Here is a 230,686-nt window from a genome sequence, read left to right as displayed (position 1 = left end):
AGTAGCAGGAACAGAGGCTGAGAAAACTGCAGAAAAAGAAACGGTTGAAACAGTAGCCGAAGACAAAGAAGAAGCAGAAGTAAAAGAAGAATCTGAAGCAGAGGCAGACGAGACATCCGAAGAAAAAGAAGATGAGAAAAGCGAGTTTTACAGCTTATTGGCAAATAAAAAGATTTCATCGATTAAATTGCTGGGAGACGGGATTACGGCCGGATATGGCCATTCTGCTTATACAGCGCCTGATGGGGGCCGGATTATTTTCAGTGGAAACGGGGAGACGTTCCGGGAAGCCGGAAAAGAGTTCGATTCTTGGGCTAACGAATTGCGGAATTACGTCAATAAACCGGAATTCGGAAATGTTGATGTCGTGAATGCAGGAATCCGGGATAAAACAGCTGACTGGGCTTTCCGCAATCTTGACGGTTTGCTGAAACCGAAAGAAGATGCGGTAATAGTGATGATCGGTACAGATGACCGCATATTCAGTACACTCGAAGCTTATGAAGCGACGATGCGGAATCTTCTTGCGGAAGCCGATAAACGGTCAGAGTATATGATTGTCATGTCGCCGCCGCCGTCAAAAGAGGATCTGCAGCCATATGCGTTTACAATGAAAGAAATTGACGGGGTGCTGAAGAAGATAAGCGAAGAAAAAGGGTATGTGTTCATTTCCCAGTTTGATGCTTTTCAGGAACAGTTTGCAAATGGTTCCGCATACGAAAGCTTGATGCAGACGGTCACTTCCAATCCGCAAAACGGCGGATACGAGCTGATGTGGCAAACCATGCAAAAAGGACTGGGTTTGGAATAATTGCGCCGTTGCCAAGCCGGCAAGCATAATTTAAGAATGGGAATATATAGGCGGTCTATTGTGCCTGTATATTCCTATTTTATTTTTTTACAGGATTCAATTGACAGACTGAAAGAAAACGCTTACACTATTTTATGTTTAATATTAACTGAATATTTAAATAATTTTACGAAAGGAGTATTTTTGGGCCAGGAAAGCCGGACATAACCCATTTTATCAAAGAAAGAAGGATGATGCGGTTGATGAAGCAACGCTTGATGAACGTGTTATTAAGTGCAGGACTCGGTTTGTCGCTGATATTAGCAGGGTTCACCCCGTCTATGTATGCGGAAGAAAATGCCCAGCAGCAAGTCCAATCATCAGTTAAAGGTTTTGGTACGGAAAACCGGAATTGGGTAACGGAGAAAAAAACATTAAATTTTGAACGTTATGCTGTGAAAGTGCAGGAAACTGTTGAAATTGAAGTACGCGATGGGACTGTCATCCGGGGGCGGTTGCTTTTGCCGGAAGGATTGGAAGGCCCACTGCCAACGATTGTCCAGCTTAATGGCTATGGACACGCTGAATACGGAAATTCTTTTGAAGGCATGCTGATTGATTTGGCGGAGCGGGGATACGCTGTTTTGCATGTCAGCATGAGAGGGTCCGGCACTTCAGACGGTGAGGCTGGACTGTACAATTTTTACGGACAGGATGGTTATGACGTTATAGAATGGGCCGCTGACCAGCCTTGGAGCAATGGCAATGTCGGGACAACAGGCCTGTCGCTGCTTGGAATCAGCCAGTGGCTGGCGGCAAAAGAATTGCCTCCAAGCTTGAAAGCGATCAGCCCGGTAGTGGCATGTACCAATTGCTATGATACGCTTTGGAATCCGGGCGGTATGGAGTCGGGCCCCGGACGCATTGCGCGCGGCTATGAGTATGAAGTGGCAAAAGAGCACCGCAACTTCGATGAGTGGTGGCAGGAGCGCTCGGTTTCTACAGAGCAATTGAAAGCAATTGCGGACAGCGGAGTAGCTGCTTTTATTTCGGGAGGATGGAATGATTATATCAGCCCGGGAAATATTGAGGCGTACGAATTGTACAGTGCAGCTGGAGGCGCCAGCAAAATGATCGTCTCTCCAGGTTCGCATGCGTATTTGTCAGGTGTGATGCCTTATGAGTTTGAAGATTATCAGGCTTTGTGGTTTGATCATTACTTGAAAGGCGAAGACAATCAGGTTGAAGAAAGAGATCCGGTGCTGATTTATGTACAGGGAGCCAATCAGTGGCGCTATGAAACTTCCTGGCCGCTCGCGGATACAAACTATGCCGAATTATTCTTCAATGATAAAAAGAGCAAGTCAATCGACAGCATCAATGACGGTTCTTTGACAGCAAAAGCGCCGAATAAAAAACGTTCTAGTGCAAGCTATAACTACTCGCCGGAAGATGGGCCGTTTCTTCCGTCATTGCTGAGTTCATCGGGGCGTTTGCCGATTAACCAGCAGCCTTATGAAGAAGAAACAGTGACGTGGACAACCGATGCTTTGTCGGTGCCGACGGAAGTGACAGGGAATATAGAGGCGACTTTCTGGGCAGAAGTGGAAGCGGAAGATGCCGATTTTGTTGTCCAAGTCACCGATGTAGCACCAGATGGCACATCCAAACAAGTGGTTGCCGGCTATTTGAATGCGTCGCGGGCCGATTCGCAAACTACGCCAAAACCTTTAAAGCCGGGTGAAACGAAGAAATATACGGTGGAGATTCTTCCAACGTCTTATGTCTTTGAAAAAGGGCATCGAATCCGGGTTAGCATCGCAGGCGGAGCAAAAGCGCTGGAAGGGCAGCCAGGTCCTCAAGGTCCGGGATTAAATCCGACTCCTTCGACTGTTGAAATTTATCAGGATGCCGCACATCCATCCAGCTTTAAGTTGCCGTTAATCGGAGTGAGCGGTTTGATGACCACAAAAGCCAATAAACAGACGATAGAAAATTCATCGGATAAAGGGCTGGTAGGCGCGGAGAAATAATATGCAGAGCCAGGCACACAAGCAATTCAGGCTCGATTCAAATATAACCGCTCTTGAAATTTTTGATTTCAAAAGCGGTTATATTTATTTTTCGAGAAGATTCAAAAGTTTTGCGTCGCCATACATAAATTCTTTCCTATAAAATTTTGAACGCTTTTACAGCCGCTTCAATCTGTTTTTTCGCTGTTACCAATGTCAGCTTCTCCATGTAAATCGATTCTTTTGAATTCGAATTTCTTGCATCAAAATCTGCATAATTGCGCCGGCGTCAGAAACCCGCCCAATTCTTACGGATGTCCTATTGTATAAGGTTTGGTGGCTTTTGGATAAAATGATAAGGTTTTGATGTTGCGGAGTCAGGGGATAGTAAAGATAACTATTACCCGGATGATGTGTCAAGAGACAGAACCCGCGTACCAGTGTTCGCTGGCTGATACGCGGGTTTTTCTGTCATATAAATCTAGTTGAGCCGATACGATAAGCCGAAATTAGCCCGCTATTCAATGGAACTACAGCCTTTCATTCAGGAGTGATTGCATTGAAGACAAAGCGCAGAGGAACTTACACAAAAGATATGGTTTCAGTTTTGTTCCTGTTGCTTGCCGCGGTGATGTTTCACTGGAAGTTTTTGTTCGAAGGTTACAATTTAGCGGTCAATCTGGACGCTATCAATCAATTTGCATTTTTCTTTCCACATCTGGTGGAGTCGTATGCAGACGGCAATATTTTTTGGTCATGGTCGTATGGCTTAGGCGGCGATCTGCTCGGTGAGTTTGCTTATTATTATACGACGAGCCCATTGTTTTACGGAGTGGTATTGGCAGAACTGCTTTTTGATTTTGATTGGAGCATTCTTGGTGCCATTGATTTTAAGATGTATTTGTCCGTATTGAAATCTTTTCTGGCAATGATTGCAATGTACGGGCTCATACGTTATGAAAAGTTTGAGCCATGGAAAGCGCTGGCTGCAGCTTTAACTTATGGCAGTTCGATCATTTTCTTCGCCCATGCGGCGCTAATTGATTATATGACTGAAGCGTTTCTTTACGTGCCTTTGACGATTTTCGGCTTGCGGTATTATCAGCGGACCGGCAAATCACGGTTTTTCATTCTGGGGATTTTTCTGTCAGTTTTCAGCAACTTCTATCTTGGTTTCATCAACAGCATTTTCTACGGGCTCGCTGCAATTGTGCTCTCACCGCTAAAGGAAAAATCGGTTTTCAAAACCTATGCGCCGCTTCTTTTGCATTATGCCATTGGTCTGGGCCTGGCGTTTGCCGGTTTTTTGCCTGGCGTTTTGTCCGTTTATTATTCGGACCGCTTGGCAATAAAACCGGAAATTCCCTTGTTTTTCAGTGACGGCTGGTTTACCAGTTTGCCGGAACAAATTTGGGGCGATATCGGAGATCTGGGTTTGCCCGTTATTACCGTAATCGCAGGGTTGGTGATTTTTCTGCCGACGGATGCACCAACGAAGAGAAAGTCCATCCTGGCGCTGCTGCTGTTCCTTTGTTATTTCATCCCTTATATGTACAGTGTCTTTAATGGATTTTCACATATCCAGTACCGCTGGTTCCATATCCTGAATTTCGCAGTAGCGTTTGCATTGCCGAACTGGCTGACAGCGGCAGCGAAAATCAATAAAAGGCTTCTGGCATTTGTGTTGGCTGCGGCAGGGTTATTCGCCTGGGCGCTTTATACAAAAGAAGAACGGCTTGGCGACGTTGCCGATCCTTATAATTTGGCTGTATTGGTTTTTGGAATTCTGTCGCTGGTCCTGCTGTATTTCATCAGCCGCTGGAAGCGGAAGTCCTGGCTTGCCGGTTTATTTGTATTGGCGGTGGCAGGAAATGCTATAGCCAATGTAATTGGCTACACCGACGGGGAGATCGTCAAAAGGTTTGGCGCCGGGAATTTAACCGATGACTATTTTGGCCGGCCTTCTTTGGATTTTCCGGAAGAACAGGAATTTTTCTCAAAGCTGGTGCCGGAAAGGGATGAATTTTACCGGACTTACTATTTCAATAAAGACCGTTTAAATCATGCCATGTTGTATGGCTATTATGGTACAAACGCCTACAATAGTGTGCTGAAGAAAAATCTGCATACCTTTGTAAAAAGCGATTATAATGTCCGGCAAACCAATCCGCTGAGAAACGGCGTCGTCGTATCAACTTATTCGCTGTTTGACGGGAGATGGGCTCTGGAAACCGGGCTTGGGGTGAAGTATCAAGTATTGCCGAAAGAAGTGAAGGCGCCGTTTGGCTATGACAAAGTGGAAGAGTTCGAAACTTATGCGGTTTACGAAAACCAGTCAGCGGTTGGCTTGGATATGTGGTTCACCGATACGATAGCTGAAACGGAATGGAAGCAGCTGAATGTGGCAGAGCGGGATGCACTGTTTTTGAATACGCTCGTTGTAGCAGACCAATACACCGTTGGGGGAAAAGACGGCTGGAAAGACCGCTTGCCTGAAAAAATAGAGGTGGACTACAATGCAGCCGCTTATAAAAATGCTTCAATGGCAGATGGCTTGCTGAAGGTCCAGTCAGGAGGGAAAGTTATTATCCCAATTGAGCGGAAAAAAGATCCAGGGGAATACATGGTTTACTTCGATATAACACCAGTGGAAGACCGGGCGATGAAGCTGAACGTCAACGGCAAAGAAGTGCTGAAGCGGGAATCCAGTTATATCTATAGCTATCCCAATGAAGGTTATCTGTTCCGATTGGACGGGGATACAGAGCAGATCGAAATTGAGGTGTCGCCTGGCATATATAAATTGTCCGATTTAACAGTGTACTGGAATTCTTATGAAGCGTTTCGCCAGCAGTCAAAGCAGCGTGAAGTTTATAGCATGGACAATTTGACAGTTGCACGCAATAAAGTTACGGGGGACTTCTCCACCAATGAGCAAGGCTTTTTGTTCTTATCGATTCCCTACAGCAAGCAATGGAAGCTGAAAGTGAACGGAGAACAGGCGGAATTGCTGGAAGTGCAGGGCGCTTTCAGTGGAATTCCGTTGAAGCCGGGGGATTACCGGATTAAACTGTCCTATATTACTCCAGGATTTTATCAAGGGCTGCTTGTGACCGCCTTTTCAGCGCTTGCCGCGATGTTGCTTTATCTCTATGGCAGGCGGAAAAAGGGATAGAATTGTATACGGGCCAAGCACCGACACAATTTCCGCACAATTTGGATTTGAAACATCGCCTGTAAGGGTGGATAATGGAACGCGGAGAGCATTTGTAAGGAGGAAATTTGGTGTCTGAATTAAAGGGTGTTTTGCCCGTTTTACGAAATATGAAAGAATTTGAACGGCTGCTGAGCAGCGAGCATGAATACATCATTTACCTGGAAATCCGGCTTTCACAGCTGAAAGCGCTGGTACAGGCGGCGAAAAAAGCGAAAAAGAAAGTGATTCTGCATATCGATTTAATCCAAGGCTTAAAAGCGGATGCATATGGCATTGAATACTTGGTCCGGGAAGTAAAGCCGGATGGCATCGTTTCGACGCGCAGCAATGTCATTGCGATGGCAAAGAAAAACAAATTGATGACGATCCAGCGTCTGTTTTTGCTCGACAGCCATGCGCTTGAACATAATATCAAATTGATTAATCAGGTGAAACCCGACTATATTGAAATTCTGCCGGGAATTATTCCATCGGTCATAGCAGAAGTCCACGAACAGACAGGCATTCCGGTCATTGCCGGCGGTTTGATCCGGACGAAAGAAGACGTCGAGCTTGCGTACGGCGGCGGTGCGGTGGCAATTTCCACTTCACAAGCGGAGCTGTGGGAACTATAAGAATATGAAAAGGGGTTTGACACCGCTTTCAAAAACTGCTAACTTAAGTATTAACAAGTTAAGAACTGTGTAGGAGAAATGGAGATCCACACTGAGCATGGCCGCTTCCGAATCTGGAAGCGCGTTCATTCAGTGTGGATCTTTTTGTGTTTCCTGAAAATGGTTCTTGCGCAAACATACTAAGGGGTGTTCGTAATGACGGAATTTCTAGCAGAATTGGTCGGTACTATGATTTTGATTATTTTTGGTGCCGGCGTAGTAGCAGGCGTAGCATTGAAAGATTCAAAAGCTGAAAATGGCGGATGGATTGTGGTAACAGTGGCCTGGGGCCTTGCAGTGACGATGGGCGTCTACGCGGTCGGCAGTTTTTCAGGAGCGCATTTAAATCCGGCAGTAACTTTAGGATTTGCCGTAGTGGGCGATTTCGCTTGGACGAAAGTGCCGGTTTATATTGCCGCACAACTGATTGGAGCCATCATCGGGGCAGCCATCGTTTTCTTCAATTACTTGCCGCACTGGGAACGCACAAAAGACCAAGCGGCAAAACTAGGTGTTTTCGCGACCATCCCGGCAGTACGCAAGCCGTTTTCGAATCTGGTATCTGAAATTATCGGAACGGCTGTCCTTGTGATGGGGCTGTTGTTTATCGGAGCAAATGAATTTACAGAAGGCTTGAATCCGTTGATCGTCGGTGCTTTGATTCTTGCAATCGGCTTATCGCTTGGCGGGCCAACAGGCTATGCCATCAACCCGGCCCGCGATTTGGGTCCAAGAATTGCGCATGCCATCCTGCCGATTCCCGGCAAAGGGGGATCCGACTGGAGCTATGCTTGGGTGCCGGTAGTAGGGCCGCTGTTCGGCGGAGTTTACGGGGCTGTATTTTATAAAGCCGTGTTTGTTGGCGAAATGGGGCCAGCTTTTTGGATCCTGAGCCTGGTACTTGTACTGGTGTTATTTGGAGCAGCAAGTGTAGAATTAAGAAAAGGCCGCACAGCGGCAGATCAATTAGAAGAAAAAATCGTTTCGTAAAAGCTTAGGAGGAAATCAGTATGAGCAAAGACTATATTTTATCAATTGACCAGGGAACGACCAGTTCGCGGGCCATCTTGTTTAATCATAAAGGCGAAATCGTCCAAACTGCACAGCAGGAATTCGAGCAATTTTTCCCGAAACCAGGCTGGGTAGAGCATGATGCCAATGAAATTTGGACATCGGTTCTGGCTTGTATCGCAGAAGTGCTTCGGAAATCGGATATCGATCCGACCCAAATCGCAGGAATCGGCATCACCAACCAGCGGGAAACAGCGGTTGTGTGGGACCGCAATACCGGCAAACCGATCTACCGTGCCATTGTCTGGCAGTCGCGCCAGACAGACGGCATCTGCAGAGAGTTGAAAGAACAGGGCCACGGTGAACTGTTTACGAAAAAAACCGGCTTGTTGATCGATGCCTATTTCTCCGGAACGAAAGTGAAATGGATCCTTGATAACGTCGAAGGCGCGCGCGAAAAAGCGGACAACGGCGATTTGATGTTCGGAACGATCGATTCCTGGCTCGTGTATAAATTATCTGGCGGCAAACGCCACGTTACTGATTACAGCAACGCATCCCGTACGTTGATGTACAATATTTACGACCTTGAGTGGGACGAGGAACTATTGGAGATTTTGACTGTTCCAAGAAGCATGCTGCCGGAAGTTTGCCAGTCTTCTGAAGTTTACGCGCATACCGTGGATTACCATTTCTTCGGCCACGAAGTGCCGATTGCCGGAATGGCAGGGGACCAGCAAGCTGCACTTTTTGGACAAGCTTGTTTTGAAAAAGGAATGGCGAAAAACACATACGGCACAGGCTGCTTCATGTTGATGAACACCGGCGAACAAGGTGTGGTTTCTGACCACGGCTTGCTGACGACCCTTGCATGGGGAGTGGACGGCAAAGTGGAATACGCCATCGAAGGCAGTATTTTTGTAGCCGGTTCGGCGATTCAGTGGCTACGCGACGGTTTGCAGCTGATCGACCATGCACCGGAAAGCGAAGCTTATGCGGCATCGGTTGAATCCACAGATGGCGTTTACATGGTACCGGCATTTGTCGGCCTTGGCACACCTTATTGGGATACCGATGCACGAGGCGCGATTTTCGGATTGACACGTGGTACGACCAAAGCGCATTTGATCCGTGCAACATTGGAGTCGCTTGCTTACCAAACGAAAGATGTTGTCGACGTGATGGTGAAAGAATCCGGCACGGAACTGAAAACATTGCGCGTTGACGGCGGAGCTGTTGCAAATGACTTGCTGATGCAGTTCCAAAGTGATATTCTAGATGTACAGGTGGAACGCCCAATGATCCAGGAAACAACAGCACTCGGTGCTGCATACTTGGCAGGGCTTGCAGTCGGCTTCTGGAAAGACAAAGAAGAGATTGCCCAGCAATGGAAAGTCGATAAAACCTACACAAGCGCAATGCCGTCAGAACAAAGCGAAGAACTTTATGAAGGCTGGCAGAATGCAGTAGCGGCTACCAGAACGTTCAAAGCAACAGATGCAAGAACTAAAGTGAATTCCTAAATTGTCTAGTTTCGGCGTCCAGCCCCTCGAGGTCGCTTCAGTCTTACCAGAAATGGCAAAGTAACGCCATTCCCGGTAAGCCTTCCAGCGCTTGTCGGGGCTAGACGGACGCCTACACTTTTCTTATTAAAAGTTAATATCCGGCCCGAGAACTCGAGAGACGAAGCCAGTTTCGCAGAAGAAATTCTGCAGCTGCAGCTTCGTCTCTTTTTTTATTGGAATTATATGGAAAAACAAATTGAAAAGGAGCACAACCCCTTATGAAATTTTCTAGTTTGCAGCGCAAAGAAACCATTCAACAAATGAAAAATGCCCGCCTTGATCTTTTGGTCATTGGCGGCGGCATCACAGGAGCGGGAATCGCTCTTGATGCATCGGCAAGAGGCATGCGTGCAGCGGTAATCGAAATGCAGGATTTCGCAGCGGGTACCAGCAGCCGTTCCACGAAACTTGTCCACGGCGGCCTTCGTTACTTGAAACAATTTGAAGTGAAAATGGTCGCGGAAGTCGGCAAAGAACGCGAAATCGTTTATGAAAACGGGCCGCACGTGACGACTCCTGAATGGATGCTATTGCCGTTTTACAAAGGCGGTACATTCGGACCGTACAGCACGAACATCGGCCTTCGCGTCTATGACTTTTTAGCAGGCGTAAAACGCGATGAGCGCCGCAAAATGCTGTCAAAAGAAGAAGCGTTGAAACGCGAACCTTTACTTAAAAAACAAGGCATCAAAGGTGCCGGCTATTACGTGGAATACAAAACTGACGATGCCCGCCTAACAATTGAAGTCATGAAAAAAGCAGTGGAAAAAGGTGCGATGGCATTGAACTACGCCAAAGTGACAGGCTTTATCTACCAGAACGGCAAAGCGGTAGGCATTCGCATCCAAGACCAGATCGACGGCTCAGAACACGAAATCTATGCCAATAAAATCGTCAATGCAGCAGGGCCATGGGTCGACACATTGCGCGATAAAGACAATTCGAAACAAGGCAAGACTTTGCAGCTGACAAAAGGCATCCACTTGGTCTTTGACGGCAAGCGTTTCCCATTGAAGCAAGCCATTTACTTTGACATGCCGGATGGCCGGATGGCGTTTGCAATTCCGCGCGACGGCAAAGTATATGTCGGCACAACCGATACCGTCTACAAACAAGATATTGCGCACCCGACGATGACAGTGGAAGACCGTGATTATGTCTTAAAAGCCATCGACTTCATGTTCCCTGAAGTCCAGATTCGTGTAGAAGACATCGAATCAAGCTGGGCTGGATTGCGTCCATTGATCCACGAGGAAGGCAAAGACCCTTCTGAAATTTCACGTAAAGATGAAATCTTCGTATCGGATTCCGGTTTGATTTCCATCGCCGGCGGCAAATTGACCGGTTACCGCAAAATGGGCGAAAGCATTGTCAACCTTGTAGCGGAACAATTGAAAGAAGAAAACGGCACGAAATTCCCGAAAAGCTCGACGAAGCATTTGCCATTGTCCGGCGGGGAAGTCGGCGGTTCAAAAGGCTTTGAATCGTTTATCGAAGACCGCGTACGCCAGGCGGTTGCCATTGGACTGACACCGGCTGCCGCCCGAAAACTAGTAAAACGCTACGGCTCGAATGTCGATCAGGTGCTGCATTTCTTAGCGACCGGCAAAAAAGAAGCGGCTGACGAAGGGCTTGATCCATTAGTCCATGCGATGCTCCGCTACGCTATGGAATACGAATCTGCATATAAACCAGTCGATTTCTTCATCCGTCGTACAGGTGCGTTGTTCTTTAATATCCACTGGGTGCATGCCAACAAAGACAGCGCCATCGCTTATATGGCCAAAACATTCGGCTGGACAGAAGAACAGACGAAAGTTTACACAGAAGAACTGGATGTCTTGTTGTACGAAGCGACTCATCCTGTTGAAATCAGTGCACAATCTAAATAAGGTATTTTGGTCACAAAGAAAAAACGGCTGCTCATTTTTGGGCAGCCGTTTTTATTTTTTGTAAAGTCATTTTAAAAGCTGCAGGCCAGCTCCGACAATTGAAGTGATCTGCAGCTTGAATGCTTAGTATTTTTGGGGTTCAAGCCCTTTTGATATTTTCGGTGCTTTTTTCGAAGTGAGCAGTTTTCCTGTTTTCATTGCTGTAACTTCCACGGAATAATGGTAAGCCGTTGCGACTGCCAGGGAAACAAGTGGGACCATGGCGAAAATAAGCAATGGATGAACCCAAGCGTGCAACGAATAGAACAAGACAAGAATGACAACCGGATGAACCAAATAAAGGCTGTACGATATTTTCCCGAGAAATAGCGGAATGCGGTGAGTCAGCATTTTTTCAGTCCATGCTGAGTGTATGGCGAATAAAAAGAAAATACATGCCCCAGCGCCGATTGCCATATCGCCAATGATGCGGTCAGCGAACAATTGGCGAAGCGGGCTGTCTGCCGGCAATACCATGCCGAAGTTCCAATGCCAATTGTAAAGCAGCAATGCAACAGCAAATAAGGAAACCTTGAAGTAAGTACCTGTCTTAAGAAAAAGGATGCTCAAGGATTCGCGGTGTTTTGCCAGGACGGCACCAACGACAAAGAATAATGCATAATAAAAGGTGTCATTGATTTTATAGGGAAGGTCTGTCGGCAGAGCATATCTTCCGGCAAAGACCAGCGCCAGGAGCCCCAGATCGAAAAAGATTTTTTTTCGTCTGATCAGCAGCACGATGAACGGGAAGATCAGTGAAATTCTCATCTCATGTACCAGTGACCAAGATGCCGTGTTGTAGTTATGGGTAAGTTCACCGGACATAAATAGGAAATGAGAAAAGAGGCCCGGGCTTAGCGGCAGCATCCACATCCAGTTAAACCATTTGCTGAGTCCTGCAATGCCGCCAGGAGAGTACAGAAAATACTGAAGGACAATCGAAAATAAGATGATTACTATGTATGGGATATAAATTCTGAACACGCGCTGAACTATGTAGTTGGTGTAAACCAATTTCCGGTTATTTAAATAAGGCAGTGAAAGAACAAAACCACTGAGAATGAAAAATAGAATAACGGCTTCATGTCCACTCCACAGCAGATGAAGAGGTGTGAAGGCGAGAAAATCGACTATAAGCTGATTGTTTTGCTGCATGCTCAATGCAGAATAAAATGCAGGGAAAACAATAAACATATGACTAAACACGACTGCTAAAGCAGCTATGCCTCTAATTGAATCTAAACTTTCATAACGGCGCATCTTTTTCCTCCTATGACAAACAATAAAAATAATGATAGCTTGATTGGCAAAAATTTGCAATGTAATTTTATGAGAAGAGGCAAATGAAAATCCGCAAACCGGTTAAAGGTTTGCGGATTTTTGTTCGAAAGATAAAAACTTTATTTTACAAGTGAATTGTCTTTTTGTACTGTACTCAGTAGATGATAGGCGACATAGAATCCTTCTGCACGAACCAGTTCGCGGTCCTTGGCAATTTGCTTGTATACCTTTTCATCGATCAACCCGGCTTCGAAAGCCTGCTCCCAGGGTTGTGAACCGGGAGTTTCGGATGTGAAAACTTCTATTAAAAAGGATGCAAGTGAATCTCTTGTAAAAATCTGATCTTCAAAGTCCGTTTCTGTGTTTTTTTCATTTAGTTTGCCGGCAACTTGATCGTGCACGGTTGGATTGATTCTAAAAAGCCCGGAAGACAATAGATTGGAAAAGCTGAGCGCCTTTAATGGCTCGTCTACTTGCAGGTCATTCGTATATCCGCCGACGACCAATCCGTAATCCATCAAGAACTGTACCGATTCATCAAACCATTCTCCTTGGTAAGGATAAGGAAGTTCAAAGCGGTCGACCATTGCTCCTTGGCGGGACAGGGTGTAGCGCAGCTCATTCATTTCTTCTTTATGGCCGGAAAGCTCTCTGAATGTCAGATCTTCCAGTATGGAATGTACAGCTGCTGCGCCGCCTGCTTCGCCGGCAGCCATGCCGGTTGGAATGATGCGCGCACTTCCGGCTGCCAGAGATGAATAGCCGGCTGAGCGGCTGACGACCGCCAAGTTTTCAACTTCCAAAGGGACAAGTGAACGGAACGGAATGGCATATTGCGTAGGGCTCGACAATACATAGCCGTAATCATTGATGGAAGTCGCCTGCACATCCACCGGATAGCCGCCGTAGCCGATTGAATCCCAATGGTCCGCATTTTTCCAGATATCCGACATGGGCAGCATGTATTCGGAAATGACATGGCGTGTTTCCCGGACATACAGTTCCGTCGGAAGCTCGGAAATTTTTGCCTGTTCGAAACCTGGGAAGTTGGCGCGGAGGTACTCCGTAATATGTTCCGCTTCGCGGTTGCCAATTTCAAGTGCCTGTTTTTTTGCTTGTTCGTCCAGACCATCCACGCCGAATATTTGCAGGGCATTGATGTAGAACTGTTCATCCTGTCCTTCAGGATGCGTCCGGACAAGGTTCAGCCCGCGCAGGCGGGTGTTTTCTTCGACGGGCTGATAATCATAATGCAGTTCGCTAAAGCCCCAGCCCACCGAATCAGTTACTTCAGCCGGTCCGAATACTTCGTCTGCTGCAGCTTTTTGGACACCGTCCCAATCTACGCCAGAGAGTTGGATAACAGGGGTCACTGCCATAAACCGGTCTTTCAAATTGATATCTTCACCGCCGATAAAATACGGGGCACCGGCTTCAACTGCAAAATCGGCATCTTGTGTGGCATCGATAAAACGTTTAGCGTAAACCGTTTTAGAGCCTTCGGATGATTTTAGTTTAGCGCCAGTAACTGTATTGCTTTCGTCTTTAAGCACATCGGTAAATTCCGTATTCAAGGCGAGTGTGATGTTCGGTTCGTCTTCAACAAGTTTAAGAAAGGCTTCTTTAGCTTCATTGATTTCAAAAGCGCTGCCGCTTCCGACTTGTTCGTGCCATTCTTTGAATATGCCGCCAACTGCGCTGTTTTTATCGATTCCTTGGACCATATCGATAAAGTTCAGTTTGCCATAAGTCATCAAGCCGCCGAGGCCGTCACGTTCTTCGACCAGCAATGTCTTCGCGCCGTTTCGGGCAGCAGAAACAGCAGCTGCTACGCCTTCGGGTTCACCGCCAAGCACAATGACGTCGTAATGGTTTTCTTTGGACGGGTTTAATGGACTGCTTTTGCCTATAGCGTACGCCAAAATCCCGCCAATGACGGCAATGGCTGCCACTAAGGCAATTATTGCTTTAAACTTCATGATGCTTCCCCCTAAATTTATCTAAATGCTAGTTTAATCATCTTTCCTATTTTTGCATAATAAATAGGGAATGAGAAGGACAACAGCAAATTTGCATTATTAAATTTATGTAAAAAATAGATTTATTACAAAATAGAAGTCTTTATTACAAACTGCAACTCTGGCTAGTCGTGCGGCGTTAATAGGTTTATAATGAGAGCAATTACAGCAGAAATCTACTATCCATCAGGAGGAAATTAGCATGTTGTGTAAAAAATGCGGACAAGAGAATGATGTGAATGCAAACTTTTGTAAATCTTGCGGGCATTCATTGACTGATAAGGCGAGTAAAAAAGAAAAAAGCAAAAAATGGATGTATTCATTGATTTTATTGGCCGGTCTTGGAGGCACCGGCTTTGGCGTATCGCAAATGATGCAGGAACCGCCTCAGCAGGCAGCGCCGAATGAAGAAGTCTCCAGTGCAAATGAAGAAGAGCAAAAACAGGAACAGGAATTGCCGAAAGAACCTGAAGAGATAAAAGGACCGGTAGAGCGGGCAGAAGAGGAAGGCAAAACTGAAGGCAAAACCGAAGGGACCGTGACCAAAACAGAAGATATTGTCCCGCCTTCCGAGCAGCCGGAAAAAGTGGAACCCAAAAAGAAAGACAAACCGGCAATTATCAAAGAAACGCAGCAGAAAGTTTATACCATCTTAACGGAAGGTGGACAAGGATCGGGCTTTCTGTTCCATCAATCTGGATTGGTCGCTACAAATGCGCACGTAGTGGCAGGTTTCACGGATGTCATTGTCCGCAACATCAATGGCCAGGATCAGCCGGGCACAGTGGTCGGGATTTCGGATGAATCCGACATCGCATTGATTAAAGTTGATGCATTTGCCGGCATCGATCCACTGGAAAGCGAAATGAACCCGACGGATGTCGGAACTGAAGTGATTGCGCTTGGCAGCCCTTCCGGTTTTGAAAACACGGCAACAATCGGTTATTTGACCGGAATCGACCGCGACTTTGAACAGGAATTTATCTATGAAGATATTTATCAGATTGATGCTCCGATTGCACCAGGGTCGAGCGGCGGACCGCTGGTGGATGCAGGAACCGGCAAAGTGATCGGCATCAATTCACTCGTAATGGAAGAAGGCGATTCGATCGGGTTTTCGATTCCCTTGTATTCCATGCATAGCATGCTGACAGAGTGGGCCAACAATCCGATGTCTGCTGATGAAGTGGTGGCCAAATTCCACGTCTATGACGACTTCAGTGGTTATGAAGATGAAAACTATGAATTTGATCCGGATCTGGAAATGAAGTTTGAAGAATCGAGTTTGCATGAGTTTATCGGTGATTTCCGCCATTATTACGAAACGGCATTAGCCGAAGAAGACTTTTTCTATGTGCAAAACCTTATGGTTTACGAAAGTGATATCTACAATGGTATGTTGGAGTATATTGTCGATATAGCCGGAAAAGAAATGGAATTCAACTTTAATAAGCTGGAAATTACCGGCACCGAAATATTTGAAGATCATGCCCTTGTCCATACAGAAGAAGCGTTTGACTTTAAAAATGAAGCGGGCGAATGGTCACTCGAAGAACGCAGCAAAACTTATACAATTGTAATGGATGAAAACGGCTTTTATTATGTATCGGATATTATCAATAAGTAATAAATCTGTTTTTTAAATCAAAAGGCATTTCAGAAACCGCCCTCCGGCAAAGTAAATTGTTTAGGAGGGTGGTTTCTGTGTGTTCTGATATAAAAGAGAACAGGAAATGTGATAAAATGGGGAGTATTGGAACAAGACGGACCTCCGGAGACATGTAAAATAGACACCGATGTCGTATAATAGGGCATGTGTATTTTTGCGTATAAGTATTTTTTTCGCTTTCTGTATGTAAAGTGAAGAAAAAAACCTGTTCATCTAATCGATTGCAATAAATCGAAGAGATATAAGCAACTTTTAACGGTATGATTTGTCAGTATACAGAGAGCTTTTTGAAGAAAGAACGGCAGGCATATGCCTGAGATGATTTCTTCCATTCAAATAAAATTAAATGAGGGATTTAGATGAAGATTCTAGTGACTGGTGGGGCAGGCTTTATTGGAAGCCATGCAGCTGTAGAATTATTGGAAAATGGATATGACATCGTGGTTGTGGACAATTTGTCCAATAGCCAAATTGAGTCAATCCAACGCGTAAAAGAATTGACCGGAAAAGATTTTCCGTTTTATGAAGTGGACCTTCTGGACGCAGAAGCATTGGATACAATTTTTGCGAATAATGAGATCGATGCCGTCATGCACTTTGCCGGCTTGAAAGCGGTCGGGGAGTCTGTAGAGATGCCTCTGGCATACTACCATAACAATATAACCGGCACATTGATCCTGTGTGAAGCGATGAAAAAACACGGTGTTAAAAATATTGTGTTCAGTTCTTCCGCTACTGTCTATGGCAATCCGGACCGCGTGCCGATCGACGAGTCATTCCCGCTGTCCGCAACAAATCCATATGGCCGCACTAAATTGATGATCGAAGAAATTCTTCGGGACTTGCATGTGTCGGACTCTGCGTGGCGAATCGCCATTTTGCGTTATTTCAATCCAATCGGGGCACACGCGAGCGGCAGAATTGGTGAGAATCCAACCGGCATACCAAATAATTTGATGCCGTACATTACACAAGTGGCAATTGGCAAACGCGAGCAGTTGCAGGTATTCGGCAATGATTATGATACTCATGACGGAACCGGCGTCCGGGATTATATCCATGTAGTGGATTTGGTTAAAGGGCATTTGAAAGCCTTGCAGTACCTCGACGAAAACGAAGGAATTGAAACGTTCAATCTGGGAACGGGCACCGGCTATAGTGTGTTGGACTTAGTCGAAAGCTTCGGTGAAGTCACGTCGACGGATATTCCTTATCAAATAGTTGAGCGGCGTCCGGGGGATATCGGCGTATGCTACGCTAACCCTGAAAAGGCAAAAACAATTTTAGGCTGGCATGCCGAAAAAGATTTAAAAGAAATGTGCAAAGACTCTTGGAAATGGCAGTCGCAAAATCCAAATGGATTTTAAAATGTGTTCCAGAGAGCAATAAAGGAGAAAGCCTATGTTTGATATATATAAGGAAATGTGGAAACGTCGAAAAATGATCCATTCCCTTTCCTTGCAAGAAATGAAAAGAGAATACGCAGGAACTTTATTAGGCTTTGTCTGGGGACTTGTCAATCCGCTGATGCGCATTGCCGTGTTCTGGTTTGTTTTTAGCATCGGCGCCCGGGCTGGCGGCCCTGTCAACGGAGCACCATACTTCGCTTGGCTTGCCATCGGCATGGTGGCCTGGTTTTTGCTCAATGACGGCTTCCGGCTGACACAGAAATCGTTCCGCAGCAAACGGTCGATCATCAAGAATACACCATTTCCGATTGCCATATTACCGGCAGTCCAAATTTTATATTCTTATTACATCCACTTGATTTTGCTTGCCGTCATTTTTATCGGAATGGCTTTCACACTGCAAACTGTATCGATTTATAATTTGCAGCTGATTTATTACGATTTTGCGGCTATTATGCTGCTGCTCGGAATCGGCTCAGTAACGGCGCCGCTTGTGGCGGTAAGCAAGGACTTCGGCCGCTTTTTGGATACGATATTGGTGTTCCTGTTCTGGATGACGCCAATTTTCTGGTCTGCCGATAACTTAGGGATGCTGGAAAAAGTGATCAAACTCAATCCTTTCCATTACATTGTCCAAGGCTATCGCGATTCGTTCTTTTATGGTGTCGGTTTTTGGGACCAGCCGGTTTATACTTTGTACTTCTGGGTTCTGGTCTTGGTCTTCTTCTTATTAGGAAATTATCTGCACAAGCGGATGAAACCGATATTCCTTGATACTTTATAACTTTCGCTCGTGAAAGGCGGATTGAAATGGAAATTGCAGTTAGCATCAAAAATTTAACGAAGAAATATAGTTTATATAAAGACCCTTGGGGTCCGATCAAAGAAGTGATTACACGGAAAAAGTTCCATAAAGATTTTTACGCGCTGCGTGACGTGTCGCTCGATTTTCCAAAAGGGGAATCGATCGGCATTTTAGGGAAGAACGGTTCCGGGAAATCAACCTTGCTGAAAGTCATTGCGGGCATTACTGAACCGACAAATGGAACGGTTGATGTCCATGGCTCCATCGTATTTCTTGATGTGAGTTCCGGCATTGATTCGGAACTCAGCGGGTACGATAACATCTTTATGAAAGGCACATTGCTTGGCTACACGAAAGAAGAAATGCTGGATAAAGTCGATGATATCATCGAGTTTTCAGAACTTGGGGAATTTATTGGCCAGCCGGTCAAGAACTATTCGGCTGGGATGAAGTCAAAACTCGGTTTTGCCATTTCGGTCAATGTCGACCCGGATATTCTGATTGTCGATGAAGCACTGGCGGTCGGTGATTCGGTGTTTCGGAAGAAATGTATGAACAAAATGAATGAATTCAAAGAACAAGGAAAAACAATCATTTTTGTCAGCCATGACAATAATGCTGTCGAATCGTTTTGTTCAAAAGCGGCCTGGATCCACCAAGGTGAATTGATTACGTACGGGGATTCGAAATTTGTCGGTTCGCTTTATGAGGAATTCATGAGCGGCAGAAAATCAATCGAGTCAGTCCGCGCTGAAATCGAGTACAAACATTCAATTGAACAAGTGGTATACGGAACAGCGGAAGATGAAGGGTTCTCCATCACGTTAAATGGTTATTTGCACGACCACAATCAAAAGGATGTTTCTGAAAGATTTGATCTGGCAATCCGGGATATGAGAACCGGAGAACTGGCAGTGAAACCACTTTCAAAAGGTGAAAAAGGCTTTTCGGTCCGGCTCAGCTCAAAAGAGTTCCCGCTGTTTTTTAAACCGGGGAGATTCTCTTTTAGCGCACGGACGTATGATGAAAGCGGGGAACCTGTGGAATTTTCGTTGTGGGCTGGCAAATCAGAAATTATAGAGCAAACAGACGGCATTCAAAACCGTTTTAATTATAAGTTTTCCATCCAAAACAATGCACTCCAATTAGCAATTGAAAACCGCGAGAAGCTGGAACAGCAAGTAAACAAAATCTGGTTTGACGATTCATACGTCTACATCGAAGGCGTGGCATTTGTCCGCGGTTATGAAACAAGAACGGCAGATGCGGCATCTATGGTCTTCTATCTGACGAACCTGGAGACATTTGAGCGCTTTGCGTTTCCTGCCTTGGTCAATGAAACGGAAGAAATTACAGAAAATCCGGTATACAACCCGCAAGGTAAAGTCTACAATTTCTCTCGATTTGATGTAGCAATCGATTTGTCGCAGCTTGCTAGAGGTTCCTATGAAAGCCATCTGACATACCGGATGAACGGAGAGCCAGGGTATGAACTGGTCAACCTCGTATGGGCATCAAAACAGCCGGCATACCCGGCCGAGCCATACATTTTGAATGAAGAAGCGATTGAAGTCAAAACGGCTACAAAATATCTCCGCTTGGAGAAAAAAGACCGCCAGCTGCAAGAAGCAATCGGATAGAGCCACTAATATGTTCGCAAGGAGTAGTTTCATGCAAAGCAAGAATGTCGTTTTTCTAATAAATGAATATAATAACCATGGCGGCGCCCAGCGTGTTGCTTCTATTTTGACCGAAGAATTCCGGGCAGACGGCCATAATGTGGCCATCTTAAGCATTAATGAGCAGAAAAATGTGCCCAGCTATTTTTCTGCTGATGTTCCGGTTAAAGTTCTGCATCCGAAATACCGTGCGCCTCAGGCAATTGAAATTTCCTCAAACTTGAGGGATTTTAAGTTTGTGAAAGTGCAAAAAGAATTGAAGCGCCGCTATTTGCTGAAAAAGAAACGCAACGAAGTTGAAGAATTTTTTAAAAGCTACGGCGATGAAGAGGTGTTTGTCATTGCTATCCAAGTTTACGGCATGCAATGGATTCGTCCTTTGTTGTACAAGCAAAATATCAAGATCATTGGCCAAAGCCATGAAAGTGTAGCGGCTGCAAAAGGCTCAAAACGCTATAAACGAATTTTGAGTTATTACCGTCAGGTCTCAAAATTTTTGCTGCTGACGCAAAAAGATGCCGAACACTTCCAGGAAATCGGATTTACGAATACGGGGGTCATGTACAATCCCACACCTTTCCGCCGTTTTAACGCACCGGAAGCTTTATACAAAAATAAAAAAATTATTTCTTCAGGCCGGCTGATTGAAGACAAAGGATTTGATCTGCTGATTGAGGCATTTGCCAAAGCTGCGGCCGATATTCCGGACTGGACTCTGCACATTTACGGTGATGGGCCAGCAGAAAAATCACTGAAGAGCCTTATCCGGATTTTTGGCATGGAACAGCGTATATTCCTTGAAGGCCAAACAGAAGATATTCAAGCAGCACTTGAAGACGCCAGTTTCTTTGTGCTGTCTTCAAAAGCGGAAGGATTGCCGATGTCCCTGATTGAGGCCCAGTCATGCGGATTGCCCTGCATTTCTTCAGACTGTGCACCGGGAATCCGTGAAATTGTTGAGGAGTACCAAAACGGGTTTATCACGCCCGTCGGAGATACTCAGCTTCTTTCCCGCCACATCAAACGTTTGGCGCAGAATCCAGAACTATTTTATGCATTCAGTGAAAATGCCTTTAACAGCAGCCTGAAATTTGATCGGCAAGTTATAAAAAATGAATGGTATGATCTTTTTGAAGAACTGGGAGGGAATCTGGATGGACAGTAAAACCCAAATGAATAAACGTCCGAAACTCTCCGTAGTTGTCATTGCGTTTAACAATGAATTATATATTGATGAAGCACTCGAATCGCTTCATGAGCAAACTTATGATGATTTTGAAGTTGTCGTTGTCAATGATTTTTCTTCCGACCGGACTGGTGAGCTGATCGACCGTTTTGTAGAAGGAAAGCCCAGATTCAAGGCGATCCATTTAACGGAAAACAGTGGCGGCTGCAGTACGCCGCGGAATACTGGGATTGCGCATACAACAGGTGAGTATGTAATGTTCTTGGATGGGGATGATTGGTACACAATTGATGCCTGTGAAAAAATGGTGGAAGCCATTGAACGCACCGATTCTGATTTTGTTGCCGGTCAAGTTATCCGGACCAATAATTATGAAATTTGGTATCATAACCAGATTTATTCGAGAGAACGCATCAACTTCAACATTCGTGAATTTACGTATATGCTTTTTGATAGCTTATCCGTCAACAAGATTTATAAACGCTCGTTTCTGGATCGCCACAGTCTTCGGTTTCCGGAAGGCATCCATTATGAAGATGTTGTTTTTACCGGGAAAGCGTATTTTTTGGCAGAATCCATCAGTGTCATACCGGAACCCGTCTATTACTGGCGTGTAGTGGAAAATGCAGATGCGAAATCGATTACAAATCGGCGTCATGAATTCGAGAACTTCGAAAACCGGATTATTGCTCACCGTTATTTTGACCAGTTCCTGCGAGAAAATGGCGCAATCCTATACCAGAAGGAAAAGAACAGCAAATTTCTCCGCCATGATTTGAAATTGTATACGAACGATTATCTGCAATATGATGAAGACTATAAAGTCCGTTTCCATAAAATGATCCATGAGTATTTGCATGAAGTAATGGATGAGTATTCGTTCATGCCTCTTTCCGAACGTGACCGTATTTTATATTACTTATTGTATATCGGCGACGTTGAAGCTTTTGAAGACTATGTCAATTATATAAACGGGTTGCCGACTAAAACGGAACGCATTTATAACGTTGGCAGCCAATACTACTTTAAACCTTCAATGCCTGCCAGGAATTCTGAGAAATTCCTGAAAATCGAAAAACCGGAAATCGATTATGCGATTACGGAAATCAAGATGACCCAAGAAACTTTTTCGTTTAAAGGCGAGATTCAAGTGAATTCGATTGCGGAATCTGAATTTGTTTCTTTTTGGGTATTGCGGAACCGGCAAACGGGAGAAGTTTTGACAGCTGAAAAATCAGCGGATGAAAAAGTTGTTTTTGATATTCAGAACCTGACAGCCGGAAATTATTATTTGTCTTTGTACGTGAAACATATGGGGAACCTTCACCGCGTGCTTGTTAAAAATTCCAATGTCAGTGAGCTGCCCAATATCGAATTTAAGGAAGACGGATTGTCAAAAAGCATTTTCATCAATGACAAGAACTCTTTCGCTATCCGTGTGAATCCTACAAAGTTCACTGATCAGTTGAAGTGGAAAATGGAACGGAGAAAATTAGCACAAGGCGAGAAGAAAAAGCCGGCTAAACCATCGGCGTTCCAAAAGTTGATGGAAAGATTCATTCCGAAATTGCCTGTCCGGTCAAACTGGGTATTATTTGAGAGCCATATGGGGAAACAATACAGTGACAGCCCTAAATACATTTATGAACAGCTGCTCCAATCAGGCCAGAAGTTTAAATTTATTTGGTCGCTACAGGAACCCGGGCAAGTAGACATTCCTGGATCACCCATTAAAGTGAAGCGGAATAGCCTGAAGCATCTTTATTATTTGAACCGCGCGAAGTACTGGGTGGACAATCAGGGGATTGCCCACTTGGCGAAGAAAAAAGTGGATCAGGTTTATGTGCAGACTTGGCATGGAACTCCTTTAAAGAAGATGGGTTATGACCAGAAGAAATTGCCGGCAAAAAATGAGTTGACGAGATTAAAGCTTCAAACAGAAGCATGGGATTACTTGATTTCACCGAACCGCTACACAAGTGATATTTTACGGAGAGGCTTCCGCTACGGCGGAGAAATCCTGGAAACCGGTTATCCGCGAAACGATTTGCTGATCCGGCAGCCTGAAGATGTCAAACGCAGAGTCCAGCAGCATTTCGGTTTGTCCAATGACAAGCAGGTCATTCTTTTTGCCCCGACATTCCGTGATTGGGATCCGAATTCTTTCCAAAAGGTATTGGATGATGTCCAGAACCTGAGCAAGGAGATTGGTGAAAATGACGTCGTGTTATTGCGTCTGCATTATCTCTTGTCAGAGAAAATCTCGCAAATGGAGCTTCCTGCGAACATTATCAATGCTTCGACGTACCAGGATATCCAGGAGCTGTATTTGCTGGCGGATGTACTGATTACCGATTATTCTTCTGTCATGTTCGATTTCGCCTTGTTGAAGCGGCCGATTATTTTATACTGCTACGACCTGGAGGAGTATATTACAAGACGCGGCATGTACTTCGATTTTGCTGAACTTGCACCTGGTCCTGTATGCCAAACGATTGATGAAGTATTGCATTATGTTAATCAGCCTGAAGCATTGAATGCTTTCTCTTTCGATTTGGAACGGTTTGTTGGAGAATTTGGCAGTTTGGAAGACGGCCAGGCTTCTGCAAAAGTAATTGAGAAGGTTTTCAGCCGTAAATGACGAAAAGAGTTGCTACCCGGCAACTCTTTTTGTTTCTATTAGGGGAAAGGAGATGGTTCGATGAAGGAACTTATTTCAATCGTCATTCCGGTTTACAACGCTCTTCCTTATCTGGAAGAATGTTTGGCTTCTGCGAGTGGACAGTCTTACCATAACCTTGAAATCATTGTGATCAATGACGGTTCTACTGATGTAAGCGAAGGCGTGGTCCGTAAATTCGCAGAAGCAGATAAACGCATCAAACTGTATTCGCAGGAAAACCGGGGGCTCGGCTACACCCGGAACCGGGGAATCGGTTTAAGCAGCGGCAACTACATTTTCTTCCTGGATGCCGATGATGCCATTCCGAAAAATGCCATTACTTCTTTAGCTGCCGCGATTGCCAAGAATGATGCCGATTATGCGGTAGGGAAAGTGGTGCGTTTTAATGAAAGCCGCATGTATGTCCCGATACGCCATTTGGAGTTTAATTTGTACCAGCAAGCAGGAATGACGACGCTTGAAGAAAAACCGGAACTTCTTCAAGACTCGATCGCCTGCAATAAATTATGGAAAAAGAGCCTGCTCGTTGATAATGGGTTAACTTTCAAAGAAGGCAAGTATTACGAAGACCTTGCGCTGACGATGAAAGGCGCCGTGCTGGCGAAAAAAATACAGGTAGTGACCGATGTGGTGTATCATTGGCGAGTTCGGGAAGATGAAGACAAACCTTCCATCACCCAGCAGCAGATGAAGCTTGAAAACACTTCGCACCGTTTGGAAGCGCTGGCTGAAAACCGCCAATGGCTCGCAGCATCGCGAATCGGGAAACGGATTATTGAAGAGCATGATTTGAAAAGCCTGTTGGATGTGCTGCGGCTGCATGTGATCAAATATGCCTTGATTGCCGAAGCGGATAAGAAAGAGTGGGAACAGCAAGTCTTGTCTTTCTTGAAGAGTATACCTGCGGAAATTGCACAGAGATTGCCGGACAAAGAGCAAACCATGTACGACTTGTTAATAGGAGGCAATACGGAAGACCTTTTTCTTTTTTCCGAGATGTTGATGTATGCCGAAAATACGCCCACAGTCGTCCAGGAAGAACATCGTTTCGTATTGAAAGGGGCAAGCCGGGAATATGACGTAACACCTTATTTTAAGCCGGTGATGGTAGTAGAGCATATTGAGAGACATGGAACACAGTGGCGGCTGGAAGGGCAGTTGACGGTTCCTAAAGCTTCTTTCCTTCCTGAAGGCACCTTTTACATGGTTAACCGGACAAGCGGACAAGAAACAATATTGGCGCCTCTTCAAATCAAGCAGGCCCAAGCGGGTGCCTGTTATCCATTTGAAGAGCTCACGTTTGTGGCTTTGCTTGATTCCACACAGCTGCTCGCAAAAAAAGAGGAAGCCGTCTACGATTTTTATTACCGTTTGGAGTCTTATCCGAAGACAAATCCAGCTCGTATCCGAGTGCTGCCCGAAGCCCTGCGAACTATACAAGATGTGAAAGCAGGGAGCTTCAATTTGTCCCTTTACAGGACCAATTACGGCAATTTAAGCATGAAATTGCACAAAAAACAGTTGAAAGACCTTGTTGCAGCGAAACTTCGTCCATTTCTGAAGAAGTGATGAAAAGGTAATCCTGATTACGGAAATTCTATTTCAAGTTATTAGGAAAACTCGATTGCAACAACCCAAAACAAACAAAAAGCAATTCCCCCCTAAGGAGGAATTGCTTTTTGTATTATAAATCTGTCTCGGCATAGATGGCCTGAATTAACTGGCCAGTGGATTGGCCGGTGGAATAAGTATTCCAATGGTCTTTGAACCGGTCGATTTTCTCGAAGTCAATTTCAGGGTCCAAAATGTGCTCGATGACCTGGCCAGTCGTCTTGGCAATCGGACCTGGAAAGTATAAACTGTTTTCTGCCCATAACCCTTGGGTGCGCCCGTAATCTTCGGAATCATAAGTGAAGAAAATCATTTTCTTTCGCAGCAGCGAAAACTCGACCGGTATAGATGAGTAATCCGTAATCAGGATATCACTCGCTATCAGCAATTCACTGATGTGCGGGTAGCCGCTTGCCAGAAGTACTCGTGGATGATCCGGCAGTTGAGCAGTTTCCTGGACTGAAGGGTGCAGCCGGATCAGCAGCACATATTCTTCTCCGAGTTTCTCGATTACTTCAGATACATCCAAATGCAAATCCATTTTGTGCAAGGCATCTTTCCGGAAAGTAGGGGCGTACAACACCACTTTTTTCCCGTCGATGACCGGGTATGTATGCTTCACTCGCGCCAACCCTCTTGATTTTGCTGAGGCGTCAAAGTAAAAATCAGTTTGGGGGACACCAGTATAGATGAAATGGCTTTGGTCTACATGAAACGACTCGGCAAAAATATCCGCCATTTGCTGTGACCCCACTGGGATATATTGAAAGCGGTCGTATACCTGCTGAAATCTGTATTTTGCGCGTTCGCTCCGAGCACCGGTTTCTGGGTCGCTCCAGCCAAACTTTTTAATAGCACCGGCAGCATGCCATAACTGAACGCATTTCACTTGTTTACGGAACCGGATGACCGATAAAACGCCTGCGTAATTATCCACAAATACATATTTGGACGTAGCCAGGTGATAAATGGATAAAAACGTATCCAAAATATTAAGCGTCTCAAACGCATAGATTTTTTTGTTCTTAGTCGGAATCGTTGAAAAATCAATTTTGCATCGTGTCTGATTGATAAAAATGATTCGGTGGTTCTCAGACTGCGCCAATTCTTTTGCCAGGAAGTATGCATTATCCCCGAAAGACGACAGAAAAACTGTTTTGTTCTTTAATGGGAACAAACTAAAAAAGGCAAAGATAAGTTTAAACAGGAAGAGATAAATGGAAATTCCGGCTTCTTTGATCATTGTTTGTTAAATAGATCGGTTTTGATTTTAGTAGTGGAAATCCCTTCAGTGCGAGGCAAGTAAACTACTTCGCAATGCTCACTCAAATCATCAAATTTGCCTTCCCAGTCAGAACCCATCACAAAGGTTTCAACGCCGTTCGATTGGATGTCGCTTACTTTCTGTCCCCAGTTATGTTCCGGAATCACTTCATCTACGTATTTAATCGCTTCCAAAATCAGTTTTCGTTCTTCATAGGAATGGTAAGCGGCTTTGCCTTTAATGGCATTGAATTCATCGGAAGACAGGCCGACAATCAAATAGTCTCCCAAATCTTTCGCTCTTTTCAAGATATTAATATGTCCATGATGGATCAAGTCAAATGTTCCATAAGTAATTACTTTCTTCATATATCTATTCACTCCAGGATTGCTTATTTTCTGTTTAAGGTCAACATGCTATGATACCATATTATATGTTATCATCGATAATAGCTAATGAAAATATGGGTTTAGAACGGTTTTTTATACGTTATATGGAATTGACGAAATGCAGTCCGGTTGGTTCCTCAATGCAGCTGTATTGAAGGCAGTAAAAACAGAAATGGTCTTCCACAGCTGGCTGTGGGGCGCATTTGAACTAAAATTGAGCAGTGAAAAGAGCGAAGAACATGTTAAACAAACTCAAAGGATTGAAAGACAGTAAATATACGCGCAAAATATTTCGGATTGTATTCATCGTAATGGGGCTCTTGCCAAAAAAGAAAAAGCTGGTCATGTTTGAGAGTTTCCATGCGAAGCAATACAGCGATAATCCGCGTGCAATATATGAATATATGAAAGAGCATTATCCCGACTTTCGGCTGGTTTGGAGCGTAGACCGGCGGGCGGTCAAGTTATTCGAAGAATTTCAGGTGCCGTATATCCGGCGCTTCACGCTGCGCTGGTTTATGGAGTTTCCGCGCGCCAAATACTGGGTCAACAACGTGCGGTTGCCTGGATGGATGCCAAAGCCGGCAGGGACGGTTTATGTGCAGACATGGCACGGCACCCCGTTGAAAAAGCTCGGAATTGATATTGAAGAAGTACATATGCCCGGCACCGAAACAAGCAATTATAAAGCGAATTTTTTGAACGAGTCTGCAAAATGGGATTACCTGGTTTCGCCTAATGCCTATTCCACCGAAATCTTCACGCGTGCTTTTGGCTATAAAGGGCAAGTGATCGAGTCCGGCTATCCGCGGAATGATCTGCTTGCCGCGCCTTCTGAAACGCTGGCGAGCACCATCAAAAAGCAACTGGGCATCCCGGATGAAAAAAAAGTGATGCTCTACGCACCGACTTGGCGCGATAATGAGTTTTACCAAAAAGGGAAGTATAAGTTCGAATTCCAGTTTGATCTGGATAACTGGAAAAAGAACTACGGGGACGAATGGGTGCTGCTTTCCCGCATGCATTATTTGGTGGCGGAGAATTTTGATTTCTCAGCACATGAAGGCATTGTTTTCAACGTATCGGATTATCCGGATATCCGGGATTTGTATTTGATCTCAGATATGCTCATTACCGATTATTCATCGGTGTTTTTCGATTACGCCATTTTAAATCGGCCAATCGTGTTCTTTATGTACGATCTTGAAAACTACCGCGATCAATTGCGCGGCTTTTACTTTGATATTGAATCCGATTCTCCTGGACCGATTGTACAGACCGAACAGGAATTGTTCCAGGCAATTGATGAATTGGCCGATTCCTATGTCAAGCTGGACTCAAAAGCTACCGTCTTTAAACAGAAATTTTCGGCTTTGGAGGACGGACGTGCAGCTGAGCGCGTCGTACAGACATTCCTCGGCAAAAAAATATAAAGACTTTTAAGGCCATTGAAAATCAGCTGATTTTCAATAGCCTTTTTATTTTGAAATATGTCCATACAAGGCGCTGCTCCTCTAAAACAAAGTTAGTTCTATTTAACCTGGGTTTAACCTGGGCAAATTAGTATAAATGCCAGGCATAAGAAAATGGAATAAGATACAGGCAGTTGAGGAAAGGGGAGAGGCTGGATTGACGTACTACTACATTGCCGCTAAAAATATTCTGGCAGTAAAAACGAATATCAAGAATTTCAGTTGGTCTTTTGGGTCGGAAATGCCGGAAGGGACAGCAGAAGAATACGAAAAATGTGCAGTGAAAATGCATATTGTACTTGAAGACTTCAACGATGACGAATTATTGAAGGATATGGGGAGATACCATTACTTTAACGGGTCCCCGGGAGCGGATGCGCTTTACTATACACGCCGCCTCCCTTTAAAGTTCCTAAAACAGAAGCTGCGGGTGAAGGCGGAAGGCTTATTGTCTGAAGAGCCAAAAATCACCGTAAACCGGGCCTATTACAAACTGATTACGCATCGAATTATGAATTTGCATTCTATCCATTATATCGCCACGGATTTGGCTGCTTTGCTGCTGCTGAGAAAGGGCTATGCGCCAATTCACTGTTCGGCTTTTAAAGCAGAGGATGCCACTATTGCCATTTTTGCGCCGCCGGATACCGGGAAGACCTTGAGCACGATGACGGCTTGCGGCGATTTCGGAGCCAGTTTTATTGCTGAGGATTTGGCCATTACCGACGGAAAGCATATTTTCTCGGTACCATGGACCAATTCATTTGACCATTATGCCAAAAACAAACAAGCATCGAATCCCGCTTCGAAAAGAAAAGCTGTCCCACCGGAAGGAAAGGGAGCAAAAGCGCACGTTCTACTGGATGCGGAAGTGGTGACCCATGTTGCTATTTTAGAGAAAGGGCAAGATGAAGTCATTTCTGAATCCAGTAAGGCAGCGGTCAACAAGCTGATGAATTTAAACCGTTACGAATTCAACTTTCTGCGCGCTCCCCTATTGATCGCTTATGAGTTTTTCAATCCGGGGCTGATGATTGATGAAGGAACGGCCATTGAGAAAGACATTATGACTTCGCTGGTCCGAAACAGTGAAAAGGCCTTTACGCTTAGAAAGCGCAATCCGACTCATTATGCGGAGTCGTTGTTGAATGAAATGAAAGAGAGAAAAGCAGCCGCAGTTAAAATTGTCTCGCTGCATTAATGTGTGAGCTCCTAAACCTATTCGGGTTTAGGAGCTTTTGTTATGCAGTGTTTTCAATATAGAGGGAATACTGCCTCGAAGTAGAATTTAATTAAGTATCCAGACAGACTGGGAGGCAGAATAATGGACGCAAAAGTTTTTTTAAAGGAAACGTACGGAAACACCCGTTATCAATTGGGAGGGCATGGCAAACGGACAGTAGGTGTCTTAAAGGAAGCTATCGTTAACGTTGATGATCGTCTGCCAAGCGACCAGTACGGAGCGGGGAAACTTATCGAAGACTTCCAGCAGAAAATGGCGGATTATCTCGGGAAAGAAACAGCGGTCTTTTTCCCGAGCGGCACGATGGCACAACAGGCAGCCCTCCGCATCTGGTGCGATGCCAAAGGGCTGAAAATAGTGGCGTACCATCCGCTGAGCCATTTAGAAATCCATGAACAGGATGGTTTGAAAGAATTGCACGGGATTGAAACGGTGCTGCTGGCGGATAAGAACCGGTTGATAAAATTGGACGACATCAAGAATCTTGGTGAGGAAGTTGCCTGCATTTTGCTGGAGCTTCCTCAACGGGAAATCGGCGGACAATTGCCTGACTTTGAAGAATTGGAACAGATTTCCGGCTGGTGCCGGAATAACGGGATTAAGCTCCATCTGGATGGCGCCAGGCTGCTGGAAACCTTGCCTTATTACCGGAAGACCGCAGCGCAGGTTGCTGAACTTTTTGACAGTGTATACGTGTCTTTTTACAAAGGAATTGGCGGCATAGCAGGAGCGATTCTTGCTGGGGATGAGGAATTCATGCAGCAGTCAAAAATCTGGAAAAGGCGGTACGGGGGAGACTTGATTTCCTTGTATCCTTATATTTTATCGGCTGACTATTATTTTGATATGCGGGCTGAGAAGATGGGGCAGTATTATGAAGAGGCCAAGGAGCTTGCCGAGCTATTCAATTCCTGCCATACAGTTTCGACTATGCCGCTTAAGCCCGCCACGAATATGTTCCATGTACATATAGAACAGCCAATGGAGTCAGCAGTTCGGATTGTTTCTGAAGTACAGCAGGAAACCGGCATCGGAATGACCGGCTATTTGGTGCAGGCAGCAGGGGACCGGTGCTCTTTTGAAATCAGCGTGGGCGATGCGCTTGCAGCTATTCCAAAGGATGCTCTCAAAGAGCTTTTTCAATTGTTCAATCAAAAATTACAGCATCCACATTAAAAATAGAAAGCCGCAGCTGAAAACTTTCAGCTGCGGCTTTCTATTCAACTATTTTAAGCCATGTACCACTTCTTGTAGGCAGGCTTTAGCGTATAAGCCAGCATGTGTTCCACGATTTCACGGGTATCGGGCTGTTCGATTTCCACCCAATGGATGGTTATGGACGACGGGATTTCCTGTGAGGCACAAAGTGAATGATGGGAAGAACTGGATTGTTTGAGCTTGGCAAAGTGGCGGCGGATGCGATTATAGATCGGAGCCCCTTTGCCAATGTAAAGAATTCTTTCGTTTGAATCACTGAAGATGTATATGCCTTTGGCTACACCCATATTTTTTTTGATTTTGTTGAGCTGCTGGGTGGTATCAGCATTAAAGAAAAATGGAACATTTTCGATCGATTTCCATTTCTCTGCATCAAAGTCGTAGTTTTCTTTTTTCAATAGCTCATGAATCTTCTCTTTCATATCATTTCCTCCTCACGTTATCCTCAGTTTCTGTTTTGTATCTTCAAAGAATTTCTACTTTCCATTATGGCTTTATGGAAAGCTTGATCCGGGTTTTGAATCATTTTTCCATGGCCTACTGCGAGCAGCGAAGGGCGCAAATTCCGCAGTTTTTCTGCGCTTTCAAGTGCAATTACTTTATGCCAGGTAGCAAGGGCAGGGAAGGGGAATGCCAGTTTCACTGTCCCGCATACTGCAGCTCCGCCTCTTGTATATAAAGCGTCCCCGGCTATCAGACTTCTATTGCGGACGTCCAACAGCGAAATGGAGCCTGGCGTATGGCCGGGAGAAAAAACAACTTGCAAAGAACCAAGCCGGTCACCTTCTTTTAAAAAGCGATCGGGTTTTGTTTTGATGCTTTTGGTAAGCCCGCCTTTTACTGGAGATTGAGGTTCATCGACCAAGCTTCTTCGGTCTCCGGCAAGAAGCCGGGCATCTCTGGCGGAAATGCTGACCACTGCTTTCGGATAAGTTTGTTTAACGGCGTCGAGAGCCCCCACATGGTCCATATGTGCGTGAGTAAGGACAATCTCCGTTATCGGTTTTCCGATTGAGCGGGCGGCCTGGAGAATCGCTTTTGTGCTGAATGGCAGAGCGGCATCAATAAGAGTCAATGTATCGTCTTCTTCAACTAAATAACAGTTAACGGGAAAAGCACGCGGCATAAAAGACAATTGATAAACAGTGCCCACTTTTGTGACCAGCATCTAATACCATCTCCCAGATAATTAGTCATTTCCTATTCTAACTAATATATTGCATTTTATCGATACTATCTTAAAAATTTGAAAAACATAGTTAATTGAATACCCTTACAAAACAGAATACTAAAATAATTAAACGGGTATTAAAAGTATTTAAATAAACCGCCTGTGCAATAGTGGCACTTATTGCGGGCGGTCTATAAAAAGAACGTATGAGATTTAATTTCAATGGCGTTTACTTTTGCTTACAGGCCTGCGGTTTCTTTGAGAATATCCCGGCGCAGCTTGTCTTTTCGGTTTTCATATTCTTTTGAAAGGGACTCCGGAAGGGTATCCGGCAAACCATTTGCTTTTAAGTCTTTTTTCATCAGAGCCATTAAGCCATAGAAAATATCATCCGTCCGTTTTTCCAATTTGGAAGCAGCGGAGCTGTACTTATTGTAAAAGTACGGATAGCTGATTTTTTGGTCATTTGCTTCCATTTCAAAATACTCGTTTTTCGCAATTTCGATTAGATTATTCAAGTTGGCATTGGCTTGGCGTTCGATATCGGCAATGGCAGGTTCGTAGTTCTGCCGCACCTCTTTTTCTGTAAGCTTGGCGCCTTTGCTTTTTTTATCATTTCCAGCTTTTTTTGCCACAGCGTTTTCTTTGCTGCTTTTTGGTTGTCCTTTAGTTTGCTTTTCGTTTTCACTGGAAACTGAAGCTACCTCCGGATCTGTCGTTTCCGAATAAGGCATTCCTTCTCTGAATTTCTCTGTTTGAACTGCTTCATCATTTCCTTGCAGGTGGCGAATCAGATTGCCATGGGCATCAAGAATGATTTTTGAACCATCTGCCAGTTCAATCACATACTCTTCTTTTGTAAGAGTATCGACTTCAGCGTCTGCGACATTGTAATCCTTGAAGCCAAACAAATAAATTAAGTATCCGGCAGAACAGATAAGTACAATTCCAAACAGCATCAGAATTTTTTTCATGCCACCATCCTCCTCAAAAAATTGCTGAAATCCTTTTATCCAAAGACAAGTTATCTCAAATGTTAGAATTATTTGAATTTTAACATACAAGTTTCAATTAAGCAATGTCTCAAATAGGGATAAAGTTGCTGGAAATATTCCTTTTTTAGGGGATAAATATCATCGATAAGGTTAATGTATCAAATTTGATTAGTGCAATTGTCAAAGCATGGGATGGGTAATTCTATGGAATTAAACCTTGGGCTTACGCTCTTATTGCCTGGAACAAAAAAACGGTTCCCCGGAAGGAACCGTTTATTTATTCGCTTTCTATTAAATCTGCCACTAGGATATAACGATCAGGTGCGTAGCCGACAAAGTCAAACGGATAACAGGTGGATACAGTCAGTGTCGCTTTTGGCTTTGGCACGATTACCGTCCGGTCTTCGCGGTCGACAATGCGGACTTGCCTTACTTTATAAGTAAACTTTCCGGCAGAGGTTTCTACGACGAGCAAATCGCCTTTGCCGACTTCTCCGAGCCTGCGGAAAACGGTATCCCGGTGGCCGGATAACACCGAGTTGTCGGATTCGCCAGGAAGTACGCTTTCCGCAAAATGGCCAACGCCTTTTTCCAATTCTTCTTCATCGGTGCCATGGAAAATAGGGAGTGTGGCATCAAGCTTCGGAATATACAAATCACCGATATTTTCCCCTTTTTCAGGGGCTGCCGGATATAGCACTTCAGGCAAAGGCGCTTTCTCGGGAGTTTCTTCTTTCGGTTCAGGGGCTGCTGCGGGTTCTATAATATGGCTGTCATTTCCGGCTTGTCCGGTTTTGAAAAGCAGATAGCCTTTTAAAAAAGTGGATGCGTTCGTCGTGCTGAACCATGCGCCAAAGACAATAAGAGCAACAGACAGGGAAAGAAGAACCAACCGTTTCACGGGTTTGGTTCTTCTTTTTTTAACTTGTTCTCTAGTCATCGATTAAATTCCTTGCGCTTTGAAGCGGCGGTATAATACTACTCCCAGCAGTACAAGTGCCAATCCAGCCAAGGTGTTTGTCACATACGGTGAAGCTGTATCTGGAAGCTTGCCGCCTTTTACGGTCTGTTTAACAGGTGCCGCTTTTGCGCTCGTCGGTGATTTAGCGATAGGTGCAGGAGCGACCACTACAGTTTCTTCCGCTTCTTTAATGTCTTCGCCAGTTTCTTTGATGATATCAGATCCGAACATCTCTGCCGTCAAAAGGATATCGGCAAGGAAAGTTCCCTGGTTATTGTAAATTTCAACCAACAGATCGTATCCGTTGACGGTTTCAAGCGAGATTAACGTACTTAGATTGATTTCTTTTTTATCGGAGTCTTTTACAAGGAAGTATTGTGTCTTCAACTCGAACAAATCAAGCAAATCACTAAAAATATCAAGAATTTCTGCAATTTGTTCAGCTGATAAATCGTCAGCTGAATCAAAATCTCCAATCAGCATCATGCGGTCCGCAAGCGCCATTGCACGGTCTTGGAAATCTGGTGTTTCGATCGGAAGGGTATTCAAATGCGCTTCAAGGCGTTCCAGTTCCTCTTCTGTCAAGCCGAGTTCCTCGAACAAACCAGCAAGTTCAAAGCCATATTCCGTACTGAAGATGTAATTATCGATGGCTTCTTCCAGCGCTTCTACAGTATCGTAGTTTGCGATAGAATCGTCATACTCATTTAAAAATGATTCAAGATTTTCTTTCGTTTCGAAACCATAATCTTCAATCAGCTGTTGCAGTGCTTCATCTGTCAGGGGAGTTTCTGTGTTCTCAGACAAGTAAAAACCGACATATTCATCAAGTTCTTCTGCAAATAAGAGCCATTCAGAATCCAAAACATCCTGCCCTTTTTCGACATCCCCATTCTCTTCCAGTAAAGCGTTCAACTCTGCACGAGTCAGGTTGTATTTTTCAAGCACTGGAGGAATAGCAGCTTCTGATAAGGGAGTTCCCAATTCATCTACTGAATCAAAATCTTCCCATGAATAATCTTTGCTTTCCAAGTAATCCAAATAAGTTTGCTTTTCCCAATTGATTTCTTTTAAAAATGCATCCAATTCTTTTGAGTCTGACTCAATGGCGAATGCAAAACTGGGGAAAACTGAAAATGCGAGCATTGCTGCTAATACAAGTAACGAAAAACGTTTCATCCTCTTCCTCCTAGGTAAAAATTGTAATATATTCAATAGTATAACCAGAAGTTAGGGATTTTAGAATGGGTTATATTACCTATTAAAAGAAGGAATTACATCGCTTTTATTTTTGCATATATCCTTAATTATTATATGTTTTTATTAGAGAATACAAATATTTAATAGGTACGATAATAAATAAAAAATAGTTTCAGAAGCGAAATAATTTTCTAGCACTTTATATAAAGAGGGTATATAATACTAATTAAAACTAATAATTTTGATAATTTAAAATTCTCTATCATTCTTGTCTAGTGATTTAGTGCTATTTTGCCGATGGAGTGATACACAGCCGGCAGATAGCCAAATGGAAATAATCAGTTCGAACGCCTGCGGCAATGCTCCGTATATCAGATAATAATTGAGTGGGGAAGCGGCAACTCTCAGTGTAGAAGTTAAAATCATATGCTTATGGAAGAGGGTCAGGAAAATGGAAGATATTTATTTTGAAGAAAATTACGGGCGTTTATACGAAGAAATCGAAATTGGCGTACATGAAGTATTTGAATTTCGCCATGAGCTAGGAACAGTCAGGCATATGTTTATAAAACGTCCGATTTCAAAACTAATAGATGGAAAGTTGTATTACGACCTGGTAACCCCCTATGGATATGGGGGGCCGCTTATTTTAAATTGCCAGCAAGGGTGTGAAATGGAACTTGCTGAACTTTTTAAGGCTAGTTTTCAACAATATTGCACTGACAACAATGTAGTCAGCGAGTTTATCCGTTTTCATCCCGTCATGGCCAATGCCGAACATTTTAAAGAGTGCTATGACGTTGTCCATATCCGCAATACGGTAGGAACCAATCTCAAGGGCTATGACGATCCGGCAGCTTCCGAATTTTCAAAGACTGCAAGGAAGAATATCCGGCAGGCGCAAAGAGCAGGCGTTGAGTTCCGGGTGACGGTAAATCCGGACAATGTTAAAGATTTTAAAGAAATTTATTATTCAACGATGAGGCGCAATCATGCCGACTCGTATTATTACTTTGATGACGACTATTTTACCAGGCTTATCCAGTATTTCCGCAAGCATATACTATTAGTGGAAGTGATGTATGAAGGGCGCGTGATCGGTATGGGATTGAATTTTGTTTATGGCAATTTGATCCACACCCACTTGTCCGGCACTTTGGAAAACTTCCACCATCTGTCCCCGGCTTATATTCTCCAATATGCATTAACAGTTTGGGGCAAAGAAAACGGTATTTGGCTGATTCATGAAGGCGGAGGGAGAACCAATAGCCTGGATGACAGCCTATACGTATTCAAAAAACAATTTGGCAAGAATACGGATTTCAAGTTTCAGATAGGACGTAAAATCTGGAATGAGGAAATTTATCAAATACTATGCGAAGAAATGGAAGTTGGGGGAAAGACGGATTTCTTTCCGGCTTACCGGACGAAAGTGCTTAAAGAGTATAATAAGGTTTAAAACAAAATTTTTTACCTGCTATGAAATAATATTCATCATAAAACGTTATCCATCTCTTATAAAGTTAAGGTGAAACTATACCCCTAAAAAATCATTTGTATGATTTTTTAGGGGTATTTTCATTGATATCTAGTTAAATAAGAGCAGAATTTGAATTAGGCATAGAACTTTTGACGCTAACAGGCTATAATGAGAATAATATTTTAGATTATTCAGATAAGAGGTGTTGCACATTGCTCCTATCGGTTTTTAAAGTTGACGAACATTCATTGGAAACCAAAAAAAATCGAAAAGCATGAAAGGGGTTTGAGAATTGGCTGATTTGTATTTCCATGAGAATTATGGCCGGCTATACGAAGAAATGGAGAATGGCAGCTGCGAAATATTTGAGTTTAATCATCCGCTTGGATTGATTAAGCATATGTTCATTAAACGGAAAATCCCTGTAGAAATTGATGGGAAAGCCTATTACGATATCGTTACGCCTTACGGATACGGCGGACCTTTAATCGTCTCATGTATACCGGGAGCGCAAAAAGAACTGGCTGACAAATTTCTGGAAGCTTTCAGTGAGTATTGCGTACAGAACGATATCATCAGTGAATTCATCCGTTTTCATCCGGTGCTTTCAAACGCCGATGACTTCGTAAACTGCTATAAGGTTTCGTATATCCGCAATACGGTTGGCACGCAGCTTAAAGAATATGACGATCCGGTGCAAAAAGAATTTTCAAAATCGACCAGGAAAAACATCCGCAAAGCTCTAGAAGCGGGGGTGGAATACCGATATACCGTTAACCCGCAGGACATCACTGAATTTAAAGCGATTTACCACCGCACGATGGCGCGCAACAATGCCGATTCGTACTATTATTTTGATGATGCTTATTTCGACAAGCTGCTCCAATTTTTTGGAGAAACCATCTTAATGGTAGAAGTGCTATACGAAGGACAAGTAATCGGAACTGGCCTGAATTATGTATATGGCGATAACATCCACACGCATTTATCAGGGACGCTTGAAGAATTCCATCATTTGTCGCCGGCTTATATCCTTCAATATGCATTGGTGGTCTGGGGCAAGGAAAACGGCTACGAGCTGATCCATGACGGAGGCGGCAGGACAAACAGTCTGGACGATAAATTATACATGTTCAAAAAACAGTTCGGCAAAAATACCACTTTTAAGTTTTTTATTGGCCAAAAAGTTTGGAACAGCCTTGTGTATAATGAACTGTGTGAATTGATGGGTGTTGAACAGGAAACGGAATATTTTCCGGCATACCGGTCAGTTTTGAGAAACGAAACCTTGAAGACGGTGAATTAAAATTAGAATAGAAAAGTAAAAGCAGGAGATCCAGCAAGCGGATCTCCTGCTTTTTTATTTGGGATTTTCGATTATTTATACTATTTAAACAATTTAACCTACTTTTAACCTAGACGCTTTAGTATAAGTTTCAATCAATAAGTTTAATGGAGGTGGAAGGCGAATAAAGCTTAGGGCCGGACAATTATTCGCCTTTGATCCGCTGGAAATAAAGGTGAAAAACAGCAGAAGAGGTTCAGCAGTTGAAGTCAAGCTGATACAAGTCATCAATGTTAAAAGCTAAAAGAATAAGCGCAAAAGAGGTAGAGATCCATGGAAAAAACCGTTATCGCCATTATGACAGTCATCGTAGTTACGAAAATACTTGGTTTTTCAAGAGACATATCCCTTTCCTATTTTTACGGCGCTGATGGATTAACGGATGCCTATCTGATATCTACAGACATCCCGACTGCATTTTTTTCGTTTGTCGGCATGGGAATAGCTGCCAGCTTCATTCCGATTTTTACGAAAATCCAGGAAACCCAAGGGGTAGGGGAAGCAAGAAAATTTACATCAAATGTTATCAATATGGTTTTGCTTGTATCGACCGGAATTGTGGTTTTGATCTTGCTTTTCCCGCAAGCCATCGTCAAAGTGTTCGCTTCAGGATTTGAAGGGGAAACGTTAAAAATCGCCATAGACTTTACACGCATAGCGGCACTCAGTATTTACTTCACGGCGTTGATTTATGTGTTCAACGGCTACCTGGAAGTCCATAAACGCTTTCTGCCGACTGTCCTTGCCGGCTTGCCGTTGAATCTGATGATGCTTTTCGTAATTTATATCAGTTCTTTTACAAATATTTATATTCTCTCAATCGGTACGCTCGTAGCGGTCGTCATTCAATTTCTGTTTCTGGTTCCCTGGATCCGCAAAACAGGATATCGCCACAGTTTCAAAATAGCGCCGAAGGAAAAGAATTTGAAGAAAATGATGTATTTAGCGATACCGGTCATTATCGGTGTTTCGGCAGACCAGATCAATGTACTGGTCGACCGTACGTTGGCCTCCCAGATTGTGGAAGGCGGCATTTCCGCTTTAACATACTCCCATCGCATCATTTTCTTCATCCAGGCCATTTTTGTAACGGCAGTAGTGACGGTCATGTTTCCGAAAATATCCAAACTCGCCGTTAACAAGAATATGGCCGAACTGAAACATATTGTCGGAAAAATCATCACCACCGTGGCATTGATTGTCATCCCGGCTGCAGTCGGCATCATGATTTTTTCCAAACAAATTACAGAATTGCTATTTGGCAGAGGGGCATTTGAAGCAAGCGAAGTGGCACTGACTTCTGGAGCGCTTTTCTTTTATGCGGTCGGCATGCTCGGCTTCGGACTGCGTGAAGTGCTCGTTAAAGTTTTCTACTCGCTGGAAGATTCCAGAACGCCGATGATCAGCGCTTTTGCTGCCATGTTTATAAATGTGGGACTAAACATTGTTCTATCAAGGTTTATGGGCATCAATGGCCTTGCACTTGCGACAAGCATCGCGACACTGTTTTGCACCGGGATTTTGTACTTATCGCTTGTAAAGAAAATAGGTTCCATGAATACCAAACAAATCACGCTGGATATCTTCAAAGCGGTTCTCGCTTCTATCGTGATGGGCTTTTCAGCAAAAAGCGCCTATTCGCTGCTAGTTGAAACGAGCCATGAGATTCTGGCGCTGGCCGGCGGAATCGGAGCAGGCATCCTGGTTTATGCCATTATGCTTTGGCTTCTCCAATTGAGTGATATGGGCTATTACAAATCACGAATTCTTGCCCTGGCAAAAAGATAAAAAGCAGCAGCAAACAAGACGCACAGTTTTACAGGAGGTGTTCCATCTATGCTCTTCGTATTGGCTTTCTTCATTATGGAAATTCTGGTCACCTATATGATCAAGGATTTTATCCCGCTGGGCGACGCATACGGCATGCTGATGCTTCTCGGCGGAATTGTCGCCATCACACTATATCTATTCAGAGTGCTGGAAAAAGAGTGGCTGACCATCATCTTTATCGGATTTTTTGTCCGGGTTATTGTCCTCTTCATCGATTTGTATGTTCCGTCCATCAGCATTTTCTCAAGCGGTACGGATACGGAATATTTCCATGAAGTGTCACTGCTTATCGCGCAGGGCATGTATCCGCTGGAAGACGGTGCCACCAACTACGTTCCGTTTTTATCTGCCATCTATTACATGATCGGCGACCAGCGGCCGTTTGTTCAATTTCTCAATGTGGCTTTCTGGGTATTCGCAGCCGTCTACTTGCTGAAGGCGATGATCCATCTGAACAGCGACAAGAAATTGATTTTCATCTCGGTGCTCATCTTTACAGCAATGCCGAACAGCATTTTCATGTCGAGCATCCTGCTGCGGGAATCAATCATTATTTTCCTTATCACCGTGTCGCTTTACTATTTCATCCGGTGGTTTACAGACGGCGGGTTCTTACATTTCCTGCTGGCAGTCGTTTTGGCCTTTGTGTCAATGCTATTCCATTCAGGAATGATCGGGTTTGTGGCAGCTTATGTACTAGCTTTTCTGTTCCTTAGTTCTAAAAAAGCGAACAGATCTAACCAGGCCCTATTGTATCTTATTTTCTTTGCGGTACTTGGAGTTGTCATGTTCCAGAACGCGGAACTTTTTCTCGGCAAATTTATAACTCCGGAAGGGACCGTAATTACGGAAATCGAGATATCAAGCGACGGCGGATCGGTTTACCTGTCCAGCTTGAACGGCTTGACAGGCATTTCTGCCCTGCTCGTGGCGCCGCTCAAAATGTTTTACTTTATGTTTTCCCCTTTGCCTCTGGATTGGCGGGGCATGGGGGATATCGTCAGTTTCTTCTTCGATTCATCGGTTTACTTGTTCCTGGTGGGCGCGACTATTTTTGGGCTGGTCAAGAGCGATATGCCCATACGGAATAAAATCTTCATTTTACTGTTCTTGATTGTTACTGTATTTGTTTATTCGTATGGCACACAGGCTGCGGGAACAGCGATGCGCCATCGCAATAAAATTATTCCACTGTTGTTGATCACATTCACCATGTCGAATACAAAGCAATTGTTCACATTGGCCGAAGTTCGATGGAAGCAGAAAAAAGGAGAGCGGATTGCATGATGATCGACAAGTTAAAAATAGCGGTGGTCGGCCTTGGCTATGTCGGCTTGTCGGTCGCTGCTACTTTTTCCAAAAAGTACAGCGTTATCGGCTTTGATATCGACGATAAGCGCATTGAAGCGCTTTCTTCGGGCATTGACAGCACCCATGAAATAGAAGAGTGGGAAAGGGACGCCTGCACGATTGAGTTTACAGCGGATCCAGCAAGGATTAGAGAAGCAGGATTTATTATCGTTGCTGTGCCGACGCCGATTGACAGCCGGAACCAGCCGGATTTAAGAAAATTGATGGCAGCCTGCCAAATAATCGGGCGGCATATGAAAAAAGCGGCGGTTGTGGTTTTCGAGTCAACGGTCTATCCGGGAGCAACGGAAGAACAATGCATTCCGGTTCTGGAAGAATATTCAGGGCTTGAAGCAGGAAGCGAATTTTTTGTCGGCTATTCCCCTGAACGCGTCCAGTCCAAAGAGAAAAAACAGGCGTATGCCAAAACCAAAAAAGTGGTTTCCGGGCAAAACGAGGCTGTCCTGGACTTTGTTGCATCGGTCTATGAAAGCGTCTTTGAAGCGGGGGTTTATAAAGCTAAATCGATCCGCATTGCTGAAGCCGCCAAAGTTGTCGAGAACACCCAGCAAGATATCAATATCGCTTTTATAAATGAAATTGCACTTATTTTCAACCGCCTCGGCATTGACACCAATGACGTATTGGAAACGGCAGGAACCAAAAAGAGTTTCTTGAAGTTCACCCCCGGGCTGGTGGGGGGGAGGCGGATTGGATTTGACTCTTATTACTTGAGCCATGTTGCCCAGGAAACCGGGTTTCATCCGGAAATGATTTTAGCGGGAAGGCGCATCAATGACGGCATCAGCAGGTTCATCGCCAGAACCGTCGTCAAAAAGCTGGCAAAAAACAATATTACAGCCAAAGGTGCGCGCGTCACGGTGCTCGGCGTCACTGATAAAGAGGATGTCCCGGAACTCCGGAATTCCAAAGTGCTTGACCTTATTGCGGAACTCCAGGAATACGGAATAGAAGTTCAGCTGGCAGATTGCTGCACCGATCCAAACGAGATGGAGCGGAGATACGGGCTGGCCCTTACTTCAGAATTCGAATTGCTTCCTGCCTCTGCAGTTATCCTGGCGGTTCCCCATAAAGCCTACAAAGAAGCGGGATGGAGATTGTTTGAAAAGCTTCTCCAAAATAAAGAAGGATTGGTTTTTGATATTAAAAGCGTTTTGAATCAAGATGAAAAACCGGAACAAATCGAGCTTTGGCGATTATAAGGAGGAAAAGGAATGGCAACTGAAAACAGAGCGGTTATGAGGAAACAGGCAAATTGGTCCAGGTATGTCGCACGCATTTGTGCATGGCTTTTTGCATTGATGCTGCTGATCTTGCTGTCACCGCTTTTTGCGGTAATCGGGGCGCTCATTAAACTGGATTCAAAAGGGCCGGTCTTTTTCATTCAGAAACGGGGCGGCCGGTATGGAAATCATTTTAAAATCTATAAATTCCGCACCATGTTCAGCGACCCGGCCAAAGAACGGCTGGATATCGATGTACTTGAAGACGATCCGCGGATCACCAGAGTAGGCCATATTTTAAGAAGCACAAGTTTAGATGAATTGCCTCAATTAATCAATATCGTCAAAGGAGATATGGCTTTTGTCGGCCCAAGGCCAACAATGCCCTCACAGACGGATAATTACAATGAGTACCAAAAACAGCGTCTTCTCATTAGGCCCGGTGTTACCGGGCTGGCTCAAATCAGCGGCAGAAATGCGCTAACCTGGGATGAGAAAATTGATTTGGACATCGAATACATCGGACGCAAAAGCATACGCTATGACCTTTATATCATCATCCAAACCTTCTTCAAAGTGATCAAATCTGAAGGTGTTTATAGCAATGAATAAAAGGGATGAAGGAGAGGCTTTTTTAATAAGTCCGGCATTGATGGCTTGGTGCCGTGCGACATTCAAAGGAGAGAGAGCGAATGGGTGCTAAAGTGATTCAGGCAGTGACCGTTTCAGAAAGCTTGTTTTTTATGGCTGGCCAGATCAGTCATCTGAAAAAAAGCGGCTACGAAGTAAAAACCTTAAGTTCAGACGGCAAATATATTGAACGGTTTAAAAAGATGGAAGATGTGCCTATGTTGCTGGTGGATATGGAGCGGGAAATCTCGTTGCTTAATGACTTTAAATCGCTGCTGAAGTGTATCAGTGTTATCCGCCGTGAACGCCCGGACATTGTGAATGCCAGTACTCCGAAAGCCGGCTTGATTGTAACGCTGGCCGCTTATTTATGCGGGGTGCCCATACGAATTTATACGATGCGCGGGCTGCGCCTGGAAACCACAAGTGGCCTGAAGCGAAAAATCCTGATTGCGGCAGAAAAAGTGGCCACTGCTTCAGCAACGCATTGCCTGGCAGTTTCAGAAAGCTTAAAAGCACAGGTATCTGGCTTGGGAATTGCACCGAAAGAAAAAATTTCTGTTCTGGGCAAAGGGAGTGGAGAAGGTTTTGAACTTTCGAAATTCCAGCTGAGCGACAATCTGGAAAACGATATTCAATCAAAACGGAAAGAGTACGGGTTGACGGAGCAGCATATTGTGTTTGGCTTTGTTGGGCGCATGACAAAAGACAAAGGAATAGCAGAACTGGTCGATTCCTTCCTGAAGCTTCGTAAGACGCAACCAAATCTTCGGCTGCTGATTATTGGAGGCTATGAAGATGCGGATCCGGTAGAAGATGCGGTGAAGCAAGAAATTCGAGAAAATCCTGAAATCATCCATGCGGGTTATCAAGCGGATCCAATTCCGTTTTTTCATATCATGGACGTTTTTGTCTTTTTAACAAAACGGGAAGGTTTTGGCAATGTTGCGATTGAAGCTGCCCTCTCAAAAACTCCGGTAATTGCAGCAAATGTAACCGGCGCCAAGGACACAGTTTTAGATGGCAAGACCGGCTTTCTGGTAGATCCCGAAAATCCGCAGGATGTTTTGGAGAAACTCGAGCTGCTGGCTCTCGCGCCTGAACTGCGCCGGAAAATGGGTGAACAGGCAGAAAAATGGGCAATTGAAAATTTCAGCAACGAGACGCTGTGGAAAGAACTGGACCGCTATTATCAGGAATGTCTTGTCGGCAATATGAAAGCGGTTGAACAAACCCATTAGGTTAAGCTTATACGATGTGGATGAGGAGGATATTATGACTTACTACTATATTGCGGCTAAAGGTATTTTAGCCATCAAAACCAATATGAAAGAGTTCAAGTGGTCCTTCGGCCACAATATGCCGGAGGCCACCCAACAGGAGTATGAGCAATGTGAAGTGAAAATCAATTTGGTTGTTGAAGAATTCAATGAAGACAATCAGCTGGAAACGCTCGGAAAATACCATTATTTCAGCGGAGCGCCAGGACAAAACAAAATCTACTATACGCGGAATCTAGCGATGAAAGAAAAGATGCGCATCAAGGCAGAGAACTTGTTATCTGATGAGCCCAAAATCACGGTGAACCGAAATTATTATAAGTTAATCACGCATCGCATTATGAACCTGCATTCCATCGGCTATATTTTAACAGACCTCGCTTGTGTCCTTTTGCTGAAAAAAGGATTTGCGCCTATCCATTGTTCCGCTTTTAAGAAAAACCAGTCCACGGTGGCTGTTTTTGCCCCACCTGGTACAGGCAAAACTTTGAGCAGCATGATGGCTTGTATAGACCATCAGGCGCAATTTATTGCGGAAGATTTAGCAATAACAGACGGAAGAAAAATTTATGCTGTTCCATGGACTAGCACATTCCGTTTTTATTCGAATATGGAGCAAAGCAGAGGATCGAAACTGAAGAATAGGGCAACTAAGGTATTTCCGCCATTGGAATATGTCTCTTTCACAAAAGCCACGCCTGTAACTCGTTATGTAGACAGCAATGAAATTCTGGATGCGGAAGAAGTGACTCATGTTGGAATACTGGAAAAAGGAAGCAGTGAAGTCATTATTCAATCCGAGCTTGAAGCATTTCGAAAGCTCATCAACTTTAACCGCAATGCTTTCCATTATTTAAAATCTCCTTTGTTGACGGCGTATGAATTTTTTAATCCGGATCTTAATATAGACGATGCCGCTTCTGCTGAAAAAGAAATTCTGAAATTGCTGGTCCATAACAGCCAGAAAGTTTTTTCAGTCAAAGACATCGACCCTACTCATTATGCGGGGATCTTGATCAATCAAATGGAGCCAAAAACAGTAGGTTAACTTGAATGCGCGAATATAAAAAGGAGGGGGAAGCATGGCCGTTAAAGTTATGCATGCAGTGACGGTTCCACAAAGCTTAAAACTGATGAGAGGGCAGCTAGCTTACCTTGAAAAGCAAGGTTATGAAGTAGGGGCCATTTCTTCAGAAGGGGATTACATCGAAACATATGAAGCATATGAAGGCGTAAAGGTTCTGACAGTAAACATGGAAAGGGAAATTTCCCTCATACAGGACTTCAAATCTCTAATGGCTTGTATTCGCCTCATCCGAAAAGAACGACCGGATATTATCAACACCGGAACGCCAAAGGCCGGTCTGATTGTTACATTGGCCGCTTTCATATGCAGAGTGCCGATCCGGATTTACAACGTGCTGGGCTTGAGAATGGAAACTACAAAAGGCTTGAAACGGCAAATTTTATTGACCGCTGAAAAAATTGCTGCCGCTGCTGCTACCGATGTGTTATCTGTATCTTCCAGCTTAAAAGAGCAATTGATCGAACTTGGAATTGCTCCGGATGAAAAAATCCGAATTTTTGGCAAAGGGAGCTACAACGGCTTTGACTTGGAAGCATTTAAACGGACAGAGGAGTTGCAGGCAGAAATTGAAAGACTACGCCATTTGTATGGTTTGACGAACGAGCATACAGTTCTTGGCTATGTCGGAAGATTGACGAAAGATAAAGGGATTGAAGAATTGGTTGAATCATTCCTTCAATTACATGAAAAAAATCCTGAAATGCGATTGCTTGTTGTCGGCGAATTTGAAACCGGAGATCCAGTAAAACCTCAAACATATAATGAAATCAACAATAACCCTCACATTATTTATATTGATTACCAGAAAAATCCGATACCATTCTACTTTTTGATGGATGTTTTCGTGTTTTTGACAAAGCGTGAAGGCTTTGGCAATGTTTCACTGGAAGCCTCATTGGCTGGAGTGCCTGTACTGGCAGCTGATGTGACAGGAGCGAAAGATACGGTTATTCCAGGAGAAACCGGGTTGCTGGTCAATCCAACGGACATTAGGGAAATTACAGAAAAAATCTCTACTCTTCTTTCAAATCCAGACCTCCGGGCGAAAATGGGAGCCAACGGAAAAAAATGGGGAGAAGAGCATTTCAGCAATGAACTGATTTGGGGAGAAATGGATAGCTTCTACCAGCAATTGCTAATTCAAAAAGTGGCTGCATTCGAAGTGAATTAATGAAGTAATAGGCTGCGAATAGCTTCATTCAGCTAGTATATTTCAGCACATTGGATTGATAAAGCTTTAGCATGTCCGACAAAAAGGTTAATAAATGCCGCCATCACTTCTATCAGGAATTGATTGCGGCATTTTATTTGCGCTATGATGGAAGCAGTTGAATAAAACAATGCAAGGAGTGGGGAAATGAACTATTATGCAGTGTTCCTGCCAATGGCAGACCGGGAGAAAAGTGAGCGGTTCCGTCCGCAGCATTTGGATTTCTTAGAAAAGATGAGAAACGCCGGCCATGTTCGGGCAAACGGGAAGTTTACTGATGGATCCGGGGGATTGGTCATTTATAAAGCCGTCTCATTTGAAGAATGTGAGGCCTTCGTGAATCAGGACCCATATATTCAAAACGGAGCACGGAAATACGACATCCATGAATGGGAAGCTGTATGGGCTGACTAGCCGAACAACTTATGTAAAACAGCATAAAATACTAGACATGTTTTTTGAAAACTTGAAAAAATCCGTTCTTCCTGTTTAAGGAAGACCGGCTTTTTGTACTTATTTTGCTGTCGCAAAGTCTGAATAAGATTCTTTCGGGCTTGGACCATAGGCATTGGTGCCTGATTGGCTGTCCAGCAAACTGAAAATAAACAAAGTCATCCAGCCGATAAGCGGAATAAAAGTAAGCAGTACCCACCAGCCGCTTCTGCCGATGTCATGAAGCCGTCTAACGGTCACGGAGAATGTAGGGATAATGATTAAAAGAGAAAAGAGTCCGCCGAGTACACCAATATCTTCGGTCAATTGAAGTCCCGCAATCACATCAATAATAGATAAGACAATGCTGATGACTGTAGTAAATAGAACGAACAACCAGTATTCCTTTCTTCTGGAACGTCCGGAGAAGTCAAAAGTCTTTTTAAACACGTCTATAAATTCTTTCATATGTTTTCACCGCCTTCCGGTTGCAAAGTTTAATTGATTATATCAAGTAGAACCTACTTTAGCTATGTATTTTTTAGATAATAATGCTTGCTAAATGGAATATTTGTGCATTAAATAGAATCTTTTTAATCAGTGAAAGTTTGTGAGTAACTTTATTTCTTTAAAATTTTTGTTGTTGTCGTGCTTAAAGGAATTAAATCGCTTCCGGAAAGTTTAAAGCATAAGCAGAAAGGAAATATTATTTCAGTATCGCTTCTCTGAAAATGGAAAGCGGAATTTCAAAAATGGGAAGTGGCAAAACATGAAAAAGGCAAAAGCATTTTTGGCAGGGTCGCTGATTTTAAACATCCTGTTTATAGGAATTGGCGGTTACATTATACATAAGCAAGGTGGAATCACATTTATAAAAGAGCAAGTCGCCAATGCAACTTCGCCTCAAAAATATCCTGATTATTATCTGCAAAACAAAAACATTTTTGAATCAATAGAGGTGGCAGAAACCGATAAAATATTTGTCGGCGACAGCATCACCGACCACGGCGAGTTTCAGGAATACTATCCTGGCCAGACTGTTTTAAACCGGGGAATTTCCGAGGATACTTCAGCCGGTGTCCTGAACCGTATTAAAGAAGTGGCCGAACGAAAGCCTAAAGAAGTATATATCATGATTGGCATCAATGATATTGGAGCAGGAACCGATGCAAAAACATACCGGAAGAATGTGGACAGCATCATTCAGTCTTTTGATAAGGATGCGACGAAAGTGGTCCTTCAATCGATCTTGCCGATCAACAACCGTGATTTTAACAATGACTTATCAAATAAAACGGTCCATGAATTTAATGCCATTCTTCAACAATTGGCACAACAACGCGGAGTCGAATATATGGATTTGCAAACAGCTTTCGAAGACTCGGATGGCCAGTTGAAAAAAGACCTTACGATTGACGGCATCCACTTAAAAGGTGAAGGTTATCGAATCTGGATGGACAAATTAAATCAACGCTGAAAAATCTGAAGCACTTCTATTAGAAGTGCTTCTTTATTAATGTGATATTATAGTCTTTTTCTTTCAATTATAGTAAAGTGAGATTAATATTTGTTTTTTATTTACAATTTTTAATGGATTATTTTTCTTGGATAATTAACAGGTGTGTTGATAAAAGTTGCAGTTAAAAGGAGTCAAAATGGATGGTGAATGTTTTTCTTTGGGTGGTTGGAATACTCCTGGCGTTTCAATTGATTTTATTGTTTGGATTAATCATATGGAAAACGCGTACGCTCTCGAAAGAAAAGAGACTCGGAGAAGAAGTGGAACGGCTAATGCCCCAGTTCAAAGAATATATAGAAGGAAGCCCTTCAGGAAAAACGAAACTTCCCGAAAATGTGAATATGCAGGCAGCTGCCATCGAAAAAACACTTGATCAATTGATGTCTGAAGCTGCTGCTGAACAGGAAAAGAAAAAAGTGATGGAACTGGCTGATCAGAATTTAAGCGCCTACTATAAGAAAATATTAAAAAAGGGGAAATGGGCTGACCGGATTAATACATTGTACTTTATCGAAGATTTCCGGATGGCGTCTCTTCAAGAGGAGGTTTTCCAGCATTTCAAAAAGTTGCACAAACAAGACGAGGAGTACCGGCAATGCCTGCGTTCAGCAGCGGTCTTGCAGGACCCTAAAGTCATTGATGTGCTGTTTGCCAATCATACCTTATCAACAGGTTTCATCAAAGAAATCCTATTCAGGCTAAATCCATCCCTTTTAGTGGATTTATCGCAGCGTATAACGGTTGAAGATAAAGCATCAGAGAATTTGTTGTTTGCTTTCATTGCGATAAATGGGGAACAGAAGAACGAATTGTTTTTCCCGTTTGTTGAAAATATGATGTTGGATAACAGGCTGGAAGTGCGGATCAAAGCCATGAAGAGTTTGTGCAATTATGAGAAATTGCAGGATCCGTCCAAACTTTCGCGATTTTTTAAATCAGCTAATTGGGAAGAACGGATGTATGCTGCCAAACTGACCGGTGCCTGCAGACTGAATGAGTTTACAGAATCATTGGTTGATCTCTTTTCCGACCCGGTTTGGTGGGTGCGCTTTTCGGCGGCGGACAATATTTATGAATTGGACAACGGGGCAGGCATTTTGAAGCGCATTGGAGCAACGAGCAAGGATGCATATGCCCGGGATATTGCGATGCATATGCTGACAAGAAAAGGTGGTAAAAGCCAATGAGTGAATTATGGAGCACCATTTTAGAAGTTGCTTCTTGGACCATCATAATTTACATGTTGTCTGCGAACTTGATTTATTTAGGGATGTTTTTAATGGCAAGCCCCAAAATCAAGCGGGAGAAGAAACTAAATCGCCTGGAACAAATTGAAGAAATGATGGTCAATAAAGATACGTATCCAGTTTCGGTTCTTGTGCCTGCATATAATGAGGAAGCGGGCGTAGCAAGCACGGTGCATTCGCTGCTGTCGCTGCATTATCCACAGTTTGAAATAATTGTTGTAAATGACGGTTCTACCGATGGCACCAGCGAAAAGCTGCTGGAACCGTTTCAAATGGAACCGATCGAACTGGCGACGCGGAGCTATTTTAAAACAGGGAAATTGGTAAAGGCGTATCAGTCGAAGATTCATCCGAACTTGTTTTTACTTGAAAAGGAAAATGGCGGAAAAGCCGATGCGCTGAATGCAGGCATCAATTTTTCCCACTATCCTTATTTTGCTGCAATTGACGGCGACTCTGTTCTGGAAAAAGATGCACTTCTGAAAACGATTAAGCCGATTATCGACTCTGGCGGGAAAGTTACCGCTACCGGCGGCACGGTGCGGATTGCCAATGGGTGTAAAATTGGCAGCGATGGTGTGATCAAACAAGTGAAGCTGCCGAAACGCCCTCTTGAAATTATGCAGATCATCGAATATTTCCGTTCTTTCCTGATTGGCCGTTTAGGGTTTAGCCGAATCAATATCCTCTTAATCATCTCCGGGGCATTCGGTGTATTTGAAAAAAGCCGCGTTATTAAGGTAGGGGGATACAATCCGGCTACGGTCGGAGAGGATATGGAACTGATTGTGCGGATTCACCGCTCGATTAAAGAAGAGAAATTCGACCAGCGCATTGAGTATATTCAGGATCCCGTGTGCTGGACAGAAGCGCCGAGCACCATTCAATCACTTCGTGCCCAGCGGATTCGCTGGCAGCGCGGACTTGCTGAAACCATTTGGATGCACCGTAAAATGCTGTTCCATCCAAAATATAAGGGAATCGGCATGTTTTCAATGCCTTACTTTTTGTTCATTGAATTGCTGAGTGCGGTTTTTGAGATTCTGGGATATGCCGTTATTATCAGCGGCTTCCTCTTTTCGCTGGTCGATACCGAGATTGTCGTTGTGATGCTGCTTGTCATGATCTTGTATGGTTCGCTCTTGTCTTCTCTCGCTGTGCTGCTTGAAGAATGGACTTATCATAAATATCCGGAGAGCAAAAGCATTGTCGTGCTGTTTTGCTACGCATTAACAGAAACGTTCTGGTACCGGATTGTCATGAATTTCTGGCGCGTCCAGGGATTGGTCGTGGCTGTTACGAAAAAGTCTGTATGGGGCAATATGGAACGGCAAGGCGTCTTCTCAAAAGAAGAAGGAACATAAAAAAGAAAGCTCGCATTCGCTGCGAGCTTTCTTTTTGTTATTCGGTCTTTTCAAACAAGTCCTGCAAAATATAGTAGGATTGTTTCAGGCGTTCGTCTGTTTTTGGAAGGTCCCATTTTTTCCATGAATAGCTGGCTTCCTGGCCTTCAGGGAAGTACCCGGCAAGCCGGCCTTTGGAATCTGTCAGCGTAGCAGCAGCTGTTATGCCTTCAACGTTCATCGAAGCTTCGATTCCGTCTTTCCACATATCTCCGGCAAACTCGCGCTGACTCGGGTCTTTGGCATTCAATAGCATCCAGGGAATCCGGATTTCCAAAATACCCGTTTCTTCTGAATAGTACCAGTCGCTTAGCGAGTTATAATCTTTGGATTCCGGATTGGCATTTCCGAATTGCAGAACGCCGGTTTCATAAGCCGAAAAAGGAAGGACTTCGCCTGTATCCGGCCGTGTAATTTCCTTATTCAATGCCAAACGGATCGGATGGAATTCAGTCGAAATATTTTTCTCCGATTTTGGAATCATTTTCAAGCGTTCTGCATAATCATAGTAGAACGAATCATAGTCGCCGGCCACTAGAAGCTGTGCAGCATCTTTTCCATCAAGCTTCAAATGGAAATCAGCGTTGAACTTCTTGTCCGGGGCTGATTCGACCGGTATGCCTTTACCGTTTCGAAGATTGAAGTAAAGGTTGAATTCTTCTTTTTTCCACCAATCCTTCTGGTCTTCGCTGAATTCGGCCTTGATGTACAAATACCGCTCATCGTGTTCCATTGCAAGTGACTCCAATGAATTTTCACCATTCTTTAACAAGGTTTTTCCTGATTTCCAATCATCTTCACCATCAACTTTTACCTTAAGGGTATCAAAGCTGAGCAAGCCGAACTGCTGCTCGTTCGTCTGGGCATTCGACCAGAACGGACGGCGGTCGGGATTGTCATAATCCATCGTATTCCAGGTGCGTTTAAACCATTCATCTTGCCAAGTGAAGACGAGGCCGCCGAGCATGCCTTCATTCAAAATGTCTTCGTAAAGGCGCTGGGCAATTTCGCCTTGCTGCTGTTCAGAAATAAACCCTTGGTTCCAGCCGAATGGATTTTCATGCGTTTTTCCGCGAGAAGCCGGAACGCCAAATTCGGCTATCAGTATCGGCATTTCGTGGGAATCATTCAAATCCTTCAAATACCCGGCATAGTTATTGCGTTCGCCTCGATGGTCAATAAATTCTGTGTACTTTTCTTCGAGGTTTAAAAAATCAGGATAGTATGGATAGACATGATAAGATGCAAACATGCCGACTTCCTGAATCGCATCTTTTGATTTGATGTGATTTGGATCTACAGAGGCGATATCTTCTTTATCGCTTGGTTCTGCAGGCTGGTCCAAATTATCGGTTGTGACCCAGTTCGTAAAGCTTAGCGGACGCATGCTATCGTATTTGCCCATTTCATAATCGGCTAAGACATCCAGCTGCACGGCGAGCCAGTGCTCCATCGGGTTGGCGCCTTCTGTCGCGACATACTGGCCGTCGTAATCGCCCAGTTCAGGGTGCAGATGGTTCATCTCATCGACCATATCAGGGAACCATTCAATGCCGATGACCCAGCCAATGACATATGGAGATATGTCAGCCTTATATGTTCCGGATGCATGGCCGGGTTTTTCTTCAACTGTTGCGTTGCCGTGGACAACATCCACAATTTTTTTCATTTCATTCTGGAAATTTTGAGTGATATCCTTATCGAATGCATCCAGCTTTTCCACAAGCGGTTCTTCGTCCACCCAGACCCCGTGGTATAGATACAGAGGAGTTTCCGCTTTTTCGTTATAGCTCTTTAAGGCATCATAAAAAGCGGGAGGGTGAAGTGTATAAACGCGGATGGCGTTGGCGTTCATTTCTCCAATCTGTTTAAACCAGCGGTCGTATTCTTCGCGGGTAATCGCAGCTTCCCCAGGAAATGTTCCGGGTTTCGCCATTCCCATATTAACGCCTTTGACCGTAAATGGCTGCCATTTATCGTCCTGATACACCTCAAACGTTTGGCCGTTGATTCGGGAAGGGTAGCTGATGCCATCTTGTTCCGCCTGAACAACTGCTGCAGATTCCTTTTTTGCTGTACTTTGTTTTTGTTTCGTCTTTGCCAAAATGCTTTCCATCATTGGTGCATACGTTTTCCAATAAAAAGCAGTTTCGGAATCTGCATCATTGGCGGAAAGAAGAGATTTGATTTTTGCAAAACCGCTGTATTGATAAAAACCAGGAACCTCTCCAATGTCCACAAAATCTCCGGCAAACAGATAGATATCTGAATCATTTTTCTGCAGCTGCAAAATTGCCGGGAATTGTGCAGGAATTCCATGCTCATTCAAAATAGCCGATCCTGAATCAGTTAAGTCCCATTCATAGTCAGCCAGCACGTTTTCACTGGCTGCCGGTTCACTGATATCAAACCAGTATTTGAATGCAGGAGAATCGTTTAACGAAAATAGATCCTGGCCCTTTTCGTTAAATGCCAGTTTTATCCCTTCTGCTCCTACATCGCCTCGTTCTTCGGATAAAACGACAATCTCTTCGTTTTGATCGTTGACGAGTATAAAGCCGGGACCGTTGTAATTCCAAGTTTCTCCGGATTTCTCAAACCTGGAAACGACCCATTTCGGTACTTCTTCTCCGGGTTCGCTTAATTCGCCAAAATACCGGCCGCTCCAGCCAGTTGAGTCGATGCCGAGAAAATCGGTCATGTCCTGTCGCACGTCTTCATCCGTAGGAGAGGCAAAGGAGTTAAACTCGATTACAAGATCAGAGCCGGCATCCGCAACTTGGTTTTTGATCGTATCCCATTCTTCAATTTCCATTCCTCCGTATAAAAGAGACGGAGCTGTTTCTTCCTGGGGTTCCATCCATGGCAAGTTGTCTTCATAAACGCCATACGTATCAGCCAAGTAGATTAAGTCCGTGTTTTCAAATGACTCCGGCACTTCACGGATGTCATAGGATTTCTGGGCTTCATTGGGAACAAAGCCGTAATAATCGCTGTCTTTTTTATAGCTTGTGCCGTCAGCTTTCTCGTACTGGTAATGATTAAGGAGCCAGGTCAAGCCATGATGTTCCCGGTATTCCTCATTCGGAACCGTCTTATCTATAATCGCTACTTGGAGCTGTTCTTTGCTTTGCAGGTTCCATAAAACAATTGGCAAGGCCAGTAAGATAATGATTACACTAATTGTAGAAATGATTTTTTTCATTTAGAAACTCCTTTTTATCCTCTATTAAATAGAAAACCTTGGAATATTATAGCTTATATTGCTGGAAATGCGTATAAAAATAGGTATTTTGTTAATAAGAATTAGAAAAAATTTACTAATAACAAATTTTTTATATAATCCGGATTTGGCCTCAAAGAAGCCGATTCTAAACTGGCCAAAAAGTACACACTTTGTTCAGCAAAAATAAGGAGGAGAAAACGTGAAGAATATAGTCGAGTATGCAATTGGGTTTGCGGCATTGAAGCACGCGGGCCAAGTAAGAAAAGGGACAGACATTCCGTATATCAGCCACCCTTTCGCAGTAGGAATGATGCTGCAGCGTGCCGGAGAATCAGAAGAAGTGATTGCTGCCGGTCTCCTTCACGACACACTTGAAGATACGGCGGCTACAGAAGATGAAATAAGAGAAGGTTTTGGAGAGCGGGTACTGCTTTTAATACGGGCTGCTTCAGAACCGGATAAATCATTGCCTTGGGAAGAGCGCAAGCGCCATACGGTCTCGCAGCTGGCATCCCGTTCTCGGGAAGAGCTTGCTGTTATCATTGCCGATAAACTGCATAATCTGCGTTCCATTCGCTTGGATCTTGAAGAATTTGGTGATGAAGTGTGGAACCGTTTTAACAGGGGGAAGGAACAGCAAGGATGGTATTACCGGGAAATTGTGAACGCGCTGAAAAGCCGGCAAGAAGAATGGCCGATGGCACAAGAACTGAAAGAAGAAGTGGAAAGGGTTTTTGAAGGCAATTAAAAAAGAGTGAGGGAATATCCCTCACTCTTTTTGCTTATCTTGGGATTGTCAGCACTTGCCCAACCCGGATAATGTACGGACTTGGAATTTTATTGGCTGCTGCTATCTTAGCGACAGTAGAATTGTAGCGTTTTGCAATGCTGTAAAGCGTATCTCCCGATTTCACCGTGTATTTAATTGCGGCTGCAGGTGGGGGAGCGGCTTTTCCAGGAATCGTCAATACCTGCCCGACCCGGATGATGTACGGACTTGGGATTTTATTGGCAGCGGCAATCGCAGCTACAGTCGTATTGTACTTTTTCGCAATGCTGTAAAGTGTATCCCCGGCTTTGACGGTGTATTTCGCACCGCTTGCAGGCGGAGAAGACGCCGGCAATTTCAGCAATTGCGAAACGGTCACAAAAGTATAGCCTTTCGCTTTCAGCTTTGTAATCATGCCTTGAAGTGCCCCGGGCGTTCCGGAAGCTCCGGCCCCGGTATGCATCAAGACAATGGAGCCAGGCACGACGTTACCCAGCACTTTGTTGGTAATAGCGGTTGAAGAGACGCCTTTCCAGTCGAGCGTGTCAATATTCCACTGGATGGTATGCGTATAGCCGGCGTTGCCCACTGCGGCGAGCACTTTTGCATTGCTGGCCCCGAACGGTGCACGGAATATCGGTTTGGTGGATTTGCCGGTAATGCCTTTGATCGTGCTCTCCGTTTTATCAAGTTCGGATTTCATCTGGGCAGCAGTCAATTTAGTGAAGTCTGGATGAGAGTATGAATGGTTGCCGATTTGATGGCCTTGTGCGGTAATGTTCTTAATCGACTGTGGATGGTTTTTGGCACCGGAACCGGTCAGGAAGAATGTCGCTTTTACTTTGTTGGCGGATAAGGTTTGGAGAATTTTGTTGATGTTGGTCCCGTCCGATCCATCGTCAAACGTCAACGCAATCACTTTGCTGGTTGTAGCGCCTTTCGTGACATATTTGGAATTGGCTGCTTCAGTTTGCGGAGAAAAAGAAAACATGGAAAATAAAACGAGTAAAATGACAGCTGCAACTTTAAACATCTTGCTACTCACTAGACTCACCCCTTTTTCTTTACCCAGCATCAAAAACTAGGTATGTATACAGCTGGAAAATGTGAGAATTATTACCTATATATGTTACTTATATTAGAATATTTCGATATTTTATGATTCGATTATATCATATAAGCTTATAAATAAAGAGTTTTCTTTTAGGGAAATGATAAGAATATAAGGGGGGCATGAATGGAAAATTATATTTCCAAACGATTTACAATAAAATAGAATAGGGATAAGATTTCTAAAAAGCCCGAAAATCATTCGGGCTTTTTGAATGAAATGAAATTTCTGGAAACCTGTTTTGCTGTAAAAATTTATGCTATTCTGTTTTCAAAGATAAAACATGGAATTGGAGAGGAGTTGAGTAGATGGCGGAACATACGGACGGGCTCGATGAAATGGATTTAAAAATCTTATCATTTCTGCAGGATGATGGGCGGATGACCTTTAAGGAAATTGCTTCAAGGATTGGCGTAGCCGAAAGAACCATCCGCCTGCGTGTCTCTAATCTGCGGGAAAACGGCACCTTGTCGATTGTCGGTGTCGTCAGCCCGATGAAAATCGGCTTGAATGTTATTGCTGCCATCCAAATTGCCGCAGCCCCGGATCAATTGGAGCAATGCGCAAAGGAATTGGCCGAGCTGGATGAAGTGCGGTTCGTGGCGTTGATTACCGGAGAATACCAGATTTTATCGGAAGTTTGCGTGGAGTCAAACGAAGCGTTAAGCGACTTGGTCGAACAGAAATTAAAAAAAGTTGCGGGGATTGAGCGCATGAACGTTATTGTGGAACTAAAAGTGTTGAAAAATAAATTCAACTTTATTCGGGAGAATTGAAGAACTTGTACCTGCACATTTTTAATGTGCGGGTTTTTTGTATATTTAGAAAATTTGATTGATTGTATTTTTTTCTTTAGGTATAGTGAAGAGAGATAAAAAAAGTTAATGAACAACAATGTTTGTGACCTTTTAATCTAATTAATTCTATTCACGTTACTTTTAATGGAGGTATTTGATGAAAGACTTATTGAAAGAGTTAACGGAAATTGTTGGTCCATGCGGATTTGAAGAAGATGTAGCAAGATATATAGCTCAGCGCTTAAAAGGGAAAGTCGATTCAATCGAAGTGGACAATGCGGGGAACTTGATTGTCCGCAAACAGGGAAATCGGCCGGGGCCGGCAATTATTGTCGCAGCCCATATGGATGAAGTAGGATTTATTGTTAAAAAAGTTGAAGACAATGGCTTGATTCGATTTGAAAAACTGGGCGGGCACGACGACCGGATCCTCTTGTCGCAACGTGTCCAGATCCGGACTGAAACCGGGCTCCGGACAGGCGTCATCGGAACGATTTCTGCCCATATGGTGAAATTTGATGATGCAGCAAAAGTAAGGAATCACCGCAGTTTGTATATTGATGCAGGGGCAGCGAGCCGAGAGGAAGTAAAGGAGCTGGGCATCCGGATCGGTGACCCGATTGTCTGGTATCCGCATTTCGATGAACTGACAGAAACGCGCGTATCCGGAAAGAGCTTTGACGACCGGGTAGGCTGCGCCATTTTGGTGCAAGCACTGGAAGAATTGGATGCGGCTGATTTTGCTGGAGAGTTTATCGGAATTTTCACTGTTCAGGAAGAAGTGGGTTTACGAGGGGCGAGGGTCGGCAGCCATCAGCTTCATGCGGACGTCATGATTGCGCTGGATACAACTGCAGTCAGCGACACGCCGGAAGAAATGATGGATCAGACCTTGGCGCTTGGTGCGGGAGTCGGCATTAAAGTGCTCGATTTCAGCTTGATTGCCAATAAAAAAGTGCGGCAGCATTTGGTGAAGGTTGCGGAAAATGACGGATTGCCGTATCAATTGGAAGTATTCCCTGGAATCGGGACGGACGCAGGAGAATTCAGCCTGGCACATAACGGCATTCCGACTGGTGTCTTGTCGATACCGTCACGCAATGCGCATTCGTCGATTGAAGTGATCGACCTTGGAGATGTGGAAGCGACGAAGGAATTGTTAAAGGCCTTTATCAAGGAAATGAAACCATCTGAGGAATACCGGGTGAAGCTATTTTAAGGAGGGCTTATTATGGTGAGAGAATTGGTCGATAAAAATAAGCTGGTTGCGACGTTTTCGATCATTGGTGCAGACCCAAAGACCGGGGAAGTCGGTGTGGCTGTGCAGTCGAAATTTCTGGCAGTCGGGTCGGTCGTTCCTTGGGCCAAAGCGAATGTCGGAGCAGTAGCGACCCAGTCCTGGGCGAATACAGCGTATGGACCGGAGGGGCTGGCGCTTTTGGAGCAAGGATTGGCGCCGGAAGAAGTAATTGCAAAATTAGTGACAGACGACCCAGGGAGAAATTTGCGCCAAGTGGCAGTGATTAACTCACAAGGGGAAGCCAGTGCGTTCACTGGTGAAGAATGCTACGACTGGGCAGGCCATAAAGTCGGCAAACACCATTCCGCACAGGGCAATATTCTGGTCAGTGAAGAAACGGTTACGGCCATGAGCGAAACGTTTGAAAAGACGGAAGGTCTGCTTGCAGAGCGGCTGCTGAAAGCATTGGAAGCTGCCCAGCATGCAGGCGGGGACAGCCGGGGCAAGCAATCGGCGGCTCTATACGTATTACAGAAAGATGCGGGATATGGCGGCTATAATGACGTCAAAGTCGATCTTCGTGTCGATGACCATCCGGAGCCGATCGAGGAGCTGCAGCGTTTATACGAACTGCATAAATTATACGGCATGCCGTCCGAAGCGTTTATTGATATCGAAGGAACGGTATTCGAAGAAATCAAGCAGCAGCTTGTGAAGCTGGAGTTGCTTGATCACACAGATCAACCGGAATATGAAGGCGAAGTGCAGGAAGCATTGAAGACCTTCGCTTTGCGCGAGAACTTTGATGACCGCTGGACGGAAGAGCGCAAGATTGATGATAAGGTGCTGGAATTTTTACGGAAGCAATAAAAAGAGGGCCCGGACTGAAGATCAGCTTCAGTCCGGGCCCTCTTTTATCGGTAGAAGCGTATTGTTAAGACAATCGAGCGTATTTTAACCTTTATAGAGCGTATTTCATTCGCAACCGAGCATATTTTAACCATAACCGAGCGTATTCGCAAAAAGAGAAACTCTTTCAACAAAAAAACCGCTCCAGCCATATCGGCTGGAGCGGTTTCACATTAATTTACTTGTTTCTTACGGAATTTCGCTACCACTTCATAGACGATCGGCACAATTACCAATGTTAATAAAGTTGAGCTGGTCAATCCGCCGATTACCGTGATGCCGAGGCCTTTGGAAATCAATCCGCCGCCTTCTGCTCCGATTGCAAGCGGAATGAGCGCGCCGATTGTCGCTAGTGCCGTCATCAAGATCGGACGAAGACGGGTCGAACCTGCTTCAAGCAAGGCTTCACGAGTAGTAAATCCTTCTTTTTCTTTGTGAATGACGCGGTCAACCAGGACAATTGCGTTCGTCACCACAATACCGATCAGCATCAAGACACCGATCAATGCGTTGACGCTCAACGCTTCTCCTGAAATCCATAAGGCAACGAGTACACCGATTACTGTGAACGGCAAGGAGAACAGGATGGCGAATGGTGCCAGTGCGCCGCCGAATGTCACAACGAGCACGAAGTAGACGATGGCGATTGCCGCTAACATTGCCAGACCTAATTGAGTGAAGGATTCATTGATTTGTTCCGTAACGCCGCCGTGGTCAATGGAAACACCGCTCGGCAAGTCCAAATCCTCCACTTTCGCGTCGATATCCGCTGTGATTTCAGCGGCATCGTTGCCTATTACATCGGCTGTAAGGGATGCATACATCTGCCCATCGCGGCGGTCAATTGTATCCGGCGATTTGCCTTCTTCGACTGTCATCACATCACCGATGGCAACTGTTGTCCCCAGTGCTGTCGGAATCTGGACGCCCGTTACATCATCAATAGCTGCATAATCTTTTTGTCCAACTTCTACATAAACATTAATATCTTTATTCTCATGCTTAACTGTAGTCAGCACCGGTGCTTCACCTGTGCCGCTTAATGCCATGCCGATTTGTGCCGCTGTTAAGCCGGCTTGGCCCAGTTTTTCCTGATCGGCAACCAATGTGAATTGGTCGTATGCTTCAGTCAGGCTGGATTCGACTTTTTCAAGTCCATCGTTTTCTTCCATAAGCGGCTGAATCTGGTCAATGGCCGTTTGGATGTCTTCGATGCTGTCGCCGTATACGAAGGTTTCAATGCCGCTTGAACCAGTGGCAGAGAAGTCAAGCGCTGCCCATTCGCCTTTTTCGGTTTTGCCATTTAATTCTTCGATCAGCTTGTCGCCTTCATTGCTGAAGTTCTCAAATTCATCATCATATTCAATGAAGAACAACGCTGAGTTGCTGCCTCCGCCCATTGCGGACAATGGGCTGTCGCCGCCAAGCGAGTACTGGTAAGTGGTGACGCCGTCGCGGCCGTCAATCAACGATTCAGCGTCAAGTGCGATTTGTTCCACATTTTCAAGTGTTTGGCCAGGTTCCGGGCTGTATGTCGCCATGACCATTTTTTGTTCTTCTTCAGGAAGGAAAGAGACGCCGATGACCGGTACAAGGAATAAACTCGCTACCAATAAAACGACTGAACCGCCAAATGTGATAATTTTGTGATTCAACGTCCATTCCAGGATCCGGCGGTAACCGTTCGCCAGTTTTCCTGGCTTGTGTTCTTTTTGTTTTGATTTGGCTGCATCCAAATTTTGCAATTGCTTGCCATACATCGAGTGGGCCATCATCGGAACGATGGTTACCGCAACGAGCAGGGAAGCAGATAAGGCGAATACCACTGCAAGGGCGAATGGCAGGAACAATTCACCGATTTGTCCGTCGACAAGTGCCAGCGGCAAGAATACCGCAATCGTTACGATAGTAGAAGAGAAAATCGGGATGAACATTTCGCGTGTTGATTCCCGGATTAGTTCTTTGCCGCGCAATTTTTCGCCCGGCAACGCCATGCGGCGGTAAATATTTTCAATAACGACGATCGAGTCGTCAATGACGCGTCCAATCGCAACCGTCAATGCGCCAAGCGTCATGATGTTCAAAGTAATATCCATTTGGTTCAATAGGAAAATCGCCATAAGCAGCGACAACGGAATTGAAATGATGGAAATGATTGTTGTTTTAAAGCTGCGCAGGAAGATCAGAATGATCACAACGGCAAATAAAATACCGTAAAGCGCTTTGCTGAGCATCGTCTCAACCGATTGCTCAATCGGCTCTGCTTGGTCGAATGTTGTTGCAACCGTCAAACCGTAGTCTTTTTCAAGGTCAGCGGCAATGTCTTTAACGGCATTTGCCACTTCCACCGTATTGGCTTCAGGAGATTTGACGACCTGAATGCCGATCGATTCTTCTCCGTTTGTCCGGGAAATCGATTCAGCTTCACTTACGACTTCAATATCAGCCAGTTCGCTTAGTGCGATTGTCGGCACTTCCGTTACAGGAGGCAATGCTCCAGTAGCAGGAGTTGCGCCTTGGCCCATGTCAGGAGAAGCAGGAGGAGCTTGTCCTTGCGCGGTTTCAGCAGCAGCTGTTGGATCTTGACCGGCAGGAGGCATTCCAGCCCCTTGCTGCGGTACAGCCGGGATCTGCAAAGCTTTTAAATCGTCAACCGTTGTTACATTGCCATCAATGACAAGGTTTTTCAATTCGCCATTAAAGTCTGTTAAGCCAAGCGGGAATGACAAGTTGGATCCCTGGATCAATTGCTGGATCGTTTCGGGCGTCATGCCGTATTGGGCCATTTTTTCTTCATTGAAAGCCATTGTGACTTTTTGGACGCGTTGTCCAGAGATTTGCGCGTCTGATAATCCTTCGACGCCTTCAAGTTGAGGCAATACATTGTCTTCCACTGTAGTGGTCAGTTCTTCCAATGATTTTCCGGATTCACTGATGCTGAGCGTCAGGATTGGGAAAGCATCCAGGCTGAGGCGGGATACTTCCGGTTCACTGGCGCCTTCTGGAAGGGACAGTTCAGAAAGTGCACTTTCCACTTCCCGGGCTGCTTCGTCCATGTCCGTCTCAAATGTATATTGGACTTGGATTGTTGCTGCGTTTGCCAGTGAAGACGAAGTCACAAGTTCAACTCCGTTCATATTCTGGATCCGTTGTTCCATCGGAATCGTCAATTCTTCGACGATTTCGTCAGGTGCCGCTCCCGGATACGGAGCAATGACCGTTAACGCAGGCAAAGTAATGCTTGGAATCGATTCTTGCTTCATCGTCAATCCGGAATACAAACCTGCAATGACGACCATTAAGGTTAAAATCCAGATCGCGAATTTATTGTTCAGGGAAAAATCAATAATTTTTTTCAAGTCGGATGCTCCTTTATAAGAATTTCTTTAACTGAAGAAGTTCTTTTTCTATTTGTGGTTCTTGTGATAAATACAGCCATAAGGCTTCAATCAGGAATTGCTGTGGTTCTTTTTTTGCAGTTTCTTCTTTTAAAAGTTGCAAGCTGGACAGCAGTTTTTCTTTGTTTGGTGCAGACATCCGGATTTTTTCTTCGGTTTTTAAGAAACTTTCTTCAAGCGGGCTGAGCGTGGAAGGAATGTCAGTCAGGACAGGAGCCATCTGATCAAGAGCGCCGACAATGGCGTCTAGGCTTGACGCAATAAAGCCAGCCAGTTTTTCGGCATCCACTTCCCGGTTCAGGAAAATCAAATTGATGAAGTATTCACGTTTGATGCCTTCCAAAATTGTAGCAAGATCGTAAATAAAGGGCTGGACTTTCTCGCCGTATGCTTCAAGCAAATTATTTTTATGTACCGACAGTTGAGATGACCGCAATTCATAAAACAATTTCTCCAAGTTTTCATTGCTGTCTTTTGGAAAGTCTTTGAATACCATTAGAAAGAATTCCTTATTGGTTACAGTGCGTTCAATTTCGAGTACCAGCTTTTTTACGAAAACCTGTTTTTTCGTCAAGCCTTCTTTCGAATCGGGAGAAGCAAGCTCGGCATTCAACTCATCGTGGAAGCGTACCAGGATATCCATAAAGAGATTTTCTTTAGAATCAAAATGCTTATAGAATGCTCCTTTTGAAATGCCGGAGGCTTGAGCGATTTCCTGTACCGAAGTTTGATGAAACCCTTTTAAAGAAAAAAAATGAACCGCTTGATTCATCAGTTCCTCTCTTTTGTCCAAAAAATCCCTCCTTGTAACCGGTGGGTCATTAAAAGTGACCGGTTGGTCAGTACTTTCAGAATATAGTTTTCGGCAGAGGACTGTCAATTTATCCCGCTCCATATTATTTGTCAATATTGTGGCGGACATTTGGGGATTAACTGAACTGGAACTGCATTCTTGAATCAATAGGATGCAGCAGGGATTTTTCCTTTTGCATGGAATACATTAGGGAAGAAGACGTTTATCTGCAGGAGAAGGGATGGGGAAGAATGGCGTATGATTTCATCAGCGAACCTACTGTTGAATTGCGGACAGAACAGCCTTATGTAGCAATTCCAATCCAAGTGACACTGAAGGACTGGGCACAGACGACAATTTTGCTCCCGGAAATATACGATTGGTTGAATAAAAAAGGCATTGAACCTGTTGGAGAACCGTTTTACCGCTATTGGTGCATCGGAAGCGACGACACCGATTTCAGCTTGGAAGTGGGTGTTCCGGTCGAACGGATGGTGACAGGAGATGAGCGGATAATTTCCAGTTTTGTTCCGGGAGGTTCTTATGCAATTGCTGTCCATCATGGCCATCCGGATCAGTTGGAAACTTCGCTCAAGCAATTGGAAGAGTGGACAAAAAAAGAAGAGCTGGATATTGATAAACGCTGGGAAGCGGATGATGAAATATGGAACGGACGTTTTGAGTATTATTTGACCGATCCTGAACTTGAGCCGGATTTGCATAAATGGCAAATCGAAATTGCTTTTTTATTGATGCAGGATGATGCTGCCTAATAAGAAAGACACCTCCCTCTGAATTGGATGCGCGGGCCAATTCACAGCGAGGTGTCTTTTTATTGAGAAGGCATTATCCTTGGATTATGTATTGTGCCTATCCCGTATCTTCATATAGTAGTAAAGCATTTCATACATGCGTGACCGTTGTTTTTCCATTGTGTGGATGGAGACTTCCAGTTCAACAGAAATGTCATGCTGTTCGTAGACAATTCGGGTCCGGGTAGGAGACAGAAACTCTGTCCGGTAATCATGATTGAAGATCCATACGCATTCCGGATGGGTCGGCGATTTTATAGGAAATGCTGCTACGCCGTCTGTTGAAATAAGGATGGGCGTTTTTTTATGCTGCTTCAAGTTGTGGCGGTTTGCTTTTACCCGGCCGTCATAAGTAGAAGCATAAAGCATGCAGGCATGATCAAGCAGTTGCAGGGCGGGGAGGCGCGAATAGAACTCTCCGTGCTTTGTGACCACTTTTGTTTTGCGCTCTGTTTCAAATGACGACATTAAAAATAAGGTGGATCGGTTAATAAAATTCTCTTCGTATTTCCCCAACAAAAACTCCCCTTTCAGTGTACTAGAAAATAATACCACTCGGTATGTGATGAATCAACATAATTTTCTGAAAAAAAGGATGATTTTTTACATTTATCTATAACAAACGTAACGGATTATCTTTTTATAAGAATGAGACAATGAATCTATTGGCATGTACGGCAATTGGCTTAACAGCCGCTCTTTTAATATGCTGTCGTTACCCGGGAATAACAGGAACGTTCAGAAGGAAAAAGAAGTGAAGAATTTCGAAGAAGCTTTGGTACAATACTCGCCCATGATTTCAGCCATTATCCGTAAACTGCATATCTACCGGGATTATGATGCCTTTCGGCAAGTCGGTAAAATAGCGCTTTGGCAGGCATGCCAGCGGTTTGATGAATCAAAAGGAAATTTCACGCCATTTGCTTTTCGCAGCATTCATGGCGCTATGCTTGACGAACTAAAAAAAGAAGCCCGATTTTCCAGCCGTTTTGCGGTAACCGAAAACGAAGCATTTGAATGGATCAGCGATGACCGTGTTGAAGATGAATTGCCGGTATGGTTGGATGCCCAAATGTTTTCGGAATCGGAATATGCTTTGCTCGATGATTTGTTTGTAAAAGGGAAAAGCCTCAGTGAATTGGCTGCGGCTTCTGGCCTTTCGCTGGCAGGGATGAAAAAGCGCCGGGAACGGGTATTGAAAAAAGTAAAAGCAAATATGGCAAGCGGCGCACTTAAGCAGAATAGGCATTAAATCAGTATAGGGAGTGGTGCAGAGCGTTTTATGGCGGTATAATGAACTTCTTATAACTTGAAAGAAGGGAGGAGACCCCGTGTTTCAAATGATGACCGGGATGATCAACAATATCTTTTTTATCATCTTTCCGATTGTTTTGTATCAAATGTTCGCACCGGCAGGCAAACGGAACTTTTTTGTCAGCCACCGTGTAACATTGACGGCGTTGTTCTCCGTTTCGATCCTTCTTTGCATGTTTTTTCCGTATCAGATTTTGACCGATGACTATATATTCGATCTTCGGCAAGTACCGATGATTGTCGGAGCCCTTTATGGCGGCCCTATAGTGAGCGCTGTATTATTCTTGGTCTCGGCTATAGGCCGTGCAGCAATAGGCGGAGACGGCATGAATATCGCCATATTGAATCAATTGCTTATTGCAGGCGGCGTGCCGTTGCTGCGCCCTTACTATATGCGCATCAACCGTGCAGGGAAAGTAGGGCTTGTCTTTTTTATCACTTTTTTGTCGTTTTTCTTTAACTTAATGGCCGGTTATTTGTTGTTTGGTGACCCCATTCATGATCTGATTAATATTTGGCTATTGCTGATGCTGAACCAAGGAGCTATTATCGCGCTCGCAGCATTATTGATCGAACACATTTTGCGCCAGGAATATATGCTGAATTCGTTAATGAAGCATGAAAAACTCGAAACCGTCAGCCATTTTGCGGCTTCCGTTTCCCATGAACTCAGAAATCCGCTTCAAAGTGTGAAGGGGTTTCTGCAGTTGATGCAGGAGCACGAATACAGCCGGGAAAAGCAACTGGAATTCCAAGGGACGATGCTTGAGGAAATAGAAGCAGCAGACCAATTAATCAATGATTACCTTGTTTTTGCTAAACCTGTCCAAAAGCAGTTGGAAGTTTTAAAGGTGAAAGCCGAAGTGGAGCAGGTCCTGAAAGTTATGAAACCTTATGCGCATTGGGGAAAGGTGGAAATTCGTATGGCCGAATTTCATGGAAGTGCCAGGATCCTGGCTGACAAGCAAAAACTTCATCAGGCATTGATCAATATTATCCGCAATGGCATTGAAGCGATGCCGGATGGAGGAACTTTGGATATCGCCATTAAAGAAAGGAAAAACGAAGTTTCGATTAAAGTGAACGATGCTGGAAATGGTATGACAAAAGAAGAAATCCAGCGCCTCGGCGAACCGTACTTTTCAACAAAAACAAAAGGCACCGGCCTTGGCATGATGGTAACCTACAGTATCATCCGCCAAATGGGCGGGGATATTCAGGTCAGTTCGGAAAAAGGAAAAGGCACTTCGTTCACGCTGACTTTTCCAGTAGTCCGGTAAATAATAAAACGGCTGCCCAAAAGGCAGCCGTTTTGTCTTATTTCTGGGCCAACTGTTTTACAAACGGCAGGACCGCCTGTTCTTTCAGTTTTGCTTCGAACATAATATCTGCATCCGTATCGCCGAGCAGCAAAAGGAGTTCGTTAAAGTCGGTTTCCGACACCAAGTCGTGATGCCGCAAGTCGGTAAACCCTTCCTTGCCCGTGCTGATATGGATTTTGGGTATGCCGAAGCCTTCCCAAGTCGCTAAAATCTCGGCAAAGTCTACCGGTTTTCCATCATTGTTGCAATTATGGTGATGAATATCAAAGCAGACCGGAACGCCGCACATTTTGCTGACATCAAGTACGTCGCGGACAGTAAAGGTTTTATCGTCATTTTCAAGCCGCAGCCGCCGTTTGATGCTATTGGAGAGATTCAGGTAATTTTCTGCAAAGCGGGCTTTTGCGCTTTCCTTGTCACCGTATGCTCCGCCGGTGTGCAGGATCAAGTCGTTTCCGCCGAGCAACTGGACCAGCCGGTCGTGGTATTCCAGATCTTCAATGGATTTTTTAACCACTTCCGGTTTTGGTGAATTGAGGACCGTGTATTGCCCTGGATGCATTGAAACGCGCATTTGTGAAGCATCTACCAATAAGCGGATTTGTTCTGCAATGGCCAGGAAGTCCGGGTCTTCCCACCAAATCCAGTCGTTGACGGGGTGGGTCGATAATGGAATCATCGAACTTGAAGCCCGATAGAAAAAGATATCGTTCTCTATATTCCACTGAATTATCTCCAAGGTAGTCTGCATATTCTTTAAGGATAATTCTTTAATTTTCGCAATTCCTTCCGCTTCAACCGTAGCGAGCCGCAATGTCCTGAAAACAGTTTTCAGCTCGGTATTCATGCATGCATAGCCTAGTCTCATGTTCTTCAACTCCTTAAGGAGTCTATACCCCTTTTGAGGAAGGGTTAGCGGTAGATTTCCATAAAAATTGCAGGAAGTTTTAAATAAGATAAGCGCTGGGCAGCTGATGTATAATGAAAAAAATAAGTACTTAAGGAGGGATTGCTTTGAGAGCGGAAGTTGTTAAGGCGGAATCAGGCTACAAAGCGACATTTGTACGCAAGTTTGCACAAAGCACAGACGAGGTTTGGGCAATGCTGACAGAAAACCCGAAACTTCAGCAATGGTTTTCGGAATTGACGATTGAGGACCTTCGAAAAGGCGGCAATATCAAGTTTGATATGGGCAATGGCGAGTTTGAGAATATGGCCATCCTGGATTACGAAGAAGGCCATAAGCTCGCGTTTGAATGGGGAGAAGACCAGGTTCGTTTTGAACTGTCGCCTGACGGTGCCGGGACACGGCTTGAACTGGTGGAAACCATCAGCAAGGTTGTTCCGCACACAGCAAAAGACTTGGCCGGCTGGCATGTCTGCCTGGATGCTATCGAAGCTCTTCTTGAAGGAAAAGAAATTGCCCGCGAAGAAGAATGGAACAAGGAATACCCGGAATACCAGCGCTTGCTGGAAAGCATGACGGTTTCCTTCGAGTAGTACTGGAAATGCTTCATCAGCTGATGGAAACCATAGATAAAAGCAAGTTGTCCAGCTCTTAACAGGCAATCTTATAATTGAAAGTTCAAGCCATTCGCAAAGCGAATGGCTTGAACTTATGGACAAAAGAATTTTAATGCTTAAAAGATGAATTAACATTCAACCGGACATAGCGGATCCTCCGGTACAGCCGGACGCGTTCCGCGGGCTCGCGCCAAACTAACTCGGAACTGACGTCCCGAGTGGATTTCGGCACTTCGCTGTCCCGCTGGAGCAGCGTAGCGACATTGACCGAAGCTTGAGAGGGCAGGCATTTGCGACGAAGCTAGCGAAGCGATGCAGGAGCACAATGTTTGCCCTCTCCACTTTCCGCTTCATTTGGCTCACTCTTTTAATAAAGAATTGTTTTCATTAGAAAGAGTGGATGAGTATACATGCTATTTATTCACAGTTCACTATCGATATGGAGCAAACCAGCGGAGACGCCTGCGGAAAAGCGAGACAGCCGAGACCCCGCAAGGCGCGCAGCGGCTGAGGAGGCTTGGCGGATCGCCCGCGGCAAGCGCAGCTGGGGTGCGGAATATCGGAGATATTCTAAGAGAAATTTTTTCTATATCTTTCTCAACAAGCTCGAAAGCCATTCGCAAAGCGAATGGCTTTTTCAAATCTCTATTCGATATCAAACTCAAACACATTCTGCTCTTTGAACTCCCCTTTTTCGTATACCCTTTCTGCAAACGTCACATGGTTGTCGTGGTCAATGAGGACGACAGTCGCTGAACGGGTTCCATATTCGGGTGATCTAATGAACATCGAAGACAGCATCCGTTCGAATTCAAGACCCACGCCAGTTTTAGGCAATGCTGAATCAGGGGCCTGTTCGTTGTCTGCCAGAAAGCGGAACAAATCATCCGGATCGACTTCGTCCCGTTCTGATAAATACCGTTCCAGATAATTTTTGCCTTTAATGACTTTTGGCCACGGAGTATCCAGCAGGTGGTTGCTGAGTCCGTGAAGGCCGGGTTCAACTTCGGACAAATGGTTTTCGATATTATTGTAATAAAACAAATGATCGGGATCTCCGGCAATGATATTAAATCCTGTATAGTCTTCAGGATTTAAAGATTTCAGAAACTGTTCGGGTTCCAAGGAGGTCGATAAAAAATCCCGGACAATGGCGCCGCGCGAGATTTTATTGGCTTCCGGCATGGATGGGTCGCGGAAATTTGTTAAAGCCGCAATTCGGCCGTTTCTAGCCACGCCGAGCCAAGTTCCCATTTGCATCAGATCACGCCCTGCCAGTATGCCGGGTTCGTCTTCCCAGAACTGGGCGGGTGCGGTAGGGCGTTCGTAAAATTCATCCCGATTGGCTGCTATAACCAATTTGTATCTCGGATGGTCCTTGTATTGGAAATTAATCAAGCACATGAATGCCACCTCTTTTTGATTTCATTATATAGAAGGCAAGCAAGCCTTAACAGGAAGAAAACTTTGAATGAGAAAGGCATTTAACAGTTTTCTTTAAAAATTACATTAATATATCATTTAATTCACAAAAAATTTTCCTTTTAAAAGGAAAAAAAGTGTATATTATTTACTATGACAATTATTTAATGAAAACAATAAGTGAAAACATTGCAGAGAAAAAACTAATCATAGGCGGACACTGATTTTCAATCGAACCACAGGAGGCAGTTAGTATGAATGCAGATTTTGAGGCTATTCCTTTTGCCCAAATATTAATGGATGGCATACAAGAAATGGTGTTTGTTGTAAAAATAGATAAAAAGGCCTCTATCACTTATGAATTCATCAGTAAAACAGCGATGGAAAATACAGGGCTGAATGAAGGTGCACTGGGCAAAACTTTGCATGAGGTGCATAGTGAGGAAAAAGCGGCTCATTTAGAAGCGCTTTATGCGAAAGCTTTGGCGACCCAGGAAGCTGTCTGGTTTAAAGATGATTATTATACAATTAGCGGGGAACGGCGCTGGTCTTCTACGCGAATGGCCGCTATTGTAAATGAAGCAAAGGAATTTACGTATGTTGTCAGTGTCGTAAAAGACATTACAAAAGAAAAATCGGAAGAAGCTGAAAAAAATAAAGCTTGGAAACAACTCGAAGAAGGTATTTCGAGATACCGTTCCCTTTTTGAAAACAATGGTGATGCAATTTTTACCATTGACACGGAAGGTCGAATCCGAACGGGGAATCTTGCAGTTGAAAATATAAGCGGCTACAAGCTGAGCGATTTGATAGGGCAGGAATTAGCCCATTATCTGGCTGTTGATAACCAGGCTCAGGTGCATGATTATTTGGAGCAGGCACAGAACGATAGGCCGCAAGACTTCCGCATTCAATTGCTTCATATTTCGGGCAAGCAGATCGGCTGTTTGATGAAAATGATTGCCATTAAGATCAATGGCCAAATTACAGGCTATTATGCAATCTTGAAAGACATGACCGAATTGGATAAATTGGCAAGTAAGTATGCAGATAGTGAAGAGCGCTTTCGCATTATTGCTGAAAATGCCCATGATGTTATTGTACTGCTCAATGAAGTGGGCGAAAGTTTATATGTCTCTCCTTCCTGTAAAACGGTCTATGGCATCGACCCGGATGAAGCGATGACAATGCCGCCTTTTTCTTTTATACATCCAAATGACTTGGCGCAGCTGGATGCGGAATTTGAACAGTCCATCTTAACCGGACAAGCCTGCAAAGTACGATTGCGAGTCCTTCATCAAACGAAAGGCTGGATCTGGTCGGAATTGCATGGTACTCCCGTTTTTGATGAGCACCATCAGTTTATCCATAAAGTACTCATTTTGCGCGACGTTACACAGCAAAGGCAGCGGGAAACTGAACTTGCATATTTTGCCTATCATGATTCTTTAACAGGGCTGCCTAACCGGCGAATGCTTTCAGAGCGCCTAACGGCCGAAATGGAGGCGGGAACCCGATTTGCTCTTATAGTTCTGGATATGGATGATTTTAAAGAAATTAATGACGAGTGGGGCCATGAAACCGGAGATGCGGTTATTCTGGAATTCAGTAAACGATTGACAGGTGCTATCGGCAAATCGGATATTGCTGCACGTCTGGGGGGAGATGAGTTCGTGGTCCTGCTTTTTGAAGCTGATAATGAAGAAAAAGTGCGAATGGCTGCTGATAAAATCCATCAAGCCCTGGAAAGGCCGTGGTCTATTAAAGACATAAAGTTAAAGGTGACAGCAAGTATGGGCGCTGCACTGGCTCCGCTTGAAGGAGCCGACGCCTCCCATCTTTTTAAAAATGCAGACCGCGCGCTATATGAAGTGAAAAAAACCGGAAAAAATTATCTTAAAATCAATGGGCCGGCTATGAAAACACCAAGGTGAAAAGCAGATTGAACCGAAATCCATTCGTATGCCTTTAGAGGGATTTGCTTTTTTTGTTAAGTGTCTTCGATGATTGCTATAATAGCAACAGAGAGCTGCAGATGAGGAGGACTGTCGATATGAGAAAAATCAACATAGGCTTTATCTCGCCATACGATGCGATGGTTCCGGTGATAGAGGAACTGAAGAATGGACAGCATGATTTAATGATTCATGCCGTGACCGGGAACCTGGAAAAAGGGGTAGCCTTGGCAAGAGAACTGGAACAGCAAGGAATGGATATGCTGATCAGCAGGGGTGGAACGGCGAAATTAATACGGGATGCCGTGACGCTGCCAGTCATTGATGTCCAGATATCCGGCTACGATTTGCTGCGGTCCATTATGCTCGCCAGCGGCCATCGGGGGGAGAAAAAGGCACTCGTCGGTTTTGCGAATATCACAATAGGAGCTGCTTCCATAGTCAGCTTGCTTGAAATCGATTTAAAGGTAGTAACTTTAACAGAAGCTTCAGATGTAGAGCCTGTATTAAACGGTTTGAAGGCTGAAGGATACACCCGGATTCTTGGAGATGTCATAACGGTCAACGCGGCTCAACAGCTTGGGTTGAACGGCCTTTTAATCCAGTCAGGGCGTGAGTCGATTCTCCAATCGCTTGAAGAAGCCCGGCGGCTATACAAAACCCAACAGAAAACCCAACAGTTACTGCGGATATTCGAGTATTTACTGACTGAACGGGAACAGGATTTCTTTATTGCGGAAGAGGACGGAAAAGTTTTATATGAAAACTGGAGTTCGTTTGAACGTCTGCCGTTAGCTCCGAATGAAATCAATTCCCTGCTCCAGCAAGTAAAAGCTTCGGATTCACCGGTTTTGAAGATTTTCACTGAAGTGGAACTACCCTTCAGCATCCGAGGGACTTCATGGCAAGATCAAAAATCCACTCTTTTTGCTTTCTTTTTCAAGCAATTGTCTATTTCCGTCCATGAATTGGGTGGGGGATTGGCCGAGAAAATTCACCAGCTCCCTTCACTGGCCGCAGAAAGTGCCGCTATGAAAAACATAAGGCAATTGCTTGAAGAGCCGCTTCTGGCAACAACGCCTATTATTCTGGAAGGATTACCGGGGAGCGGAAAGGAAACATTGGCCCGTTATGTCCATGCTTACCACCAGAAAAAAGGCTATTTTGCTGTTTTGCCGATCGAAGACTTGAAAAACTCGTTTAGTGAGCTGCATGCTTTGAATGTGTCCACTTTATTATTGACGGTTGCCAAGTCACCAAGCAGCACTGCTGTTCGGGAGATAAAAGAACAACTAGATGTTCTGGCTGCCCAGAATATCCAAGTGATTTTGGCTGCAGAAGAAATCCAGCCGAAGCTGATTGATTCCCTGAATATGCAGGAAGCGGTTCGGATTGTCCTTCCAAATTTAACGGATCGGCAAGGCGATTTCGAATTGATGGTCCACCAATTTCTAACAGAATTTCATCAGTCACTGGGTACCCTGCCAATCAAAATACGCGATGATGCAATGCAGGAATTGAAAAAGAATCATTGGAATGGCAATGCCAATGAGCTGAAAGCCTACATAAAAAAGCTGGCTTTGGCAGAAAAAGAATATGTCATCGAAAAAAGTACGGTGCTAAAAAATCCGTCACCTGTTCAAACTCAGCAGAAATCCAAAGAGTTGTTCTTTGAAAACTCACTTACACTGAAAGAAATGGAACGGAAAATAATCGAGCAGGTTTTACAGGAAGAAGGTTTCAATCAAACAAAAACGGCTAAACGCCTGGGCATAAACCGGGCTACTTTATGGCGCAAACTCAAAGAATGAGTTTGTGCTATTATTTTATGATGAAGTGTTGCAATATTAAACTATTTATCATTTTTAGTGAAAAAATATTATTCGGTTGTTGCTTTTTTACACAACTCTTTTTATAGTGTTATTGAAAGCGTTTTCTTACCAAAAATTCAATCAATTCAATCACAAAGGAAAAGAGGGAAATAAAATGAAAATCAAAAAGACCTTGGAACGGATCCCTGGCGGAATGATGGTTGTCCCTTTGCTATTAGCTGCAACAATCAATACCTTAGCACCCGATTTGCTGAGAATCGGCGGATTTACAGAAGCTTTGTTTGTCGATAGCGCCAATGCACTCATTGCACTATTCCTACTTTGTACGGGTGCGCAGATCAACGTAAAAATGTTTGGCGTGTCATTGGCGAAAGGTGCAACCTTATTGACGACAAAATGGGTTGTAGGAGCGGCTGTCGGCCTGATTGCCTACATGTTTGCCGGTGACAACGGCTTGTGGCTCGGAATTGCGCCGATTGCCGTTATCGCTGCAATGACGAACAGCAACGGCGGCTTATACATGGCATTGGTCGGCCAGTACGGCGGAAAAGACGACAGGGCAGCTTATTCTTTATTGGCATTAAATGACGGACCGTTTTTAACAATGGTGGCTTTGGTTATTTTTGGAACGATGGGATTTGTTGAAGGGCTGTTTTCACCGGTTACGTTTATCGCCGTATTGCTGCCAATCATTATCGGTATGATTTTAGGGAATTTGGATGAAGACATGCGTTCATTCCTCGATCAGGGAAGCGCTATGCTCATTCCGTTCTTTGCTTTTGCACTTGGGATGGGCATTGATTTCCAAGCTATTATCGAAGGCGGGCTTGGCGGAATTGCCCTTGGGTTAATGACGGTGTTCATTACGGGAACAGCAGGATATATGATTTTCAAAGCGCTGAAATGGAATCCGATTGTGGGAGCTGCAGAAGGCTCTACTGCCGGTAATGCTGTAGCAACGCCGGCAGCAATTGCGGCTGCCAACGCCAGTTTTGTTTCAATGGTTGATATCGCAACGGTGCAAGTGGCAGCTTCTACGGTTACAACGGCAATTTTGCTGCCCCTGTATATCGCATTTTTAGTAAAACGGTTAGAAAGAAAAGGATTTATGTTTGATAATGGAGCCTTGATCAAAAAAGGTGCTTGAAGGAGTGGCGGACAATGACAGCTCAAATTGGCATCATTGCGGATGATTTTACTGGAGCAAATGACAGCGGCGTCAGACTGGCGCAAAAGGGCTTAAAGTCAAAAGTCATACTTGCCGAAACGGACGAGCTGCAGCACGCAGGCAATTCCGAAATAGATGTGTGGATTGTTGATACCGATAGCCGGGCTATGGAGGCGGAAGATGCTTACCAAGCTGTTTGGCAGGAAGTAAACCGCTTAAAAAAGCGTGGAGTAAAAAACTTTTATAAAAAAGTGGATTCAACGATGCGAGGCAGCGTAGCAGCAGAATTGAAGGCAATGCAGGAGGCGGCAGCGATGGATATTCTTTTCATCGCGCCGGCTTTCCCGGATATGGGGAGAACTGTCGAAAACGGAATTTTGTACGTCAATGGAGTACCAGTTGCGGAAACTGAATTTGGACAGGACCCGAAAACACCGGTCCGGCACAGCTACATTCCCGATTTATTGGCAGCTGGTCAGATGAAAACCGCGGTACTGACTCGTGGTGAGTTAAGTTCTGCGAGCCTGGAAACGTGGATACATGAACAAGTGGAAGCCGGAGTGCGCTGGATTGTGTGCGATGCAGCAGAAGACGCGGACTTTCGAAAGCTCGCAGCACTCGGCTCCAAATTGGATTTGGCCATTGGCTGGGCAGGTTCTGCCGGGTTAATCCATCATTTATATAGACCACAGGCCAATAGCACTCCGATAGAATCACTGCAAAACCCTGCAGAAAAAGTATTGGTGGTTTCGGGCAGTTTATCTTCCAAAACGATGGAACAGCTGGAAAAAATGAAAACGAGAACGGCAACAAAAATGATTGAAATCGATCCGCTCCTATTGCTGAAGGACCCTGTACAGGCGGCAACGGGACTCGCAACTCTGATGGAGACGGACAACTGGGACAGTGCAGTACTTTATGTCGGCGGCACAAAAGAAAACCGCGAAAAGGTAAGCGCATGGGCAGCGCATAATGATTGGACGCCTTACCGGACAGGCAAAGGAATTTCGGAAGGGCTCGGGCATCTGGTCCAGGCTGTGCTTGAGTTTGCTGATATTGATGCGCTCATTATGACGGGCGGGGACACAGCCAAAGACATTTGCGATATCCTCGGCATTTTGGATATGGAACTGCTTTTTGAAGTAGAGCCAGGAATGCCGCTCGGTATGGTAACATGGAACGGCAAAGAAATAATAGCTATTACAAAAGCCGGCGGTTTCGGTGAATCCGATTCACTGGCCAATGCTGTGGATTATTTAAAAGGAGCTGGACTGCATGCAAACAACTAAACCGATTATTGGAATTACGATGGGAGACGCGGCAGGCGTCGGACCTGAAATAATACTAAAAAGCTTTGAACACGACATTGTGCACGAATCAAGCCGGGCGTTTGTCATTGGGGATGCGTCCATTCTGGAACGGGCAAAAGGTTTCACAGGCAGTACAAAGTCCATCAATCGCATCAGCTATCCTTCAGAAGCAAAGTTTGACAGGGAAGCCATCGATTGCCTGGATTTAAATCTGCTTTCTGAAAATTTGCCGGTTGGCCAAGTGTCGCCGGAAGCGGGCGACGCAGCTTTTCAATATCTGGAAAAAGCGATCAGTTTGGCAAATGCGAAAGAAATCGATGCGATTTGTACAGCGCCGTTAAATAAGGAAGCCCTTCAAAAAGGCGGCCATATGTATCCGGGACATACGGAAATTTTGGCAGAACTGACTGGCACTAAAGATTTTTCTATGATGTTGTCTGCTCCAAATCTAAAAGTGATCCATGTGACGACGCATGTCGGAATTATTGATGCCATTAACATGATTACACCGGAGCGGGTTCTGCACGTTATTCAATTGGCCCATGATACCTTAACAAAAGCGGGAATCGAAAAGCCGAAAATTGCCGTGTGCGGAATCAATCCGCATGCAGGGGAAAACGGTTTGTTCGGTTACGGAGAAGAAGAAGAGAAAGTAATCCCGGCAGTAGAAAAAGCAAAAGCTGCGGGCATTGATGTTCAAGGGCCGCTGCCCGCAGATACGCTGTTTTTCCGTACAGTCCGCGGAGATTTTGATATTGTGGTGGCGATGTACCATGACCAGGGGCATGCGCCAGTCAAAGTGCTGGGGCTTGAAGCGGGGGTTAATATCACCGTCGGCTTGCCAATTATCCGGACCAGCGTCGATCACGGTACCGCTTTTGATATTGCGGGTACCGGCAAAGCAGATGAAAAGAGTTTAGTAGAAGCGCTTCGCCAGGCTGTAGAACTGGCGCCTAAAAAGCAATAGGAAGTTTACCCGTCTATGTTTTCTGCATAGGCGGTTCTTTATAGGCTTATTTATTAGAAAATTCAGTATTTACATATATTTCAAAGTCTATATAATTGAATTCAGAGGCTGGGAATTCGATTTAGCATACTATCCGCTTTTTTTCTGGCCGAAAGACAAAAGGAAGGTGGTTAAAGAAATGCTTGAAAACGTTTTTTATTCACAGGAAAAGCACGGTCCATATAAACTGTTTAATCTGGGGAGTTTTGAGCTGGAAGAGGGGGGCATCATACCGGACTGTAGACTTGCTTATGCAACGCATGGAAAATTGAATGAGAAAAAAGACAATGTCGTTATAGTGCCTACGTGGTTTTCAGGAAGAGCAAAGATTATGAATCTTACATAGGCAAAGGCAGGGCTCTCGACCCCGATAACTATTTTATCATTGTCATTAACCAAATCGGCAATGGACTATCAAGTTCTCCGCACAACAGTCCGCCGCCCGTCAGCATGCAAAATTTCCCGAAGGTGCGGATCGGCGATGACGTACGGGCACAGCACCGCCTGGTTACGGAACTGTTTGGCATACGGGAAGTGGCGCTTGTAGTCGGCGGCTCGATGGGAGCCCAGCAAACCTATGAATGGGCAGTCCGGTATCCGGAAATGGTCAAACGGGCCGCTCCGATTGCAGGTACTGCGAAAAACACCATTCATGATTTCTTGTTCACCCAGACATTGATCGATGCGATCACTTCGGATCCCGGCTGGAACCTCGGTGAGTATCGTTCACACCTGGAAGTGGCAGACGGGCTGAAGCGCCATGCGGACATTTGGGCAGTCATGGGCTTTTGCCCGGAGTTTTTCAATTTGGAGAAATGGGACTTGTTTGGTGTTGAATCTGCCGAAGAACTGGTGGAAGGATTCCTCGAACCTTTCTTTCAGATGATGGATCCGAATGCCCTGCTTGCCATGGCGTGGAAATGGCAGCGCGGCGATGTCAGCCGTTTGGCAGACGGCAATTTAGCGGAAGCGCTCGGGCGCATACAAGCCAAAGTATTTGTCATGCCGATTGATACGGACATGTTCTTCCCGCCAGCTGATTGCGAACGGGAACAGCAACTGATTCCAAATAGTGAGTTGAAAGTCATCCGCAGCATCGCCGGACATTTCGGCTTGTTCGGAGGAGAAGGGGCAAGCTACCATGGCCAAATCGATGAACACTTGAAAGAATTGCTGGCTGTGCCTGTATCAGAGAGCATTGTGGAACAATGAAAAGCTGTTGAATACTAAAAAAGCCAACTACTGCACATTGCAGCGGTTGGCTTTTCTTTATTTCAATCCCAAATGTCCTTTCAATTCTGCTTTAATTTCTGCAAGTTCCTCTTTGTCCATCATATAATACCAAATTCCTCCGATGGTTTCGCCGTAACCTTTTTCAAAAACAAGCTGTTCGATATCGGTTGAGGCATTGCGGTAATTCTTCTGGATGTCGATCATCTCACTGAATTCCATATTGGTTTTGACATTGTTGCCCAAGGCATCAAAAATTTTCGGATAGTTGAATAGGGTCGTAGCGGAAACAGCTTCTGACATAATGCTTTGGATGACTTGTTTTTGCCGGTCCTGCCGGCCAAAGTCGCCGTTGGGATCCTGTTTGCGCATCTGCACAAAGTCCAGGGCCTGGTCACCGGCTAAGGTCAACTCTCCTTTTTTGAAGTCATCAAAGGCAAAGGCGTTGTCGACGACAATGCCGTCCAAAGCGTCGATGACGTCTTTAAACCCTTCCATGTTTAATTGGACAACATAGTCAATGGGTATATCCAGCAACTTTTCTGTCGTATCAAGCGACATCTCGATTCCGCCGAAGGCATAAGCATGGTTGATTTTATCCTCTAGATCAAGTCCGACGATTTCTGTATACGTATCCCGGGGAATGCTGACCATCTTTGTCGAATTGTCAGTCGGGTTGATGGTCAAGACAATCATTGTATCAGAACGCCCGCGGTCATCTTCCCGTTCGTCAACTCCCAGCAGGAGGACGGAAATGGGACTCTTTTCTTCCAGCACCACTTTTTCTTCGCGCATAGGGGAAGCCTCTCTTGCAATCGGCTGATGGATTTCATCCAGAGTATTTGAAGCTTTAGGGAAGAGGATTACCAAATATACGACCGCAGCAAGAAAAAGAAAGATGAAAGAGCGGCTGACCCAACGGCTCTTTTTTCTGGCTCTTTGGCCGCTGTTTTGTTTAGGCATGATTATTCACCTCTTTCGGGGCATCCAATGCCCTAAATTGGAATATAAGACAAATTACATCATCTATTTCTTTTTAATAGCTTAATTGGTTTGTTCTAATAGGTCAATAGTTTTAATTGAATTTTCAGAAAGAAATAAGTTTTCATTTTATGAGATAAATGATATGATTCTTATAAATCAAACAACCTATTTTAAATACATAATATGTAAGACATAAGATTCAAATTTTCTGAATTGTAGATTAAATGGTAATATTTAAAGGTACATTACCTTATTTATGATTATATTGTTAGTGCCTTAAGGCGGAAGTGATTTTTAAAGAACAGAGGTGTTTCAATATGTCTTCAACTTATCAGAATATATCTTGGGCGATAAAATTCCTGTTTGTTTTTTGGGTTTTATTGATGCTGGCAGGCAGTGGAAATGAGCCGCCGCATCCCATTGAAAGCGAGCAGATTCTGGAGTTGAGCGACTCGCAGACTCATTTGGAAATAGAAAACGGAGTATATATATTTGAAGACGATCAAGGAGATTACACAATTGAAGATATGCTCCGCCCAATCATGAATATGCAATTCATGCCAAATGTTGAAGGGACATTGAATAAAGGATTTACCGAAACCGTATATTGGCTGCGGTTCCAAGTCCAGAATGCATCGCCTGAGAAAACCTGGCTGCTTGAAGTTGCTGCTCCGTCCTTAAGCAGTGCCACTTTGTACTCGCCGGCTGCCGGCGGGGAATATGCTGCGAAAGAGCTTGGAAGAAACAGTGACTTAAAGGAACGGGAAGTTTATCACCGGAATCTGGTATATAACTTGGAACTGGAAGAAGGAACAGTGAAGACGTATTACATGCGGGTAGAATCAGAAGGTCCGCTGCAAATCCCAATCGCGATTTGGGAGCAGAAACGGTTTGAAGAAAAGGCGCGTACGACCACCGTGTTTATTGGAATTGTGAGCGGCATTCTGTTTGTTGTCTTGCTCTATCATTTTGTGCAGTTTTTAAAAGTCCGTCAGCTGAGTTATTTGTATTTTGTGTTCTTGGCCTTTTTATTCGTTTTTACTTTTACTTCAATGGCCGGGTTGACGTTAACCTTTATATGGCCGGATCTGCTCTGGCTTAACGAACAGTTTTTATTGCTGCTTGCCGGCATTTCTACTATTTTTGTACTCCTTTTCACCGAAAACTTTCTGGATGTGCGCCGCCACTTGACGAGAGCCAAACGCGTATTTCAGCTATTGAATATCAGCAGTTTAGCCGGACTTGCTTTGCTGCTCTTTTCAGATGATGCCGCCCGTTGGGTTATCCCCGCCATTCTCATCATCAGTCTGGCATTTATCTTTTCCATGGCCATGTTCAGTGCGCAAAAAGGAATTCTTTATTCCCGTTATTTTGCCGCTGCCGCTTTCTTCCTGTTTTTTGGAGCTGCCGTTTCATTTTTGACGCTTGCAGGAGCTCTGCCGTTTACTGGAAGGTCGCATCATGCAGGTTATACCGCAATTTGCATCGGAATTTTTTTAATAGCCTTGGCGTTGGCTGATAAAGCTGCTGTGAAAAGGCAGGAGAAATACGAATTGGAAAGAAAAGCGATTGAACGGCAGCGGCTTGCAATGGAATCATTAAAGCATGCCAACGAACGGAAAGATGAGCTGCTGGCTGTGACCTCCCACAATTTACGGACTCCGTTATACGGCATGATCGGCATTGCGGAATCCTTGCAGGAAGTGTCAGCGGGCAGAATTTCTCCGGCGATGTCGCACCAATTGGGCACCATCATTTCCAGCGGGAAAAAAATGGCGCATATGATCAACGATATCCTTGATTTTTCAAAGCTCAAGCAAAATACGCTCGATATCCATGTTGAACCTGTCCGTTTAACCGATACGGCAGAAACGGTTATCACAGTGTGTGCGCCGCTGGTCAAGGATAAACAAGTGGCTTTGTATCATACGATTTCCGATAATTTGCCTCTTGTCATTGCTGATCCGGATCGTGTGCAGCAAGTCCTGTTCAACTTGATCGGCAATGCGGTGAAATATACACAGACAGGAGAGATAGTTGTCTCCGCACAAAAAACAGGAAAACAAATTAAAATTTCTGTGCGCGATACCGGAAAAGGAATACAAGAAGATAAAATTTCTTCGCTTTTTGAACCTTACCGCCCTGAAGATACCGATGATGGAGAAGCCCGGGGCGTGGGGATCGGCTTGAATATATCCAAACGGCTCGTGGAATTGCAGGGCGGTTGGGTGGACGTCGAGTCTAAAGTGGGGACCGGTTCCATTTTCAGTTTTACACTTCCGATTTACGTGGAAGGAGAATTGGAAGAACCCGAAGCGAACGGGGGGCTGGTTGTGGAGGAAATGTCATCGGAAGAGTTGGCCAATACCATGGCTCAGCGCCGATTCGACCGGAAACAGATGCGGATTTTGGTAGTGGATCCGGAAGGCGTGAACCGCCAGATGGTAACCTATCAACTGATGCGTGAAGGCTACGAAGTGGCGGGCGTGACAAGCGGTGAAGATGCACTTCAGCTGCTTGAAGAACGGCCGATTGATATGGTGATATTGGAATGGGAATTGGCGGATATGTCAGGAGACGAACTTAGCCGAAGCATCCGGAAAAAATTCACTTTAACTGAATTGCCGATTTTGATGCTGTCGAAAGAAGAAGACCTTCAGCATAAGACGAATGCGTTTACTGCAGGGGCAAACGATTATCTGGTAAAACCATGTGACAAAGAAGAATTTTTGGTTCGGGTCGAGACGCTGGCCAATTTAAGAAGTCTGACCCAGGAAATCACCAATATCAATTATTTCCTGGAACGCAATATTAAAGAGCGGACGATGGCGCTTGAAATCACCAATATGAACTTGGTGACGGTCAATGATGAAATTCAGGAAATTGAAAAATCGCGCAATGAGATGCTGTCCACAATTTCCCATGAACTCGGAACGCCGATTACACTGATCCATAGTTACATCCAGGCTGTAAAAGAGAGTTTGATTGATGAAAAGAATCCAAGGTATTTAGATATGATCCACAACAAATTATTGCTGCTGGAACGGCTGACAGAAGATCTGGTCGAGCTTTCAAAATACAAATCCGGCAATATGACTTTACGTTTCGAACAAGTGAAACTGGGGGACTGGCTGCAGCGCCTCGTGCTGGGCATGGAATATGATGTGACGCAAAGCGGGCGTATTTTTGAACATCAAAAAGGGACGCATGAGCCTTGGCAAGATGGAATGGTATTGTCCATAGATGCAGACCGGATTGACCAGGTGTTCTCCAATGTTCTGTGGAATGCCGTCAAACATACATCGTCAATTGACGGGAAAATTACGGTATCTGCTCAAGTCTTCACCCACGATAAAGAAGAGACGGTGCTGGATCTGGAAGAGTTTGATGGAGAAGTCATTATCAAAGTGGCGGATACGGGGAGCGGAATCGACAAAGATGTCCTGCCGCATATTTTTGACCGCTTCTTCAAGATGGATGCGTCGGCCACATACAAAGGAAGCGGGCTTGGGCTCGCCATCGCAAAAGAAATTATTCTTTCACATAAAGGAGAGATTTGGGCAGAAAGCGAAGTGGGCAAAGGAAGTGTGTTCTACATCGCATTGCCTTTGAATTTCTGAAACTTGTAAGGAGGGGTATTATGAGTGAAGCAACTGTGCTCGTTGTTGAAGATGAAGAGGGAATCCGTGAATTGATCCGGTTATTTTTAATGAAAAAAGGCTACAAGGTAATCGATGCAGAAGACGGGTATGAAGCCATGGACAAGCTTGCCAAAGAAAATCCGGATTTGATCCTGCTGGATATTGAAATGCCGGGAATCAATGGGCTGGAAGTATGCGAACAAATCCGGATGCAGACAAAACTGCCTATTCTTTTTGTCAGCTACCGCAAAGAGCTTTCGTATAAAATACAGGGGCTTGAAGCCGGAGGCGATGATTACATTACGAAGCCGTTCGATTTCAACGAACTGGAAGCGCGCATCCGGGCAATTTTAAGAAGAAATGGCTGGACCAATGGAGAAGAAGAGAAGCTTTCCATCCTCCAGTACAATAATATTAAAATTCATATTGATGCAAGGGAGCTGTATATCGACGACAAGCCGGTCCACCTTTACCATAAAGAGTTCCAGCTGCTCCTGCTGCTTGCCCAGACGCCGAACCGGGTTTGGACCGCTGAACAATTGTATGACCGCATCTGGGGCTATTACTCCGAAGGAGATATCCAGACGGTGAAAGTCCATATCAGCAATTTGCGCCGCAAAGTGGAGAAAGATCCCGCCAATCCTTGCCATATCCGGACCGTCAGAGGGTTCGGCTATAAATTTGCGACTGAGTAAAATGATTCAGTTAAAATACCCCTATCTTTTGTCACTAAGACAAAAGGTAGGGGTATTTATTTTTTTATTCGAAATTATTTTAATAATTAAAACTATTTAACTTCTTTTTAACCTTGTCTATTTAGTATTAGGTCAAATGATTGAGATTAATAAAGGAGGAACAGAACATGGTTGAGAACAATTTCAAAATGTCTGACGAACAGCACTTGAGCAATCTGGATAAACAAACAGTGTTTAAACGGCCGGCAGAAGTAGGTGCTGCCAGTTCGGACAGCACATCCATAGGGCTTAATGAAAATATCGCTGGCTCTCTGGCTTATCTGCTCGGTTTTTTCACAGGCTTCATCCTTCTATTGATTGAAAGAGAAAATCGGTTTGTCCGGTTCCATGCAATTCAATCCATTTATTTATCAATCAGCTTTTTAGCGGTATTTGTCATGATGGGCATGCTGCCTGTGGTGGGCTGGCTGTCCGGTGTGATTCTATCGCCGATTGGGTTGGTGCTCTGGATCATCCTCATGCTGAACGCCTATAACGGCAAGTATTCAAAAATTGCCTATATCGGGGAAATTGCAGAAAAGCAAACGCATTAAAAGCAGTTCAAAAACAATTAGAAATAGAGGTGTAAGGCATGGAAAGTACGTTCAATGTAAAAGAATTTTTAATCGCTTTACGTAAACGGCTTCCGCTGATCATCATTGTGACTTTGCTATTTGTCGCATTGAGCGGAATTGTCAGTTATACGATGATGAAACCGATTTATCAGGCATCCACACAAATTTTAGTAAACCAGAAAATCACCAATCCGCTTCAGTCAAACGATTTGAATATCGATGCCAATATCCAATTGGTTGAAACATATAACATCATCATCAAAAGCCCGGCCATTCTGACAGAAGTTATTGAGGAACTGGAACTAAAGGAATCCATTTCAGATTTGGACAAGAGCATTACGGTATCAAGTGAAGAAAATGCGCAAATCCTTACGCTGGAAGTACAGGATGCTTCCATGGAACGGGCTGTACTGATCGCCAATACAACGGCTTCCGTTTTCCAGGCTAAGATCAAGACGTTGATGAATGTAGATAATGTCAACATCCTGGCACCTGCAATCGTGCCGGTAACTCCTGAACCGGTCAAGCCGGATCCGCTGTTTAATATGGCAATCGGTGCAATTATCGGCTTTATGCTGGGAACCGGCCTTGCGATTGTAGTGGATCAAATGAATACGACCATCCGGAAAGAAGAAGATATTGAAGAAATCACCGGGCTTCAAGTGCTTGGAATTGTCAGTAATGTTCCAGGCAGCAAGGAATACAACCGAACAACCAACATTAATGAAAAGAAGGAGTTGATAGCTGATGTGGACGCAGAAAAAATCAAAGGGGTCAGCAACCCGAAAATTGGTGGGTCATACTAAGCCCCAAGCATTGGTGAACGAACAGTACCGAACCATCCGAACAAATATCAACTTTTCCTTGCCAGGCGATGACACCAAAACCATTTTGTTCACATCGGCTGCAAAAGAAGAAGGGAAATCAACAACTTCCTGCAATATGGCCATTGTCTTTGCAGAAGCAGGAAAAAGAGTGCTGCTGGTCGATGCAGATATGAGACGCCCTACTTTGCATCATTCATTTCAGCTCAGCAACAAGGTCGGCTTGTCCAATTTGCTTTTGAAAAAAGGCCGGTTGCAGGACTGTGTGAAAAGAAGCGGCGTTGTAGGATTAGATCTTCTGCTGTGCGGCCAGATCCCTCCGAATCCGGCAGAGCTGCTCAGTTCTCCGGCACTGGATGGCTTACTCGAAGAAATGAAATCACGGTACGACTTGATCATCATTGATTCTCCGCCTTTATTGGCAGTTACCGATTCCAAAATATTAGCCAATAAGTGCGACGCCACCGTTCTAGTGGTGAACACAGGCAAGACGGAGAAAGACAGCGTCAAAAAAGCGAGAGATGCCCTTGTTACTTCGAAAGCATTTATCCTCGGCGTTGTGATGAACAATTATGAGCTGACAAAAGAAAATTATTACTACCATAACTACAACAGCTAAAGCTTTTTAAAATGAAAGATGAGATGGGGTAATTCAATTGACGATAAAGAAAAGATTCATTTCATTATTCTTCATTGACTCACTGATCCTTCTTTCCTCGATCTATGCTTGTTATTTGTTTCTGTATCCGTATGCGAGCGTACTGTCCAATGAAATGCTTTTCATTAGTACAGTCACGCTTTTTATCGCATATCATTCGTTTGCCTGGCATTTCGGTTTATACCGCAAAGTCTGGTCTTATGCATCCGTTGACGAGTTGAAATCAATTGTTGTGGCTGTGTCATTGACTATATTTGTAGCGATGATCATGCAGTATGCATATTCGAGCCAGTTGTATATCAGGACTTTGATGCTCTCGTGGATGCTGCTTGTTTTCTTTATCGGAGCTTCGCGGATTTCCCTGAGAATCCTTCAGGAAGGCAAAGTTAAGAAAAAAGCGATACTGACCAGCCGGACGATGGTAGTCGGGGCAGGGCAGGGAGGAAGAATGATTGCAAGGCATATGAAGCAAAATCCGGAATGGGGAAGAAATCCAGTAATCTTTGCAGATGATGATAAAACGCAATGGGGGCTTGAAATCAACGGAATTGAAGTTGTAGGATCTCTGGAACGGATTCCTGAATTTGTAGCCGACCACAAAATTGATCAAATTGTCATTGCGATTCCTTCGCTTTCGAAAAGAGAAATGGCGGAGTTGACGAAAAGGTGCATCGATACCGGCGCCAAAACACAAACACTTCCACGTATTGAAGACTTAATGACCGGCAAAATCAAGGTCAGCGATATCCGGGATGTAAAAATTGAAGACTTGCTCGGACGTGAGGAAGTAAAACTGGATATGGCTGCGATCGAAGAACAAGTAAAAGGAAAAACGGTGATGGTCACCGGTGCTGGCGGCTCAATCGGTTCGGAAATTTGCCGGCAGATTTCCAACTTCAACCCGGCCCGCCTCTTGCTGCTTGGGCACGGGGAGAATTCCATCTACACCATCGACATGGAGCTTCGCAGAAAAGTTCCGAAAACAACAGAAATCATTCCCATCATTGCAGATGTCCAGGACCGCGAACGCATTTTCCAGGTCGTCAACCAGTTCCGACCGGATATGATTTACCATGCAGCTGCCCATAAGCACGTGCCGCTGATGGAAGCGAATCCGCTGGAAGCTGTAAAAAACAATGTGTTTGGGACGAAAAATATTGCGGAAGCCGCTGATAAATACGGGGTTGAAAGTTTTGTCATGATTTCAACCGATAAAGCGGTCAATCCGCCGAATATCATGGGAGCAACTAAGCGTTTTGCAGAAATGATTGTGCAGAATCTGGCAATCAACAGCAAAACCACTTTTTCAGCGGTGCGTTTCGGAAATGTACTTGGATCACGTGGAAGCGTGGTGCCGCTATTTAAAGAACAAATTGCCAAAGGCGGCCCGATTACGATAACCGATCCGGAAATGACGCGTTATTTCATGACCATTCCTGAAGCGTCGCGCTTGGTGATCCAAGCAGGCCTCCTGGCTTCCGGAGGAGAAGTGTTCGTTCTGGATATGGGAGAACCCGTTAAAATTGTTGATCTTGCCCGCAACTTGATCAAGTTATCCGGCTACGAAGAAAATGAAATAAAAATTCAATTTACAGGCATGCGGCCAGGTGAAAAATTGTACGAAGAACTGCTTGATGCCAGTGAAATTCAGGAAGAAAAAATATTCCCGAAAATTTATATCGGCAAATCAACGCCAATCGGCCAGGTAGAGATGCTGAAGGTCATCAAACAGCTTCCTGAGATGGATGCGGAAGAAACGAAAGAAGTCTTGCTGAAGCTGGCAAACCGAAAGCGTCCGGAACCGGAGTGGCAGGACAGTTGGAAAGTGGAGGCAAAAGGCGAATATGCTTAATAATCAATTGGCAAAAAACAGGGTGCAGCCCATCATTAACACTTAAAGGAGGAAGTGCGAATGCGTGATTTTACAATGAAAATATACGACAATTCGCCGATTTACTTCCAAAACCTTTTAACAAGTCTTGAGGGATATATTGAAACCAAAAAGAAATATGGTCATTTATATTTTAAGTTTTTGAAAAAACTTGGCCAGCGCGATTACACAGATCAAGTGTATGAAAAGGAGTACCAGCAGCAGGAAATGCAGAAATTGATCAAGCATGCGTATGAGGAAAGCCCATTTTACCGGAATTTGTATAAAAACATCGACCTTGCCACAATTCAAAGTGTGGAAGATCTGAAAAAATTGCCGATTCTGGAAAAAGAAGTGGTCAGAAATCATATTGAGTCGATGTATACAATTCCTGAAAAGTCGGCTTTGGTTGCCTATACCCTTGATTCGGCTGGCATCCCTCTGAAAATCTTGTTTACAAAGGAAGATGTTCAAAAACATATGGCGTTTCTCGATTTTTTCAAAAAGCAGCATGGCGTCATCAATTTGGAAATGAAGCGGGCCACTTTCAGCTCGGACCGCTTCATTCCAAAACGGCAGCAGAAAAAAGTTTTCTGGCGGGACAATTACTCCATTAAACAGCGCCTTTATTCCTCTTATTACTGCATTGAACAAAATGCAAAGGAATTTGTGGATAACCTGGACAGCTATAAGCCCGACTTTATTGACGGCGTGCCTTCCGCCATTTACGAAGTGGCCAAATACATCAACCGGAATAATATCATTCTATCTTTTAAGCCAATTGCCATTTTCACGACAGCCGAAGCACTTTCCCCGGCTTACCGGAAAGAAATCGAAGAGGCATTCGATTGTCCGCTCCGTTATCACTACGCCTCCTTGGAAGGAGCGCCTTTTATAACGGAATGTATAAAAGGGAAGCTTCACTATAACTTAAGCTCCGGTGTGATTGAAACAACCGAAGACCAGGAAATGATCATCACTTGTTTCAACACATACGGCACGCCGTTGATCCGCTATAACCTTGGAGAACGGATCGAATTGCTGCAAGACGAAAAAACCTGCGAATGCGGCAATTCCCATCCGGTATTGAAGGAACTGAAAGGCAAGAAGGAGGACTATCTTCAGTCGAAGAGCAAAGGGAAGTTTACCGCGCTCTATATGTCGATGGCCAGCAGCAAATTTTCGGACAGCATCCGAAAGATTCAGTTTATCCAAAATTCCCGGGATGCAATCGACGTAATGATCGAAGCGGCGGAAGGATATACAAATGCGGTGACGGCAAGCATCCATGAAGAAATGGAATACATCTTCGGCAAAGACATGCGATTCAATATCCGTATTGTTGAAGAAATCCCGTCTCACGCCAGCAATAAATTCAAGCTGATCATCAATAATTTGAACTGAGAAATATGAGGTCATTAAAGGAGTGGACGCAGGTTAATGGGATATTTGAACAGCAACTGCCAATCAAATCAAACTATCATTCCCTTGGTGAATATGAATGATATACCGGACAGAAAGGGGGAGATGAAACGATGAAAATCCTTCCAATCGAACAGAATAAACAAACGAATATTTTCATATCTTCTATGGAAAAAAAAGAAAGAGTCTTTTTGTCTTCACCGCATATGACCGGCAATGAAATGAAATACATTCAGGAAGCATTTGAGACCAACTGGATTGCCCCTATTGGGCCGAACGTGGACAAGTTTGAAGAAGAGTTGGCGTCTTATGTCGGAACAACGGGCGGAGCGGCTCTCAGCTCCGGAACAGCAGCCATTCATTTAGCGCTCCGCTTACTGGAAGTCGGTACAGGCGACCGGGTATTTTGTTCAAGTTTAACCTTTGTGGCAAGCGCCAATCCGATTCTTTACAACGGCGCGGAACCGGTTTTCATCGATTCTGAAGAAGAAACGTGGAATATGTCTCCAAACGCTTTGCGCAAAGCATTTGCGGCGGCAAATAAAGAAAGGCGTTTGCCAAAAGCCGTCATCGTCGTCAATTTATACGGCCAAAGTGCAAAAATGGATGAATTGATGGCAATCTGCAACGAATACGATGTTCCGGTGATTGAAGACGCGGCTGAGTCATTAGGTTCTTTGTATAAAGGAAGGAAGAGCGGGACGATCGGGAAATTCGGTATCTTCTCTTTTAACGGCAATAAAATCATCACAGCTTCGAGCGGAGGCATGCTGGTTTCCAATGATACGGATGCATTGGAAAAAGCACGTTTCCTCGGATCTCAGGCAAAAGATCCGGCTCCATACTATAAGCATCACGAAGTAGGATACAATTACCGCTTGAGCAATGTACTGGCAGGAGTCGGGCGGGCTCAGTTGGAAGCCATTGATGACCGCGTCAGAGCCAGACGGAAAGTGTACGAACGCTATGCGGAAGGCTTTAAAGACATCCCGGCTATCCGTTTTCAGCCTGAATTGGAAGGAACATATTCCAACCGCTGGCTGAGTGTATTTACCTTGGATCCGGAACTGACTTCATTGACGCCGGAAATCATAAAAAATGCACTTGAAGCTGAAAGCATTGAATCCCGCAATGTCTGGAACCCGCTGCATCAGCAGGAACTGTTCAAAGGGACACAATTCTTCGCCCACGGCGATGGAGAAGCGGTAAGCGATAAAATATTCCGGCACGGATTATGCCTGCCTTCCGGTTCCAATATGGCGGTCTACCAGCAAATGCGCGTTATTGAAGTAGTCAAAGGGCTGTTTTTGCAGCATTAAGGGTTAAGGAAAAGCCTGTCTTTAAAGATGGGCTTTTTTGTTTTGAGCGCAGAAAGCTACTTAAGACCATATTTAATGCTAGAATTATAAAAGTATTTTAGTCATATATTATTAAACGCATGTGAGGATGAAGAGAATGGCGGACAAATTGAAGAAGGTTTCTATAGGAAATTATATTCCGGGATTGTTGATTTGCTTGGTAGTCATGCTGGCGGGAATTTACGGGGCTGATTTAATCGGGATTTTGCTATTGGCTGCCGGAATTTTGCCGGAAGGAAGTGCCAGTCCAATTTCCGGAATTTTTGTGGCCATCTTGATCGGGATTGTGATACGCAATACAGTTGGCTTGCCGGATCTTTTTTCAAAAGGCATCAGTTTTGCTGTAAAATATGCGCTTCGTGCCGGCATCATTTTGCTTGGCCTGCGCTTAAGCTTGACGGAAGCCTTGAAATTGGGAGCCTGGGGACTGCCGCTGATTGTCGCCTGCATTTCAGTCGGACTTTTTGTCACATTGTTTTTTACCAGCAAAATGAAGCAGTCCAACCGCTTGGGCACATTGATTGCGACGGGTACTGGCATTTGCGGGGTCACAGCAATCATGGCCACAGCACCTGTAATTAAAGCAAAAGAAAACGAAATTTCTTATGCGGTGGCAAACATCACGATATTCGGCTTATTGGGGATGCTTTTTTATCCTTATCTGGCACATGGATTTTTTGCAGATGAACCGATCAAAGCCGGCTTGTTTTTAGGAACAGCCATCCACGACACGGCGCAAGTGACAGGCGCAGCTCTTATATACGATCAAATGTATGAATCGGACACCGTCGTGGATGTAGCTACCATTACCAAATTGACCCGGAACTTATTTATTATTGCAGTTATTCCTTTTGTGTCTTATTTGTTTTTCAGAAATGGCAATAAAAATGGCCAAAAAACAATATTGCCGAAGTGGTACAAGCTGTTTCCCTTGTTCATCCTTGGCTTCTTGTTTTTATCTTTAGTCCGTACAATTGGAGATGCCACTGTATCTTCAACCGGACAGGCTTTCAGTCTTTTCAGTCCGGAAGCCTGGGAGAGCTTCTATAGTTTTTGGAGTTCGTTCGGTTCCACGTATATGCTGGGCCTTGCCATGGCAGGAGTCGGGCTTGGAACGAATTTGAAAATTTTTAAAGGTCTCGGCATCAAGCCGTTTTATATCGGATTGATCGCTGCAGTTTCAGTTGGCGGCGTCAGTTTGCTGCTTATTTCGTTATTTGGCGATTTAATTACGGTATAAGGAAAGCTCCCTATTTCTTAGGGAGCTTTTTTGATCTTGTCAATCATTCGAAGTTAAAATATTCTCACTAAGATATAATAGAATACAAAGAAGAGGGAGGGATCGAGAAATGGAAGAATTAAGCGCTATGCTGAAATCTGTAGAATCACTTGTTGATGAAAAGAAAGAGGAATATCTTGAAACGTTATACCGCTTTCTTCGCATCGAAAGCGTCAGTGCAGAAAACCGAGGGATTGACGAGGCATGCGATATGCTGAAAGAATTGATGGAAAGCATCGGGATTGAAACGAAAATCCTGCCTTCTGCCGGAAATCCTTTTGTATACGGGGAAATCATGCAAAACCCGGAAGCTTTTACTTTATTGATCTATGGGCATTATGATGTACAGCCTCCAGATCCGATTGAAGAATGGTTGTCGCCTCCTTTTGAACCGACTGTACGCGACGGAAAAATCTATTGCCGCGGCGTTGGGGATAATAAAGGGCAATTGATGGCACAACTCTTAGCGATTAAAAGTTACCAGGACGCCGCAGGAAAATTACCGATTAACATTAAATTTTTGTTTGAAGGGGAAGAAGAAGTCAGCAGCCCAAACCTCTCGGCTTTTGTAGCAGAAAATAAGGAGTTGCTGAAAGCCGATTTGGTTTATACCTCAGATGGCCCAAAACATGATAGCGGTGCCCCGTTGGTTCTACTAGGCGTTCGTGGGATTACATATATCGAGATGACGGCTAAAGGCGCTGACTGGGATAACCATTCCGGCAACAAAGGTAATATTGTACCGAATCCTGCCTGGAAAATCATCGATTTGCTGAATACGATGCGCGATTCAGAAGGCCACATCTTAATCGACGGCTTTTACGATGATATCCGGCCGATTACAGAAAAGGAAGAAGCGCTCATCCGCAGTTTGCCGTTTGACCGTGAAAATATCGCGGAACAAGTCGGCTACGCTGATTTCAATATGGAAAAGGAAGAGTATTACCGGAAGCTGACACTTGAACCGACGTTTAACATTGCGGGATTTACCAGCGGCTATGGCGGGGAAGGCTCAAAGACGATCATTCCATCTACAGCTGTCTTAAAGATGGATATTCGCTTGGTAGTCGACCAGGACCCGGATGACATCTACCGGAAAATCGAAGCGCATGTGAAAAAACATGCACCGGATATTGAATTGAAAAATCTTGGCGGCATGAAGCCTTCCCGGACTTCCGCCGACCTTGATGTTGTCGATGTAGTAAAGATGGCGGTCCGCAATGCGTTCCGCCGGGAGCCTGTGATGCAGCCAAGCATGGGCGGCAGTCTGCCGGACTATGTCTGGACCGATGTGCTGGAGACGCCGTCGGTCATTGTTCCATATGCCAACTTTGATGAAGCCAACCATTCGCCTAATGAAAAGATGGGCATTGCTGATTTTACCGATGGCATCAAATGTACTTGCCATGTTATTGAGGCAATTGGAAAAATGACTTTCTAATTTTATGCCCAAAAGCGGTATATGCTTTTCTGGGTGTTAAACCTTTTGAAGAGCGGGTATAGGATAGAAGAGTTTAAAGGAGGCGGCCTGTATGGAACTAATGGCGGAACGAGACTTGTTAAAAGACGATTACGGCAATTTCTATATGATCTCCAATGCAAGCGGAGACAGTTTGACTGTGGTGAATGCAGCTTTGTACTATGCGTTCAATGAGACGCTGGATGACTCCCTCGTCGCTAAAGTAAGGGATCAATATCCGAACGAAATTGCCTGCGGCAAATACTTCGCTGATTTAGTGGAAGCGCATATTGAAAAGCTTGAAAATGGTGAAGTGGCGGGCGGTATTTATTCGATTGAAGAGGCGAAGAAGCATTACAGTTTACACATTAAACCCATATACGGGGATTCATTTAATGCATGAAAAAGCCGTGCCGGAAGAATGTTCTTCCGGTACGGCTTTTCGTTTTATGGGCCTACAGGTTCCAGTGCATCGGATGTTTCAGACAAAACAACGCCAGATAAGTCCTTGACGATGATTTTTGGCTGTTGCCCTTCGTAATAAGCGGAATGGAGATAAGCAGTCCGAACCTTTGTATCGATAAAAGGTGCTGCCATCAAATTATCAAGTGATTCTCCGTCCCGGTTATCCAGGGTAATGATGATTTCATCTGAATCTTTTTTAATTCCGGCAACTTTCTGTGCACCTTTTGCATTTTCAGCTGCTAATCCGGATAAAAAAAGATCGAAGTCTTGCTGTGTTAAATAGATCGTTTCCCATTCCTGCAGCGTAATTTCCTCGAAAGGCTGATCCAATAATTCAAGGTTCGAGCTGCTTTGTGGTGCTTGTGAATCCGTTGCTGTTTTTTCGTCTATGCCATTTGAACAGCCGGCCAGCCAAATGCTGCAAATAATCCCAGCTACTAATAGTTTTTTCTTCATAGTTTCCCTCGCCTAATATGCAATGTTAGAAATAAATTTTACCAATAAAATCCTGAAACTGCCAACTTATTTGTGGCTGCTTTGTAACATCGGGCCCAAAAGCTCGTCTAATACAAAAAGGAGAAATTTAGATGAAGCGCATCTGGGTACCTTCAGTAATTGTCTTGCTGTTGTCAGCTTGTGGTTCAGAACCCGTTATGCCAGAAGTCGGAACGCCGGAGCCCGAAACGGAAATTCCAGAGAACGTGGATCAAGTTGCTGGAACTGATACTGAAGCAGAGGAAGCAGATGGAAACTCAGCTGATCTTTACGCTTACTTTATGGAAGATGGGACGACTGCCAAGTTTAAAGGAGAAGGCAATGAGTATGCAGCTATCACATTGCAGACAACTTATTTGCCGGAAGGGCATATTGCCGTTTACGAAGATAATGGGGGAACAGTCATCTTGCGGGTATACCGGCTTGGGGATGGGCAGGTAGAACTGGTAAAAGAAGAGCAGGAGTTTTATGAAGAGTACACACCAACCAAAGAAGAATTGCAGGCGCTCGAGCCGATTTCGCTCTATTATAAATTGCCAATAGAAGCAGGCGATGAAGTGAAAGGAATGACCGTCATCCAAACCGATGCACAGGTGGAAACGCCATACCGCAATTTTGACCAGGCGATTCTGCTGGAACGAACAAGCGAAGACGGGGCATTGCTCCGATCTTATTTCGTCGAAGGTTTCGGGGAAGTGAAAAGGGAGTTCCGGATGACAGAAGGAGACGAAGAATATATTGTAACTTCCAGTTTGGAGTCAATTCAGTGATGGAAGAAAGCATCCGTGCCTTTTGGTGCGGATGTTTTTTTAGATCTTTGAGATAAATTAATGCCAGCGATATCCAAATAGTGTATTCTAGAGTTCGAGATTAGCGAAAAGGGTGGAGAGCTTTGAAACACACAGTAACGGCAAAAGATGTAGCGAAGTTGGCAGGGGTTTCCCAGTCATCGGTATCGCGCGTGTTTTTTGAAGGGGCAAAAGTATCCGAGAAGACCCGTGCAAAAATTATGGCTGCAGCGGAAGAACTCGGTTACCGCCCAAATGAATTTGCCCGCAGTTTGATTACCAATCGGACCAAAATCATTGGCATTGTCATGAAAGGCGTGCATAATCCATTTTATCCTCAAGTGCTAAAGCAATTCGCAGCGGCATTCAAGGAAAAAGGGTACAGCATGTTATTCGTCCATACGAACAATGACGAGATTGAAGCGGAAGACGTAGAAACTTTGCTGAATTATAATGTGGCAGGCGTCATCATTACGGATGCCGTTATGGCGCTGAACGTGGGAGAAGAATTCAAGAAAAATAAAATTCCGCTAGTATTCTTCAATCGGAAACTCAATTCTGATGAATTTTATTCTGTCAGCTGCAATAACTTGGACGCCGGCCGTAAAGTAGCACAATATTTCTTTGATCAAGGGATAGCAGAAATGGCTTATATTGCCGGGGATGCCGACACATCGACAAGCCGGGACCGGCAAAGGGGATTTCAGGAAGTTTTGAAACAGAAGAAAGCGGCCTACCGCCATTTTTCTGCTGATTACACGTATAACGGCGGCTATACAACAGCGATGCAAATGATTGAAGAAGGAAATACGCCCCCGGCCATTTTTGTAGCAAATGATATTATGGCGCTTGGCGTGTTGGACGCATTGAAGAAAAATTCAATTCAAGTGCCGGAACAAACGAAAGTCATCGGCTTTGACAATATTGAAATGGCATCTTGGCCAGCTTATCAATTGACGACGTGGGAACAGCCGATCGATGAAATGATTGAAGCAACGTTAGCCTATTTATTGGCCGAGATTGCCGAGTATACAGGAGCCGCTGAAACATTTGAAGTAGATGGGCATTTAATTGAACGGTCAACTACGTAATAAATATTGACTTTTTAAACAATTTGAAATATCCTTCTAAATGTAAGCGTTTTTGCATACGTATTCAAAAATATAAAACCGGAGGGGTTAATATGGTGAGAGTATATAAAGCAGGAAAATCACAAGAAGAAGTGAGTGCCAATGACGCAAAAGTATCACAAATTGTCGCGGAATCCTTAAAAGATATTGAATCAAGAGGCGATCAGGCAGTCCGTGAGCTATCGGAGAAATTTGATAAATGGGCACCTGAATCATTCCGCTTAACTGATGCGGAAATAAATGAAATCGTTTCCAAAGTTCCGGAAGATGTGATTGAAGATATCAAATTTGCCCAAAAGAACATCAAGGCTTTCGCAGAAGCGCAGCTGGCTTCTTTGAACGATGTGGAAGTGGAGCACATTCCAGGCGTTATTCTGGGCCATAAAAATATTCCGGTTAACAGCGTAGGCTGTTATATTCCAGGCGGGCGCTATCCGATGGTTGCTTCTGCTCATATGAGTGTCTTGACGGCTAAAGTTGCCGGCGTCAAACGTGTAATCGCTTGCACACCGCCGATTAATGGTGAAATTCCAAATGCAACCATTGCCGCTATGTCTTTGGCTGGCGCGGATGAGATTTACCTTCTTGGCGGCATCCAGGCAATGGGGGCAATGGCCATTGGCACAGAAACAATTGAAGCAGTGGATATGATTGTAGGACCCGGAAATGCATTTGTGGCTGAAGCGAAGCGCCAGCTATACGGCAGAGTCGGAATTGACTTGTTCGCAGGCCCGACAGAAACTTTGGTAGTGGCAGACCACACAGCAGATGCTGAAATGATTGCAACAGACCTTCTTGGACAAGGCGAGCATGGCCCGACTTCCCCAGGTGCATTGATCACAACTTGTGAGCAATTGGCAGAAGAGACGGTGAAAGAAATTGAGCGCCAACTCGAAACGCTGTCCACCGCCGACGTTGCACGTGTGTCTTGGGAAGATTACGGCCAAATCCTGATTGTCGATTCGATTGAAGAGGCGCGCATTGAAGCGGACCGTTTGGCATTCGAGCACGTGGAAATCCTGACAGAAAATCCGGATTATTTCCTTGAAAATATGACGAACTACGGCTGCTTATTCTTAGGGCCAGAAACGAATGTTGCATACGGCGACAAAGTAATCGGAACAAACCACACCTTGCCGACAAAAGGGGCAGCGCGCTACACTGGCGGTCTATGGGTAGGGAAATTCATCAAAACCGTGACATACCAGAAAGTAACGACTCCGGAAGCAAGTGCTTATATCGGCGAGTATGCTGCACGCCTTTGCCAACTGGAGAATTTTGCAGGACATGCAGAACAGGCGCTTCTCCGCGTCAGACGTTACGGCAATAAGTAAAAATATTGGTTTTCCGGCGGGAGCTTATGCTTCCGCTGGTTCACTATTTTTAAGGAAATAGGCGTATGGCAATGATAAGCAATTACACAAACAAGGGATGATGGAGGAAATTATATGTTAGGTACGATTGGGTTGTTCGGCGGTTTGGCATTATTGATTTATTTGACGATGAAGGGCATGAACCTGTTGATTGCTGCCCCGATTACAGCATTGTTGGTGGCAGTTTTGAATGGTTTGCCAATTTTCCCTCAGCTGGCTCCTGAAGGGGCTGCTAACTTCTTAACAAATTACATGACCGGGTTCACCGGCTTTATCGCTTCCTGGTATTTGATGTTCCTAACAGGGGCAATATTCGGGAAAGTGATGGAAGACAGCGGAGCGGCAGACAGCGTGTCCAAATGGATTGTCAGCAAAATCGGCATGAAACGGGCGGCTTTGGCGGTTGTCATCGCCTGTGCAGTACTGACTTATGGCGGGGTCAGTTTGTTTGTTGTAGCCTTCTCTGTATATCCGATGGCACTCAGCTTGTTCAAACAAGCGGATCTGCCGCGCCGATTTATCCCGGCGGCGCTTGCGTTCGGATCAACAACTTTCACGATGACTTCCGCAGGTTCACCGGAAATCCAAAACTGGATTCCGATTGAATTTCTGGGCACGTCTCCATATGCCGGCTGGGAAGTCAGTGCGATTGTAGCCGTCTTTATGATGGTTTTCGGATACTGGTGGCTGAAGAAGATGATCAACAAAGCCGTTTCAAAAGGCGAGCATTTTGTTGCACGGAAAACCGATCCATCTTCTGAAGCACGCAAAGAATTGCCGAATCCACTGCTCAGCATGATTCCGTTAGTGGTAGTTTTAATCATTTCATTTATTTTCCATGATTCTTTGGGAACTTCCGCTTTGATCATTGCTTTAAGCGGCGGTATTCTGGCCACGTACTTAATCAATAGAAAATACTTCCAGAATATTGGCCACGCATTCGGTGAAGGGGCACTAGGTGCTGTGATTGCAATTGCCAATACGGCAGCAGTTGTCGGTTTTGGGGGCGTAGTAAGAGCAACGCCTGCATTCGAATCAGCCGTGGATGTTATGACAGGGATTCCTGGAAGCCCGCTCATTGGCGGTGCATTGGCAGTTGCCATTATTGCCGGTTTGACCGGATCTTCTTCCGGTGGACAGGCAATTGCCCTGCCGCTTCTGGCGCCGCATTACCTTGATATGGGCGTTAACGCAGAAGCCTTGCACAGAACGGTTTCGATTTCATCCGGGTCGCTGGATTCATTGCCGCAAGGCGGATACGTTGTAACGACTATCCGGTCAATTGCTGGTGAAACGCACCGGGATGCTTATCCGGCCTTTGGTGCACTTTCTGTAGTGGTGCCGCTGCTTGGGGCTGCACTGGCAGTGGTTCTGTTCTCACTTGGGCTTGGCTTATAGGATGAAAATACCCAGCAAACTATTCGTTTTGTAGTTTGTTGGGTATAGTTCGTTTATACATACTAAAAAAGAGGTGCAAACTATGGAAAAGATTTCAATTCTCGGCTCCGGCACGATGGGGCATTCAATTGCTTTGTCCGCCGCATGGGCAGGGCAGACGGTTAAGGTGTATGGCATCAATGACAAAGATCTTGAAAATGCAGCAAAAGGGCTGCAAAGCAAACTCAAAGTCATGGCAGAGAACGGCTTGTTCGATGAAGCGGAAGCTGAACAAATAAAAGAGCATATCCATTTCTCAACATCGCTTGCGGAAGTGGTGGAAGGAGCCACTTTCATCATCGAAGTGATTCCGGAGGTGCTTGAACTGAAGAAAGAAATGTATAAAAAGTTGGAGGGCATGGTAGGGAAAGAAGTGGTCATCGCGAGCAATACATCCGGTTTTAAACCAAGCTTGCTGGCAGAAGAGATGGAACATCCGAACCGCTTTGTCGTGACGCATTTCTGGAATCCCGCCCATTTGATTCCGCTCGTGGAAGTGGTGAAAGGCGAACGGACAGATGAAGCGACTGTGGAGCGCGCCATGAACGTGATAACGGCTATGAACAAAAAGCCGATCCTATTGAACAAGGAATTGCCGGGCTTTATCGGCAACCGCCTTCAATACGCATTGTTCCGGGAAGCGCAGGCTTTGCTCGATTCGGGGGCCGCGACGAAAGAAGACATTGATGCTGCCGTGACTTACAGCATCGGGCGCCGTTTGCCGGTTACCGGGCCTTTAATGACAGCAGACATGGGCGGATTAGACGTTTTCTCAGCCATTTCAAATTATTTATTCGAAGATCTTTCAAAAGCCCAGCGGTCCGGCGAAGTCCTCACGAAACTGGTAGAAGAACAGAAACTGGGGGATAAAAACGGCGAAGGCTTCTATAAATGGGATCCCGATATTTCAGAGAAAATAAATGCTGAACGGGAGCAGACACTCATTTATTTCCTGAAAAATGACATGAAACTAAACGGGGAGGACAGCAAATGACTGCATACTTTTCCGAGCTTGAAAACAAAACGGTTGTTGTAACAGGCGGGAGCAAAGGAATCGGCAAAGACATCGCTTTGACTTTTGCCAAGTTGAATGCCAATGTCGTGATTTCCGGGCGCAACAAAGATGTCCTCCAAGAAACGCTGGCGGAGCTGCGGTCGTTTAACGAACGATGCATGGTAGTATCCGGAGACTTAAGCGATATTCAAGAAGTGAGGCGCCTGATTGATACAGCTGCTGAAGAATTCGGCACGATTGATGTACTGGTCAACAATGCAGGCGTTAATATTGCGAAGCCGGCCATGGAAGTAACGGAAGAAGACTGGGATACCGTCCTCGATTTGAATTTAAAATCGGCCTTTTTTGCCAGCCAAGCGGCTGCAAAGTATATGCTCGAACAGAACAGTGGACGCATTATCAACATCGCTTCCCAAATGGCGTTTGTCGGATTTGTTAAACGTGCCGCTTACTGCTCCAGTAAAGGCGGCCTAGTGCAAATGACAAAAGCGCTTGCTGTAGAATGGGCGAAAAACGGCATCCGTGTCAATGGTGTTGCCCCAACATTTATTGAAACCGAACTGACGGCCAAAATGTTTGAAGACGAAGAATTTAAAAAAGAAGTGAATAGCCGGATTCTTTTGGATGGGCTATCCCAGCCAAAGGATATTTCAGGAGCTGTCCTTTACTTGGCTTCAGACTTGGCAAATTTTGTAACAGGCGAAACAGTTAAAGTGGACGGTGGCTGGACAGCAATTTGATGGAGGAGGAAGTTGAATGGAAGGGAAAGTGTTATTCATCACGGGAGCCGCACGCGGCATCGGTTTTGATATTGCCAAAGCCTTTTCGGAGGCAGGTGCTAAAGTCGTCGTTTCCGATCTGGCACAAGAAGCAGTGGATGCAGCCGCCAAGCAATTGCCTGGGGAAGCGGTGGGCATCGTCTGCGACGTGACGAAAGAAGAAGAGATTAAACGTGCAATTGATTTCACAGTTGAAACCTATGGAAGCCTGGACTTTCTCGTGAACAATGCCGGCATGCAGCATGTCTCGCTCCTTGAGGATTTTCCGACGGAGAAATTTGAGCTGCTTGTTAAAATCATGCTGACGGCGCCATTTATCGCGACAAAATACGCATTGCCGCATATGCGGCAACAAGGATTCGGCCGCATCATCAATATGGCATCGATTAACGGGGTGATCGGGTTTGCTGGAAAAGCGGCTTATAATTCTGCGAAGCATGGCGTCATCGGATTGACAAAAGTAGCTGCGCTTGAAACTGCAGCACAAGGCATTACGGTAAACGCCATCTGCCCGGGGTATGTCGATACGCAGCTGGTGCGCAACCAATTCGCTGATTTGGCAAAAACACGAAAGATTGAGCTGGAACAGGTTTTGGAGGAAGTGCTGTATCCACTCGTACCGCAAAAACGCCTGCTGGACGTAAATGAAATTACGGATCTGGCACTTTATATTGCCAGTGATTCTGCACGCGGCATGACCGGACAAGCGGTAATTTTAGATGGGGGCTATACGGCCCAGTAAATGCAGGAAAGGAAGCGGGCAAGTAAACGCTTCCTTTTTGTTATGCCTCAGCCAAAAGACTGAATTGTCATGCAACGGACGAAAAGGGGTTTTATTTTTCAGAATAGTCTTTATAATAAACCATTATGACAAAGGGAGATGAGGCAATGTCGAACCTGAAGAACGATTCTTTGCAGTTGCATCGGAAACATCAAGGGAAATTGGAAGTCCGGTCCAAAGTGGCGGTGAAAAATGAACGGGATTTAAGCCTTGCTTATTCTCCTGGAGTGGCGGAACCATGCAGGGAAATAGCAGCAGACCGCGGCAAAGTATATGACTATACGATGAAAGGCAATACAGTGGCAGTTATCACGGATGGCACTGCGGTTCTTGGACTGGGCAATATCGGACCTGAAGCGGCATTGCCGGTAATGGAAGGAAAAGCCTTGCTGTTCAAAGAATTCGCGGGGGTCGATGCGTTTCCAATTTGTTTGAACACAACGGATGCTGAAACCATCATTCAAACGGTCAAATTGCTTGAACCTGGCTTTGGCGGCGTCAACTTGGAGGATATTTCGGCGCCGACTTGTTTTGTTGTAGAAGACCGTTTGAAAGAGGAAATGGGCATTCCGGTTTTCCATGATGACCAGCATGGGACGGCAATTGTGACATTAGCTGGTTTGACCAATGCCTTGAAATTGGTCGGCAAGGAAATTGCTGAAACGAAAATTGTGGTCAACGGCGCGGGTGCAGCCGGTATTGCTGTAGTGAAGCTTTTAAGGAAGTTTGGCTGCAGCCAGCTCATAATGTGCGATACAAAAGGGGCTATTTTTGATGGCCGGACGTACGGCATGAATCCGTACAAGGAAAAAGTAGCGAACGACACCAACCCGGACCGTTTGGAAGGCTTGCTGGGAGACGTTATCCATGGTGCGGATGTCTTTATCGGCGTTTCAGCGGAAGGGGCGCTGACGCAGGACATGATCCGGACGATGGCAAAAGATCCAATCATTTTCGCAATGGCCAATCCGAATCCGGAAATTCTTCCGCATTTAGCGAAAGAAGCGGGCGCGCGTATTGTCGGGACAGGACGCTCCGATTTTCCGAACCAGGTCAATAATGTTCTGGCTTTTCCTGGAATCTTCAGAGGGGCATTGGATGTTCAGGCGAGCCAAATCAATGATGCAATGAAAATTGCGGCCGTTGAAGCCATTGCCGGACTGATCGAGGCGCATGAACTTCATGACGATTATGTGATACCGGCTCCTTTTGATCTGCGGGTGGCACCGGCTGTAGCAGAGGCTGTAGCAAAGGCTGCAATCGAGACTGGCGTCGCCAATTATGCAAGTTTGCCGCAAAGCACGCTGGATGGCGTTCCGGCTGTTTCTGGCAAAGAACATATATAATAGAAGAAAAGCGGCCAATCCTTTGGGAAGGGACGGCTTTTTTTCGGTTGAGCAGAGACAGGAAAAGTAGGCTTTAAAAAAGCAGTGAACGGAAATTTTCCGTTCACTGTTTTTTGATTTATCCCCAAATTTCTTTAGAGAGCTCCACGATAAACTTCAGCTTATCCCATTGCTGCTGTTCGGTAAGGCTGTTGCCGTGGTGTGTGGAAGCGAATCCACATTGAGGGCTGATGCAAATCTGTTCAAGAGGAACGTACTTTGCGGCTTCTTCGATTTTCGCTTTGATTGCTTCTTTGTCTTCCAATTCACCTCGTTTTGAAGTGAATACACCGAGGACTACTTTAGCTCCGCCAACCGGAATATGCTCGAGCGGCTGGAAACTGCCGGAGCGCTCATCATCATATTCGAGGAAAAAGCCGTCCACTTTTTCTTTCGCAAATAAAGTAGGGGCGATCAAGGCGTAGCTTCCTTCAAAAGCCCAATCCGATTTATAGTTGCCGCGGCATAGATGCGTCGTTACATACAAATCTTCAGGTTTGCCTTCCAGTACGCCATTAACGACCCGCAGTGCCAAATCAATCAGGTATTCCCGGTTATATTGACCATCATTAAACGGGATATCAGGAGACGACAGTCCTGCGATATAAACATCATCAATTTGGATATAGCGGGCTCCTGCTTCATAAAAGGCTTTGAGGGCATCCCGGTAAGCTTCAATGACGTCTTTTGCATAGACTTCCAGATCCGGATATATGCTTTCGTCACGGATGCCCTGATTGAAAAATTGGTTCGGACTTGGGATTGTCAGCTTTGGAACTGCGCGGCCATCTACAATTTCCTTGAATTCAATGAAATCCTTGACGAAGGGATGGTTTTTATCAAAAGAAATTTTGCCGATATTACGGACATCATATGCTTCAGTCACCACATTCTTAAATTGATAGCCTTTTTCTGGAGTGTACCCTTCAAATCCGTTGATATGCGCCATGAAATCAGTGTGCCAGAAAGTCCGGCGGAATTCGCCGTCAGTTACGGCCTGCAATCCGGCTTCAATCTGTTTGTCCACAATACGGGTAATTTCCGCGGTTTCAATTTCACGCAATTGCTGTGCTGTGATTTCGCCATCTTTGAATTGCTGTCGCGCGTTATGAATGCTGTCGGGGCGAAGTAAACTCCCGACATGGTCTGCTCTGAATGGGGCTTTGGTTGCTGTTGTGGTCATGTATTATTCCTTCTCTCTTTTATAGGATGGTTGATGCCTCTCCGGCCGCTTGCCGGACTTTTTGCAATGCTTGTTCCAGATCTTCCAATAAGTCATCTGTGTGCTCCAACCCGACTGACAAGCGCAGCAAGCCGTCTGTAATGCCGCGTTTTTCGCGTTCTTCTTTTGGCATCGAAGCGTGGGACATTGTTGCCGGATACGATAAGATCGATTCGACTGCTCCTAAGCTGACGGCAAATATTGGAATCTGTAAGCTTTCCACAAATGTCCGGGCTGCTTCCTTGTCAGCCAGGCGGAAAGACAAGACGGCTCCGGCACCTGTTGCCTGGCGTTCATGTATCGGGTAGCCCGGATGGAAACGGAATCTGGGATAATACACTTCTTCAATGGCTGGATGGCTGTGCAGGTAATCGGCGATGATGCGGGCTGAGCCGGAAGACTGTTTCAGCCGGGCTCCGAGTGTCTTGATGCCTTGGATCAAGTTATAGGAATCCTGGGCTCCCAAGACCGAACCGAAGGTGTTTTGGATAAAGCCCAAGCGGTTGCCGAGCTCCACATCTTTGGTAACGGCAAGTCCGGCAATGATATCGCTATGTCCTGACAAGAACTTTGTCGCACTGTGAAGGACGAGGTCTGCTCCTAGGTCCAGCGGGTTTTGGTAAAGCGGCGTCATAAACGTGTTGTCGACAAATGTCAGGCAGTCATTCGCTTTTGCCAGTTTTGCAGCGATTTCAATGTCGGTGATGTTCATGACCGGGTTGGAAGGCGTTTCAAGATAAATGACTTTTGTATTCGGGCGGATCGCCTCTGCCATTTCACTCAAATCCGTCATATTGACGAATGTATAGTCGATGTGGAATTTAGTCAGGACTTCTGTGACGAACCGGTAAGTGCCGCCGTAGACGTCTTCTGAAACAAGCACATGGTCGCCTGCTGAAAGCAGCATGAATGCTGATGAAATAGCAGCCATGCCGGACGCAAAGGCGAATCCGCGCGTGCCGTTTTCAAGCTTAGCAATGGTTTCTTCCAATTTTAAACGCGTCGGATTGCCGGAGCGGCTATAGTCGAAAGGGCCGAATTCATCAAAGCTTTCCTGATGATAAGTCGAAGATAAATAAATGGGTACATTCACTGCACCGGTTTCACGGTCAACGCCGGCTGCATGAATAAATTGAGTTTCTAAACGATCCGTCATTAGCGAATAGCCTCCTTTTCGAGTTTAGCGAATGTCTGGGTTAAATCAGCGATTAAATCGTCGGCATCTTCAATTCCGACAGAAAACCGGAGCAGGCGGTTGCAAATGCCGCGGCGTACACGCTCGGATTCCGGAATATCCGCATGCGTCTGTGTTGCCGGATACGTGATGAAACTTTCGACGCCTCCGAGGCTTTCGGCGAAAGCGATCAAACGGACGTTTTCGAGAAAAGGGGCGATCCATTCCTCGTTGTTCAGGCGGAAAGACAACATGCCGCCTTTGCCGGGATAAAGGACTTCTGCAATGACCGGCTGCTGTTTCAAAAAAGCCGCTACCTTTCGGGCGTTTTTTTCATGCTGCCGCATTCGGAGCGGCAAAGTTTTCATTCCCCGGATCAAGAGCCATGAATCAAAAGGGGATAAGACGGCGCCGGCCGCATTGTGAAGGCTGGCCAATTTTTCACAGATTCCCTGGCCTTTAGCAACGACTAATCCAGCTAATACATCATTGTGTCCACCGATGTATTTCGTCGCGCTATGGACGACAATATCAGCTCCTAAAGCGAGCGGCTGCTGGAGGAAAGGCGTTAAAAACGTGTTATCAACGATGAGCAGGAGATTATGTTTTTTCGCCAGTGCTGCATAGGCAATTAAATCAATTTCCTCCATTAATGGATTTGTCGGGGTTTCGATAAAGAATGCCCGTGTATGCTCCGAGATGAATGCTTCGGTTTTCGTACTGTCCTTAAAATCGGCGTAAATCGTCCGGATGTTATACACCTTGGCAAAGTGGTCAAGCAGCCGGTAAGTTCCACCATATACATCTTCCGGAACGAGAAGTTCGTCTCCCGGACGGAACAAGGACAAAACAAGCTGGATGGCGGCCATACCGGAACTGCAGGCAAACCCTGCGTTTCCTTGTTCAAGTGCGGCAATGCCTTCTTCTAGAATGGCCCTCGTCGGATTTTTCGTTCGCGTATAATCGAACCCCGTCGATTGCCCCAATGCTTCATGGGCATATGCTGTTGACAAATGAATGGGAGGGCTGACAGCACCCGTTTCGGCATCATTGCGGTTCCCCAATTGGACCATTGCTGTCTCCAAACTTTGTTTTGTCATGTTCATCATCCTTTCGAATAAAAAAATAGGGGCTTTCTTCAAAAAGAAGAAAGCCCCTATTTCAGGAACATAATCTTCTCATCTTCTAGGCGGCTGCCTATTGGAATTAGCACCGTGGCCGTGAGGCTGGTTGCTGAGACATCATAGGGCCAAATCCCTCCGTCTCTCTTGATAAGAAATAAATTATGAAGTTATGTATAATTCGATATTTGTAAGTCTAGAGCATTTCAGAAAGAAGTGCAAGGGGAAAGTTGAAATAGTCTAAAAATATACTGCTCATCACGATAAATAAGTGAAAAGAGCATTTCTTTTAATTCGCTTGGCGAAAGGTTATAATAAGCATTAACTAATTTTAAAAAGGGGAATATGGATGTATATTGTGACCTCAACTGTAGAAGTACCCATGGAGAAAACGCAGGATCTTATTGAAATATACCAGAACCGTTCCCGCCGGGTGGACCAGGCAGAAGGCTTTCAGCAGTTTCGCTTGATCCAGAACACCAAAAAATTAAATGAATTGACTGTGCATATGGAATGGCAGTCAAAAGAATCTTATATGAACTGGGTTCGAAGCAATGAATTTAAGGAAATCCATGAACTTGAAAAAAATTATCCGGATAAGGCATTGGCCGGAATTGTGCCAAAGGTCCGCCAGTATGAGGTGGTAGCCGAATGAATAAGGCCATTAAAGACAAAATTGCGCTGGAAACGGCCAAAAGCATCTATGAAGCCTATCCAAATCTTTGGGAGCGCTTCGGCGAGCAGGGGTTTCAGCATACTGAAAAAGACAACCATCACCATCTGGACCATTTGGAAACGGCTTATGAACTGGAAGACAAGCAAGTATTCCTGGATTATAGTCTTTGGCTCGAGACGGTGCTGAATAGCCGAAACGTGGAAACTGCATTGATTATTGATAATTTTGAGCGGCTTATCGACATTCTTCCGGGAAAAACCGAGAAACAAGAAGAGCGTTTTATGCTTGACTGCCTGAAAGAGGCGAATGCATTACTTACTAAACCGTAGCAAAAGGAGGTTGATCCAATGATTCAACCCACTCAATTAGCGAATTTGTTTTTGGAAGGCGAAGATAAGGAGGCGTTGCGCCACATTCATTTCTTCCTCGCCCAGCACAGCCGCAAAGAATTATTCGACCATTTGCTGACGCCTGCAATGTACCATATCGGCGCTTTATGGGAGAACAATGAAATTACAGTGGCGGATGAGCATTTAGCGACAGCCATATGCGATTTTGTCGTATCAGCCGTGGATAATCGCGAAATGGCAGAAAAAGGGCTGGAAAGAAAAGTGATGGTTCTCGGTCCCGAAGGGGAGGACCATTATATCGGCCTGAAAATGGTATCCAGCCTTTTTCGTGAACATGGCTGGTCGGTGAAATACATGGGACCCAACCTGCCGTTGCCGCATGCTTTGGAGGCGGCAGAAAAATGGCAGCCTGATGTTGTCGCTTTATCGGGGGCACTGGTATACAGACTGCCTGTTTTAAAAACGTATGCACAAGCGTTTATGGCATTGCACTCAAAACCGGCTGTTTTGATTGGGGGCCGGGCGGTCAACGTTTCCAATGTGAATTCTTTGAGAAGCACCGGGGCGATGGTTATACAAGATTTAAGCCAGTTGGAACTCTGGCTCAAGACGGGAGAGAATCCGCGCAATGACTACGACATCTCAATTTAATGCATTGCCGCTCCCGGCATTTACATTGGATATCCAATTGCACGTCGTCGAAAGCTCGGCAGAAGCGTTTGAACTGTTTGGGGACTGCCGGTTATTCACCGATATTGTTGACGAAGAAAGCCTACAAAAAGCAAAAAACATGTTAAGTTCCGAAGTTCTTCAACCGAAGTTTGAGCTTAATTTCATTTCCAGAAAAGACGGATTGTTTTTAGCGGATGTTTACGGAAAACGGAGTGATTCAGGAAATATCTCGCTCGTTATCGTTCCCAAGGACAACCAGCTGGAGCGTGTCGCAAATCAACTGACTAAACTGCGTGAAAGGCTCCGGGAGACGGATTATGATCTTTTCCAGGAAAAAGAACGGACGCTCGAACTGCTTCAAAAAGTGCGTGAATTGTCTGCCCCGTATATCCAATTGGATAGCGACCGGCTGCTCGTGCCTTTGTTCGGCGATTTGACGGAAGAGCAGGTATTGGCATTTATGCCGCGGCTTTTGGCCAACATTTATGAAACGCAGGCTGAAACCGTGATTTTTGATTTAACCGCAATGGGGAAAATTACAGACGAAGGCCTTCAACATTTGGATCAACTTCTCCAGTCGTTGAGCATTATGGGAACGTCTAGCATCTTTACCGGCGTCAAACCGGAACATGCCAAGCAACTGCATCATATGCAAGCAAAGTTGCCGATGCGTTTTCTTTCTTCGCTGCAGGAAGTCCTGTCGGCCAACAGATGGACAAGCCAAAGCTGATTCTTTTAAAAGAGTCGGCTTTTTTCTATGCTCGAATCCATGAGCCGGAAAGATGTATTTATTTGGCAGAATCGATACAATATGAAAGGTAAGGAGTGAAGAACAATGCAGACAAAAAAATTTAAAGATATTCCTCTATCGGTTCTGGATCTGGCACCGATCAATGAAGGCAGCAACGCCGGAGAGTCATTCCGGCGGAGCGTCGAGCTTGCGCAGCATGTTGAAAAATGGGGGTTCAACCGCTACTGGCTTGCTGAACACCATAATATGCCTGGAATCGGCAGTTCCGCAACTTCCGTATTGATCGGCCACATTGCGGGAGCCACGGAACGAATCCGTGTCGGCTCAGGCGGGATCATGCTGCCGAACCATGCACCGCTCGTTATTGCTGAACAATTCGGGACGCTTGAAGCGATTTATCCGGGCCGTATTGACCTAGGATTGGGGCGTGCTCCGGGAAGCGACCAAGCGACCGCTTATGCGCTCCGCCGCACCTTGCAAAGCAGCGGCGATGATTTCCCGCAGCAAGTGGCCGAACTGGAAAATTACTTCTCCGATAAACCGGTCGGGCGCGTACGTTCGTATCCGGGTACTGGCCTGCGGGTACCGCTTTGGCTTCTGGGGTCCAGCGGCTTCAGTGCCCAATTAGCCGCAATTAAAGGTTTGCCATTTTCATTTGCCAGCCACTTCGCGCCGGACTTTACGATGCAAGCGCTGCAACTGTACCATCAGAATTTCAAGCCTTCCACCGCACTGAAAGACCCGTATGCGATGGTCGGAGTAAATGTCATTGCGGCAGACACCCAGGAACGTGCAGAATGGCTGGCAACATCCGGCCAGCAGCAAATGTTCAACTTGATGCGGGGGATGCCAACGGAGTTCACGCCGCCAATCGACAATTTGGAAGAGGTTTGGACGGACCGTGAAATTGCCATTTTCAAAGAAAAGATGGACACGGAATCGATGATTGTCGGCACGCCGGATGTGGTGCGTGAAAAATTGAGTGCTTTCATCAATAAAACCCGTGCCAACGAAGTCATCATCAATTCACAAATTTTCCACCAGAAAGACCGGCTCCGCTCTTACGAGATCGTTGCAGAAATGATGGAATAAGAAAGAAACCCCCTTCAAGTTTTTGCTTGAAGGGGGTTTTTGCATGGCTTCCGCCTCAAAAAACAGGAGACCGAAGCTATAGCTTATTGCAGATTTTGTGCTTTTTTCTCTTCCCCTTTTACTTCTTCAGGGGTATCGTCATCTTCCAAAAATGAATATACGGGTGATCCTTCGCCAATCATGTCCAGAGATGCAAAAAAATCGTCGTCAAACTGCCGGCGTTCAACTTCCTGCGGGTCCACACGTCTGCGGTCCATGATTAAAACCTCCTTGTTTGATTTGATGGACATTTGCAATTGAAGAGAGGACACTGCTCTACACCTTCATTATACTGATTATTCTGTTTTTATCAAAAAGAATGGATTAAAAAAGGCCCGCAAAAAAATAGCGGGCCTTCATTGTCATTCAGTAATGGCTTTTGCATTTAATAGCATTGATTCAAAAAAGAGGGAAGGGGCGGTTTGGTTCCATTCAGCCGAGACGGCATCTTGTGTCCGTTCGTCAATGACATCATAAGCCATTTCTGTACGGAGGTCGTCTGTCAATGGAATTTTGACGAGCGGGCCTTCAGGCGTCAGCCAGTTCAGCTGCTCACGGCGGTTTTGCAGCGCATGGGAAATCCAGGTGTCCTCTTCAGTTTCAGAAGCGAAAAACGGTTCAGGAGACAGCATAAACCAAGTCTGCATCTCGTGCTTAGGCGGCAGCCAGAAGCTCTTCGCCAGTTGGCCTTCTTCCAAAGTCAAATTGGGAATTTCATGGCGCAGTTCGTTGACCGCTTCTCCGTTGCCAAGTGTAATCGGCCTGGAGACGTATAAATTGCCCTGCAAAATTTCGCCTTCACCCGTGGCTATAGTTCCGTATGGATTGGTCGTAGGATCAGCTCCGTAAGTATCATCCTGAGTTTGCTGCACAGGCTCCGGGTTCCATGACTTCACTTTTGCCTCTTCCAGATTTTTCGTGTTCAGTGAAACCGCGAACGGCATCCAACCGGTATTCGTCACTTCTTCAAACACAATTTTCACTTCGTTTTCAAGCGTTCTTTCTACCAATGTATAAGAACCGAGCGACAAGCCGAAAAGCGATATTTTATATGCGTGTGCTACATCCGGCCCTTCTTCCGTTTCAATCGGATCCGATAACGTGAAAAAAGTGGGCTTTTCAATTGCCAAAGCGATGCCGCCTTGAGAATAAACTTCTGTTTCGTTTTTCAAAAACATCATGCCGGTAAATAAAATAAGCGCCATGAAAAATACTACGCCGATTAAAATAACGATCTTTCTAAACAAATAATTCACCTCATATAGTTTTAGCTCTTTTGATTATATCACGTGCTTGTTCGAGGAAGAGGGAAGAGATATGAGCATCGAATGAACAAAAGGGGGGGAGTTGCTAATAAACATGGATGAGTCGCTCGTAAAAAGAAGAAAGCCGCTCGCAATTCAATCGAAGTTGCTCGAATCGCAGGCCAAGTTGCTCATAAATGAAAAAAGCGCCACCAGGGGCGCTCGTTCACAATACTTTTTCCAAAAAATCTCTTGCCCGTTCGGATTTCGGGCTATTGAAAAACTCCACTGGCTGGCCTTCTTCGACCAGGACACCGTGGTCAAGGAAAATCACCCGGTCGGCCACTTCACGCGCAAAGCCCATTTCGTGGGTGACGACAGCCATCGTCATGCCGGATTTTGCCAAGTCTTTCATGACATCGAGCACTTCTTTCACCATTTCGGGATCCAGTGCGGAAGTCGGTTCGTCAAATAGCATCAAATCCGGCTCCATGGCAAGCGCACGCGCAATTGCGACCCGCTGTTTCTGGCCGCCGGAAAGACTGCTTGGATAAGCTTTTTCTTTTTCAGATAAGCCAACCCGCTTCAGCAGGATGCGTGCTTTTTCCTGGGCGGTTTCTTTTTTCTCGCCTTTTACTTTCATCGGGGCATAAGTCAGGTTCTCGAGAACCGTTAAATGCGGAAACAGGTGGAAATGCTGGAACACCATGCCGATATGCTGGCGGATTTTTTGGACGTCTTTTTTGGGGCCTGTCAAATCTTGTCCGTTAACCACGACGGTTCCGGACGTCGGAACTTCAAGCATATTCAAGCAGCGGAGAAACGTTGATTTCCCGGATCCCGAAGGGCCGATGATGGAAACCACTTCGCCTTTCTTTATTTCGGTGGTGATGTCTTTCAGCACTTCGTTGTTGCCGAACTTTTTATAAAGATGTTCCACTTTAATCACTTTGCTTCAGCCTCCGTTCAAACATTCTGCCGATGACCGTGAGTCCCATGACCAGGCACCAGTAAATCAGCCCGACAAACAGGAGCGGCTCGAAATTGCGGAACAAATCGGAGCCCACCACTTGTGCACGGCGCATCAAATCCAGGTAGCCGATGGTCGAAACGATGGCGGATTCTTTGGTCAGTGTAATAAACTCGTTCATCAAAGCCGGCAGGATGTTTTTCAGCGCCTGCGGCAGGATGATGTCGGTCATCATGGCGCGGTAGGGAACGCCAAGTGCCTGAGCAGCTTCCATCTGCCCTTTGTCGACTGCCTGTATGCCGGCACGGATGATTTCCGAAATATAAGCTGAGGAATTCAATCCGAACGCCAAAATGGCGGATAAGAATGGCGAGATGTCATAGCCGGTCAGCTGCGGGATGGAATAATAGATAATCATTAATTGCAAAATCAGCGGTGTGCCTCGGAAGATTGACGTATAGGCATCCGCAAACCAGCGCAAGGGTTTGACAGAACCGATTTTAAACAGCGCCAGGACGGTCCCGAGAATGGAACCTAAAATGATGGCGAAAAATACAAATTTTAAAGTGACCCAAATCCCTTCCAGCATGAAAGGGATGTAAGGGACGATTTGTGAAAAGTCCAAGTTCATTTTATCCAACTCTTTTCTGATTCAGAAGATGATCCCACTTTTACTGGAGACAGGACGTCGCGGTCAAAGTGGGATGGATTAGTGCCTCTTTATTCTTCAATTTTCCATTTCTTTTTCAGTTCATCCATTTCTCCGCTTTCTTCCATTTCAGCGATGACGCCGTTCACATCTTCCACAAGGTCGCTGCCTTTCGGAAATGCGACTGCCATGCCAGGTGAAGCAGTAGTTGGATCATCAAATGCATCAAGGTCCTGGGCTTCGATATAGCCTTTGGCAACTTGTTTGTCCATATAGGCAGCATCGATACGGTTCGATAGGATTTCCTGAATTAAAGCACCCGAGTCGTCCAAGGCTTTCAATTCGAATTTGATGTCGCCTTCTTCCAGAATGGCATTGGCGCCTTCTTCCTGGATGGTACCAAGCTGGACGCCGACCACTTTGCCTTCCAAATCTTCAAGTGTTTTGATGTCAGAGCCTTTAGCAGTCAGGAACATTTCGCCTGAATGGTTGTATTCAGTTGAGAAGTCGACGTTCTTTTTGCGTTCTTCGGTAGCCGACATGCCGGCGATCACCATATCCACGCGGTCATTTTGCAAAGCGCCGATCAAACCGTCAAATTTCATATCGGTAATATTCAGCTCATAACCCAATTCCTCTGCAATATGGTTGGCCAGGTCGATGTCAAAACCGACAATTTCACCTTCGGTATTGCGGGATTCAAACGGCGGAAATTCTGCAGACGTTCCCATGTCCAATACTTTCGCATCTTCGGATGAGCCGGAGCTTCCTGACTCGGATGTATCACTGCCGCACGCACCGAGCAGCAAAGCTGCGGATGCAAAAACTGCAAATAGTGTATGTTGCTTTTTCATTTATAGTTCCTCCTAGTAATATCTCTTTCGGATATTTATTCGACTAAATGAATTTTAACAAATGAAAGAATAAAATAAAAGGTTTTTTATAAAGTTTTATGAATAAATATGTATTTTAATTATTCTGTATTTTCGAGTATAATTAAACAGAATGGAGGAGTAAATAGATGAAAAAATTATTGCTTACCGGTTTCGAGCCGTTTCTCGATTATACGGTCAATCCGACAATGAAGATTGTCGAAGAGTTGAATGGAGCAGAAGTGGGCGGCTACAAAATTATTGGCAAAGTAATGCCAGTGGATTTTCATGCTTCTGGGAATCAGTTGCTTGAATTTATTGAAGAAACAGCCCCGGACGCTGTAATCTCTTTAGGGCTGGCGGCTGGACGCTATAAAATGACACCGGAGCGCATAGCCATCAATTTCAAAGATGGTCCGGTGGATAACGAGGGCCATAAGCCGGTGGATGAACCCATCAGGGAAGCAGGGGAACCGGCTTATCTTACGACACTTCCTGCACGGAAAATGGTAGACCGGTTGATCGAAAGAGGGCTGCCGGCAGAAATTTCGAATACAGCCGGGGCTTATTTATGCAATAACGTTATGTATGAAGGCCTGTATTATGCGAGCAAGCATAAGCCAGATATGCTTTCCGGTTTTATACATATCCCGGCCTCCCACGAACTTGCAATTCAGCATGGAAGGATTCCAAGCTGGTCGCACCAAGATTTGGCAGCGGGTATCCGGATCTGCATTGAAGTGTTGGGCGAACAATAAAAAAGCGAATCGCAGCTGCGATTCGCTTTTTTCTGAAGATGATATCCGGTTTTCCTAAAGGATTTCCCAATTCCGTTCTTTTGCTACAGTCCGCAGGCTTGGTTCCGGCTGGACGGCAACAGGATGGCCGACCAATTCAAGAACCGGCAAATCGGAAAGGCTGTCGCCGTAAGCGTAGCTGTTTGGCCAGTCGATGTCCTGACCGGATAAGGCTTCCTTGATTTTTTCCGTTTTGAGCGGCCCTTGAATATGGGAAATCTTCGCTTTCAGGTCAAGGATGTTGCCGGCATACGGGATTTCGGTGCCGATGATGGTTCCGATGGGAAGTTTTTCCGTCACGGCATGGAGCAGCGGAGTAAACGCACCGGACACGAGCATGACGTAATCGTTGTCGTGGACATGCTGTTTCAAACGTTCAACGACCGCTGGATTGAAATCCCCGTGCATTTTATCGGCAATTTCGCTGAAATACGTTTCCAATTCCGGTTTCGTGAAACTCTCAAGTGCCGCCAAGTAGGCTTGTACCGAGTGTTCCCGCATTTTCTTCACGGAGACCAGCTTCAATTTGGAGCCGATATATGGGGGCATGATGGCCCGGTAAAACTGGCGGTACCGCTTGCTGTGCACAGGATGGTTTTTTAAATGCTCCATCATCAATTGAAAAGTTTCTTTTGAATACAAAGTTCCGTCAAAGTCGAAAATGGCGACGCGCATAGAAATCACTCCGGTTTTATGATTTTTCTGATAGTCCCATCATAACGGAAAGCGTTCGCCGCTTCTAGTGGCAGCCGCTGTTTTCAGAAGCAGAACCTTATGTTTATGCGTCTTCGGGCGCAGGGTATAGAAAGGAAAACAGATACTGGGAGGTTTTTGGGATGGCAGTACAGCGAATTATGGTCGGCTATGTAGAATTGACGGAAACAGAATCGGAAGAACTTTTTCAAGAAGTGAAAAAAGACAAGGAAGTGGAGAGCTATGATGCGCTTCAAGCCTTAATGGAAGACTTTGACTCACGCATCATTGAACCGGAAACAAAGCCTTTAAAAGAATTGTTGGACGAAGAGGCACCGACAGAAGAAACGAATGCCGGAACCCGCTATATAGAAATCTTCAATAAGCTGGAGGAAGATTCGCGCTACCGGATCAAGTCATCCAAACAGGATTGAAGATTCATTAATAAATAAAACCAGTTGCAGCCAAGCAACTGGTTTTTGTGTTGAAAGGGCCGCCAATCTTTAACGGCTTATCTCCATTTTTCTTTGCAAGATCTGTACAAAGCCCTGTGTGCCGTCTACCCGGATCCGGTCACCGTCCTGTATCAATTGCGTAGCCCCTACAACACCGACAACTGCCGGAATTCCGTATTCACGGGCGACAACAGAACCGTGCGTCATCATGCCTCCGACTTCCGTTACCAAACCTGCCGCCGAAGTGAAGAGCGGCGTCCAACCGGGATCGGTATAGGGGGCAATCAAAATATCGCCGGCATTTAACCGCGCATTTTCTGAACGCAGAATTACCCGGGCAATGCCGGTCACCGAACCCGACGAAACGGGGGTTCCCATCAGGGCGTCTTTCAGGCCTGAACCGGTACGCGGTTTTCCTTCGATGATTTCCCCGTCGCTTGTCATAACACGCGGCGTTTTTAATTTTCCATTTGCTTCGTGCTGCTGTTTTCTTGATTCGATTGCTTCCTGCAAATTTCCGGAATGTTGGCCATACAGCAGACCGCTCAGCTCTTCTACGGAAAGGTAAAAGACGTCTTGGACTGTGAGAAGCTTGCCTTTACCAACTAAAGTTTGGGCTTCTTCCAAAATAGCGAGTTTGTATAAATCCATCCCTTTCACGAGTGCGAATTTATGGTGTTCGCGCATGCCCAGCAAATGCCGGTACAGCCGGATGAGCCGGCGAACATAGCGTTTTTCAATTCCTGTGAAATGCCGGAGAATTTCTTTTTCCGCTGCTTCCGCTTCCCGCTTGCCTTGTTCAAATCGTTGCCGATGTTCGCCGTGCTGCATGGTCCGGAGATTGCTGGCGATGGAAGGCAGGAGCTGCGCGGGATCTTCGTGCCAGCGCGGCTTGGCAATGTCAATTTCACCGATGCAGCGCGCCCCGTACTGCAGAAGGAAATGGTCCAGACGCTGCTGAAACTCAGGGCCGCCTGAAACATTCAGGAGTCCATTGTAAAATGTTTCATGGCTGGCAGTTTCCAAATGGTTCACCAGTTCTGGCTTGTCCCGTGCAAAATCCGCCAAGTCGCCAAGCTGCAAGCCCATTTCGGTAGTGACGTTGCCTGGGAGCGATTTGTATAGTTTGCTGAAGAGCACGGCGCTTTGTTCGTCGCCAAACTTTTGGTTCAGCTTCTTGGTGAGTGCACCTGAAGCAAGCATGCCCGTAATTACATAGGGAATGATTTTGGACAATACATCCGGGAACATTCGCTCCATGCCTTGCTGGATGAAACGAATACGCTCGGCTCCTGAAACTTGCTGCAAGTTCAGTCCGGCAGCTCGAACAGTTTGATTCATAAATTCGGTCGCTTTGCTGTTTGCTTTGGCCGGGTCTTTCAGCCAGAAGTTGGCAGCTGCTTTAAAAGCGACGGGAATTGCCATAGGAGCAATTCGCCGAATTCTTAAAGCGACCGTCTTTGGGGGGATATGGACTTGCCGAAATTCCGGCCGGCTAATGGCTTCTGTCAGAGCCGATGCCAGCAATTCATCCATGCCGCCCATTAATTTTAAAAAGCGGTTCCGGAGAGGCGGCAGGGACAATACCCTGGTGAAGTCAGCGAACGCCCGTCCGCCGGCTTCCCGCAGCACACGCTTTTCCGGAGCTACGGTGCCTTTATTAATAAAACCCGTGACATTGCTCAAAAGAGAGAGGGAAAGGGGCATCATGGGATCGGTCATCATTTGGATATAGCCGAAATTGAGAAAGACACGAAACTGTTCATCTTCTGTAATGGGCAAGGGATATAGGGAGGTGATGGGGCGGCTTTGCAAAACGACGAACTCGCCGTTGACCATTCCCCACTCGATATCTTGCTCGGCTCCGTAATGGTTCTCAATGTGCTGGCCGATTTCCGCCAGTTTAATGATTTTGTGGTTTGGCAGCGCCTGGATTTCCTGAAATGCCTCAGGGATTGATTTCGTTATGGTACCGCCTTTTGGGAGGGCATAAATAGCCAATTCTTTTTTAGCAATTTGTTTTCGGATGATTTGGTTATCCCGGACTTGGTACAAGTCGGCTGAAACAAGACCCGATACTAACGCTTCGCCTAAACCGAAACTGGCATCTATTGAAATTGTATGTCGATGCCCGGAGATGGGATCGGCCGTGAAAAGGATTCCGGAGACTTCCGGGAACATCATTTCCTGGATGACGACAGACAAATAAACCGAGCGGTGGCCAAAGCCGTTTTTCGCCCGGTAGGAAATGGCGCGGTCCGTGAAGAGGGAAGCCCAGCAATGCTGGACGGCAGAAAGCAGCTCCTTTTCCCCGATGATGTTCAAAAAAGTCTCTTGCTGTCCGGCAAAAGAAGCGTTCGGCAAATCTTCTGCTGTGGCACTAGAACGTACAGCGTATGGGATGTCCTTGCCTGAAGCTTGCCAGGCATCCAGTATGGCTATTTCGATATCTTTCGGCATCGGGAGAGCGATAAGATGATCCCGGATTTGGCCGGCTAACAGGCGGAGCTGTTCCAAGTCATCGGGGGGGAGTTGCTCTAAACGAATAAACAGTGCTTCCATTTCGGTGCTGGACCCGATCAGCTTGCGATATGCGGAAGTGGTGATGCAAAATCCCTGGGGAACGGGAAATCCTGCTCCCGCCAGTTCCCCGAGATTTGCACCTTTTCCGCCCACCAGCGGCAAATGGGTCCGATTGATTTCATTGAAATGCAATACGTAAGGTTCCATTTTCTTCACCTCCGAGCTTGCTTTATTGCCTTCATTATAGTCCCGTAGAGCAGGGGGTTAAAGGTATATTTGAAATTAAAAATGAGATACAGGATAGCTTCCAGTTGATTGGATAGGCGTTTTCATGGGAGGCAATCGTGCTATTGTCCGTGAACTTTTTCTTTTGGGACAAATACTGTCCGCGCTATACCGAATACTGTCCGGACTGCCGAAAATACTGTCCGCACACAACCAAATACTGTCCTGCGCCGAAAAACTCCATAAAAAAGAAGCCAAGCAGCATCTGCGTGGCTTCTTTCCAGTACCCCTTATTCTTCTTTTTGTCCGATGCAGCGTTCGCATTCGTAGATGATCGATTCGCGTTGCTCCTTGATTTCGCATCCGCATTCCCGGCATTCTTTCTTTGAGCGTGCCTCAAAAGTTTTCATCGTTTTCATCGTGATCTCCTCCAGTAAGTTAGTTTAGTTTTTCATAGCCTGGCAAGGTCAAGAATTCCGCAAAATCACTTTGCAACGTGAGGTCTGTAAACAGCTCGCGGGCTTCCGCGTAGTGTCCTGAGAGATAGATGGCTTCTCCAACAGTTTCTTTAATCTTCCCGGCTTCTTCTTCAAGAATTTCGTGGAACAAGGCGACGCTGATATCGCGTCCGTCTTCAAGTTTTCCTTTCGGATGGCGGATCCACTGCCACACTTGCGAACGGGAGATTTCGGCTGTTGCCGCATCTTCCATCAAGTTGTTGATCGGTGCTGCCCCGTTTCCGGACAGCCAGGAAGCAATGTACTGGATGCCGACGGAAATATTGGAGCGAAGGCCTTCTTCGGTGATGGAGCCTTTTGGCACTTCCACCAAATCTTCGGCTGTAACATTGACATCTTCGCGTTTCCGGTGGATCTGGTTCGGCGTCGGCATCAATTCGTCGAATTGTTCCATAGCCACTGCCACCATTCCGGGATGGGCAACCCAGGTGCCGTCGTGCCCGTCTGTCGCTTCGCGGCGTTTGTCTTCAGCCACTTTCCCAAATGCCGCTTCGTTTGCTACCGTATTTCCTTTGATTGGGATCTGGGCAGCCATGCCGCCGAGCGCCGGAGCGTTCCGTTTGTGGCAAGTCTGGATGCATAACTGGGTGTAGGCCCGCATAAATGGAACAGTCATCGTCACTTGCGAGCGGTCCGGGAACAAGTATTCCGGCCGGTTCCGCATCCGTTTGATGACGCTGAAGATATAATCCCAGCGGCCGCAGTTGAGGCCGGCTGAATGGTCGCGCAGTTCATAAAGAATCTCATCCATTTCAAACGCTGCAAGAATCGTCTCGATCAATACGGTAGCGCGGATGGTGCCTTGCGGAATTCCGAGCTCATTCTGAGCAAAAACGAATACGTCATTCCAGAGCCGAGCTTCTAAATGGCTCTCCATTTTCGGCAAATAAAAGTAAGGGCCGGTCCCGCGGTCGATCAATTCCTGTGCGTTATGGAAAAAGTAAAGGCCGAAATCAACGAGACTGCCGGAAGCCGGCTTGCCGTCAATTTCAATATTCTTCTCGAGCAGGTGCCAGCCGCGGGGGCGGACCATCAATACGGCAGTTTGGTCGTTTAAGGTATATTTCTTGTCGGTGCCAGGTGCTTCGAATGAAATCTCACGTCTGACAGCATCCCGCAAATTGATCTGTCCATCAATGACATTGAACCAGCTCGGCGCTGTCGCATCTTCCAAATCTGCCATAAACATCTTGGCGCCGGAATTCAATGCGTTGATCAGCATTTTCCGGTTGGTCGGGCCGGTAATTTCCACCCGCCGGTCTTGCATATCTTCCGGCAGGGGGGCAATCGTCCAGTCACTTTCACGGATGTACTTCGTTTCAGGCAAGAAACCTAAAGGCTTTCCGCCGTCAATCTCTTTTTGCCGCACTTGGCGCTGTTCGAGCAAAGCGATCCGCTGCTTATCAAAATTCACATGAAGTTTCTCAATGAACGCCAGTGCCTCCGGCGTCAGAATCGTTTCCATTTGGGGTGTTGCTTCATTTTTAATCAAGACATTCGACTTTGTGATCAATCAAATCATCCTTTCATTTCACCGGTTGGAATTGGGCCGTTTCCGTTGAGCCTTTCATCGCAGTAGTTGAGCTTGTACCGCCGGAGATGATTTGCGATACTTCATCGAAGTAGCCGGTACCGACTTCACGCTGGTGGCGCGTTGCCGTATAGCCTTTCGACTCGCTTTCAAATTCAGCCTGCTGCAATTTCGAATAAGCGGCCATGCCATTGTCTTTATAGTCGTATGCCAATTCAAACATGCTGTGGTTCAGTGCATGGAATCCGGCAAGCGTGACGAATTGGAATTTGTATCCCATCTTGCCAAGCTCGACTTGGTATTTTGCAATGGTTTCTTCGTCCAATTTCGCTTTCCAGTTGAAAGAAGGTGAGCAGTTGTATGCCAAAAGCTTGCCTGGGAATTTCTCATGGATGGCATCCGCAAACTGCTGTGCTTCTTCCAGATTCGGATGCGACGTTTCACACCATACCAAATCTGCATAAGGCGCATAAGCCAATCCGCGTGCAATTGCCTGGTCAATGCCGGCATTTGTACGGTAGAAACCTTCAGGCGTCCGTTCGCCGGTGATGAACGGATGGTCAACCGGATCGATGTCGCTTGTGATCAAATCGGCTGCGTCTGCATCGGTGCGGGCAATCAGGACTGTCGGAACACCGAGTACATCCGACGCAAGCCTTGCGGAAATCAAATTTCGCACTGCATTTTGAGTAGGCTGCAATACTTTGCCGCCCAAGTGGCCGCATTTTTTCTCAGAAGCGAGTTGATCTTCAAAGTGCACGCCGGCAGCACCGGCTTCAATCATGGATTTCATCAATTCAAATACATTCAGCGGTCCGCCGAATCCAGCTTCTGCATCCGCAACAATCGGTGCGAACCAGTCAAAGCCTTCATTGCCTTCCACGTTGTCGATCTGGTCTGCACGCTGCAATGCCTGGTTAATCTTTTTCACGACGTTCGGCACCGAGTCGACCGGGTATAAACTTTGATCAGGATACATTTGCCCTGCCGAGTTGGCATCGGCTGCCACTTGCCAGCCGCTCAAGTAAATGGCCTGCAAGCCTGCTTTCACTTGTTGCACCGCCTGGTTGCCGGTCAATGCGCCTAATGCGTTCACAAAATCTCTTTCATGGATGGAACGGAATAAACGGTCAGCTCCACGTTTAGCAAGCGTGTATTCAATTTGAACGGAACCGCGGAGTTTGACAACATCTTCCGCTGCATACGGACGAACAATTCCGTTCCACCGGCTGTCTTCTGCCCAGCTCTTTTTCAATTCTTCAATTTGTTGTTGTTTGGTAACCATCTAATCCATCCCTTCGACTAAAAAATTTTTCTAAACTGTGTTAATACAGTTCGTCTTGATGTATATTAATATATAACAGAATATTGTGATTGTCCTGAAAGTTGGATGAAATCAGATATTCGGGGATGAAAGAAGAGGTTTCGCGACAAACACACTTGAAAGGGGAATCGGGTATGGAAAAGGGTGTATTAGAACAGGTAGGATTCATCATGGGGGACTGGATCCCGAAAGAAGCATCAATTGCTGTGGCAGTTGGACGAAGCTATGTTTATTGCAAAGCGGGGGTCCAAGAGTCACATATTCAAGTAGGGGATGAAGTAACAGATGGAAGCGTGGCGGATTGTACATATAAAGAAGGCAAACGCTTGGAGATGCTGGTGGAAGATGAAACTTCCGGAATCGCTTATGTAGGTGTGGGTTACCCAATACAGATTTTGGAGCAAGCCGGGGTTTTAGTGGTAATGCTGCCTCCGGATTTTCGCCAGCCCCCTAAACAGCCGCTCCGTTTTTTGACAGGGAAGTTTGAAGATACGTGGCGTCCGGTGCCGATTTCCGATGTGTCGCATATTGAAAGCAGCCAAAAGAAAACTTGGTTTTACGCTGATGAAGAAGCCTACTGTTCCATCCACACACTAAAAACTTTGAAAGATCAATTGCCGGATACGTTCTTGCCCATACATCGTTCGTATATCGTCAATATTCCTTTTATCCAGGAAATTTCACGGGATTTTTCATCCAACTTTGTTTTAACATTGAAAGACGGGGCGGTTTTACCGGTCAGCCAAAATTACACGGCATTGGTACGGGAACGGCTTGGATTCTAGCAGGGAAGATTTCCGCGAAAAACGATTATTTCCTATAAGTAAGGGTAAAGTTCAGTATCTGAAAAGGAGCTGATGCTTTATGGCAAATGAACAATTTTATCATTTCGAAGATGACCGTTCGATTCCGAACAACCCGAGGCTGCCGTTGATTGTCTATCCCGGTGCTTTCAAAGAAAATCCGGAAACGATCGAAGCGGCATTCAACAAGAACGGCTGGACCAACAGCTGGGTAGACGGTGTCTTTGACTACCACCATTACCACAGCAATACACATGAAGTGCTCGGTGTGCGTTCCGGCTCTGCGACCATCCAGTTTGGCGGAGAGCAAGGGGAAGCTTTGCAAGTTTCTGCCGGAGACGTGGCAGTTCTGCCAGCCGGCACCGGACATAAATTATTGGATAGCACAGATGATTTTCAAGTGGTAGGCGCTTATCCAGGCGGTGCAGAGCCCGATAAAAAACTGGGAAAGCCGGAGGAACGGCCGGATGTGCTGGAAGCGATACTAGATGCTCCGCTGCCGGAAAAAGATCCGGTTTACGGAAACGATGGGCCGCTTTTGACAAATTGGACTTAACAATAAAGAAATCCCCCAGCCAATAAACGGCTGGGGGATTTTTCGTTCATTCAGTAATATAAGGACAGATTAGACAACCAGAGAAGGAACAAAGAATTCATTGTACAACTCCTTTAGAATTTTGGTTTCATCTTCTTTCAAGACGCCAAAGACAAGGCTGACTTCGGAAGATCCCTGATTGATCATTTCGATATTGGCACCGGTTCTGGCGATGGCATCCGTTGCCCGTGCAGCAAGGCCTGTCGTATATTTCATCCCTTCGCCGACCAGTACAACCATCGAGAAGTTGCTGATGAAATGCACGTCGTCCACTTCGAGTTCGTTTTGTACACGGTCGACGATGCGTCTTTCTTTGTCAGGCGTCAATTGATGGCTCCGGATAATGACGGAGAGATTGTCGATGCCGGAAGGAATGTGTTCATAGGAAACGTGTTCATCTTCCAAAATCTGCAGCAGTTTTCGGCCAAAGCCGATTTCGCGGTTCATCAAATATTTGCTGACATACAGCGTAGAGAACCCGCTATCCGCTGAAATGCCGGTCACCGGCAGGCGTGAGTAATCGCGTTCTGCGACGATCATCGTGCCCGGAGACTGCGGATTATTGGTGTTTTTGATGCATACCGGGACCGATTCTTTAAATGCAGGCATCAAGGCTTCGTCGTGCAAGACGGCAAATCCCGCGTAGGACAGTTCCCGCATTTCACGGTAGGTCATTTTCTCGATTTCCACCGGATTTTCCACAATTCTCGGATTGGCGGCAAATACGCAATCGACGTCCGTAAAATTCTCATACAGTTCGGCTTTCACGGCAGCAGATAAGATGGATCCGGTAATATCAGAACCGCCGCGGTCAAAAGTCCGCAATGTTCCGTCATTTGTATAGCCGAAAAATCCGGGAAAGATGCTGATGGACTGCTGATTAGCCAAAGAGGCCAAATTGTTATATGATTCTGGCAATGCCTGAACCCGTTTCGGGGGTTCAGTGACAATCAGCCCGGCTTGTTTTGGATTGATGTATTCCGCTGGCATTCCTATAGAAGAAAAATAAGCGGCAATCAGCTTTGCGGAATTGTCTTCGCCGCTGGCTTTGATTTGATCGAAAAATAAAGAAGGGTCCTCTTTGCTGAAAGCGAGCCGGTAAGAAAGATCGGCTGCAATGATGGAAACAATTTCACTATCGACTCCGAGCTCATCTGCAATCGATGCGTACCGGCCGACCACTTGGCTTAACGCATCGGCAGTATCTTCTCCGGATAAAGCGCTTGTCGCTAACCGAATCAGGAGGTCCGTGACTTTGACATCGCCGTCAAATCGTTTGCCAGGAGCTGAAACGACAATGATTTTCCGCGTGGGATCCGCTTTGACAATATTAGCGACTTTTTGGATTTGTTCCGCACTTGCTACAGATGTTCCGCCGAATTTACACACTTTCATCTTTATCAAGTCCAATCTTTAGAGAATTGAGGGTTGTTTTCCATTTAATATAATACTATAATGTCCATATGGTAAAAACAACTGTATTTTTACAGTGTACACAGCGTAGGAGGAATCGTCAATGAAAAATGAAATTTCAATCGGATTATTAGGCCTCGGAACTGTTGGCAGCGGGGTCGCTAAAATTTTGCAGCAACATCAACAAGATTTGCACCATAAGCTGGGCGTTCAAGTGTCCATCAAAAAAGTTTTAGTCCGCAACAATAATAAAGAACGTTTGTCGATTCTTGATCCAAACGTTTTTACAACCGATATAAATGAAATATTAAACGATTCTTCTCTGGATATCATTGTAGAAGTGATGGGCGGCATGGATGAAGCGAAGCACGCAATTGAAGAAGCGCTGAAAGCGGGCAAGCAAGTTGTGACTGCGAACAAAGACGTAATGGCTCAATACGGGCATGACCTACTGAAACTGGCGGATGAACAAAAATGCGACTTGTTCTATGAAGCAAGCGTTGCGGGAGGCATCCCGATTATCCGTACATTGGAAGACGGCTTAGCATCAGACCGCATTTCCAGTTTGATGGGAATCGTCAACGGCACAACCAACTTCATCCTGACAAAAATGAAAAAAGAAAACATGAGCTATGAGACAGCTCTTGCAGAAGCGACAAGACTCGGCTATGCAGAAGCTGACCCGTCAGCGGACGTGGATGGACTGGATGCGGCCCGCAAAATGGTCATCCTATCTTCACTCGCATTTTCAACAGAAGTCCATATCAACGATGTGCTCGTTCGAGGAATGAGAGAAATTCAGGACGGCGATTTGGAAATGGCAAATAAGTTCGGCTATACAATGAAGATGGTCGGTTCTTCGAAGAAAGACGAAGACGGCATCGAAGTGGCAGTAGAACCGATTTTCCTTGCGGATTCGCATCCGCTTGCTTCGGTTAATAATGAATTCAACGCAGTATACATATATGGAGACGCAGTAGGGGAAACGATGCTGTACGGCCCGGGGGCAGGTTCACTCCCGACTGCGACTTCTGTTGTATCGGATATCATTGCAGCATGCCGGAACCTGCTGCTTGAAGTCAACGGCAAGCGGGTTCATTCAGCCCAACATGAACGGGTGATCAAACCGGAAAGCAGCCGGTTCGCAAAATATTTCCATCGCCTGCTTGTTAAAGACGAAGTCGGTGTCCTGTCAAAATTGACGGCGATCTACAGTAAACACGGCGCAAGCCTCCAGTCGGTCATGCAGCATCCGGCGGAACAGGATGGACAGGCGGAACTTGTGTTTTTGACACATCAAATTTCACGCCAGCAGCATTTGGATGTATTAAACGATTTAGCAGGAACGGCAAGCGTCATCAGCCATTACCGCATCGAAGGGGAGGAAACAGCATGAGATGGCCAGGATTGATCGAACAGTATAAAGAATGGTTGCCGGTAACCGAGGCAACACCAGCCTTAACGCTTCAAGAAGGCAATACACCGCTTGTCCATTTAGAGACATTATCCGAGCAATGGGGAATTGAACTCTACGTAAAACTGGAAGGGGCAAACCCGACCGGCTCTTTTAAAGACCGTGGCATGGTCATGGCGGTCGCGAAAGCGAAAGAAGTAGGAAAGTCGGTGCTGGTTTGTGCTTCTACAGGCAATACGTCGGCGTCCGCTGCTGCATACGGTGCAAGAGCGGGCATGCGCACCATCGTCGTCATTCCGGAAGGCCGCATCGCCCTTGGGAAATTAGCGCAGGCCAAGATGTACGGCGCAGAAATTCTGGAGATCAAAGGCAATTTTGACGAAGCGCTCCGCATGGTCCGCGAAGTCGGGCAGGAAGCCGGCATTGCCCTTGTCAATTCGGTCAATCCTTACCGTCTGGAAGGACAGAAAACCATTGCGTTTGAAGTGATTGATCAGCTTGAGCGTGTGCCGGATATTTTTGCGTTGCCGGTTGGCAATGCCGGAAATATTTCCGCATCATGGAAAGGCTTTAGCGAGTATGCCAACAAAACCGGCGCGAAACGCCCTGAACTTTTAGGCGTCCAGGCAGCCGGCGCAGCACCGATCGTCAACAACCAAATTGTTGAAAATCCCGAAACAGTGGCAACTGCCATCCGCATCGGCAATCCGGCAAGCTGGGACTTGGCGTTAAATGCCTTAGCTGAATCAAACGGCACCATCCTTGCGGCGACAGACGAAGAAATCCTGGAAGCCTATCAATTGCTGGCCTCTACTGAAGGCGTGTTTGCGGAGCCCGCATCGTGCGCTTCCATCGCCGGCATCAAAAAGCAGGTGGAAAGCGGCAGCCTTCCAAAAGGTTCGACAGTTGTAGCTGTATTGACAGGCAACGGATTAAAAGATCCGGAAACGGCCATTTCAGTGAACGAACACAAAGCACAATTGGTGCCGGAAGATATGGAACGCTTCTGGGAGGATTTGAAGAAGGGAGTCAAGGCATGAAATGGAAAGACTTTACGGTAACCGTGCCGGCATCGACAGCCAACTTAGGCCCCGGATTTGATTCGATCGGACTGGCACTGGACCTTCACTTATCCATCCATGTCTCGCAGGCTTCCGAATGGTCGGTCCGCTACAGAGATGAAAGCTATCAGCACCTGTCCGGTTCTTCGGATAATTTAATCATTGCGGCGGCTAAGAAAACGGCAGCCGCATACGGCCGTGAATTGCCGCCGGCAAGACTTGAAATCGATACCGATATCCCCCTTAGCCGCGGACTTGGAAGCAGTGCAGCTGCAATTGCCGGGGGCATTGAAATTGCAGACCGGCTGCTCGGCTTGAATATGCCCATGAAAGAAAAAGTGGAAATCGGCACGGAGATGGAAGGGCATCCGGATAACGTTTCGGCATCGTTTTTAGGCGGCTTGACGATTTCCTATGCGGACGGAGAAGAACTGTCCATTGTCCATTTGTCAGAAGTGGAAATCGGTGTCTTGATCCTCGTTCCCCCAACGGAATTTCTGACAGCAGAATCCAGAGGGCTGCTTCCGGAAGAAGTGCTGCATAAGACCGCTGTACGCGGCAGCATGGCAGCGAATGTCCTGTCAGCTGCGCTTGCAACAGGCGACTGGAATACAGCGGGACGCATGATGGAACGGGACGAATTCCACGAGCCGTTCCGAAAAAGTAGATTCCCGGACTTTGACATCATCCGCCAAGCCTGCCGGGACAATGGTGCCTATGGCTCTGCCATCAGCGGCGCCGGACCATCTCTTTTTATCGCTGCAAAAAAAGGCAAAGAAGAGGAGATTCGCCAAATGCTGAGCGAGCGCTTTCCGCATTACGATTGCCTCCTAACCAAACCATCTAAGGCAGGAATAAAATCAGTCCAAACCGTACAATAGCCCTTAAAAAGCGGTCCGAGAAACTCGGACCGCTTTTTTGCTGGTTACAATTTGATGGAAATGTATTTCGTTTCAAGGAAAGCTTCAAGTCCTTCTTGTCCGCCTTCGCGCCCGATGCCGCTTTCTTTCATGCCGCCAAACGGAGCCTGGGCAGTGGAAGGTGCGCCATCGTTCCAGCCGACAATGCCATACTCAAGATTTTCTGCGATATAAGTTCCGCGGGTTAGGCTATCCGTAAAGAAATAGGCAGCCAATCCGAAACGGGTATCGTTCGCCAGGCGCACTGCTTCTTCGTCGGTATCAAATGCCATGATCGGTGCAACCGGCCCGAATGTTTCTTCGTTCATGACGAGCATATCCGGTGTGGCATTGATCAAGACGGTCGGGTTATAGAAGTAAGCGCCGTTTTCTGCTTTTCCATCTCCGCCGACCAAAACTTTCGCGCCTTTATCCACTGCATCCTGTACATGGCGAGCTGATTTTTCATAGCCATCTTGGTCGACGAGCGGACCAATCTGGACGCCTTCATCCATGCCGTTTCCGACTTTCAGCTTCGCTGTAGCTTCCTGCAGACGTTGAGAAAATTCTTCTACGATGGATTGCTGCACATAAATCCGGTTTCCGCATACACAAGTCTGGCCTGCATTTCGGAATTTCGATGCCATGACGCCTTCGACAGCCAAGTCCATATTGGCATCTTCGCAAACAATGATTGGGGCATGGCCGCCAAGTTCAAGAGATAAATTCAGCATGGAATCCGCGCTTTGCTTCATCAATTCCTTGCCGATTTCGGTGGATCCGGTAAAAGTCAGTTTCCGGACCGCCGGGTGGCTCGTAAAGACACGGCCGATTTTTCCGGCGCTGCCTGTCACCAGGTTGATGACGCCTTTCGGGAATCCGGCTTCTTCTGCCAATTCGTACATGCGTACGGCGGTGAGCGGCGTCAACTTGGCCGGTTTTGCAACAAACGTACAGCCAGCTGCAAGTGCAGGCGCCATTTTTCTGGCCATCATGGCTGCCGGGAAATTCCATGGCGTAATGGATACGACCACTCCGACCGGCTGTTTCAACACTTGGATGCGTTTGCCTTCTTTCGATGCCGGAATGAGGCGCCCGTTGGAGCGTTTCGCTTCTTCGGCGAACCAGGAAATAAAGGAAGCGGAATATTCGATTTCACCGACGGCTTCCGCCAAAGGTTTGCCCATTTCCTTTGTCATGATTTCCGCTACTTCCTGTTTGTTTTCCAACAACAGATCGTGCCATTTCATCAATAGCGAAGCGCGTTCATAAACGGTAGTTTTTGACCAGGACTTGAAAGCTTCTGCGGCAGCATCTACAGCTGCAGTAGCTTCAGCTTCACCGCCGTTTGGAACCGTACCGAATTTCTCGCCCGTTGCCGGGTTCATGACATCGATGACGCCGTCTCCTGCTGTTGACCATTCACCGTTAATATAGTTTTTGCCTTCCATTTATCGTTCCTCCTTAAATTTATTATCCTTATCCTAAACTCTTACCTCTATTGCAAAACTGTAAACCTATAAAAGTATAGCGCAATGAAAACGGAGAGAAAGATTCAACATGCTATTCTTTTTGTAAATGATGCAAAATGCAACGTAAAATAGCCTAAAAATGAATAAAAGTGTTGGTATAACTATGTAAATTATTATCATTTCAAAATAATCATTAAATTCTATTTAATAAGGATTTGTTTTGTGCTAATATTGCAACAACACTTTAACTTATTGAAGCGCAGTGAAAGTTGAAGAGAATGAAATGAGAAAAGAGGAGGATGTAGGATGGCGCAGATGCTGGCGTTAACGATTTTGGTATTCATCTTGTTTATTGGCGAAGTTGTATCGATTCGCACAAAAGCTTGGATTCCTTCAATTTTTATCAGTGGGGTTTTATTCTTACTCGGATATTGGACATTCTTCCCGCCGGATATTGTAGCGATCGCCGGAGTCCCGCCAGCTGTGGTAACCATGCTGATTTTCCTGTTGATCACGAATATGGGAACTTTGTTGTCCCTGCAGGAATTGAAAGCGCAGTGGAAGACGATCTTGATTGCCATTGCGGGCATCTTGGGAATTGTTGCCGCTCTTTTCGGAATCGGTATGCTGCTCTTTGATTTTCAAACAATTGTCGTAGCGATTCCGCCGTTAGTCGGTGGAGTAGTTTCTGCATTGATCATGTCTGAAGGTGCCCAAGCTGCGGGTCTTCCAACTTTGGCCGTTTTCGCCATTGTTATTTATGTTATGCAAGGCTTTGCAGGCTATCCGCTAACTTCAATCATGCTAAAGCGGGAAGGCCGTTCGCTTCTGCAGAAATACCGGAACAATGAACTGACGGAAAGGGTATTGGTGACAGAACAAAAAGGCACACCGACGCAAGAAGTGAAGGAGCCAAGAATGTTCGCCAAAATGCCGGATAAATACAATACGGATTTCTTTAAATTTTTCCGTTTGGCGCTAGTCGGTTATTTGGCTTACCTTGTTTCGGATGTGACTGCCCCTTATGTGGAAATCAGTCCGTATGTCCTGTGTTTGTTCTTTGGTGTAGTGGCACGGAGCATTGGTTTCCTGGAACGCCATCCGCTGCAAAAAGCAAACGGTTTTGGTTTTGCCATTCTCGGTCTATTGCTGTTCGTCTTTGATGGATTAAAGAACGCGACACCGAGCATGATGCTCGAAATCATTTATCCGTTAGTTGCTTGTATTGCGCTAGGAGTTGCAGGGATGTACATTTTTTCTTTCATCGTCGGCAAGCTGCTGAAAGTCAGCAAGGAAATGGCATTTGCCGTCTCGCTGACTGCGCTCTACGGGTTCCCGGCTGATTATATTATTACGGTTGAAGTCATCAATTCGTTGACGAAAGACGAAAAAGAACGCGATGTCCTGACCAGCCATATGTTGCCGCCAATGCTTGTAGCAGGCTTTATCACCGTTACCATTGTATCCGTCATTCTAGCGGGAATTTTCGTTGGATTCCTGTAAAAGTTAAGTAAGCCAGCCAGATAGACAATAGGAGGATCAACTACATGATTAATGAAACCATCAAGAATGCGATTCAGGACAACAGTGAAGAAATGGTTGCCATCCGGCGCAAATTGCATAGTGAGCCGGAGCTCTCCTGGGAAGAGTATCAAACTTCACAATTTGTTTTTGATTACTTGACAGAAATTGGGATTGAAAGCCGTAAAACCGAACCTACCGGCGTAATCGGTACGTTGAAAGGCGGTAAAGAAGGGAAAACCGTGGCACTTCGTGCAGATATGGATGCTTTGTCGGTAGAAGAGCTGAACATCGATTTGCCATATAAGTCGGCTACATTAGGCAAAATGCATGCTTGCGGCCATGATGCCCATACGTCGATGCTGTTGGCTGCCGCTAAAGCTTTAGTTGGCGTTAAAGAACAACTGCCTGGGTCTGTCCGCTTTATCTTTCAGCCGGCAGAAGAAGTCGCCACTGGCGCTAAAGCGATGGTGGAACAGGGAGCTGTTGAAGGCGTCGATAATGTATTCGGCATTCACATCTGGTCTCAAATTCCGTCTCATAGCGTGGCGTGCAATCCAGGGCCTTCGTTTGCATCTGCCGATATTTTCAAAGTACATTTTAAAGGCCGGGGAGGCCATGGCGCAATTCCACAAAACTCGATTGATGCAGCCATCATTGCTTCGTCCTTCGTCATGAACGTTCAGTCCGTAGTGTCCCGGACGATTGATCCGCAGCAGCCGGCAGTTGTCACGGTTGGCAAGATGGTTGTAGGCACGCGCTTTAATATTATTGCCGAGAATGCTGAAATTGAAGGCACGGTCCGTTGCTTTGATGCTGAAACCCGCGACCATATCGAGAAGCAGCTGAAAGTTTATGCGGACAATACAGCGGAAATTTTTGGCGGCACGGCAAAGGTTGAATATATCAGAGGGACGCAGGCGGTTATCAATGGGGAAGAAAGTTCGGAACTGGTGCGGCAAGTGGCTGCTGAAGCATTCGGCAAAAACGTGGTCTACGATGAAAAACCGACAATGGGCGGGGAGGACTTTTCGTTTTATTTAGACCAAGTCCCTGGCAGTTTTGCACTGGTAGGAAGCGGCAATGCTGAAAAAGATACGCAATGGGCTCATCACCACGGGAAATTCAATGTGGATGAAGAAGCTATGGCCACCGGAGCCGAGTTATACGCGCAATACGCCTGGGCATATTTGAATAAATAAGGCTCCTAACAGAATTTCTTAGTTGTTTTCTATATGTGATTGCAGTGTGGCGATGTCCGGCAATGGACTTCGCCATATTGAATTTAAGCGATTGGAGGACTTTAATAATGGCAATACATAACCCAGTATTTGAAGAATTGATGAAAGACTACGACAGCGCCTTATCTCATTCGGGCGTCAGCGGAGAGCGTCTTGCCCGCCGGCTGTACGAATTGTCGCAGATTGGATTTACACAAGTCGGGGGAGTTAAGCGCCCTGGATTTTCACAGGAAGAAAAAACAGCAAAAGAACTGGTGAAAAAATGGATGCAAGAAGCAGGACTACAAGTCACTGAAGATGGTGCGGGAAATGTCAGCGGCCGTTTACGAGGAAAGAACACCGCTGCAAAAGCGATTGCTTCCGGCTCCCATGTGGACAGTGTGCCGAATGGCGGGAATTTCGATGGTCCCTTAGGCGTCTTATCAGCTCTTGAAGTCGTTGAATCGTGGAAAGACACCGGGTATACACCTGAAAAACCGTACGAGGTAATCATTTTTACAGATGAGGAAGGGTCCCGGTTTAATAGCGGATTAAGCGGAAGCCGGGCCATGGCAGGAGAAATAAGCGAAGAAGAAGTGCTGCAGCTGCGGGATTTTGATAATAAGGGCCTTGAGCAGGTACTGCAGGATTATGGCAGTTCGCTTCAAGCTTTTAAAGAAGCGAAGCGGGATATCACGGAATTGGAACTTTTTGTGGAAGTACACATTGAACAAGGGAAAAAGCTGGAACGGGACAACCAGCCTGTCGGTATTGTCAGCGGCATTGCCGGGCTTGCCTGGTTAAAGGTGGAGTTTATCGGGGAAGCCGGGCATGCGGGCAATACGCCGATGATCGGCAGAAGAGATCCGCTCGTAGCGGCTGCCGAGTTTATTCAGAAGGTTTCTGGATTTCCGGAACAAGTCAGCGAAACGGCAGTAGCTACGGTCGGAAAAATGGAAGTATTTCCTAACGGGGCCAATGTAATTCCCGAGCGCGTAGTGTTGAACGTCGATATACGGGATATCCAGGAACAGACACGTGACCGCTTATTGGACCTGATTACTGAAGAAGCCAAAAGTATAGCGGAGAGCAGGGGGATAAAACTGAATCTTGAACAAAACACGAAAATCCAGCCTATTCCAATAGCAGAAAACCTAAAAGATAAACTGGCAGACTCTTTAAAGAAATTCGGAATTATGCCGACTTACATTCCAAGCGGGGCCGGGCATGATGCTATGGTCCTCGGACGGCATATACCAGTGGCTATGCTATTTGTCAGAAGCAAAGAAGGCATCAGCCATAATCCGAAAGAATGGTCCTCGCTAAATGATTGCATAGCCGGTGTACATGTTTTAAAAGATTTTATTGAGAAGGCGATGAAGGAATAAATGCTAACATCCAAGCCCGTCCTTTAAGGACGGGCTTTTTGATGGTTTCAAACAAAAAAATGATTTTTTTACGATAAATTTACATATGAGTGAATAATCAGTAAAATTAAGGGTATATATGTAAATAAGAAAAATAAAAAGTAAAGATATGGGAGGCGACGGTATGGTATCTGCAAGAAGTCAATTATCTGAAACACAGCCATTTATGGACCACGAATTGATAAAAGAAAGCCGCGTATGTTTTATGAACGAATCCAACCGAATTGCGGAAACAGGGGAGAGGTTTATTAAGTACTTCTTAAGAAACGCAACTCCTGAAGGTGTTCTTTTTAAAACCATCAAAGAAATTACGGTGGAAATGAATATACCGCATCAGACATTATCCCGTGTGTTGAAAAATCTGGAAAGCCACGAAATTATCTACCGCAGAAATGGAATTATCGGTTTATGGAAGAATTAAGGAAAAGCATCACTTCTAAAAAGAAGTGATGCTTTTAGTTTGTTGAGAAAGATTTGACTTATTAACCGATATTCCGCAAACCGGCTGCGAAGTTATTGGTCGAAGCTTGCGAGACCCAGGGCTTTGCGACGGAGTGCATAGCGCTGCAACGTACTTTTTTGTCTCGAAGCTAGCGCAGCGATGCAGAGACAGGAGCAATACGACTTTCTCCGCTGTTTTGTTTTATACCAATGAGAAGGCAAGAAACTACGAGGTGCTTCATTTTATTCCTTCTCTCTACGTAGATCTTTGTAAAAAAGCAAGAAAATAGAATAAAGCGGCTTGGCGCGAGCCTGCAAAAAGCGTCCGCCTGAAGCGGAATGTTTTAGATCGTAAAGGTTTCTCAATAGCTTGGAAGCATCACTTCTAAAAAGAAGTGATGCTTTTTTTATTTAATTCAGAAAAAAATGAGCAAGGGCATTTTATCCTGTTTTAGGAAAGACGCTGGAAAATTATTAGCTTTCGAGAGTCTAATTGCTTAGTATTTACAAATAATTTTTAAGTTTTTTACATAAAAGTGTAGATAGGACTAAGAAAATATGATATAAATGAACTACAATTATCTGAATTTTAAGAAACCTAATATTTAATGAGGCAATGTGCTTAAAAGGAGGAATATTCGGTGGGCCAAAAAATGCTGATTTTCAGTATCATGAAAAATTTAAGAAAACGGCTGAAACTAATTTTAGGAATTACGTTTCTATCTGTTGGAATGGTCTGGTTTTTATCTCAATTTGTCTTGATGCCAGAGTATAAAGCGACCAGCCAAATTTTAGTTGAACAATTGACGAGCATCTCTCCGCCGACAGATATGCCTTTAACAGAACAAGATCCACAAGTAGCTGATATGTACAGCATTGCTTTAAGAAGCCCGGAAGTTTTAGGGAAAGTTATAACGAAGCTAGAGCTCGATATGAATATCCCCGAACTGCATGAGAAAATCACTGTTTCTGAAGCTATCGACTCCCAAGTTTTAAATATTACGGTTACAAGCCTCAATAAAGAAGAAGCAGCTCTGATTGCCGACGCAGTTGCTTTGACATTTAAAGAAGAGGTGCCCAACATGATGCAATCCAAAAACGTGTCGGTGATTCCAAACGCCGCCGACCAAGCGACCGCTTCACCTTTTGAAAACAGTTTGGTTTTCAGTTTGGGGATTGCCGGAGCATTCGGCTTCATCATTGGCACGCTTATTGCTTTCATCTTAGAAATGATGGATACACTCTTTAAAACTGGCCGTCGGGAAAACAAGGATGCGTCGACGAAGCTTCAAACGGTTTTTAAATAATCTTGAGTGAAGAAACAGGGGTGAAATACATGTATGAGGTTATTGCCATACAGGATCATATGCGCTGGCAAAAAATTCTCGACTTTTTACAAGTCACAGATATTTATTACACGAGCCAATACTTTCAAAGCGCTATGAAATTAGACCCCGGTGAATCTTTGATGTTTTATTATACCGACGACGAGGGAGAAGTGGTCTATCCTTTCATCAAGCGGAAGATAGAAAATGGCGAACCAGGTTATTTTGACATTACCACACCATTTGGTTATGGCGGGCCTTTGCTGAAAGCTAAAAAGAACGCGGCGAACTTGGCCGCCAATTTCATAAAAGAATTTTTCGGTTTTTGCGAAAAAGAAAAGATCATTGCGGAATTTATCCGTTTTCATCCACTTTTGGACAATGCACAATTTTTTAAAGATCATTTCAAGCTGCTGCCTTTATATGAAACCTATACCGTTCAATTGGAACAACCCAAAGGCATGCAAGAAGAGCTGATGAATATCGAGAACAAGGGAATCATTATAAAAAAACTGGGTACGGTCCGCCACATGTTCGAGTTTCTTGTTTTGTATTATTCGGCAGTGCGACGAAGAGAAGAAGCGGATAGCTATTATTTTTTTACAAATGATTATTTTGAATCGCTTATCAGTTCGCTCGGTTCCAACCTTCATCTGTTTGGAGCTTATTGTGAAAATAAATTGGTTTCAGCGTGCTACGTACTGACTATGGGAGACACGATTTACCACCATTTGGACGGAAGCTTAGAAGATGCGGAAGATTCTAATGCCATGAAAGCGTTATTGCTGAAAATAGCCCAGTGGGGAAGTGACAATGGCTATGCTTTCTTTCATTTGGGAGCGGACTATAAAGGGGAAGAAAGAAAAATTTCGGAGTTAAAAAAAGGAGTAGCCAATCAGAAGCCTTCTACCTTTTATATATGTGAAAAAATCCATAATACCTCAACTTATAAGAAGTTAATCTCTGTAGAAGAAATTGATGTCATTAAAAGATATCGAAACGTTTAACAGTGATCCATGCCTGGTGACAAAGCAAACAGCTACTTTAGGAGGAGGAATAGACATGAGATTTTTGCAATATAAAGGAGTCATTGAACGCGAATACAAGAAATCCTTGAAGAAAATCATGTACGAATTATGTGTGGAGCAAGGATTAAGTGCATCTCAAGGTGCGAAAAAACTGGGAGTTGCCAAAGAATTATTTGTTTATTGGAGACATCATTACCGCTATGAAAGAAAACAATTGTTGTTTGACCAAACAGTAAAAGATATAGACATGTTAGAAGGACGTTACGCTGAAGATGCCAAGTCGATCCATTTAAACAAAGCTTTCCAGCATGAAGACGAGAAGTCACTTCACGGTTTGGAAGAACTGATTGACCACATGATTGATTATTATAAAATGGTTCATTACAATAGTAAGGGCTTGGCAATTGAAACTGCAAAACTTCCGTTGTATGAATTTAGCCGAGGGGTTGTAGAGCGGTATCGTCAAGGGGATTTGCTGGCTGAAGCCAAGATGCACAGCAAAGCCATCGAATAAATAATGGGTTAGTCAGGTGGAACAGCAATGCAGGCATTTACTGAAAAGGCAATTCAAACAATCAAAAATATTCCAAGCGGAAAAGTGATGACGTATGGACAAATCGCAGCCTGTTCAGGCAGTCCGCGGGGAGCGAGGCAAGTTGCAAGATTGCTGCACAGCATGAGCAGTAAACACCAGCTGCCATGGCACCGAGTGGTCAATTCACAGGGACAAATTGTTATTCAAAATGAGGAAGCCCGTTATGCACAACAGGCATTTCTTGAAGAAGAAGGAATCGAAGTGGATATGCGCGGAAAAATTGATTTGAAACGCTATCAATTCAATCCGCCGGAAGCTCCGTGAAAATGCCTTCTGCAGTTTTGAGGCTATAAAAGGATTCGGCAGACAGCTTTCAAGGTGTTTTCTCTCGTAAGAAAGTACCTTGAAAGCTGTTTTGCATGGGTGCTTCAAAGTCGTATTCAATGATGGTGAACGTTTATACTTCCTTTAGAGTGGGTATATATCGTAAGCATGCTTTTAATGAAAAGAGGAATTTAAATATATGAAGAATTCACTAAAACCAGTCATTGGGATTACAGCACGTGTTGAAAAAGACCAGACTTACACACTTGACCCGGTCTATGGAAAAGCTATTTTACAGTCAGGCGGATTGCCGCTGATTGTTCCGATTGTTGATGAAGAAGACATTCCAGCCTTATGTGAACGATTAGACGGGCTGATAGTCACAGGCGGGGGCGATATCAATCCAACGCTTTACGGAGAAGAACCGCATGTTCGTTTGGGCGCAGTTTATCCGGGTGGCGACCAATACGAAAAAGAATTGATTTTAAATTTCCTGAAACTGGATAAGCCGTTTATTGGAATGTGCCGTGGTTTTCAAATGTTGAACATTGCGTTAGGCGGTACAAATTATCAGGACCTTGAGGCCCAATTTGAAGGGCAGTTGTTCCAGCACAAGCAACTGGCGATGCGGACGCACCGCACGCATTCGGTGGAGCTTGAGGAAAACAGCCAATTGCTGGAGATCATGGGGGAAAAGAATTTTCACGTCAATTCTTTCCATCATCAAGGAGTTAAGGATGTTTCAAGTGAATTGCGAGTTGCTGCCCGTGCGGCAGATGGCTTGGTTGAAGCGCTTGAAAGTGATAAACATCAGTTTGTCATGGGCATTCAATGGCATCCGGAAGAATTTGCCGTTCAAGGTGATGAGGCTTCTAAAAAAATATTTGACCGTTTTGTCAAAGAATGTGAAAAAGACAAAGGCCAAAATCAGTAAATGTAAAAGCACCTCTTTGAGGTGTTTTTTTTTTTTTGTCTTTTTTCAAAAAAATACGAGCTGATTTGTTTTGTTTTGTTTTACCTCTGGAAACGCGTTAATCTTTTTAAAAAGAAGGGTATGAAAGCATAAAACGAATTTAGGAGAGGATTGTATGAATCGTATATTTGGCATCATTGTATTGATTGGTGTGCCGCTAACCGTCATCGGTTCATTCCTGCACTGGCCTAGCGTAGCAATGTTTATCATTTGTTCAGTCAGCGTAGTCGCGTTATCAAGTTTTATGGGACGGGCTACGGAAAGTTTGGCTATTGTCAGCGGTCCGCGCATCGGTGGTCTTCTCAACGCTACTTTCGGAAACGCAGTAGAACTCATTATCTCCATTTTTGCTCTGAAAGCGGGTCTGATTGGCGTAGTGCTTGCCTCTCTCACCGGATCGGTATTAGGGAATTTGCTGCTGGTCGGCGGCCTTTCCTTTTTCCTGGGAGGCATTAAATTTAAAAGACAAAAATTCAGTATCCATGATGCCTCGCATAACTCGGGGTTATTAATTTTTGCTGTAGTGGTTGCTTTTGTTATTCCAGAAATTTTTTCAGCGAGTATGAACGAAACGGAAACGATCCAATTGAGTGTAGGCATTTCCATTATTATGATTTTGCTGTATTTAGCGGGGCTGTTTTTCAAATTGGTAACTCACCGCGGAGTTTATGCCCATGCTGATCCCGAAATGGATACTGAGCACGAAGAGCCTGAATGGTCGAAGCGCAAAGCCATCGTTGTTTTGTTTGCCGCTACTTTGATTGTTGCCTATGTCTCAGAAAATTTAGTGCATACATTTGAAGAAGTTGGCCAGCAGTTTGGCTGGTCTGAATTATTCATTGGAGTCATCATTGTCGCAATTGTAGGGAATGCGGCCGAGCATGCTTCGGCATTAATTATGGCAATGAAAAACAAAATGGATGTTGCAGTTGAAATTGCGATTGGTTCCACTTTGCAAATTGCGATGTTTGTTGCACCGGTTCTTGTGTTGATTTCGCTATTTATGCCTACTCAAATGCCCCTGGTCTTTACAATATCTGAGCTTGTGGCAATGATTACAGCGGTATTTCTTGCTATTAATGTAATGAATGACGGCGAATCCAACTGGTTTGAAGGATTAACACTGCTAGCTGCTTATCTGATAATGGGAATTGGGTTTTACTTGCTATAAAAAGTAAGACTTTTTACATATCTATTATTGATCAAGCCAAATCATGGTAAACTGAAGATACTAAAAAAAGGATGGTGGTTTTTATCAAAACAGTATCTTTGAATGATAAGTACACAGCACAATTCATTGAAAAAGACGAAATAACCGCAATTCAGGATTTCATTGAAGCGACGCATCACAAGATCCATAAAAAAACAGGAGCCGGAGCTGAATACCTGGGCTGGCTCGAATGGGCAACAAATTTTGATCAGGACGAACTGGCTCGAATAGAGCAGACGGCACAAAAGCTTCGTGCGAATTCAGATGTATTGATAGTCATCGGCATCGGCGGTTCATATTTGGGGGCAAAAGCGGTGCAAGACCTTCTTCAACCGTCTTTCGGTTTGAATGAAATGGATGTCATTTACGCGGGCCAAAACTTAAGCGGCCGTTATCTGGAAGAGCTTTTAGCTTATATCGAAGGAAAAGAAGTAACATTGAATGTTATTTCTAAATCGGGTACAACTACCGAACCAGCGATCGCGTTCCGGGTACTGCGTGACTGGATGCAGAAAAAATACGGAGAAGAAGCGGCTGACCGGATTATTGCGACTACTGACAAAACGCAAGGCGCACTTCGCAAATCGGTTGAACAGAGCGGTTACACATCTTTTGAAATTCCTTCTGATATCGGCGGGCGCTACTCGGTTCTGACAGCGGTAGGTTTATTGCCTTTAGCTGTCGCTGGAGTAGATATTCGGGCACTGGTCGAAGGGGCAGCCCAAGCAGAACAAGAATTGGCATCAGCAAATGTTTTTGAAAACGATGCATATCTTTATGCGGCCTATCGCCAAATTTTAAATGCAAGAGGCCATTCTGTCGAAGTGATGGCCAGCTTTGAACCCGCGATGGCTGGCTTAAACGAATGGTGGAAACAATTATTCGGTGAAAGTGAAGGGAAACAAGGGAAAGGAATTTTCCCGGCATCCGTTATTTACTCGACGGATTTGCATAGCATGGGGCAATTTCTTCAAAATGGTCGCCGTACATTGTTTGAAACGATGATTAGTTTTACAGAAGATCAACACGAAAGCAAAATACCATTTGATGCAGAAGATGGCGACGGCTTGAATTACTTGGCAGACAAAACAATGCATGAAGTCAACCAGCAAGCGATGAATGCTACTGCATTGGCGCATGTTGAAGGCGGAGTGCCTGTCCTGACGATTGAAGTGGAGCGTGTAGATGCTTTCCATACAGGCTATCTCCTTTATTTCTTCATGAAGGCGTGCGCGATGAGTGCCTATTTATCCGGCGTGAATCCATTTGATCAGCCAGGAGTGGAACTGTATAAACAAAATATGTTCGAATTGCTTGGTAAGCCAGGCTATGAGAAAAAGAATAACTAAAAAACAGCAGCCGCTCCTCAGAGCGGCTGCTGTTTTTTTAAAATTAAGCTTTGAAGTTCTCTTTTACAGACCAAGGTTCAGGAACGCGGAAACCATTCGCAACTTCAGTTCCAGTGGACCAAGGTTCAGGAACGCGCCAGTTGGCGACTTCGGTTCCAACAGACCAAGGTTCAGGAACGCGCCAGTTGGCGACTTCGGTTCCAACGGACCAAGGCTCAGGAACACGCCAGTTAGCGACTTCAGTTCCAACGGACCAAGGCTCAGGAACGCGCCAGTTAGCGACTTCAGTTCCAACGGACCAAGGTTCAGGAACACGCCAGTTGGCGACTTCGGTTCCAACGGACCAAGGTTCAGGTACTCGGAATCCATTTGCTACGTCTTCATTTTCCGCAGTCGCATTACCTAAAGAAAGACTGGTTAATGCTAATATTGCGGTAAAAAGTAAAGCAGTACTCTTTTTCATTTACCTTCACTCCTCAGCTTTTTCTAATCAAATTTTTGTAAGCTCTTTGAGAGTTTCTGTAATATTCTGCAGATTTTTCATAAAGGGCTTGTTTGTAGTATACATTACCCAGCTGACTATAAAAATATCCTAGTTCATAAAAGTTTTTATGAACCTTCAAACTTGGAATCAAATAAATCAGTGTTAAGTCCTCAAACTCTTTAAAGTTATTATTTATTAAGTGAATCAAACACATAAATTGTATATAAGATTCTTTGAAAGCTTGGTTAGTAGGGGAATCTAAATTTAAGTTTTTAGATTTGATGAGTGAAACTCCTTTTTCTCCCCATTTTTTTGCTGATTCCATATTATCTAGTTCTAATTCGGACATAATAATTAGGCAATAACTTAATAGACTATCAGCGATGTATTCAGGTGGGATGAAAGTCAAGGCAGTTTCCATATGGTTTATAGCTAGTTCATACTCTTGGTTTAAAAAATAATTATAGCCAAGGTTGTATTCCGTAGTAAACTTTAAAATTTCAATTTCAAGTTTTCTTCCGATGGTTGAAGCGTTTTGATAATGTTCTATTGAAATCTTGTAATTACCCAGTCTGTTGTGAGTAATTCCCATATTGATATGGCATTCTACAATTCGTTTAGGGATAAATTCTTGCTGATAAATTTTTAAAGCCATTTCTGTGTATTGAAAAGCTAATTCAGTTTCCCAGCATTGCGTAGCTGTAATTCCAATAGAATAAAATAAATCTCCTTTTTCTGAAGAAGTAGAACTATTAGGAGCTATTTTCTCAGCCATTTGATATGTCTTAAGTGCTGTTTCAAATTCATTCAAAATGTAATGATAATTTCCCTTGTATTTATGAAACAAGTAAAACTGCTCTTGGTTCATAAATTCTTTGAAGCGTTCCATTTCCTTCAACTTTTCTTCCGCGTTGTCCAAATCACCTGTAATGATAAAATAGCGAATTTGCTGAATATTGTATTCCAGCTCAATATCCTCATTCACAAAAAGCAACGGGTGATCGTGGATGTCAGCATACTGTTCCATGATTTTTCCTTTGTTTTGAGGATGAAGCAATGAAGTTTTAAAATTCTTAACTAATACTTGGCCAATCGGGTTTTCTTTAGGGGCCAAAGAAATTTCAAGTTTCTTGCACAATGCTTCCAAATCGCGCAATGACGGCTCTTTAAGGCCGGATTCTATTTTTTTCAATTCTCTCGGAGAGAGAATCCCTGAAGCAGTTTCTTCTAGGCTGATTCTTTTTTTCAGCCGGTGGTATTTGAGGCGCAAACCTGTATTCATTGATTCTCTCCTTTCCATTTGAATGGGCAGAATATCAGTCATCCATGTAGGAGAGTTCTTTTCTGACTTCGCAGCGGCTTCTGAAAAATTAAAAGTTGAAAGATTGTTAAGTACTATAATATCCGCCTCCACAACTTGTGTTTTACGTAACTTATTCTGTAATCCTCATGATAGCACCAATATTCAAAATATACTGCCTTTTTAAGTCCTATTTTACAAATAAAAATATAAGGTAAATTATACCTAGAAGGGAAATAATTATAATGTAAAAGCAATTAGGAAAGGATTTGTATGCTTCTATTCTGGAAACGACCCGCTACTATAGAAGCTGTTTTGCTTGAACGGCTGGGATTGGCAACCACTGAAGGCTAATGTAAGTTTAAAGCTTCTTTGATATAGGGTAAAGATAGGAAAATACTTTATTCTTTGGAGGTTTGCACATGGGCTACGAAAAAAAAGTACTTGCAGTTGTATATGCTGAAAATGATTTATTAAATAAAATCAATGATCTAAAGCAGCAAGGATACGATGAAAGTGAAATCCATGTCATGGCAAAAGATATGGATCAGTTCGATCGCATTGAACATCAAACGGATGTGGAAACCGAAGGAGCAGGTTCGTTTAAAGAAAAGTTTAAAGGCATTTTCTCAAGCCATGATAATGGCGGTGGAGTGAAGTCGTTAGATCTTTCCGATGAAGAAACGAAGCGATATTCTGATGAAATTGACAAAGGCGGCATTCTTCTCTATGTCTATGGCGGCCGCAAAGGCATTGATGAAGTGATTGAGGAAAGCCATTTCCGGGACCGGGAGGGCAATCCAGTCCAAGCTTCAACAAATGAATTCGTAAATTCGGTAGATAATACCTTTGATGATCCTCAAGATCGATTCGATCGGGGAGAATCATTTCAGCATGATCCATTATTGATGAAAGAGGAAAATCATATTTCATTTACGACTCAGCCGGAACATGACAAAAAGAAATAAAATAAACACATTAAAGAAAACAGTAATGCATTTTTAATAAAAAAACAAGAAACCTTTGCCAATTTATCCAGGCAAAGGTTTCTTTATGATTTTCTATTTGCAAGCAGCAGACTCCGTGCCTAACTATATCGACAGTATTAAATTAATCAAAATTTGGAAATTGAGGCATTTTGAATCTGTACGGATAGGTTTTAGATTTCCAAGGCTAAGGGTAGACATATATTAAATCGATTAATAGGAGGCTGAAAAAGATGAATTCAAGAAACCGAGAATTTATATTAGTATACAGTCAAGAAGAAATGTTGAGCAAAGTGGAAGAATTGAAAATGCGAGGATATCATGAGAGCGATATACATGTGTTAGTAGATGACGATTCGGTGCTTGGCGCAGTTGATGACCGCCATGAGCTGCAAACTCATGAAACCGGTTCATTAGGAAGCAAATTTAAAACTTTCTTCACAGGCAAAGACAGTGTGCGGGAAGAATTAAAGCAAATGGACTTGGAGCAGCGCGATATTGACCTGTATCAGGAAAGCCTTGAGAATGGGGCAATCTTGCTTTATACAGAAGGCGGTTCATCCAGAGAACAGGACAATTATTCTTCGTTCGACGACGACACACGCACAATTGACAGCGATGAAGAAAAACGCAATACGGCGATGGCACCTTTTGGCCGGGACATCGAACGGGATGACCGGAGACACCGTGATGAAAAAATTCATGACAAAGATGTAGTTGGCACCGATCTAGGGACGACAGGCATCCGTTCTGATGAAACCTATACGACAGAACTTCCTCGTGAAGGACAATATAGCGCTTCGAATCATAGTGATCAAGGCCAGGATTCCCGTCTAAAAGGAGACAGCATCCATCCGACAACGGGAAACAGCACTGCTGATGAAAGCAACCCGGAAGAAAAGTTGATGGAGCATGAGCCGGGGCTTGGAGCAGATACGGGGCAGGACATCATTAATAGTGACGATGGAGTCCATAGAAGACAGGATGACCAATCTCCAGGAGTAGATCCGAACTTGGGGCCGGCGCCATTTGGACGCAACTCCGAAGAAGAGCATTTACTGGCGGACCACGATGACAATTTTGAAGAATCGCGCAATCCGAGAGATGGAAGATCCCTTCATGATGAAGCAGATAAAAAAACGGGCACTCCACCGACACCTAAGTTATTTTAAACCAAAAACAGCCTCCATAAAGGAGGCTGTTTTTTAATTTCCATGCTTGTTCATTCGTGCAATTGCTACGCCGATCAATGTTCCGGCAATGGCCGGTGCGATCCAGCCAATTCCTTGTTCATGCAAGGGCAGGAATTGTAGAGCCTGATCAATGCCGCTGAAGGAAATTCCTGCAGAACGGAGGCCGTCGAATACGCTGACAATTGCTGTTAAGGAGAGGGCGATTGCATAAACGTAAGGTTTTCGGTCAAAAAAGCGGTCAAAAAATGACAGAACCACGAGAACAATAGCGATTGGATATATTGCCAGTAGGACCGGCAAGGAAATGGCGATTAGCTGGGTCAGTCCGGCATTAGCTATAATAGTGCTGAAGCCAGCGTAAATGAATACATAAGTTAAATAAGAAAGCCGCGGGAAAATCTTATGAGAAAACTGAGCAGTAGCGGCTACCAAGCCGATGGAAGTGCTTAAACATGCAAAAAGAATAGCGGCGGCGATGATCAGACCACCCACCTCACCATACAAAATACGTGAAGCCATGGCTATAATAGTTCCGCCGTTGTCTTGCAAACCAACAGCTTCAACGCTGGTTACACCTATGTAGCTTAATGATAAATACACTAGCCCTAATCCCGCCGCAGCAATAATCCCGGCAAAAGCAGTCGTTTTAAGGATGCTGTTTTTGTCTTCGACTCCTTTTGCACGAATGGCTTCAATGATGACAATCCCGAAAACAAGGGCTGCAATTGCATCCATCGTCAAGTAGCCTTGCAGGAAGCTTTCAAAAAAAGCATCTGTTTTATAATTTCCAATGGGTTCCTTAATTTCTCCCATAGGAGTGAGCAAGCTTTTCACTGCTAATAACCCAATTACCACAATTAATATAGGCGTCAATATTTTACCGATGCGGTCAACGAGCTTGGATGGATTAATGGAAAACAACACGGTAATGGTAAAAAATATAATAGTAAAAACAAATAACGGCCAAAATGATGAAGTGGCAGTAGAAGGAAGGAAAGGCGCTATTCCAATTTCAAATGACACGGTTGCAGTTCGCGGTATGCCGAAAAACGGACCGATCGCCAAATAAACGATAGAAGTAAAAATGATGCCAAATACCGGATGGACACGACCTGCAATCGTTTGTAAATCCCCGCCGGCTTTTGCTATCGCCAAAATGCCCAGAAGCGGAAGCCCTACCCCGGTCAATAAAAAACCGATAATAGCCCGAATAATATTGTCACCTGCCAATTGGCCAAGAAAGGGAGGGAAAATGATATTGCCGGCTCCCAGGAAAAGTGCAAAAAGCATCAACCCTACCGTGATGGATTCACTTAAAGAAAGCGTTCTCTTTTGCATCGTAATGCTCCTTTTTAAATCAATATGCGCAAGAACATATTATACCTGATATCCTGAATTTTAGAAAACTTTAATTAAAACAAAAAAATCCGGCTGCCAGTGCAGCCGGATCCTTCATTCATAAATTACTTGTTATCCTTTTTTAAATCGCCGATTGTGTCTTGAAGATCGCCTTTAGCTTTATCCATCTTGCCTTCTGCCTGTTTTTTGTGGTCGCCAGTAGCATTGCCGACTTGATCTTTCATTTCGCCTTTGCCTTTGTTTACTGCACCTTTTAATTTATCAGACATGCTTTCGCTGTTGCTCATCCAAAAACCTCCTGTTTTAATGTCTTACTCTCTATATAGCCGTTAGCTTGAAAGTTAAACATAGCAAAAGGGCAGAGAAAAACTTCCGGCCAACGCTGGAAGTTTTCTAATGTGAATTTATATAAGTGCGGATAATGTTTCATGTGCAGCATTCTGCACGCTGCTGCAAAAATCCTGTTCTGCCAAGCGCTTTAAAGTAGTCAGCGGTGTATTTGGATTTTCCGCGACTCCTTTTCGCACCTCAAAATGCTGGTCCATGGACAAGTCGACAAGTAATCCTACACAAGTGATCGATTTAGCCAATTCAGCGCGTTTTTCATATTGCATTTTCAAAACTGCAGCTTCATCCCATGGCGTCCATTCAGTCAATCTTGCATAAAATTCCAGATTGCCATTCATTTTGGAATGCACCCCTAAAATAGAATTGTTTTAATATTCAAACTATAGTTATATTATAACACTTATCTTAGATTTTCATAGGAATATGTATAGTAATTAGGCAGATTGTTTGGATAGAATTATTTTGTAAGTGGGCTTATCTTTAAACTGACCTGCGAGAAGAAAAAGTATGCTGAAAGAAAAAACATTGTACAAGTCAGGAAAGGTTTTGTATTGCTTCAAATTTATCAAAAACCTTAAATAATACCATTCGAAAAAGTAGGATGGCAATTGGGCTGGCTGATGCCAGATTTTGTACAAGAGCCGCATGGAGGGATTAGAAAGCATGAAAGTGGGAATACTTAGAAAAAGAGGATTTGTCTCAATGGCCAAGCGCCCATTTCTATTGCTTGAAACCTTTCCATTCCTAAATGCGTCCAATGCTATAATAGGAAATTTTAATACATAAGTATGTTTTTTTCAGAGGGCATGCTATTATTATCATGGATATATTTATAGACTTAGAAGTCATAAGGAGGAAAGACATGCTTTACCTAACTTTGGTTATAGCATTTATTGCTTCAATAGTTCTGACTCCGATTGTTAAACGGTTAGCATTTCGGATAGGAGCAGTTGACCGTCCAAATTATCGAAAAGTTCATGCGAGAATAATGCCGCGTCTGGGTGGTTTAGCCATATTCGGTTCTTTTATAATCGGCTATTTTATCTTTTTGCCGGAAGAATCAATTTCTAATGCTGTAGAACCGGCATTTATCCCGATTTCAACAGCGATATTAATTGGAGCGTTGCTAATAACAGCTACCGGATTTTTAGATGATATGTACGAAATAACAGCTAAGGCAAAATTGCTTGGGCAATTTATTGCTGCTGCGATTGTTGTAATCGGCGGAGGACTGGAAATTTCCTACATCAACTTGCCTTTTGGCGGCGAATTGGATTTCGGGTACTTCAGTATTCCTTTGACCATTATATGGATTATCGGAATCACAAATGCCATTAACCTGATTGACGGACTAGACGGCTTGGCAGCAGGAGTGTCAACCATCGCTTTAATCACATTGGCTATTATGGCCTTTATAATGGGAGATCCTTTTGTACTGGCATCGGCGGCAATACTTGCTGCAAGTTCTATGGGATTCTTATTTTACAATTTCCATCCAGCCAAAATATTCATGGGCGATACCGGAGCTTTGTTCTTAGGGTTTATGATTTCGGTCCTCGCTCTCATGGGTTTCAAAAACGTTACCGTAGTAGCGTTGATCATTCCGATTATTATGCTGGGAGTTCCGATTTCGGATACGTTTTTTGCGATTGTCCGCAGAGTGCGCGAGAAACAGTCAATTTCAGCAGCTGACAAATCACACTTACACCACTGCTTATTAAATATTGGATTCTCCCATCGTCAGACTGTACTGATTATTTATGGGATAGCTGCTTTGTTTGGGCTAGCAGCGCTGTTATTCTCCCAAGCGACACTTTGGGGCGGGATTTTGCTCATTAGTGTTATGCTGATTACTATCGAATTGTTTGTGGAAGTTGTGGGCTTGGCAGGGAAGAACTATCGTCCGCTCATTAACTTTGTGAAATTTTTTGGAAAATAAAAGGGTCGAACGAAAAGCGTACTGCTTAACGTTCGATCCTTTTATTTTTGTGCATAATAAAAACCGCAGCAAAGCTGCGGTTTATTCGATTTCATCTTCAGTTATTGTTCGACGGCTATGTCTGTTTCACTGCTGTCTGATAATGTTGAAGTGTCAGGCTGCAGGCCTAAATGGCTTTTTAAGATATCCTGCACTTCTGCTAATGATTCTTCATCAAGCTGCCAATAATAAACACCAGTGCTCATATCATCGTAGCCAGTTAACGTCAGTGTGTCTACATCCGGTTTGCCGCCCTTAGCATAATTGAAAAATGACTGCATATCTTTAAAAGTTAAATCAGTTTTCATATTATCGCCAATTGCATCAATCACATCATCGTATTTTGAGAAGGAAGAAGTAGATAATATTTTGTTCATAATGCTTTCAATAATCATTTGCTGCCGTTTGCCGCGTTCAATATCATTGTCGTAGTGACGAGTTCTGGCCAACGCGAGTGCCTCACTGCCATTTAATGTCTGATAACCCTGTTCTAAAGAAATTGCATCTTTTTTATCGTTTTCGTCCTGTTCTTTAAAATCATACGGAACATTCACATCGATGCCATCAAGTGCGTTCACTACGTCAATAAAAGCATCAAAATTCATACGCACGTAATAGTCGACGGGAACATTTAAGAGTTCTTCCACACTTTCAATCGTTGAACTCGGACCATTATAGGCATAAGCATGTGTAATTTTATCTTCATATCCAGCATCAGGGATGTAAGTATACGTATCGCGAGGAATACTCACTAATTTAATCGATTTGTCCGCATTATTTAAAGTAGCAAGCACCAATGCATCTGATCTGATGTTATCAGTACTTTGGCTTCGCTTTTCGCTGTCATCTACACCGATGAAAAGAATGGAAACATTATCGTGCAACGGTTCAACTTGTTCATCTCGCAAATCCGACATTTCTCGGTCACCCGCTGTTTCAAACGACCGGTCGGCCGCCAACTCCGCTTTTTTCCATAAATAAATCCCAAAGGCAGAGCCGCAGACAATAAGCGAAACTACCGCTATAGCAGCAATTTTAACAGCCAGCCTTCTCGACTTTTTCTTTCGGTAATTTTTACGTTTCATTGTTATGGCTCCTCTATTTCGGAATGGGCTAACCGAATAGTCAATTGGCTTCATCCAAACTTTCAAATATATCAGTGAAATTCTGTAGGACTTTCGTATATGGTTACTTTGGTTCTGTCTATTATACAGTGAGACAGGAAATTCGTAAATGAAAATGATTACTCAATTTTGAATTCCAGAAATTCGCTTTCCAAGCTCTCAATTGCAGCTTGCCCGTTGGTCATTTCGTTGATCCAGCCTGTAAAAACTTCTTTTTTATCTCTTGGTACATAAATTAAAAGAGAGACCCCATCCGTATACTGAATGTCTTTTAATGGGTAGTCAGAATTGCGGACTTCGTTTTCCACTTTCCCCAGCCAGTTGTAATCGATTGTCACTTTCATCAAATAATGGAGCCGACGTTCAACCACGCCTGATGCGGCAATTGCTTCTGTCGTTGTTTTGCCGTATGCCCGGATTAAACCGCCGCCTCCAAGTTTAATGCCGCCGAAGTAGCGGGTAACTACAACAACTGCATCTTTTAATCCTTGCTTTTTTAATACTTCCAGCATAGGAAAACCGGCAGTGCCGCTTGGTTCTCCGTCGTCATTCGCTTTTTGGATCGAATCATGTTCTCCTATTAAATAGGCGGAGCAATTATGATTGGCAGAGCGGTGTTTTGCTTTAATCGATTCAATAAAATCCAGAGCTTCTTTTTCGGTTTCTGCCCGCTTGGCATAGCCGATAAAACGTGATTTTTGTATAATAATTTCACATTCTGTTAATTCACCGATAGTTTTGTAATTTTCTCGCATTTTGGCTCCCCCTAGTGTAGAATATAATCAGATAATTTGTAATGTGTTTTTAATACGGCTTTCCTTATAAAGTGTTATACTTGTGTAAGCTGTGACAGGCATAAAGGTGCAAGGATTTTTCCCTAATATACAGTTAAGTATAGCTAAGGCGGTTTTAAAATGGCTAAAAAATTCGATATGAAAGCGTTAGATTCCATTTTTAATGAAGTGCTGGAGAAAATGGAAAGTTCAAAGCAGGATATTTTCGTCATCAGTGAAAAAAGTCGCCAAAGTTATGAAGATATGAAAGACGAACTTGAAGATGTGCGAACAAATATTACCCGTGTCATAAAAGCCGGAGACCTGCTTGAAGAAAAAACCCGGGCAGCCCGGAGACGTCTCGCTGAAGTGTCTAAGTTTTTTAATTCATTTTCGGAAATCGAGGTTAGGCAGGCATACGAACAAGCAAATGAATTGCAAGTTCAATTGTCTGTGAACCGTTCTGAAGAAAAACAGTACCGCCAAAAAAGGGACCGGCTGCAGCGCAGGCTGCAAACACTGCTGCAGACGATTGAACAGGCAGAGCATCATGTCAATCGTTTAAATGTCACAATCAACTATCTGGCTTCAGACCATCCTGAAATCGGGGAAGCGATTGACAGCGTGAAGCTAAAGCAAGATTATAGCTTGCGTATTATTGAAGCGCAAGAAGAAGAGCGGAAACGGCTGTCCCGGGAAATTCACGACGGGCCTGCCCAGATGATGGCAAACGTTCTGCTTCGATCGGATTTGATTGAGAGAACTTACAGAGAAAAAGGGCCGGAACCGGCTTTTAAGGAAATATCTTCGTTAAAAGAAATGGTTCGGGATGCGCTTACCGAAGTAAGAAGAATTATTTACGATTTGCGTCCGATGGCTCTTGATGATTTGGGGCTTGTGCCGACTCTGAAAAAATATCTGGAAACAATCGAAGATTATAACCAAGGCACGCGGCTGCTATTCCATACAAGCGGAAAAGAAGTCAGGCTGCCTGGGAATTACGAGACATCTATTTTTAGATTGGTGCAGGAAGCCGTTTCAAATGCCATCCGGCATGGCAAAGCTTCATCCATAGAAGTGAATGTGGAATGGCTAAAAGACCACGTCACCTTAGTGGTGAAAGACAACGGCTCAGGGTTCGACCAGAGCATTGTAAAGAACCAATCATTCGGCTTGATCGGAATGAAAGAACGCATTGATTTAGTAGACGGCGATTTTTACATAAACTCTTCTCTGGGTAACGGAACAGTGTTGATGTTTCAAATCCCGTTGAAAACTGATGGATAAGATAAGGTATTTGAGGAGGACAACATAATGACGAAAATTATTATTATTGACGATCACCAGCTATTCCGCGAAGGGGTTAAACGAATTCTCGACTTTGAAGATTCGTTTGAAGTTGTCGCAGAAGGCGGAGACGGCACAGAAGTGACGAAATTATATGAAGAGCATCGCCCTGATGTGGTATTGATGGATATCAATATGCCACAAAAAAATGGCGTAGAGGCTACGGGTGAATTAATGGAGAAATATCCGGATGCCAAAGTCATTATGCTGTCAATTCACGATGATGAATCTTATGTTACCCATGCTTTGAAAACCGGAGCGCTTGGCTACATGCTGAAAGAAATGGACGCAGAAGCGATTATCCAAGCAATTAAAGTCGTGGCAAAAGGCGGTTCTTATCTGCATCCGAAAGTTACCCGCAATCTGGTAATGGAGTTCCGCAGATTAAGCGAACGCGAAAACAAAGGGTCGTTCCACCAAACGGAAATCCGCCGTCCTTATCATTTGCTGACAAAACGCGAAAGCGAAGTCCTTCAATTATTGACGGATGGCCAAAGCAACCGGGTAATCGGTGAAACTCTGTTTATCTCTGAAAAAACGGTTAAAAACCATGTTTCGAGCATCTTGCAGAAAATGCAAGTGAATGACCGTACTCAAGCAGTCGTGACAGCGATTAAAAACGGCTGGGTGGAAGTAAGATAAGTGAATTACTTTTAAAAAGGCCTGCAGCTTGCTGCAGGCCTTTTTGGTGTAAGGAATTCGACACAGTTTCTTCATTGTATTTCAAGATCCGCTATGTCAAAATGAACCGCAGGAGGTATGCCTGATGAAAAAAATAATGATCGTTCTAGCTTTAATGCTTACACTGGCTGCATGTTCCAATTCAGAAGAGGCCACAGGAAATCAGAATACAGCGGATGACGGCAATTCAGCGAATGAAAACAATGCGGTCGACCATGGGATGGAAGATAAAGAAGTGGGCTTTACATTGGGAGACGATGGGAAGGTTATTCAAGCGGATGTGCCCAAAGAAGAGGCAACTGCTATTCTAGCGGCTTACCAGGAATATATTGAAGCTTTTAATGCGGAAGACTTGAACCGGTACATGAACGTCATTTCGGAAAATCCCGAAGGCTTTGACCGGGAAGAAGACCGAAAGGCATTGGAGGACACTTTCGCTACTTATGATACGACATACAAAACAAGCGATGAAACCATCGTAAAGTATGAAGAAAACAGAGCTGAAGTGTATGCGACAAATATCGTGACTGTGAAAGACCCGAATTCCGAAAAAGCCACCGAACAATCCGGACGCCAAGTAGTCGTCTTTAAAAAAGAGGGAAATGAGTGGCGCGTCAGCAGCTTGCATTTTATTGGGAATCAGTAAAAAATCTAATTTCGGGTAAGTTCGGAGCAATAAGTGCAATTTCAAAAACTCGCTGGAGCAATATGCATGAAGTGAAACTTTCTGGAAGATTTTCCAGAAAGTTTTTTTATATGTCTATTGGGTTTTCTTTTTGGTAAACTGGCAATGGAGGCTGATTTAATATGAAAACAGCAATTGTTACAGATAGCACGGCTTATCTGCCGGAAGAACTCCGGAAAGAAAAAAACATTCGCATGATCCCGCTTCAAGTGACTTTCAAAAATGAATCTTTTGCAGAAGAAGTAAACTTGCATGTAGACGAATTCTATAAAAAAGCGAAAGAAGAATTCCCGAAAACTTCACAGCCGCCATTAGGAGAATTCGTGAATTTATACACGGAACTTGCACGGGAGCATGATGAAATTGTTTCGATTCATTTATCGAGCGGCATCAGTGGAACCTACGCTGGATCGCAGCAGGCCAATGAAATGGTGGAAGAAGCAAGTGTACATAGCTTTGACTCGGAAGTTTCATGTTATATGCAGGGGTTCTATGCTTTGAGAGCTGCAGATATGGCGAATGCAGGAGCGGACGCTGCAACGATTATGGAGGAACTCCATAAAATGAAAAAAAATATGCGTTCTTATTTCATGGTTGAAGATTTAAAGCATTTAAGCAGAGGCGGAAGGCTCTCCAATACGCAGGCAATCGTCGGCGGAATGCTTCAAATTAAACCGCTTTTGCATTTCGAAAACAAAATGATTGTTCCGTTTGAAAAAATCCGGACTCGAAAAAAAGCGATGAATCGCATTGCGGGAATGCTTCAAGAAGATGCAGCTTCCGGAGAGGCAATCGAAGCCGCCATTATTCATGCGAATCGGCCGGAAGAAGCAAAAAAATGGCAGGAAGAACTTGAAATTTTATGTCCCGGCGTCGATTTCACCATTTCGTATTTTGGACCGGTTATTGGTACACATTTAGGAGAAGGTTCAATGGGTTTGGGTTGGGTAAAGAAATAACCAATCCAGACCCCCGACTTCTCGGAAGGAAGATGCAGATGAAAGAATTGGAGGAATTTTTAACGGGCCGAATTTGGCTGCGGAATTTCACTCCCTTTTCAAAAGACTTAATTGATGAACACATTTCCAACGGCTTGATCGCCGTCAGCAAAGGCATTGGAGAAAACCGCGCTTGCGCCCGCTGCCTGGAAACCTCCCCGCAAAAAATCATTTCATTTTATTGCTCCAAATGCGAAGGCGACTGCTATTACTGCCGGCATTGCATCAACATGGGCCGCATCAGTTCCTGCACTGAGCTCATAACTTGGAAGCACCCAACACAATCTCCTCAGAAAAATCATTCATTCGCCTGGACAGGCACCCTAACCAGCCTTCAGGAACGTGCGTCAAGTGAAGTGTCAAGAAGCCTGAAGCAAAACAAATCACACCTCGTATACGCTGTTTGCGGAGCCGGAAAAACAGAATTATTGTTTATGCCTATTTTTGAAGCCCTGCAAAAAGGGCATCGTGTGTGCGTTGCCGCTCCACGGACGGACGTCGTACTGGAATTATCGCCCCGCATCAAGAGGGTCTTTCCCGATACAATTGTCCATACTTTATATGGGGGAGCTCCGTTCGAAGCGGGATTCGCCGACATTGTCATTGCGACCACCCACCAGCTTTATCGTTTTCAGGATGCGTTCGATGTGATGATTGTCGACGAAGCGGATGCATTTCCGTATTCATATGATGCGTCTCTCGAACGGGCCGTCATGAAGGCGAAAAAAGAAACGGCACCAGTTGTTTATGTTTCAGCAACACCTTCAGAAAGGCTGCTGGAGAAAGTTCCTGACCGCTCCGAAATCTTCAGGCGTTTCCATGGCTATGATTTGCCGGTGCCAAGCTTTGAGCCGCTTTGGAACTACAAAAAAAGCTTGTTGAAAAATAAGATCCCCAACAAATTGGCAGTCTGGATAAAGGAAAAGATATGGAAACAAGAACCTTTTTTGTTGTTTTTGCCGACGATTGAACTGATTGACCAAAGCATCACTCTTTTTCAAAAATTAGATCCGCGCATTGAAGCGGTGCACTCCCAGGATCCGCTCCGAAAAGAAAAAGTGATGCAACTGCGAACAGGCGAAATTCCAGGGTTATTGACTTCGACCATTCTGGAGCGTGGAATTACCATTCCAAATGTTCAAGTGGCTGTAGTCGGAGCAGACGACCGGATATTCGACGCTTCTGCGTTGATTCAAATTTCAGGTCGCGCCGGAAGATCGAGCGAGCAGCCGGAAGGGGACGTGCTGTTTTTCCATGACGGCATTGCAAGAGAAATGGATAAAGCCAGAAAAAGGATCATTTCCTATAATGCGAGGAGCCGCCTATGAAATGTTTGCTCTGTGATGCAACCGTTGTCTATAGCCCGACTTGGCAAGGTCTCCTATTGCGGAACAGGCAAGAATCAGTCTGCAAAAAGTGCAAAGCGGAATTTGTTGAGATCCACGGTCCAAGATGCAGCATTTGCAGCCTGCCTGGAAGCGTATTATGTACAGATTGCAGCTATTGGGAAACCACTGAATACGGTGGGAATATCGCATCAGGCACTAGTTTATACCAGTATACCGAAGCCATGAAAACATTCTTGCATCGCTACAAGTTTCTGCAGGATGTCGAACTCTCGAAAGTATTTGCTGAAGAGGTGAAGCGGTCACTCCGAAAACCAAGAGGCGTAGTCGTACCGATCCCAATGCATGCAAGTAAATTAATGGAGCGGACCTTTCCGCAAGTGGACCGGCTGCTGGATGCTGCAGAAATAAACTATCAGCATTTCCTTATTAAAAGCGACTCCACACAAGGCACCAAGTCCAAAAAAGAACGAATGGCTGTTGAAAATTTATTTGCTTGGAATGGTGAAACCGTGCCGAAAAAAATTCTCTTAGTCGATGACCTTTATACGACGGGAACAACTTTGCGCCAGGCTGCCAAAACTTTGAAAAATGCCGGTGCTGAGGAAATCCACACATGGACATTGATTCGGGGCTAGCCTGAAATTTTACTGCGAAAGGAGAGCGGTCCAATGTTTCAGGATCGAATGGAAAGTTATCGCTATAGTTTTGGAAAACCGCCTGAAATCCGTTTGGAAATTCAGCGGGAAAATGAAGTTCAGCGCCGTATCTTTGGCTTGCTTCTGGATGTTTCTCCAGGCGGAGCCAAAATTTTTTCTGAACATGAATTGCCTGTAGGGGCAGTGGCTGTTAAATTCTTTTTTAAGATCAATCACGAAAATATTGCTGCAAGTGGAGAATTGGTGTGGAAGTCTGCAATTCCAAATGGGTGGGTTTATGGAGTGGAGTATTTTGCAGATTCAGCAAAAGAAATGCTGATTGCAGAAGAAATTAAAGCCCGAATAGCCATTATTTAAAGCCTGCCGGACCTCCGGCAGGCTTTTATGTTAAGTTGTGTTTCCAGCGCTTGTCGGGGCTGGACAGGCGCTTCCGCTTTTCTAGTGTCCAGTTGCAGCGCCTAGCCCCTCGAGGTCGCTTCGGCTTTGAATCCATGGCTGTAAAGCGCCATGGCTTTCAAATCCTCCAGCGCTTGTCGGGACTGGACAGGCGCTTCCGCTTTTCTAGTGTTCATAGATCATTTTTCTTGTCATGCCTCCGTCGATGTTCAAGCATTCGCCTGTGATGAATGAATTCCGTGGATCGCATAAAAACAGGCAGGCTCGGGCGATGTCTTCGCCATTGCCGACCCGGCCGCTCCAATGTTGGGCATGGTCAATGCCGCGCAATTCCTCAGAACCGGTATGGATCCATCCGGGTGCGATGGCGTTGACCCGAATGCCTTTTTCGCTTAACGTGGCAGCGAGTGAATGGGTCAATGCATAAATGCCGCCTTTGGAAGCCGAATAGGTTTCGGTATTTGGTTCTGACATGAACGCACGGGTAGAAGCCATATTAACAATCGACCGGATGTCTTCGGTCATATACCTGGCCGCTTCCCGGCTGCAGATAAAGACGCTTTTTAGATTGGTGTTTAAGATACGGTCCCATTCTTGCTCGTCAACTTCCCAAATCGATTTGAATTCTGATAATCCGGCGTTGTTGATGAGAATATGAATAGCGCCGTAATCTTTGTGGATGCCGGAGAAAACCTCAATCACTTCTTCGAAATTTCCTACGTCGCATTTCCGGTACTCCACTCCATCGATGTCCACTTCCTCAATGTCCAGTCCAATGACGCGTGCTCCTTCGTTCTTGAAAAGCTGAGCGATGCTGTGTCCGATGCCTTGCGCAGCACCAGTAACAATAACTGTTTTATTTGTTAGCATTTTCTTCATCTCCTTGTCACTTTCTTTACCTGAATTTCACGAACTCAAAACTTTTCGCGTTTTAAGCAGGAGAGATAAGGGAAGATATAGAAATGTATAGCAGGTACAAAAGAAGGAGGAGTTAATATGCTACAATTTAATATCAAAGGCGATAACATTGAAGTAACTCCCGCAATCCGTGAGTTTATCGAAAAGAAAGTCGATAAAATTGAACGGTACTTTCCCGAAGGAACGAATGCAACTGCAATGGTCAACTTAAAGGCAATCAACCACAGCCAAACAAAAGTGGAAGTAACGATTCCTATGAAAAACCTTGTATTGCGTGCAGAAGAGCGGCATGATGAATTATATGCAGCAGTCGATTTGATCGTTGGGAAATTGGAACGGCAAATCCGTAAATATAAAACGAAAATCAACCGGAAATTCCGCGATCGTGAAGGCATCGGAATGGCATTTGCCGCAGCAGACCAAGTGCCAAACCCTGCTTACGATACCGGGGATGCCGATGATGAATATAGTGAAGATGATGACATCAAAATCGTGCGCACCAAGCAATTCGATTTGAAGCCGATGGATGAAGAAGAAGCGGTTTTGCAGATGAATATGCTTGGGCATAATTTCTTTGTATTTACAGATGCAGAGTCAAACGGGACCAACATCGTTTACAAACGGAAAGACGGTTCGTACGGCTTGATTGAAACCAGCGTAGAATAATGCAAAGCCTCTCTTGATTGAGAGGCTTTTCTTTTGGCTGAAAATCATACATAATTAAGGGAATTATTCCTTTGCCAAAACGAATGGCAAACTAATCAGATCAGGGGAGCCAGAAAGCTTTCCAAGAACGGCCAAAAGAGAGTAGAATGCGTTTATATAAAGCTTCTCTTTATTTGCACCGTGTTACCAGCAATGTTAAAATGAATAATGAGAATTTTTGCCATGGAGTGAAAAGCAGTTGTTGCATAATTCAAAGAGACTTAGAGCTAAAATAAATAGCAAAAGCGATTCAGGAGCTGTTGAAAAGGCTGCTGGACACTACGCAGGGAGCGGTTATACATGCTTGGAGTATTAAATAAGGTATTTGACCCGAATAAACGGGATTTGAAACGATTAGAAAAAACAGCTGACGGAGTGGAAGCGCTGGCTGCGGAATACGCTGCGCTTTCAGACGACGCGTTAAAAGCAAGAACACAACAATTTGTTGAGCGGCATGCAAACGGTGAATCATTGGATGATTTGCTGCCGGAAGCTTTTGCCACAATCCGGGAAGCTTCCAAACGCGTTCTTGGAATGTATCCTTTCCGCGTACAAATCATGGGGGCTGCCGCTTTGCACGAAGGCAATATCTCTGAGATGAAGACAGGGGAAGGGAAAACCTTAACGTCTACGATGGCCGTATACTTAAATGCCATCTCGAAAAAAGGCGTCCATGTCGTGACGGTCAACGAATACTTGGCAAGCCGTGACGCAACGGAAATGGGCCAATTGTTTGAATGGCTCGGTCTTACTGTCGGCTTGAACTTAAACAGCTTGACAAAAGAAGAGAAACGGGAAGCGTATGCTGCCGATATTACGTACAGCACGAACAATGAACTAGGATTCGATTATTTGCGCGACAATATGGTGCTGTACAAAGAAGAAATGGTTCAGCGTCCGCTGAATTTTGCCGTTATCGATGAAGTCGACTCGATTTTAATCGATGAAGCCCGAACACCGCTTATCATTTCAGGGCAAGCAGCGAAAGCAGCCCAGCTTTATGTGCAGGCTAATGCCTTTGCGCGCCTGTTGATGAAAGATGTGGATTACGCGTACGATGAAACAACTAAAGGCGTCGTGCTGACGGAAGACGGCATTGAAAAAGTCGAAAAAGCGTTCGGCATCGACAATCTGTTCGATATCAAACACGTTCGCCTAAATCATGCGATCAACCAATCGTTAAAAGCGCATGTAACGATGCACAAAGACGTGGATTACGTTGTCCAGGACGAAGAAGTTATCATCGTTGACCAGTTTACTGGCCGCTTGATGAAAGGCCGCCGCTATTCGGACGGGCTTCACCAGGCAATTGAAGCGAAAGAAGGCCTCGAGGTCCAAAACGAGTCGATGACAATGGCGACGATCACTTTCCAGAATTTCTTCCGGATGTACGAGAAGCTTTCCGGCATGACAGGTACAGCAAAAACGGAAGAAGAAGAGTTCCGGAATATTTACAATATGAATGTTATTGCCATTCCGACAAACAAGCCGATCATCCGTGATGACCGGGTAGACTTAATTTATGCTTCCATTGCCGGCAAGTACAAAGCGGTGGCCGATGACATCGCCGAGCGCCACAGCAAAGGGCAGCCGGTCTTAGTAGGTACGGTTGCAATTGAGACATCTGAAATCATTTCTGATTACTTGTCTAAAAAAGGCATCAAGCATTCCGTATTGAATGCAAAAAATCATGCCCATGAAGCTGAAATCATTTTGAATGCCGGCCAAAAAGGCGCAGTTACAATCGCGACAAACATGGCAGGGCGCGGAACTGACATCAAGCTTGGCGAAGGCGTCGTGGAAGCCGGCGGTTTGGCAGTATTGGGTACAGAACGCCATGAATCCCGCCGGATTGACAACCAGCTCCGCGGACGTTCAGGGCGCCAGGGAGACCCCGGCGTTACGCAATTCTACCTATCCCTTGAAGATGATTTAATGCGCCGTTTCGGATCAGATTCGATGCGTGCGATGATGGGGAAACTCGGCATGGACGATTCACAGCCATTGCAGTCTAAAATGGTGACGCGTTCGGTCGAATCCGCACAAAAACGCGTGGAAGGCAATAACTTTGATGCCCGGAAACGCCTATTGCAATACGATGACGTACTGCGCCAGCAGCGTGAAATCATTTATAAAGAGCGTATGGAAGTTCTGGAGACCGACAATATGCGTGCGTTAGTGGAAAATATGATTAACGGTTCAATCGAACGCATGGTTTATTCCCACACTTCTGAGGAAAAGCCCGAAGATTGGCATTTGAAAACACTTGTGGATGTCATCGGAGCGAACTTGCTTCCTGAAGATGCAATTTCTCTGGCAGATCTTGAAGGGAAAACGCAGGAAGAATTAATCGATTTCATCAAAGCAGAAGCGATTAAACGCTATGATGAAAAAGAACAGGAAATGACGCCGGACCGCATGCGCGAGTTTGAGAAAGTTGTTTTGCTGCGATCAATCGATACAAAATGGATTGACCATATCGATGCAATGGATCAGCTTCGCCAAGGGGTTCACTTGCGTGCATATGCACAAAATGATCCGCTTCGCGAATACCAGAATGAAGGATTTGCGATGTTTGAAGACATGGTTCAAGCTATCGAAGACGATGTTGCCAAATATGCAATGAAAGCGGAAATCCGCAACAATTTGGAACGCGAAGAAGTGGCGAAAGGCCAAGCTTTCAATCCGAAAGAGGACGGACCTGCTCCGAAGAAGAAAAAAGAGCCTGTCCGCAAAGAAATGACAGTTGGCCGCAACGACCCTTGCCCTTGCGGCAGCGGCAAAAAATTCAAGAACTGCCACGGCGTAACCGCAAAGGTTTAAAAGCTGGCAGCAGCTAAACAGATAGGAAGCACAAAGACCGAAGAGCATACTGCTCTTCGGTGTTATTTTGAGGAGGAAACATATAATGATGGATTTAGCAGACATCCGCAACGAGCTCGACAAATCAGCCAGCAAGCTGGCGGACTTTAGGGGGTCTCTTTGACTTAGAAAACAAAGAGGCACGGATTCAGGAATTAGACGAAATGATGCTTGACCCGACATTCTGGAACGACCAGGATTCGGCACAAACTGTTATCAGCGAATTGAACGGCCTAAAAGAAATCGTCAATACGTATCACCGTTTTATGGAGACGCAGGAAAACTTGGAAATGACCCTGGAATTGCTCCGTGAAGAAAATGACGAAGAATTGCACGAAGAAATCGATTCTGAGATGAAAACTTTTATGTCGGAGTTAAGCGACTATGAACTAACAATGCTCCTTAGCGAGCCGTATGATAAAAACAATGCGATTTTGGAACTGCATCCTGGAGCCGGTGGAACCGAATCACAGGACTGGTGTTCAATGCTGCTTCGCATGTATACACGCTGGGCTGAAAAGCGCGGATTCAAAGTGGAAACATTGGATTATCTTGCTGGAGACGAAGCTGGCGTTAAATCAGTGACACTGGGCATCAAAGGCCACAACGCATATGGATATTTGAAAGCGGAAAAAGGGGTTCATCGCCTTGTGCGTATTTCGCCGTTCGATTCTTCAGGACGCCGCCATACGTCATTCGTTTCTTGTGAAGTCATGCCGGAATTTACCGGAGAAATTGAAATCGATATCCGCACGGAAGATTTGAAAATTGATACGTACCGGGCAAGCGGCGCCGGCGGCCAGCACATCAATACGACAGACTCAGCTGTCCGTATTACCCACCTTCCGACCGGTGCTGTTGTTACGTGCCAGCAGGAACGGTCACAGATCAAAAACCGTGAAAAAGCGATGCAGATGCTAAAAGCGAAATTGTATGCATTAAAGATTGAAGAACAGGAAGCCCAGCTTCTTGAAATCCGTGGAGAGCAAAAAGAAATTGGCTGGGGAAGCCAAATCCGCTCGTACGTTTTCCACCCATATTCAATGGTCAAAGACCACCGCACCAATTATGAAACAGGAAACTTGCAGGCTGTTATGGACGGCGATATTGATGGATTTATCAATTCGCTGCTCCGTTCAAAAATGCAATAATAACTGCTTTTAAGCAACAACCCGAGCCAGGCAATAGTTGGTTTCACTTCACAGAAGTGCAAAAGCTGTGCCATTTGTCGAAATATCGGCAAGTGGCACAGCTTTTTGCTTTATTCAGATGAAGTTCACAACTCTTTGGCCGTCTGTTATACTCTGACAGGATTCAAGTGAACATACGAAGGAAAGAGGAAATTAGATTATGAACAAAAGAAAACAGCGTAATCGGCAGGAGCCGCATCCCTATCTGCATTTAGTGGCGGATTATATCAGCATTCTTATCGGTTCAGCCATTGTGGCAATTGCATTTAACGTATTTTTGCTTCCGAACGAAGTAGCATCGGGTGGCGTCAGTGGAATCAGTACGATTTTAAAAGGTTTGTTCGGATGGACGCCTGCTTTTGTGCAATGGGCTTTTAATATCCCTTTGTTTATCGCGGGCATTATTTTGCTGGGCAGGAATTTTGGAATCAAGACAGCAGTCGGCACCATCTTTTTGCCATTTGTCGTTTACCTGACAGCGAGCTGGGAACCGTGGACGCTAAACCCTCTGCTCGGAGCCATATTTGGCGGCATTGGAGTTGGAATCGGAATCGGCATCGTATTTAGAGGACAGGCATCGACTGGCGGTACGGATCTCGCTGCCCAAATCATTACGAAATATACCGGTTTTACTTTAGGAACGAGTGTGGCACTGATTGACGGCATGATCGTTCTTGCCGCCGCCAGTGTCTTTGATATTGAAAAAGGTTTGTATGCATTGATTGGCTTGTATTTGACGACCAAAACGATTGACCTGGTGCAAGTTGGCTTTGGCCGCTCAAAATTGGTTTACATCATCACCAATAAACAGGTCGAAATGCGTGATGCGATTTATGAGGAAATCGACCGCGGCGTCACAAAATTGACCGCGACCGGCGGATATACTGAAACCGAAAAGCCGATTATTATGGTGGTAGTCCATCAAACTGAGTTCACCCGTCTAAAGCAATTGGTCAAAACTGTAGATTCTTCGGCGTTTGTAATTGTTTCGGATGCAGCGGAAGTATTAGGGGAAGGTTTTAAAAGGGCGTAACTTTGGTATACTTTACTATGTATCAAAAATAGGTGAGGAGGGACCATACGTGAAAAAGCAATTAATGGCGTTATTGTTCGGTTCTGCATTAGTACTGGGTGCATGTGGAGGCGGCGGAGACGAAGCAGCAGAACCGCCTGCAGATTCACCTGATAGCAGCGGATCAGAAACTTCAATCGATCCTGAGCAGGTTGTTCAGCAAAACTGTATTTCCTGCCATGGTGAAAATCTGGAAGGTGCGGGCAACTTCCCAGCTTTGAATGATGTTGGTTCTCGTTTGTCTGAAGAGGAAATCAGAGGCGTTATTGACAACGGCCAGGGAGCTATGCCGCCCGATATAATTGAAGGCGAAGAGGCAGATGCTGTAGCAAAATGGTTATCAGAGAAAAAGTAAACCGGCTAATTTAGCCGGTTTTTTTATTGCTTTTTTGCTTTTTAAGCATCCATTTGCAATATGAATTAGTCTAAAATACCTTATTTTTAACAAATAGAAGAAACGGGAAAAACTTTATGCCTGTATAACATTATATTTCATCAACACCACTCAATTGATACATAAATGTAATAAAAAAATAGGTTTAGGATGTTATAATGAGCATGCCGGAATTTTTGAAGACGAATATCAGCTTAGGGAAACTCAATTAATATAGGTGGTTATTAAATGATTCAAATGAAGAATGTCTACAAAAAATATCCGAATGGCATCGTTGCTCTCAACGGAATGAACGTTGAAATCGAGCAAGGCGAATTCGTATATGTAGTAGGTCCGAGTGGAGCAGGGAAGTCGACTTTCATCAAAATGATGTATCGCGAAGAACGTCCAACCTCAGGCCAAATGCTAGTGGACGGCATTGATATTGCTACATTAAAAAACAAAAAAGTACCGTTGCTTCGCCGGCAAATCGGTGTTGTATTCCAAGATTTCAAATTGCTGCCGAGACTAAATGTCTATGAAAACGTAGCATTTGCTCTTGAAGTTATTGAAGAATCTCCTTCCCAAATCCGTGAGCGCGTTATGAAGGTGCTCGATATGGTGGGATTGAAACATAAAGCAAGAATGTTCCCGACGGAATTGTCGGGTGGGGAACAACAACGGGTATCAATTGCCCGCTCAATCGTCAACCGGCCGAAAGTGGTCATTGCCGATGAGCCTACGGGGAACTTGGATCCTGAAACGTCGCTGGATATTATGAATTTGTTTGAACAAATCAACGCAAGCGGAACAACCATTTTAATGGCAACCCATAACCGTGAGATTGTTAATACATTGAGACATCGGGTTATTGCCATTGAAGGCGGATTAATTGTACGTGATGTGGCCGGAGGTGACTACGGCTATGAAGCCTAGAACATTAGGGCGCCATTTTCGTGAAAGTTTAAAGAGTTTAGGGCGAAACGGCTGGATGACATTTGCATCCGTCAGTGCTGTAACTGTGACATTGCTGCTTGTTGGCGTGTTCGTGATGATCATGATGAACTTGAACAAAGTGGCCGAGGATTTAGAAAATGATGTAGAAATCAAAGTTTTTGTTTCTCTCGAAGCGGATGAAACAGGGACTAAGCATATAGAAAGAATTATTACAGATATGCCAGGGGTTGAATCAGTCGATTTTTCCACTAAAGAAGAAGAGTTAACAGACTTGGTCCTTGATTTTGGGGACGAGCTCAGCTTATTCGAACAAAGCAATCCCTTGTTCGATGTTTTTTATGTAAAAGCGAGTGACCCACAGCAAACAGAGAATGTTGCTGCGGAAATAGCGAAAATCGGAAATATTCAAAATGTGGAATATGGCGAAGGCAAGATTCAAAAACTATTCAAGTTTTTGAATACAGGCCGCAATGTAGGATTGGTCTTGATCCTCGCATTGCTATTTACAGCAATGTTCCTTATTTCAAACACGATCCGCATTACGATTGTTGCGAGACGGCGCGAAATCGAAATTATGAAACTAGTGGGAGCGACAAACTGGTTTGTCCGCATTCCATTCATATTAGAAGGCATGTGGCTCGGCTTATTGGGTTCCATCATTCCAATCGGTTTAGTTGCCGCATTGTATTACAATATTACTGAATTTACGCAGCCGAAACTAAGCGGCGAACTTGTCCAGATACTGGATTTCACTCCACTTGTTTACCAAGTGAGTGCATTGATCTTAGTAATGGGTGTCTTTATCGGTATTTGGGGCAGCTTTATGTCCATCCGGAAATTCTTGCGCGTTTAAGATCGCTGAGAACAGACAACAAGAATCCAAAACACAGAACTAGAGATAGATAAGAACGTAAATCCGAAAGGGGAACACGAACTTGACGTCGAAGCCAAAGTCGAAATGGATGTTGACTGGTTTATCTTCTGTACTAGCGTTGTCGGTTTTAGTACCGACAGCCAGTGCGGATAAGCTAAGTGAACTTGAACAAAAAAAGCAGGAAGCACAGCAACAACAAAGTGAATTGAATTCCGGCATTAGCCAGAAAAATAATGAAATGGCTGAAAATCAATCCACTTTAGAAAAAATCATGGCGCAAATCAACGAATTGAATGCAAAAATCGATGAAACAAAAGCGAAGATTGCAAGCGTTGAAGGCGATATTGAACAAACAAAAGGTGAAATAGAAGAATTGCGGGCTTCGATTGAAGAACTGCAGCGCAAAATTGATGAAAGAACCGCTTTGTTGCAGGAACGCGCACGTGCGATTCAATTGAGCGGCGGATCCGTGGATTACATAGATGTCTTGCTTGGCGCAAACAGCTTTGTTGATTTTATCGACCGTTTTTCAGCAGTTAACACATTGATCGATGCAGACCGTGAAATCATGCGCGAACAAGCCGCAGATAAAGAGCTTCTTGCAAAGCAAAAAGCCCAAGTTGAAACCAAATTGGCAGAGCAGGAAAACCGCCGCGCTGAGCTTGGTAAGCTGAAAGCTTCTCTTGATGGCCAAAAAGCACAACAGGCTGGCCTGGTTAAAGACTTGCAGGCTGAACAAAAACGTTTAGCATCTGAAAAGGCCAATATGGTCCAGCAGCGCGAAGAAGCAATTGACGTGACGGCTGAACTGGAACAGCAAATTATGGCTGAGCAAGAACGTTTGGCTGAGCTTGCCCGTAAAGCGGAAGAAGAACGCCAGCGCAAATTGGCAGCTGAAAGAGCCGCACAGGAAAAAGCAGCTGCAGAAGCAGCGGCACGCCAAGCGGCTGAAGAAAGAGCGGCAGCAGAAGCTGCAGCAGCAAGAGCGAAGACTTCAGCATCGTCAAGCTCTTCAGCAGCTTCCGCACCGGCTCCTAAACAGGCATCTACTTACTCAGCTCCTGCTGTTAAGCAGGCAGTGAGCTCAAACTTTATCCGTCCGACTTCCGGCCGGTATACATCGAAATTCGGCTGGCGTGATATTGGCGCCGGACAGGAATTCCACCAAGGCGTGGATATCGCCAATAGCGTAGGAACAAACGTTATGGCAGCTGCAGGCGGATATGTATCTTATGCCGGTTCAATGGGCGGGTATGGGAATGTTGTCATTCTTACCCATTCCATCAACGGACAGACACATGCAACGGTTTACGCTCACTTGAGCTCAATCGGTGTTGGAGTCGGGCAATCGGTAACCCAAGGGCAAAGCGTTGGTAAAATGGGGAACACAGGCCGTTCGTTCGGATCTCACTTGCATTTTGAAATTCATGTAGGCCCATGGAATGGCGGACGTACAAATGCAGTTAACCCTGCAAACTATATTTCTCTATAAAACAAGTTTTAATCAGCTGAGGATTCATCTTCTGCTGCCCGCTAAAGCGGGGTCATCTTTTCAGCCGGCATCGCTTATGATGCCGGCTGTTTTTTGTTCGGATGCACAAGAACCACTTTCACATAAAAGCCATGATTAAATCTCTGCAGCAGTGGCATAATGATTGGGTTTTATCGTATGATGAAGGATGAATGAGGTGAATGGGCTATGCCGAAAAAGTGGATTGGCTTGCTGGTAATTGCTGCAATGATCAGCATTGTCGTAGTTGGCATTGTAAAAAATAACATTGAAAATACAACTGAATTTGATAATATTGCTTTAGGCAGCGATGTCGATTTTCTGGCCACGAAGGAAGGATTGGCCAAAGGGGAAGTAGCTCCTGATTTTGAACTGACTACTTTGGACGGCAAAGCGGTTAAACTGTCCGATTACCAGGGGAAGAAAGTGATTTTGAATTTCTGGGCAACTTGGTGCCCTCCTTGCCGTGCAGAAATGCCGCATATGCAAGACTACTTTGAAGAACAGGCAGACCAGGAGAATGTTGAAATCCTGGCTGTCAATTTGACGACTGAAGACCGGGGGCTGGATAAAGTCGAAACATTTGTAAACGAGTATGGGCTGACATTTCCGATTCCCATGGATAAAGAAGGCGAGATTGGATCCATCTATCAGACAGTGACGATTCCGACCAGTTATATCCTTGATACGGATGGCCGGGTGCAAAACAAAATTGTTGGTCCAATGAACGAAACAATGATCGAAGAACTGATTGCAAATATCGATTAAGGGGCTGGAACAATGGATATGATGGAAACGAAAACAGTGCACACTGCGAAAGCAGGAGAACGGACGATTCATCCAAAAGTTATGCCGCTGTATCAAACCTCAGCTTTTTCGTTCTCTTCACTCGAAGAGCTTGAAGGGTATTATGAAGGCAATGGGACGTATCTTTATTCACGTACGGCCAATCCGAATACCGATGCCCTTGGGGAAACGGTGGCGAATTTGGAAGGAGCTCCAAAAGGCGTCGCAGCTTCATCCGGCATGTCTGCAATCCTCGCCGGCATTTTGGCGGTCGTGCAAGCGGGCGATCATGTCCTCGCTGCCCAGGATGTATATGGCGGAACTTTTCATTTGCTGAAGGAAGAAGTGGTCCGCTTAGGCATTGGCGTCCATTTTGTAGACTTCTCCAACATCAGTGAAATTGAGAAGAACTTGATTGATTTTCCAGAGGTAAAGCTATTGTTCAGCGAATCCATCACCAATCCGTTTTTGCGTGTAGAAGATATTGAAGTTCTGGTCCAGCTTAAAAAGCGTTACGGCGTTAAAGTGATGATCGACAATACGTTTGCAACACCTTATGCCGTTCGTCCTTTCGAATTGGGAGCTGACCTTGTCGCCCATAGCGCCACGAAGTATTTGGGCGGGCATAGTGATGTGACGGCCGGCGTTCTTGCAGGAGACAAGGAGCTGATTGCCCTTGCTGCAAATCGCATCGTCAACATGGGCATGAACCTCAGCCCATTTGAAGCTTGGCTGACACTGCGCGGCATAAAAACCCTAGCGCTCCGCATGAAAGCCCAAACGGCCAATGCCCAGGCGATTGCAGAATTCCTAAAAGACAAAGCACGAGTCTGGTACCCTGGAAAAGGGGCCATTGTGACATTTGCTCTTCCCGAATCTGTGGATGTCTCCAAGTTTTTCTCATCGCTCGGCTGGATTCAGATTGTCCCGACTTTGGCGGGAGTTGAAACAACCGTCTCCTATCCTTACGGAACTTCCCATCGCGCATTATCAGAAGAAGAAAAAGAAAAAATCGGCGTGACTCGCCAAGTAGTCCGGCTGTCGGCTGGCATAGAAGGAACAGAAGATATTTTGGCGCAGCTGGGTGCAGCTTTCAATTAACTCAAAAAGAAGTGCCGGAGCCTTCAGTTGTTTGGTACAATGAATTGAAGCCTTAGTTGCAAGTGATAGGATGGTGTAAAGAAAAGTGATAATGGATCTACTGCTAGACATAGGAAGAATTTTTGTTAACCCGCTTTTATACATAGCGCTGATTGCGGCTATTATGTTAGGATATTTCCGCGTAAAACGGGAGCGGAAAATATTTCGTACCCGAATCGTTTGGGGCTGGACCGAATTTTCCGGATTTCTGAAAGACGGCTTGAAGTATGCCGTCATTTTTTCAGTCGTTTTCGCAGGTGCCGGATTGGTGGTGCCGCTGGAATGGCTGGCTGCTTTAAGCATTATCAGCATTCTAATGGTCGTTTCGGGAGTTTATTCTGCTGGTTCGTTTATCTATTTAGCGGCGGCTGCGATAGGTCTTAGCTGGCTATTTGATGCAAATGGCTGGTCGCTGAATCTTGGATTCACCGATTTTAATGGCTATGCAATCGCCTTGGAATGGTTATTGCCTGTGGCACTTTTAGCGGGAGCTTTGGTAATTGCAGAAGGGCTGCTGATCAGCAAAAACGGTGCTGCTTCAGCTTCACCGCAACTCGAGAAATCTTCCCGGGGATTGAAAGCGGCGGTTTATGGTTCCAAGCGCCTTTGGTTGATTCCTCTGCTGCTTGTCGTACCGGGTTCACTGATTGAAGAAGCAGCGCCTTATTGGCCGCAGCTTCCAATTGGAGAAAGTGCATTTTCGTTCATTCTTTTCCCATTTGTGTTCGGTTTCCAAAACCGTACCCGGAAAACCTTGCCTGTCTATTTGTTCCCTAAAATCGGCAAAATGACATGGCAATTGGGCATCGGCATCATGCTTCTGGGCTTGCTGGGCTTGCTGTGGGCTCCAATGGTAATCATCGCATTGGTGCTTGGTGTAATCGGCCGCATTGCCATTACCGTCTATTTTGAACAGAAAGAGCGGAGGGGCAACCATGCTGTTACTCCGCAAGCGGAAGGCGTCATGATTGTCGATGTTCTTCCTGATTCACCGGCACATAAAATGGGCTTGCAGCGCGGGGAAGTCATCCGGAAAGTGAATGGCCTGGCTGTTTCAAACGAAACGGAATTGTATCAAGCGATTCAAGTGAATGCTGCACATTGCCGTCTGGAAGTTGTTGACCATAATAATGAATTAAGGCTCCGCCAGCACGTCATATTCCGGCACGATCATCACCGCTTAGGTCTGATTGTTGTCAACTGAGGAGTTTAAGTGATGGAATCGATGTTCACGAAGTTTTTATTGTCGCTGCTGCTGCCGGGATTGTTTGTCGTGTTGTTCACGAGAGTGACATTTAACCACGTCGTGGGATTGGTTTTGACCGTCGCGCTGATTGCAGCGGCAGTTTATGCAGGATATACGAATACATGGCTTTTATACGTTGTGAACGCCGCCTCCCTGACTGTTGGGTTCTGGTATGCTTCAAATATGTATAAACGCTCAAAAAAAGCCGAAACTCATGAAAATGAGTGACGGCTTTTTTATTTTACATAAAGAACAGACTGTAGCATGCCAAGGCGGCGATAGAACCCAATACGACGATCATTACGTTGGCGCCGGCAAAAGCAAGTCCGAACGCAGCAGCAGCGCCGACCACTCCGAACCAGACATTTCCTTCCTGTATAAAGAAAATGGCAGGGAAGATGAGTGCGCCCAGAACCGCGTAAGGGATGTTGCGAAGAACATTCTGGACAGAAGCCGGAAGCTCCCGCCCTTCTAAAAAAGTCAGCGGAATGGCACGCGGAATATAAGTGACGACAGCCATTCCAAGAATCATCCACCAGAACCAAGCTCCCATTTAAGACTTCCTTTCTTTCGGTGAAATCAGTTCAACTACTATAGCAGAAGTTAGAGTGGCCACCAAGATGGCCCAGCCCGTCGAAAGCCATTCTGTAAAATAAAAAAAGGCATGGGTAAGGCCGGCGATTGCAGCGAGACTTACCACTTTCCGGTTTCTGCGCATGGACGGAACAAGCAAGCCGACGAACATGGCATACAATGCAATGGACATGGAAGCCTGCAGAAACTGAGGCAGGTTTGCGCCGATCAAGTGCCCGACTGCAGTAAAAACCACCCAGCTGCTATAAGAGATGAGAATAACGCCGGCCGCAAAACTCGTTTTCAGCCGACTGCCTTGTTGGATAGCCAGCACAGAAAAAGATTCATCTGTGATGCCGAACGCGTATAGGGCTTTTTTCCACCTGGCATCGGGCTGCATCTTTTCATTCAATGCCGCCGTCATTAAGAAGTGGCGAATATTCACGACAAAGGTGTTCAAGACGATCAGAATCGGCGCAACCCCTGCGGCAATCAGCGACAATGAGATGTACTGTGCAGCGCCGGCAAAAACAAAAATACTCATGGCCGTTGCTTCAATCAAGGAAAGGCCGGTCGTCTTGGCAAGCAAACCAAATGTTAAAGCTATCGGGAAATAACCGATGGCGATACTGCTGCCGGACTTTACTCCAGCAGAAAAACCCCGACTGTCCATCTGTTTCGCTCCTTCTTCATATGTATTACTCATTTTCCAAATGTGGAGAAAGAGTGTAAAGTAATTAATATAGCATATCACAATATTAACTGATTTTTGAAGACAGATTTTCTGTAACATTTAATTACCCAAAAACAAAAAGTGCGCAATCTCCCCGTTGCTGAAATATACTCAGCGGGTACCGTGCAATGAGGAAATAAGAAAAATCTATGTATTCAAAGGATGAAGTGCATGTCTGATTTTTTCACAATGGAAAACATAATTGAATTGACTCAATCCTACCGGGCATTCGGTCCGTTGATCGGTTTTCTCTTGCCTTTTATTGAAGCCTTTCTGCCGTTTCTGCCTTTGTTTGTTTTTGTGTTCGCCAATGCAACGGCATATGGCTTATGGATCGGCTTTCTTTTATCCTGGGGCGGTTCAGTGCTCGGGGCTTATGCGGTTTTCCTGGTGGTCCGGAAATACGGCCGCGCCCGATTCATGAATTTTATGACGAAACACCAGAAAGTAGAAAAGCTGATCTTGTGGGTGGAGCGAAACGGCTTTGGGCCGCTGTTCCTGCTTCTTTGTTTTCCGTTCACGCCATCAGCACTGGTCAATGTGGTAGCGGGCTTATCAAATATCAGCAGGCATTATTATTTGCTGACGGTCATGGCTGGAAAATTGGTTATGGTGTTTATGATTTCTTACGTAGGATACGATATCCGGGCTTTATTCACCCAGCCTGTCCGCACAGCGATTGTGGTGGTGGTCATCATTTTGCTCTACGTCATCGGAAAAATTCTGGAAAAAAGGCTCAACAAGCGAGTGGAAGCTGACTTCCGCCGGGCAAGCGAAGAATACAGGAAAGAGAAGCTGTAACGGGGCACCGGAATTGGTAAACAGCACCTTATTCATATATAATAAGAACAAATGTTCTATTAGAAGGGGAGTGGCGTTGTGTCATTGCGAATTATCTATGGACGAGCCGGATCTGGAAAAAGCCGGTTTATCCAGGAAGAAATTGCTGCGGAATTAAAACGCAGCCGAGACGGAAACCCGCTGTTTTTAATTGTGCCGGACCAGATGTCATTTTCTACAGAGTACCGTTTATCGTCGGCTTATGGGATGAGCGGGATGATTCGTGCCCAGGCTGTAACGTTCAAGCGCCTTGCTTGGCGTGTGCTGCAGGAAGTAGGGGGCATCAGCCGGAAAGAAGTGGATACGTTCGGCTACCGCATGCTGATCCGCAGTTTGCTGGAAGAGCACAGGGAAGATTTCCAATTGTTCCGCCGGGCAGCTGGAAAAAGAGGGTTTACTGACCAGATTGAACAATTGGTCAAAGAGTTCGCCCGCTATTGTGTTGATTGCGGAGAATTGACAACAATCCGGTCGTCCCTGGCTTCTGCTGGAGCTCCGCGGACGCTTTTGGACAAGGCGGCAGATTTGGAACTGATATTGAAAGAAATTGAGAACCGCCTAGGAAAGGTCTTTGTGGATTCCGAAGGACATTTGGCGCTGTTATCCGAAAAAATCAAGTTTTCAGAGACGGTTAAATCTGCGGAAATTTATATTGATGGATTTTTCGCTTTTACCGCACGCGAGTATGAAATTATATTTGAACTAATGAAATATGCGAAGAACGTTACCATCGTTCTTCCGATGGACAATCAAACAGACCCCAATGACGAACAGGCTATTTTTTATCAGTCGGCCAATACCGGCGCACGGTTAACGGAACAGGCGCGCCAAAAGGGCATAGAGGTCGACCATCCGGTATACATGGACGAACAGTGGCGTTTTAACAAAGTGGAACTTGCTCACCTTGAAGAACATTTCGACGATTATCCACTCGTTACTTCACAATCAAGCGGTGCCATCTCTTTGGTGGAAGCGTCCAACCGGAGAGCGGAAGTGCATGCGATGGCGCGGTCCATCCGCAGGCAAATCCAGGAAGGGATGCGCTATAAAGATATCGCCATCTTGTACCGGCAGCCGGAAGTTTATGATGAATTGATCAATACGATTTTCCCTCAATACGATATCCCATATTTTATCAGCCAGAAAAAGTCGATGCTGCATCATCCTTTAATCGAATTCAGCCGTTCGGTACTGGAAGCCTTGACCTCGAATTATTCCTATGAACCGGTGTTCCGGGCAGTGAAGACGGATTTGTTTTTCCCGGAAGGCAGCGTTTCAAAATGGCGGGAGCGCAGTGACCTTCTCGAAAATTTCGTCATCGCCAACGGCATTTACGGCGAACGCTGGTTTGAGGAGAAGCGCTGGTTTTATAAGAAATACCGAGGACTGGAATTCCATACAGGCATCCAAACCGATGAGGAACTGGCTGCCCAAATGGAATTGCATGCTGTCCGCGATTTGATCCGTGAACCGTTGTCCGGGTTAAAGGAAAAACTGAAAGCTTGTTCGACAGGAAGAGAGTTTGCAGAAGCCTTGTATTTATTCGTTGAACAAATGAATGTTTACCAAAAACTGCAGGCGTTGAAAGAACGGGAAGAATCCGAGCACCGGCTGCTTGCGGCTACTGAACACGAACAGGCATGGACGCAGTGGGTGGAAGTGCTGGATCAGTTTGTACTGATGTTCGGCGAAAAGGAAATCAATCTCGCCACAGCCGCTAAGATTTTAGATGAAGGGTTTGAAACGCTGGAGTTTTCCCGTATTCCGCCTTCACTGGACCAAATCACGGTTTCAAAAATCGACTTGGCCCGCCTGATGGACATCAAATCGGTATTCGTCATCGGCGTCAATGACGGTGTTTTGCCGCAGCGAATGGAGCAGGAAGGCTTGCTGACAGACGCCGAACGGGAATGGTTTGCGAAAATCGGCATTGAACTTGCACCTACTTCAAAAATGCGTTTGATGGACGAAACCTATACCGCTTACCGCACGTTTACGGCTTCCTCTGATTTTTTGACGGTTTCTTATCCGATTGCTGATGAGGAAGGGAAAGCCTTATTGCCTTCGCTGTATATCCAGAAAATACAGGATATGTTCGGACTGGAACGGATTCCTGCTGTGATCGATCCTGAAGAGTTGAAAGACGCTTCGCCTTTGCCTTATATTTCGCATCCGCGGGCGAGCCTTGCTTATTTGACGTCGCAGCTGCGCGGCGGTGAATTGTCAGCTGAATGGCGTGCCGTGCTGTCTTACTACCACGAAGATCCGTTTTGGGCATCTGTCATTGAGCGGATCGTCAAACCGATCAAGGCCAATGTGGCTGATCAATTGCGGGAAGAAATTGCAGAGCCGCTGTATGGCCTGCCGGTTTCATCGAGCGTCTCCCGTGTGGAAACGTATTTCAGCTGCCCGTTTGCCCAGTACGTGGCATATGGTCTAAGGCTTGAAGAACGGGACCAATACAAATTGGCGGCGCCGGCGATGGGAGACCTGTTCCATGCCGCAGTCAAATGGATATCGGATGAAGTGAGCCGCCTGGGCATCTCCTGGGCATCCCTCAGCAAAAAACAATGCCAGGAATTGGCCAAAGAGGCGATTCAGCAGTTGTCGCCTTATTTTGTCAATTATATTTTAATCAGTTCTCACCGATACCGTTATATTCAGCATAAATTAGAAGGAATTATCCGCCAAACTGCGTTTATGCTCAGCCGCCATGCCAAAGTATCCGGTTTTGCGCCAGTTGCGCTGGACGTCGGATTTGGCGGTTCTGAAGCCATTCCGCCGCTTGATATTGCCTTGAAGCGCGGCCGCCAAATGAATGTGCGTGGTCGCATTGACCGCATCGACTCCACGGAAATCAACGGCAAGCCGTATATCCGCATCGTCGATTACAAATCATCGAAGCAAGGTCTCGACCTTGGGGATGTTTACCACGGCCTGTCGCTGCAGACCTTCACTTATTTGGATGTGGCCTTGGCCAATTCGGATCGCTGGCTCGGTACGCAAGCAGAGCCGGCAGGTGTGCTGTATTTCCATATGCACAATCCGATGCTGAAGTTGACGAAACTGATGACGGCGGAAGAAATTGAAGAAGAAGTTGCTAAATCGTTCAAAATGAATGGGCTCATCGTAGAGGATTCTGAAGTCGTGCGGGCAATGGACAGTGACATTGAAGGCTATTCCAATGTCATTCCGGTGCGCATGAATAAAAAAGGCGAGATTTCAACTTCCCAATCCCGAACGGTCCAAAAAGACGATATGGAAATGATCCGCCATTTTGTCCGCAGCAAGCACCAAAAAGCCGGCAATGGCATCCTGGACGGCGATACCGACATTACGCCTTATAAAGTAAAAGAAAATACACCGTGCCAGTTTTGTTCATACCGTTCCATCTGCCAGTTCGATCCGTCAGATCCGGAACAAACTTACCGCAAATTGCCGGATTTAAGCGCTGATAAAGCAATAGAATTGATTCGAAAGGAGACTGCAGACGATGATTCCGATAAAACCGACTGATGCCACATGGACAGATGAACAGTGGCAAGCCATTTGGGCGAAGGGGCAGGATATGCTCGTTTCTGCAGCAGCGGGATCCGGCAAGACGGCCGTGCTTATCAACCGGATGATTGAAAAAGTGCTGGATGAAAAAGAACCGGTCTCTGTGGATGAACTGCTTGTCGTAACGTTCACGAATGCATCCGCCGCAGAAATGCGCCATCGGATGTTCACTGCTTTGGAAAAAGCGGTAGCGCAAAACCCGGATTCCCAACACTTGCGTAAACAAATGCGGCTCATCAATAAAGCGCAGATTTCCACACTGCATTCGTTTTGTCTGCAGGTAGTTAAGCAATACGCATACTTGCTGGAAATCGATCCGGGGTTCCGCATCGCCAATGAAACAGAAGCAGCATTGCTTCGCGATGATGTATTGGAAGCGGTCCTGGAGTCGGCTTATGAGGGAGAGCACGCTGAAGCGGTCTACCGCCTCGCGGACAGTTTTACATCCGACCGCAACGACCAGGCGATGGAAGTGCTCTTAAGCAAGCTGTATGACTATTCACGGGTACATCCGGAACCTGACCGCTGGCTCGAACATGTACCGGCGCTTTATGCAGTTCCGGCCGGAGCCGTGGTTGATGATTTGCCGTTTATCGCTGATTTGAAAATGACCATCCGCCACGCGTTTGAAGAAGCGCTTCATTTGGCGGACGAAGGGAATCAGTTGGCGCTGCGTCCTGATGGCCCGGTTCTGTTGAGCGAAACATTTGAAATGGATATGGACTTGATCCGTACGGCATTGGATGCCTTAGAAGAATCATGGGACAGCCTTTACAATTTCTCAAAAGCATTCGCTTGGCCGAAAGCCGCGACCATCCGCAAAGATACGTGCGACGCTGAACTTGCTGAAGAAGCAAAAGCAAAACGCAATGATGTGAAAAAAATTGTTAATGGCGTAATGGACGCATATTTCATCCGCTCGCCAAAACGGCTGCTCGATGAAATGCGCGAGATGGCCCCGTTGATGAAAACCTTGGTGGAGTTGACCAAAGTCTTTGCGGCCCAATACAAAGCTTTGAAAATTGACCGTGCCCTGGTCGATTTCTCCGATTTGGAGCATTATGCCCTGCAAATTTTAAGCGACGGAGGAAAACCGTCTGATATTGCGCTCGATTACCAAAAGCAGTTTAAAGAAGTGCTGGTGGATGAATACCAGGACACCAATATGCTTCAGGAAACCATTTTGAATCTAGTGAAGTCCGGCGGTGAAGCGGACGGCAATCTCTTCATGGTAGGCGACGTCAAGCAGTCGATTTACCGCTTCCGCCTTGCTGAACCGATGCTGTTTCTTGGCAAATACAGCCGGTTCACGGGAGATGCCGACGGGACTGGCCTGCGGGTTGACTTGAATGCCAATTTTAGAAGCCGGCGGGAAGTCCTAGATGGGACCAATTACATTTTTGCGCAGATTATGGGCGAGCGTGTCGGAGAAATCAACTACGATGAAGCTGCGGCGCTGAAAAACAAGGCGCCTTATCCGGAACAGGATGTTCCGGTTGAATTGACCTTGATCCATGAACCGGAAAGCGATGAAGAGCCGGAAGAAGACTTGGCGAAATCCCAATGGGAAGCCCGCTATATTGCAAAGAAAATCCGCGAATTGATGGAAAAAGAAACCTATGTCTACGATCCTTGGAAACAACAGCAGCGTCCATTGGAATACAGCGACATTGTCGTCTTGATGCGTTCGATGACCTGGTCAGGTGATTTCGTGGATGAGTTTAAAGCAGCCGGCATACCGCTGTATGCCGAATTGACGGGCGGCTATTTTGATGCGCTGGAAGTCATGATCATGCTGAATACGCTGCGTGTAATCGATAATCCGTACCAGGATATCCCGCTGGTATCCGTGCTGCGGGCACCGTTCATCGGATTGAAAGAAAATGAATTGGCAGAAATCCGGCTAGCGGCTCCCCAAGCATCGTTTTATGATGCCGTCAAAACCTTTATCCAGGGTGGATCGGGCATTGACCCGGCGGCTGCGGAAAAACTGCGCCGCTTTATGCTTCATTTGGAAGACTGGCGCAACTTGGCGCGGCGCGGGTCGCTTGCTGAACTGATCTGGCAGGTTTATTTGGATACGAATTACTATGAAATGGCCGGTGCGATGTCGAACGGCAAGCAGCGGCAGGCAAATTTGCGGACGCTGCATGACCGGGCGTTGGAATACGAAAAAACATCATTCCGTGGATTGTTCCGCTTCCTGCGTTTCATTGACCGGATGCGGGAGCGCGGAGACGATTTGGGCACAGCCAAGTCATTGAGTGAAAAAGAAAATGTTGTCCGGTTAATGACGGTCCATAAATCAAAAGGGCTGGAATTTCCGGTTGTGTTTTTTGCCGGTGTCGGCCGCATGTTCAATGAAATGGATTTCCATAAACCTTATTTATTTGACCAGGATTATGGGCTCGCGGTAAAAGCGGTCAATCCCGATACCCGCCTCGAATACACGTCGCTGCCGTTTTTGGCAGTCAAAGAAATGAAGCAGCTGCAGATGAAGGCAGAAGAAATGCGCGTCTTGTATGTAGCCATGACGCGAGCAAAAGAGCGGCTGTATTTGACGGCATCGGTCAAAGAAATCGACCGGTTGTTCGGAAAATGGAAAGTGAATTCGAAGGATACACTGCTTCCGGATTATGTCCGTTCCCGGGCCAAAGGCTATTTGGACTGGATTGGCCCGGCAATCGCCCGGCATCCGGATGCTGCAGAAATCCTGCAGGCAAATGGCAGTTCGCTGCCGCATTCATCCCGTTTTCAAGTCAATATAGTTGAATCGGCTTCTTTGTTGCCGGCACTCCTTGACGTGGAGGAATTGATGCGGCCAGAAGCAGGAGACAAAGATTTTACGGAAGAAATAGCAAGGCGCTTTGATTTCCGTTATCCTTATCAATATGCTGTCGAGAAAAGGTCGAAGCAATCTGTTTCAGAGATGAAGCGCCTCCAGATGCTGCAGCGGATGGACGAGCCGGAATCGTTTCTTCAAGCGGCAGCACCGGTTCGGCGGACCTTGGTCCACCGTCCGGACTTTATGCAGGATAAACGGCTGTCAGCGGCGGATGTCGGTACGGCTGTCCATGCTGTCATGCAGCATATTCCTTTGGATAAAAAAATGGGAGCAGCGGAGATTGCGGAATTTGTCGAGACGCTTGTTGGCATGGAAATTTTGTCTCCCGAAGAAGGGAAAGCGGTCAAGCTTAAAGAAATTGAGCAGTTCTATGACTCAGAATTAGCAGTTCGCTTGGCAAATGCCAAAAATATAAGGCGCGAAGTTCCATTCACTTATGCAAAAAAAGATGGGGACGGAGACCACCAGATCATTCAGGGGATTGTCGATTGCCTGTTTGAAGAAGAAGATGGCTGGGTCCTGCTTGATTATAAAACGGACAGCATTTACCAAATGGCAGATATTGCCCGGGAAATGACTGCCAGATACAACGTTCAGCTGGCAATTTATCAGGAAGCTGTAGAAGAAATTTTGCAGATTCCCATTAAAGAACGGCTGTTGTACCTGTTTGCGGCAAAACAAACAGTGAAGATTTAGGAGGATTTTTGTGAAGTTACAGCCCGTAGCATTAAACGAACGCGTCTATGCAATTGATTTGATGAGGGGATTTGCGCTATTAGGCATCCTCCTCATCAATATGCTGACGTTTCATTCACCGTTTTCTTATATCGATCCCTATAAGTGGTTTGATGGCCCATGGGATACAGAAGTATTCAGCGCACTTGATATTTTTATCCAGGCTAGCTTTTATCCGTTATTTTCTATGTTATTCGGGTATGGTTTAGCAATGCAGTACATGAAAGCGCAGAAAATACAGCGCCCCTTTATGCCAATCGCTGTAAAGCGGCTGCTCATTCTGCTTGCTTTCGGAATCGTTCACGCATTTGGGATTTGGTACGGCGATATTTTAATCACCTACGCCATTACTGGTTTTTTCCTGCTTGGTTTTATCCGTTTGAAACCCGCTTGGCTTTTAGGGCTGGCAGCGGCGATTTATGTTATTCCACAAGTCTTTCTGCTGGGCCTTATGTTCGTGGCAGTATCGATTGACCCGAACATCTATACCGGTATGCAGGAAGTGCAAAGTTCACTGTCGGTGTATCCTTCAGGGACGTTTGCCGAGATTTTCAGCCAGCGTTTTGACGATTGGATGCACAGCAACAATCCGGCAAGTTATTTTTATTTGATCATTACAATTCTGCCATTTTTGATGGTGGGCGCAGCGGCGGCAAAAGTGCAATTGATTGAACGCGCTGCCCATTACCGCAAACTTTGGATCAGCCTCGCGGTTGGCGGCCTTGTTATCGGTTTGTTGTTGAAGTCCACACCGCTTTTGATCGATAATAACTATGCATTCCAGTACCTGCAAGATATTTTTGGCGGTCCGCTTGTCGCAATCGGTTATGCTGCTTTGATTGCATTGATGGCGCAAAGCCAAGGGGTCCGGAAGCTGCTGAGCCCGCTGGCCAAGACAGGGCGCATGTCTTTGACCACTTATATTGGCCAGTCGGTCATTGCGACGTTCATTTTCTATTCATATGGCTTAGGGCTGTACGGACAAGTTGATGTCTTGACCGGTACATGGATTGCACTCGGGATTTTCGCAATTCAATTGATTTTTGCGGAATTGTGGATGTCCAAGTTTGCACAAGGCCCTTTGGAATATCTTTCTAGGCGGTTGACTTACGGAAGAAATTTAGAAAAAAGCAACAATTCAAAACGATGAATGTGTATAATGAATGGAATCATAGAAAAGGAGTGTTTGACGAATGAAGCTGTTATCTTTTCGATTTGAGGAAGAAGAACGTTTTGGACCAAAAGTGAAAAAAGAGGAAGCTGTATGGGATGTCTTAGCCGTTCAACAAGAATTGCAGGTCTTGCCATCTTTTCCCAGCAAGCTAATTGAAGGAATACCTCAGGGAATGGAGTTTGTGGAACAAATCCGGAAATTGACGGAAGCAGCTGCCAAGTCCGACAACCCTGAGCAATTCAAGCGCTCTTTTTCAGATATCGAATGGTTAGCACCTATATCACGAACACCAAAAAATATTATCTGCATCGGTAAGAACTACGCAGACCATGCAAAAGAAATGGGAGCGGAAGCGCCTGTCGATTTGGTGGTCTTTACAAAAACGCCGCAGACCATTGCAGCAGATGAGCAAACCGTTTCAGTCCACAGCGATGTGACGGATTCGTATGACTACGAAGGCGAATTGGCTGTCGTAATCGGTAAAAAAGGAAAGTCGATTCCAAAGCAGATGGCTTACGACTATGTTTTCGGTTATACCATCGCTAACGATTTGACGGCACGCGACCTTCAAAGCAAGCACCAACAGTACTTTTTAGGTAAAAGCTTGGAAGGCTCCTGCCCAATGGGTCCTTATCTCGTAACAAAAGATGAAATTCCGGAAGCGCAGGATCTATCCATTGTGACGAAAGTGAACGATGAAGTGCGCCAAAACGGCAACACAGGAAATATGATCCGCCGCGTTGATGATCTTGTAGCAGAAGTCTCCAAGTACATCACGCTTGAACCGGGTGATGTCATTTTAACTGGAACGCCTGCTGGAGTAGGCAAGGGCTTCAACCCGCCAAAATTCCTGAAAGCCGGCGACACCGTCAAAGTTTCAATCGAATCGATTGGAACGCTCGTCACACATTTGTCATAACGGCAAACATGTCATTTAGTCCTCCAATTGTGCTAAACTGGAAAAGACTAAATTGAATGAGGTGACGTTTTGGACTTTTTAACTGATTCTACACATGTACACATTACAACTTGGGTCATTGGAATTGTGCTATTTCTGGTAGCAGCTTTCATGAACCCGGCAAGCAAAGGGCGCAAAATTGTGCATATGGTAGCGCGCTTATTCTACATTTTAATCCTGATCTCCGGATTGGCATTGTTCATCGAATATTCTTCATCAGATGCGATGACGTACGGCTTGAAATTCCTTTTCGGCTTAGTGACAATCGGAATGATGGAAATGGTCTTGGTTCGTTCGAAAAAACAAAAACCGGTTACAATGTTCTGGGCACTGTTCGCAGTTTCTCTATTTGTTACATTGTTCATCGGTTTCATGTTGCCGATCGGATTGGATTTGTTCTAGGAAACAGGCGCATAAGCGCCTGTTTTTTTATGGACAAAGGTTTACGCTTCTGATTTTTCGCGAACTTTATGTTGGCGGATTTTGTGGGTTGCCTAGCTTCATGGACCGTTGACACTAGTTAAGGCATGGCAAACTTGCATTGTTCTCAGGAAATTCACAGTTTAGACGAAAGTGTGGATGGATGCGCCGCTTTCACGAATTATACATAGCAGTACACAAGCGATTTTGTTAAAATAAACCGGGTGGAACGGAATAAATAAGCCTCATTGAAGGAGGATTTTGGATTGAAAGCAAAATGGATTGGGAGCGTCTTGATCGGAATGCTGGCATTAAGTGTGTTGCAGCCGGCTGCAGCTGAAGAAACAAAGACGATTGAAGACGAAATCATATACGATGTATTGGTGGACCGGTATTTTAATAAATCGATTCAAAACGATTACGACGTAAATGCACAGGATCCTGCTGATTTCAGCGGTGGAGATTTTGCCGGTGTGGTGGATCAAGTGCTTTATGTTAAAGAAATGGGCTTTACGGTATTGTCCATTGGACCGGTTTTTTCATCGGCTACATACGATGGCAAACAAGTGCTGGATTACAATGAACTTGAGCGCCATTTCGGAACAGCAGAGGAATTGAAAACGCTGATTGATGCAGTGCATGAACAGGACATGAAAGTGATGGTGGATGTGCCCACTCAGAACCTTAGCAAAGACCATGTCTGGGCAGCAGAAAATCCGGAATGGTTTAAAGAAAATGAAGACGGCACCTTGGCGTTGGACACAGCAAATTCTGACGTACAGGAAGCCTTGATTGAAACCTTCAGTAAATTCGTGGAGGAATACGAAGTGGATGGCTTAAAACTGCAAAATGCAGATCATCTGGATGCAACTTTCATCAAAGATTTTTCTTCTGCCATTAAAGAGATCCGTGGGATTTACCTCATCAATGATGTGGAAATGGAACCGGCAGAAGGGCTGGATGCTGTCGTTTTGCCAGGGGCAGAAGAGGTACTGCGGAATTCATATAAGCAATTTGACCAAGGTTCTTCTCAAGTGCCAGCGGTGATAGAGGAAAGCGCTGGCCATTTGGTTCGCGTTGACTCACTTTTAGGTTCTCGTTTTACAGCGGATATTGTGGCAGAAAGAGGATTTCCGCCGACACGCTGGAGTCTGATGGCTACGCAATTGCTGACAATGCCTGGTATTCCGATTGTGCAATACGGGACAGAGACCGCAATGAACGGAGAGGAATTGCCGGAGTCCCATCAAATTTTAAATATGGCAGTCGATGAAGAATTGATCGATCATATCACTAATTTGACGACGCTGCGCAATTCGTCTCCAGCACTGCGTACAGGAGACACGGAAGTTCTCCATGAAAAAGATGGCTGGCTTGTTTACAAGCGTTTCAATGACGAAGAGTCATGGATTGTCGCTATCAATAACACATCTTCTACTCAAAGCATCACCATTCCGGCAGATGTAATTGGCAGCGACAAAGAGCTTCAGGGACTGTTTGAAAGCGACCGGGTGCGCCAGGAAGCGAATGGAGAATACCGGATTTCGTTGGAACGTGAATTGGCGGAGACTTATCACGTAACGGATGAAACCGGCTTTAACAAAGCGTATATCGCAGCACTGGCGGTATTGTATATTGTCTTCATGATTTTCCTTTGGGTGGTCTGGAGAAAAGGCAAACAACGGAAATCGGACGAAGCGGCGAAAAATAAACGATAACTAAAAAAGAACCAGCACCTGGAAAAGGTGCTGGTTCTTTTTTAGTTGCTTAACCCTTGATAACTTTCAAGGCTATACAAATGATTTCGTTAGCTTCACTTGCCAAAAGCTTTATAGCCCGCCATGTTAATCGGGTCTTTTGGCGACGAATAGGGAGGGGCATAGCTTAATTCAAGTGCCTGCAAATCGTCAATTGTCAGCCCGGCGTAAATGGCGGTGACGAGGACGTCGATTCGTTTGTCGACGCCTTTGCCGCCGATGCACTGGGCACCGAGGATTTTTCGGCTGTCTGCATCGTAATGGATCTTCAGCATGATTTTTGAATGGTCGGGGTAATAGCCCGCATTGGAATTGCCTTGATGAACGACGGTTTTATACGAAATGCCTTTGTCGCGGATCGTCCGCTCGTTCAGGCCCGTCATCGCCACTGTCAGCGAAAAGATTTTGACAACCGACGTTCCAAGCAATCCTTTTTTCGGTATGGCATTGCCGCTTAACTTTTGGGCAATTAAAAAAGCTTGCCGGTGGGCGGGCCAGGCGAGCGGAACCCGTTTAGGATCGCCGGTGATCATATCGGTATTTTCAGAAGCATCTCCCAAGGCGAAGATGGACGGGTCTTCCGTCTGCATAAATTCATCGGTCACGATTCCGCCGGTTTTGCCAATCGGAAGGCCGGCTCCTTCGGCCAATTCCGTATTCGGCTTTATGCCGACGCTCATGATAATGAAATCCGCTTGCAGCTGTCTGCCATCGGACAGTTCCACCGTCTGTGGTCCGGCTTTGGTAATAACGGCGTCCTTATACAAGCTGACTTGATTGGCAGCCAATTCAGCTTCAATCCGCTCGGAAATGTCTGTATCAAGAATGGACATAACTTGGCTGGATTTGTGGACGATCTGGACGTTGAGGCCTAGGTGCTTCAAGTTCTCCGCCATTTCAAGGCCGATAAAACCGGCTCCTGAGATGACACAGTTTTTTGGCTTATTTTCAGCGATAAACTGCTGGATACCTTGCATATCTTCGTAGCTGCGCAGTACAAACACATTAGCAGAAGACAGGCCATCGACTTCCGGTACGACCGCTGAACCGCCGGGAGCGAGAATGAGCGTATCGTACGATTCGGCAAATTGTTCGCCGGAATCCAGATTCCGGACGAGGAGCTGTTTGAGTCCTCGTCGGATTTCCAGCACTTCGTGTTTCAGGAAAACGTCAATATTCCGTTTTTCCTTAAATTGCTGCGGGTCTGCCATCAACAGTGCTTCCGGTTCTTTAATAACATTGCCTATCACGTAAGGAGTACCGCAGGTGGCATAAGACATCGTTGAATCCCGGTCAAAAATAGTGATTTCTGCATCCGGGTCGTAAAAACGGATTTGGCCGGCTACTGTAGCCCCGCCGCCTACTGCACCGACAATGACGATTTTACTCACAGCATCCACCTCACATATCGACTTGATTCAAGTAGAAAACAGCAAGAGTGCCAGGCCCGGTATGGGCGGCAATAACAGAACCGATCATGTAAATGTCCACTTGTTTGGGGTGGAGGCTGTCTTCGATTTCCTTTTTCAGCAAATGGGCAAACTCCAAATCGTCGCCGTGGCTGATGGAAACCGTCTGTTTTCCCCAATCGACGCCGCGCTCCTGCATCAATTCGACCATCCGTCGCAACACTTTTTTCCGGCCTCGCAGTTTTTCAATCGGAACCAGTTTGCCGTCTTCCACATGCAAAAGCGGTTTGATATTCAACAATCCGCCGACAAAGGCACTGCCTTTGGAAATCCGGCCGCCTTTGGCCATATAGTCCAAGTCTTCAACTGTAAAAAGGCTTTCCATATGTTCTGACATAAAGCGGGTCTTTTCAATAATCTCGTTCAAGGAATGGCCGGCAGCACGAAGTCTGGCTGCCTCTTTTACAAGCGTACCGTAGCCAAGAGAGGCCGCTTTCGAATCAAGAATGGTCAATTTTAAATCCGGATACTCTTCCCGCACTTGGTCGGCAACCATCACCGCTGTGCTGTATGTACCCGATAATTCTGAAGAAAAAGCGATGTAATACCCTTCATCACCATCTTTGGCCAATTGCTCAAAAGCGTTTAACATTTCTTCCGGAGAAACTTGGGATGTTTTCGGATGAATATCCGAACGGATAGCGTCAAATACTTGTTTAGAATGGATGGTGCGGATATCTTCGTAATCTTTATCCCCAATATGCACGCGCAGCGGGAATAAAATAACGTCTTCATCTGTAAAAAATTGTTTCGGTAAATCAGAAGCGCTGTCAGCAAATAGTCTCATGTAAATCCTCCTTTTTCTAGTTAAGTTTTAAACGGTCAATCAACAATTCGGCAATGCCGTCTTCGTTGTTTGTTAAGGTGATTTCGTTCGCGATGGTCTTCAAAGGATCGATGGCATTGCCCATCGCCACTCCGACTCCGGCAAATTCAATCATTTCCAAATCGTTGTCTTCATCACCGAAAGCGATGATATTCTCGCGGGAAATGCCAAGCGATTTAGACACGCGGTCCAGGCCGACAGCCTTGTTCAAGCCGCTTTTGACAATTTCAATCACATGCCAAGGAGCGCCCCATCGGCGATGGTCAATCACTTCGGCATGGACTTCGTTTAGATGGTCGTGGATCAAGCCGACCTTTTCATAAGGGGCATGTATCAGCAAAGAAGTCGGATCCACTTTCAAGTAATTCCGCAAATCACCCGCTGTGATTGAAGGATCGCCAAATCGGAAAATATTCATTAATTTTTCGTCATGGTGATGAACGTAGACATCGTCGAGCACTTCTGCCACGATGTTATGAAAATTGAAATCATGCATCGATTCCACTACTTCGTGAACGACATCCAACGAAATCGGAGTATGGTGAACTCCCCAGTTGTTGTTCAGCGGATGATGGACGAATGCTCCGTTGAAATTGACGATGGGGGTAGTTAAACCCAATTCTTTATAATAAGGTTCGCTTGAACGGTAAGGGCGGCCGGTGGCAATCATAACCTGATGGCCAGCTGTCAGTGCTTGCTGCAAGGTTTGCTTTGTTTTCTCTGAAATGACTTTCTGGTCGGTCAATAATGTGCCGTCTAAGTCAAGGACGATCAAATGCTGTTTCATGGTATTCCGTCTCCTTTCTCTCTCTAGCTCTAGTGTAGCGATAATAGAAGGGTTTCGTCAAAATTTCTTGAAGGATCTCCTGTCTTTCTTTATAGAAAAAAGGAAAAAGAAGCTTCGGATTGTTTGCCGACTTTCAGGAACATTGGTAGGATATGTATGAAGGAAGTGAACTAAATGATAGTAGAACGCGAAAAATGGAATAACATTCCGCTGCTTCATATATACCCGGACGGCAAGAAAGACGAACGCCTGCCAACGGCGGTATTTTTCCATGGGCATATGAGCGCCAAAGAGCATAACTTGCATTATGCTTACCAAATGGTAGAAAAAGGAATGCGTGTCCTGCTGCCGGATGCACATTTGCATGGGGAACGGGAAGAAGGGCTGGATGAAGTGCAGATGAGCCTCCGCTTTTGGGAAGTTGTCCTAACTTCTATAGAAGAATTAGATTACATACATAAAACCATCCACGAAAAACTATGGGCAAAAGGCGAACTAGGCATAGGAGGCACATCGATGGGCGGCATTACAACACTCGGAGCTTTGACGGTTTATCCGTGGATCAAAGCTGCAGCTGTTATGATGGGCGCACCGAACTATGTACAGCTGGCAAAAGCGCAGATGGCCCAGTTTGAATCGAAAGGGTTTAAACTGCCGATCACGGATGAAGAAAGAAAACAGATGCTTGCCACACTGGCCCGCTTTGATGCAACGAAAAACAAAGGCATCTTCAATAAACGCCCGGTCTTTTTCTGGCATGGAGAACAAGATACGACGGTGCCGTACAGCCCGACGTTCAGCTTTTTCAAAGCGCTGAAAGAAGAATACGAAGAAGTGCCGGAGCATCTTCATTTCATGGGCGAAAAAGAAGCGGGACATGCTGTCAGCCGTCCCGGAATGCTGGCTGCTGCAAAATGGCTGGCTGAGCATACTGTCCAATAAGCAGGGGAATTTCATTTCAGCCCAAAGTTTGTTAAGATGAGAAGAGCAGAAAAAGGAGGGATTCTAATGGATCAAGATATGAAAGACAGCATCATGGGTGCTTTGGAACAAGTCATTGACCCGGAGCTTGGAGTAGATATTGTCAATTTGGGCCTTGTATACGATGTAGAAATGTCGGAAGAGGGCTTTACAGTAGTGACAATGACATTGACTTCAATGGGATGCCCAATGGGACCTCAAATCGTCGATATGGTGAAACATGCATTGTACGAATTGCCGGAAGTAAGCGAAGTCGATGTAAAAATCGTCTGGCAGCCGGTATGGGGCAAAGACAAAATGTCGCGTTACGCAAAAATGGCGCTCGGCGTCCGTTAATCAAAACCTTCAGGGAGCTAATTCCTGAAGGTTTTTTTGTTAGCATATCATTTGCCTTTGACGCTAAAAATGCATATAATCAAATTAGTCAAGAAAGGTCAAACTCTTTAAGGAGTGAAGAAAATGGTTCAATTTGCTAATCAAGAACAAAAATCGCCGTTGGAACTATACGGCCGAAACATGGTGGAACAGGCGAAAAGCGGGAAGATGGATCCTGTGATCGGGAGAGACCAGGAAATCCGCAATGTCATTCGCATTTTATCGCGTAAAACAAAAAATAACCCGGTCCTGATCGGTGAACCGGGCGTCGGGAAAACCGCAATTGTCGAAGGCTTGGCCCAGCGCATTGTCCGAAATGATGTACCGGAAGGCCTGAAAAACCGGACAATCTATGAACTCGATATGAGCTCGCTGATTGCAGGCGCCAAATACCGGGGAGAATTTGAAGAACGCTTAAAAAGTGTTTTAAAACAAGTGAAAGACAGCAACGGGGAAATTATTCTTTTTATTGATGAAATCCACACGATTGTAGGAGCGGGCCGCACAGAAGGCGCGATGGATGCAGGGAATATGCTGAAGCCGATGCTGGCGCGCGGTGAGCTGTTCTGTATCGGTGCTACGACACTCGATGAGTACCGGATGCACATTGAAAAAGATCCGGCACTTGAACGCCGGTTCCAGCAAGTCATGGTGCGTGAGCCGTCTGTTGAAGATACGGTTTCAATTTTGCGCGGTTTGAAAGAGCGCTTTGAATTGCATCATGCAGTGCGGATCCATGACCGGGCGATTGTAGCGGCAGCAACGATGTCAGACCGGTACATTACGGAGCGTTTCTTGCCGGACAAAGCAATTGATTTGATTGACGAGGCATGTGCCATGATCCGGACGGAAATTGATTCCATGCCGCAGGAACTGGATGAAGTTACACGCCGTCTGATGCAATTGGAGATTGAGGAACAGGCACTTCGGAAAGAAAAAGATGCAGCGAGCATCACAAGACTCGAAACGCTGCGCAAGGAAATCGCTGAGCTGAAGGCGTCGTCTTCAGGTATGCAGCAGCAATGGAAAGCGGAAAAAGAATCGCTGAAAAAAATTCAGGAAAAACGCGAGAAGCTGGATCAATACCGCCGGCAATTGGAAGATGCGGAAAATAATTATGACTTGAACGCTGCTGCTGTACTGCGCCACGGGAAAATTCCAGAGCTGGAAAAAGAACTGGCAGCTCTTGAAGCAGATCTGAAAAAAGACGGAGCCGCCCGCTTATTGCGTGAAGAAGTGACAGATGATGAAATTGCTGGCATTGTCGCAAGATGGACAGGGATTCCGGTAACGAAGCTGGTGGAAGGGGAGCGGGAGAAATTGCTGCGCCTTGGCGACACCCTTAAAGAACGCGTCATTGGCCAAGACCGTGCAGTCGAGCTGGTGACGGAAGCGGTATGGCGTGCCCGCGCCGGCATCAAAGATGAACAGAAGCCGATCGGCTCATTCATCTTTCTGGGTCCTACGGGAGTCGGGAAAACGGAACTGGCGAAATCACTCGCTGCGAACCTTTTTGATTCGGAAGACCATTTTATCCGGATTGATATGTCGGAGTATATGGAAAAACATAGCGTATCCCGTCTTGTCGGCGCACCTCCAGGCTATATCGGATACGAAGAAGGCGGCCAGTTGACGGAAGCGGTCAGACGCAACCCTTACTCTGTAGTCCTGCTCGATGAGATAGAAAAGGCGCATCCGGATGTTGCAAATATTCTGTTGCAGATTCTGGATGATGGACGCATTACGGACAGCCAGGGACGGCTCGTCAACTTCTCCAACACAGTCGTCATTATGACGTCCAATATCGGTTCCGCTTATATTGGAGCGGAAGATACGGAACACAACATTGAAGACATCGTGATGTCGGAACTTCGGAAGCATTTTAAACCGGAGTTATTGAACCGGATTGACGATATCGTTATTTTCCATGCTTTGAACAATAGCCACTTCTATGGCATTGCGAAGAAAATGCTGAATGAACTGGCCTTACGCATGAAACAGCAGCAGCTTGGACTGGAAGTGGATGACTCGGTAATCGAGTATATCATTGAAGCGGGAACCGATCCGCTGTTCGGAGCACGCCCTTTGAAACGCTTTATCCAACGCGAAATTGAAACAAAAATTGCACGGGAATTGATTAAAGGCGATCTTGCGCCAAATACTGTTTTGCATTTGGTCATGGACAATGGAAATTTAGTTATCAACAAAAAAGAAGCGTAATCCGGATTCCGGATTACGCTTCTTTTTATGATTAATGCTTTTCAGCTACAGGCTCATCCGGAATAATTGCAGAAATTACAAAGATCAGGATGGAAACCGCTAGAGAAACATAAACGCCCAGCATAAAATCAAACGGTACGTTTTGGACTGCACTTACTACGTAGTTCAACAAAGAAATTAATAAAAATGACCAGAAGAATGTTCCAATATATTGCATCAGTTTCACCTCAACATAGAAATATCTTCTATCATCATATCATAGAGCCTCTCTGACAGAAAGAAAGTTTATCATTTTAAAAAATAATTTGTCTGAAGTATGTCAGTAAGTTGAAAAAATTGGTGAGAGGGCGTATTATTATTACCAGGTACTAATAATTGATGTTAATTGAAAAGAGGGACCAATAATGAATGCAGGAATTATCGGCATAGGCAGATGTCTGCCTGAAGATAAGTTAACGAATTTCGATTTGGAAAAACGCATGGATACTTCAGATGAGTGGATCCGTACTATGACCGGAATCGAAGAGCGCCGGATTGCAAAAGATGATCAGGATACCTCCCATATGGCATTGGATGCAGCGAAGAAGGCTATCAAGGATGCCGCCATAGACCCGGCAGAAATTGGACTGATTCTGGTTGCGACCGTAACACCGGACCAGCCTTTCCCTTCGATGTCTTGTGCCATCCAACAGGAACTGGGAGCAGTCAATGCTGCTGCAATGGATCTTTCGGCCGCGTGTGCAGGCTTCATGTATGGACTCGTAACTGCAAAACAATTCATTGAATCTGATGTTTATAAATATGTTCTCGTTGTAGGAGTAGAAAAACTGTCTAAAATCACCAACTGGGAAGACCGCAACACGGCAGTACTTTTCGGCGACGGGGCAGGAGCTGCCGTTCTTGGGAAAGTATCAGAAGGACGCGGAATCCTTTCATTTGAGCTGGGTGCAGACGGCACTGGCGGGAAACACTTATACCAGGATGAATATTTAGTGATGAATGGCCGTGAAGTATTCAAGTTTGCTGTGCGCCAAATGGGCGAATCGGCGGTCAACGTCATTGAAAAAGCGGGCCTAACCCAGGAAGAAGTAAGTTTTCTGATTCCACACCAAGCGAATATCCGAATCATGGAAGCTTCTCGAGAACGTTTAGGCCTTCCGATAGAGAAGATGTCAAAGACCATCCACAAATATGGGAATACATCTGCGGCTTCTATTCCAATTTCGCTCGTCGAAGACGTGGAAGAAGGACGCATCAAAGAAGACGATGTTGTCGTAATGGTCGGATTTGGCGGCGGATTGACTTGGGGCGCAATAGCAATGAGATGGGGCAAATAATTGTACAAGCGAAAGGAAGAAGATAGAATGACGAATCGTCGAGTAGTAATCACTGGAGTCGGTGCTGTAACTCCATTAGGAAACAACATAGAAGCAACTTGGGAATCAGTGAAAAATGGTGTATCAGGAGTTGGTCCACTGACAAGATTGGATGCGGACCAATACCCGGCTAAAGTGGCTGCCGAAATCAAAGACTTCTCGATCGAAGATTATATTGAGAAAAAAGAAGCCAGAAAAATGGACCGCTTTACGCATTACGCATTGGCATCATCCATTATGGCGATGAAAGATGCGAATCTAGAGCTGGATGAAAAAACGGCTCTTCGCACAGGCGTTTGGATCGGATCTGGAATTGGCGGAATGGAAACAATCGAAAACCAGTTGGAAGTGTTGAATAATCGCGGTGTACGGCGAGTCAGCCCGTTCTTCGTGCCAATGATCATTCCGGATATGGCATCCGGCCAGGTTTCCATTTACTTTGGCGCAAAAGCCATCAACTCCTGCTCGGTTACTGCGTGTGCTTCTGGCACAAACTCAATAGGCGATGCTTTCAAAGTGATTCAGCGCGGTGATGCCGATGTGATGATCTCCGGAGGCGCAGAAGCACCGATTACACGCTTGTCAGTTGCCGGATTTACTGCAAATACAGCATTGACGACAAACCCTGACGCTGCGACAGCTTCCCGTCCGTTCGATAAAAACCGTGACGGCTTTGTCATTGGAGAAGGTGCAGGGATTGTAATTCTGGAAGAGTACGAGCATGCGAAAGCGCGCGGCGCCAAGATTTATGCGGAAATTGTCGGCTACGGTTCTACTGGCGATGCCCACCATATTACTGCTCCAGCTCCAGGAGGAGAAGGAGCAGCTCGTGCGATGGAACAAGCACTTGCAGACGGCGGCGTCGAAAAAACGTCGATCGGCTACATCAATGCCCACGGAACGAGTACACCGTACAACGATTTGTTTGAAACGATGGCAGTTAAAACTGTATTCGGGGAGCATGCTTACAAATTGGGCATGAGTTCAACAAAATCCATGACAGGCCATTTGCTTGGCGCTGCAGGTGGAGTAGAAGCTATTTTCACTGCGCTGTCGCTGAAGGAAGGCATCATGCCGCCGACAATCAACTACGGCACACCGGATGAGGAATGTGATTTGGACTACGTGCCAAACGAAGCGCGGCTTGGTGATTTTACTTATGCCATGAGCAACTCATTAGGATTTGGCGGCCATAACGCCTCTATCGTCTTAAAGAAATTTGAAGAATAGTATTTGATAGTAACCGCCAGGCTGCCGAAGCCTGGCGGTTTTTTTACGGTTAAGGAAAAATATCCAAAAAAATTAAATTAAATACAATACTATTGAATCCTTACTGCATAAGGCTTTTGGCCTTGTAAAAGTTTTCAAAATACTTTAACGATTACTAAAATTATGAAAAAGGGATTGATTATGTAATGTTTTTGTAATAAACTTTAATCAATCCAAATTAACAGAAAAAAAAGAATTTTGAGGTGTTGACATGACAGTTAAATACTCATCCAATAAGACGGCACCCCTTCTTCAAGTAAAAAATCTTCAAACCGGGTTCAAGATTGACGGAGAATTTTACAACGCTGTAGAAGGCGTTTCATTTGATGTGAATCGCAAGAAAATCGTCGGGATTGTAGGAGAATCGGGCTGTGGAAAAAGCGTAATGTCGCTATCGATCATGCAGTTGCTGCCGCCGCGCATCGGCAAAATCCGCGGAGGAGAAATTGAATTCGAAGGAGAAAATATTTCAAATCTGTCCGATAAGAAAATGAACAAACTTCGAGGAAAAGATATATCGATGATTTTTCAAGAGCCAATGACTTCACTCAATCCGGTATTTACAATTGGTTACCAAATCGAAGAAGTTATATTGAACCACGAAAATATCACGAAAAAAGAAGCACGTCTCCGTTCGATTTCACTGCTTAAAAGTGTCGGAATTCCCCGCGCTGACAAAATCGTGAATGAATATCCTCACCAATTGTCTGGAGGCATGAGACAACGCGTCATGATTGCAATGGCGATTGCCTGCCAGCCAAAACTGCTGATTGCCGATGAGCCGACGACTGCACTCGACGTAACAGTGCAGGCACAGATTCTGGAATTGCTGAAAGGCATCCAGGAATCGAATGACATGTCCATTATCCTTATTACACATGATCTTGGGGTGGTAGCAGAAATCTGTGACGAAGTCATTGTCATGTATGCAGGAAAAATTGCAGAACGGGCATCAGTAGACGAACTCTTCAACCATCCGAAGCATCCTTATACAGATTTATTGATGAAAGCGATTCCGAAAATGGATGAAGATGTAGAAAAATTGGCGACGATTGATGGATTGGTTCCTTCTATTATAAATATGCCTCAAATTGGCTGCCGTTTTGCGAACCGGTGTCCGAAAGCGATGCCGGAATGTTTGACTGTTACGCCTCAGCTCGGGGCAGTGGCACAAGACCATGAAGCTGCTTGCCTTCTATATGAAGAAAGCTGGCCGGAAGGACATAAACCACAAAAAGAAGGGGCTACGGTTTTATGACAACAAGAGACTTCATACAAGAAAGAATGGATAGCTTGGAAAGCAGGGAAGTTCTGCTGGACGTGCAGAACCTTAAAACCTATTATCCTGTGACCGGCGGATTTTTTAAGCGAGTGGTTGGCAATGTAAAAGCCGTGGATGATGTTTCGTTCACCATCCGAAGAGGAGAGACGCTCGGGCTTGTCGGGGAGTCCGGCTGCGGGAAATCGACAACTGGCCGTACTATACTGCGGCTGTTAAAGCCTACCGGCGGCAAAATCCTTTTCGAAGGAAAAGATATCACCAAAGTGTCGGGATCCAAACTCCAAAAAGCACGACGCGATTTTCAAATGGTTTTCCAAGACCCTTATGCATCATTGAATCCGATGCAAATGGTTGGAGATATAATTGCCGAGCCGATTCTCAATTACGAGAAGCGCGATAAACAAGAATTGGAACAAGAGATCAAGTCTTTATTGACTCGCGTTGGACTTCCCGAGGAGGCCTATTATAAATATGCCCATGAGTTCTCCGGAGGCCAGCGTCAGCGCATCGGTATTGCCCGGGCACTTGCGCTGAACCCAAAATTGATTGTGGCTGATGAGCCGGTTTCGGCATTGGATGTTTCGGTCCAGTCACAAGTATTAAATCTGCTGAAAGATCTGCAGAAAGAATTCGATTTAACTTATTTGTTCATTGCGCATGACCTTAGCGTAGTAAAGCATATGAGCGATCGAATCGGAGTCATGTATTTGGGCAATCTCGTCGAGCTTGCTTCAAATAGAGATTTGTACAGAGAACCGCTGCATCCCTACACACAGGCTTTGATTTCTGCAATCCCGGAACCGAATACGGCGATTAAGAAAGAACGGATTGTGCTGCAGGGCGATGTACCAAGCCCGCAAAATCCGCCGTCAGGCTGCCCGTTCCATACGCGCTGCCCGATGGCAATGGACATCTGCTCGAAAGAGAAGCCGCCATTAAAAGAAGTGCGGCCGGGCCATCATGTTGCGTGTTTACTGTATTAAATCAAAAAAACATTTAGGGGGAAAATGAATGAAGAACAGGAAGTTATTCTGGCTATTTGCATTGATTCTTGCCCTTGCTGCATTTTTGGCAGCTTGTGGAGGAGATGAAAGCAGCTCGTCGAAAGATAATGCATCCAAAGACGACAGCAAAGATTCAGCAGCAGAAGGCGAACCGCAAAAAGGCGGTACGATGGTTTACGGAATTGATGCTCCACCTGAAGGGTTATTTAACCCAGCATTCTATGGTATTGCTACAGATGCAGAAATTATCGATTTATTTGACGAGTCATTGATTACTTACAACGAAAAATTGGAACCGGAACCAAATGTAGCTTCTTGGACAACAGAAGACAATAAAGTCTTCAACTTCAAGTTCAAAGAAGGCGTGAAATGGCATAACGGCGAAGAACTGACAGTCAATGACTGGGTATTCGCATTTGAAACAATCGCGAGCCCTGACTATGACGGTCCTCGCTATACAAATGTCCAAACAATTGAAGGCGCAGAAGCTTTCCGCAAAGGAGAAGCTGATACAATTTCAGGTGTTGAAGTAGTAAATGACTACGAAATCAACATCACTTTTGACGAAGCGCGAGTTAACAACTTAACAAACCTTTGGTCTTACCCGCTTCCAGAATCCGTTCTTGGAGACGTTCCAGTTGCTGAAATGTCGGCATCTGAATGGGTGCGTACAACACCGATCGGCATCGGGCCATTCAAAGTGGATAAAATCGTCCCTGGTGAATCTGTTGAAATGTCACGTTTCGACGAATATTGGAATGGCGATGTGAACTTGGATAAAATCGTTGTCCGTGTAATTGACAACTCTTCAGTAGTTGGCGCATTGCAAAACGGCGATGTAGATATGATCAGCCTTCAGCCGGTTTCAGGGCCTGAAGTAGAGCCTTTGGAGAATGTAGATATCGTTACGTACCCAGGGCTATCTTATTACTATGTTGGATTTAAACTTGGTAAATTCGACAATGAAAAACAGACAATCACTGAAGAACTTCCAAAATACCAGAGCAAAGAACTTCGCCAAGCGATGATGTACGCAATTAACCGCCAGGAATGGGTTGATGCATTCTTCTTCGGCTACGCGAAAGTTGCAAACAAACCGGTTCCGACTGCCCACTGGAACGCAGCAGATGACAGTGAGCTGAACACATATGAATATGATCCGGAAAAATCAAAAGAAATGCTTGATGCTGCCGGATACAAAGATACAAACGGCGACGGCTTCCGTGAAGATCCAAACGGCGACGAGTTTGTTGTGAAATTCTCTCACTACGCAACAGGAAACCCGACATTCGAGTCACGTGCACAAGCAATTACGCAATATTGGGAAGAAGTCGGCATTAAATCAGAATTGGAAATGGTTGAAGTTAACCTGTACTACGAAATGATTGAAAAAGACGATCCTTCTATCGAAACATTCTTCGGAGGATGGGGAACTGGATCAGATCCGGATCCATCAGGCCTTTGGAAAGCAAATCAATTGTGGAACTACCCTCGTTACAACAATCCAGAAGCGGATAAATTGCTTGATGACGCTTTGAACATTGATATTGTCGGTACAGACCAGCAAAAACGTACGGATTTGTATATCGAATGGCAAAAGATTGTAAACGAAGAAGTTCCAATGCTTTATATTGCAGAACTTGAAGAAATCCGAGCTTTAAACCAACGTGTCGGCGGTACGAAATTTGATGTTTCTGGCCAAAACAGCCCAGCTGAATGGTTCGTAACAGAATAACAAGCAAAGACTAACATTCAACGATGGGCTGGAAAAGCCCATCGTTGAATAATTATATGGATGCTCTTATGCACGGTAAGGAATGCTTGAAGGCAAGCAGCTCTTACCGTGCGGGAGAGCGCAACTAAGACTAACACGGACAAGGAGAGTATATATGCTGAAATACACATTTAGAAGGTTGCTTGGAATGATTCCTATGCTCATCCTTATTTCAATTGTCGTTTTTTCCCTCGCCAAGCTGATGCCGGGTGATTCGTTGAGCGGTGAAATCGATCCGCTCAATACAAATCCTGAGTATATTGCAGAGATGAGAGAAAAACTGGGCTATAATGATCCGTTGCCGGTGCAGTATTTCAATTGGGTTACGGATTTCGTGCAAGGAGATTTTGGCAAATCGACGCGTTTTAAAGTCCCAGTTGCCGATGTCATCATGGAAAAAATTCCAAATACACTTTTTCTTGGTGTAATGGCGCTATTGATCACATATGTCCTGGCTTTTGCCATGGGAATGTATTCCGGGCGGAAGCCGTATACCATCGGTGATAACGCCATCGCAGGCATCAATTATGTCATGCTGGCAATTCCTTCATTTGTGGCAGCTGTATTTGCAATTTACTTCTTCTCATTCCATTTAAACTGGTTCCCGTTCGGGGGATCCGTAGATATCTTGGTTGAAGACGGCACTTTTGAATATTGGCTCAGCCGTCTGCACCATGTACTGTTGCCGGCCGTAGTGCTCGGGGCAATGAGTACGGCCTCTTATACGCAGTTTCTGCGCAATGACATCATTGAAAACTCGCGTAAAGATTTTGTGCGGACAGCCCGTGCAAAAGGGACGCCGATGAAGAAAATTTACAATGTCCATATTTTACGGAATTCAATCATTCCGTTGGTCACTTTCTTAGGCTTTGATTTTGCTGCATTGATCGGCGGAGCCATTATTACAGAAACGATTTTCACTTACCCGGGAATCGGCCAACTGTTCCTGGACTCGGTTACGAACCAGGATTATCCGACTTTGATGGCATTAACGATGCTCCTGTCATTTTTAACGCTGGCAGGGAATTTAATAGCAGACATACTTTATGGAATCGTGGATCCACGAATCCGTTTGGATTAAGGAGGGGCAAATATGGCATCATCAACCACTATTACACAGCAGAAGAAGCCGGAAAGAAGCTTATCTCCATGGCAGATTGCCCGGAAAAAGTTCCTGCGCAATAAATTGGCAATGGCGAGCACCGTTTTCATTATAATCGTAACCGTCATCTCGTTATTGGCACCGTTTCTGGCGCCTTACCTGTCGCCGAATCCGGATATTACAAAAGTGAATATCGGTTCCATGAATATCCAGCCGAATGGCGAACACATTCTTGGAACGGACAAAAGCGGAAGAGATGTACTAACCCGTTTGTTTTACGGCGGTCGGGTTTCTTTGTTAGTAGGTTTTAGTGCTACCTTAATGGTTATTACTCTCGGAACGGTAGTCGGATCCATCGCTGGATTTTTTGGCGGAGCAGTGGACAGCATTTTGATGCGCTTTACTGATTTCGTATTGAATTTCCCGTTCCTGGTGTTTGTCATTGTTTTGAATACGGTTCTTTACGGAATCGTAGATGGTCTTTGGGTGCTGATTATGGTAATCGGGGTTCTCAGCTGGGGCGGCGTGGCACGTTTGGTGCGCAGTAAAGTGCTGGCAGAGAAAGAAAATGAATATATTCTCGCTGCCTTGTCTATTGGCTGTTCACCGTGGAAAGTAATCCGCAAGCACCTGCTGCCGAATGTCATGTCGACCATCATTGTCCAGGCAACTTTAATTTTTGCCAGCATGATCGTCATCGAATCGGCATTGAGTTATTTAGGATTCGGGGTTCCGCAAACGACGCCAAGCTGGGGCAATATGCTGTCATCTGCCAACGAGCCGGATGTGCTGCAAGGCAAACCATGGATCTGGATGCCGCCGGCTTTAGTCATTACCCTGACAATCCTGTCCATCAACTTTATCGGTGAAGGGTTGAAAGATGCTTTAAATCCAAAATCATTGCGTTAAACTCGAAAGGCTGCTTAAATAGCAGCCTTTTTGATTTGAAAAAAATAAATACTTTTGACTTTCTACTATTATATATAATAAATTTAAGATTATTTTAGTTTAATATATCAAATAAATACTATACATAGTAATGATAAGTTGTATAATCTATTTAACAGACTTATCAGAAAAATAAGGAGGAGAGCTAAGTGAATCGAAAGAAGATGTACTGGTTTCTCTGTTTGGTATTGGGATTGGGTTTCTTCCTTGCAGCATGCAGCGGCAATAGTGATACCACGGCTCCGGAAAATGAAGAAGGAGGAACTGAAGGCGGCGCCTCGGGAGAATTGGATTCCGAACAGGTCCTAAATATTATGGAAAGTGCTGAAATACCGACCATGGATTCAGCCCTTGCAGAAGATGCGGTAGCTTTCGATGTTTTGAATAACGTCAATGAAGGACTGTATCGCCTGAATCAGGAAAATATAGCAGAACCCGCTATGGCGGAAGGTGAACCGGAAGTCAGTGAAGATGGGCTGACCTATACCTTTAAGCTTCGCGACGCTAACTGGTCGGATGGCACACCTGTCACTGCGCAGGACTTTGTCTTCTCTTGGCAGCGTGCCGTAGATCCAGCCACGGGTTCACCATATGGTCCTTATATGATGGCCGGCACGATTAAAAATGCAGCAGCAATTGCAGAAGGAAGCATGGACAAAGCGGAACTTGGCATCGAGGCAACGGACGACAAAACATTGGTGGTAACGTTGGAACGTCCAGTTCCTTATTTCCTTTCATTGATGTCTTTCGGAACTTTCCTGCCGCAAAAAGAAGCCTTTGTCACTGAAAAGGGCGGGGCATATGCCTCTAATTCAGATAACCTTCTGTACAATGGCCCGTTTATGCTGACAAATTGGGACGGCACAGGGCTGACTTGGACGTTGGAAAAGAACCCGGAATATTGGGATGCAGAAACGGTTAAGCTTCAAACAATCAATGTAGACGTGGTAAAAGATGCGGGAACAGGGCTGAACCTCTACAATTCGGGAGATAAAGACCGTACTGGTTTAACTGGAGAATTTGCGATGCAATACGCGGATGATCCGGAAGTGATACGAATACTCGAACCGAGCATCTTCTACATGAAATTTAACCAGGAACGGAACGGCCAGCCCACTGTATTGGCCAATGAAAATATCCGGAGAGCGATTTCTTTGGCATTTAACAAACAAGACTTAGTTGATGTAGTTCTAGCAAACGGATCACTGCCAGCGAACTATTTGGTGCCGACAGAATTTACATTTGATGAAAATCAGGAAGATTTCCGGGAAGTCAACGGAGACATGAATGAATACAATGCAGAAGAAGCGAAAAAACTTTGGGCACAAGGGATGGAAGAAGAAGGATTGACAGAAGTCACCATTGAATATCTGGGGGATGATACTGAACTATCTAAGAAAATGAATGAATATTTGAAAGCACAGCTGGAAGGAAACCTGGAAGGTCTGACAGTCTCCATTAAGACAGTGCCATTCAATGTCCGCTTGGAACTGGATGAAGCCCAAGATTATGAAATTCAGAATTCCGGCTGGGGGCCTGATTATCAGGATCCGATGACATTCATCGATTTGTTTGTAACTGGATCTCCTCAAAACAAAATGGGTTATTCAAATCCTGAATTCGATGCTTTGGTGGAATCAGCCAAAGGAGAACTGGCGCTTGACATTCCGGCACGCTGGGATGCAATGGCACAGGCTGAACGCATCTTGATTGAAGAGGACGCAGCAATTGCCCCGATTTATCAACGAGGGGGAATGGCTCTGCAAAAACCATATGTCAACGATATAGTCGTTCATCCATTCGGCGGGGATTATAGTTACAAATGGGCATATATTTCTGGAAAACAGTAAATTAAGAAGAACAAAAAAGGCTGCCATTACGGCAGCCTTTTCGTTATTTGCGCTTCCGGCCTAAGCCCATCGCATTTTCCATTTTCTTCAACGTTTTATTTGCCAAGAAGTTGGCTTTTTCAGCGCCTTCATCCAAAATCCGGTCCAGCTCTTCTGAATTCAGCAATTCCTTGTAGCGTTCTTGGATTGGAGCAAGGTGATCGGTTACTGCTTTGGCGACCGAAGCTTTGAAATCGCCGTAGCCGGCCCCTTCATATTTCGATACGAGAGATTCGATGCTTTCGTTGGTCAATGCAGCTTCGATTGTCAGCAAGTTAGAAATGCCGGGTTTGTTTTCCGGATCGTACTTCACGATGCCTTCTGAATCGGTGACAGCACTTTTGATTTTTTTCTCGATGGTTTTCAAGTCATCGAGCAGTGTCACAATCGCTTTTTTGTTTGTATCCGATTTGCTCATTTTTTTGGTCGGATCCTGGAGCGACATAATGCGCGCACCGTTTTTAGGAACCCGGATTTCCGGAATCTTCAATACTTCATTGTAGCGTTTATTGAACCGCTCTGCCAAATCGCGCGTCAGTTCAATATGCTGCTTCTGGTCATCGCCGACCGGCACCACATCGGTTTGGTATAGCAGAATGTCCGCTGCCATTAAAGGCGGATATGTCAGCAATCCTGAAGAAACGGAAGCGGTTTTTGCCGATTTGTCCTTGTATTGCGTCATGCGCTCCAGTTCGCCGATGGTTGAAATACATTGCATCATCCATCCTGCCTGCGCGTGCGCCGGCACTTCCGATTGGATAAAGAGCGTGACTTTTTCCGGATCGATGCCGACTGCCAAATACAGCGCAGCCAATGCTTTAATATTTTTTCTCAATTCCAGCCGGTCCTGCGGCATTGTGATGGCATGCTGGTCTACGATGCAAAAAATGCAATCATACTCATCCTGCAGGTCGGTAAATTGCTTGAATGCGCCGATATAGTTTCCGAGTGTAACGGTACCGGTAGGCTGGACGCCTGAAAAGATTTTTTTCATCCAAATTCCTCCTCAATATAAAAAACACATCACACATCCCCTAAAAAAAGGGACGAATGATGTGTCTTTCCGCGGTACCACCCTAGTTGCCAGTCAATGGCCACTCTTCTTCATAACGTGAAGAACACGAAACCGGCTACTGTTATTTCACCGGTCCAGCTCAAAAGCCCATTCAATGCAGCACTTCATCTGTTTCCACCAGCCACAGACTCTCTATAGAAGGAACAGCATTTACTCTTCTTTTTCATCGCTCATTATATATTGATTTATTATAATACAAAGAAGTTTTTATTAGCAAGCTTACAACTGATAAATAATGAGTGAAATTATCATTACTGCTAACGTAAAACTACCGATGATCAATAATGGAGCGCTAGATACGGCCATTATTTCAGAAGGTGCACGCATTTCGTCATCTTCCAATGTGGATTTGCCTTTATAGACTTTTCGCATGCTCATTGTAAAGATGTCGAAGATTCCAGTTCTGATCACAAAAACCCATAAGCCGATAAATAATAAAATGCCTCCGTAGACAAAAGAATTATTGATATAGGATAAAAGGGAGAATGGTTCACTCCTGAACACCATGGTCAAAAGTATTAAAACTTGCACAATGATTATTCCAATAAAGGATTTTTTCATTTTTTCGCACCCCAATTCTCATCTATTGTAGAAGAAAATATAAAAAAAATCAAAAAATATTAAAACTCTTTTTGTTAAAAATTCCTCATAAACCCAATATTCATGCTCTTTTGTGTAATATTTTTGACATGCCATTGTTATAAAGTTGTAACTAGTCAAAAAAAAGTGCTGTACAAGCAAAAAAGATTATGTATAATAAACAGTGTACCAATTTTTCAGAAAATTTAAGGGGGTCACGTAAGTGAGAAACAGCAAGGTATTCTGGCTACTAAGCCTGGTTTTAGTTCTTAGTGCCTTCCTAGCAGCATGTGGCGGCGGGGAAGATACTTCAACTGAACCATCAGATTCAGACAGCGACAAAGAAAAAGAAAGTGCATCAGGAGAAATGGACTCTGTCCAAGAATTGAACTTGATGGAAAGTGCAGAAATACCAACAATGGATTCAGCTCTTGCTGAAGATGCTGTAGCATTCAACATTATGAACAACGTAAACGAAGGTTTGTACCGCTTGAACCAAGATAACGTTGCAGAACCGGCAGTAGCTGATGGCGAACCGGAAATCAGCGAAGACGGTTTGACTTATACTTTCAAATTGCGTGATGCTAAATGGTCAGATGGTTCACCTGTAACTGCTCAAGATTTCGTGTTCTCTTGGCAGCGCGCAGTTGACCCGGCTACTGGATCACCTTATGGTCCATACATGATGGCTGGTACGATTAAAAACGCTGCAGCTATTGCAGAAGGCAAAATGGATAAAGCTGAGCTTGGCGTAGAAGCTAAAGACGAAAAAACTCTAGTGGTTACACTTGAGCGTCCAGTTCCTTACTTCATCTCATTAATGGCATTTGGTACATTCTTGCCGCAAAAAGAAGCTTTCGTTACTGAAAAAGGCGATGCTTATGCTTCTAACTCAGATAACCTTCTTTACAACGGACCATTCACATTGACAAACTGGGATGGCACTGGCCTAACTTGGTCAATGGAAAAAAATCCTGAGTACTGGGATGCTGAAACTGTAAAACTTGATAAAATCAACGTAGACGTTGTTAAAGAGTCTGGTACAGGGGTTAACCTTTATACTTCAGGCGAAAAAGACCGTGCTGGTCTATCTGGTGAGTATGCAATGCAATATGCTGACGATCCAGAAGTAGTAAGAGAATTAGAGCCAACTGTGTTCTACTTGAAATTCAACCAAGAACGCAACGGAGAAGAAACTCCACTTGCTAACGTAAACATCCGTAAAGCAATTTCAATGGCTTACAACAAACAAGATTTAGTTGACGTAGTATTGGCAAACGGATCACTTCCAGCTGATTTCTTAGTTCCAACTGAATTCACATTTGATGAAAGCAAGAAAGATTTCCGCGAAGTAAACGGAAAAATGAACGAATTTAATGCTGAAGAAGCTAAAAAACTTTGGGAAACTGGCTTGAAAGAGCTAGGAGTAACAGAAGTAACACTTGAAATGCTAGGTGGAGATTCTGAACTTGCCAAGAAAATGGACGAGTACATGAAATCTCAACTTGAAGGAAACCTTGAAGGGTTGACTATCAACCTGAAAGCAGTTCCATTCGCAGTACGTCTTGAACTTGACGAAAAACAAGATTACGATATCCAAAACTCTGGTTGGGGCCCTGACTATCAGGATCCTATGACTTTCCTAGATTTGTTCGTAACAGGTTCTGCACAGAACAAAATGGGTTACTCTAACCCTGAATTCGACAAACTGATTGAACAAGCTAAAGGCGAATTGGCTCAAGATATTCCAGCTCGTTGGGAAGCAATGGCAAAAGCTGAAAAAATCTTGATCGAAGAAGATGCAGCAATCGCTGGTATTTATCAGCGCGGAATCATGTCACTTCAAAAACCGTATGTTCATGATATTGTTGTTCACCCATTCGGTGGAGACTTCAGTTACAAATGGGCTTACATTTCTGGAAAAGAATAATTCTGTAAATTGGCCACTGTGAAAAACAAATAGTAAGAGAGTATATCGCTGCTTGTTATTGGACGATATACTCTCTTTTCTAATGTAAGAGAATTCACGGAAAATTGACCATTTTCTGCTAACTTTCGAAAAAAACAAGCCTTTGATTAATGCGAAAAAATAAGTCTTGTCATATAGAGAACGATTTTTATGGAGGTGCAACATGGCACGATACATCGGCAAACGATTAATTTATATGGTACTCACTTTGGCTTTGATTGCCACGTTTACATTTTTCTTAATGAAAATTTTACCGGGTTCCCCTATCGCTTCCGCAGATAAATTATCTCCAGAACAAAGGGCAGTTGTTGAAGAAGCTTACGGTTTGAATGATCCTCTACCGGTTCAATACTTTAACTATATGTTTGGAATTGTACAAGGAGATTTAGGCGTTTCTATTAACCAGTTTAAAGGTGCTCCTGTTACGGACTTGATTATTAGCCGAATGGGTCCTTCTGCGCAAATAGGATTCCAAGGAATGGTCCTTGGTACCATTATCGGGATTTTGCTTGGCATGATTGCTGCATTGCGCCAAAATACATGGGTGGATTACAGCAGTACTTTAATTGCCATCATCGGAATTTCGATTCCGTCATTCGTTTTTGCATCTATGCTGCAATATTTCTTCGGTTTAAAATTGGAATGGTTCCCAGTTGCTCTATGGAAAGACGGATTTATGTCCAGTGTCCTGCCATCCATTGCACTAGCAATGTTCCCGCTTGCAACTGCAGCCCGTTTTATCCGCACGGAAATGATCGAGGTATTGGGTTCAGACTATATTACGTTGGCGAAAGCTAAAGGGGCCAGTGGTTCTGAAATCGCTTTCAAACACGCTTTCCGTAATGCTTTGATTCCATTGATCACGGTTTTAGGGCCAATGACTGTTGGTATTTTGACTGGCTCGTTAGTAGTAGAACAAATTTTTGCGATTCCTGGTATTGGAGAGCAATTTGTTAAATCCATTATGGTTAATGATTTCGCCATTATCATGGGCACAACAATTTTCTTCTCCGTGTTCTTAATTGTCGTTATTTTGATTGTAGATATTCTTTATGGCATCATTGATCCTCGGATCCGTCTTTCAGGAGGTAAAAGCTCATGACACAAAATCTCGAAAAGTTACCGAAAGGTTCGTTTGAACGAATTACGGTAGATACCAAGCAAGCTGAACGCATCTCGAAACCAAGCGTCAGCTTTTGGCAGGATGCATGGCACCGCCTGAAGAAAAACAAAGGTGCGATTGCTAGTTTAGTCCTGTTCCTTTTAATTGTTATCATGTCATTTGTAGGGCCGATGCTCAGCCCGTATGAACCAAACGCCCAAACCATTACACATGCCAACTTGCCACCGAAAATTCCAGGACTTGAAAAACTGGGTATTTTTGACGGGGTAGGTACTTTAGGCGGCAAAGAAGTAAACTTATACGAAATGAAAAATGTAGAAGTCAACTATTGGTTCGGTACAGACGGCCTTGGCCGCGATATGTTCTCTCGCCTATGGGTCGGTACTCAAGTTTCATTATTCATTGCTTTCGTTGCAGCAGCGATTGATATGTTGATTGGTGTTATTTACGGCGGTATTTCCGGATATTTCGGAGGACGCGTTGATGACTTAATGCAGCGTATCGTTGAAATCTTGACAGGTATTCCAAACCTTGTCGTAGTAATTTTGTTCATTATGATCATGGATCCGGGTATTTTGGCCATCATCATTGCCTTAACCATAACCGGTTGGACCGGGATGTCTCGGGTAGTCCGTGGACAAGTTCTTAAGTATAAAAACCAGGAGTTCGTACTGGCTTCCAGAACTTTAGGCGCCAGCGACTCGCGCATCATCTGGAAACACTTGATGCCGAACGTTCTGGGGATTATCATCATCAACACGATGTTTACAATTCCAAGCGCTATTTTCTTCGAAGCGTTCTTGAGCTTTATCGGATTAGGGCTGCAAGCACCGGATGCCTCACTTGGTACATTGATCAATGATGGCTACAAATTGCTTCAATATCAGCCGCATATCTTGGCATTCCCGGCGATTCTGCTCAGCTTGATCATGATTTGCTTCAACTTGATCGGTGACGGACTTCGTGATGCGCTTGATCCTAAGATGAAAGATTAAGGAGGAAAGTTACAAATGGAAAAGATTCTACAAGTAAAAGACCTCGAACTTTCCTTCAACACTTTTGGCGGGGAAGTTAAAGCGATCCGAGGCGTAAACTTTGATTTATACAAAGGGGAAACATTGGCAATCGTAGGTGAGTCGGGATCAGGTAAATCCGTTACGACAAAATCCATCATGCGTTTGCTTCCTGAGAATTCAGCTGAATTTAAAAATGGCCAGATTCTTTTTGGCGGACGTGATTTGACCAAATTGAGCGATAAAGAAATGCAAAAAATCCGTGGAAAAGACATTTCGATGATTTTCCAGGATCCGATGACTTCGTTAAACCCGACGATGCCGATTGGCCGTCAAATTACGGAGCCGATTTTAAAGCACCAAAAAATCAGTAAAGCTGAAGCAAAAAAAGTGGCAATTGATCTGCTTCGCTTAGTTGGTATGCCAAAACCGGAATTGCGTATGAAACAGTATCCGCACCAGTTTTCCGGTGGACAGCGCCAGCGTATCGTTATCGCTATTTCACTTGCCTGCAATCCGCAGATTTTGATTGCGGATGAGCCGACTACAGCACTTGATGTAACCATCCAGGCGCAAATTTTGGAATTGATGAAAGACCTGCAAAAGAAAATCGATACTTCGATTATCTTCATCACACATGACCTTGGCGTCGTAGCGAATGTTGCAGACCGTGTAGCGGTTATGTACGGAGGCAAGATTGTGGAAATCGGAACGGTAGATGAGATTTTCTACAATCCGCAGCATCCGTATACTTGGGGCTTGTTAAGTTCAATGCCGTCGCTCGATACTTCAGAGGAAAAGTTGTATGCCATTCCAGGGACGCCGCCGGACTTGTTGGCACCGCCTAAAGGGGATGCATTTGCACTCCGCAGTGAATATGCGCTGCAAATCGATATGGAGCAAAACCCTCCATTCTTCAAAGTGAGCGATACTCATTATGCGGCAACATGGCTATTGCACCCAGATGCACCACAAGTTGAACCTCCTGCAACCGTAGTGGAACGCATGAAGAAGTTCCCGGGAAGCAGATATTATGAAGGAGGAGCGGTTTACAATGGCAGATAAATTATTGGAAATCAAAAACCTAAAACAGCATTTCAATGTCGGCAAAGCGAACGAAGTGAAAGCTGTCGATGATATCAGCTTTGATATTTACAGAGGCGAAACTTTAGGCTTGGTTGGCGAATCTGGCTGTGGGAAATCCACTACCGGCCGCTCGATCATCCGTTTGTACGATGCGACTTCTGGAGATGTTTTCTTCGAAGGCGAAAATGTGCACGGCAAAAAATCAAAAAAAGACCTGAAAAAATTCAACCGCAAAATGCAGATGATTTTCCAGGATCCATATGCTTCACTAAACCCGCGTATGAAAGTAATGGATATTATCGCAGAAGGCATTGATATCCATGGATTGGCTAAAAATGCGGCTGACCGCAAGAAGATGGTTTTCGACCTTCTTGAAACGGTTGGCTTGAACAAAGAGCACGCAAACCGTTATCCGCACGAATTCTCAGGCGGGCAGCGCCAGCGTTTAGGAATTGCCCGTGCGCTTGCGGTTGATCCGGATTTCATTATTGCCGATGAACCGATCTCGGCGCTCGATGTATCGATTCAGGCACAGGTAGTCAACTTGCTGAAAGAACTGCAGGAAGAAAAAGGGCTGACGTATTTGTTCATCGCCCATGACTTGTCCATGGTAAAATACATTTCTGACCGTATTGGCGTGATGTATTTCGGAAAACTTGTGGAATTGGCTCCAGCAGAAGATTTATACAATAATCCGATGCATCCATATACACAATCACTGCTTTCAGCTATTCCGCTGCCAGACCCGAACTACGAACGCAATCGTGTCCGTAAATCATATGATCCGGCTACCCACAACTACACGGAAGCTGATAATGTACAAATGAGAGAAATTACGCCTGGCCATTTTGTTCAATGTTCTGAGAAGGAATTTGAATCTTTAAAAGCTGCCAGTGCTGTAAGATAATCTTAAAAAGGATGCCTGTTTGGCATCCTTTTCGAGTTTAAAGGCAAAAAACTTTTACTCATTGTATATGAACGAACATACAACCGGACCGGCTGGTTTTACGCAGTTGTATTCCTATCATTGAAACCTTGTCTATAGACGGAAAAAGGATGCCTGCCTGGCATCCTTTTTTATTTGTTTACATTCTGGAAATGCTGAAAATAATGTCAGTAAGCTTCTTGCTTTACTGTATGAAATATTCAGAAAAATGTTAAGATGATTACAGATACTGACAAAGGAGGAATAACTGAATGAAGACAAAGTTATCAACAGCCGTTTGTTCGCTGCTGCTAGGTACCCTCATCGTGTCGCCAGTTTCCGCAGCCGTTGATGAATCCCAGCCACTGGATTTTGCTCCACGTACATACCATGCCGTGAAAATCAGCCCAGAAGTGCTGGCTGCTTCTAAATTATTTGCCTTTGATTCCGGATTGGACTTTGAATACCCTGATGCAGTAAGAGGCATCTTTGTTACTGCCCATTCTGCAGGCGGTGCGCGGTTTGAGCAGCTTGTTGAATTGGTGGACACAACAGATTTGAATGCCATGGTAATAGATGTTAAAGAAGATTTCGGCCATTTAACATATGAGCCGAAAGAAGGCACTCCACTTGCAGCGCTCGGGATTGGTGAACCTTACATAAAAGAACCGCGTGCCATCTTGGAGCGGCTTGAAGAAAAGAAAATTTATCCTATTGCCAGGGTAGTCGTTTTTAAAGACTCCGTCTTAGCTAATAAACGTCCGGAGTGGTCTTTTGCCGACGGCAATACCGTATGGAAAAACGGGAGGGGTGAATCTTTTGTTAATCCTTTCTTGAAAGAGGTTTGGGATTACAACGTTCAAATCGCCATTGAAGCTGCTAAATTGGGCTTTAAGGAAATTCAGTTTGATTATGTCCGTTTCCCGGAAGGATTTGAACACCGGGCGGATACACTGCAATATTCCATGGGAGAATACGCCGAATCAGAACTCGATCCGGTTCAGCGGCGTGTGGAAGCGGTAACGGACTTTGTCGCATATGCCAGAGAACAATTGGAACCATACGGGGTCGAAGTTTCCGTTGATATTTTCGGCTACTCAGCAACACTGCCGGAGGCGCCGGGTATTGGACAAAACTTCTCCAAAATCTCGGAAAACGTGGATGTCATTTCTTCCATGATTTATCCTAGCCACTGGACCTCTTATTTCGGCATTGCCAAACCCGATTTGGAACCTTACAAGCTTGTAGCAGAGTATGCCAAAGTTGAAAATGAAAAATTGGCGGCATTAAAAAACCCGCCAGTTTCACGGCCATGGCTTCAGGACTTTACCGCTTCTTATTTAGGGGCTGGAAACTTTAAACGATACGGAAAAGCGGAAGTGGAAGCTCAGATAAAAGCTCTAAATGAGAATGGGATCCAGGAGTTTTTATTATGGAACGCTGGAAATACCTATTCCAAAGGGGTAGACTATACGCCTTAAAATGCTTAGAAAAGCCCAATCACTGGATTGGGTTTGTTTTTTTGCAACTATTTCTGTTCTCAATCGTACTATATAAAGAGGGCTAAGTGATTTTCAAACAGAATTCGTAATTGAGAATAAAAATTTTATTAATGAGGGTTTAAAGTCTTTATACAAGGGTAAATTAAATAATATAAATAAATGAAGGAATTTAGAATTATGTAGCAATTATGTGACATACAATTAGGTTTTTAAATAAATATTATCAATACCTATATTCAATAGATAGTGATTGTTGTATAATGAATGTAAAGCTTCTACATTATAGTGATTCTAATTTAATAATTCCTGAACTAACTTGAATCCGAAAGGAAGTGCTCCATTATGATGGTTACATTATTTACTTCTCCGAGCTGCACATCTTGCCGAAAAGCGAAAGCATGGTTGGAAGAACATGAAATTCCATATACAGAACGCAATATTTTCTCTGAGCCTTTAACAATCAGTGAAATAAAAGAAATTCTACGAATGACTGAAGACGGAACGGATGAAATCATTTCAACCCGTTCGAAGATTTTCCAAAAATTAAATGTTGATGTAGAAAGCTTGCCTCTACAACGTCTATATGAATTAATTCAGGAATACCCAGGTTTGCTGCGCCGTCCGATTATCATGGACGAAAAACGCCTGCAGGTTGGATACAACGAAGATGAAATTCGTCGCTTCTTGCCTCGTAAAGTTAGAGCTTATCAATTGCTCGAAGCGCAGCGTATGGTGAACTAATAAGTTTTCAAGCTGTCCGGTCTTTATGAAGATTCATAATGGATCCCGGACAGTTTTTCTTTTATTTTAATTAGTTGCATTTATCTGTACAATCCATTAAACTCTTAGTTACTTGAAGCTTAGACAGCCTTAGGCATATACTTTCTCTTCCGTTGAAAAACAGGATATAATTAAGGCAGTACCACAGCACGGTATAGAAGGACGATCCTCTTAGTCCATTTCGAAAGGAGAGGTGTAAAATGGAGATCGAACGAATCAATGATAATACAGTGAAATTTTACATTTCCTATCTTGATGTTGAAGAACGTGGCTTTAGCCGTGACGAAATTTGGTTTAACAGAGACAAAAGTGAAGAATTGTTTTGGGAAATGATGGATGAAGTGAACGAAGAAGCCGATTTCGTTATGGAAGGGCCACTGTGGATTCAAGTCCAAGCGATGGATAAAGGACTTGAAGTAACGGTTACCCGGGCTCAGCTTACTAAAGATGGGCAAAAGATTGATTTGCCTGATGACATAGAAGAACGCCGTAAAATGTTCGGCGGAGATGATGCAGCTGCATCAGAATTTGATGAGTTTGAACCAATCTTCGATGAACCTGATTTGAAAAAACTTGAATATACATTTGTCTTCTCTGAAGTCGATGAATTGCTGCCATTGGCGCGCCGCTTAATGTACGTACCGATTGAATCAGCTCTTTATCACTATGAAAACAAATACTATCTGTATGCTGGGTTTGATGAACTCCTTCATTCGGAAAGTGATGTTAAAGACAATATCAGTATTTTCACTGAGTACCTGCAAACTTCTCCGATTACGATTCACCGTCTTGAGGAGTACGGCAAACCAATCTTTACAAAAGATGCACTAGCTAATGTGCTGCATTACTTCGGATAAGGCCTCCTATGGGAGGTCTTATTTTTTTGTTTAAAAATAAAATGTCTGCCGCAAACGGTTAATGATTAGCATGGCGGCCAATGTAAATTTTCATTGCTTAAGCCTAAAAACTCTCCTACAATCAAGAAAAGGAGAGTGAATGCGATATTAGTAGCTAAGACTTCAACCAACCGAACGATCTATTTGCACCAGCGTTTAACCCGGGAGCAATTGGTTCACCTAAAGGCCAATGAGCAGTTTTTCTGTCCATCTTGCGGCGACTCCTTGCTCTTAAAAATCGGCACCATCAAAATCCCCCATTTTTCCCACAAAATCCATTCGGATTGCGCGACTTTCAGTGAATCCGAATCACCTGCACATCTGTACGGCAAAACGATGCTCCACACCTTTTTCTCACAAAAAAACCACCATGTAGAACTGGAAAAATATTTCCCTGTTATCCGGCAACGGGCTGACTTGCTAGTCGATCGGCAGTATGCTGTCGAGTTTCAATGCAGCCCTATTCCTGTACAGCAAATCAAATCACGAACAGATGGCTATCGAGCCGCAGGCATCGAGCCGCTTTGGCTGTTAAACACGAATGACAGCAAGAGGGAAGGGATTCATTTCATCAAGCTAAAGAGCTATGAGCGCGCTTTCGTTCAGCAGGAGAAGGGGTGTTCTTTTCTATTGTCGTTCGATCCTGCGGCCAATCGGTTCTATTATTGCTCCAGCCTATTTTTTATTGGCGGCTTTCGGTGGATTGCGAAGATCAAATCATTGGCGGCTGAAAAACAGACTTTCCCTTTCGCGTTGCCCCGCAAGCTGACAAAAATAGAATTTGAAGAAGTTTTTGAGATGGCGATGATTGAAAGGCCGCGATTTGTCCGCAGCCAGCAATTTGTACAAAATCGGTTTCAGAATCTCTTCTGGCGTGCCTGTTATGAACTTCGATTGGATGCCGCCACTCTTCCTTTGGCGATTGGCGTGCCCTTAACAGGCAATCATCTGCTGGAAGGGCATTGCATTGAATGGCAACTGCAAGCGCTTGTTGCGAAGTCTCAGGGGGTTTCCATGCTCGAGTTCGTGAAAAGCGCCCAGGTAAAGTTAGGGCCAGAGACGACCGTTCCAAACGCTGTACAACATTTGGAGCGGTATCTCGAAATTTACCGTTTGATGGAAGCAAACAAGGAGGACCGGAAGCTTCTTTTAGAACTTCTGTATGATAACTATTGCAAAAACGTATGAAAATTGAGAAAATAGTACGTAGTTCGACTCCCGAAAGAGTAGGGCAAAGGAGGAATTGCAATGGCGGAAAAATTACTATTGAGAAATGAAGTTCCTACAGAATTGACTTGGAAACTTGAAGATATTTTTGAGTCCAACGAAGTCTGGGAGCAGGAGTTTAAAGAAGTGGCTGCCTTGGCAGAAAAAGCGGATTCTTATCAAGGGAAATTGCAGGAAAACGCGGAAGCTTTGTATAATGTCTTGGTTTATAAAGACGAATTGCTGCAGCGTCTGCAGAAATTATATACGTACTCGCATATGCGCTATGACCAGGATACGACTAACTCAACGTATCAGGCGATGGACAGCCGGATCAAATCGCTCTATGCGAAAGTATCGACAGGCTTGTCTTTCTTAACACCTGAAATTTTAGAGTTAGAAGAAGCTGTCTTAAATAACTATATTGAAAGCCATGAAGGCTTGCAGCTTTATAAACATGCACTTGAAGAACTGAATTCGGTCCGTCCGCATGTACTTCCGGCAGAACAAGAAGCTTTGCTTGCCCAATTGTCTGAAGTGGTGAGCACTTCTTCAGACACATTCGGCATGCTGAACAATGCTGATTTGGAATTTCCGGAAATTGAAAATGAAGACGGCGAAAAAGTACAGATTACACATGGCAATTACAGCCGTTTCCTTGAAAGTTCAGACCGGCGGGTTCGGAAAGATGCTTTTAAAGCGGTTTATGCAACCTACGGCAAATTCCGCAATACGTTTGCTTCCACTTTATCGGGCAATATTAAAAGAGACAATGTAAATGCCCGTATCCGGAAATATGAATCGGCCCGTCAAGCGGCGTTATCAGATGACCATATTCCAGAGAGCGTTTACGACAACCTCGTCGAAACCGTCAACAACAATCTGCATTTGCTTCACCGCTATGCGGCATTGCGCAAAGAAGTGCTGGGCTTGGACCAAGTCCATATGTACGATATGTACACGCCTTTAGTAAAAGAAGTGAAGATGGAAATTCCTTATGAGAAAGCGACCCAAACCATGCTGTCGGGCTTGAGCGCATTGGGTGAGGAATATACCGGAATTGTGGAACAAGGCATCAACAACCGCTGGGTAGACGTGAAAGAGAATAAAGGAAAGCGCAGCGGAGCTTATTCATCAGGAGCTTATGGCACAAACCCATACATCTTGATGAACTGGCAGGACAATGTTGACAATTTGTTCACGTTAGCGCATGAATTTGGCCACAGTGTCCACAGTTACTATACGCGTGCTTCTCAGCCGTACGTCTATGGAGATTACTCCATCTTTGTTGCGGAAGTGGCATCAACGACAAATGAAGCTCTTTTGAATGAATATATGGTGAAGACAACCGAAGACGACCAAGAGCGCATTTACTTATTGAACCATTGGCTGGACGGGTTCAGAGGTACGGTATTCCGCCAAACGATGTTCGCTGAATTTGAGCATCTGATTCATCAAATGGATCAAAACGGCGAAGCGTTGACTGCAGACCGCTTGACTGAAGTGTATTATGAATTGAACAAAAAATACTTTGGGGAAGAAGTTGCAGTAGATGAGGAAATCGGAATGGAATGGGCACGCATTCCACACTTCTACTATAATTATTACGTCTTCCAATATGCTACCGGCTTAAGTGCAGCTACCGCGTTAAGCAAAGGGATATTGGATGAAGGGCAACCGGCAGTTGACCGCTACATCAACGAATTCCTAAAAGCCGGAAGCTCGGATTATCCGATCGAAGTATTGAAAAAAGCCGGAGTGGACATGACTTCTCCGGAACCAGTTGCAGAAGCCTGCAAGGTTTTTGAAGAAAAATTAAATGAGTTGGAAAAGCTATTACTAAAAAAATAAATCTTTAAGAGAGAGGCGCCCAATAACTAGGCGTCTTTCTCTTTTTGTTTTATCAATATAATAAAAAATGCCAAATAATGAATTGCAATACTAAAACAATATGACAAATTTGTGAAATCCTTTGTGAAATATTGCATTAACTATTATTCCGTGATAAAGTTAGGTTGTGAAATAAATCACATACAAACATACACCCCTTTGTTTGAGCGTGAACATTTCTCCCATCCCCTTTGTGTAATATGGAAAGGCGCCTTCCGTTCGCGGAAGGCGCCTTTCACGTTTTATGTAGAAAAACGCAGGCGGCCGTGTAGCCCCGACAAGCGCTGGAGGGCTTGTCGGAAATGGCGGTTTTTGCCATTGCTGAAAAGACCGAAGCGACCTCGAGGGGCTGGGCGCCGGAGTTAGACAATAAAGAAAAGCGGAAACGGCCGTTCAGCTTCGACCGGCATAAGACAGACCAGCGAAGTGGCGCTCTTTGCCACACAGCTGGGTTGGCTTATGACCCGAGAAGCTGGCCGTTGCAGCTAGACAATAAAGAAAAGCGGGAGCGCCTGTTCAGCTCCGACCGGCGTAAGACGATTTGGCGAAGCGGCGTATTTTCAGCCGCACAGCCAAAGTGGCTTACGACCCGAGGAGTTAGGCGCTGCAGCTAGACAATAAAGAAAAGCGGAAGTGCCTTAATTACATAAAAAGATGCATTGAAATAGCCTTCCGCAGATGCGGAAGGCTATTTTAATGTCCATAAAGTTTGATCTGGCAAGTTGATGCGTTCAAGCTTTTGCTGAAGCAACTGCTTTTTTAATTCACGCTCAGCTGTTTGTTCAGAAATATTATATATAGAGGCAATTTCTTTTGTAGCCAACGTAGAATACTTTAAAAATAAGTTTTCCAGTGATGGCGGGGACTGGCGGTTCAGCCGCTCCTCGCCAAGCATCTCTTGTAAAATGGTTTGATAAACATCATATGAATAGAGGCCGGAAACTTTCACGCCTTCATCTTCTATGCATTCGTTGAAGAACACGATGCTCGGTACTTCATCAATCTCCATTTCCCGTGTGATATGCATATCACATTGGAACGCTTTTGCGGTATGCACCGAATGGAAATCACGTTTGAATTCTTCCTCGTCCAACTCGGATTCTTCCGCAATCTCCAATAAAATGGCATAGGAAGAGACGTCTTTCGTCCGAAGCAGCAAGTATTCCTGCAGTTTATGCAAGAACCGGTTGCCTGCACGCTTTCCCTGAAGTTCCGCTGCTTTTACTGCAACAGAAGCAAGCACCGGATGTGAAAGATTGTTGGTGTCAATATTGACGGTTTTGCTGATTTTATTCAAAGTGAATAGCTTGGTGCTTAATACAAAACGCACGGAAAAATAGTGGCCGTATTCGATTTGCAGCTTACGGATGATTCCTTGAAGTTCCCAGCATTCTGGATTTAACGGGTCAAAAAAAACATACAGTTCCATGGGCTTCAGTGGCTTAGCCTGATGGTCCATTTCTTGAACCAGGTCCAGATTATTCACTCTAACTCCTCCTCGCTATCTTGCTCATTCACCATATGATGAGCAGTCATAACAAGCCGTTGGAAAAAGATTTCACGGAATTTCCCTTCCAATCCAATTTCATCCATGGCTTCGCTCATGCACTCCAGCCAAGCTTGGGCCCGGGCAGGCGTAATAGGAAAAGGATGGTGCCGCGCTTTAAGCCTCGGATGTCCATGTTCTTCAGAATATAAATTAGGTCCGCCTAAATATTGAGTCATAAATTGTTTTTGTTTTCTCGCAGTTTCAGTTAAATCTTGAGGAAATATAGGCTGCAGCTTTGGATGCTTTGCCACACGTGCATAAAATGCATCAATCAACTGTGACAAGCGTTCCGCACCAATTTCTTCGTACGGAATTATCGGTTTTCCAGTCATTATTGTGTCTCCTTTGCTTTAGCTGTAAATTCATTTTAACAACGGAGAAGGAATTTCTCAAACAAATCGACTGAACCGGATGGGAGAAGTGGAATAATCCACTGGATTTAACAATATTTTTCAATGCTTGGATTTGGCGGATTTCATGAAACGTGCAATCTTTTTATCAGCCGGGCGAAGTGGAATCTGCTGGCTTTTCAAAAAGTCGTTAAATTGCTGTTCACCAGTTTGCGCATCTGCCACTTCAAATTCCAGTTCAAAATCCACTGTCTCTCCGTATTGGGAATGATCCAGGACAAGCAGACCGGATTGAAAATCAAATTCGATGCGGTGGGTGGTCAGTCTGCCGATCATCTTCAGCTGTGCCGGTTTTACATTTAAGGCTTGCAGCGCCTCGCAAACTTCAGGTGCTTCATGAGAAATGCCTTCTATAAATTCCTGCGCCTGCCGTTCGTTCAGCAAATCGGTGGTTTCATAATTTCCTTCCGGTGCCGGCGTTTTTAGTGTGCATTCATAGCCATCGTGTTTTTTTCGAATACGGAGGGCGCATCTGGACGCTTTTAAGGCAAAGTCAGCCGTATCAAAATAATAATTCACCTGTGTTTTGGCATCAGCTGCAGTATAGCGGAAATGCTCCAGCAGTTGTTCGTATTCTTTTTGGGTCAGCATGTTTTTAAATTCAATTTCAAGTTCTTTGGACATAATCAAACACCTCTCTATTAAATTTATTATCGGATAGTTGGCCGCAAACTGCAACGAATGGCAGAGCTGTGTTAAAATATGCCTATATAGAAATGGCAGAAACGGCAGAAGGGGAGTACATTCATTGCGAAAATTAGTTGAAGTAGAAAAAGGAACCATTACCGAAAACCAAATACAATTCAGCATCTTGGCAACTGAGCCGTTTGAAGCAGTAGAAGCGGCAGGAAAGATGCTTGCGGACAGCGACGAATGCGCTTTTGTCTATGTAGTGGATACGGGAACTGAATATATTTACGTACATTTCAAACAACATACATGGTCTGTACTTGCTGAGGCCCTGAAAAGAACCGAAGTGCCGCTTTTGCAATGGGGACAACAAATTATGCCGCTTAGCGCTTTCCACGAGGAAATGTGGTTGCTGATCGAAAATATTGAAGGAAATGATAATTACGGCGAAGTGTTCCGCACAGCGGTTGAAGAAGTTTTTCAAGAGGCACTTGCTTCACGCAGCTAAAGAGAAGTGAGGGGGACAGGTTATGGGTCAGTGGGATCGTTTTTTAGCGCCTTATAAACAGGCAGTAGATGAGTTGAAGATTAAATTTAAAGGAATGCGGCAGCAGTTTGAAACCGACAACACCAATTCACCAATTGAATTTGTTACGGGACGGGTGAAACCGCTGGCAAGCATTTATGACAAAACACTTGAAAAAGGCATTCCATTTGAGCCATCAGAGGAATTGGCGCATCAGCTTCAGGATATTGCCGGCCTTCGAATGATGTGTCAATTTGTAGGGGATATTGAAACGGTTGTAGGGCTCCTGCGTCAGCGCAACGATTTGCGGATTGTTGAAGAAAAAGATTATATCTCGCATGAAAAGCAAAGCGGCTACCGTTCGTACCATGTCATTGTGGAATATCCGGTTCAGACAATCAAAGGCGAACAGCTGATTTTGGCGGAAATCCAAATCCGCACACTCGCGATGAATTTTTGGGCATCGATCGAGCATTCGCTGAACTATAAATATAAAGGGATTTTCCCGGCAGAAATTAAAAACCGCCTCCAGCGGGCTGCGGAAGCTGCTTTTCAGCTGGATGAAGAAATGTCGCAGATCCGGGATGAAATTCAGGAAGCTCAGGCTTATTTCAGCGAATTTAAAGAATCCCCGAGCACACATTTTCCAAATGAGCGTGAAGGAGGGAAATCATCGAGATGAAATTTTATATTCAATCGAGAAGTGATGAATTATCCAATCAATTAATGGCCACTGCACGGGAATATTTACAGGATTTCGGTTTGGAATGGAACGAAGAATCTCCAGATGTCGTGTTGTCCATTGGCGGAGACGGAACGTTTCTTCATGCATTCCACAAATATCGGGATCAATTGGACTCTGTTGCTTTTGTCGGGTTACATACAGGGCATCTGGGGTTTTACGCAGACTGGAAACCGCTCGAAATTGAAAAGCTGGTGCTGTCGATTGCCAAAAAGGATTACGAAGTCATTGAGTACCCGCTGCTTGAAACGAGCATCCATTACCGCAATAAGGAAAAACCGGCCGTCTACTTGGCATTAAACGAGTCTACAGTAAAATCTCCTGACGTGACGCTTGTCATGGATGTCTTTTTAAACGAAAGCCATTTTGAGACGTTCCGGGGAGATGGATTGTGCATGTCTACACCGTCAGGGAGCACCGCTTACAATAAAGCGCTTGGAGGAGCCATCATCCATCCGTCGCTGCAGGCAATGCAGCTGACGGAAATGGCTTCAATCAACAACCGGGTTTTCCGTACCGTGGGTTCACCGCTTGTGCTGCCTTCGCATCACCGCTGTGCACTGCGGCCCGTAAAAGCGGTCGATTTTATGGTCACGGTCGATCATCTGCAGCTGCTCCATAAAGATGTTAAATCCATCGAGTACAGGGTGGCGGACGAGAAAGTCCGCTTTGCCCGGTTCCGGAATCATCCGTTCTGGAAAAGGGTCCATGATTCATTCATTGATAGTGAGGTTTAAAAGTGAAACAATTCAAGTCATTCCAATTAACTTATATCGTTAAAGAACCTGGCTTGCTGCGGGAAGCTCTCCATGGTTGGGGGATTTCCAAAAGAACGCTTGCATCTGTCAAATACAGCGGCGGCCAGATTTTAGTCAATGGAAATGAAGTAACGGTCCGGCATGTCTTGGAACAAGATGATGCCGTGACCGTTATTTTTCCGAATGAAGAGCTGGGGGAAGGGCTAATTGCAGAGGCAGGGCCGCTTCAGATCGTTTATGAAGACGAAGCCTTGCTGATTGTCGATAAACCGCCTCTCCAGAACACCATTCCTTCGCGCGAACATCCTAGTGGGAGCCTTGCCAATATCGTAGCCAACCATTTCGAAGTAAACGAAATCCCGGCAACGCTGCATATCGCCACCCGGCTTGACCGCGATACGTCAGGGCTTGTGTGCATCGCCAAAAACCGCCATATTCATCACATGCTTTCCATGCAGCAAAAAGGAAACAGGATGAAACGGCGGTATGATGCCTTTGCCCATGGAAAGTTTAGTGAACGAAAGTTCGTGATTACCGAACCGATCGGCCGGAAAGATACCAGCATTATCGAACGGGAAGTGCGCCCGGATGGCCAATTTGCTGAAACGGAAGTGGAAGTCCTGCAAGAGTTTGATGGCTTTACCCATGTGGAACTTAGCTTGAACACCGGGAGAACCCATCAAATTCGTGTCCATTTATCGCATATCGGGCATCCGTTGCTCGGCGACGATTTATATGGAGGGGAGCGGAGCGGCATTTCCCGCCAAGCCCTCCACTGCAAATCACTGGAGCTGGTCCATCCTGTTTCGGGAGAACCCCTTTCTTTCACTTCTCCTTTAAAAGAAGATATGGAAGAATTGATTTATGCAAAACGATGAAAACGGTCCGGCTGATAAGGCTGTTGAGAAGGGACGGAGACAAGCGTTTTTTCCGGGAAGCGGAAAGCCGTTAACGCTCCGCCGAATACACAACCTGTATCAATATTGGCCGTCTGGTTGATGATATAAGGCTGTTCTGTCGGCGTGTGGCCGTAGACAATCCATTTTCTCCCGTGATAGGACTTGGCCCAGTCTCTTCGGATGGGCCGGCCGTTTTGGTCGAATCTTCCTGTGATATCGCCGTATAAGACGAAAGTGGCAATGCTTCTGCTAAGCGGTTTCCCAATCATTTCTGATTTAAGTCCGGCATGCGCAACAATCAGTTCATTGCCAAGTTCCTGGTAGACGGGAAGCTCTTCGTAAAAACGCCGGTAACGGGCTCTGAACTCCTGCTGTGCTTTTTTCGGAAGCGTCCTCCATTCAGCAAGGGTCGTTTCCAGTCCGTTATTGACTTGGACATTATTGCCTTTAAAATAGCGGTAAAGTTTGTTGCAATGGTTTCCAGGGGAATAGTAGAGGATGCCCCTATCCTGCATCCGGAACAAAAGCTGCAGCACTTCGAGTGATTTAGGGCCCCGGTCCATAGCGTCTCCGACAAAAACTAGCTGCCGGCCTTCTGGATGGATATAGACATCATGGGTTTTTTCATAGCCAAGCTTGGCGATCAAATCCACTAATTCATCGAAACAGCCGTGGATATCGCCGATAATATCGTATTTCAAAAAATCACCTCTTAAATCTTGATTATCTCTACACATAGTGTAACGTAAAGATGGAAATTGCAAGACTTTGAACAATCGGAAGGAGGGAGTTTACATGATAGAAGAAAAAGTAATGAATGAAAAAGAATTAAATGACGAACTGCTATTGGGTTTGTTGGAAAGTGGCGATTTGGAAAGTTTCCGGGAAGAATTCCTCGCGCAGCATCCATATGACCAAGCGACGTTTTATGCAAAAGCGGAGCCGGAAATCCGCCATCAACTGTATCAGTATCTCTCTCCTAAAGAAATGGCGGATATTTTTGAAGCCATTGAATTAGATGATGATGAGTATGAAGATTTGTTTAAAGAGATCAATGTCCATTATGCGGCAGATTTGCTTGCTGCCATGTACACCGATGATGCCGTCGATATTCTCAATAAATTGAACAAGGACCAGGTGGCTGCCTATTTGACCATCATGGACAAAGAATCGGCACGCCAGATCAAAGATTTGCTGCATTACGAAGAATATACGGCTGGTTCAATCATGACTACAGAATTTGTGTCCATCCCTGAAAACTCGACTGTCCGTTCAGCGATGAATATTCTTCGGAATGCAGCACCGAATGCAGAAACCATCTATTATGTGTTTGTGGTGGATGAAGACAAACGTCTGTCAGGCATCGTCACTCTGCGTGACTTGATCATTTCGGATGAAGATACGCTGATCAGATCCATCATGAATGAGCGGGTGGTTTCTGTATCGGTTGGTGAAGATCAGGAAGAAGTGGCCCGGATGATCAAAGACTATGATTTCCTGGCAATGCCGGTTATTGATTTTCAAAACCATCTGCTCGGCATTATTACCGTCGACGATATCATCGATGTCCTCGACGAAGAAGCATCAGACGATTACTCCAAATTGGCTGCGGTGTCCGATATGGACACGTTTGACAGAGGGCCGTTCACAGCGGCGAAGAAACGCCTGCCATGGCTCATTTTGCTGACATTCCTCGGTATGCTGACCGCCAATCTTATGGGAATGTTTGAAGCGACGCTCGATAAAGTGGCGCTATTGGCCGTCTTTATCCCGCTGATTGCCGGAATGGCAGGGAATAGCGGAACGCAGGCACTGGCCGTCGCAGTCCGCGGGATTGCTACAGGCGATATTGAAGAAGAAAGCAAGATGAAATTATTGTTCCGGGAAGCAGGCACCGGGTTGATTACCGGCATCGTATGCGGCCTCGTCGTTGTGGGGCTTGTGTATTTTTGGAAAGGCGAATTATTGATCGGCGTGTTGGTTGGCACTGCTGTCATGGGATCCATTTTTGTGGCTACCCTGGCAGGATCATTTATTCCGCTGCTGATCCATCGCTTAAATATTGACCCAGCGGTTGCATCCGGACCGTTTATCACCACATTGAACGATATTATCTCCATCCTGATTTATTTGGGACTGGCAACTACATTCTTAAACCAACTATAGAAAAGTGCGAATTGCACTTTTCTTTTTTATAGGGTAATATTAGTACCAGGTAATAAGAAAAGCGGAGGCGGCCGTTTAGCCCCGGCAAGCGCTGGAAGGATTGGCATGAATGGCGCATTTGGCCATTCGGGCCAAGACTGAAGTGTCTCGAGGGGCTGGCCGCCAAAGCTGGACAATAAGAAAAGCTGGACAAGTAAAAATCCATAAGCCCGGAATGCCTGAAACAGGGCATTTTGAATAATAAAAAGATGCAGGGGGAATAAAGAATGTCAATTTCATTAGCAGGAAAGACATACGTCATTATGGGTGTAGCCAACAAGCGGAGCATTGCGTGGGGGATTGCACGATCATTGGACCAGTCCGGAGCCCGTTTAATCTTTACATATGCCGGCGAACGTTTCGAAAAATCGGTCCGGGATTTGGTAGCGACGTTGGATGGCAATCATGAACTGATTTTGCCATGTGATGTTACAAGCGATGAAAGTGTGGAAAGTTGTTTTGCATCAATCAAAGAAGAAGTGGGCAGCATTGATGGATTGGCTCACTGCATCGCTTTTGCTAAAACGGAAGAATTGGCAGGCGACTTTTCGGATACTTCACGCGACGGATTCTTACTGGCTCAAAACATCAGCTCGTATTCGTTGACGGTCATTGCGAAGCACGCGAAGCCGCTTATGACAGAAGGCGGAAGCATTGTCGCATTGACTTATATCGGCGGAGAGCGTGTAATGCCGAACTATAACGTTATGGGCGTTGCAAAAGCTTCCCTTGAAATGTCTGTACGTTATTTGGCAGCAGACCTTGGACGCCACTGCATTCGGGTAAATGCCATTTCTTCGGGCCCGATCCGTACATTGTCTTCAAAAGGCGTCAGCGACTTCAACAGCATTCTTCATGAAATTGAAGAAAAAGCACCGCTTCACCGCAACACGACACCGGAGGAAGTCGGAGACACTGCGGCTTTCCTATTCAGCGATATGTCACGTGGAATTACCGGAGAAACAATCCACGTCGACAGCGGGTATCACGTTCTTTAAAAATTACTTTTGAAATGAAGAAAAATAAAAGCAGGACAGCCATTTAAGGCTGTCCTGCTTTTTTACATGATTTTTTTCTCCATGCCGCGGTGTGGAATCCCGGCATCCATAAATTCAGGAGTCGTTACGACAAAATCGAGTTTTTCGTAAAATGGGATGGCATGGGACTGGGCATTGAGTTTCAACGTAAACAATCCCGCTTTCAAGGCGTACTGTTCCATTTCCTGCATCATGAGTATCCCAGCATGAAGCCCCCGGTATTCAGGGAGAACGCATACCCGTTCAATCTTGCCTGTGCCCATTTCAATTTCACGAATGCGCGCAGCCGCAATTGGCTGTTCAAGCTCATAGCCCACAAAATGAATAGCTGATTCATCAAATTCATCCATTTCAACGTGCAAAGGAACCCCTTGCTCTTCGACAAATACTTTTCTTCTTACTTCAAATGCCTGTTCTTTTTCAAGTGGCGTTTCTGCAATTGTTACTTTCTGCAATTTACTGGTCATCTCCCGTTAAGCGGAATGTATCATAAACTGTCCAAGACCCGTCTTCCAGCTGATAGAGCAAATGGATACGGTCAATGATTTCTTCATGGTCAATGCCGACCATTTTTAATTGGCCGAAGATGTCTGCATGTTCCGAATCGGACATTTTTTGCGCAATGGTGATATGAGGAACGTAAGAATATTTAGTCTGGCTGTCATAAAAATCGGTATGCAAATCTTTATGCAAAGCTAAAATTCCTGGATCCGGATCGACTTTGAAATACAAAGTATTGGTTAAAGGAGAAAATGTGCTCACACGGGTAGCGTGAAGAGTAAACGGTTTATGGCGCTTCGCTATTTCTTCCAATCCCTGCACAAGTTTATCCGTTTCATTTTCATCCACTTCAAACGCATCTTTAAGTGTCATGTGCGGTGTGATTAATTCATAATGCGGATCGTAACGTTTACGGTATGAATTCGCAACGTCCTGCAATTTTTTTGCCGGAAAAGCAACAACTCCAAATTTCATAAAAAACCCTCCTAGTCAGTAGTGAAAATTCTAAAATTATTATACCAAAAAAATTTCTAGGCAGGAACGCCTGACTATAGACCGAAATTTTGGAGCAAAGCGCGTTTAAGGTCTGGCTGCCAATGCTTCCAGGTGTGGTCTCCATCAAATTCTTCATAAAAGATGGAAAACCCTTTATTTTTCAGTAAATTATTTAATTCTCTGTTGGGTTCAAGGAAATCGGCAGTACCACCGGAAGTTAATTTTACAGCAGTTTCGCCTTTGCCAATTACATGATATACAGTAAAGGAGTTGGCAGAGTTAAAGTTATCCACTGCAGTCATCAGCTCATCACTGACTTTTGGCGACTGCAAAATCACGCGTCCAAAGATGTTCGGATATTTTAAAGCCGCGCTAAGCGATACGGTAGCTGCGAGTGAATCGCCGATTAAAGCACGCCCCATGCCGACTTGGTATGTCGGATAATGCTCGTCTAAATACGGGACCAGCTCGTGGGCCAAGAAACGCAAATAAGCGCCATGTTTTTCGCCGGTTGGTTCATACTTGCTGCTGCGGTCTTTTACATTCTTATAAGGAACACCGACAAAAATGATATTTTCAATCTCGTTGTTTTCCAAAAGCTCATCCGCTATACGCGGCAGCCGCCCTAGCTGGAAATAATCTTTTCCGTCTGATGCAATGATTAAAGTATATTTATATAATGGTGAAAAATTAGAAGGAAGGTAAACCAGTAACTGCATTTCCTCCTGTAATTCGTTGCTGTAAATAGTTAAATCCTGGACACTGCCTCTATTCATCAATAAACCTCCTAGTGCTTTCTGTACGAAAATTGTAACATATTCGAAGAGAGAGGTATAATGGGCAGGAAAGCTAAAGAAAAAAAGGAAGGGGATGTTTGGAATGGATGGAGGAAAATTCCGTGTACATTCAAACGATGTAACAAAAGCAACACATGAAGCCTTAGAACGCAGAGGGATAACCCTAGATGAAATTGCAAGAATCGTACTGGAAATGCAGTTGCCCTATAATGCCGGACTGACAATCGACCATTGCATTGAATCGGTTGAAAGCGTTCTCCGGAAACGCGAAATGCAGCACGCGCTGCTCGTCGGCATTGAACTGGATGAGCTGGCGGAACAAGGGAAATTGTCAAGTCCGCTTCAGCAGATCGTCGATTCGGATGAAGGGTTGTTTGGGGTAGACGAAATGATCGGCCTCGGAGCCGTTCTGACCTATGGGAGCATTGCTGTGACCACTTTCGGCCATTTAGACAAGAATAAGGTAGGAATCATCCGCAAGCTGGATACGAAAGCCGGTGGAGCGGTCCATACATTCTTGGATGATTTGGTGGCAAGCATTGCTGCTTGTGCATCTGCCCGCATAGCGCACCGGACAAGAGATTTAGAAGAAAGAGGCATGACCTTCGAGGATGTGGCTCCAGAAGATACAGCACCGGAAACGCATGTAGAAGGCGCAGAAACTTGAGAAGAGTTCCATTTCCTTAGTATTTTTGGAAAATTCAGTTGGCATACATGTCTAAAGGCATGTTATGATTAATTTGAAATATGAAAAAAATACAAAGGGGGATTTTACTTATGGCAAACAAAAAATTTGGATTGTTCGCTGCAATTGCGCTTGCTGGTTCGGTTTTGTTGGCAGGCTGCGGGGGAGACTCAGCAACTGACAGCGGCGGCAGCGGCGAAGGCGGGGGTGCAGAAAACCCTGAGTTCCTGAGCATCTTGACTGGCGGTACGACAGGCACATACTATCCGCTGGGCGGAGCAATGGCAACAATCATTGAAAACGAAACAGGCATTGACACGACTGCCGAGTCTTCACAAGCTTCTGCGGCAAATATGACAGCGCTTGCTGACGATGCAGGACAGATTGCTTTCGTACAGACGGACACTGCTTTCTACGCAGCTGAAGGATCGAATATGTTTGAAGGCGAAGTCATTGATACGGTTTCAGCAATCGGTGCTCTTTATCCCGAAACGATTCAATTGGTAACGACTGCTAATTCAGGCATTGCTGCATTTGAAGATTTAAAAGGCAAAAAAGTTTCAGTAGGAGCTCCGGGTTCTGGAACATATATCAACGCGGAACAACTACTTGAAATTCATGGCATGACGATGGAAGATGTGGAAGCACAAAACTTGGATTTCGCTGAATCACAAGAAAGCCTGCAGGCAGGACAAATCGATGCTGCCTTTATTACGGCAGGAACTCCTACTGGTGCGGTTGAAAGCTTAGGGGCGACTACGGATGTCGTAATCGTGCCGGTTGCTGAAGATAAAGCGACTGAGTTGATTGAAAAATATCCATACTATGCAAAAGATACAGTCCCATCCGGAACTTACGGATTAACCGAAGACGTACCGACTGTGTCGGTTCTAGCGATGCTGGTTGCACAGAACGATTTGTCTGAAGATCTGGTATATGACATTACAAAAGCAATATACGAAAATACCGATCAAATTCAGCACGCCAAAGCGGAGTTCATTAAAGCGGAAACAGCTTTGGATGGCATCGGAATTGATATTCATCCAGGCGCACAAAAGTACTTTGATGAAGTCAATCAATAAAATCTCTTAAAATAACAGACGATAAAGCGCAAGCTTTATCGTCGTTATTTATGTTTTTTTGATGGAGGAGACATTGTATGCATTTTTTGCCCAGGCGCCGAGCTCTGATTGTGGTGCCGGTCCTCATCCTCATTATCTTCGCAATTGCTTTATTTCCATTGAAAAGAAGTTATGTGTTTTACGACAATCATACCGAAAAAATAGCCGGCTATCTTCCGCTTGAAAAAACAGATTTCCAGATTAAATATATCCATTCCATCCACCTTTCAGAAGTGCTGGAGAGCTATAAAGTTCTCCCGGACAACAGGTTGAAGCTAGTGGAACTGGAATATGAAGATTTCAATATCGGCATGCCTTCCAATGCAGGAGAAGGAGAAACTTTTGTCGAAAAAGATGGAAAATACTTTATCAAAAATATGAAAAGAGAGTTGGCGGATTTCCGTTTGCTTGTGGGTGATGTCGATGCCGGATTATATTTTTTAACAGGCGAAAAGGAATTTGATCTGAAAAAAAACCTTGAACGCGGCAAGTCATACACGTTCCGGGTTCAGCGCCTGTCTGCTTTTCAGCAACTTAAAGGAGTGAAACTCAATGAGCAATAAACTGCCTCCAGAAGAAAGAGAAGAAATGAAGCTGCCTCCTGAAGACGATGCGTACATCTCAGAAGAAAAGCAGAAAGAGATTCTGCAAAAATATGATCCGGAATCCAATACACGTGATTTAGGCGGATTCATAAAGCACGTCGTATTTTTCGGGTTATTGGCTTTTTCCTTATTCCAATTATATACTGCGATTTTTGGCCAATACACGGCCTATATTCAGCGGTCGATTCACTTAGGTTTTGCCTTGTCGTTGATTTTTCTATTATTCCCTGCTTTTAAAAGAAAAGGCGAGCGGCATAAAGTTGCATTTTACGATTATATTTTAGCTTTGTTGTCCGTCGGGGTCGGGCTTTATTGGCCGATCATGTACGATGATTTGGTATTTCGAATCGGCCGGGTGACGGAGCTGGATTTGATCGTCGGAATTTTGGCTGTCCTGCTGACGCTTGAAGCGACACGCCGGGCGGTTGGGCTTCCAATTACCATCATTTCGTCCCTTTTCTTGGCCTATGCCTTTTTTGGGCCTTATTTCCCAGGGTTCTTGCGGCACCGGGGACAGGATCTCGATTCTGTTATCCAATTGATGTTTTATACCACAGATGGCATCTTAGGGACACCAATCAGTGTTTCAGCGACATTCATTTTTGTCTTCTTGCTGTTTGGCGCATTCCTTGTGAAAACAGGGGTCGGCCAATACTTTAATGATTTAGCAGTTTCTTTAGCTGGACATTTGATCGGCGGACCTGCAAAAGTGGCCATCTTTTCCAGTGCACTGCAAGGAACGATTTCGGGCAGTTCCGTTGCGAACGTGGTAACTTCGGGATCTTATACAATTCCGATGATGAAAAAATTAGGCTATAAAAAAGAGTTTGCCGGTGCAGTAGAAGCTACTGCTTCTACCGGCGGCCAGATTATGCCACCAATTATGGGGGCGGCTGCATTCTTGATGGTTGAATTCATCGGAGGGATTACATATTGGGAAATCGCTAAAGCGGCTGCTATTCCAGCGATTCTGTATTTCTCCGGAGTATGGATTATGACACATTTTGAAGCGAAGCGCCTTGGATTAAAAGGGCTTTCTAAAGAAGAGATGCCAAATAGAAAAGAAGTATTGAAAAAGATTTATCTATTGCTGCCCATTGTGGCAATAATTTTCTTCTTGCTAATAGGCGTGCCTACAATGCATGCAGCTTTATACGGCATTGTGCTGACGATAGTGGTCAGCGCGTTTAACAAAGATACACGATTGAGCTTCAAAGACATGGTCCATGCACTTGTAGATGGAGCTAGAACAGCCTTAGCTGTGGCGGCAGCTACTGCAGCAGCCGGCATTATTGTTGGAGTAGTAGTTAAAACGGGGTTAGGTTTGAGTTTAGCGAATGGACTGGTTTCTGCATCAGGCGGAAGTATTTTGTTAACTCTATTCTTCACCATGCTCGCCGCTATTGTACTTGGCATGGGGTCGCCAACCACGGCGAACTATGTCATCACTTCTACAATTGCAGCACCCGCCATTATTACACTCTTAATGCTCGATGAGCCAGCTGGAGCGGCAGTGCCAATAGTTGTAGCTATTTCTGCACATTTATTTGTTTTCTATTTCGGTATTATCGCCGATATAACACCGCCGGTGGCACTAGCAGCATTTGCTGCGTCCGGCATTTCGGGAGGAGAGCCGATCCGTACCGGCTTTATTGCAGCAAAGCTTGCTGCAGCGGCATTCATCATTCCGTATATGTTCGTTCTGTCGCCTGCGCTTCTGATGATTGATACAACATGGTCCGAATTGACCTGGGTGTTAATTACTGCGTTTGCCGGAATGATAGCAGTTGGAGCAGGTTTGATCGGATACTGGTACCGAAAAGTCACTTGGATTGAACGCATTATAGCGCTTGCTACAGGGTTGGCTTTGATTTATCCGGAAGGAATCTACTCCTACGTTGGAGCAGTTGTATTTATTGTTTTATGGGCTATTCAATGGATGGCGCGGGATAAAAAAGTGCCTAAGACATCTGAAGCCTAGTATAGAGAATGGGTGCGTGAAGTCTATTGCTTCGCGCACCCATTTTTTTATGAGAAAAATAAAAAACCGCTGCCAAAAGGCAACGGTTTTTTCTAAGCAAACTTTGTTCCTAAAGCTTGCTGCGGGTTTGGCACCCAATGATTCCTACTGGGCTCGAACCAGCGACCTCTACCCTGTCAAGGTAGCGCTCTCCCAGCTGAGCTAAGGAATCTCATTTCCAGGACAAATATAATTATATCGCGCCCAAAAAAAAAGTCAATAGCTTATTCAGCAAGAAAAATACTCCATTCGGTTTGTGCTTTTCCTTGGACAACAGACCAGCATTCGATAGCAGCCGCCTTTGCTTTAAAAGGCTCGAATTCCATGGAAAGCCGTGCAAACAGCGGTCCCCAGAACGGCGGCGCAATATGATTGATAATGGTCGCATGGGGAACCCATTGTTCCGGCATATAGTAAGCATTATGCCCGGGAAATTCCTGCGTCGACAGACTGAGTGCCGAATGCAGTTGGGCTAACGGCTTGGTGACA

General features: G+C 44.9%; 204 protein-coding genes, 1 tRNA gene, 1 riboswitch and 1 other annotated feature (2 of these 207 running past the window's edge). Of the genes, 146 read left to right on the top strand and 59 right to left on the bottom strand.

Annotated features, from left to right (window positions below):
* The 7 genes from HU147_RS05255 to HU147_RS05225 all read left to right on the top strand — a co-directional run.
* Nucleotides 1–811, top strand: the 3' portion of a protein-coding gene (locus HU147_RS05255) for an SGNH/GDSL hydrolase family protein (RefSeq protein ID WP_224075244.1). 131 nt of this gene lie to the left of the window's left edge; the window shows 811 of its 942 coding nt (coding positions 132–942); its start codon lies off the left edge, out of view; its stop codon occupies nt 809–811.
* A gap of 242 nt (nt 812–1,053) precedes the next feature.
* The gene (locus HU147_RS05250; RefSeq protein ID WP_224075243.1) at nt 1,054–2,823 is read left to right on the top strand and encodes a CocE/NonD family hydrolase; all 1,770 of its coding nucleotides are present in this window, start codon (nt 1,054–1,056) and stop codon (nt 2,821–2,823) included.
* Between the two features lie 538 nt (nt 2,824–3,361).
* Nucleotides 3,362–5,977 carry a YfhO family protein gene (locus tag HU147_RS05245; protein WP_224075242.1) on the top strand — a complete coding sequence of 872 codons (2,616 nt, stop codon included), beginning with the start codon at nt 3,362–3,364 and terminating at the stop codon, nt 5,975–5,977.
* A 110-nt stretch (nt 5,978–6,087) separates the two neighbouring features.
* A complete protein-coding gene (locus HU147_RS05240) occupies nt 6,088–6,633 on the top strand; it encodes a glycerol-3-phosphate responsive antiterminator (RefSeq protein WP_224075241.1) in 546 nt (181 codons plus the stop codon).
* A 195-nt stretch (nt 6,634–6,828) separates the two neighbouring features.
* Nucleotides 6,829–7,662 carry an MIP/aquaporin family protein gene (locus tag HU147_RS05235; RefSeq protein ID WP_224075240.1) on the top strand — a complete coding sequence of 278 codons (834 nt, stop codon included), beginning with the start codon at nt 6,829–6,831 and terminating at the stop codon, nt 7,660–7,662.
* Between the two features lie 20 nt (nt 7,663–7,682).
* A complete protein-coding gene (gene glpK / locus HU147_RS05230; protein ID WP_224075239.1) occupies nt 7,683–9,206 on the top strand; it encodes a glycerol kinase GlpK in 1,524 nt (507 codons plus the stop codon).
* Between the two features lie 260 nt (nt 9,207–9,466).
* A complete protein-coding gene (locus tag HU147_RS05225) occupies nt 9,467–11,140 on the top strand; it encodes a glycerol-3-phosphate dehydrogenase/oxidase (protein WP_224075238.1) in 1,674 nt (557 codons plus the stop codon).
* A 123-nt stretch (nt 11,141–11,263) separates the two neighbouring features.
* Here HU147_RS05225 and HU147_RS05220 read toward each other — a convergent pair whose 3' ends face one another.
* Together HU147_RS05220 and HU147_RS05215 are read right to left on the bottom strand one after the other, a co-directional pair.
* On the bottom strand, nt 11,264–12,439 hold the full coding sequence (locus tag HU147_RS05220; protein ID WP_224075237.1) for an acyltransferase family protein: 1,176 nt from the start codon (nt 12,437–12,439) through the stop codon (nt 11,264–11,266).
* Nucleotides 12,440–12,579: 140 nt separating this feature from the next.
* Nucleotides 12,580–14,439, bottom strand: coding sequence for an FAD-dependent oxidoreductase (locus HU147_RS05215; RefSeq protein WP_224075236.1), 1,860 nt, complete (start codon nt 14,437–14,439; stop codon nt 12,580–12,582).
* 241 nt (nt 14,440–14,680) lie between these two features.
* Between HU147_RS05215 and HU147_RS05210 the strand changes: the two genes are divergently transcribed.
* The 7 genes from HU147_RS05210 to HU147_RS05180 all read left to right on the top strand — a co-directional run bounded on the left by HU147_RS05210 (nt 14,681) and on the right by HU147_RS05180 (nt 25,478).
* Nucleotides 14,681–16,105, top strand: coding sequence for a trypsin-like peptidase domain-containing protein (locus HU147_RS05210; RefSeq protein WP_369075684.1), 1,425 nt, complete (start codon nt 14,681–14,683; stop codon nt 16,103–16,105).
* A gap of 401 nt (nt 16,106–16,506) precedes the next feature.
* Nucleotides 16,507–17,514, top strand: coding sequence for a UDP-glucose 4-epimerase GalE (gene galE, locus HU147_RS05205; protein WP_224075234.1), 1,008 nt, complete (start codon nt 16,507–16,509; stop codon nt 17,512–17,514).
* A 55-nt stretch (nt 17,515–17,569) separates the two neighbouring features.
* Nucleotides 17,570–18,340: an ABC transporter permease gene (locus HU147_RS05200; RefSeq protein ID WP_224075233.1), complete on the top strand. Its 771-nt coding sequence runs from the start codon at nt 17,570–17,572 to the stop codon at nt 18,338–18,340.
* 26 nt (nt 18,341–18,366) lie between these two features.
* A complete protein-coding gene (locus HU147_RS05195; RefSeq protein WP_224075232.1) occupies nt 18,367–20,001 on the top strand; it encodes an ABC transporter ATP-binding protein in 1,635 nt (544 codons plus the stop codon).
* 31 nt (nt 20,002–20,032) lie between these two features.
* Nucleotides 20,033–21,205: a glycosyltransferase gene (locus tag HU147_RS05190; RefSeq protein ID WP_224075231.1), complete on the top strand. Its 1,173-nt coding sequence runs from the start codon at nt 20,033–20,035 to the stop codon at nt 21,203–21,205.
* On the top strand, nt 21,195–23,867 hold the full coding sequence (locus HU147_RS05185) for a bifunctional glycosyltransferase/CDP-glycerol:glycerophosphate glycerophosphotransferase (protein WP_224075230.1): 2,673 nt from the start codon (nt 21,195–21,197) through the stop codon (nt 23,865–23,867). Before HU147_RS05190 ends, HU147_RS05185 begins: the two co-directional genes overlap by 11 nt.
* Nucleotides 23,868–23,927: 60 nt before the next feature.
* Nucleotides 23,928–25,478, top strand: coding sequence for a glycosyltransferase family 2 protein (locus HU147_RS05180; RefSeq protein WP_224075229.1), 1,551 nt, complete (start codon nt 23,928–23,930; stop codon nt 25,476–25,478).
* Nucleotides 25,479–25,593: 115 nt separating this feature from the next.
* On the opposite strand, the gene HU147_RS05175 is transcribed toward HU147_RS05180, so the two are convergent.
* Together HU147_RS05175 and tagD are read right to left on the bottom strand one after the other, a co-directional pair.
* Nucleotides 25,594–26,763, bottom strand: coding sequence for a CDP-glycerol glycerophosphotransferase family protein (locus HU147_RS05175; RefSeq protein ID WP_224075228.1), 1,170 nt, complete (start codon nt 26,761–26,763; stop codon nt 25,594–25,596).
* The gene (gene tagD / locus HU147_RS05170; RefSeq protein ID WP_053166792.1) at nt 26,760–27,152 is read right to left on the bottom strand and encodes a glycerol-3-phosphate cytidylyltransferase; all 393 of its coding nucleotides are present in this window, start codon (nt 27,150–27,152) and stop codon (nt 26,760–26,762) included. Before tagD ends, HU147_RS05175 begins: the two co-directional genes overlap by 4 nt.
* 260 nt (nt 27,153–27,412) lie before the next feature.
* On the opposite strand from tagD, the gene HU147_RS05165 reads away from it, so the two are divergent.
* The 3 genes from HU147_RS05165 to HU147_RS05155 all read left to right on the top strand — a co-directional run bounded on the left by HU147_RS05165 (nt 27,413) and on the right by HU147_RS05155 (nt 31,064).
* On the top strand, nt 27,413–28,606 hold the full coding sequence (locus HU147_RS05165) for a CDP-glycerol glycerophosphotransferase family protein (protein ID WP_224075227.1): 1,194 nt from the start codon (nt 27,413–27,415) through the stop codon (nt 28,604–28,606).
* 196 nt (nt 28,607–28,802) lie between these two features.
* Nucleotides 28,803–29,846, top strand: a complete 1,044-nt coding sequence (locus HU147_RS05160) for a hypothetical protein (protein ID WP_224075226.1) — start codon at nt 28,803–28,805, stop codon at nt 29,844–29,846.
* Nucleotides 29,847–29,969: 123 nt separating this feature from the next.
* Nucleotides 29,970–31,064: a threonine aldolase family protein gene (locus tag HU147_RS05155; protein WP_224075225.1), complete on the top strand. Its 1,095-nt coding sequence runs from the start codon at nt 29,970–29,972 to the stop codon at nt 31,062–31,064.
* Nucleotides 31,065–31,117: 53 nt separating this feature from the next.
* On the opposite strand, the gene HU147_RS05150 is transcribed toward HU147_RS05155, so the two are convergent.
* From HU147_RS05150 to HU147_RS05130, 5 genes are all read right to left on the bottom strand, one after another.
* Nucleotides 31,118–31,528, bottom strand: a complete 411-nt coding sequence (locus tag HU147_RS05150) for a GIY-YIG nuclease family protein (RefSeq protein ID WP_224075224.1) — start codon at nt 31,526–31,528, stop codon at nt 31,118–31,120.
* Nucleotides 31,529–31,551: 23 nt separating this feature from the next.
* Nucleotides 31,552–32,274 carry an MBL fold metallo-hydrolase gene (locus HU147_RS05145; RefSeq protein ID WP_224075223.1) on the bottom strand — a complete coding sequence of 241 codons (723 nt, stop codon included), beginning with the start codon at nt 32,272–32,274 and terminating at the stop codon, nt 31,552–31,554.
* Between the two features lie 242 nt (nt 32,275–32,516).
* Nucleotides 32,517–33,251 (bottom strand): hypothetical protein, encoded by a 735-nt coding sequence (locus HU147_RS05140; RefSeq protein WP_224075222.1) that lies wholly within the window; start codon nt 33,249–33,251, stop codon nt 32,517–32,519.
* A 298-nt stretch (nt 33,252–33,549) separates the two neighbouring features.
* A complete protein-coding gene (locus tag HU147_RS05135; protein WP_224075221.1) occupies nt 33,550–34,212 on the bottom strand; it encodes a class D sortase in 663 nt (220 codons plus the stop codon).
* A 3-nt stretch (nt 34,213–34,215) separates the two neighbouring features.
* A complete protein-coding gene (locus HU147_RS05130; RefSeq protein WP_224075220.1) occupies nt 34,216–35,412 on the bottom strand; it encodes a processed acidic surface protein in 1,197 nt (398 codons plus the stop codon).
* Nucleotides 35,413–35,884: 472 nt separating this feature from the next.
* Between HU147_RS05130 and HU147_RS05125 the strand changes: the two genes are divergently transcribed.
* From HU147_RS05125 to HU147_RS05080, 10 genes are all read left to right on the top strand, one after another.
* On the top strand, nt 35,885–36,892 hold the full coding sequence (locus HU147_RS05125) for a GNAT family N-acetyltransferase (RefSeq protein WP_224075219.1): 1,008 nt from the start codon (nt 35,885–35,887) through the stop codon (nt 36,890–36,892).
* Nucleotides 36,893–37,205: 313 nt separating this feature from the next.
* Entirely contained in the window at nt 37,206–38,219 is a 1,014-nt protein-coding gene (locus tag HU147_RS05120) for a GNAT family N-acetyltransferase (protein ID WP_224075218.1), read from the top strand.
* A gap of 312 nt (nt 38,220–38,531) precedes the next feature.
* Nucleotides 38,532–40,046, top strand: coding sequence for a murein biosynthesis integral membrane protein MurJ (murJ, locus tag HU147_RS05115; RefSeq protein ID WP_224075217.1), 1,515 nt, complete (start codon nt 38,532–38,534; stop codon nt 40,044–40,046).
* Nucleotides 40,047–40,094: 48 nt separating this feature from the next.
* Nucleotides 40,095–41,375 carry a hypothetical protein gene (locus tag HU147_RS05110; RefSeq protein WP_224075216.1) on the top strand — a complete coding sequence of 427 codons (1,281 nt, stop codon included), beginning with the start codon at nt 40,095–40,097 and terminating at the stop codon, nt 41,373–41,375.
* Nucleotides 41,372–42,661, top strand: coding sequence for a nucleotide sugar dehydrogenase (locus tag HU147_RS05105; protein WP_317985488.1), 1,290 nt, complete (start codon nt 41,372–41,374; stop codon nt 42,659–42,661). The genes HU147_RS05110 and HU147_RS05105 overlap by 4 nt, the downstream gene beginning before the upstream one ends.
* A 12-nt stretch (nt 42,662–42,673) precedes the next feature.
* Nucleotides 42,674–43,294 (top strand): sugar transferase, encoded by a 621-nt coding sequence (locus HU147_RS05100; RefSeq protein ID WP_224075215.1) that lies wholly within the window; start codon nt 42,674–42,676, stop codon nt 43,292–43,294.
* A gap of 80 nt (nt 43,295–43,374) precedes the next feature.
* Nucleotides 43,375–44,553, top strand: a complete 1,179-nt coding sequence (locus HU147_RS05095) for a glycosyltransferase family 4 protein (protein WP_224075214.1) — start codon at nt 43,375–43,377, stop codon at nt 44,551–44,553.
* Nucleotides 44,554–44,587: 34 nt separating this feature from the next.
* Nucleotides 44,588–45,640, top strand: a complete 1,053-nt coding sequence (locus HU147_RS05090) for a hypothetical protein (RefSeq protein ID WP_224075213.1) — start codon at nt 44,588–44,590, stop codon at nt 45,638–45,640.
* Nucleotides 45,641–45,674: 34 nt separating this feature from the next.
* Nucleotides 45,675–46,850 (top strand): glycosyltransferase family 4 protein, encoded by a 1,176-nt coding sequence (locus HU147_RS05085; RefSeq protein ID WP_224075212.1) that lies wholly within the window; start codon nt 45,675–45,677, stop codon nt 46,848–46,850.
* 186 nt (nt 46,851–47,036) lie between these two features.
* Nucleotides 47,037–47,303 carry a YciI family protein gene (locus tag HU147_RS05080; protein ID WP_224075211.1) on the top strand — a complete coding sequence of 89 codons (267 nt, stop codon included), beginning with the start codon at nt 47,037–47,039 and terminating at the stop codon, nt 47,301–47,303.
* A 99-nt stretch (nt 47,304–47,402) separates the two neighbouring features.
* Here the strand turns inward: HU147_RS05080 and HU147_RS05075 are convergent, their stop codons facing one another.
* Entirely contained in the window at nt 47,403–47,789 is a 387-nt protein-coding gene (locus HU147_RS05075; RefSeq protein ID WP_224075210.1) for a DUF805 domain-containing protein, read from the bottom strand.
* Nucleotides 47,790–48,090: 301 nt separating this feature from the next.
* Between HU147_RS05075 and HU147_RS05070 the strand changes: the two genes are divergently transcribed.
* From HU147_RS05070 to HU147_RS05060, 3 genes are all read left to right on the top strand, one after another.
* Nucleotides 48,091–48,798 carry a DUF459 domain-containing protein gene (locus tag HU147_RS05070; protein ID WP_224075209.1) on the top strand — a complete coding sequence of 236 codons (708 nt, stop codon included), beginning with the start codon at nt 48,091–48,093 and terminating at the stop codon, nt 48,796–48,798.
* A gap of 182 nt (nt 48,799–48,980) precedes the next feature.
* Nucleotides 48,981–50,027, top strand: a complete 1,047-nt coding sequence (locus tag HU147_RS05065) for a HEAT repeat domain-containing protein (protein WP_224075208.1) — start codon at nt 48,981–48,983, stop codon at nt 50,025–50,027.
* Nucleotides 50,024–51,451: a glycosyltransferase family 2 protein gene (locus tag HU147_RS05060; RefSeq protein ID WP_224075207.1), complete on the top strand. Its 1,428-nt coding sequence runs from the start codon at nt 50,024–50,026 to the stop codon at nt 51,449–51,451. The genes HU147_RS05065 and HU147_RS05060 overlap by 4 nt, the downstream gene beginning before the upstream one ends.
* A gap of 37 nt (nt 51,452–51,488) precedes the next feature.
* Here the strand turns inward: HU147_RS05060 and HU147_RS05055 are convergent, their stop codons facing one another.
* Nucleotides 51,489–54,695, bottom strand: coding sequence for a hypothetical protein (locus HU147_RS05055; protein WP_224075206.1), 3,207 nt, complete (start codon nt 54,693–54,695; stop codon nt 51,489–51,491).
* Nucleotides 54,696–54,915: 220 nt separating this feature from the next.
* On the opposite strand from HU147_RS05055, the gene HU147_RS05050 reads away from it, so the two are divergent.
* Nucleotides 54,916–55,464 (top strand): HD domain-containing protein, encoded by a 549-nt coding sequence (locus tag HU147_RS05050; protein ID WP_224075205.1) that lies wholly within the window; start codon nt 54,916–54,918, stop codon nt 55,462–55,464.
* A gap of 34 nt (nt 55,465–55,498) precedes the next feature.
* Here the strand turns inward: HU147_RS05050 and HU147_RS05045 are convergent, their stop codons facing one another.
* Nucleotides 55,499–56,518 (bottom strand): LysM peptidoglycan-binding domain-containing protein, encoded by a 1,020-nt coding sequence (locus HU147_RS05045; RefSeq protein WP_224075204.1) that lies wholly within the window; start codon nt 56,516–56,518, stop codon nt 55,499–55,501.
* Between the two features lie 386 nt (nt 56,519–56,904).
* Here HU147_RS05045 and HU147_RS05040 point away from each other — a divergent pair, with 386 nt between their 5' ends.
* The 3 genes from HU147_RS05040 (at nt 56,905) to HU147_RS05030 (ending at nt 59,503) form a co-directional block, all read left to right on the top strand.
* The gene (locus HU147_RS05040) at nt 56,905–57,372 is read left to right on the top strand and encodes an Lrp/AsnC family transcriptional regulator (RefSeq protein WP_224075203.1); all 468 of its coding nucleotides are present in this window, start codon (nt 56,905–56,907) and stop codon (nt 57,370–57,372) included.
* A gap of 178 nt (nt 57,373–57,550) precedes the next feature.
* Complete coding sequence (locus tag HU147_RS05035) at nt 57,551–58,612, top strand: M42 family metallopeptidase (protein ID WP_224075202.1); 1,062 nt, start codon at nt 57,551–57,553, stop codon at nt 58,610–58,612.
* Nucleotides 58,613–58,624: 12 nt separating this feature from the next.
* Nucleotides 58,625–59,503 carry a DUF1028 domain-containing protein gene (locus HU147_RS05030; RefSeq protein WP_224075201.1) on the top strand — a complete coding sequence of 293 codons (879 nt, stop codon included), beginning with the start codon at nt 58,625–58,627 and terminating at the stop codon, nt 59,501–59,503.
* Between the two features lie 212 nt (nt 59,504–59,715).
* On the opposite strand, the gene HU147_RS05025 is transcribed toward HU147_RS05030, so the two are convergent.
* Both HU147_RS05025 and HU147_RS05020 read right to left on the bottom strand, forming a co-directional pair.
* Nucleotides 59,716–62,901, bottom strand: coding sequence for an efflux RND transporter permease subunit (locus HU147_RS05025; protein WP_224075200.1), 3,186 nt, complete (start codon nt 62,899–62,901; stop codon nt 59,716–59,718).
* Between the two features lie 13 nt (nt 62,902–62,914).
* The gene (locus HU147_RS05020; protein ID WP_224075199.1) at nt 62,915–63,733 is read right to left on the bottom strand and encodes a TetR/AcrR family transcriptional regulator; all 819 of its coding nucleotides are present in this window, start codon (nt 63,731–63,733) and stop codon (nt 62,915–62,917) included.
* Nucleotides 63,734–63,930: 197 nt separating this feature from the next.
* Between HU147_RS05020 and HU147_RS05015 the strand changes: the two genes are divergently transcribed.
* Nucleotides 63,931–64,506 (top strand): GyrI-like domain-containing protein, encoded by a 576-nt coding sequence (locus HU147_RS05015; RefSeq protein WP_224075198.1) that lies wholly within the window; start codon nt 63,931–63,933, stop codon nt 64,504–64,506.
* Nucleotides 64,507–64,590: 84 nt separating this feature from the next.
* Here the strand turns inward: HU147_RS05015 and HU147_RS05010 are convergent, their stop codons facing one another.
* Nucleotides 64,591–65,100: a competence protein ComK gene (locus tag HU147_RS05010; protein WP_224075197.1), complete on the bottom strand. Its 510-nt coding sequence runs from the start codon at nt 65,098–65,100 to the stop codon at nt 64,591–64,593.
* A gap of 199 nt (nt 65,101–65,299) precedes the next feature.
* Here HU147_RS05010 and HU147_RS05005 point away from each other — a divergent pair, with 199 nt between their 5' ends.
* Together HU147_RS05005 and HU147_RS05000 are read left to right on the top strand one after the other, a co-directional pair.
* Complete coding sequence (locus tag HU147_RS05005; RefSeq protein ID WP_224075196.1) at nt 65,300–65,797, top strand: sigma-70 family RNA polymerase sigma factor; 498 nt, start codon at nt 65,300–65,302, stop codon at nt 65,795–65,797.
* Nucleotides 65,798–65,885: 88 nt separating this feature from the next.
* Entirely contained in the window at nt 65,886–67,139 is a 1,254-nt protein-coding gene (locus HU147_RS05000) for an ATP-binding protein (RefSeq protein ID WP_224075302.1), read from the top strand.
* A gap of 37 nt (nt 67,140–67,176) precedes the next feature.
* Here HU147_RS05000 and uvsE read toward each other — a convergent pair whose 3' ends face one another.
* Nucleotides 67,177–68,049 (bottom strand): UV DNA damage repair endonuclease UvsE, encoded by an 873-nt coding sequence (gene uvsE, locus HU147_RS04995; protein ID WP_224075195.1) that lies wholly within the window; start codon nt 68,047–68,049, stop codon nt 67,177–67,179.
* Nucleotides 68,050–68,195: 146 nt separating this feature from the next.
* Between uvsE and HU147_RS04990 the strand changes: the two genes are divergently transcribed.
* Nucleotides 68,196–68,681: an SRPBCC family protein gene (locus tag HU147_RS04990; protein WP_224075194.1), complete on the top strand. Its 486-nt coding sequence runs from the start codon at nt 68,196–68,198 to the stop codon at nt 68,679–68,681.
* 669 nt (nt 68,682–69,350) lie between these two features.
* Here the strand turns inward: HU147_RS04990 and HU147_RS04985 are convergent.
* Nucleotides 69,351–70,109, bottom strand: coding sequence for an NRDE family protein (locus tag HU147_RS04985; RefSeq protein ID WP_224075193.1), 759 nt, complete (start codon nt 70,107–70,109; stop codon nt 69,351–69,353).
* A gap of 272 nt (nt 70,110–70,381) precedes the next feature.
* Here HU147_RS04985 and HU147_RS04980 point away from each other — a divergent pair, with 272 nt between their 5' ends.
* From HU147_RS04980 to HU147_RS04955, 6 genes are all read left to right on the top strand, one after another.
* Complete coding sequence (locus HU147_RS04980) at nt 70,382–72,061, top strand: sensor domain-containing protein (protein WP_224075192.1); 1,680 nt, start codon at nt 70,382–70,384, stop codon at nt 72,059–72,061.
* Nucleotides 72,062–72,180: 119 nt separating this feature from the next.
* Entirely contained in the window at nt 72,181–73,893 is a 1,713-nt protein-coding gene (locus tag HU147_RS04975; protein WP_224075191.1) for a sigma-54-dependent transcriptional regulator, read from the top strand.
* A gap of 175 nt (nt 73,894–74,068) precedes the next feature.
* Nucleotides 74,069–75,061 (top strand): 2-keto-3-deoxygluconate permease, encoded by a 993-nt coding sequence (locus tag HU147_RS04970; protein ID WP_224075190.1) that lies wholly within the window; start codon nt 74,069–74,071, stop codon nt 75,059–75,061.
* A 14-nt stretch (nt 75,062–75,075) separates the two neighbouring features.
* Nucleotides 75,076–76,371: a four-carbon acid sugar kinase family protein gene (locus HU147_RS04965; protein WP_224075189.1), complete on the top strand. Its 1,296-nt coding sequence runs from the start codon at nt 75,076–75,078 to the stop codon at nt 76,369–76,371.
* Nucleotides 76,358–77,359 (top strand): 4-hydroxythreonine-4-phosphate dehydrogenase PdxA, encoded by a 1,002-nt coding sequence (gene pdxA, locus HU147_RS04960; protein ID WP_224075188.1) that lies wholly within the window; start codon nt 76,358–76,360, stop codon nt 77,357–77,359. The genes HU147_RS04965 and pdxA overlap by 14 nt, the downstream gene beginning before the upstream one ends.
* A 345-nt stretch (nt 77,360–77,704) precedes the next feature.
* A complete protein-coding gene (locus HU147_RS04955; protein WP_317985487.1) occupies nt 77,705–78,610 on the top strand; it encodes an alpha/beta fold hydrolase in 906 nt (301 codons plus the stop codon).
* A gap of 57 nt (nt 78,611–78,667) precedes the next feature.
* Here HU147_RS04955 and HU147_RS04950 read toward each other — a convergent pair whose 3' ends face one another.
* Nucleotides 78,668–79,591, bottom strand: a complete 924-nt coding sequence (locus tag HU147_RS04950) for an LCP family glycopolymer transferase (protein WP_224075187.1) — start codon at nt 79,589–79,591, stop codon at nt 78,668–78,670.
* Nucleotides 79,592–79,929: 338 nt separating this feature from the next.
* Here HU147_RS04950 and HU147_RS04945 point away from each other — a divergent pair, with 338 nt between their 5' ends.
* The 11 genes from HU147_RS04945 to HU147_RS04895 all read left to right on the top strand — a co-directional run bounded on the left by HU147_RS04945 (nt 79,930) and on the right by HU147_RS04895 (nt 93,835).
* Nucleotides 79,930–83,232: an ATP-binding protein gene (locus HU147_RS04945; RefSeq protein ID WP_224075186.1), complete on the top strand. Its 3,303-nt coding sequence runs from the start codon at nt 79,930–79,932 to the stop codon at nt 83,230–83,232.
* Between the two features lie 20 nt (nt 83,233–83,252).
* On the top strand, nt 83,253–83,948 hold the full coding sequence (locus tag HU147_RS04940; protein ID WP_224075185.1) for a response regulator transcription factor: 696 nt from the start codon (nt 83,253–83,255) through the stop codon (nt 83,946–83,948).
* Nucleotides 83,949–84,115: 167 nt separating this feature from the next.
* Nucleotides 84,116–84,541, top strand: coding sequence for a DUF4870 domain-containing protein (locus HU147_RS04935; RefSeq protein WP_224075184.1), 426 nt, complete (start codon nt 84,116–84,118; stop codon nt 84,539–84,541).
* A gap of 38 nt (nt 84,542–84,579) precedes the next feature.
* The gene (locus HU147_RS04930) at nt 84,580–85,368 is read left to right on the top strand and encodes a YveK family protein (protein ID WP_224075183.1); all 789 of its coding nucleotides are present in this window, start codon (nt 84,580–84,582) and stop codon (nt 85,366–85,368) included.
* Entirely contained in the window at nt 85,355–86,005 is a 651-nt protein-coding gene (locus HU147_RS04925; RefSeq protein ID WP_317985486.1) for a CpsD/CapB family tyrosine-protein kinase, read from the top strand. The genes HU147_RS04930 and HU147_RS04925 overlap by 14 nt, the downstream gene beginning before the upstream one ends.
* Before the next feature lie 37 nt (nt 86,006–86,042).
* Entirely contained in the window at nt 86,043–87,896 is a 1,854-nt protein-coding gene (locus HU147_RS04920; RefSeq protein WP_224075181.1) for a polysaccharide biosynthesis protein, read from the top strand.
* A 60-nt stretch (nt 87,897–87,956) separates the two neighbouring features.
* The gene (locus tag HU147_RS04915; RefSeq protein WP_224075180.1) at nt 87,957–89,318 is read left to right on the top strand and encodes a hypothetical protein; all 1,362 of its coding nucleotides are present in this window, start codon (nt 87,957–87,959) and stop codon (nt 89,316–89,318) included.
* 176 nt (nt 89,319–89,494) lie between these two features.
* Complete coding sequence (locus tag HU147_RS04910; RefSeq protein WP_317985491.1) at nt 89,495–90,655, top strand: DegT/DnrJ/EryC1/StrS family aminotransferase; 1,161 nt, start codon at nt 89,495–89,497, stop codon at nt 90,653–90,655.
* A gap of 136 nt (nt 90,656–90,791) precedes the next feature.
* On the top strand, nt 90,792–91,934 hold the full coding sequence (locus HU147_RS04905; RefSeq protein WP_224075178.1) for a YeiH family protein: 1,143 nt from the start codon (nt 90,792–90,794) through the stop codon (nt 91,932–91,934).
* 109 nt (nt 91,935–92,043) lie between these two features.
* Nucleotides 92,044–93,414, top strand: a complete 1,371-nt coding sequence (locus HU147_RS04900) for a M20/M25/M40 family metallo-hydrolase (RefSeq protein ID WP_224075177.1) — start codon at nt 92,044–92,046, stop codon at nt 93,412–93,414.
* A 91-nt stretch (nt 93,415–93,505) separates the two neighbouring features.
* The gene (locus HU147_RS04895; protein ID WP_224075176.1) at nt 93,506–93,835 is read left to right on the top strand and encodes a hypothetical protein; all 330 of its coding nucleotides are present in this window, start codon (nt 93,506–93,508) and stop codon (nt 93,833–93,835) included.
* A gap of 44 nt (nt 93,836–93,879) precedes the next feature.
* On the opposite strand, the gene HU147_RS04890 is transcribed toward HU147_RS04895, so the two are convergent.
* Nucleotides 93,880–94,353 (bottom strand): hypothetical protein, encoded by a 474-nt coding sequence (locus HU147_RS04890; protein WP_224075175.1) that lies wholly within the window; start codon nt 94,351–94,353, stop codon nt 93,880–93,882.
* Nucleotides 94,354–94,484: 131 nt separating this feature from the next.
* Between HU147_RS04890 and HU147_RS04885 the strand changes: the two genes are divergently transcribed.
* The 8 genes from HU147_RS04885 to HU147_RS04850 all read left to right on the top strand — a co-directional run bounded on the left by HU147_RS04885 (nt 94,485) and on the right by HU147_RS04850 (nt 103,041).
* On the top strand, nt 94,485–95,162 hold the full coding sequence (locus HU147_RS04885; protein WP_224075174.1) for a hypothetical protein: 678 nt from the start codon (nt 94,485–94,487) through the stop codon (nt 95,160–95,162).
* A 122-nt stretch (nt 95,163–95,284) separates the two neighbouring features.
* Nucleotides 95,285–96,271 (top strand): LacI family DNA-binding transcriptional regulator, encoded by a 987-nt coding sequence (locus HU147_RS04880; protein ID WP_224075173.1) that lies wholly within the window; start codon nt 95,285–95,287, stop codon nt 96,269–96,271.
* A 92-nt stretch (nt 96,272–96,363) separates the two neighbouring features.
* Nucleotides 96,364–97,644 carry a histidinol dehydrogenase gene (hisD, locus tag HU147_RS04875; RefSeq protein WP_224075172.1) on the top strand — a complete coding sequence of 427 codons (1,281 nt, stop codon included), beginning with the start codon at nt 96,364–96,366 and terminating at the stop codon, nt 97,642–97,644.
* Nucleotides 97,645–97,758: 114 nt separating this feature from the next.
* Nucleotides 97,759–99,081, top strand: coding sequence for a GntP family permease (locus HU147_RS04870; RefSeq protein ID WP_224075171.1), 1,323 nt, complete (start codon nt 97,759–97,761; stop codon nt 99,079–99,081).
* A gap of 82 nt (nt 99,082–99,163) precedes the next feature.
* On the top strand, nt 99,164–100,114 hold the full coding sequence (locus HU147_RS04865) for a 3-hydroxyacyl-CoA dehydrogenase family protein (protein WP_224075170.1): 951 nt from the start codon (nt 99,164–99,166) through the stop codon (nt 100,112–100,114).
* The gene (locus HU147_RS04860) at nt 100,111–100,875 is read left to right on the top strand and encodes an SDR family NAD(P)-dependent oxidoreductase (RefSeq protein ID WP_224075169.1); all 765 of its coding nucleotides are present in this window, start codon (nt 100,111–100,113) and stop codon (nt 100,873–100,875) included. The genes HU147_RS04865 and HU147_RS04860 overlap by 4 nt, the downstream gene beginning before the upstream one ends.
* A 16-nt stretch (nt 100,876–100,891) precedes the next feature.
* Nucleotides 100,892–101,656, top strand: coding sequence for a 3-hydroxybutyrate dehydrogenase (locus HU147_RS04855; protein ID WP_224075168.1), 765 nt, complete (start codon nt 100,892–100,894; stop codon nt 101,654–101,656).
* A 146-nt stretch (nt 101,657–101,802) separates the two neighbouring features.
* The gene (locus HU147_RS04850) at nt 101,803–103,041 is read left to right on the top strand and encodes a malic enzyme-like NAD(P)-binding protein (protein WP_224075167.1); all 1,239 of its coding nucleotides are present in this window, start codon (nt 101,803–101,805) and stop codon (nt 103,039–103,041) included.
* Between the two features lie 118 nt (nt 103,042–103,159).
* Here the strand turns inward: HU147_RS04850 and HU147_RS04845 are convergent, their stop codons facing one another.
* The 3 genes from HU147_RS04845 to HU147_RS04835 are packed head-to-tail and all read right to left on the bottom strand — an operon-like array spanning nt 103,160 to nt 106,576.
* Nucleotides 103,160–104,263 (bottom strand): 5-methyltetrahydropteroyltriglutamate--homocysteine S-methyltransferase, encoded by a 1,104-nt coding sequence (locus HU147_RS04845; RefSeq protein ID WP_224075166.1) that lies wholly within the window; start codon nt 104,261–104,263, stop codon nt 103,160–103,162.
* A 19-nt stretch (nt 104,264–104,282) separates the two neighbouring features.
* Nucleotides 104,283–105,458: a cystathionine beta-lyase gene (gene metC, locus HU147_RS04840; protein ID WP_224075165.1), complete on the bottom strand. Its 1,176-nt coding sequence runs from the start codon at nt 105,456–105,458 to the stop codon at nt 104,283–104,285.
* The gene (locus HU147_RS04835) at nt 105,458–106,576 is read right to left on the bottom strand and encodes a methionine biosynthesis PLP-dependent protein (protein WP_224075164.1); all 1,119 of its coding nucleotides are present in this window, start codon (nt 106,574–106,576) and stop codon (nt 105,458–105,460) included. The genes metC and HU147_RS04835 overlap by 1 nt, the downstream gene beginning before the upstream one ends.
* Nucleotides 106,577–106,651: 75 nt before the next feature.
* Nucleotides 106,652–106,754: riboswitch (SAM riboswitch) on the bottom strand.
* Between the two features lie 192 nt (nt 106,755–106,946).
* Here HU147_RS04835 and HU147_RS04830 point away from each other — a divergent pair.
* The 5 genes from HU147_RS04830 (at nt 106,947) to HU147_RS04810 (ending at nt 110,138) form a co-directional block, all read left to right on the top strand.
* A complete protein-coding gene (locus HU147_RS04830) occupies nt 106,947–107,252 on the top strand; it encodes an antibiotic biosynthesis monooxygenase family protein (protein WP_224075163.1) in 306 nt (101 codons plus the stop codon).
* A complete protein-coding gene (locus HU147_RS04825; RefSeq protein WP_224075162.1) occupies nt 107,249–107,602 on the top strand; it encodes a hypothetical protein in 354 nt (117 codons plus the stop codon). The genes HU147_RS04830 and HU147_RS04825 overlap by 4 nt, the downstream gene beginning before the upstream one ends.
* A gap of 18 nt (nt 107,603–107,620) precedes the next feature.
* Complete coding sequence (locus tag HU147_RS04820; protein WP_224075161.1) at nt 107,621–108,274, top strand: cobalamin B12-binding domain-containing protein; 654 nt, start codon at nt 107,621–107,623, stop codon at nt 108,272–108,274.
* The gene (locus HU147_RS04815; RefSeq protein WP_224075160.1) at nt 108,252–109,025 is read left to right on the top strand and encodes an STAS domain-containing protein; all 774 of its coding nucleotides are present in this window, start codon (nt 108,252–108,254) and stop codon (nt 109,023–109,025) included. Before HU147_RS04820 ends, HU147_RS04815 begins: the two co-directional genes overlap by 23 nt.
* A gap of 105 nt (nt 109,026–109,130) precedes the next feature.
* Nucleotides 109,131–110,138, top strand: coding sequence for an LLM class flavin-dependent oxidoreductase (locus tag HU147_RS04810; protein WP_224075159.1), 1,008 nt, complete (start codon nt 109,131–109,133; stop codon nt 110,136–110,138).
* Between the two features lie 83 nt (nt 110,139–110,221).
* Here the strand turns inward: HU147_RS04810 and HU147_RS04805 are convergent, their stop codons facing one another.
* The 5 genes from HU147_RS04805 to HU147_RS04785 all read right to left on the bottom strand — a co-directional run bounded on the left by HU147_RS04805 (nt 110,222) and on the right by HU147_RS04785 (nt 113,894).
* Complete coding sequence (locus tag HU147_RS04805) at nt 110,222–110,395, bottom strand: hypothetical protein (protein WP_224075158.1); 174 nt, start codon at nt 110,393–110,395, stop codon at nt 110,222–110,224.
* A gap of 144 nt (nt 110,396–110,539) precedes the next feature.
* Nucleotides 110,540–111,433, bottom strand: a complete 894-nt coding sequence (locus tag HU147_RS04800) for a hypothetical protein (protein ID WP_224075157.1) — start codon at nt 111,431–111,433, stop codon at nt 110,540–110,542.
* Between the two features lie 214 nt (nt 111,434–111,647).
* Nucleotides 111,648–112,370 (bottom strand): amino acid ABC transporter ATP-binding protein, encoded by a 723-nt coding sequence (locus tag HU147_RS04795; RefSeq protein ID WP_224075156.1) that lies wholly within the window; start codon nt 112,368–112,370, stop codon nt 111,648–111,650.
* A complete protein-coding gene (locus HU147_RS04790; protein ID WP_224075301.1) occupies nt 112,363–113,022 on the bottom strand; it encodes an amino acid ABC transporter permease in 660 nt (219 codons plus the stop codon). Before HU147_RS04790 ends, HU147_RS04795 begins: the two co-directional genes overlap by 8 nt.
* 89 nt (nt 113,023–113,111) lie before the next feature.
* Nucleotides 113,112–113,894, bottom strand: a complete 783-nt coding sequence (locus HU147_RS04785; RefSeq protein ID WP_224075155.1) for a transporter substrate-binding domain-containing protein — start codon at nt 113,892–113,894, stop codon at nt 113,112–113,114.
* A 167-nt stretch (nt 113,895–114,061) separates the two neighbouring features.
* Between HU147_RS04785 and HU147_RS04780 the strand changes: the two genes are divergently transcribed.
* Entirely contained in the window at nt 114,062–114,670 is a 609-nt protein-coding gene (locus HU147_RS04780) for a pyroglutamyl-peptidase I (protein ID WP_224075154.1), read from the top strand.
* 54 nt (nt 114,671–114,724) lie between these two features.
* On the opposite strand, the gene HU147_RS04775 is transcribed toward HU147_RS04780, so the two are convergent.
* A complete protein-coding gene (locus tag HU147_RS04775; RefSeq protein WP_224075153.1) occupies nt 114,725–115,384 on the bottom strand; it encodes an HAD family hydrolase in 660 nt (219 codons plus the stop codon).
* A gap of 161 nt (nt 115,385–115,545) precedes the next feature.
* On the opposite strand from HU147_RS04775, the gene HU147_RS04770 reads away from it, so the two are divergent.
* Complete coding sequence (locus tag HU147_RS04770; protein ID WP_224075152.1) at nt 115,546–115,836, top strand: hypothetical protein; 291 nt, start codon at nt 115,546–115,548, stop codon at nt 115,834–115,836.
* Between the two features lie 69 nt (nt 115,837–115,905).
* On the opposite strand, the gene HU147_RS04765 is transcribed toward HU147_RS04770, so the two are convergent.
* The 4 genes from HU147_RS04765 to aceA all read right to left on the bottom strand — a co-directional run bounded on the left by HU147_RS04765 (nt 115,906) and on the right by aceA (nt 121,939).
* Nucleotides 115,906–118,587: a phosphoenolpyruvate synthase gene (locus HU147_RS04765; protein WP_224075151.1), complete on the bottom strand. Its 2,682-nt coding sequence runs from the start codon at nt 118,585–118,587 to the stop codon at nt 115,906–115,908.
* A 308-nt stretch (nt 118,588–118,895) separates the two neighbouring features.
* Entirely contained in the window at nt 118,896–119,024 is a 129-nt protein-coding gene (locus HU147_RS04760; protein WP_224075150.1) for a YhfH family protein, read from the bottom strand.
* A gap of 19 nt (nt 119,025–119,043) precedes the next feature.
* A complete protein-coding gene (gene aceB / locus HU147_RS04755; RefSeq protein WP_224075149.1) occupies nt 119,044–120,636 on the bottom strand; it encodes a malate synthase A in 1,593 nt (530 codons plus the stop codon).
* A 13-nt stretch (nt 120,637–120,649) separates the two neighbouring features.
* The gene (aceA, locus tag HU147_RS04750) at nt 120,650–121,939 is read right to left on the bottom strand and encodes an isocitrate lyase (protein ID WP_224075148.1); all 1,290 of its coding nucleotides are present in this window, start codon (nt 121,937–121,939) and stop codon (nt 120,650–120,652) included.
* A 173-nt stretch (nt 121,940–122,112) separates the two neighbouring features.
* Between aceA and HU147_RS04745 the strand changes: the two genes are divergently transcribed.
* Both HU147_RS04745 and HU147_RS04740 read left to right on the top strand, forming a co-directional pair.
* The gene (locus HU147_RS04745) at nt 122,113–122,763 is read left to right on the top strand and encodes a LytTR family DNA-binding domain-containing protein (protein WP_224075147.1); all 651 of its coding nucleotides are present in this window, start codon (nt 122,113–122,115) and stop codon (nt 122,761–122,763) included.
* Nucleotides 122,764–122,842: 79 nt separating this feature from the next.
* A complete protein-coding gene (locus tag HU147_RS04740) occupies nt 122,843–123,337 on the top strand; it encodes a cupin domain-containing protein (protein WP_224075146.1) in 495 nt (164 codons plus the stop codon).
* A gap of 69 nt (nt 123,338–123,406) precedes the next feature.
* On the opposite strand, the gene HU147_RS04735 is transcribed toward HU147_RS04740, so the two are convergent.
* Nucleotides 123,407–124,771 (bottom strand): aspartate kinase, encoded by a 1,365-nt coding sequence (locus tag HU147_RS04735; RefSeq protein WP_224075145.1) that lies wholly within the window; start codon nt 124,769–124,771, stop codon nt 123,407–123,409.
* A 121-nt stretch (nt 124,772–124,892) separates the two neighbouring features.
* Between HU147_RS04735 and HU147_RS04730 the strand changes: the two genes are divergently transcribed.
* The 3 genes from HU147_RS04730 to thrB are packed head-to-tail and all read left to right on the top strand — an operon-like array spanning nt 124,893 to nt 128,145.
* A complete protein-coding gene (locus tag HU147_RS04730) occupies nt 124,893–126,185 on the top strand; it encodes a homoserine dehydrogenase (protein ID WP_224075144.1) in 1,293 nt (430 codons plus the stop codon).
* The gene (gene thrC, locus HU147_RS04725; RefSeq protein WP_224075143.1) at nt 126,182–127,243 is read left to right on the top strand and encodes a threonine synthase; all 1,062 of its coding nucleotides are present in this window, start codon (nt 126,182–126,184) and stop codon (nt 127,241–127,243) included. Before HU147_RS04730 ends, thrC begins: the two co-directional genes overlap by 4 nt.
* Nucleotides 127,240–128,145 carry a homoserine kinase gene (gene thrB / locus HU147_RS04720; protein WP_224075142.1) on the top strand — a complete coding sequence of 302 codons (906 nt, stop codon included), beginning with the start codon at nt 127,240–127,242 and terminating at the stop codon, nt 128,143–128,145. Before thrC ends, thrB begins: the two co-directional genes overlap by 4 nt.
* Nucleotides 128,146–128,189: 44 nt before the next feature.
* Here thrB and HU147_RS04715 read toward each other — a convergent pair whose 3' ends face one another.
* Complete coding sequence (locus tag HU147_RS04715) at nt 128,190–129,614, bottom strand: NAD-dependent succinate-semialdehyde dehydrogenase (RefSeq protein WP_224075141.1); 1,425 nt, start codon at nt 129,612–129,614, stop codon at nt 128,190–128,192.
* A gap of 327 nt (nt 129,615–129,941) precedes the next feature.
* Here HU147_RS04715 and HU147_RS04710 point away from each other — a divergent pair, with 327 nt between their 5' ends.
* The 11 genes from HU147_RS04710 to HU147_RS04660 all read left to right on the top strand — a co-directional run bounded on the left by HU147_RS04710 (nt 129,942) and on the right by HU147_RS04660 (nt 140,988).
* Nucleotides 129,942–131,138: a hypothetical protein gene (locus HU147_RS04710; protein ID WP_224075140.1), complete on the top strand. Its 1,197-nt coding sequence runs from the start codon at nt 129,942–129,944 to the stop codon at nt 131,136–131,138.
* Nucleotides 131,139–131,182: 44 nt separating this feature from the next.
* Entirely contained in the window at nt 131,183–132,358 is a 1,176-nt protein-coding gene (locus tag HU147_RS04705; protein WP_224075139.1) for an amidohydrolase, read from the top strand.
* 107 nt (nt 132,359–132,465) lie between these two features.
* A complete protein-coding gene (locus tag HU147_RS04700) occupies nt 132,466–133,764 on the top strand; it encodes a Zn-dependent hydrolase (RefSeq protein ID WP_224075138.1) in 1,299 nt (432 codons plus the stop codon).
* Nucleotides 133,765–133,927: 163 nt separating this feature from the next.
* Nucleotides 133,928–134,224, top strand: coding sequence for a MarR family transcriptional regulator (locus HU147_RS04695; protein ID WP_224075137.1), 297 nt, complete (start codon nt 133,928–133,930; stop codon nt 134,222–134,224).
* Nucleotides 134,225–134,885: 661 nt separating this feature from the next.
* Entirely contained in the window at nt 134,886–135,551 is a 666-nt protein-coding gene (locus tag HU147_RS04690) for a YveK family protein (protein ID WP_224075136.1), read from the top strand.
* Between the two features lie 29 nt (nt 135,552–135,580).
* A complete protein-coding gene (locus tag HU147_RS04685; RefSeq protein ID WP_224075135.1) occupies nt 135,581–136,576 on the top strand; it encodes a GNAT family N-acetyltransferase in 996 nt (331 codons plus the stop codon).
* Between the two features lie 55 nt (nt 136,577–136,631).
* On the top strand, nt 136,632–137,111 hold the full coding sequence (locus HU147_RS04680; protein ID WP_224075134.1) for a hypothetical protein: 480 nt from the start codon (nt 136,632–136,634) through the stop codon (nt 137,109–137,111).
* A gap of 27 nt (nt 137,112–137,138) precedes the next feature.
* On the top strand, nt 137,139–137,456 hold the full coding sequence (locus tag HU147_RS04675; RefSeq protein WP_224075133.1) for an MGMT family protein: 318 nt from the start codon (nt 137,139–137,141) through the stop codon (nt 137,454–137,456).
* A gap of 199 nt (nt 137,457–137,655) precedes the next feature.
* Nucleotides 137,656–138,390 carry a gamma-glutamyl-gamma-aminobutyrate hydrolase family protein gene (locus HU147_RS04670; RefSeq protein ID WP_224075132.1) on the top strand — a complete coding sequence of 245 codons (735 nt, stop codon included), beginning with the start codon at nt 137,656–137,658 and terminating at the stop codon, nt 138,388–138,390.
* A gap of 154 nt (nt 138,391–138,544) precedes the next feature.
* Nucleotides 138,545–139,600: a calcium/proton exchanger gene (gene cax, locus HU147_RS04665; protein ID WP_224075131.1), complete on the top strand. Its 1,056-nt coding sequence runs from the start codon at nt 138,545–138,547 to the stop codon at nt 139,598–139,600.
* Nucleotides 139,601–139,683: 83 nt separating this feature from the next.
* Nucleotides 139,684–140,988, top strand: coding sequence for a glucose-6-phosphate isomerase (locus tag HU147_RS04660; protein WP_440137290.1), 1,305 nt, complete (start codon nt 139,684–139,686; stop codon nt 140,986–140,988).
* A 43-nt stretch (nt 140,989–141,031) separates the two neighbouring features.
* On the opposite strand, the gene HU147_RS04655 is transcribed toward HU147_RS04660, so the two are convergent.
* Together HU147_RS04655 and HU147_RS04650 are read right to left on the bottom strand one after the other, a co-directional pair.
* Entirely contained in the window at nt 141,032–141,451 is a 420-nt protein-coding gene (locus tag HU147_RS04655) for a hypothetical protein (protein ID WP_224075129.1), read from the bottom strand.
* A gap of 13 nt (nt 141,452–141,464) precedes the next feature.
* Complete coding sequence (locus HU147_RS04650) at nt 141,465–142,886, bottom strand: helix-turn-helix domain-containing protein (RefSeq protein ID WP_224075128.1); 1,422 nt, start codon at nt 142,884–142,886, stop codon at nt 141,465–141,467.
* A 308-nt stretch (nt 142,887–143,194) separates the two neighbouring features.
* On the opposite strand from HU147_RS04650, the gene HU147_RS04645 reads away from it, so the two are divergent.
* Nucleotides 143,195–143,740, top strand: coding sequence for a general stress protein (locus HU147_RS04645; RefSeq protein WP_224075127.1), 546 nt, complete (start codon nt 143,195–143,197; stop codon nt 143,738–143,740).
* Between the two features lie 251 nt (nt 143,741–143,991).
* The gene (locus HU147_RS04640; protein ID WP_224075126.1) at nt 143,992–144,930 is read left to right on the top strand and encodes a general stress protein; all 939 of its coding nucleotides are present in this window, start codon (nt 143,992–143,994) and stop codon (nt 144,928–144,930) included.
* Between the two features lie 33 nt (nt 144,931–144,963).
* Here the strand turns inward: HU147_RS04640 and brnQ are convergent, their stop codons facing one another.
* The 3 genes from brnQ to HU147_RS04625 all read right to left on the bottom strand — a co-directional run bounded on the left by brnQ (nt 144,964) and on the right by HU147_RS04625 (nt 146,996).
* Nucleotides 144,964–146,289 (bottom strand): branched-chain amino acid transport system II carrier protein, encoded by a 1,326-nt coding sequence (gene brnQ / locus HU147_RS04635; RefSeq protein WP_224075125.1) that lies wholly within the window; start codon nt 146,287–146,289, stop codon nt 144,964–144,966.
* Between the two features lie 125 nt (nt 146,290–146,414).
* On the bottom strand, nt 146,415–146,597 hold the full coding sequence (locus tag HU147_RS04630) for a CsbD family protein (RefSeq protein WP_224075124.1): 183 nt from the start codon (nt 146,595–146,597) through the stop codon (nt 146,415–146,417).
* A 117-nt stretch (nt 146,598–146,714) separates the two neighbouring features.
* Complete coding sequence (locus HU147_RS04625; protein ID WP_224075123.1) at nt 146,715–146,996, bottom strand: hypothetical protein; 282 nt, start codon at nt 146,994–146,996, stop codon at nt 146,715–146,717.
* 524 nt (nt 146,997–147,520) lie between these two features.
* Between HU147_RS04625 and HU147_RS04620 the strand changes: the two genes are divergently transcribed.
* Nucleotides 147,521–148,597 carry a glycosyltransferase family 4 protein gene (locus HU147_RS04620; RefSeq protein ID WP_224075122.1) on the top strand — a complete coding sequence of 359 codons (1,077 nt, stop codon included), beginning with the start codon at nt 147,521–147,523 and terminating at the stop codon, nt 148,595–148,597.
* 101 nt (nt 148,598–148,698) lie between these two features.
* On the opposite strand, the gene HU147_RS04615 is transcribed toward HU147_RS04620, so the two are convergent.
* Entirely contained in the window at nt 148,699–149,721 is a 1,023-nt protein-coding gene (locus tag HU147_RS04615; protein WP_224075121.1) for an LCP family protein, read from the bottom strand.
* A 158-nt stretch (nt 149,722–149,879) separates the two neighbouring features.
* The gene (locus tag HU147_RS04610) at nt 149,880–150,515 is read right to left on the bottom strand and encodes a YigZ family protein (protein WP_224075120.1); all 636 of its coding nucleotides are present in this window, start codon (nt 150,513–150,515) and stop codon (nt 149,880–149,882) included.
* Between the two features lie 159 nt (nt 150,516–150,674).
* Between HU147_RS04610 and HU147_RS04605 the strand changes: the two genes are divergently transcribed.
* The 7 genes from HU147_RS04605 to HU147_RS04575 all read left to right on the top strand — a co-directional run bounded on the left by HU147_RS04605 (nt 150,675) and on the right by HU147_RS04575 (nt 156,606).
* Nucleotides 150,675–151,820 carry a sensor histidine kinase gene (locus HU147_RS04605; protein WP_224075119.1) on the top strand — a complete coding sequence of 382 codons (1,146 nt, stop codon included), beginning with the start codon at nt 150,675–150,677 and terminating at the stop codon, nt 151,818–151,820.
* A gap of 27 nt (nt 151,821–151,847) precedes the next feature.
* Nucleotides 151,848–152,522 carry a response regulator gene (locus tag HU147_RS04600; protein WP_036804383.1) on the top strand — a complete coding sequence of 225 codons (675 nt, stop codon included), beginning with the start codon at nt 151,848–151,850 and terminating at the stop codon, nt 152,520–152,522.
* A gap of 124 nt (nt 152,523–152,646) precedes the next feature.
* A complete protein-coding gene (locus HU147_RS04595; RefSeq protein ID WP_224075118.1) occupies nt 152,647–153,207 on the top strand; it encodes a YybH family protein in 561 nt (186 codons plus the stop codon).
* A 161-nt stretch (nt 153,208–153,368) separates the two neighbouring features.
* Nucleotides 153,369–154,205: a DegV family protein gene (locus tag HU147_RS04590; RefSeq protein ID WP_224075117.1), complete on the top strand. Its 837-nt coding sequence runs from the start codon at nt 153,369–153,371 to the stop codon at nt 154,203–154,205.
* Between the two features lie 38 nt (nt 154,206–154,243).
* On the top strand, nt 154,244–155,572 hold the full coding sequence (locus HU147_RS04585) for a DEAD/DEAH box helicase (RefSeq protein ID WP_224075116.1): 1,329 nt from the start codon (nt 154,244–154,246) through the stop codon (nt 155,570–155,572).
* A 242-nt stretch (nt 155,573–155,814) separates the two neighbouring features.
* Nucleotides 155,815–156,228 (top strand): ComF family protein, encoded by a 414-nt coding sequence (locus tag HU147_RS04580; RefSeq protein WP_224075115.1) that lies wholly within the window; start codon nt 155,815–155,817, stop codon nt 156,226–156,228.
* A gap of 33 nt (nt 156,229–156,261) precedes the next feature.
* A complete protein-coding gene (locus HU147_RS04575; protein ID WP_224075114.1) occupies nt 156,262–156,606 on the top strand; it encodes a PilZ domain-containing protein in 345 nt (114 codons plus the stop codon).
* Between the two features lie 204 nt (nt 156,607–156,810).
* Here the strand turns inward: HU147_RS04575 and HU147_RS04570 are convergent, their stop codons facing one another.
* On the bottom strand, nt 156,811–157,515 hold the full coding sequence (locus HU147_RS04570; RefSeq protein ID WP_224075113.1) for an SDR family NAD(P)-dependent oxidoreductase: 705 nt from the start codon (nt 157,513–157,515) through the stop codon (nt 156,811–156,813).
* 126 nt (nt 157,516–157,641) lie between these two features.
* Between HU147_RS04570 and hpf the strand changes: the two genes are divergently transcribed.
* The 12 genes from hpf (at nt 157,642) to HU147_RS04510 (ending at nt 170,506) form a co-directional block, all read left to right on the top strand.
* Nucleotides 157,642–158,229, top strand: coding sequence for a ribosome hibernation-promoting factor, HPF/YfiA family (gene hpf / locus HU147_RS04565; RefSeq protein ID WP_224075112.1), 588 nt, complete (start codon nt 157,642–157,644; stop codon nt 158,227–158,229).
* A gap of 339 nt (nt 158,230–158,568) precedes the next feature.
* Entirely contained in the window at nt 158,569–161,091 is a 2,523-nt protein-coding gene (gene secA / locus HU147_RS04560) for a preprotein translocase subunit SecA (RefSeq protein WP_224075111.1), read from the top strand.
* An 88-nt stretch (nt 161,092–161,179) separates the two neighbouring features.
* A protein-coding gene (prfB, locus tag HU147_RS04555) for a peptide chain release factor 2 (RefSeq protein ID WP_224075300.1) occupies nt 161,180–162,281 on the top strand; the annotation gives its coding sequence in 2 pieces (ribosomal slippage) (nt 161,180–161,251 and nt 161,253–162,281; 1,101 coding nt in all).
* A 199-nt stretch (nt 162,282–162,480) separates the two neighbouring features.
* Nucleotides 162,481–163,353 (top strand): YitT family protein, encoded by an 873-nt coding sequence (locus HU147_RS04550; protein WP_224075110.1) that lies wholly within the window; start codon nt 162,481–162,483, stop codon nt 163,351–163,353.
* Between the two features lie 49 nt (nt 163,354–163,402).
* Nucleotides 163,403–163,747 (top strand): cytochrome c551, encoded by a 345-nt coding sequence (gene cccB, locus HU147_RS04545; protein WP_036804365.1) that lies wholly within the window; start codon nt 163,403–163,405, stop codon nt 163,745–163,747.
* A gap of 267 nt (nt 163,748–164,014) precedes the next feature.
* Entirely contained in the window at nt 164,015–164,701 is a 687-nt protein-coding gene (gene ftsE / locus HU147_RS04540) for a cell division ATP-binding protein FtsE (protein WP_224075109.1), read from the top strand.
* Complete coding sequence (gene ftsX / locus HU147_RS04535; RefSeq protein ID WP_224075108.1) at nt 164,691–165,575, top strand: permease-like cell division protein FtsX; 885 nt, start codon at nt 164,691–164,693, stop codon at nt 165,573–165,575. The genes ftsE and ftsX overlap by 11 nt, the downstream gene beginning before the upstream one ends.
* Before the next feature lie 109 nt (nt 165,576–165,684).
* Entirely contained in the window at nt 165,685–167,088 is a 1,404-nt protein-coding gene (locus HU147_RS04530; RefSeq protein WP_224075299.1) for a murein hydrolase activator EnvC family protein, read from the top strand.
* Nucleotides 167,089–167,295: 207 nt separating this feature from the next.
* On the top strand, nt 167,296–167,874 hold the full coding sequence (locus HU147_RS04525) for a redoxin domain-containing protein (RefSeq protein ID WP_224075107.1): 579 nt from the start codon (nt 167,296–167,298) through the stop codon (nt 167,872–167,874).
* A 12-nt stretch (nt 167,875–167,886) separates the two neighbouring features.
* Nucleotides 167,887–168,993, top strand: coding sequence for a trans-sulfuration enzyme family protein (locus HU147_RS04520; protein ID WP_224075106.1), 1,107 nt, complete (start codon nt 167,887–167,889; stop codon nt 168,991–168,993).
* A gap of 91 nt (nt 168,994–169,084) precedes the next feature.
* Entirely contained in the window at nt 169,085–170,236 is a 1,152-nt protein-coding gene (locus HU147_RS04515; protein ID WP_224075105.1) for a PDZ domain-containing protein, read from the top strand.
* A gap of 12 nt (nt 170,237–170,248) precedes the next feature.
* Entirely contained in the window at nt 170,249–170,506 is a 258-nt protein-coding gene (locus tag HU147_RS04510; RefSeq protein ID WP_224075104.1) for a CsbA family protein, read from the top strand.
* Nucleotides 170,507–170,519: 13 nt separating this feature from the next.
* Here the strand turns inward: HU147_RS04510 and HU147_RS04505 are convergent, their stop codons facing one another.
* Nucleotides 170,520–170,831, bottom strand: a complete 312-nt coding sequence (locus HU147_RS04505; protein WP_224075103.1) for an AzlD domain-containing protein — start codon at nt 170,829–170,831, stop codon at nt 170,520–170,522.
* Nucleotides 170,832–171,524, bottom strand: coding sequence for an AzlC family ABC transporter permease (locus tag HU147_RS04500; protein ID WP_224075102.1), 693 nt, complete (start codon nt 171,522–171,524; stop codon nt 170,832–170,834).
* A 249-nt stretch (nt 171,525–171,773) separates the two neighbouring features.
* Between HU147_RS04500 and HU147_RS04495 the strand changes: the two genes are divergently transcribed.
* The 7 genes from HU147_RS04495 (at nt 171,774) to HU147_RS04465 (ending at nt 183,832) form a co-directional block, all read left to right on the top strand.
* Complete coding sequence (locus HU147_RS04495; RefSeq protein WP_083335369.1) at nt 171,774–172,385, top strand: TVP38/TMEM64 family protein; 612 nt, start codon at nt 171,774–171,776, stop codon at nt 172,383–172,385.
* Between the two features lie 78 nt (nt 172,386–172,463).
* Nucleotides 172,464–175,940 (top strand): helicase-exonuclease AddAB subunit AddB, encoded by a 3,477-nt coding sequence (addB, locus tag HU147_RS04490; protein WP_224075101.1) that lies wholly within the window; start codon nt 172,464–172,466, stop codon nt 175,938–175,940.
* A complete protein-coding gene (addA, locus tag HU147_RS04485) occupies nt 175,918–179,523 on the top strand; it encodes a helicase-exonuclease AddAB subunit AddA (protein WP_224075100.1) in 3,606 nt (1,201 codons plus the stop codon). Before addB ends, addA begins: the two co-directional genes overlap by 23 nt.
* Nucleotides 179,524–179,533: 10 nt before the next feature.
* On the top strand, nt 179,534–180,712 hold the full coding sequence (locus HU147_RS04480; RefSeq protein ID WP_224075099.1) for a DUF418 domain-containing protein: 1,179 nt from the start codon (nt 179,534–179,536) through the stop codon (nt 180,710–180,712).
* A gap of 43 nt (nt 180,713–180,755) precedes the next feature.
* The gene (locus tag HU147_RS04475) at nt 180,756–181,655 is read left to right on the top strand and encodes a fumarylacetoacetate hydrolase family protein (protein ID WP_224075098.1); all 900 of its coding nucleotides are present in this window, start codon (nt 180,756–180,758) and stop codon (nt 181,653–181,655) included.
* Between the two features lie 69 nt (nt 181,656–181,724).
* The gene (locus HU147_RS04470) at nt 181,725–182,096 is read left to right on the top strand and encodes a YisL family protein (protein ID WP_220628358.1); all 372 of its coding nucleotides are present in this window, start codon (nt 181,725–181,727) and stop codon (nt 182,094–182,096) included.
* A 284-nt stretch (nt 182,097–182,380) separates the two neighbouring features.
* Complete coding sequence (locus HU147_RS04465) at nt 182,381–183,832, top strand: alpha-amylase family glycosyl hydrolase (protein WP_224075097.1); 1,452 nt, start codon at nt 182,381–182,383, stop codon at nt 183,830–183,832.
* A gap of 95 nt (nt 183,833–183,927) precedes the next feature.
* Here the strand turns inward: HU147_RS04465 and HU147_RS04460 are convergent, their stop codons facing one another.
* From HU147_RS04460 to HU147_RS04450, 3 genes are read right to left on the bottom strand one after another with little or no spacing between them, the layout of a single operon-like run.
* Nucleotides 183,928–185,262 (bottom strand): CoA-disulfide reductase, encoded by a 1,335-nt coding sequence (locus tag HU147_RS04460; RefSeq protein ID WP_224075096.1) that lies wholly within the window; start codon nt 185,260–185,262, stop codon nt 183,928–183,930.
* Nucleotides 185,263–185,272: 10 nt separating this feature from the next.
* The gene (locus HU147_RS04455; protein ID WP_224075095.1) at nt 185,273–186,127 is read right to left on the bottom strand and encodes a DegV family protein; all 855 of its coding nucleotides are present in this window, start codon (nt 186,125–186,127) and stop codon (nt 185,273–185,275) included.
* Nucleotides 186,128–186,143: 16 nt separating this feature from the next.
* Complete coding sequence (locus HU147_RS04450) at nt 186,144–186,953, bottom strand: Cof-type HAD-IIB family hydrolase (protein ID WP_224075094.1); 810 nt, start codon at nt 186,951–186,953, stop codon at nt 186,144–186,146.
* 174 nt (nt 186,954–187,127) lie between these two features.
* Between HU147_RS04450 and HU147_RS04445 the strand changes: the two genes are divergently transcribed.
* The 3 genes from HU147_RS04445 to HU147_RS04435 all read left to right on the top strand — a co-directional run bounded on the left by HU147_RS04445 (nt 187,128) and on the right by HU147_RS04435 (nt 190,529).
* On the top strand, nt 187,128–187,895 hold the full coding sequence (locus HU147_RS04445) for a prolyl oligopeptidase family serine peptidase (RefSeq protein ID WP_224075093.1): 768 nt from the start codon (nt 187,128–187,130) through the stop codon (nt 187,893–187,895).
* 66 nt (nt 187,896–187,961) lie between these two features.
* Nucleotides 187,962–188,270: a metal-sulfur cluster assembly factor gene (locus tag HU147_RS04440; RefSeq protein WP_036804315.1), complete on the top strand. Its 309-nt coding sequence runs from the start codon at nt 187,962–187,964 to the stop codon at nt 188,268–188,270.
* A 123-nt stretch (nt 188,271–188,393) separates the two neighbouring features.
* Nucleotides 188,394–190,529 carry an ATP-dependent Clp protease ATP-binding subunit gene (locus HU147_RS04435; protein WP_224075092.1) on the top strand — a complete coding sequence of 712 codons (2,136 nt, stop codon included), beginning with the start codon at nt 188,394–188,396 and terminating at the stop codon, nt 190,527–190,529.
* A gap of 31 nt (nt 190,530–190,560) precedes the next feature.
* Here HU147_RS04435 and HU147_RS04430 read toward each other — a convergent pair whose 3' ends face one another.
* Nucleotides 190,561–190,746 (bottom strand): YjzD family protein, encoded by a 186-nt coding sequence (locus HU147_RS04430; protein ID WP_224075298.1) that lies wholly within the window; start codon nt 190,744–190,746, stop codon nt 190,561–190,563.
* 187 nt (nt 190,747–190,933) lie between these two features.
* Between HU147_RS04430 and HU147_RS04425 the strand changes: the two genes are divergently transcribed.
* From HU147_RS04425 to HU147_RS04390, 8 genes are all read left to right on the top strand, one after another.
* The gene (locus HU147_RS04425; RefSeq protein ID WP_224075091.1) at nt 190,934–191,866 is read left to right on the top strand and encodes a beta-ketoacyl-ACP synthase III; all 933 of its coding nucleotides are present in this window, start codon (nt 190,934–190,936) and stop codon (nt 191,864–191,866) included.
* Between the two features lie 27 nt (nt 191,867–191,893).
* Nucleotides 191,894–193,135, top strand: a complete 1,242-nt coding sequence (gene fabF, locus HU147_RS04420; protein ID WP_224075090.1) for a beta-ketoacyl-ACP synthase II — start codon at nt 191,894–191,896, stop codon at nt 193,133–193,135.
* A 250-nt stretch (nt 193,136–193,385) separates the two neighbouring features.
* Complete coding sequence (locus HU147_RS04415) at nt 193,386–194,432, top strand: ABC transporter ATP-binding protein (RefSeq protein WP_224075089.1); 1,047 nt, start codon at nt 193,386–193,388, stop codon at nt 194,430–194,432.
* Nucleotides 194,429–195,439 carry an ABC transporter ATP-binding protein gene (locus tag HU147_RS04410; RefSeq protein ID WP_317985485.1) on the top strand — a complete coding sequence of 337 codons (1,011 nt, stop codon included), beginning with the start codon at nt 194,429–194,431 and terminating at the stop codon, nt 195,437–195,439. Before HU147_RS04415 ends, HU147_RS04410 begins: the two co-directional genes overlap by 4 nt.
* A 28-nt stretch (nt 195,440–195,467) precedes the next feature.
* Nucleotides 195,468–197,195: an oligopeptide ABC transporter substrate-binding protein gene (opp4A, locus tag HU147_RS04405; RefSeq protein ID WP_224075088.1), complete on the top strand. Its 1,728-nt coding sequence runs from the start codon at nt 195,468–195,470 to the stop codon at nt 197,193–197,195.
* A gap of 154 nt (nt 197,196–197,349) precedes the next feature.
* The gene (opp4B, locus tag HU147_RS04400) at nt 197,350–198,315 is read left to right on the top strand and encodes an oligopeptide ABC transporter permease (RefSeq protein ID WP_224075087.1); all 966 of its coding nucleotides are present in this window, start codon (nt 197,350–197,352) and stop codon (nt 198,313–198,315) included.
* A 12-nt stretch (nt 198,316–198,327) separates the two neighbouring features.
* Complete coding sequence (gene opp4C / locus HU147_RS04395) at nt 198,328–199,245, top strand: oligopeptide ABC transporter permease (RefSeq protein ID WP_224075086.1); 918 nt, start codon at nt 198,328–198,330, stop codon at nt 199,243–199,245.
* A gap of 188 nt (nt 199,246–199,433) precedes the next feature.
* Entirely contained in the window at nt 199,434–201,134 is a 1,701-nt protein-coding gene (locus HU147_RS04390) for a peptide ABC transporter substrate-binding protein (RefSeq protein WP_224075085.1), read from the top strand.
* Between the two features lie 43 nt (nt 201,135–201,177).
* Here the strand turns inward: HU147_RS04390 and trpS are convergent, their stop codons facing one another.
* A complete protein-coding gene (gene trpS / locus HU147_RS04385; RefSeq protein WP_224075084.1) occupies nt 201,178–202,167 on the bottom strand; it encodes a tryptophan--tRNA ligase in 990 nt (329 codons plus the stop codon).
* 45 nt (nt 202,168–202,212) lie between these two features.
* Nucleotides 202,213–202,424: a binding site (T-box leader), on the bottom strand.
* A gap of 43 nt (nt 202,425–202,467) precedes the next feature.
* Nucleotides 202,468–202,755, bottom strand: a complete 288-nt coding sequence (locus HU147_RS04380) for a DUF3899 domain-containing protein (RefSeq protein ID WP_224075296.1) — start codon at nt 202,753–202,755, stop codon at nt 202,468–202,470.
* 295 nt (nt 202,756–203,050) lie between these two features.
* Here HU147_RS04380 and HU147_RS04375 point away from each other — a divergent pair, with 295 nt between their 5' ends.
* From HU147_RS04375 to pepF, 10 genes are all read left to right on the top strand, one after another.
* Nucleotides 203,051–204,757 (top strand): peptide ABC transporter substrate-binding protein, encoded by a 1,707-nt coding sequence (locus tag HU147_RS04375; RefSeq protein ID WP_224075083.1) that lies wholly within the window; start codon nt 203,051–203,053, stop codon nt 204,755–204,757.
* A gap of 202 nt (nt 204,758–204,959) precedes the next feature.
* On the top strand, nt 204,960–205,898 hold the full coding sequence (opp3b, locus tag HU147_RS04370) for an oligopeptide ABC transporter permease (RefSeq protein WP_224075082.1): 939 nt from the start codon (nt 204,960–204,962) through the stop codon (nt 205,896–205,898).
* A complete protein-coding gene (gene opp3C, locus HU147_RS04365) occupies nt 205,895–206,914 on the top strand; it encodes an oligopeptide ABC transporter permease (RefSeq protein WP_224075081.1) in 1,020 nt (339 codons plus the stop codon). The genes opp3b and opp3C overlap by 4 nt, the downstream gene beginning before the upstream one ends.
* A 15-nt stretch (nt 206,915–206,929) precedes the next feature.
* Nucleotides 206,930–207,997, top strand: coding sequence for an ABC transporter ATP-binding protein (locus tag HU147_RS04360; protein ID WP_224075080.1), 1,068 nt, complete (start codon nt 206,930–206,932; stop codon nt 207,995–207,997).
* Entirely contained in the window at nt 207,987–208,925 is a 939-nt protein-coding gene (locus HU147_RS04355) for an ABC transporter ATP-binding protein (protein ID WP_036804279.1), read from the top strand. Before HU147_RS04360 ends, HU147_RS04355 begins: the two co-directional genes overlap by 11 nt.
* Nucleotides 208,926–209,215: 290 nt before the next feature.
* Nucleotides 209,216–210,424: a putative glycoside hydrolase gene (locus HU147_RS04350; RefSeq protein ID WP_224075079.1), complete on the top strand. Its 1,209-nt coding sequence runs from the start codon at nt 209,216–209,218 to the stop codon at nt 210,422–210,424.
* Between the two features lie 366 nt (nt 210,425–210,790).
* Nucleotides 210,791–211,186 carry a transcriptional regulator SpxA gene (gene spxA / locus HU147_RS04345; protein WP_175557103.1) on the top strand — a complete coding sequence of 132 codons (396 nt, stop codon included), beginning with the start codon at nt 210,791–210,793 and terminating at the stop codon, nt 211,184–211,186.
* A 239-nt stretch (nt 211,187–211,425) separates the two neighbouring features.
* Complete coding sequence (gene mecA / locus HU147_RS04340; RefSeq protein ID WP_224075078.1) at nt 211,426–212,082, top strand: adaptor protein MecA; 657 nt, start codon at nt 211,426–211,428, stop codon at nt 212,080–212,082.
* Between the two features lie 93 nt (nt 212,083–212,175).
* The gene (locus HU147_RS04335; protein WP_224075077.1) at nt 212,176–213,309 is read left to right on the top strand and encodes a competence protein CoiA; all 1,134 of its coding nucleotides are present in this window, start codon (nt 212,176–212,178) and stop codon (nt 213,307–213,309) included.
* Between the two features lie 60 nt (nt 213,310–213,369).
* The gene (gene pepF, locus HU147_RS04330) at nt 213,370–215,178 is read left to right on the top strand and encodes an oligoendopeptidase F (protein WP_224075076.1); all 1,809 of its coding nucleotides are present in this window, start codon (nt 213,370–213,372) and stop codon (nt 215,176–215,178) included.
* Between the two features lie 727 nt (nt 215,179–215,905).
* On the opposite strand, the gene HU147_RS04325 is transcribed toward pepF, so the two are convergent.
* The 3 genes from HU147_RS04325 to HU147_RS04315 all read right to left on the bottom strand — a co-directional run bounded on the left by HU147_RS04325 (nt 215,906) and on the right by HU147_RS04315 (nt 217,800).
* Nucleotides 215,906–216,703, bottom strand: coding sequence for a ClpXP adapter SpxH family protein (locus HU147_RS04325; RefSeq protein WP_224075075.1), 798 nt, complete (start codon nt 216,701–216,703; stop codon nt 215,906–215,908).
* The gene (locus HU147_RS04320; protein WP_036807316.1) at nt 216,700–217,098 is read right to left on the bottom strand and encodes a globin domain-containing protein; all 399 of its coding nucleotides are present in this window, start codon (nt 217,096–217,098) and stop codon (nt 216,700–216,702) included. Before HU147_RS04320 ends, HU147_RS04325 begins: the two co-directional genes overlap by 4 nt.
* Before the next feature lie 120 nt (nt 217,099–217,218).
* A complete protein-coding gene (locus HU147_RS04315; protein ID WP_224075074.1) occupies nt 217,219–217,800 on the bottom strand; it encodes a CYTH domain-containing protein in 582 nt (193 codons plus the stop codon).
* A 124-nt stretch (nt 217,801–217,924) separates the two neighbouring features.
* On the opposite strand from HU147_RS04315, the gene HU147_RS04310 reads away from it, so the two are divergent.
* From HU147_RS04310 to HU147_RS04295, 4 genes are read left to right on the top strand one after another with little or no spacing between them, the layout of a single operon-like run.
* A complete protein-coding gene (locus tag HU147_RS04310; protein WP_224075073.1) occupies nt 217,925–218,314 on the top strand; it encodes a hypothetical protein in 390 nt (129 codons plus the stop codon).
* A 22-nt stretch (nt 218,315–218,336) separates the two neighbouring features.
* On the top strand, nt 218,337–219,014 hold the full coding sequence (locus tag HU147_RS04305) for a GTP pyrophosphokinase (RefSeq protein ID WP_224075072.1): 678 nt from the start codon (nt 218,337–218,339) through the stop codon (nt 219,012–219,014).
* Nucleotides 219,011–219,811 (top strand): NAD kinase, encoded by an 801-nt coding sequence (locus tag HU147_RS04300; protein WP_224075071.1) that lies wholly within the window; start codon nt 219,011–219,013, stop codon nt 219,809–219,811. Before HU147_RS04305 ends, HU147_RS04300 begins: the two co-directional genes overlap by 4 nt.
* A 2-nt stretch (nt 219,812–219,813) precedes the next feature.
* Nucleotides 219,814–220,710 (top strand): RluA family pseudouridine synthase, encoded by an 897-nt coding sequence (locus tag HU147_RS04295; protein WP_224075070.1) that lies wholly within the window; start codon nt 219,814–219,816, stop codon nt 220,708–220,710.
* Here HU147_RS04295 and prpE read toward each other — a convergent pair.
* Nucleotides 220,695–221,432 (bottom strand): bis(5'-nucleosyl)-tetraphosphatase PrpE, encoded by a 738-nt coding sequence (gene prpE, locus HU147_RS04290; protein WP_224075069.1) that lies wholly within the window; start codon nt 221,430–221,432, stop codon nt 220,695–220,697. The genes HU147_RS04295 and prpE overlap by 16 nt on opposite strands.
* 94 nt (nt 221,433–221,526) lie before the next feature.
* Between prpE and mgtE the strand changes: the two genes are divergently transcribed.
* Both mgtE and fabI read left to right on the top strand, forming a co-directional pair.
* A complete protein-coding gene (gene mgtE, locus HU147_RS04285) occupies nt 221,527–222,897 on the top strand; it encodes a magnesium transporter (protein ID WP_224075068.1) in 1,371 nt (456 codons plus the stop codon).
* A 266-nt stretch (nt 222,898–223,163) separates the two neighbouring features.
* Nucleotides 223,164–223,934 (top strand): enoyl-ACP reductase FabI, encoded by a 771-nt coding sequence (fabI, locus tag HU147_RS04280; protein WP_224075067.1) that lies wholly within the window; start codon nt 223,164–223,166, stop codon nt 223,932–223,934.
* A 62-nt stretch (nt 223,935–223,996) separates the two neighbouring features.
* On the opposite strand, the gene HU147_RS04275 is transcribed toward fabI, so the two are convergent.
* The 3 genes from HU147_RS04275 to HU147_RS04265 all read right to left on the bottom strand — a co-directional run bounded on the left by HU147_RS04275 (nt 223,997) and on the right by HU147_RS04265 (nt 225,745).
* Nucleotides 223,997–224,428, bottom strand: coding sequence for a GNAT family N-acetyltransferase (locus HU147_RS04275; RefSeq protein WP_224075066.1), 432 nt, complete (start codon nt 224,426–224,428; stop codon nt 223,997–223,999).
* A 1-nt stretch (nt 224,429) separates the two neighbouring features.
* Nucleotides 224,430–224,948 (bottom strand): YjcG family protein, encoded by a 519-nt coding sequence (locus HU147_RS04270; RefSeq protein ID WP_224075065.1) that lies wholly within the window; start codon nt 224,946–224,948, stop codon nt 224,430–224,432.
* A gap of 74 nt (nt 224,949–225,022) precedes the next feature.
* Nucleotides 225,023–225,745, bottom strand: a complete 723-nt coding sequence (locus tag HU147_RS04265) for an alpha/beta hydrolase (protein ID WP_224075064.1) — start codon at nt 225,743–225,745, stop codon at nt 225,023–225,025.
* 103 nt (nt 225,746–225,848) lie between these two features.
* Between HU147_RS04265 and HU147_RS04260 the strand changes: the two genes are divergently transcribed.
* The 4 genes from HU147_RS04260 (at nt 225,849) to HU147_RS04245 (ending at nt 230,158) form a co-directional block, all read left to right on the top strand.
* The gene (locus HU147_RS04260; protein ID WP_224075063.1) at nt 225,849–226,433 is read left to right on the top strand and encodes a phosphatidylglycerophosphatase A family protein; all 585 of its coding nucleotides are present in this window, start codon (nt 225,849–225,851) and stop codon (nt 226,431–226,433) included.
* A gap of 110 nt (nt 226,434–226,543) precedes the next feature.
* A complete protein-coding gene (locus HU147_RS04255) occupies nt 226,544–227,533 on the top strand; it encodes a TAXI family TRAP transporter solute-binding subunit (RefSeq protein WP_224075062.1) in 990 nt (329 codons plus the stop codon).
* Nucleotides 227,534–227,610: 77 nt separating this feature from the next.
* On the top strand, nt 227,611–228,135 hold the full coding sequence (locus HU147_RS04250) for a DUF1850 domain-containing protein (RefSeq protein ID WP_224075061.1): 525 nt from the start codon (nt 227,611–227,613) through the stop codon (nt 228,133–228,135).
* 25 nt (nt 228,136–228,160) lie between these two features.
* Nucleotides 228,161–230,158, top strand: coding sequence for a TRAP transporter permease (locus HU147_RS04245; protein WP_224075295.1), 1,998 nt, complete (start codon nt 228,161–228,163; stop codon nt 230,156–230,158).
* A gap of 138 nt (nt 230,159–230,296) precedes the next feature.
* Here HU147_RS04245 and HU147_RS04240 read toward each other — a convergent pair.
* Nucleotides 230,297–230,369, bottom strand: a tRNA-Val gene (locus HU147_RS04240).
* Nucleotides 230,370–230,421: 52 nt separating this feature from the next.
* Nucleotides 230,422–230,686 carry the 3' portion of a 2'-5' RNA ligase family protein gene (locus HU147_RS04235; protein WP_224075060.1) on the bottom strand. Its footprint extends 257 nt past the window's final position, so the window shows 265 of its 522 coding nt (coding positions 258–522); its start codon lies off the right edge, out of view; the stop codon is at nt 230,422–230,424.

Origin of the sequence: Planococcus chinensis (assembly GCF_020071995.1) — a bacterium.
GTDB lineage: Bacteria > Bacillota > Bacilli > Bacillales_A > Planococcaceae > Planococcus > Planococcus chinensis_A.
The sequence above is the reverse complement of the archived record's forward strand: the minus strand, read 5'-3'. Positions and strand labels throughout refer to the sequence as shown.

Excerpts from the sequence above, each read along its gene's own strand:
- HU147_RS05105 (WP_317985488.1), top strand. The coding sequence starts at position 41,372 with ATGATGATCGACAAGTTAAAAATAGCGGTGGTCGGCCTTGGCTATGTC.
- HU147_RS05085 (WP_224075212.1), top strand. The coding sequence starts at position 45,675 with ATGGCCGTTAAAGTTATGCATGCAGTGACGGTTCCACAAAGCTTAAAA.
- HU147_RS04675 (WP_224075133.1), top strand. The coding sequence starts at position 137,139 with ATGCAGGCATTTACTGAAAAGGCAATTCAAACAATCAAAAATATTCCA.
- cax (WP_224075131.1), top strand. The coding sequence starts at position 138,545 with ATGAATCGTATATTTGGCATCATTGTATTGATTGGTGTGCCGCTAACC.
- hpf (WP_224075112.1), top strand. The coding sequence starts at position 157,642 with ATGCTACAATTTAATATCAAAGGCGATAACATTGAAGTAACTCCCGCA.
- pdxA (WP_224075188.1), top strand. The coding sequence starts at position 76,358 with ATGCAAACAACTAAACCGATTATTGGAATTACGATGGGAGACGCGGCA.
- HU147_RS04685 (WP_224075135.1), top strand. The coding sequence starts at position 135,581 with ATGTATGAGGTTATTGCCATACAGGATCATATGCGCTGGCAAAAAATT.
- HU147_RS04610 (WP_224075120.1), bottom strand. The coding sequence starts at position 150,515 with ATGCGAGAAAATTACAAAACTATCGGTGAATTAACAGAATGTGAAATT.
- HU147_RS04975 (WP_224075191.1), top strand. The coding sequence starts at position 72,181 with ATGAGAAAAATCAACATAGGCTTTATCTCGCCATACGATGCGATGGTT.
- secA (WP_224075111.1), top strand. The coding sequence starts at position 158,569 with ATGCTTGGAGTATTAAATAAGGTATTTGACCCGAATAAACGGGATTTG.
- HU147_RS04445 (WP_224075093.1), top strand. The coding sequence starts at position 187,128 with ATGATAGTAGAACGCGAAAAATGGAATAACATTCCGCTGCTTCATATA.
- HU147_RS05250 (WP_224075243.1), top strand. The coding sequence starts at position 1,054 with ATGAAGCAACGCTTGATGAACGTGTTATTAAGTGCAGGACTCGGTTTG.
- HU147_RS05110 (WP_224075216.1), top strand. The coding sequence starts at position 40,095 with ATGCTCTTCGTATTGGCTTTCTTCATTATGGAAATTCTGGTCACCTAT.
- HU147_RS04745 (WP_224075147.1), top strand. The coding sequence starts at position 122,113 with ATGGAAAAGGGTGTATTAGAACAGGTAGGATTCATCATGGGGGACTGG.
- HU147_RS05215 (WP_224075236.1), bottom strand. The coding sequence starts at position 14,439 with ATGAAGTTTAAAGCAATAATTGCCTTAGTGGCAGCCATTGCCGTCATT.
- galE (WP_224075234.1), top strand. The coding sequence starts at position 16,507 with ATGAAGATTCTAGTGACTGGTGGGGCAGGCTTTATTGGAAGCCATGCA.
- HU147_RS04730 (WP_224075144.1), top strand. The coding sequence starts at position 124,893 with ATGAAAAATGAAATTTCAATCGGATTATTAGGCCTCGGAACTGTTGGC.
- fabF (WP_224075090.1), top strand. The coding sequence starts at position 191,894 with ATGACGAATCGTCGAGTAGTAATCACTGGAGTCGGTGCTGTAACTCCA.
- HU147_RS04845 (WP_224075166.1), bottom strand. The coding sequence starts at position 104,263 with ATGACCACAACAGCAACCAAAGCCCCATTCAGAGCAGACCATGTCGGG.
- HU147_RS04855 (WP_224075168.1), top strand. The coding sequence starts at position 100,892 with ATGGAAGGGAAAGTGTTATTCATCACGGGAGCCGCACGCGGCATCGGT.
- HU147_RS04590 (WP_224075117.1), top strand. The coding sequence starts at position 153,369 with ATGAAAACAGCAATTGTTACAGATAGCACGGCTTATCTGCCGGAAGAA.
- HU147_RS04680 (WP_224075134.1), top strand. The coding sequence starts at position 136,632 with ATGAGATTTTTGCAATATAAAGGAGTCATTGAACGCGAATACAAGAAA.
- HU147_RS04630 (WP_224075124.1), bottom strand. The coding sequence starts at position 146,597 with ATGAGCAACAGCGAAAGCATGTCTGATAAATTAAAAGGTGCAGTAAAC.
- HU147_RS04885 (WP_224075174.1), top strand. The coding sequence starts at position 94,485 with ATGAAGCGCATCTGGGTACCTTCAGTAATTGTCTTGCTGTTGTCAGCT.
- mgtE (WP_224075068.1), top strand. The coding sequence starts at position 221,527 with ATGATAGAAGAAAAAGTAATGAATGAAAAAGAATTAAATGACGAACTG.
- HU147_RS04775 (WP_224075153.1), bottom strand. The coding sequence starts at position 115,384 with ATGCGCGTCGCCATTTTCGACTTTGACGGAACTTTGTATTCAAAAGAA.
- HU147_RS04510 (WP_224075104.1), top strand. The coding sequence starts at position 170,249 with ATGGAATCGATGTTCACGAAGTTTTTATTGTCGCTGCTGCTGCCGGGA.
- HU147_RS04930 (WP_224075183.1), top strand. The coding sequence starts at position 84,580 with ATGGAAAGTACGTTCAATGTAAAAGAATTTTTAATCGCTTTACGTAAA.
- HU147_RS04895 (WP_224075176.1), top strand. The coding sequence starts at position 93,506 with ATGGAACTAATGGCGGAACGAGACTTGTTAAAAGACGATTACGGCAAT.
- HU147_RS04270 (WP_224075065.1), bottom strand. The coding sequence starts at position 224,948 with ATGAAATTTGGAGTTGTTGCTTTTCCGGCAAAAAAATTGCAGGACGTT.
- HU147_RS05035 (WP_224075202.1), top strand. The coding sequence starts at position 57,551 with ATGAAAGACTTATTGAAAGAGTTAACGGAAATTGTTGGTCCATGCGGA.
- HU147_RS04450 (WP_224075094.1), bottom strand. The coding sequence starts at position 186,953 with ATGAAACAGCATTTGATCGTCCTTGACTTAGACGGCACATTATTGACC.
- HU147_RS04245 (WP_224075295.1), top strand. The coding sequence starts at position 228,161 with ATGAAGCTGCCTCCTGAAGACGATGCGTACATCTCAGAAGAAAAGCAG.
- HU147_RS05055 (WP_224075206.1), bottom strand. The coding sequence starts at position 54,695 with ATGAAAAAAATCATTTCTACAATTAGTGTAATCATTATCTTACTGGCC.
- HU147_RS04435 (WP_224075092.1), top strand. The coding sequence starts at position 188,394 with ATGGTTCAATTTGCTAATCAAGAACAAAAATCGCCGTTGGAACTATAC.
- HU147_RS04700 (WP_224075138.1), top strand. The coding sequence starts at position 132,466 with ATGGCAATACATAACCCAGTATTTGAAGAATTGATGAAAGACTACGAC.
- HU147_RS04695 (WP_224075137.1), top strand. The coding sequence starts at position 133,928 with ATGGTATCTGCAAGAAGTCAATTATCTGAAACACAGCCATTTATGGAC.
- uvsE (WP_224075195.1), bottom strand. The coding sequence starts at position 68,049 with ATGAGACTAGGCTATGCATGCATGAATACCGAGCTGAAAACTGTTTTC.
- HU147_RS04305 (WP_224075072.1), top strand. The coding sequence starts at position 218,337 with ATGGGTCAGTGGGATCGTTTTTTAGCGCCTTATAAACAGGCAGTAGAT.
- glpK (WP_224075239.1), top strand. The coding sequence starts at position 7,683 with ATGAGCAAAGACTATATTTTATCAATTGACCAGGGAACGACCAGTTCG.
- HU147_RS04905 (WP_224075178.1), top strand. The coding sequence starts at position 90,792 with ATGGCGGACAAATTGAAGAAGGTTTCTATAGGAAATTATATTCCGGGA.
- HU147_RS05070 (WP_224075209.1), top strand. The coding sequence starts at position 48,091 with ATGAAAAAGGCAAAAGCATTTTTGGCAGGGTCGCTGATTTTAAACATC.
- HU147_RS04735 (WP_224075145.1), bottom strand. The coding sequence starts at position 124,771 with ATGAAAGTGTGTAAATTCGGCGGAACATCTGTAGCAAGTGCGGAACAA.
- HU147_RS04600 (WP_036804383.1), top strand. The coding sequence starts at position 151,848 with ATGACGAAAATTATTATTATTGACGATCACCAGCTATTCCGCGAAGGG.
- pepF (WP_224075076.1), top strand. The coding sequence starts at position 213,370 with ATGGCGGAAAAATTACTATTGAGAAATGAAGTTCCTACAGAATTGACT.
- HU147_RS04900 (WP_224075177.1), top strand. The coding sequence starts at position 92,044 with ATGGAAGAATTAAGCGCTATGCTGAAATCTGTAGAATCACTTGTTGAT.
- HU147_RS04360 (WP_224075080.1), top strand. The coding sequence starts at position 206,930 with ATGGAAAAGATTCTACAAGTAAAAGACCTCGAACTTTCCTTCAACACT.
- HU147_RS04250 (WP_224075061.1), top strand. The coding sequence starts at position 227,611 with ATGCATTTTTTGCCCAGGCGCCGAGCTCTGATTGTGGTGCCGGTCCTC.
- HU147_RS04830 (WP_224075163.1), top strand. The coding sequence starts at position 106,947 with ATGTATATTGTGACCTCAACTGTAGAAGTACCCATGGAGAAAACGCAG.
- tagD (WP_053166792.1), bottom strand. The coding sequence starts at position 27,152 with ATGAAGAAAGTAATTACTTATGGAACATTTGACTTGATCCATCATGGA.
- HU147_RS04585 (WP_224075116.1), top strand. The coding sequence starts at position 154,244 with ATGAAAGAATTGGAGGAATTTTTAACGGGCCGAATTTGGCTGCGGAAT.
- HU147_RS04525 (WP_224075107.1), top strand. The coding sequence starts at position 167,296 with ATGCCGAAAAAGTGGATTGGCTTGCTGGTAATTGCTGCAATGATCAGC.
- HU147_RS04710 (WP_224075140.1), top strand. The coding sequence starts at position 129,942 with ATGGCGCAGATGCTGGCGTTAACGATTTTGGTATTCATCTTGTTTATT.
- HU147_RS04625 (WP_224075123.1), bottom strand. The coding sequence starts at position 146,996 with ATGAATGGCAATCTGGAATTTTATGCAAGATTGACTGAATGGACGCCA.
- HU147_RS04550 (WP_224075110.1), top strand. The coding sequence starts at position 162,481 with ATGAACAAAAGAAAACAGCGTAATCGGCAGGAGCCGCATCCCTATCTG.
- HU147_RS04765 (WP_224075151.1), bottom strand. The coding sequence starts at position 118,587 with ATGGAACCTTACGTATTGCATTTCAATGAAATCAATCGGACCCATTTG.
- HU147_RS04740 (WP_224075146.1), top strand. The coding sequence starts at position 122,843 with ATGGCAAATGAACAATTTTATCATTTCGAAGATGACCGTTCGATTCCG.
- aceA (WP_224075148.1), bottom strand. The coding sequence starts at position 121,939 with ATGGTTACCAAACAACAACAAATTGAAGAATTGAAAAAGAGCTGGGCA.
- HU147_RS05045 (WP_224075204.1), bottom strand. The coding sequence starts at position 56,518 with ATGTTTAAAGTTGCAGCTGTCATTTTACTCGTTTTATTTTCCATGTTT.
- HU147_RS04500 (WP_224075102.1), bottom strand. The coding sequence starts at position 171,524 with ATGGACAGTCGGGGTTTTTCTGCTGGAGTAAAGTCCGGCAGCAGTATC.
- thrC (WP_224075143.1), top strand. The coding sequence starts at position 126,182 with ATGAGATGGCCAGGATTGATCGAACAGTATAAAGAATGGTTGCCGGTA.
- HU147_RS04670 (WP_224075132.1), top strand. The coding sequence starts at position 137,656 with ATGAAGAATTCACTAAAACCAGTCATTGGGATTACAGCACGTGTTGAA.
- HU147_RS05100 (WP_224075215.1), top strand. The coding sequence starts at position 42,674 with ATGGCAACTGAAAACAGAGCGGTTATGAGGAAACAGGCAAATTGGTCC.
- HU147_RS05040 (WP_224075203.1), top strand. The coding sequence starts at position 56,905 with ATGGCGGAACATACGGACGGGCTCGATGAAATGGATTTAAAAATCTTA.
- HU147_RS04440 (WP_036804315.1), top strand. The coding sequence starts at position 187,962 with ATGGATCAAGATATGAAAGACAGCATCATGGGTGCTTTGGAACAAGTC.
- HU147_RS04980 (WP_224075192.1), top strand. The coding sequence starts at position 70,382 with ATGAATGCAGATTTTGAGGCTATTCCTTTTGCCCAAATATTAATGGAT.
- HU147_RS04820 (WP_224075161.1), top strand. The coding sequence starts at position 107,621 with ATGATTCAACCCACTCAATTAGCGAATTTGTTTTTGGAAGGCGAAGAT.
- HU147_RS04850 (WP_224075167.1), top strand. The coding sequence starts at position 101,803 with ATGTCGAACCTGAAGAACGATTCTTTGCAGTTGCATCGGAAACATCAA.
- HU147_RS04380 (WP_224075296.1), bottom strand. The coding sequence starts at position 202,755 with ATGGTGTTCAGGAGTGAACCATTCTCCCTTTTATCCTATATCAATAAT.
- HU147_RS04595 (WP_224075118.1), top strand. The coding sequence starts at position 152,647 with ATGAAAAAAATAATGATCGTTCTAGCTTTAATGCTTACACTGGCTGCA.
- HU147_RS04350 (WP_224075079.1), top strand. The coding sequence starts at position 209,216 with ATGAAGACAAAGTTATCAACAGCCGTTTGTTCGCTGCTGCTAGGTACC.
- HU147_RS05015 (WP_224075198.1), top strand. The coding sequence starts at position 63,931 with ATGGAATACATTAGGGAAGAAGACGTTTATCTGCAGGAGAAGGGATGG.
- HU147_RS04870 (WP_224075171.1), top strand. The coding sequence starts at position 97,759 with ATGTTAGGTACGATTGGGTTGTTCGGCGGTTTGGCATTATTGATTTAT.
- HU147_RS05095 (WP_224075214.1), top strand. The coding sequence starts at position 43,375 with ATGGGTGCTAAAGTGATTCAGGCAGTGACCGTTTCAGAAAGCTTGTTT.
- HU147_RS04415 (WP_224075089.1), top strand. The coding sequence starts at position 193,386 with ATGACAGTTAAATACTCATCCAATAAGACGGCACCCCTTCTTCAAGTA.
- HU147_RS04615 (WP_224075121.1), bottom strand. The coding sequence starts at position 149,721 with ATGAAACGTAAAAATTACCGAAAGAAAAAGTCGAGAAGGCTGGCTGTT.
- HU147_RS04580 (WP_224075115.1), top strand. The coding sequence starts at position 155,815 with ATGAAAACATTCTTGCATCGCTACAAGTTTCTGCAGGATGTCGAACTC.
- HU147_RS04265 (WP_224075064.1), bottom strand. The coding sequence starts at position 225,745 with ATGAATAGAGGCAGTGTCCAGGATTTAACTATTTACAGCAACGAATTA.
- HU147_RS04770 (WP_224075152.1), top strand. The coding sequence starts at position 115,546 with ATGGCAGTACAGCGAATTATGGTCGGCTATGTAGAATTGACGGAAACA.
- HU147_RS04355 (WP_036804279.1), top strand. The coding sequence starts at position 207,987 with ATGGCAGATAAATTATTGGAAATCAAAAACCTAAAACAGCATTTCAAT.
- HU147_RS04605 (WP_224075119.1), top strand. The coding sequence starts at position 150,675 with ATGGCTAAAAAATTCGATATGAAAGCGTTAGATTCCATTTTTAATGAA.
- HU147_RS05220 (WP_224075237.1), bottom strand. The coding sequence starts at position 12,439 with ATGCGCCGTTATGAAAGTTTAGATTCAATTAGAGGCATAGCTGCTTTA.
- HU147_RS05195 (WP_224075232.1), top strand. The coding sequence starts at position 18,367 with ATGGAAATTGCAGTTAGCATCAAAAATTTAACGAAGAAATATAGTTTA.
- HU147_RS05190 (WP_224075231.1), top strand. The coding sequence starts at position 20,033 with ATGCAAAGCAAGAATGTCGTTTTTCTAATAAATGAATATAATAACCAT.
- HU147_RS04985 (WP_224075193.1), bottom strand. The coding sequence starts at position 70,109 with ATGTGCTTGATTAATTTCCAATACAAGGACCATCCGAGATACAAATTG.
- HU147_RS04620 (WP_224075122.1), top strand. The coding sequence starts at position 147,521 with ATGCTTTACCTAACTTTGGTTATAGCATTTATTGCTTCAATAGTTCTG.
- HU147_RS04640 (WP_224075126.1), top strand. The coding sequence starts at position 143,992 with ATGAATTCAAGAAACCGAGAATTTATATTAGTATACAGTCAAGAAGAA.
- metC (WP_224075165.1), bottom strand. The coding sequence starts at position 105,458 with ATGACGGATCGTTTAGAAACTCAATTTATTCATGCAGCCGGCGTTGAC.
- HU147_RS04425 (WP_224075091.1), top strand. The coding sequence starts at position 190,934 with ATGAATGCAGGAATTATCGGCATAGGCAGATGTCTGCCTGAAGATAAG.
- HU147_RS05145 (WP_224075223.1), bottom strand. The coding sequence starts at position 32,274 with ATGCTGGTCACAAAAGTGGGCACTGTTTATCAATTGTCTTTTATGCCG.
- HU147_RS04655 (WP_224075129.1), bottom strand. The coding sequence starts at position 141,451 with ATGAAAAAGAGTACTGCTTTACTTTTTACCGCAATATTAGCATTAACC.
- HU147_RS04810 (WP_224075159.1), top strand. The coding sequence starts at position 109,131 with ATGCAGACAAAAAAATTTAAAGATATTCCTCTATCGGTTCTGGATCTG.
- HU147_RS05165 (WP_224075227.1), top strand. The coding sequence starts at position 27,413 with ATGTTAAACAAACTCAAAGGATTGAAAGACAGTAAATATACGCGCAAA.
- HU147_RS05200 (WP_224075233.1), top strand. The coding sequence starts at position 17,570 with ATGTGGAAACGTCGAAAAATGATCCATTCCCTTTCCTTGCAAGAAATG.
- HU147_RS04965 (WP_224075189.1), top strand. The coding sequence starts at position 75,076 with ATGACAGCTCAAATTGGCATCATTGCGGATGATTTTACTGGAGCAAAT.
- HU147_RS04915 (WP_224075180.1), top strand. The coding sequence starts at position 87,957 with ATGCGTGATTTTACAATGAAAATATACGACAATTCGCCGATTTACTTC.
- HU147_RS04835 (WP_224075164.1), bottom strand. The coding sequence starts at position 106,576 with ATGACAAAACAAAGTTTGGAGACAGCAATGGTCCAATTGGGGAACCGC.
- HU147_RS05235 (WP_224075240.1), top strand. The coding sequence starts at position 6,829 with ATGACGGAATTTCTAGCAGAATTGGTCGGTACTATGATTTTGATTATT.
- HU147_RS04785 (WP_224075155.1), bottom strand. The coding sequence starts at position 113,894 with ATGAAAAAGCAACATACACTATTTGCAGTTTTTGCATCCGCAGCTTTG.
- HU147_RS05180 (WP_224075229.1), top strand. The coding sequence starts at position 23,928 with ATGAAGGAACTTATTTCAATCGTCATTCCGGTTTACAACGCTCTTCCT.
- HU147_RS04575 (WP_224075114.1), top strand. The coding sequence starts at position 156,262 with ATGTTTCAGGATCGAATGGAAAGTTATCGCTATAGTTTTGGAAAACCG.
- opp4B (WP_224075087.1), top strand. The coding sequence starts at position 197,350 with ATGCTGAAATACACATTTAGAAGGTTGCTTGGAATGATTCCTATGCTC.
- opp3b (WP_224075082.1), top strand. The coding sequence starts at position 204,960 with ATGGCACGATACATCGGCAAACGATTAATTTATATGGTACTCACTTTG.
- HU147_RS05080 (WP_224075211.1), top strand. The coding sequence starts at position 47,037 with ATGAACTATTATGCAGTGTTCCTGCCAATGGCAGACCGGGAGAAAAGT.
- opp3C (WP_224075081.1), top strand. The coding sequence starts at position 205,895 with ATGACACAAAATCTCGAAAAGTTACCGAAAGGTTCGTTTGAACGAATT.
- HU147_RS04805 (WP_224075158.1), bottom strand. The coding sequence starts at position 110,395 with ATGGACCGCAGACGTGTGGACCCGCAGGAAGTTGAACGCCGGCAGTTT.
- HU147_RS04705 (WP_224075139.1), top strand. The coding sequence starts at position 131,183 with ATGATTAATGAAACCATCAAGAATGCGATTCAGGACAACAGTGAAGAA.
- fabI (WP_224075067.1), top strand. The coding sequence starts at position 223,164 with ATGTCAATTTCATTAGCAGGAAAGACATACGTCATTATGGGTGTAGCC.
- HU147_RS04495 (WP_083335369.1), top strand. The coding sequence starts at position 171,774 with ATGGAAAACATAATTGAATTGACTCAATCCTACCGGGCATTCGGTCCG.
- HU147_RS05075 (WP_224075210.1), bottom strand. The coding sequence starts at position 47,789 with ATGAAAGAATTTATAGACGTGTTTAAAAAGACTTTTGACTTCTCCGGA.
- opp4C (WP_224075086.1), top strand. The coding sequence starts at position 198,328 with ATGGCATCATCAACCACTATTACACAGCAGAAGAAGCCGGAAAGAAGC.
- HU147_RS04505 (WP_224075103.1), bottom strand. The coding sequence starts at position 170,831 with ATGGGAGCTTGGTTCTGGTGGATGATTCTTGGAATGGCTGTCGTCACT.
- ftsE (WP_224075109.1), top strand. The coding sequence starts at position 164,015 with ATGATTCAAATGAAGAATGTCTACAAAAAATATCCGAATGGCATCGTT.
- hisD (WP_224075172.1), top strand. The coding sequence starts at position 96,364 with ATGGTGAGAGTATATAAAGCAGGAAAATCACAAGAAGAAGTGAGTGCC.
- HU147_RS05000 (WP_224075302.1), top strand. The coding sequence starts at position 65,886 with ATGATGACCGGGATGATCAACAATATCTTTTTTATCATCTTTCCGATT.
- HU147_RS04515 (WP_224075105.1), top strand. The coding sequence starts at position 169,085 with ATGGATCTACTGCTAGACATAGGAAGAATTTTTGTTAACCCGCTTTTA.
- HU147_RS05030 (WP_224075201.1), top strand. The coding sequence starts at position 58,625 with ATGGTGAGAGAATTGGTCGATAAAAATAAGCTGGTTGCGACGTTTTCG.
- HU147_RS04300 (WP_224075071.1), top strand. The coding sequence starts at position 219,011 with ATGAAATTTTATATTCAATCGAGAAGTGATGAATTATCCAATCAATTA.
- HU147_RS05125 (WP_224075219.1), top strand. The coding sequence starts at position 35,885 with ATGGAAGATATTTATTTTGAAGAAAATTACGGGCGTTTATACGAAGAA.
- thrB (WP_224075142.1), top strand. The coding sequence starts at position 127,240 with ATGAAATGGAAAGACTTTACGGTAACCGTGCCGGCATCGACAGCCAAC.
- HU147_RS05130 (WP_224075220.1), bottom strand. The coding sequence starts at position 35,412 with ATGAAACGTTTTTCGTTACTTGTATTAGCAGCAATGCTCGCATTTTCA.
- HU147_RS05065 (WP_224075208.1), top strand. The coding sequence starts at position 48,981 with ATGGTGAATGTTTTTCTTTGGGTGGTTGGAATACTCCTGGCGTTTCAA.
- HU147_RS04815 (WP_224075160.1), top strand. The coding sequence starts at position 108,252 with ATGACTACGACATCTCAATTTAATGCATTGCCGCTCCCGGCATTTACA.
- HU147_RS05185 (WP_224075230.1), top strand. The coding sequence starts at position 21,195 with ATGGACAGTAAAACCCAAATGAATAAACGTCCGAAACTCTCCGTAGTT.
- HU147_RS04570 (WP_224075113.1), bottom strand. The coding sequence starts at position 157,515 with ATGCTAACAAATAAAACAGTTATTGTTACTGGTGCTGCGCAAGGCATC.
- HU147_RS04945 (WP_224075186.1), top strand. The coding sequence starts at position 79,930 with ATGTCTTCAACTTATCAGAATATATCTTGGGCGATAAAATTCCTGTTT.
- HU147_RS04455 (WP_224075095.1), bottom strand. The coding sequence starts at position 186,127 with ATGAGACTATTTGCTGACAGCGCTTCTGATTTACCGAAACAATTTTTT.
- HU147_RS04860 (WP_224075169.1), top strand. The coding sequence starts at position 100,111 with ATGACTGCATACTTTTCCGAGCTTGAAAACAAAACGGTTGTTGTAACA.
- murJ (WP_224075217.1), top strand. The coding sequence starts at position 38,532 with ATGGAAAAAACCGTTATCGCCATTATGACAGTCATCGTAGTTACGAAA.
- HU147_RS05140 (WP_224075222.1), bottom strand. The coding sequence starts at position 33,251 with ATGAAAAAAATTCTGATGCTGTTTGGAATTGTACTTATCTGTTCTGCC.
- HU147_RS04940 (WP_224075185.1), top strand. The coding sequence starts at position 83,253 with ATGAGTGAAGCAACTGTGCTCGTTGTTGAAGATGAAGAGGGAATCCGT.
- HU147_RS05135 (WP_224075221.1), bottom strand. The coding sequence starts at position 34,212 with ATGACTAGAGAACAAGTTAAAAAAAGAAGAACCAAACCCGTGAAACGG.
- HU147_RS04530 (WP_224075299.1), top strand. The coding sequence starts at position 165,685 with ATGTTGACTGGTTTATCTTCTGTACTAGCGTTGTCGGTTTTAGTACCG.
- HU147_RS04430 (WP_224075298.1), bottom strand. The coding sequence starts at position 190,746 with ATGCAATATATTGGAACATTCTTCTGGTCATTTTTATTAATTTCTTTG.
- HU147_RS04715 (WP_224075141.1), bottom strand. The coding sequence starts at position 129,614 with ATGGAAGGCAAAAACTATATTAACGGTGAATGGTCAACAGCAGGAGAC.
- HU147_RS05155 (WP_224075225.1), top strand. The coding sequence starts at position 29,970 with ATGGACGCAAAAGTTTTTTTAAAGGAAACGTACGGAAACACCCGTTAT.
- HU147_RS05060 (WP_224075207.1), top strand. The coding sequence starts at position 50,024 with ATGAGTGAATTATGGAGCACCATTTTAGAAGTTGCTTCTTGGACCATC.
- spxA (WP_175557103.1), top strand. The coding sequence starts at position 210,791 with ATGGTTACATTATTTACTTCTCCGAGCTGCACATCTTGCCGAAAAGCG.
- HU147_RS04890 (WP_224075175.1), bottom strand. The coding sequence starts at position 94,353 with ATGAAGAAAAAACTATTAGTAGCTGGGATTATTTGCAGCATTTGGCTG.
- HU147_RS04410 (WP_317985485.1), top strand. The coding sequence starts at position 194,429 with ATGACAACAAGAGACTTCATACAAGAAAGAATGGATAGCTTGGAAAGC.
- mecA (WP_224075078.1), top strand. The coding sequence starts at position 211,426 with ATGGAGATCGAACGAATCAATGATAATACAGTGAAATTTTACATTTCC.
- HU147_RS04950 (WP_224075187.1), bottom strand. The coding sequence starts at position 79,591 with ATGCCTAAACAAAACAGCGGCCAAAGAGCCAGAAAAAAGAGCCGTTGG.
- addA (WP_224075100.1), top strand. The coding sequence starts at position 175,918 with ATGATTCCGATAAAACCGACTGATGCCACATGGACAGATGAACAGTGG.
- HU147_RS04475 (WP_224075098.1), top strand. The coding sequence starts at position 180,756 with ATGAAGCTGTTATCTTTTCGATTTGAGGAAGAAGAACGTTTTGGACCA.
- HU147_RS04760 (WP_224075150.1), bottom strand. The coding sequence starts at position 119,024 with ATGAAAACGATGAAAACTTTTGAGGCACGCTCAAAGAAAGAATGCCGG.
- brnQ (WP_224075125.1), bottom strand. The coding sequence starts at position 146,289 with ATGCAAAAGAGAACGCTTTCTTTAAGTGAATCCATCACGGTAGGGTTG.
- HU147_RS04970 (WP_224075190.1), top strand. The coding sequence starts at position 74,069 with ATGAAAATCAAAAAGACCTTGGAACGGATCCCTGGCGGAATGATGGTT.
- HU147_RS04315 (WP_224075074.1), bottom strand. The coding sequence starts at position 217,800 with ATGTCCAAAGAACTTGAAATTGAATTTAAAAACATGCTGACCCAAAAA.
- trpS (WP_224075084.1), bottom strand. The coding sequence starts at position 202,167 with ATGAAAAAAATCTTTTCAGGCGTCCAGCCTACCGGTACCGTTACACTC.
- HU147_RS04320 (WP_036807316.1), bottom strand. The coding sequence starts at position 217,098 with ATGACTGGAAAACCGATAATTCCGTACGAAGAAATTGGTGCGGAACGC.
- HU147_RS05175 (WP_224075228.1), bottom strand. The coding sequence starts at position 26,763 with ATGATCAAAGAAGCCGGAATTTCCATTTATCTCTTCCTGTTTAAACTT.
- HU147_RS05090 (WP_224075213.1), top strand. The coding sequence starts at position 44,588 with ATGACTTACTACTATATTGCGGCTAAAGGTATTTTAGCCATCAAAACC.
- HU147_RS04865 (WP_224075170.1), top strand. The coding sequence starts at position 99,164 with ATGGAAAAGATTTCAATTCTCGGCTCCGGCACGATGGGGCATTCAATT.
- HU147_RS04790 (WP_224075301.1), bottom strand. The coding sequence starts at position 113,022 with ATGAACTTGGACTTTTCACAAATCGTCCCTTACATCCCTTTCATGCTG.
- HU147_RS04825 (WP_224075162.1), top strand. The coding sequence starts at position 107,249 with ATGAATAAGGCCATTAAAGACAAAATTGCGCTGGAAACGGCCAAAAGC.
- HU147_RS05225 (WP_224075238.1), top strand. The coding sequence starts at position 9,467 with ATGAAATTTTCTAGTTTGCAGCGCAAAGAAACCATTCAACAAATGAAA.
- ftsX (WP_224075108.1), top strand. The coding sequence starts at position 164,691 with ATGAAGCCTAGAACATTAGGGCGCCATTTTCGTGAAAGTTTAAAGAGT.
- HU147_RS05210 (WP_369075684.1), top strand. The coding sequence starts at position 14,681 with ATGTTGTGTAAAAAATGCGGACAAGAGAATGATGTGAATGCAAACTTT.
- opp4A (WP_224075088.1), top strand. The coding sequence starts at position 195,468 with ATGAAGAACAGGAAGTTATTCTGGCTATTTGCATTGATTCTTGCCCTT.
- HU147_RS04520 (WP_224075106.1), top strand. The coding sequence starts at position 167,887 with ATGGATATGATGGAAACGAAAACAGTGCACACTGCGAAAGCAGGAGAA.
- HU147_RS05150 (WP_224075224.1), bottom strand. The coding sequence starts at position 31,528 with ATGAAAGAGAAGATTCATGAGCTATTGAAAAAAGAAAACTACGACTTT.
- HU147_RS04780 (WP_224075154.1), top strand. The coding sequence starts at position 114,062 with ATGAAAAAATTATTGCTTACCGGTTTCGAGCCGTTTCTCGATTATACG.
- HU147_RS04260 (WP_224075063.1), top strand. The coding sequence starts at position 225,849 with ATGGATGGAGGAAAATTCCGTGTACATTCAAACGATGTAACAAAAGCA.
- HU147_RS04645 (WP_224075127.1), top strand. The coding sequence starts at position 143,195 with ATGGGCTACGAAAAAAAAGTACTTGCAGTTGTATATGCTGAAAATGAT.
- HU147_RS04255 (WP_224075062.1), top strand. The coding sequence starts at position 226,544 with ATGGCAAACAAAAAATTTGGATTGTTCGCTGCAATTGCGCTTGCTGGT.
- HU147_RS04935 (WP_224075184.1), top strand. The coding sequence starts at position 84,116 with ATGGTTGAGAACAATTTCAAAATGTCTGACGAACAGCACTTGAGCAAT.